Source organism: Nocardia sp. NPDC050793 (assembly GCF_040654065.1).
GTDB lineage: Bacteria > Actinomycetota > Actinomycetes > Mycobacteriales > Mycobacteriaceae > Nocardia.
In genome coordinates, this window is sequence record NZ_JBFAHG010000001.1 from 1,025,802 (window position 1) to 1,237,798 (window position 211,997).

The following is a 211,997-nucleotide window of genomic DNA, read 5'->3' on the forward strand; positions in this document are numbered from 1 at the left end:
CATCGGACGACGCCTGCTCGCCGCCAATCCCGATCTCGCGTTCTTCAACGCGCAGCGCGGCTACGTCCGCGTCGAGCTGGATCACGGCATGTGGCGCAACGACTTCCGCGTGGTGCCCTACATCCGCCGCCAGGGCGCGCCGATCCTCACCCGCGCGAGCTTCGTCGTGCAGGACGGGGTGCCCGGCGTCCAGGAGGCGTGGCGGCCGCAACCTCCGGTCGAGCCCGTGCCGGAATCCGACATCAGCGCGGGACCCACCAGGGGAACCCGCTGAACCTCACCGGTGGGCGGCGTCGTACCAGCGGTGCGGTATCGACCAATCCCAGTGCTGCTCCGGGGTGTCCGCGGCGAGCCATTCGTCGTGACAGCGGGTCGAGCCGCCGACGCTCGCGCCGTACAGCAGCACTCCGCGTACCAGGTGCCGCCACAGGGTGGACATGCGCGCTCGCATCGCTACCTCCTCGGCATGGACCGAATTCGGGCCAGAATACGTGCGCGCAGCGGGCCGCGGAGGCGAATTCGGTGATCGCGCCCGCGCCGCGAATCATCCGAGGGGGAGGGTGGTGATCGGCGTCGACGTCGGCTGCGGCGAGCCGTCGGGCGGTTCGATCGTGATCGCCAGGATGTCCGTCGGCAGGAACCGGGTGACGAACGGCGCGTCCGGCGCGGGCAGTTGCGGCAGCACACCGGCCGAGCGCGGCGCACCGTCCGGCGGCACCAGCCACAGCTGATACGACTGTCCCCGCACCGGCCCCGCGACACCGTCGAAGTTGACCGTCGCCGCGCCGAGCTGCGCGGAGGTGGTCACCAGCAGCGCACCGCCGCCCTCGACCGCCGCCGTGCGCGTCCTGGTGTCGGGCTGTTCCTGCACCAGCTGGGCTGTCATCTCGAGCCCGATCGGTCCGGTGTCGCGGTCGATGAAGAACACGGTTCCGGCTCCCGCACCCAGCGCGACGATGAGCGCGGCGGCGGCCGCGAGCAACCGCCACCCAGGCCTGCGCGACCGCAGATCGGTCGGCCCGTCGATGGCGGACAGGATGGCGGTCTCCAGGCCCGCGGGCGGAGCGACGCTGTCGACCACCGTCATCGCCGCGACGGTCTCGCGGACGCCGCGCACGGTGTTCTCGAACGCGGCAGCGGTGACCGCGTCCGCCGCCCGCACCCGCTGGTCGATGGCCGCGCGCTCCTCGGCGCCGACGGCGTCCATCGCATAGGGGAAGGCCAGATCGAGCAGGTCCGGGTCGGGAGACTCGGCGTCGATCAACCGGATTCACCTCCGCTCAGGCAGGTCGCCAGTCGCCGCAATCCGTCGCGAATGCGGCTCTTGACGGTGGGCAACGGGACATCGAGCTGGTCGGCGACCTCGCGGTAGGTGCGCCCGCTGTAGTAGGCCAGCGCCAATGCCTCCCGCTGGGTGCTGGTCAGTGTGCCGAGGCACTCGAGCACCGATTCCTCGTCCAGGCGCTGGCCGACCTCCTCGGCGACGATGTCGTGGTCGCGCCCGAGGTGGCTGTGGCCGTAGACGATGTCCCGGTCGGCGGTGGACTGTTCGGTGCGGACGCGGTCGACCGCGCGCCGGTGCGTGAGCATCATCAGCCAGCCGATGGGACTGGCCCTGGTGCGGTCGTACCGTTCGGCCGTCGACCACGCCTGGAGGTACACCTCCTGGGTGATCTCCTCGGCCGCGGCCTGGCTGCGCGCGATACGCACCGCGAGGCCGAAGACGCGATGGCTCGTCGCGCGGTAGAACTCGGTGAAGGCGTCCCGGTCGCCGGATCCGACGGCGGCCAGCAGATCCGCGAGCCATCGACTGCGTTCGGCCGCCGCGCCCGCCTCTCGGGTGGAGCATTGCGGGGCGCGCGTCCCGTTTTCCGCCGGGTATCGGCGCAGCCGGATCAGGCCGCGCTTCCCCGCCTCATCGGACATTCTTCACCTTTACCCGCATAAGAGGTGCTTCGCTGCGGGTCGAACTACGGATGGGTGCGAGACGGAAACATTTCGGAGACGACGACTGCCTCCGCCTCCCCCTCGACTCCCGGGCCACCTCGGCGCTGCCGTACCCCAGAATCGGGGGCGACAGCATTCACTGACAGCTCTACTTCGACGCGGTGATCCGCGGGAAGGGGTTGTCCGCTTCGAGCAGATAGCCGATCTCCAGGAGGGTGCGCTCGTCCCCGCATGCGGCACTGCACATCACGCCTACGGGCAGCCCGTTGGCGCCCAGACCCATGGGCACCGAAATGGCGGGCGATCCAGTGACGTTGTTCATCGGCGTGTACCCGACGTAGCGACGCAATCGGTCGATGAGTTCATCGGCGGGCACCGCCGGACTCAGGTAGCCGAGCGGCGGGACGGTGTGGGTGGTCACCGGCGAGAGCACGATGTCGTAGCGGGTGAAGACATCGTCGTAGATCCGCTTCGCCCGGCGCAGCCGGTACAGCGCGGCCGCGCTGCCGACGAAACGTTCGCGGTGGTAGCGCGCCAGTCCCTTGGTCAGATCGTCGAGGGCGGCACGATCGAACGAGCGGCCGTGCGCAAGCTTGCCGGTCAGTGCCGCTATGTGCGCCAGCAGCGCCCAGTACAGCAGGAAATCGTCGGCGTACCGCCTGGCGAACGGCACGCCCATCGCTTCGACACGATGCCCCGCTTTCTCCAGCGACAGCGCCGCCCGCTCGACGGCCATGCGACTCTCGACGTCCGGCTCGTCACCGGTCCCCGACCCGAGCAGCAGGCCGGTGCGCAGTTGCCGGTCGTCCGGCCCCTCGACCAGCCCGACCGGAGCCAGCCGAGGGTTGCGCCAATAGTGTTCGGCCGCAGCCGTATACGCCGCGGTGTCGCGTACCGTCCGGGTGAGCACGCCCTCGGAGACGAGCCTGATCGGAAGCTGACGGGCTTGGGCATTGTCCAGATGCCGGGACCGGCTCGGCTTCAGCGCGACCAGTCCCGCGCACGCGGCGGGAATACGCAATGATCCACCGCCGTCGTTTCCGTGCGCCACCGGCACCACGCCCGCGGCGACCAACGCGGCGGCGCCGCCGGAGGATCCGCCCACCGAGTAGTCCGGATTCCACGGATTGACCGTCGGCTCCGCGGCCTGGAATTCGGTGGTCGGGTTGAGCCCGAACTCCGGCATCCGCGTCTTGCCGATCAGCGTCACCCCGGTACTCAGGAACTGCCGCGTATACGCGTCGTCGCGCGCGGCGATCCGAGGGAGGAACGCGACGCTCCCGTGGCAGGTCGGCATCCCGGCCACATCCGCGTTGTCCTTCATCAGCGTCGGCACCCCGTACCACACGCCCGAACGGTTCCGCGCGTAACGCGGCGGGTCGAAGCATTCGTGCTGGATGGCGTGCAGCGCCGGTTCCACCCGCTCGGCGCGCACGATCGCCGCCCGGGCCAGTTCCTCCGGGCTCACCTCGCCGGACCGAATCGCCGCCGCCAACCCGACGGCATCGTGGTCGGCGAGGGCGTCGTCGGTAAACGCATGCACACGGTCAGCCATAACAGCGCTCACAAAGGTGGTCTGGGTTCACCGGACCTTAGGTAGACGACTGTCCAGTTTTGCGTGATGTTACGCCCACGGCACAGGTCGCGAGGTACTTCTGCGGCATTCTTGACGGTGACCGCGGCGGTGATACCCGGCCGCGGGACGCCCGCCGGCGGCGAGCCACCGTCCGGGCGGAAGTGGATGGACGTCCCCGTCGTGTCGTCCGGACCTACGAAACCGTTCGGCCCGATCAAGATCGGTTCAAGGTCAGATCGAACGCGGTGATGTGGAACCCGGTGTCGGTGACGGCGACAGAGGTATCCGTGTAGCGGTTCCCGCCCAGGATGTTTCGCACGAAGTCGCGCGCGGCGGCGGGCTGCGCGTCCAGGGTCACGAGCAGATCCGGAGACAGTTCGATGGTCCCGTCGAAATGCCTTGGCTGACCGCTGATCCCCGGCCGCTGCGGCGTCTGGCGCAGTCCGTCGACGGTGTGCAGTGTCAGGTCCAGAGCACTGCCGTCGCCGAACTCGATCCGCAGCGGAGTCGGGGTCACCGCCACATCGAAGGCGCGCACCTGCACACTCCACCCGCGCGGCGAGACACCCTTGTAGTCGTAGGGCGACGGGGCCGCCAGCGTGTCCGCCGAACGGTCCGTCGGCGAGTTCGCCAGCGCGGTCCCGACGAGGGGCTGATCGGTGGCAACGAACGTCCACGACTCGTCGGTGAGTCGCTTTGTCCAGAAACCGTTTCGACCACCGTCGCTGCCTTCGACCCGCAGTTCCCGCGCGAACGAGCCGGGACCGGTCTTGTGGACGGAGATGCGGTCGGTGAGCTCACCCGGCACCTTCGGCTGTCGCACCCAGTCCGGCGCGGGCAGCTGGATGGCGGCGTAGCGGCCGTCCACCCGTTCGGCGAGCATGTCGGGAGCCTCTGGCAGTCCGCGCTGATCCTCGTAGGAGTAGCGGAAGAACACCTTGTCGGCGCCCGAGATGTCGAAATCGTAGAGGCGCGTGTAGAAGTCGCCGAAACGGTTGACCACGAGGGAGGTCGACGCGCTCGTCGACAGCGCGACCGCCTGGAACCGGCCGCCGTGCGGGGTGGCCATCTCGTAGCTGTGATCCACCGGCAGCCACGGATCGATGTACTGGATGCGCCGTCCGTTGTGAGTGAGCGCGAACACGTGCGACACCTTCGCCCCGCCGACCGGGTGATCATTGCCCGCCATGTCCCGCCACACGTGGTCCTCGTTGGGCGAGAGCACCGACCAGGTCCAGGCCAGCGTGCCCGGGGGAAGAGTGTTTCCCGGGCCGGTCCACAAGGGGGTTCCGTAGCGGCTGCTCCAGTTCCAGTCCCGGGGCGCGCTGAGCGCGTGGTCCATGGTGAAGAACCGGCCGTCGCGGTCGATCGCCAGCACTTCGTCGTCGTCGGCGGAGACACCGGCGACCCGGCCCGCCAAACAGACCGGAAGTTCGACAGTGCGCCAACCACCCTGGGCGGCAGCCTCTTTCACGTAGAAGTTGCCGTCACGGGTGGCGAATGTCCAACGCCGGTTGAACGACTCCGCGGTGGTGCGGAACCAGACCTGCTCGGGCAGGTCGACGGCGGCCGGGGCCAATGCCTCGAGCCCGGCGTTGGATTCGTCGACCGCCACTTCCGGGGTCCCGACCGTGCCCAGCGGCACGCAACCGGGGTCCGCCACAGTCACGGAATGTGTTGTCATACCGGCGAATACCAACCCCGTCACGGCGATGACGGCGGTGCGCTCGATGGCGCGCCGGGACATCACAGCCACTCCGCAGCGCCGAAAGCGACGAGGGCGATGGCATCGATACCGAAGATCGCGCCGACGACAAGGGCTTTGGACCGCACGGACGGCAGGTCGTGCACGTAGAAGCACGCCGCGAAGAACGGCACGTAGCCGATCAGCCAGATGAGGAACGGGAAACTCGGTTGCCACCAAGACCATTCCCAGGTGAGCACACCGGCCTTGTTGAGAAGCACCTCGATGCCCACCGCCGCCGCCGAGTTGGCCGCGACGAGAACCAGCCGGTTGGGCAAGCCGAAGATCCTGGTTTCCCGGGGCGGAAGCATCTTCGCCGCCGCGATCCCCATGATCGCGAACATGAAGCAGATCTCGATATTGAGACCGATGAGGATCTGATAGGCGGTCGGCCCGGCCGCGCCCCACACGGGTGCCCGGTCGGAGAAATGGAAGACCAGCGCGTTCCAGATCTCGTTGAACCAGTCCATGCCCCACAACGCCAGCCCGGCGAACAGCACATCCCAGTTCCGCCGCTCGACTTCCACGGCATAGACGTAGATGACGAGCAGCAGGAGCGGGATGACATACCACTTGAACTCACTCGCATCACGAAGACTCTCGAGCGCCGCCCGGCTGGTGTCGGTCACCGACACACCTCCCTGCTCACGATCATCGAACCGGGCGAGTATGTTACAAATCAACACTCAACGTCAACATGTAATCGCGGTTGGCGAGACCGAGCGCAACTTGGGGCAGCCGACAATGTGCTGGTCCATACCTCGATCCGTGGACAATTTCGTCGCCGCTTCATGCCCAATCTCCGCTTCCACCAGACTGTTCGGCGGCTGCGACATCGGCCATCCCGACTCCGATCGGGATGGCCGATGGGCCGATAGGCCGCACTCGGTGGAGGTCGCCGCAGGCTACGGTCACTCGCCTTTCGTGCGCGCCAAGGCGGATTCGGAGGATCTGGCGACGTCCATGTCGATCTCCTGGATCTGGATCGTCACGCCGTCCGGATCGACGACCCGGAGGCTGCGGCCGAAGTCCTCGTCGAAGATCTCGTAGTCGTACCCCCGCTCGCGCAACCGGCTCGCGACCACCTCGAGCTTTTCGTCGGTCGCGAACCCCAATTCGACCGAGCCGGCCGGGCGCCCCTTCGACACCGAGAAGTCGTGCAACCCGACCGCCCCGGCGTCGGCCGAAAGCTGCGCCCACACATTGACACTCGCGTCCTCATCGAACTCGAGCCCCAGACCGGCGTAGAACTCGCGGCACGCTTGCACATCCGACACGTACCTGATCGGCAGAACAGTCAGCATCTTTCACTCCTTCTCCGGAACGGACGGACCAACTATGAGGCGGCACCCGCGCGCCACGCCCTCTTCCGCCGGATGAACGCCGGAATCCGACTCCTACACGACCGACGCGCCGGAATCCGACATGCGACAGCCCCATCCGATCCCGGACGGACCCCGGCTCGGTTGCCTGCCGCACGCGCTCGTGCACCTTGCAGGTGTCCGACATTGCCCGCGAATAGACTGTTCAACAACCTGCTCCGCAGGCGATTACGCTCACCACGACATCGGCACAGGTCACGCGATCAACGAGGGAAAAGGTAATGGAGGATCTCACCGCGCGATTCGAGGAGCTGAGTCGCCTGGTACCGATCCCCCACCCATGGGACACAACGGAATACATCGCGCGGGTGGCGGAGTACCGAGGACGGCCGATCACGTTGTGCCCGATCGACGTCGGCGCCCTCTTGGGCAACGGATGCGGCACCGGTAGTGGCCTGTGGATTGCCCGGGAAGCCGACGATGTGATCATGTACGGCGCCGACACCGAATGGCATGCCGATCACATCATCGCCCACGAGATCGGTCACATGCTGCTCGGCCATGGAGTGACTCCGAGCGATCCCGGTGGCGCCGCGGCTGATCTGCCGTTGCGCGAATTGATGCCCTCGCTGTCGCTGGAATCCATCCGCAGCGTACTGCGCCGCCAAGACTACGGCAGTGAGCACGAGCGCGCCGCCGAAACCTTCGCCGACCTGCTGCTGGTCGAAGCGATGCTGCCGAAGCGGCCGGCGAGCCGGTTCCGCTCGACGTTCTTCCGAAGCCGGCATCGATGAGATGACCTCCCCGATACCTGATCTGATCATTTGGCCCGCCCTGACAGGTCTCGCGTTGGTGCTCGCCGGTCGGTGGTGGCTGTTGCGGGACAGCCTCGTCGACAGGCTCATCAACCGCGCGCTCGCCACCGCTCTCGCCGAACACCTGTTGCGGGAGGCATGGTTCCAGCAGTCACTGGCCTGGCTGCTGCCCGGCGACGACAGTGACGTGATGAACATCGCCGGACAGCTCTCGCTGGGAGCAGTCCTGTTGACCATCTCGAATATCTATGGCATCGCCAAGTTGTGGGAAGGCGCCGATCCCGCCCACACCTGGCGCAGGCAGTGGCGCTATAACCTCGTCGCGATCACCGCCACCGCCGTCATCCTGATCGCGGGGACGCCTGCCCGCCGCGCCGACCAGTTGATCAACCAAGCCCTTGGCTGGCCGGCTGTCGTGGTCTGGGTCGCGTTTTCCCTACCGCTCGGCGCTACGGCCCTGCTCGTCGGCCGGGTAAGTGTGCGCGAGATGCGCGCCGCAGGCGACACCACCTGGCAGGAACGTGCACTGTGCACGGTGGTCCTGTGCATCGCGGTGGCCCTCGGGGTCTTTGCGGTCGTAACCCCCATCGAGACCATCAGTAATGTCATGACAGGCCAACCGTCACCCGATCCCGAAATGCACTGGAACATGTGGGCCGGCTTCTTCATCTCGGCCGTCAGCACTCCCAGCACGGTCGCGGTGCCGCTGATCAGCACCCTGCTCACCCACATCGGATCGGACCGCACCGGCCGATACTGCCGCCGCCTGCGGCCGATGTGGGCCGATCTCACGGCAGCCGTGCCCGAAGTCGTCCTGGAGACGCGGCACGACCACAACGGCCGAACAGATCCGGCCATCCGTCTGCACCGCATGACGGTCGAGATCCGTGACTGCCTGCTGCATCTCAAGCGCTACAGCGACAGCCCCGACGATCTGGCCGCCACCGGCGGTGACCCACATATCTATACCCGTCGCATCGCCGAGGCCATTGCCGCCAAAGCTGCCGGGCACCCCCCGAGCACGAGCCGGTTCACGCCAAGGCACCAAGTCCGACCGGGCGCACGGGATCTCACCGCGGAGTTGCGCCAGCTACTCGCACTCGCCAAGGCATGGCCGCACGCCCGTGGCCTGACCACCACCATCGACAATGGTCCCCAGCCGACTCGGCTGCTGGCTGGATGCGCAGATCGAGCGGATCGATCCCCCACTCGCCCGGTCGCCGCACTCCGGCGATTCGGCGGTGCACGAGCGCTGTCGAATCCCAAGGTTCGGCCTGCCAGTTCACTCGATCCGATGGGCTCCCCAGGAATGATCGAGCGCACTGGATCGACTACGTCGGCGTGACAACGGAGCCGGGCATCATGTATGCGGGATGAGCGCCTTCCTGCGCAGCGCAGGAGCCTGACCGCCAGCCTGTCGGCCGTTCGGAACGGGAAACACCTCGGCCTCCCGGTGCGGGACACGGGAGGCCGAGGTGGTGGAGCTGTGTGGTTACAGGTTTCGCTAGAACCTTCCGGTTGGGCGGCCGACCGGGCCGCCGCGGGATGCGCCCCTGCGGACACCGAGGACGATGCCGGCGATGAGCGCGATCACGCCCAGGATCGCCAGGGCGATGGGGAGGGTTCGGCCGAAGAGGGTGAGTCTGTCGAGACTTTCCTGGGTGACGGCCAGCTGGGAGTCGATGGTCTTTTCGTCGAAGACGATGTGGGACTTGAGCGCGGTGACGTCGACCTGGTTCGCGCTGCGACCGTAGAACAGATGAATCTGCTCGCCGCCCTTGAGGACCGCGCCGGTCTTCGGCTCGACCCACACGTCGCGGGTGTTGGTGTAGAAGCGGGTCATCGTGACCGGCTCCTCGCCCTCGAGGCCCCACTTGGCGGCGGGGAGGGTGAGCTTGTTGGTCGGCGCCTGCACGACGTCCCACATGTTCGTGACCGGGATGGTCTGGCGGAAATGATAGACCGGCACGCCGTTGATCTCGGACTCCTCGACGTACTCGATGTCGTAGGTGGCGCGGGCGTTGAGATCGAAGTAGGGGTAGGACTTCTTCTCGGTGCCGATCGGGAAGCGGTACTGCAGACCGGCGCGCTGCGACGGGTCGGCCACCGACGCGCCCGTCCTGTCGACGGAGACGGCGATGGAACCGTTGGGGGACACCGGAATCGGTTCGCCCGTCTTGCGGTCGATGGTGACGCGGTCGATCGAGGCGGTCAGCAGACCGGTGTCGCCCTCGCGGTCGTCACGACGCAGCGTCTGGCCCGCCTGCACCGTCATCTGGTCGGCGTCGGAAGGCTCTTCGACGGTGAGGAAGCGCTGCGAGACGATCGGCACATTGGTGTCGACCTTGGCCGAGCCCTCCGGCGAGGTGAGCGACTTCGAGTCCAGCACAAGGCTTTCCTCGCCGGGGACGCTCTTGGCGACCGTGGTGATCCGCAAGTCGAGCGGCGTCTTGGCCACCTTGCCGACGGTGTAGCTGGGAATCATGACCGCTGCCACGAGCAGCAGCGCGCCGAGGCCGACGAGGAAGCAGGCGATGGTCCTGCGCCCGTTGCTCATCGGCTGCCGTACGGTGTGTTGGCCAGCGACGAACCCGGGTCAGCGGTCGTCTCGGGCGACGGGATCGAATTCTGTTGCGCGCCAATGGTGATGCCTAGCACGGCGATCACCCCTAGGGTCGCGCCGGCCAGCCCGCTGACCAAGCCGGGAGCGGCGAATTTCATAGAACTAACTCCAATGCGTTGCGTCGGCTCAGGCGACGGTGAAGAACCCGAGGGTCGGCGCGAAGGTGCAGGTACGAGCGCCGGAATCGGCGGTCGTCGTGGTGAGCGAGCCGGAGATGACCGCGGCGACGCGCCCCGAGCCGGTGTCGGCCATGGCCGACAGCGTGGCGGGACCGTCGGCGTTGAGCGCCGACTCGTTGGTGAGCGGCTGGACACCCGAACGACGGTTGTCGAGGTTGACCCACTGCACGGTCAGCGGCGGATTTTGCACGGCCGCAGGGGATTTGGTGCCCAGCGCGGTGAAGACGAAGCCGGTCTGGCCCGCCGTGGGTCCCGGCGGCGGCAGTTCGGCCGGGCCGGGGACGGCCAGCGCGGTGCCGACGGAATCGGAGGTCGGGCCGATGCAGCCCTTGCCGATGGTCGGGTAGAGGAACTGGGCGATCCGCGGACCGTCCGACGGCGGGAGCTCGGGGCCACCGCCACCGCTGCCGTCGAGGAACGTGATGACCCGCTCCAGGGTCGACTTGACCTGCGCGGGGATGCCGGGCGTTGCGAGCAGGACCCGTGCCTGGGCAAGGATCGCGGCTTGTCCACCATCGGCGATGGGGCCGGGGGCGGAGATGGCGCCGACGATCGTCGGCGCCAGCGCGGCCAGCGTCTCGGACGGGACGTTCTCCGGGATCGCCGGAACGGCCTGCTGTGCCGGGGCAGGCCGTGGCGCGGCCATGGCCGGCGTCGGCGCGACGAGTGCGGCACTCGCCGCTAATACGAGAGCAGACAGAGCGGTCCGCGATCCTCGGGTGGGCAGCATTGGTCAGCCGTCCTTCTTTCTGTGGGATAGGTGGAGCAACCCAGAAAGGACGCCCTTCCCGCCGCTGCTCGAGCCCCAGCGCATCATGATGAAACAGCATCCGACCCGTCCGGAGCCAGCGATTCGTGCGATCCAGAAAGTTATCGGCAATACTTTGTGAATCGTCACAGTCGCTTCCGATCTACTGACGGGTACGAACGGGCAGTGGTCGCGATCGGCCTCGACAACCCCGAACCCCGCGGAAAACCCCCAGATCAACCGGCATCGCCGACCCCGCCCGATCAAGCCGGAACCACACTGGGAACGTTCACAACGCCACGGTCGGCCGTACCAGCGATTCGATGGGCCGCCGAGACCTCCTCCCATCGCGCCACTCCGCCGAGGCGTTCGGAGTCGTGACCGGAGTCGCACCAGTCCACCCCCTTGGCTCCGGCGGAAGCTGTGCCATGAACTCGGGGCCATAGTCGAATCCGAAACCTTCCGGATTCGTCGGCCCGCGGCGCTTCCGGGAGTTGCGCACCGCTGCCAGTACTTCCGGCAATCCGAGCATTGAGCATCGTTTCGTTCGCTGTGCAAGACTGCACTGGTGGCCGAAACCGCTGAACTAGTTACGAACGTTTCCGACACCGCGCGCTGGGTGGCGGCCTTCCGCGCCGCCGAATCCGCCCGCCCCGATGCCCTTTTCCGCGATCCACTCGCCGCCCGGGTCGCAGGGGAGCGGGGCCGCGCTATTGCAGGCCGCACTCCGCTCTTGATGCACAACGGCTGGAATCTGGTCACCCGCACCAAACTCATCGACGACCTGATCATGAAGACCATCGAGCAGGGCTGCGATCGGGTGCTCAATATGGCCGCGGGTATGGATACCCGCCCCTACCGGCTGGATCTGCCCTCCGAATTCCCTTGGATCGAGGCCGATCTGCCCGTACTGGTCGAGGAGAAGAACGAGTTGCTCGCCGGGGAGTCGCCGCGCTGCGCGCTCACTCGCACGGCGGTGGATCTCGCCGATCCCGCGGCGCGGCAGCAGTTTCTGGACGAGGCCCTCGCGGGTGCGCAGCGGGCGCTGGTGCTCACCGAGGGTCTGATCTACTACCTCGCCGACGACGAGGTCATCGGCTTGGCCGCCGCGCTGGCTCGTCCTGAAATCGCTTGGTGGGCATTGGATGTCAATAACCAGGCGATTTTCAAACGGATGAGCAAAGCCACCACCGAACTGCTGGCCAACGCCCCATGGCAGTTCGGTCCGGTCGATCCGCTGCGCTTTTTCGCGGATCTCGACTGGACCGCCGACGAGGTGGAAGCTCTGACCTCGGCAGCGCACCGTTTCCACCGGCTGCCCTGGTTCATGAAACCGATGACACTCTTCCCGCAGCCGGATCCCCGCAAGCCGATCCAAAAGGCCTGGAAGCCTTGGAGTTCGGTGGTTCGGCTCAGGTACACACCACCGAGCCGTTAGCTCGCGAAACCCAGGTCATCGAGCGCACCACCGCAAGCACCCGGCGGTGGTGCGTATCCGTGCCGTAACGAAAGGCTTACCGCCCTATGGGTAATAGCTGGCTACGTCGCCTGTCCCCCTCCCCCGGGAGCGGATCACACAAATTGTTCTGCTTTCCGCACGCGGGCGGCTCCGCCATATCTTTCGGACCACTGGCCAAGTGCATGGGATCGGAATACGACGTAATCGCCGTCCAATATCCGGGCCGGCAAGACAGACGACACGAACCGCTCGTGGACAGCATCGCGGACCTCGTCGACGGCCTGCTTCCCGAGCTGAGAGAAGCGGTCGAGGATGCCGAGACCTTCTCCATATTCGGCCACAGCATGGGATCTGTCGTAGCCTTCGAGGCATGCAGGCGGCTCGAGCACGAAGTGGGAGCGAGCGCGAGGGTCCTGTTCGCCTCCGGTCGGCGCGCGCCTTCGGCGGCGCCACCCGAACTGCGCATCCATCTGCTGAGCGATCGAGAACTCTGTGAGCACCTACTGCAGTTCGGCGGTACACCGGCGGCGCTGCTCGAGGATCCTGAATTTCGAGAGCTGATCCTGTCTATCGTCAGGAACGACTACCGAGCCATCGAGACGTACGAGTGCGGCACGGACGCGATGGTCAGCAGCCCCATCGTCGCGATGGTCGGTGACCGTGACCCCGATGCCAGTTTCGCGGAAGTCGAGGTATGGGGCTCGCACACCTCTGGAAGCTTCTTCGCGAAATCCTTTCCAGGCGGTCATTTCTTCATCGATTCGAACTGCCGCCCGATTGCACAGCTGATCAGCGATCATTGCGCTCGAGCGCTGTCGAGCTAGCGCGGAACGACCGGGTGGGCAAGTCGCCCACCCGGTCGTTGTTCCTAGCTCTCGAGCCAATCCTCGATCGCTTCGGCGACGTCCGCTGAGCCATCCTCCAGGATCGTGATGTGGTCAGCCTGTACCGAAACAACGGTATGCGCCGAATCCCACGGTTCGGCCTGCCAGTCCATGCGATCCGATGAGCTCCCCAGGAAGTTCTGGGCGCACTGGACGAACAACGTCGGCGTGGCGACGGAGCCGAGCACCATCTCCTTCAGGAGCTGCACATACCGGCCCATGCCGGTCAGCCGGGCCTGGTCGAAGCGACCGGTCGTAGCCTCTACCGACACCATGTGTTCGAACATCGCCCGAAGCAGCCATTCACTACCGTCGTTCACCTTGTAGGTGTCCAACATGACCACCGCGGCGGGCGCTGGGCCACCAGCCGCTTCCAGGTGCTCGGTGGCGAGGTAGGCCAACAGGCCGCCCGAGGAGTATCCGACCAGAACGAACGGATCTCCCTGCGCCGCCTCGAGGACGGAGCGCGCCACTGCTTCCGCAGCCGCCGTCGGCGTCGTCGGCAGTGGCTCTCCCGTCCGGCAACCGATCGGGGCCAGCGCCAAAACATCATGGGCAGTTCGCAAGTGCGATGCGATCCGGGCGTACTGATGTGCGCCGCCGGTGGCCAGAGGCGGAGCGAGGCAAATGATGCGTGGCAGGGTGGAGCCCGCGGCAAGCCGCGTCGGCACCGGCAGTCGGTCCAGTTCGTGGGCCGACGAGAACTGCTCACGCAGCTCCGCCGCCGCCCGCAACAAAGCGAAACCCTTGTCGGCCCGGCCGGACGCTACCGCGCCACGGAACATCCCGTACAACGAGTCGTCCGCACCACCGGGTTCATGGTCGGTTCGTGAGTCTGCGGTGAGCTCCTTCTGCAGGTATCGAGCCAGTGCCGCCGGCGTCTTGTGATCGAAGATCGCGGCGGTCGGCAGCGTCAGGCCGGTGGAGGCGTTGAGGACGGTTCGCAACTCCATGGCAGCCAGTGAGTCGAATCCCGATTCGAGGAAGTCCCGCTCGGGGTCCAGTGCCTCAGCGCTCTCATGTCCCAGCAGCCTCGCCGCGTTCTCGAGGATGTGCGCCCGGAGCCACTGTTCCTGTTCTGGCTCGGACAGTTGTGCCAGTCGTCTGCGGACCGCACCCGCATCCTGTGTTCCGGTGCTCTGCCGCCGCCCTGTCCGCTTGGCCAAGTCGCGCAGCAGCGCGGGCACCGCGTCCCGGGCACGCAGTGCGGCCAGGTCGATCTCGACCGGTACGTGCACCGGGCGGTCCGAAGACAATGCCGCATCGAACAATTCGAGCGCCTTGTCCGCGGCCAGTGGCGGCAGGCCCTGGCGACGCATACGCTGCCGGTCGGCCTGGCTGAGCCACTGAGAGAGTCCGGTTTCGATGTCCCACAGACCATAGGCGAGCGAGGTAGCAGGCAAGCCTTCGGCACGACGGTGGGTCGCGAGCGCGTCGAGGAACAGGTTGGCCGCCGCGTAGCCGCCCTGACCTGCGGGCAGTATCAGGCCTGCCACCGAGGAGATCATCACGAAGGCGGACAGCCCGGCTTCCCGGGTGAGCTCGTGCAAATACCAGGCGGCGTCGGCCTTGGCACCGAGGCAGTAGTCGATCTGCTCCGGCGTCAAGGTATCGACCAGCCCGTTGTAGGCAACGCCCGCCACGTGGACGATCGCGCCGAGCGGATGCTCCGCGGGTATCGAGGCCAGAAGATCTCGCAGCGCATCACGGTCCGTGACATCGCAGGCAGCTACGCGAACCTGGGCGCCGAGAGCATCGAGTTCCTCGATGAGATCCGCGGCGGCGGCTGGTCCACGTCGGCCGGCCAACAGCAGGTGTCGCACACCGTGCTTGCTCACCAGATGCTCGACGAGGTGGCGACCGATCCCGCCGGTACCACCGGTAATCAACACGGTCCGCTCGGAATCCCAGGGTGTCGGCTGCTCCGATTGGGGTGACGCGGCACGAATGAGCCGCGGCACCCGAGTCCCATCGCCATGGACATCCAGTTCCGGCTCGCCCGTCAGCGCTGCTGCGACCAGGTGATCCGCTGTTGTCACCGCGGGGGCCTCGATGAGCACGATCCGACCCGGGTTCTCCGCCTGCGCCGCGCGGACCAGACCCCACACCGCAGCCGCGGCGGGGTCGATCGTGCTGTCGGTAATCACCGCCAAAGTGCTCGCGGCGTAGCGCTCTTCGCTCGAGAACTGCCGGATGACATCGAGCGTGCGATGCAAAGCCGTGCGCAACCGGACCGGCATCTCAGCGCCGTCGACCGGCGGCCGGAAGAGGAATACCGAGGCCGGCTCGGCCGCGCCCCACTCGGCCCAGGAAGCTGCTGCTGCGGATCGCAGCTTCGGACCGGTCCGCCACGTGAGTTCGTAGAGTGCGTCATGCGACCGGGGTGCGGCCGAGAGCAGTTCGCGCGACAACGGGCGCAACGCGAGGGACTGTACGGAAAGCAGTGGCGCGCCACCGGAATCGGCCATTGTCAGGGTGACCGTCCCCTGATTCAGCACGGCCAACCGAACCCGCACCCGCCGGGCGCCGTCGGCGTGTAAACGCACCGAAGACCAAGCAAAGGGGACGAGGGTCGACCGCTCGGCGTGCTCGTTCACGTCCTGCGGAAGGCCGAAGGCCAACGCGTGCATGGTCGAATCGAGCAGCGCCGGATGTACGCCATAGCCTTGCGCGGAGGTCTGCTCGGGTAGCGCGACTTCGGCGAAGAGATCCTCGCCGCGCCGCCACAGGGCTACCAGTCCTTGGAAGGTGGGCCCGTAGTTGTACCCGTTGTCGGCGAGTTTGTCGTAAGCGCCATCCAATATCACCTCCGTAGCACCGGCCGGTGGCCACTGAACGAAGTCGTCCCAGTCTTCCGGTTTGTCGGTCTCCCCGCCCGGACTGACAGCGCCTTCCGCATGGCGGGTCCACGGGACCGACGGATCGTCCTCATCCCTGCGCGAGTAGATGTCGAGCCGTCGGCGACCGGTCTCGTCGCCGTCACCGACGATCACCTGGATTTGCACTCCGCCATGCCCCTGGAACACGAGCGGCGCCAGCAGCGTGAGTTCCTCCAGTTCCGGACAGTCGACCTGGTTTCCGGCGTGCAGGGCCAGTTCGACGAATCCGGTGCCGGGCAGCAGCACGGTCCCGAGCACGTCATGATCGACCAGCCAGGGGTGGGTGGCCGCGGACAGGCGGCCGGTGAATCTGACGCCCCCGCTCTCCGGCTGCGCCACCAATGCGCCCAGCATGGGGTGTTCAGTGGACCGCAGGCCGAGCGCGTGGGCCTCTCCGGTGTGCAGCGGGCCCGTGGTCCAGAAGTGACGGTGCTGGAAGCTGTATGTCGGCAGATCGATCCTCGCGGCTCCAGCGCCACTGTAGTAGCTCGACCAATCCACCGTCGAACCCGTGACGTGCAAACGGGCCAGCCCCGTCAGCAGGGTTGCGGGGTTCGCGTTGTTTTTTCTGGCCAGAGCGATTGTGGTTGCGGTGTCGAGTGTTTGGGCGATCATCGGGGTCAGCACGGCGTCGGGTCCGACCTCGGTGAACCTCGAAACTCCCAGCTCCGCCATCACGGCGACCGCATCGGCGAAGCGCACCGTGTCACGGACCTGCCCCACCCAGTACGACGGATCCGACATCTCGTGCTCGATTCGGGCACCGGTCACCGTCGACACCAACGCAACGTTCGGCCGGGCGAATGCCAAACCATCGATTGCCGTGGCGAATTCGGCCAGCATCGGCTCCATCGACGCCGAATGGAAAGCATGCGAGACCCGCAACCGATGCGTCCGCCATCCACGCTCGACACACGCCTCGACAACAGCGGCGACCGCGTCATCGACACCGGAGAGCACTACCGACGACGGTCCATTGACCGCCGCGATCGACACCCCATCGGACAGCAGCGGCACCACCTCGGCCTCCGGCGCACCGACAGCCACCATCGCCCCACCAGCAGGCAGCGCCTGCATCAACCGACCACGCGCAGCCACCAACACACACGCATCCGCCAGCGACATCACCCCCGCCACATGCGCGGCAGCGACCTCGCCGATCGAATGCCCGGCCACCACATCGGCCCGCACACCCCACGACTCGAGCAGCCGGAACAACGCCACCTCGAACGCGAACAACCCCGCCTGCGCGAACACCGTCTGGTCGACCAGATCCTCGCTCGCCAACGCCTCGCCCAGTGAAACCGTTTGTCCCAAAAGCCGCTCGAGTTCGGCGACCATCACGTCGAAGTGCTCGGCGAACAACGGATACGCATCACGTAGCTCAGTAGCCATACCGGCCCACTGCGCACCCTGACCCGAAAACACCACGGCCGTCGAACCCGGCACTGCGCGACCGGACACTACACCGGGGGCCTGCACTCCCGCGGCCAACGCCCGCACACCAGCGAGTAGACCATCACGATCCTCGGCCACGACTACAGCCCGGTGCTCGAAGACGCTCCGGGTGGATGCCAGCGAGAAGCCGACATCCATCGGATCCTGTTCGCCCACGTGCGATGCCAGACGATCCGCCTGACCGGCAAGAGCCTCGCCACTGCGTGCCGACACCACCCACGGCAACACCCCGCCGGCCGGCGCGGACTCGACCACCGGAGCCGGGACCGCGGCGGGCGCCTGTTCGACGATGAGGTGAGCGTTCGTGCCGCTCAGGCCGAACGAGGAGACACCCGCACGACGCGGCCGATCCACCTCCGGCCACGCCACCGGTTCGGTCAGCAGGCGGATATGGCCCTCGGACCAATCGACTTTCGTGCTCGGCCGATCGACGTGGAGCGTCTTGGGCAGCATGCCGTGCCGCATGGCCATGATCATCTTGATCACACCGCCGACGCCCGCCGCGGCTTGGGCATGTCCGATGTTGGACTTCAACGATCCCAACCACAAAGGACGATCGGCATCCCGATCTTGGCCATAGGTGGCCAACAGTGCCTGGGCTTCGATCGGATCACCCAAAGTCGTACCCGTGCCATGAGCTTCGACCACGTCGACCTCGGTCGGCGACACACCGGCATTGGCCAACGCTTGACGGATCACCCGCCGCTGCGACGGACCGTTCGGCGCGGAGAAACCATTCGACGCACCATCCTGATTCACCGCCGAACCAGTAATCACCGCAAGCACCTGATGACCATTGCGCTGCGCGTCGGACAACCGCTCCAACACCAACATCCCGGCACCCTCGGACCAACCGACACCATCGGCCGCATCCGCGAACGACTTACACCGGCCATCCGGCGACAAGCCCCGCTGCCTGCTGAACTCGACGAGCATCTCCGGGGTGGACATCACCGCCACACCACCGGCCAACGCCAGATCGCACTCCCCCGATCGCAGCGACTGGGCCGCCAGATGCATGGCCACCAGCGACGACGAGCACGCCGTGTCCACGGACACCGCAGGACCTTCCAAGCCCAGCGTGTAGGCGATGCGACCGGAGACCAGACTGCCGGCGACGCTGTTGCCGGTCCCCTGGGCATAGTCGTGGTACATGACGCCGGTGAACACGCCGGTCGAACTGCCGCGCAGCACCGCCGGATCCACACCCGCCCGCTCCAGCGCCTCCCACGAGATCTCCAGCAACGTCCGCTGCTGCGGATCCATTATCGTGGCTTCGTTGGGACTGATCCCGAAGAAATCCGCATCGAAATCAGCCGCGGAGTACAGGAATCCACCCTGACGGGTATAGGTCTTGCCCGCCTTGCCGGGCTCCGGATCGTAGATGCCCTCGAGATCCCAGCCACGATCCGAGGGCAGATCACCCGTGGCGTCCATGCCTTCGGCAACCAGACTCCACAGGTCTTCGGGCGAGGCGACGCCACCGGGGTAGCGGCAGCTCATCGCCACCACCGCGATCGGATCGCCGCCGGCCACCCTGCTGGCAGTGACCGCGACCTCCTGGCTGGTGCCGGAGAGTTGGGAATCGATGAACTCGGCGACAACCTGCGCGTTCGGGTAGTCGAAGACCAGCGTCGCAGGCAGCTGCAAACCCGTCGCAGCATTCAACTTGTTACGGAACTCGACCGCACTCAACGAATCGAAACCGAGCTGCTGGAAAGCCTGCTGCGGCTCAACAGCATCCACCGACACATGCCCGAGAGTGGCAGCGGCCACCGAACGGACCAGGTCGAGCAAAGCGCGCGCACGGTCCGCATCCGACAAACCGGCCAGCTTTCGGGCGAAAGCCTGACCCGCCGCACCTCGGTTGGTGCGGCGGACGGGGGTCGGCACGAGCGCGCGGACGAGGGCCGGGATCAGCTCACCCCGAGTCCGGAGCACCGCGCGATCGACCCGAAGCGCCACCAGCTGGGCCGAATCGGTGGCAATCGCCGCATCGAACAGCGCAAGACCCTCGGCCTCGGAGATCGGCGGGAAGCCCTGTCGGCGCAGCAGATCGAATTCGGCCTCGGACAGCTCGACACCGAGACCGGTCGATCGCGCCCACAACCCGTAGTCGATAGCGGTTGCCGGCAATCCCAGACTATGACGATGCGCGGCAAGGGCATCGAGGAAGACGTTTGCCGCGGCGTAGTTCGCTTGACCCGCCGCCAGCACCAGCCCACCCGCGGATGACAACAGCACGAACAACGACAGCGCGGTATCACGAGTCAGCTCGTGCAGATGCCACGCCGCATCAACTTTGGGCCCGAACACGTAATCGACCCGCTCGGCCGTAATCGATTCGACCAGACCGTTGTCCGCGGTTCCGGCCGCGTGCACTACACCCACCAACGGTTGCTCGACCGAAATGCCGTCCAGCAATTCCGCCAACGCCGACCGATCGGACACATCACACGCGACAATGGACACCTGCGCACCCAGCTCGGACAGCTCCGCATGCAATTCCGCAGCACCCGGGGCGTCCGGGCCACGCCGAGACGTCAAAAGCAGATGGCGCACACCATGTTCGGCGACCAGATGCCGCGCGATCACCGCGCCCAGACCGCCCGTACCACCGGTCACCAGCACGGTACCCGGCTCGGACAATCGAACGGCCGAACCGGTTGCGTGCCGACTCAATCGCGGCACGAGCAGTGTTGCACCGCGCAGCGCAGCCTCGGGTTCCAGCGCGACGGTCGCGGCCGCAGCGGCGATAGCGAGCGCGTCACGATCCTCATCCTGAGCCAGATCGAGCAGCTGGAATCGGCCCGGATGTTCGGCTTGCGCGGCACGCAGCAGACCCCATACCGGCGCCTGGCCCAGATCCACCTGCTCCGCATCGGCAACGGCCACCGCATGTCTGGTCAGCACCACCAGACGTGAACCGGCCAAACGCGGTTCGGCCAGCCAACTTCGCAGTGTGTCGAGCACACCGATCCCGATCCGGCGGGCGGCCTCCGGCGGCGCACCGTCGTGGACGGGGATCTCCCACAACACGATCTCCGGAACATCCGCATCCCGGGCCGCATCCCACTCGGTGATCAGCGCCGCGAGATCGCCATTCAGTACCGCCACCCGGCCCGGCTCGACGGTCGCTTGCGACGGCGCGGCAGCGACCCACTCCACGCCGAAGAGGGCATCATCCACCCGATCCGCCTGCAGGCGATCGGCCGACACCGGCCGAGAAACCAGGGCCCCCACCGACATCACCGGCCCGCCCTGCTCGTCGGCCAGCTGGAGCGCGAACCGGGTGCCCTCGACCACGATGCGAACCCGCACCGCGCTCGCGCCTGCCGCGTGCAGCACCACCCGGTTCCAGGTGAACGGCAGTGCCGGGAAACCCTCGACACCGCCACGCATACCGTGCACGATCCCGGCGTGCAGCGCCGCGTCGAACAGTGCCGGATGGATGCCGAATCCCTTGCCGTCCTGTGGATTCGGCAGCGCGACCTCGGCGAACAACTCGTCACCACGCCGCCACGCCGCCTGCAGCCCCTGGAAGAACGGGCCGTAGCCGTACCCGATATCGAGCAGCTCGTCGTAGACGCCGTCGATATCCAAGGGCTGGGCACCGGCCGGCGGCCACGCGGCGAGATCGAAATCGGCCACCACCTCATCGGGTGCGAGCACACCTTCGGCATGCAGCAACCACGGCCCCTCGGCGGTCTGCCGCGAATGCACACTCACCCGCCTGCGACCGGCCTCGTCTGCCGCTGTCACCACGACCTGTACTGCGACGCTGCCCTCGGCCGGCACGGTCAACGGGGCCTGCAGGACCAGCTCGTCCACCACGGCACAACCGAGCACACCGCCGACGTAGCTCACGAGCTCGACGAAGCCGGTGCCCGGCAGCAACACGGTGCCGAGCACGCTGTGGTCGGTCAGCCACTCGACCGAGTCCACGGTCCACCGGCCGGTGAAACTCACGCCACCCGAATCCGGATGCGGCACCACCGCACCCAGCAGTGGATGCTCCACCACATCCAGCCCGACCGAGCTGACTCCGCTCAGTTCGGCTCCCAGCCACGACATGGCCAGCGCCTCCGTGGGATCCAGCCAGAAACGCTGATGCTGGAAGGCATAGGTGGGCAGGTCGATGCGCTGACCTCCGGCATGGACACCGGCCCAGTTCACCTCGGCGCCGGCCACGAACAACCCGGCTACCCCGGCCAACACCGCGGACGCGTCGGCACGGTCACGACGCGCCAACGCCACCACCGCAGCAGCCTCGTCGTCGAGAGTCTGGGCGACCATCGGGCTCAGGACCGCGTCCGGGCCGATCTCGGCGAACCGGGATACACCCATGTCCGCCATCGTGGCGACGGCGTCGGCGAACCGGACCGTATCCCGGACCTGGCCGACCCAATACGTCGCAACGGTCATCTCATCGGTGACCCGGGCTCCGGTCACCGTCGACACCAGCGGGATCGTGGGCCGTCCGAAGGTCAAACCCTCGATCGCCGAGGCGAACTCGGCAAGCATCGGCTCCATCAACGCCGAATGGAAGGCGTGCGAAACCCGCAATCTATGCGTGCGCCAACCGCGCTCGGTGCACGCCTCGAGGAGAGCGACGACGGCGTCCTCGACACCGGAAAGCACTACTGACGACGGACCGTTCACCGCCGCGATCGAGACCCCATCGGCCAGCATCGGCCGCACGTCGGCCTCGGAAGCACCGACAGCAACCATTGCCCCACCGGAAGGCAACGCCTGCATCAAACGACCACGCGCAGCCACCAACACACACGCATCCGTCAGCGACAACACCCCAGCCACATGCGCGGCAGCCACCTCGCCGATCGAATGACCAGCCACCACATCGGCCCGCACACCCCACGATTCGAGCAGCCGGAACAACGCCACCTCGAACGCGAACAACCCCGCCTGCGCGAACACCGTCCGATCGACCAAGTCACCGTCCGCCAACGCCACACTCAGCGAAACAGACTGCCCCAGCAGCGGATCCAACTCGGCGACGATCCCATCGAAAGCCGCAGCGAACACCGGATACGCCGCACGCAACTCAGCCGCCATACCGGCCCACTGCGCACCCTGACCCGAGAACACCAACCCCGTGGTCCCCGGCACCACCCGGCCGGTCACCACCCCCGAAGCGGTTTCGGCGCGGCCCAACGCCCGCACACCCGCCAGCAACCCCTCACGGCTCTCGGCCAGGACGACCGCACGATGGTCGAACACCGCACGCGTAGACGCCAACGAGAAGCCGACATCCACCGGATCCAAGTCCCGATCGCCGACATGAATCGCCAAGCGGACGGCCTGTGCGGCCAGCGCCTCGCTACCGCGCGCCGAGACCACCCACGGCAGCAACCCACCCGCCGGCACAGTCTCTTGCGTCGGGGCATGTTCCACCGCCGGTTCGGCCACCGGGGCCTGCTCGATGATGACGTGCGCATTCGTACCGCTGATACCGAACGAGGAGACACCCGCACGACGCGGCCGATCCACCTCCGGCCACGCCACCGCCTCGGTCAACAAGCGCACATGACCCTCGGACCAATCCACCTTGGTGCTCGGCCGATCGACGTGCAGCGTCCTCGGCAGCACACCGTGCCGCATCGCCATGACCATCTTGATCACACCACCCACGCCCGCCGCCGCCTGAGCATGACCGATGTTGGACTTCAACGATCCGAGCCACAGCGGACGGTCCGCATCTCGCTCTTGCCCGTAAGTCGCTAGCAGCGCCTGGGCTTCGATCGGATCGCCCAACGTCGTTCCCGTGCCGTGCGCCTCCACTACGTCGACATCGACGGGCGAAACACCGGCATTCGCCAACGCTTGACGAATCACCCGCCGCTGCGACGGACCATTCGGTGCGGTCAAACCATTCGACGCACCATCCTGATTCACCGCCGAACCAGTAATCACCGCAAGCACCCGATGACCATTGCGCTGCGCATCGGACAACCGCTCCAACACCAACATCCCGGCACCCTCGGACCAACCGACACCATCGGCCGCATCCGCGAACGACTTACACCGGCCATCCGGCGACAAGCCCCGCTGCCGACTGAACTCCACCAGCGTCTCCGGAGTCGCCATTACCGCCACGCCACCGGCCAACGCCAGATCACACTCACCCGACCGCAACGCCGCCGCGGCCGAATGCATGGCCACCAGCGACGACGAACACGCCGTATCGACCGTGACCGACGGCCCCTCCAAACCGAACACATACGAAACCCGCCCCGAGGCAATGGATCCCGTATTGGCGTTGGCCGGATAGTCGTGATACATCATGCCGACCCACACACCGGTCCGGCTGCCCTTCAACGAACCCGGATCGACACCGGCCCGCTCGAACGCCTCCCACGAAGTCTCCAACAGCAGAAACTGCTGCGGATCCATCAGCGCCGCCTCATTGGGGCTGATGTTGAAGAACGCCGGATCGAACTCCCCTGCGGCATGCAGAAAACCGCCTTCGCGCGTATATGCGGAGTTCGGCGTCTCACCGGTCGGGTCGTAGAGACGATCGACATCCCAGCCACGATTCGCCGGGAACTCCGACGTCGCGTCGGTCCCCGCGGACACCAGGTTCCACAGCTCCTCCGGCGAGCCCACCCCACCCGGATACCGGCACGCCATACCCACGATCGCAATCGGCTCACGAAGCGACGACTCGAGCTTGCGGTTGCGGGCACGCAACCGCTCGGTCTCCTTGAGCGAGACACGGAGGGCCTGAGCCAGCTTCTGAGTATTGTCATCGGGCTTGGTCATCAATCGGTCCTTCAGTCCTCGGAGGAGTTGTTGTAGGCCAGGTCGATCAAGCCGTCGATATCGAGTTCGTCGATCGACTCGTCCGTGACGATCTGATCGGTGTCGTCCTGGCCGTCCTGCCCGTTCGCGAGCTTCATGAGGGCGTCCAGCAGGCCCGCGTCGCGGAGACGGGCGAGCGGGATCGTCTGGAGGGCGTTGCGAATGCTGTTCTCCGACAGCTCCGTCGCCGGTTCCGAGTCCCGGTGGCCGCCCAACTGGCCGGCCAGGTATTCGGCCAGCGCCTGCGGTGACGGATAGTCGAACACCGCGGTCGCAGGCAACCGCAGACCTGTCGCGGTCGCGAGGGCATTACGGAATTCGACAGCGGAGATCGAATCGAAGCCCAACTCGCTGAAGGGCCGGTCGGGTGCGATCACATTCGCATTCCGATGACCCAGAATCGTCGCGACCTGACCGCGCACGATCTCCACCAGAACGCCGAGGCGTTCACCGTCGGGAGTGCTCGCCAACCGCGCCCGCAGCGCCGCCGACGCACCCGAGGCCGCCTTCCGGCGCTGCGGTACGAGCTCGGAAAACAGCACGGGCACTGTGGATCCCGCGCCACGCATGGCATCGAGATCCAAGCGGGCGAGGACGGGGGCCGCCGTCTCCAGCCCGGTCGCCGCGTCGAACAGCGCCAGACCCTGCTCCTGCGACAGCGGCAGCATGCCCGACCGGGACATCCGGCGCCGCTCGGTGTCACCGAGTTCCGCCGCCATACCGCCGTCCATACTCCACAGACCCCAGGCCAGCGAGGTGCCGGGGAGCCCGGCTGCCCTGCGGTGCGCCGCCAGTGCGTCCAGGCAGGCGTTGGCCGCGGCGTAGTTGCCCTGTCCCGCATTGCCGAATGCACCGGCCGCCGAACTGAATACGACGAACGCTCGCAGCGGCAGCTCGGCGGTCAGCTCGTGCAGGTGCAGGGCCGCATCGACCTTCGGCCCGAACACCGCATCCATGCGGGCCGGAGTCAGCGAAGCGATCGCACCGTCATCGAGCACACCGGCCATGTGGAACACACCGGTCAGCGGGTGGTCGGCAGGGATTTCGGCCAGCACCTGCGCCAGCGCGGCACGATCGGCGACGTCACACGCGACGAACTCGACCTCGGCACCGAGCTGCCGCAGCTGGTCCCGCAGTTCGGTTGCACCTGTGGCGGATTCACCGCGCCGGCTCAGCAACAACAGACGGCGAACACCGTGCTCGGCCACCAGATGCCGGGCGAACAACCCACCGAGGAAGCCGCTGGCACCGGTGATCAGAACCGTGTCGCCCGGATCGAACGAACCGGTCGCCGGCGCGTCGGTGGAGGCCCGACCGAGTCGCGCGACGTGTACCTGCCCATCGCGAATGGCCGCTTGTGGTTCCTCGGCAGCCAGAATCCCGCCCAGCAGACCGGCTATGCCGGAATCGCTGTCGATCAGCACGATCCGGCCGGGATGCTCCGACTGCGCGGCCCGAACCAGGCCGCCGACAGCGGCACCGGCCAAGTTCGAAATGTCCTCTCCGGCCACGGATACCGCGCCACCGGTCCGAACCACCAGCACCGAATCACCGAACCGAGGCTCGGCAATCCAGGACTGCAGTGCCTGCAGCACGCCATGAGTAGCGGCACGAACGGACGCGGGATCATTGCCCGCCGGGCAGTCAAGCACCACCACCTGCGGGACCTGCTCACCCACGGCACCGAGATCCGCCCATGCCACGCAGGCGACCTCGTTCTCGGACACCGTGATCGGTGTCCAGCGGACATCGAAGACGGCAGTGCGAGCAATGGGTGTGCCCACGGTGAGCTGTGCGGGATCGATCGGCCGAGATGCCAAGTGCCGCACCGTCGCCACCGCGGCACCGGTCGAATCCGCCAGATCCAGCGCGACTCCGCGTTCACCGATGCGAGTGAGCCGAACCCGCAACGCATCGGCCCCCGCCGCGTGCACAGTGACGCCGGACCACTCGAACGGCAACGCCAAGCCGGTTTCCTCCGACGCGGTTTCATCGGCAAAACGCAAGGCGTGCAATGCCGCGTCCAGCAGCGCGGGATGCATGCCGAACCGGTCCGCGTCCGCACGCGCCGGCTCGGGCAACTCGACCTCGGCGTAGAGCCCGTCGGCTCCGCGCCAGACCGCTCGCAGCGCCTGGAAGACAGGACCGTAGTGATAGCCCTGCGCGTCGAGGGCGTCATAGACACCGTCGATATCCACCGCGACCGCGTCCGCGGGCGGCCACGACACCAGATCTACTGCGGCACTGTCACCTGCCGGTGCGAGCCCGCCTTCGGCGTTCAACGTCCACGGCGTATCGGCATCGTCGTCGGGCCGCGAGAAGATCCGCACACCGCGACGACCGGCCGCGTCCTCGGCATCGACCACGACCCGCACGGCGACCCCTGCCGAATCCGACAGCACCAGCGGCGCCCGCAGTACCAGCTCCTCCAGCACGGTGTAGCCGAGCTGTTCGCCGGCATGGAGGGCGAGTTCGACCAGACCGGTGCCGGGGACCAACACGGTGTCCATGACCGCGTGGTCGGCCAGCCAGGGCTGCGTCTGCACCGACAATCGTCCGCTGAGCGCGATCGCGTCGGACTCCGGTTGCGACACCACGGCCGAGACCAGAGGGTGCCCCGTGGCCGCGAAACCCATCGACCTTGCGTCACCACCGGCGGCGGACCCGGCGGCCATCCAATAGCGCTGACGCTGGAAGGCGTAGGTGGGCAGGTCGATGCGCCGAGCTCCGGTACCGGCGTACAGGCGGGCCCAATCGACGTGAGCGCCGGTGACGAACAACCCGGCAGTCCCGGCCACCACAGCGGACGCGTCCGCCTGGCCCCGACGCGCCAGCGCCACCACCGTCACAGGCGCGGTCACCGTCCGCTCCTCGACGATCTGGTTGACCATCGGGAAGAGCACGGCGTCCGGTCCGACCTCGGCGAACCGGGACACACCCAGGTCCGCCATCGTGGCGACGGCGTCGGCGAACCGGACGGTGTCCCGGACCTGACCGACCCAATACGCCGGATCGGTCATCTCATCGGTGATCCGGGCACCGGTCACCGTCGACACCAGCGAGATGCCGGGTCGGCCGAAGGTCAAACCCTCTATCGCCGAGGCGAACTCGGTCAGCATCGGCTCCATCAACGCCGAATGGAAAGCATGCGAAACCCGCAAACGGTGTGTCCGCCAACCACGCTCGGTGCACTTCGCGACTACCGCGAGCACATCGTCTTCGACACCGGAGAGCACCACCGATGTCGGGCCGTTGACCGCCGCGATCGAGACCTCGCCGGACAGCAACGCCGTCACGTCGACCTCGGCGGCGCCGACAGCGACCATCGCCCCACCGGAAGGCAACGCCTGCATCAAACGACCACGCGCGGCCACCAACACACACGCATCCTCGAGCGACAACACACCGGCCACATGCGCAGCAGCGATCTCACCGATCGAGTGACCGGTCACCACATCCGTGCGCACGCCCCACGATTCGAGCAATCGGAACAGCGCCACCTCGAACGCGAACAGCCCCGCCTGCGCAAACACGGTCTGATCGACCGAATCCTCGTCCGACAGCGCCACATCCAGCGGAATCGGCTGCCCCAGCAGCGGATCCAGCTGCGCGACAATCGCATCGAAATGCTCGGCGAACACCGGATACGCCGCACACAGCTCGGCCGCCATACCGGCCCACTGCGCACCCTGACCCGAGAACACCACACCCGTCGAACCCGCCACCACCCGGCCGGACACCACACCCGGAAGGTGTTCGGCCCGGCTCAGCGCTTGTGTTCCGGCCCGCAGCGCGTCACGTTCGGTCGCGAACACCACGGCCCGGTGGTCGAACAGCATTCTCGAATCGACAAGTGCGAAGCCGATATCGATCGGGTCGTCCTCGTGGCCGCTCACCTGCGCTGCCAGGCGGGCGGCCTGATCGGCGAGCGCCGCCCCACTGCGGGCGGAGAGCACCCAGGGCAGCACTCCGCCGACCGGAGCGGTCTTGACCTCCGGAGCCGGATCCATTGCGGGCGCCTGTTCGAGGATCAGGTGCGCGTTGGTGCCGCTGAGGCCGAACGAGGACACTGCCGCACGACGCGGCCGATCCACCTGCGGCCACGACACCGGCTCGGTCAGCAGCCGGACCTGCCCCTCGGACCAATCCACCTTCGTAGACGGCTGATCCACGTGCAGGGTCTCCGGCAGCCGCCCGTGCCGCATGGCCATGACCATCTTGATCACGCCGCCCACACCCGCGGCGGCCTGAGCGTGACCGATGTTGGACTTCAACGACCCCAACCACAACGGCCGAGCGACATCCCGATCTCGGCCGTACGTGGCCATCAGCGCCTGCGCCTCGATCGGGTCACCCAGCGTCGTACCGGTGCCGTGCGCCTCCACCGCATCGACGTCGACCGGCGAGAGCCCGGCATTCGCGAGAGCCTGCCGGATCACCCGTCGCTGTGACGGGCCGTTCGGCGCGGCGAAACCGTTCGACGCACCATCCTGATTCACCGCCGAACCCGCGAGCACCGCGAGCACCCGATGACCGTTGCGCCGTGCGTCGGACAACCGCTCGAGCACCAGCACACCCGCGCCCTCGGACCAGCCGACACCGTCGGCCGCGTCTGCGAAGGACTTGCAGCGACCGTCCGGGGACAACCCCCGCTGGCGACTGAACTCGAGGAACATGTCCGGTGCCGACATCACGGCCACACCACCGGCCAATGCCAGATCGCACTCCCCCGATCGCAGCGACTGCGCGGCCAGATGCAGGGCGACCAGCGAGGACGAGCATGCCGTATCCACCGACACCGCAGGACCTTCCAAGCCCAGCGTGTAGGCGATGCGACCGGAGACCAGACTGCCGCCCGCATTGTTACCGGTGCCGGCGCCCTGGGCGTAGTCGTGGTACATCACGCCGGTGAACACGCCGGTCGAGCTGCCACGCAGCACCGCAGGGTCGACACCGGCGCGTTCCAGCGCCTCCCAGGAAACCTCCAGCAGCACCCGCTGCTGCGGATCCATCGCCGTCGCCTCGTTCGGGCTGATCCCGAAGAAGTCCGCGTCGAAATCCGCTGCGGAGTAGAGGAATCCACCATGGCGGGTATAGGTCTTACCCGCCTTGCCCGGCTCAGGATCGTAGATACCGTCGATATCCCAGCCCCGATCGTCCGGCAGCTCTCCGGTGGTCTCCCCACCGGACACGACCAGCTGCCACAGATCCTCCGGCGACGCGATGCCACCCGGGTAGCGGCAGCCCATCGCCACCACGGCGATCCGGTCGTCGCCGACGGCTGTGCCTGTGGTGATTTCGATGTCCTGGCTCGTGCCGGTGAACTGGGAATCGATGAAGTCGGCGACGAGCTGCGGGTTGGGGTAATCGAAGATCAGCGTGGCAGGCAGTTGCAGACCGGTGGCGGTATTGAGCTTGTTGCGGAACTCGATGGCGCTCAACGAGTCGAACCCGAGCTGCTGGAATGCCTGCTGGGGCTCGACGGCAGCGCCGGAGGCGTGCCCGAGAGTGCCTGCGGCAGTGCCTCGGACGAGCTCGAGCAGTGCGGCGGCGCGGTCGATGTCGGAGAGTCCGGCCAGCCGTTGCGCGAACGCCTGTCCAGCCGCGGTCCGAGTCGCCCGGCGCACGGGCGCGGGCGCGATCGCCCGTAGCAAGGCGGGGATCTGCTCGCCCCGGGTGCGCAGCACGGCCGCGTCGACCCGCAGCGCCACCACCTGGGCCGTCTCGGCGGCGATCGCCGCATCGAACGACGCCAGGCCTTCGGCCTCGGTCAACGGCGGGAAACCCAGGCTCCGCATCCGATCGAAGTCGTCCTCGGACAGCTCGGCACCGAGGCCGGTCGACCGCGCCCACAGGCCGTAGTCGATGGCGGTAGACGGCAGTCCGAGGTCGCGGCGATGCGCCGCGAGAGCGTCGAGGAAGACGTTCGCCGCGGCGTAGTTGGCCTGGCCTGCAGCCAGCACCAGCCCACCGGCCGAAGACAGCAGTACGAACAGAGACAGCGCGGTGTCGCGGGTGAGCTCGTGCAGATGCCACGCGGCATCGGCCTTGGGCCCGAAGACATTCCCGAGCCGGTCCGGCGTCATCGACTCGATCACACCGTTGTCCGCGATTCCGGCCGCATGCACGACGCCCACCAGCGGATGCTCGGCCGAGATGCCTTCCAGCAGTGCGGCTATCGCAGCCCGATCCGACACATCGCAGGCGGCGACCGTGACCTGCGCGCCGAGCTCGACGAGCTCATCGCGCAGCTCGGGAGCACCAGGAGCATCCAGGCCACGCCGTGACGTCAGGAGTAGGTGGCGCACACCGTGCTCGGTCACCAGATGCCGGGCGATCACCGCACCCAGACCGCCGGTGCCACCGGTCACCAGCACGGTGCCCGGCTCGAGCGGCCGAGCGACCGCATCGGATGCGTGGCGGGCGAAGCGCGGCACCAGCACCTCTTGCCCACGCAGTGCGGCTTCCGGTTCCGCGGCCATCGCCGCGGTGGCGACGGAGACCGGATCGTGGTCGCCGTCCAGGTCCAGGAGCTGGAATCGACCCGGGTGCTCCGCCTGCGCGGCACGCACCAGCCCCCACACGGGCGCCTGGTCCAGCCGCACCGAATCGGAATCGGCGACGGCCACAGCGTGTCTGGTCGTTACCACCAAACGGGAACCGGCGAAACGGGTTTCGGCCAGCCAACCCTGGACGGTGTCCAGGACCCGTGTCACCACCCGGCGTGCGGCCTGCGGCGCCGCACCGTCCTCGAATGGGCTCTCCAGCAGCACGATCTCGGGAACGACCGCGTCGGGGTTCGCATCCAGATCGGCGATCAGCGCCGCGAGGTCACCGTAGTCCCGCACCGTACCGGAACTTCGGCTCCGGCCGAGCGCAGCCACCCGGCCGGGCTCCGCCGGCGCCGCAGTCGGGGCGACAGTGCTCCATTCCACGCGGAAGAGGGAGTCCTCGGCATGGTCGGCGCCCAGGCGATCGGCCGATACCGGTCGGGACAGCAGCGCACCGACCGACAGCACCGGGTGCCCCTGGTCATCGGCCAGCTGCACGCTGAACCTGTTGCCGTCGACCATGATTCGGACGCGCACCGCGGCGGCGCCTGCGGCGTGCAATACCACGCGGTTCCAGGTGAAGGGCAGGGCCGGGAAATCACCGACGCCATCCCGAAAACCGTGCACGATACCGACATGCAGCGCCGCGTCGAGCAACGCCGGATGAACTCCGAAGCCGTTGCCGTCCTGCGGATCCGGCAGTGTGACCTCGGCGAACAACTCGTCACCGCGGCGCCACGCCGCCTGCAAACCCTGGAAGAACGGGCCGTAGCCGTACCCGAGGTCGAACAACTCGTCGTAGACGCCCGCGAGAGGAGTCGGCTGCGCACCCGCGGGCGGCCACACGGCCAGATCGAAATCGGCCGCCGTCTCGCCCGGGGCGAGCACACCTTCGGCGTGCAGCAACCACGGCCCCTCGGCGGTCTGCCGCGAATGCACAGTCAACCGCCTGCGACCGGTTTCATCGGCGCCGCCCACCACGACCTGTACCGCGACGCTGCCTTCGGCAGGCATCGTCAACGGGGCATGCAGGACGAGCTCGTCGACCACCTCGCAGCCCAGGACGCCGCCGACATAGCTCGCCAGCTCGACGAACCCGGTGCCCGGCAGCAACACCACGCCGAGCACGCTGTGGTCGGCCAGCCACTGCATCGAGTCCACCGACCACCGGCCGGTGAAACTCACCTCACCCGACTCCGGATGCGACACCATCGCAGCGAGCAGCGGATGCTCCACCGTGTCCAGCCCGGCCGAGCCGACTCCGCCCAGTTCGGCTCCCAGCCACGACTTCGCCAGCATCTGCCGGGGATCGAGCCAGAACCGCTCGTGCTGGAAGGCATAGGTGGGCAAATCGATGCGCCGGCCACCAGTATGAAGACCAGACCAGTTCACGTCGGCGCCGGCCACGAACAACCCGGCCACCCCGCCCAACACCGCGGGCGCATCGGCCCGGCCCCGGCGCGCCAAGGGCACGATCGCCGGAGTCGCGGTCAGCTGCCCGGAGTCGGCGATCTGCGCGATCATCGGGGTCAGCACCGCGTCGGGGCCGACCTCGGCGAACCGGGAGACACCCAGATCGACCATCGCGGCGACCGCGTCGGCGAACCGGACCGTGTCACGGACCTGATCCACCCAATACGACGCAACGGTCATCTCATCGGTGATCCGGGCACCGGTCACCGTCGACACCAACGGGAGGCTCGGACGACCGAACACCAAACCCTCGATCGCCGAGGCGAACTCGGCCAGCATCGGCTCCATCAACGCCGAATGGAAGGCGTGCGAAACCCGCAATCTATGCGTGCGCCAGCCACGTTCCACGCAGGTGTCGACAACGGCTTGGACCGCGTTCTCGACGCCGGACAGCACCACCGACGACGGACCATTCACCGCCGCGATCGACACTCCTTCGACCAGCAACGGCCGCACATCACCTTCGGGAGCGCCGACAGCGACCATCGCCCCGCCGGAAGGCAACGCCTGCATCAAGCGACCGCGCGCCGCCACGAGAACACACGCATCCTCGAGCGACATCACTCCGGCCACATGCGCCGCAGCAACTTCACCGATCGAGTGACCAGCAACGACATCCGTGTGCACGCCCCACGATTCGAGCAGCCGGAACAACGCCACCTCGAACGCGAACAGACCCGCCTGCGCGAACACCGTCCTATCGACCGAATCCTCATCCGACAACGCCACATCCAGCGAAATCTGCTGCCCCAACAGCGGATTCAACTGTGCGACGATCGCGTCGAAATGCTCGGCGAACACCGGGTACACAGTCCGCAGCTCGGCGGCCATACCGGCCCACTGCGCACCCTGACCCGAGAACACCAACCCCGTCGACCCCGGCACCACCCGGCCGGTCACCACCCCCGAAGCGGTTTCGGCGCGGCCCAACGCCCGCACACCCGCCAGCAGACCCGCACGATCCTCGGCCAAGACGACCGCACGATGGTCGAACACCGCACGCGTAGACGCCAACGAGAAGCCGACATCCACCGGATCCAGGTCGTAATCAGCGACATAAGCTGCCAGCCGCTCGGCCTGACCAGCAAGAGCCTGCCCGCCGCGCGCCGAGACCGCCCACGGCAGCAATCCGCCGGACGGAGCGGCCGCTACCGGCTCCGGTTGCACAGCCGGGGCCTGTTCGATGATGACGTGCGCGTTCGTACCGCTGATACCGAACGAGGACACACCCGCACGACGCGGCCGATCCACCTCCGGCCACGCCACCGCCTCGGTCAACAAGCGCACATGACCCTCGGACCAATCCACCTTCGAACTCGGCGCATCGACATGCAGCGTCCTCGGCAACACCCCGTGCCGCATCGCCATGACCATCTTGATCACACCACCCACGCCCGCCGCCGCCTGAGCATGACCGATGTTGGACTTCAACGATCCGAGCCACAGCGGACGATTTGCATCACGCTCTTGCCCGTACGTGGCCAAAACGGCTTGGGCCTCGATCGGATCACCCAGCGTGGTACCGGTTCCGTGGGCTTCCACCACATCCACCTCGGTCGGCGCGATCCCGGCATTGGCCAGCGCCTGCCCGATCACCCGCCGCTGCGAGGGACCGTTCGGCGCGGTCAAACCGTTCGACGCACCGTCCTGATTCACCGCCGAACCGGTCATCACCGCGAGCACCCGATGACCGTTGCGCTGCGCGTCGGACAACCGTTCCAGCACCAGAATGCCGACACCTTCAGACCAGCCGACACCATCGGCGGTGTCGGAGAACGACTTACACCGGCCGTCCGCCGACAGCCCGCGCTGCCTGCTGAATTCCACGAATGTCTCCGGGGTGGCCATGACGGTGACACCACCGGCCAACGCCAGATCACACTCGCCCGACCGCAGCGAGGCCGCGGCCGAATGCATGGCCACCAGCGACGACGAACACGCCGTATCGACCGTGACCGACGGCCCCTCCAGCCCGAACACATACGAAACCCGCCCCGAGGCAATGGATCCCGCGTTCGCGTTGGCCGGATAGTCGTGATACATCATGCCGACCCACACACCGGTCCGGCTGCCCCGCAACGCGCCGGGGTCGACACCGGCCCGCTCGAACGCCTCCCATGAGGTCTCCAGCAGCAGGAATTGCTGTGGGTCCATCAGCGCGGCTTCGTTCGGGCTGATGTTGAAGAACGCCGGATCGAATTCCCCTGCGGCATGGAGGAATCCACCCTCACGGGTGTATGTGCTGTTCGGCTTCTCCCCGGTCGGGTCGTAGAGACGATCGACATCCCAGCCACGATTCACGGGGAACTGCGATGCCGCATCCGTCCCCGTCGCAACCAGATTCCACAGCTCCTCAGGAGAACCGACCCCACCCGGATACCGGCACGCCATACCCACGATCGCAATGGGTTCGTCGAGCTGACGATTGCGGGTCTGCAGCGCTGTGCGAACAGCTGGTGCCGCGAGCTGGTGGTCGGCGAACTCACCGGCCAGGTATTCGGCCAGCGCCTGAGGTGACGGATAGTCGAACACCAAACTCGCAGGCAACCGCAGACCCGTCACGGTCGCGAGGGCATTGCGGAACTCGACCGCGGAGATCGAATCGAAGCCCAGATCGCTGAATGCCCTGTCGGGTGCGATCGCATTCGCGTTCCGATGGCCCAGACTCGCCGCGACCTGACCGCGAACGGTTTCGACGAGCACACCCAGGCGCTCGCTGTCGGGAGTGGCGGCCAAACGAGAACGCAGCGCCGTGGCGCCGCCCGAAGCCGTCCGACGGCGCGCAGGAAGCAGGGCGGACAGCAGGGCCGTGGCCGACCCGCTGGTGCGGATGCCGTCCAGATCGAGACGGGCCAGCACGGGAGCGGCCGCGTCGATTCCGGAAGCGGCGTCGAACAGCGCCAGACCCTGTTCTTCCGTCAGCGGCAGCATGCCCGACCGAGACATCCGGCGCCGCTCGCTCTCGCCGAGCTCCGCGCCCATACCCCCGTCCGCGCCCCACAGACCCCACGCGAGCGACTGCCCGTCACGCCCGGATGCCCTGCGGTGCAACGCCACCGCGTCCAAACAGGCGTTGGCCGCGGCATAGTTGCCCTGCCCCGGATTGCCGAAGGTGCCTGCCGCCGAACTGAACAGGACGAACGCCCGCAATGGCAGATCGGCGGTCAATTCGTGCAGATGCAGAGCGGCATCGACCTTCGGCCGCAAGACCGCATCCATCCGCTCCGGGGTGAGCGCGGCGATCGCACCGTCATCGAGCACACCAGCCGTATGGAACACACCGGCGAGCGGACGGTCCGCGGGGATAGCGTTCAGCACCGCGGCCAGCGCGACACGATCGGCGACGTCGCAGGCGGCGAACTCGACCTCGGCACCGAGCTGCCGCAGCTCGTCCCGCAGTTCCCTTACGCCGGGGGCGGATTCACCGCGCCGGCTCAGCAACAACAGACGGCGAACGCCGCGCGCGGCCACCAGATGCCGGGCGAACAACCCACCGAGATAGCCGCTGGCACCGGTGATCAGGACCGTCTCGTCCGGAGCGAAGGACGAGCCGGTGCCCGACGAGGGGTTCGCCCGGACAAGTCGCGCACCGAAGACCTGCCCGCCGCGCACCGCCACCTGCGGTTCCTCGGCAGCCAGAATCCCGCCCAGCAGGCCGTCGATGTCGGAATCGCTGTCCACCAATACGATCCGGCCACGACTCTCCGCCTGGGCCGTACGGACGAGACCAGCAACGGCGGCACCGGCGAGATTCGTAATGTCCTCCCCGGCAACCGATACCGCACCGCTGGTCCGGACCACCAACGCCGACTCGCCGAACCGCTCATCGGCAAGCCACGACTGCAGCACTCGCAGCACACTGTGCGTCGCGGCCCGGACCGTGTCCGGCTCGTTTCCGGCCGGGCAGTCCAGCACCACCGCGGCGGGCACCTCGTCACCCAGATCCGCCCACGACACCACATCGATTTCGGTGCCGGACACCGAGATCGGTGTCCACTCGACCTGGAATACGGCGCTGCGAGCGACGGACGCACCGGCGCTGAGCTGCCCGGGATCGATCGGCCGGGTCGCCAGCTGCCGCACCGTCGCCACCGCGGCACCGGTCGAATCCGCCAGATCCACCGCCACGGCACGCTCACCCACCCGGGTCAACCGCACCCGCAGCGCACCGGCCCCCGCCGCGTGCACCGTGACACCCGACCACTCGAACGGCAACTCCGGGCCTGTGCCCTCGGCGCGCAGCCGGCCGGCCGGCCGCAGCGCATGCAGCGCGGCGTCGAGCAGCGCCGGATGCAGCCCGAAACCCTGGCCGTCCGCTTGGTCCGGGAGGGCGACCTCGGCGAATACCTCCTCGCCGCGCTGCCACACCGCCCGCAGGCCCTGGAAGACGGGGCCGTACCCGTACCCGGCGTCGAGCAACTCGTCGTAGACACCATCGACGTTCACGACCTGTGCGTCGGCCGGAGGCCACGCCGCGAGATCCACGGCCGGCACGGCCGCGCTCGGGGCCAGCGTGCCCTCGGCATTCAGCAGCCACGACGACGCCGCACCGGCGTCCCCGTCCGGGCTGGAGAATATCCGCACCCCGCGCCGACCGGTCTCGTCCGCGGCATCGACCACGATGCGCACCGCGGCCCCATCGGACTCCGACAGCACCAGCGGGGCCCGCAGCACCAGATCATCCAGGGTCGAGCAGCCGACCCGCTCCCCCGCGTACAGGGCCAGCTCGACGAATCCGGTGCCGGGGAACAACACGGTCCCCAGCACCAGGTGATCGGCCAGCCACGGATGCGTCTGTATCGACAGGCGACCGGTCAGGATCATCGCGTCGGAGTCCGGCTGCGATACCACCACCGAAACCAACGGGTGGGCGGTCGCCACCAGACCCATCGCCCGGGCGTCGCCGCCGCTGGCCGAATCCGCGGACACCCAGTACCGCCGACGCTGGAAAGCGTAGGTGGGCAAGTCGATTCGGCGCGCTCCGGTACCGGCGTACAGACCTGCCCAGTCGACGTCGGCGCCCGCGACGAACAACCTGGCGAGGCCGGTCGGCACCGCGGACACATCGGCCTGGTCCCGGCGCGACAGCGCGGCCACGGTTACGGACGCGCCATCCCCGTTATCGAGGGTTTGCGCGATCATCGGGGTCAGCACGGCATCGGGGCCGACCTCGGCGAACCGGGACACACCTATGCCCGCCATCGCCGCAACAGCATCCGCGAACCGGACCGTGTCCCGGACCTGACCGACCCAATACGCCGGATCGGTCATCTCATCGGTGATCCGGGCACCGGTCACCGTCGACACCAACGGGATGCTCGGACGACCGAACATCAAACCCTCGATCGCCGAGGCGAACTCGGCCAGCATCGGCTCCATCAACGCCGAATGGAAGGCGTGCGAAACCCGCAATCTATGGGTGCGCCAACCCTGATCGGCGCATCGTTCTGCGACAGCGAGCACGTCGGCTTCGACACCGGACAGCACCACCGACGACGGACCGTTGACCGCCGCGATCGATACAGCACCGTCCACCAGCAACGGCAGCACATCGAGCTCTGCGGCGCCGACGGCGACCATTGCGCCACCGGAAGGCAATGCCTGCATCAAACGACCACGCGCGGCCACCAGCACGCACGCGTCCTGGAGCGACAACACCCCAGCTACATGCGCAGCGGCGATCTCACCGATCGAATGACCAGCGACCACATCGGCCCGGACTCCCCACGATTCGAGCAGCCGGAACAACGCCACCTCGAACGCGAACAACCCCGCCTGCGCGAACACCGTCCGATCGACCAGCTCACCATCCGCCAACGCCGTGCCCAGCGAAACAGGCTGTTCCAGCAGCGGATCCAACACGGCGACGATCGAATCGAAGTGTTCGGCGAACAGCGGATAGGCGGTCCGCAGTCCGGCGGCCATACCCTCCCACTGCGCACCCTGACCCGAGAAGACGAATCCTGTCGACCCCGCCGCGGCACGACCGATCACCACACCGGGTGCCTGCGTACCGCCGGCCAGTGCCCGCACGCCCGCGAGCAGACCGTCACGGTCATCGGCGACGACAACCGCACGGTGCTCAAACACCGCACGGGTGGACGCCAGGGAGAAACCGACGTCGACCGGATCATGTTCGCCCACACGCGATGCCACGCGGTCGGCCTGAGCGGCGAGAGCCTCGGCGCTACGGGCCGAGATCACCCACGGCCGCGCCGCCGGTACCGAGGCCGGCTCCGGAGCCTGGGCCACCACCGGCGCGGTCACCGGGGCCTGCTCCACGATGAGGTGGGCATTCGTGCCGCTGATGCCGAACGAGGAGACGCCCGCACGACGCGGGCGATCCACCTCCGGCCACGCCACCGCCTCGGTCAACAAGCGCACATGACCCTCGGACCAATCCACCTTGGTGCTCGGCCGATCGACGTGCAGCGTCCTCGGCAGCACACCGTGCCGCATCGCCATGACCATCTTGATCACACCGCCGACACCCGCAGCGGCCTGGGCATGACCGATATTCGACTTCAACGACCCCAACCACAACGGCCGATCCGCAGCACGCTCCTGGCCGTAAGTGGCGAGCAGTGCCTGCGCCTCGATCGGATCACCCAAAGTCGTACCGGTGCCGTGAGCTTCCACCACGTCCACCTCGTCCGGCGACACACCGGCATTGGCCAACGCCTGACGGATCACCCGCCGCTGCGACGGACCATTCGGCGCGGAGAAACCATTCGACGCACCATCCTGATTCACCGCCGAACCAGCGATCACCGCGAGCACGTCATGACCATTGCGACGCGCATCCGACAACCGCTCCAACACCAGCACACCGGCGCCCTCGGACCAACCGACACCATCGGCACTGTCGGAGAACGACTTACACCGGCCATCCGGCGACAAGCCACGCTGCCTGCCGAACTCGAGGAACATGTCCGGGGTACCCATCACCGCCACGCCACCGGCCAGTGCCAGATCGCACTCACCGGATCGCAGCGACTGCGCGGCGAGATGCAGGGCGACCAGCGAGGACGAGCACGCGGTGTCCACGGTGACCGACGGTCCTTCCAGACCGAACACATAGGACACCCGGCCCGAAACCAAGCTGCCCGCGGCGCCGCTGCCGGTACCGGTGCGCTGGGCGTAGTCGTGGTACATCAGGCCGGTGAACACACCGGTCGAACTGCCGCGCAGCACCGCCGGATCGACACCCGCCCGCTCCAGCGCCTCCCACGAGATCTCCAGCAGCAACCGCTGCTGCGGATCCATTATCGTGGCTTCGTTGGGACTGATCCCGAAGAAATCCGCATCGAAATCAGCCGCGGAGTACAGGAATCCACCCTGACGGGTATAGGTCTTGCCCGCCTTGCCGGGCTCCGGATCGTAGATGCCCTCGAGATCCCAGCCACGATCCGACGGCATGTCGCCGGTGGTGTCGGTGCCGGAAGTGACCAGGTCCCACAGGTCTTCGGGCGAGGCGACGCCACCGGGGTAGCGGCAGCTCATCGCCACCACCGCGATCGGGTCGTCGCCGGTGCGAACCCGCCCGATCACGGGCTTCTCGACCGCCACGGTGCCGGTGAGCTGGGAATCGATGAACTCGGCGACAACCTGCGCGTTCGGGTAGTCGAAGACCAGCGTCGCAGGCAGCTGCAAACCCGTCGCAGCATTCAACTTGTTACGGAACTCGACCGCACTCAACGAATCGAAACCGAGCTGCTGGAAAGCCTGCTGCGGCTCAACAGCATCCACCGACACATGCCCGAGAGTGGCAGCGGCCACCGACCGGACCAGGTCGAGCAAAGCGCGCGCACGGTCCGCATCCGACAAACCGGCCAGCTCGAGCGCAAAGGCCTGGCCCGCAGCGGTCCTGGTCTGCCTGCGGACCGGGGCCGGTGCCAACGAGCGGACCAGAGCGGGGATCTGCTCGCCCCGAGTCCGGAGCATCGCCGGATCGACCCGCAGCGCCACCAGCTGCGCGGTGTCGGTCGCGATTGCAGAATCGAACAGCGCAAGACCCTCGGCCTCGGTCAGCGGCGGGAAGCCCTGGCGGCGCATCCGATCGAAGTCATCTTCGGACAGCTCGACACCGAGCCCGGACGATCGCGCCCACAACCCGTAATCCACGGCTGTCGCGGGCAATCCCAGACTCCGACGGTGTGCCGCGAGCGCATCGAGGAAGACATTCGCCGCGGCGTAGTTCGCTTGACCCGCCGCCAGCACCAATCCGCCTGCCGAGGACACCAACACGAACAACGACAGCGAAGCATCGCGAGTCAGCTCGTGCAGATGCCACGCCGCATCGACCTTGGGGCCGAACACATAATCGACCCGCTCCGCCGTAATCGACTCCACCAGACCGTTGTCCGAAGTCCCCGCCGCGTGCACCACGCCTACCAGGGGATGCTCAACAGAGATGCCGTCGAGTAGCGCCGCCAGCGCAGACCGATCCGACACATCACACGCGGCAATGCTCACCTGCGCACCCAGCTCGGTCAGCTCCGCGTGCAGCTCGGCCGCTCCCGGAGCGTCCAGGCCACGCCGAGACGTCAGAAGCAGATGGCGCACACCGTATTCGGTCATCAGGTGCCGGGCGATCACCGCGCCAAGACCACCCGTACCACCGGTCACCAGCACGGTGCCCGGCTCGGACAACCGAACGATCGTGCCGGGCGCGTGCCGGCGCAACCGCGGCACGTACGCGCGCATACCCCGCAGCGCGGCCTCCGGCTCGGTCGGGTCGACGGCCGCCGCGGCGAGCGAATCACCGTCGGCGTCCAGATCGATCAGCTGGAATCGGCCCGGATGTTCCGCTTGCGCGGCACGCAGCAGACCCCACACCGGCGCTTGGCCCAGATCCACCTGCTCCCCGTCGGGGATGGCCACCGCATGCCTGGTCAGCACCACCAAACGCGAACCGGCGAAACGACTGTCGGCCAGCCAACGCTGGACGGTCTCGAGCACGCCCATCGCGACCCGGCGGGCGGCCTCCGGCGGCGCACCCTCGTGGGTGGGGCACTCGAGCAGCACGAGGTCGGGCACGACCGCGTCGGGGTTCGCGTCCAGATCGGCGATCAATGCCGCGAGATCACCGTCGCGCCCGCCCAGTACCGCCACGCGGTCCGGCTCGACGCTCGCCGTGGACGGCGCGGTAGCGACCCACTCGACGCCGAAGAGGGCCTCCGATGCCCCCGCTGCGCTCAGGCGATCGGCCGACACCGGCCGAGAGATCAACGCGCCCACCGACAGTACGGGTTGACCCTGCTCATCGGCCATCTGCACCGAGAACCGGTCGCCCTGCAGCACGATCCGCACCCGCACCGCGGCAGCGCCGGCCGCATGCAGCACCACGCGGTTCCAGCTGAACGGGAGCGCCGGGAAACCCTCGACGCCGCCACGCAGACCATGGACGATCGCGGCGTGCAGCGCCGCGTCGAACAGCGCGGGATGGATACCGAAACCTTCGGCGTCCTTCGGATCCGGTAGCGCGACCTCGGCGAACACCTCGTCACCGCGCTGCCACGCGGCCCGCAGCCCCTGAAAGAAGGGGCCGTAGCCGTATCCGATATCGAGCAACTCGTCGTACGCGCCGTCGACGTCCAGCGGTTGCGCGTCGGCCGGTGGCCACGCGACGAGATCGAAGTCGGCCGTCCCCTCACCGGGAACGAGCACACCTTCGGCATGGAGCATCCACGGACCCGCGGCCGTCTGGCGAGAGTGCACGCTCAGTCGCCGCCGACCGGCCTCGTCCGGGGCGGCCACCACGACCTGTACAGCGACATCGCCCTCGGCCGTCAGGGTCAACGGGGTATGCAGGACGAGCTCGTCGACCACCTCGCAGCCCAGCAGGCCACCGACGTGACCGGCCAGTTCGACGAATCCGGTGCCCGGCAGCAACACGGTGCCTAGCACGCTGTGGTCCGCCAGCCATTCCACCGAATCCAGCGACCACCGGCCGGTGAAGCTCACCGCTCCCGAATCCGCGTGCGGCACAACGGCACCCAGCAGCGGGTGCGCCGCCGCATCCAGGCCGACCGCGGTGACGCCACCGAGTTCGGCACCGAGCCACGACTGGGCCAGCATCTGCTTGGCGTCGAGCCAGAACCGTTCGTGCTGGAAGGCGTAGGTGGGCAGGTCGATTCGCCGCGCTGCCGAACCGGCGTACATGCCCGCCCAGTCCACCTCGGCGCCGACCACGAACAACCCGGCCAGCGCACTGGTCACGGTCATCGCGTCCGCGTGGTCGCGTCTGGCCACCGCAACCGCCGTGGCACCGCTGAGAGTCTGGGCGACCATCGGGGTCAACACCGCGTCCGGCCCGACCTCGGCGAACCTGGAGACACCCGAACCGGCCATCGTGGCAACGGCATCGGCGAACCGGACCGTATCCCGGACCTGACCGACCCAATACGCCGGATCACCCATCTCGTCGACGACCTGGGCGCCGGTCACCGTCGACACCAGCGGGATCGTGGGCCGTCCGAAGGTCAAACCCTCGATCGCCGAGGCGAACTCGGCAAGCATCGGCTCCATCAACGCCGAATGGAAAGCATGCGAAACCCGCAAACGGTGTGTCCGCCAACCGCGCTCGGCGCACACCTCGACAACAGCGACGACCGCATCCTCGACACCAGAAAGCACCACCGACGACGGACCATTCACCGCCGCGATCGACACCCCCTCGACATCAGCCAGCAACGGCAGCACATCGGCCTCGGAAGCACCGACAGCAACCATCGCCCCACCGGAAGGCAACGCCTGCATCAACCGACCACGCGCAGCCACCAACACACACGCATCCGCCAGCGACAACACCCCAGCCACATGCGCGGCAGCCACCTCGCCGATCGAATGACCAGCCACCACATCCGCACGAACACCCCACGATTCGAGCAGCCGGAACAACGCCACCTCGAACGCGAACAACCCCGCCTGCGCGAACACCGTCCGATCGACCAAGTCACCGTCCGCCAACGCCAGACTCAGCGAAACAGACTGCCCCAGCAGCGGATCCAACTCGGCGACGATCCCATCGAAAGCCGCGGCGAACTTCGGGTACGCCGCACGCAACTCAGCCGCCATACCGGCCCACTGCGCACCCTGACCCGAGAACACCACACCCGTCGAACCCGGCACCACCCGGCCGGACACCACACCGGATGCAGGCGCACCAGCGGCCAGCGCCCGCACGCCGGCGAGCAGCCCCGCACGGTCATCGGCCACCACGACCGCCCGATGCTCGAAGACACTGCGCGTCGACGCCAGCGAGAAACCGACATCGATCGGATCATGGTCGACCACATGCGATGCCAGCCGCGCAGCCTGAGCGGCCAGCGCCTCGCCGCTGCGCGCCGACAGCATCCACGGCACCGCCGGGACGATCCGAACCTCCGGGGCCGACTCGACCGCCGATACCGGGGCCTGCTCGAGAATGAGATGTGCGTTGGTGCCGCTGATGCCGAACGAGGAGACACCCGCACGACGCGGCCGATCCGCCTCCGGCCAGGCCATCTGTTCGGTCAGCAGCCGGACATGTCCCTCGGACCAATCGATCTTCGTGGACGGCTGATCCACATGCAGGGTCTGCGGCAACAGACCGTGCCGCATCGCCATGACCATCTTGATCACACCACCCACGCCCGCCGCCGCCTGAGCATGACCGATGTTGGATTTCAACGATCCGAGCCACAGCGGACGGTCCGCATCCCGATCCTGCCCGTAGGTGGCCAGCAGCGCCTGGGCCTCGATCGGATCACCCAGCGTGGTACCGGTGCCGTGAGCTTCCACCACGTCGACATCGACCGGCGACACCCCGGCATTGGCCAACGCCTGACGAATGACTCGCCGCTGCGAGGGACCGTTCGGCGCGGTCAAACCATTGGACGCGCCATCCTGGTTCACCGCTGAACCGGCGATCACCGCGAGCACGTCATGACCATTGCGGCGCGCGTCCGACAACCGCTCCAGCACCAGCACACCGGCGCCCTCGGACCAGGCGACACCATCGGCTGTGTCGGAGAACGACTTACACCGGCCGTCCGGCGACAGTCCCCGCTGCCTGCTGAACTCCACAAACGTCTCCGGAGTCGCCATCACGGTCACACCACCGGCCAAAGCCAGATCGCACTCGCCCGACCGCAGCGACTGTGCCGCCAAATGCATTGTCACCAGCGATGACGAACACGCCGTGTCCACCGTGACCGACGGCCCCTCGAGACCGAACACATACGAGATCCGGCCGGACGCAATGGATCCCGCGTTCGAGTTGGCCGGATAGTCGTGATACATCATGCCGGCGAAGACACCGGTCGCACTGCCGCGCAGCAGCGCGGGGTCGACGCCGGCCCGCTCGAACGCCTCCCATGAGGTCTCCAACAGCAGAAACTGCTGCGGATCCATCATCGCGGCCTCGTTCGGGCTGATGTTGAAGAACGCCGGATCGAACTCGCCTGCGGCATGCAGGAATCCACCCGAACGCGTGTACGTGGTGTGCGGTGTTTCCCCGGTCGGGTCGTACAGCCGCTCGGTATCCCAGCCGCGGTTCACCGGGAAATCCGACGTCGCATCGGTCCCGGTCACGACCAGCTGCCACAGCTCCTCGGGCGATCGGACCCCGCCCGGGTACCGGCACGCCATGCCGACGATCGCGATCGGTTCGCCGTCGAAGACTTTCGCGGCGGTGACCGCCACGTTCTGCCCGGTGCCGGTGAGCTCGTCGGTCAGGTGTGCGGCCAGCGCCTGCGGGGTGGGGTAGTCGAAGACGACCGCGGCCGCCAGCGACAGGCCGGTGGCGGTCTTGAGCCGGTTACGCAGCTCGACCGCACCCAGGGAATCGAAACCCAGGTCCTGGAAGGCGCGATCGGGATCGATCGCGGAGGCACTGTCGTGGCCGAGAACGGCCGCGATGTGGGTGCGGACGGTATCGAGCACCGCCTGCCGCTGCCGACCGGCGTCCAGACCCGAAAGCCGTTGCCGCAGACTCGACCCCACCGTCGAGAGCGCCGCGGACCGCCGCACCGCCGGCGCCAGCGCGCGCAGCAGCGGTGGCAGCAGTCCGGCCTCGGCTTGGGCGCGGATCGTGGCGGTGTCGACCGTGGCGATCACCGCGTGCGCCGTGCCGCGTTCGAGCACCGCATCCCAGCCGGCCAGCGCCGCCTCGTCCAGGATCGCGGTGAATCCGGCCCGGCTCATTCGAGCCAGGTCGACCTCACCCAACTGCCCGGCCATACCGCCCGAGCGCGCCCACGGACCCCACGCCAGCGACTGACCGGCCAGTCCGCGGGCACGCCGGTGGGCAACCAGCCCGTCCAGGAAGGCGTTCGCGGCCGCGTAGTTGCCCTGGCCGGGACCGCCAACGGTGCCCGATATCGACGAAAACACCACGAACGCGGCAAGATCCAGGTCCGCGGTCGCCCGGTGCAGATGCCATGCGGCATCCGCCTTCGGTGCCAGCACCGCATCCACCCGCTGGGCGGTCAAGGAGGCGATCACCCCGTCGTCGAGCACGCCCGCGGCATGGATCACACCGGTCAACGGCCACTGCGCGGGGATGTCGGCCAGCAGCTCGGCCACCGCGTCGGCGTCGGTGACATCACACGCCACCACCCGCACCTGCGCACCCAATTGCTCCAGCTCGGCGCACAACGCCGCGATGCCATCGGCCCGAGGACCACGGCGACTCACCAGCAGCAACGACCGTACGCCGTGCTCGGCCACCACGTGCCGGGCCACCACCGCACCCAAACCACCTGTGCCGCCGGTGATCAGCACCGTTCCCGCACCGAAGGCGTCGGCGGCGGCCGATGCGGACGCGACGGGCGCGGGCCGGGTGAGCCGCGCGGCGTGGGTGATGCCGTCACGCAGGACCACCTGGGGTTCGCTCACGGCCACGACAGTGGCCGCGACGGACTCATCGACACCGGTATCGGTGTCCACCAGGACGATTCGTCCGGGGTCCTCGGTCTGCGCGGACCGCACCAAGCCCCACACCGCGGCACCGGCGAGATCGGTCAGGTCCTCGTCGGCCATTGCGACCGCACCGCGGGTGGCGACCAGCAGTGTGCTCGCGGCGAACCGGTCCTCGGACAGCCACGCCTGTACCACCTCGAGGACGCGTGCGACCTCGGCATGGGTGGCGGTCACCACGTCGGCGCCGGCGACTTCGCTCCAACCGGACCCGGCCTCGACCACCACGACCGGAGGCACCGCCGCATCCGGATCCAGCCGGTCCCACCGGACCGAACCCGAATCCACCGCGGGCGAATCCGATTCGACCGGCGACCACACCACTTCCAGCACCGGATCGGCCGCGCCGCTCGCACCCGTGGCGAGCTGCTCCAGTCGCATGGGCCGTGGCGTCACCGATCCGGACAACACCGGCTGACCCTGCTCGTCCGCCGCCCACAGCGACACCGACGATCCGGTGGTGGTCAACCGAACACGCAGCAACGATGCCTCGGCCGCGTGCAGCGCGACCGACTCCCACGAGAAGGGCAGCACGACTTGCCCGGCAGCCACCGTGAACGGTGAATCCGGCTGCCCCTCAGCATTATCGAGGACACCAGCCAGCAGTCCCGCCTGCAGTGCCCCGTCGAGCAGCGCCGGATGAATCCCGAATCCTTCGGCGCGCGCACCACTATCGGCGTCGATGGCGATCTCGGCGAATACCTCGGCGCCACGTCGCCACAACGCACGCACACTCCGGAAGGCCGGACCGTACTCGTAGCCCCGTTCCGACAGGGCCGTGTACGCGGACGCGACATCGAGATCGGTCGCCGCGGCCGGCGGCCAGGTCTGCGATGCGGGTGCGGCCGTGTCGTCCAGAGTGGTCAGCTGCCCCCGCGCGTTCAGGACCCACTGACCGTCCGGGTCGTGCTCACTGCGCGAGTAGATCGAGATCGGCCGCTGCGCGAACTCCGGTCCTGGCCCACCGACGACAACCTGGATCCGCACACCGCCCGAGGCGGGCAGCAGCAGCGGCGCCTGCAGCGTCAGATCGTCGATCACCGGGTATCCGGCTTCGGCACCGGCGCGCAAGGCCAGCTCGACGAAGCCGGTCCCGGGCAGCAGGATCGACCCGGCGACCGCGTGGTCGGCCAGCCACGGCTGCGTCGCCACCGACAACCGCCCGGTCAGCAACACATCACCGGACTTCGCTTCCGACACGACCGCACCCAGCAGCGGATGCCCCATCGCGCCAAGACCCACCGATTCGACACCGGCGGAACCGAGCGCGGGTTCGAGCCAGAAGCGCCTGCGGTCGAAGGCATAGGTGGGCAGTTCCACCGGTGCCGGGTTCGGGTCCGCCAGCACCGCGTTCCAGCGCACCGGCACCGCCCGGACGAACAACCGCGCGACCGCGGCGAGGATCTCGGCGGGTTCGTCACGCTCGGGGTGCAGCACCGCCACCGCGGTCGCCTCCTCGGGCAGGCACTCGGCTGTCATCGCCGACAGCACCGAGTCGGGACCCACTTCCAGGAAGGTGTCCACACCGTCGGCCCACGCCGCAGCAGCGGCGTCGGCGAACCGCACCGGCCGCCGAACCTGATCGACCCAGTACTGCGGCGAGCACCACAGGCCGGGATCCGCCACCGCCCCGGTAACGGTCGAGATCACCGGAATCCGGGGCGGATCGAAGCGCAGTGTCGCGACCATCTCGGCGAACCGCGCCAGCATCGGTTCCATCAACGAGGAATGGAAGGCATGGCTGACCCGCAACCGTTTGACGCGTCGCCCGCGTTCGCGCAGCTGCTCGGCGAGAACGTCCACGACCTCCGCACGACCGGAGATCACCACTGCCGCAGGGCCATTGACCGCGGCCACGTCCACTCCGTCGACGCCGTCCAGCAGTGCGGTGATCTCCTGCTCACCGGCCTGCACCGCGAGCATCGCTCCGCCGGTGGGCAATTCCTGCATCAACCGGCCCCGCGCCGCGACCAAGGCGCACGCATCGGCCAAGCTCAGCACGCCGGCGACATGCGCGGCGGCGATCTCACCGATCGAATGCCCGAACACCACATCCGCGGTGACACCCCATGATTCGAGCAGGCGATACAGCGCCACCTCGACCGCGAACAGCGCCGGTTGGGTCAACCGGGTCTGCTCCAATTCGGCTCCGGAGCTGATCGCGTCGCGCAAGGAGAGCCCGAGCAGCGGGTCCAGCTGCGCGCAGACCTGGTCGAAGGCCTCGGCGAACACCGGGAACCGGCCATACAGCTGCTGACCCATGCCCGCCCGCTGGGAGCCCTGCCCGGCGAACATCACACCGACCCGCGACGCCGCGCCGGAACCGACGGCGACATCGGGACCCGGTTCGCCGGCCGCCACCGTGGCCAGTCGGCGCAGCAGCTCGTCCCGGTCGTCACCCACGACGACAGCCCGATGCGCGAACAGCGTGCGAGTCGAGAGCAGCGAATGCGCCACATCGGATACCGACACCGCGGGATCGGCGGCGACGAACTCGTGCAACCGCGCAGCCTGCGCCCGCAGCGAGGCCTGCGACTTCGCCGACACCACCCACGGAACCGCACCCGCGACAGCGCTTCCCGAGCTGCCGGGGTTGGTGCCCGGCTCGGACTCGGCCGGTTCGACTGCGGATACGTGTTCGAGGATGACGTGCGCGTTGGTGCCGCTGATGCCGAAGGAGGACACCGCGGCCCGGCGGGGCCGGTCCGCTGCCTCGGGCCAATCCCGCTTTCGGGTCAGCAGTTCGATCGCGCCGGCGGACCAGTCCACACGGGGGGTGGGCTCGTCGACATGCAGGGTCGGCGGCATCACCCCGTGCCGCATCGCCATGATCATCTTGATCATGCCGCCGACGCCCGCCGCGGCCACCGAGTGACCGATATTGGATTTCAGCGACCCGAGCCACAGCGGCCGCTGCGGATCACGGTCCTGTCCGTAGGTGGCGAGCAGGGCGTGTGCTTCGATCGGATCCCCCAGCACCGTGCCGGTGCCGTGCGCCTCCACCACATCCACGTCGTCGGTCGAAAGCCGCCCGTTGGCGAGCGCGGCGCGGATCACCCGCTGCTGCGAGGGACCGTTCGGCACGGTCAAGCCGTTGGACGCGCCGTCCTGATTGATCGCCGTTCCGCGGATCACCGCCCACACTCGATGCCCGTGTCGCTGCGCGTCGGACAGCCGCTCCAGCACCAGCATGCCCGCGCCTTCGGACCAGCCCGTGCCGTCCGCCGACGCCGCGAACGACTTGCACCGGCCATCGGCCGCCAACCCCCGCTGCCGGGAGAACTCCACGAACATCCCCGGCGAGCCCATGACCGTCACGCCGCCGGCCAACGCCATCGCGCACTCCCCCGAGCGCAGCGACTGGGCCGCCAGATGCACCGCCACCAGCGACGACGAGCACGCGGTGTCCACCGACACCGCCGGGCCCTCCAGTCCGAGCGCGTACGCCACCCGGCCCGACACCACGCTGCCGGTCGTACCGGTCAGCAGGTAGCCCCGCAGGTCCACCGGACCCGCGTGCAGCATATCGGCGTACTCCCCGTTCGACGCGCCGGCGAAGACACCGGTATCGGATCCCCGCAACGTCGACGGGTCGATACCGGCTCGTTCCAGGGCTTCCCACGAGGTTTCCAACAGGATCCGCTGCTGCGGGTCCATCGCCAGTGCCTCGCGCGGGCTGATCCCGAAGAACTCCGCGTCGAATTCCGCTGCGTCATAGAGGAACCCGCCAGAGCGGGTGTACGACTTCCCGCGCGCCTGCGGGTCCGGGTCGTAGAGCCCGTCCACATCCCAACCGCGGTCGGTAGGGAACTCACCGATCGCGTCGACGCCCTCCGACACCAGATTCCACAGATCCTCCGGAGAGGCCACCCCACCCGGGTAACGACACGCCACACCCACCACCGCAATGGGCTCGAATTTCTGATCCTCGACTTCCCGCAGCCGCCTGCGGGTTTGACGCAGATCGACCGTCAGGCGCTTCAGGTAGTCAAGGGTCTTGTTGTCGTCGACCATCTAAGTTTCCGCAATCCTTCCGAACTCGAGCCAAGCTCGAGGAATTCAGTGCTCAGGCTTCCAGTTCGCTGTCGAGAATCGCGAAAAGCGCTGCTTCGTCCGCGTTTTCCACATCGTCGTCGCGATGGACACCGGCGGTGTCGATTCGAGCTGCCCAACTGGTCGCAATGGACTGCAACCGAGCCACGACCCGGGCCTTTTCCTGCTCGCCCCAATTTCCGGTCGCGAGGGCGGATTCCAAATCCTCGAATACCGCGTCGATCGAACGAACCGGCTTTTCCCCGGGCCCATCCGAGAGTTGTTCGCGGAGATACTCGGCCAGCGCGATGGGTGTGGGGTAGTCGAAAACCACGGTGGCCGCCAGCGCCAGGCCGGTATCCGCTTTGACCCGGTTGCGCAGCTCGACCGCACCCAAGGAATCGAATCCCAGGTCCTGGAAGGTGCTGCGGTCGGCATCGGGCGCGGACACGGCGTCCCGGCCGAGCACGGCCGTCACGTGCGCGCGGACGGTATCGAGCACGACCTGCCGCTGCCGATCGGCATCCAGGCCGGCGAGCCGTTGCCGCAGACCGGATATCACCTTCGAAGTCGCCCGCGGACGGGTGGCCGCCGCCGGTACCAGTTCCCGCAGCAGGGGTGGCAGCAGTCCGGCATCGGCCTGGGCACGGATCGCGGTGGTGTCCACGCCGGTGATCACCGCGTGGCCCGGACCCGTTTCGAGCACCGAATCCCATGCGGCCAAGGCCTGCTCGTCCGACAACGCGGTGAATCCGGCGCGCGTCGTCCGGGCCGCATCGGCATCGGTCAGGTGTCCGGTCATGCCGCTGGAGCGTGCCCACGGACCCCAGGCCAGTGACCGACCGGCCAGCCCTCGTGCTCGCCGATGGGCCACCAGGCCGTCGACGAAGGTGTTCGCCGCCGCGTAGTTGGCCTGACCGGGTCCGCCGATCGTGCCCGACAACGACGAGAACACCACGAACGCGGCCAGATTCAGATCCGCCGTCGCCTCGTGCAGGTACCAGGCGGCGTCGGCCTTCGGTGCCAGTACCGCGTCCATCCGCTCCGCGGTCAACGATGCGATGACCCCGTCATCGAGCACACCGGCGGCATGGATCACACCCGACAACGGCCACTGCGCAGGCACTTCCGCCAGTAGCCCGGCCACCGCGCCGGCATCGGTGACATCACAGGCCACCACTTTCACCCGCGCACCCAACTGCTCCAACTCGGCACACAACGCCGCCGCGCCATCGGCCTGCGGGCCGCTGCGGCTCACCAGCAGCAACGACCGCACCCCGTGGCTGGCCACCACATGCCGGGCCACCACCGTGCCCAAACCGCCTGTGCCGCCGGTGATCAACACCGTCCCCGCCCCGAAGGCGAAAGCATCATCGCTCGCCACGGAAGACACTCCGGACGCGGCTCGGGTGAGCCGAGCGGTGTGGACGACGCCGTCGCGCACGACCACCTGAGGTTCACCCACGGCCATGACGGTCGCCGCGAGCTGCGCATCGACACCGGTGTCCGCATCGACCAATACGATCCGATCCGGATCCTCCGTCTGCGCCGTACGCACCAAGCCCCACACGGCGGCGCCAGCGAGATCGGTCAGGTCTTCACCGGCCGGCGCGACCGCGCCGCGCGTGGCGATCAGCAGCGTGCTCGAAGCGAACCGATCCTGACCCAGCCACGCCTGCACCACCTCGAGAATCCGGGCAACCTCGGAATGGGTAGTAGCCACGACGCCGTCGATGTGTTCGTTCCCCCCGGACCCGGCCTCGACCACCACCACCGGAGGCACCGGCGACTCCGGATCCAAACGGTCCCACCAACCCACACCCGCATCCATCGCCGCGGACTCGGACGCGGTCGGCGACCACACCACTTCCAGTACCTGATCGGCCCGACCGCCCGCACCCGCGGCGACCGCGGCAAGCTGCTCCAGCGGCGTCGGCCGCATCGTCACCGACCCCGACAACACCGGTTGCCCGTGCTCATCGGCCACCCACACCGACACCGACGATCCGGTCCCGGTCAGCCGCACACGCAACACCGACGCTCCGGTCGCGTACAGCGACACCGACTCCCACGAGAACGGCAACATCACCTGCCCGGCACCGATCTCGAGCACGCCGGCCAGCAGTCCCGTCTGCAAGGTCGCGTCCAGCAATGCCGGGTGGATCCCGAATCCCTCGGCTCGCACCCCGGTCTCCGCATCGACAGCGATCTCGGCGAACACTTCTTCACCGCGTCGCCACAACGCCCGCACACCCTGGAAGGCCGGCCCCAGTTCGTAGCCATGCGTCAGGAACTTCGTGTACGCCACATCGACACCGGTCGCTCCGGCAGGCGGCCAGGTCCCGAGTTCGGGTTCGGCCTTCTCTTCTCGGCTGGTCAACAGGCCGCGCGCGTGCAGTTCCCACTGTCCGTCGTGGTCGTGTTCAGCGCGGGAGTAGATCGATATCGGCCGCTGCGGGGACTCCTCGGCGGGCCCACCGACGACGACCTGGATCTGCCGACCGCCTGCCGCGGGCACCACCAGCGGCGCCTGCAGCGTCAATTCCTCGATCATCGGGCATCCGGCTTCGGCACCGGCACGCAACGCCAGCTCCACGAACCCGGTTCCCGGCAACAACAAGACCCGACCGATGACATGGTCGGCCAACCACGGCTGCGACAGCGGTGACAGACGCCCGGTCAGGACGACACCACCATCTGCCATCGGCAATGTCGCGTCCACCATGGGGTGTTCCACCGCTCGCAAACCCACGGATTCGACACCGGCGGTGCCGAGCGAGGGTTCGAGCCAGTAGCGATGGCGCTGGAAAGCGTAGGTGGGCAACGGCACTCGCGAGACGGGTCGAGCGGCGAAGAACACGCTCCAGTCGACGTCGACACCGACGGTGTGTGCGTGTGCCAGGCAGTTCACGAACTGCTCGACCTCGGCACGCCCTCGACGTGCTCCGGCAATCACCGACGACTGCGATTCGATGTCGTCCGGCAGGCATTGCCGGGTCATCGCCGTCAGCACCGCGTCCGGACCGATTTCCAGGAATCGGCGCACGCCCGAGCCCATCAAAGTGTCAACGCCTCGGGCGAACTGAACGGCCGCCCACACCTGCTGGACCCAGTAAGCGGGTTCCAGCACCTCATCGCCGGCGATCCGGCCGGAGAGATTCGACACCAGCGGAATCTGCGGGCGATGGTAGGTCACATCCCGTGCGACAGCGGCGAACTCGGCCAGCATCGGTTCCATCCGGTGGGAATGGAACGCGTGCGACACCCGCAACCGGGAGGTCTTCCGCCCGCGCTCGGCAAACCACTGCTCGAGTGCCGTAACGGCGTCCTCGTCACCGGAAACTACCACGGCTGCAGGTGAATTCACCGCGGCGATGGACGCTCGGTCGTCATGGCCGACGAGAGCCTCGGATACCTCGTGCTCACTCGCCGCGATGGCCAGCATCGCACCGCCTTCGGGCAGCTGCCCCATGAGGCGGCCACGCGCCGCGACCAGCAGGCACGCGTCCGGCAGCGACCACATGCCGGCGATGTACGCGGCGGCCAGCTCACCGATCGAATGTCCCACCAGGACATCCGGTGTCACACCGAACGAGTTCAGGAGTCGGCTCAGCGCGACTTCGTAGGCGAACAACGCGGGTTGGGTGAACTCGGTCCGATCCAGAACGCCGTCATCGGCGTCGCCGGGGCTTTCATCGGCCAGCTGACCGGTGAACATCAGCTGCTTCAGCGAACCGCCCAGTAGTGGATCGAACTGCTCGCACAGCTCGTCCATTGCGGTAGCGAATACCGGAAACGCCTCGTACAGTTCGCGTCCCATCCCGACCCGCTGCGCACCCTGTCCGGTGCACAGGAAGGCCGCTTTGCGCGTCACCGCCTGCCCTGCCGTCACGCTGCCCGCGGTGCTCGCCGATCCGTGTTCCGCGAGTGCCGCCAGTCCGGCGAGCATCGCTTCGCGGTCGTCGGCGACTACCGTGGCCCGCCAGTCGAGCCGGGCGCGGGTCGTCAGCAGCGAATAGCCGATGTCTTCGACTGTCAGGTCAGGGTTGTCGGTCACCCATCGCCGCAGTTCGGCCGCCTGCGCACGCAGGGCGTCCTCGGTTTTCGCCGACAGCAGCCATGGGGAGACACCGGCGGCCACCGCCTTCGCACCACGGTCGGCGGTGTCGTCCGCCGGTTCGGCGGGAGCCTCCTCCAGGACGGGGGCCTCTTCCAGAATCAGGTGAGCGTTGGTTCCGCTGGCGCCGAACGAGGACACGCCTGCGCGACGCACCCGCTCTCCAGCCGGCCACGGTTCTGCCTCGGTGAGCAGCCGCACCGATCCCGCCGACCAGTCCACATGCGGTGTCGGAGCATCGACATGCAGTGTTGCGGGCAGCATTTCGTGCCGGAAAGCCTGCACCATCTTGATCACGCCGCCGACACCGGCCGCGGCGGAGGTGTGTCCGATGTTCGACTTGAGCGAGCCGATCCGCAGCGGCTCTCCGGCCCGATCGCGTCCGTAGGCGGCGATCAGCGCCTGCGCCTCGATCGGGTCTCCGAGGGTGGTGCCGGTGCCGTGCGCTTCCACCACATCGACGTCGGCGGGCGTCAGACCGGCACTGGCGAGGGCCTGCGCGATCACCTTTTCCTGCGAAGGACCGTTCGGTGCGGTCAGATGGCTGCTGGCGCCGTCCTGGTTGATCGCGCTGCCGCGGATGACCGCGAGAACCTGGTGGCCGTGCCGGCGCGCATCCGACAACCGCTCGACCGCGAGCATGCCGAGGCCCTCGGAGAATCCGGTCCCGTTCGCCGCTGCCGCGAAGGCCTTACACCGCGCATCCGGGGACAGCGCACCCTGCCGGGCGAAGGCGATCAGCAGCGTGGGGTCGGACATCACGGTGACCCCGCCCACCAGGGCGAGCGAGGTCTCGCCCTGACGCAACGCCTGACACGCGAGGTGCAGGGCGACCAGCGACGACGAGCACGCCGTGTCCACCGACAGTGTCGGACCTTTGAACCCGAAAGTGAAGGCGACGCGCCCGGAAAGAACACTGGCCGAAACACCCAGGTAGGCGTGGCCTTCCGACTCGGCGGTCAGTCCCGGCGAACCCACGCGGGGACCGTACTCCTGGTGGATCACACCGGCGAACACTCCGGTGTCGCTGCCGCGCAGCGTCATCGGATCGATACCGGCGTCCTCCAATGCCTCCCATGCCGCTTCCAGGAACAGGCGCTGCTGCGGATCCATTGCCTCGGCCGCGCGCGGGCCGATTCCGAAGAATCCCGCATCGAAATCGCCCGCCGCGTCCAGGAATCCGCCTTCCCGGGTGTAGATGGTCCCCGGCGTATCCGGATCGGTGTCGAACAGGCGCTCGAGGTCCCAGCCCCGGTCGGCCGGGAACGGACCGACGGCGTCGGTGCCGGAAGCGACCAAATCCCACAACTGCGCCGGAGTTTCGACACCGCCTGGATACCGACAGCTCATGCCGATGATCGCGATCGGTTCGCCGGCACGTTCTTCCAGGTGCTGGATGTGCTTCTTGGCGACGCGGAGGTCTCCGGTGAGCTTCCTCAGATACCGGCTGAGCCGTTCCTCGTTGCTGGCGTCAGGGTTGCTCATGCTGGGCCAAACTCCTCGTCGATCAAGTCGAACAGCTCACTGTCGGAACGGAATTCGAGGTCGTCATACGCATCGTCCGACGACTTGCCGGTCAGGAAGGTGCGCAGGCGCTCGTTGACGCCCCGCAATCCGGCGACGGTCTCGTCGTTGTCGCTACCGTCGGCGATGATCCGCTCGAGCAGGGCCTCGAGCCGCGCGATGTCGTCGGGCACCGCCGATGTCGGTTGGGCAGGCGCTGCCACCGCGGTCTCCGCCAGCAGGTAGTCGGCGACATCTCCCGCGGTCGGGTAGTCGAAGACCAAGGTCGAGGGCAGCGCCAGTCCCGTCACCCTGGAGAGCCGGTTGCGGAACTCGACTCCGCCGAGGGAATCGAAGCCGAGTTCGCTGAAGCCGCGATCGGGTCCGATGTCGTCGGCCGACCCGTAACCGAGCACCGCCGCCACGTGTTCCCGCACCAGATCCAGGACAACCCCGCGTCGCTTCGCCTCCGCCACACCGTGCAGGCGCTCCCCGAGCGACAGTTCACCACTCGACGTCGGGGCCGACCGGCCGCGTGCGCGAACGAACCCGCGCAGCACCGCCGGAATCGGACCGGTATGCGCTTCCAGGCGCAGTTTGTCGGTGTCGAGCTGCAACAACGCTGACACCGGTTCGGCCGTGGTCAGCGATTCATCGAACAATCGCAGGCCGTCGGTGCGGTCCAGCGGGGCCAGGCCCAGTCGCTCCAACCGGTTCATGGCCGTGCGGTCCAGCGCGCCGGTCATGCCGATGTCCTGCTGCCACGGCCCCCAGGCGAGTGCGAGTGCCGGTAGTCCCGCGGCGCGGCGTTGCATCGCCAGGGCATCCAGGAAGCTGTTCGCGGCAGCGTAATTCGCTTGCCCGGCCGAACCGATCATTCCGGCGATCGAGGAGAACATCACGAACGCCGACAGATTCAGGTCCCGGGTGAGCTCGTGCAGATGCCACGCCGCGTCGGCCTTGGGAGCGAACACCCGATCGACCTGGTCACCGGTGAGCGTGTGGAACGTGCCGTCGTCGAGCACGCCCGCGGTGTGGACGACACCGGTGAGCGGGTGCTCCGCGGGCAGGCCGGCCAGCAGCTCTCGAAGCGCGTCGCGGTCGGTGACATCGCAGGCGGCGATCCGCACCTCGGCACCGGATCGGGTGAGTTCCGCCGCGAGCTCGGTTGCACCGTCGGCATGCTCGCCGCGGCGCGAGACCAGCAACAGTCGCCGGACACCGTGCGTGGTGACCAGGTGCCGGGCCAGCAGCGCGCCCAATCCCCCGGTCCCGCCGGTGATCAGAACGGTTCCGGACCCGAACGACACCTGCTCTGTGACATCTCCTGACGTCAGTGCCTCCAGTCGCGGTACCAGGACGTGGTCGCCCCGCACTGCCACCTGCGGCTCCCCGGTCTCGAGCACGGCACGGATCGAGTCGGCCGAAATGTGCTGTGCACCCCCGGATTCGTCCGCGTCGAGCAGCACGATCCGCTCCGGATATTCGGTCTGAGCGCTCCGTATCAACCCCCATACCGCGGCCGATGCGGTATCCGGCGTCTCATCGGGCAGGGCTGCCGCGCGGCTGGTCAGCACAACCAGCTGCGACCCTGCGAATCGCTCGTCGGCCAACCAGTCTCGTACGGTGTGCAAGGCGGTATTGACCCGATCGCGCGCGGATCGCTGCGAATCACCGTGCAGCGCCGCCGCCTCGGACCACACCACGACGTCAGGAACGATCGAAGCCGAAGCGAGCGTGGTCAGATCCGGATACCGCTGGTCGATTCCGTCCACGTGCGCGGCTCCGAGCACGGCTGCGCTCCCCGTCGAGGTGAGTCCGTCGGGTATCTCCACCGTCGCCCAGCGCAACCCGTACCGCGCCACGCGTCCGCCCGGCAGCGTGGCGCGGAACTGCTGGACGTCGTAGGAGCGCATGACCGCTTCGTCGATGGTGACCACCGGAGTTCCGTCCTGGTCGACGGCCACGACGCTGATCGCCTCACCACTGCGCTGGATGGCCATCACCCGCAAGGTCCTGACCGTGGACGTGGTGTGGATCTGCGTTGCGCCCCAACGGAACAGAAGTTTGCCCTCGGCGGGATCGCCCTTGTGGTCGGGCCAGATCAAACAGGCGATTCCCGCATGCATCACCATGTCGAACAGCGCCGGATGCAGCTGGAACCGTTCGGCCGGGAATTCCTGGTTCAGGGTGACCTCGGAGAAAACCGTGTCACCGCTGCGCCACGCGGCGTCTACGCCGATGAACGAGGCACCGTATTCCAGTCCGGCGGCACGCGCCACCTGGGCCGGAATCCAGTCGGTATCCACCGGTTCGGCGTCGATCGGCGGCCACGGCGCGTTTCGCAGCATGTCCATCAGTCCGATGTCGATCAGCTGTCGACCGCTCAGCACGCCACTGGCGTTGCGCGTCCACTCGCTGTCGGCCCTGTCGCCGGTGAGGCGGTAGTGGAACGTGAACGATCTACGTCCCGTGGCATCCGGTTCCCGCACCAGTACCTGGAGTTCGACCTCGCCGTCTGCCTGCGGGAGGATCGGCGTCTCGAGGATGAGCTCCTCCACGGCACCGCAGCCGATCCGCGGAGCCGCGACCAGCAGCATCTCCATGAGCGCGGCACTCGGGACGAGCACAACGCCGTAGGTGGTGTGGTCGGCGATCCACGGATGGGTGCGCAGCGAGAGCCGCCCCGTGAACAGCCACTCGTCGCGGTCGGCCACTCGCACCACGTCGGTGAGCAGCGGGTGTTCCGAGGTCGCGTTCCTGGTCTCCCCGAGGCTGGGTTCGAGCCAGTACCGCCGATGTTCGAAAGCGTAGGTGGGCAGCGCGATTCGTGACACCTCGCGGGTGGCGAACAGCGGATTCCAGTCGACGGGCAGCCCGGCGGTGTGCGCGTGGCCGAGCATGGTCAGGAACTGCTCGACCTCGTCGTGATCTCGACGGGCCGCCGCGGCGACCACCGATCGAGCCTCGACCTCCGCGGGCAGTGTGTGCCGCGTCATCGCCGCCAGCACCGCGTCGGGCCCGACTTCGAGGAACCGGCGCACACCCGATGCCACCAGCGACTCGACACCGGGCGCGAAACGCACCGCGGCGCGCACCTGTGACACCCAATACCCCGGATCCAGGATCTCGTCGCCAGCGATTCGGCCGGAGATGTTCGACACCAACGGAATGCGCGGGGCGTTGAAGGTCACCCCCGCCGCGATGGTCTCGAACTCTGCCAGCATCGGCTCCATCCGATGGGAATGGAACGCATGCGACACCCGCAGTCGGCTCGTCTTGCGACCCCGCTCGGTGAACTGCCGATCGATCTCGTCGACGACATCCTCGTCGCCCGAAATCACCACGGCCGCAGGCGCATTCACTGCCGCCATCGACACCCCGTCACCGAATCCGGCGATGGCCGCGCCGATTTCGGTCTCGGACGCGGCGACCGCGAGCATCGCGCCGCCCGACGGCAGCGCATCCATCAGCCGCCCTCGTGCCGCGACCAGCTCGCAGGCGTCTTCCAGTGACCACACACCGGCCACATACGCCGCGGCCAGTTCACCGATCGAGTGCCCGATCACCATGTCCGGGACGAGCCCGAACGACTCCAGCAGCCGATACAGCGCCACTTCGAACGCGAACAGCGCGGGCTGGGTGAGCCGGGTCCGATCCAGAATTCCGGTCTCCGCTGACCCTTTCGAGCGACCTGACAAGCAGTCGCTAGCGGTGACGCCCTGATCGTCGATCAGGTGTCCGGTGAACATCGCTTGCTTCAGGGAACATCCGAGCAGCGGATCGAACCGGGCGCACACCTCGTCCAGCGCTGCGGCGAATACCGGGAAGGCCTCGGACAGACCCGCGCCCATACCGACCCGCTGCGCGCCCTGACCAGTGAACAGGAAGGCGGTCTTCCCCGAGCCCGCGGCGCCGGAAACCACTCCGGCCGAGGCGGATCCGGCGAGCAGCTTCGCCAGCCGCGCGAGCAGTTCGTCGCGATCGGAACCGAGGACCGCCGCTCGCCACTCGTGCCGCGCACGTGTCGTGGCGAGCGAATAGGCCACATCCGCCGGATCGGCGTCGGGGTGATCGATCAGCCACTGCTGCAGTTTCGCCGCCTGTGCCCGCAGGGCGTTCTCACTCTTGGCCGACACCACCCACGGCACCGCCGTATGCGGGTGGTCGGTAGCCGGTGGCGAAACAACAGGCTGCGGGGCGGGCGCTTCCTCGATGATCAGGTGGGCGTTGGTGCCGCTGACTCCGAACGAGGACACGCCTGCCCGGCGAACCGTTCCCCCCGCGTTCCACGGTTCCGGCCGGGTCAGCAGGCGCACCTCGCCCGCGGACCAATCCACGTGCGGGGATGGCGCTTCCGCGTGCAAGGTCGCGGGCAGGGTCTCGTGTCGCAGCGCCTGCACCATCTTGATCACGCCACCGACACCGGCCGCGGCCACGGTGTGACCGATATTCGATTTGATCGATCCGATGCGCAGCGGTTCCCGATCCCCACGCTCCTGCCCGTATGCGGCGATCAACGCGTTGGCTTCGATGGGATCCCCCAGCGGAGTGCCGGTCCCGTGCGCTTCCACCGCATCCACGTCGGCGGGTGTGAGCCCGGCATTCGCGAGGGCCTGCGCGATCACCCGCTCCTGCGACGGACCGTTCGGCGCCGTCAGGCCATTGCTCGCACCGTCCTGATTCACCGCACTGCCCCGGATGACGGCCAGGACATCATGGCCCAGCCGCTGCGCGTCCGACAGCCGCTCCAGGATCAGTACGCCCACGCCCTCGGCGAAGGCCACACCGTCGGCCGCGGCGGAGAACGCCTTGCATCGGCCATCCGGCGACAGGCCGCGCTGCCGCGCGAAATCGACGGAGAGATAAGGGGTTGCGGCCACGGTGACGCCACCGGCCACGGCCAGCGATGTTTCGCCCTGACGCAGGGCCTGACACGCCAGATGCATGGCCACCAATGAGGACGAACATGCGGTATCGATCGTGACCGCCGGTCCCTCGAGGCCGAACACGTAGGCCACACGGCCGGAGACGACGCTGTGGGTGGTGCCGGTCAGCCGGAATCCTTCCAGGTCGCCGGTCACGCGATCGACATACCCCGAGGCGCACGCGCCAGCGAACACACCGGTGTCGCTGCCGCGCAACGTGTTCGGGTCGATTCCGGCCCCCTCCAGCGCCTCCCATGATGCTTCCAGCAGCAACCGCTGCTGCGGATCCATCGCCAGGGCTTCGCGCGGGCTGATTCCGAAGAATCCGGCGTCGAAATCACCCGCGTCGTCCAGGAATCCGCCGCCGCGGCTGTAGACCGTGCCGGGCTTGTCCGGGTCCTGGTCGATCAGCTGCTCGAGATCCCAGCCGCGATCGTTCGGGAATTCGGTGGTGGCATCGGTCCCCGACCGCACCAGATCCCACAGCTGCTCCGGGGTTCGGACGCCGCCGGGGAACCGGCAGCTCATGCCGACGATCGCGATGGGCTCGTCCACGCGGACGCGGCGCGACGCCCGTGCGGTCCTGGGACCGGATTCCGTTCCCTCGATCTTGGCGTGCAAGAGGGCGGCGACCGCCGCGGCGGTGGGGTGGTCGAAGACCAGGGTGGACGGCAGCTGGACACCGGTGGCCTTCGACAGCCGGTTGCGGAATTCCACGCCGCCGAGCGAGTCGAATCCCAGTGCGTCGAATCGCTCGTCGGGGCTGATGTCTTCGGCGGAACCGTGTCCGAGCACGGCTGCCGCGTGCTCCCGCACCAGGTCGAGTACCACCTCGGCGCGTTGGCCCTCCGGTACCCGGCTCAGTCGGGTGCCCAGCGAACTCGACGCGGCCGCTGTCGCAGCTGTGGTGCGACGCAGAAAACCGCGGAGCACCGCAGGCACCGCATCGTTCAGGGCTTCGCGCCGCAGGACCGCCGGGTCGAATCGAATCGCTGCCAAGTGCGCGGCGGCGCGGCCGGTGGCCGCATCGAAGAGCCCGAGACCTTCGTCGTTCTCGAGTGGATGCAGACCGAGCCTTTCCCAGCGGGCGACGGCGCTGCGGTCCAAGCCGCTTGTCATGCCGCCGACGGAGTTCCAGGGCCCCCAGGCCAGCGATATCGCGGGCAGACCGTCGGCTCGGCGGCGCATCGCGAGCGCGTCGAGGAATGCGTTGGCCGCCGCGTAGTTACCCTGGCCCGCCGTTCCGATCGTTGCCGCGACGGACGAGAACAGTACGAAGGCCGACAGGTCACGGTCGCGAGTGAGCTCGTGCAGGTGCCATGCGGCGGTGGCCTTCGAGCTGAACACTCGCCGCAGTTGCTCAGTGGTGAGGCCTGCGAAGGTGCCGTCGTCGAGGACACCCGCCGCATGTACTACGCCGGTCAGCGGATGATCGGCCTCGATCGAATCGAGCACCGAACGGAGGGCATCTCGATCGCCCACATCGCAGGCCGCCACCCTGACAGAAGCGCCGGCCGCTGCCAGCTCGGACATCAATTCCCTTGCGCCGTCGGCGGTTTCGCCACGCCTGGAGACCAGCAGCACACTGCGGACTCCGTGTGCGGTGACCAGATGCCGGGCCACACGTGCGCCGAGGCCACCGGTGCCGCCGGTGATCAGCACGGTACCGGCACCAAATGACGGCGTCGCGTAGCGACTCGATGAGGGGTGGTGGTCGGGCGACGGGTGGGCCGGTGTCGCGTAGCGACTCGATGAGGGGTGGCTCTCCGCTCGCGCCTTCGCCAGTCTGGGCACGAGCAATGCTCCGGCGCGCACCGCGGCCTGTGGTTCGTCTGCCGCGATCACCGCGCCGACCAGCGTCGGGTCATCCATGGGCGCAGCGGCCGACGGGTCGGCGTCAAGGAGAATGAACCGGCCAGGATATTCGGTTTGCGCACTGCGCATCAGGCCCCAGACGGCCGCCGCGGCGAGATCCGGTGCCTCGCCGGTCAGCGCGGCACCGTTCGTGGTCACCACGACCAGCCGAGTGTCGGCCAGACGATCTTCGGCCAGCCAGGCCTGTACCGTCGCCAAGACCGTTTCCAGGTGGCCGCGAACGGCCGCCTGATCGTCAGCCGCCGCGCTGTGCGGCTGCCAGATCACGACATCCGGAATCGTCTGTGCCGCAGCGAGCTCCGATGGGCTCGGAGCGAAGGTGTCGATTCCGGCGACCGGCGCCGAACCGAGTACGGCCATCCGGTCCGCGGACAGACTCGGTGTCGCGGCCTGCGCGGGCGTCCACTGGATCTCGTAGAGGCCGGCGTCATCCCCGGCAAGGGTGCCGCGCATCTGTTTCACGTCATAGGGCCGCATGACGACCGCGTCGACGGAGACCACGGGCCGTCCCGAATCATCGACGGTCGCAACGGAGATCGTCTCCGGGCCGCTCGCGACGGCGATGACCCGCAGCGTCGTCGCCTTGACCAGCGGCTGGTGCAGTCGCGCCCCGCCCCAGCGGAACAGCAACCGGCCGGTGTTCGGATCGCTGTCCTGATCGTGCCAGACGAGCCCGGCCAACCCGGCGTGCATCACCAGATCGAGCAGAGCGGGATGCAGATCGAACCGCTCCGGTTCGGACGCGGCCGCCGTATCCAGGGTGATCTCGGAGAAGACGGTCGCGTCCCGCTCCCATGCGGCGTCGACACCGATGAACGCCGGACCGTATTCGAGTCCGGATCCCTTGGCGATCCGCTCGGGAATCCATGAGGTGTCGAGGATTTCGGCGTCGACCGGCGGCCATGCCTCGTCACGCAGCCGGTCCAGCAGAGCGTCATTGCCGTCCCAGGAGGGCGCCAGTACGCCGCTGGCGTTGCGCACCCATTCACCCGCTCGGCGGCCTGCCTTGCGGAAGTAGAAGTCGAACGGCCGTCGCCCGGTCCCGTCCGGCTCCTGCACCGATACCTGGAGTTCGACCTCGTCGTCCTCCGTCGGAAGTATCGGAGCCTCCAGGGTCAGCTCCTCGACGACGCCGCAATCGATTCTGCTGCCCGCAACGAGCAGGAACTCGACGAGGGTCGCGCTCGGCAGCACCACGGTGCCGTAGGTCATATGGTCGGCGACCCACGGGTCGGTGGACAGCGAGAACCGGCCGGTGAAAACGAACTCGTCCTTACCGGCCACCGGCACCACGCCGGTGAGCAACGGGTGGCCGAGGGCGTCGCCGGTGGCTTCGGGACGCGGCGGCAACCAGAATCGCTGGTGCTGGAAGGCATACGTGGGCAGGGGAACTCGTCGTACCGCCCGGCGGCGGAACAGTGGCGTCCAATCCACGTTCACACCGGACGTGTGAGCGTGCGCCAGCATCGTCAGGAATTGCCGGGGCTCATCGTGATCCCGGCGCGCGGCCGCGGCCACCACCGACTCCACGCCGTCCGGAAGGGTCTGCCGGGTCATCGCCGCCAGTACCGCGTCCGGCCCGACTTCCAGGAATCGGCGCACGCCCGAAGAGATCAATGTCTCGATACCCGGCGCGAAACGCACCGCGGCCCGCACTTGCCGAACCCAGTAGGCGGGTTCCATGACTTCATCCCCAGCCAGCTGACCGGACACGTTCGACACCAACGGGAGGCAGAGGCGGTTGTACACCAATTCCTTTGCGACCAGCTCGAATTCGTCCAGCATCGGCTCCATCCGATGCGAGTGGAAGGCGTGACTGACCCGCAGCCGCGACGTCTTCCTCGCGCGCTCGGCGAATAGGGCCTCGATCTCGGCGACGGCTTCCTCGTCGCCCGAAATCACCAGAGCTTCGGGCGCGTTCACCGCGGCGACCGACACTCGGCCGGGATACCGAGCGACGACATCGTTCACGTCGGTTTCGGACGCTCCGATGGCGAGCATCGCGCCACCCTCGGGCAGCGCACCCATGAGACGGCCGCGTGCTGCCACCAACCGGCAGGCATCCTCGAGTGACCACAGGCCCGCGACGTATGCGGCCGCGACTTCTCCGATCGAATGGCCGATCAACACGTCAGGGGTGACGCCGAAGGATTCCAGCAGGCGATACAGCGCCACCTCGAAGGCGAACAACGCCGGCTGGGTGAACTCCGTCCGATCCAGAACCGTGGCACCGGTACCGCCGGTGGCGCCGCTGAACATGAGTTGCTTCAGCGAGCACTCCAGCAGCGGATCGAACTGGGCGCACACCGAATCCAACGTGTCCGCGAATACCGGGAACGCTTCGTACAGGCCGGCGCCCATGCCGATCCGTTGTGCGCCCTGACCGGTGAACAGGAATGCCGTCGTCCCCGAGCCGATGGCGCCTGCGATGACACCGGTGCCGGTGCCCGAGTCGGCAAGATTTGCCAATCGCTCCAGCAACTCGCCCCGATCGCGGCCGAGGACCACACCGCGCGAATCCAGCTGCGCGCGCGATGTCGCCAGCGAATAGGCCGCATCCACTACGTCGATCTCCGGCCGCTCCGACAACCATGCACGCAGCCGGGCCGCCTGCGCACGCAGACCTGCCTCGCCCTTGCCCGACACCAGCAGTGGGGTGACCGGCACCGTGATCCCGGTGTCTTCCTCGACAGCAGGAACCGGTGCGGCAGGTGCTTCTTCGAGGATCACGTGCGCGTTGGTGCCGCTGATCCCGAACGACGACACACCGGCCCGGCGCACTCGATCACCCGCGGTCCACGGTTCCGCGTCGGTCAGCAGACGCACCGCGCCCGCCGCCCAATCCACGTGCGGCGTCGGCGTTTCGGCGTGCAGCGTCCGCGGCAGCCGCTCGTGCCGCATCGCCTGCACCATCTTGATCACACCGGCCACACCGGCGGCGGCCACGGCATGGCCGATATTCGACTTCAAGGACCCGATCCGCAACGGTTCCCGATCGCCGCGATCCTGTCCGTAGGCGGCGATCAACGCCTGTGCTTCGATCGGATCACCGAGAGTCGTGCCGGTCCCGTGCGCCTCGACGGCGTCCACATCGGCCGCCGAGATCCCCGCATTGGCGAGGGCCTGCACGATTACCCGCTCCTGCGACGGACCATTCGGTGCGGTCAGGCCGTTGCTCGCGCCGTCTTGGTTCACCGCACTACCGCGAACAACGGCCAGGATGTTGTGGCCCAGCCGCTGCGCATCCGAAAGTCGCTCCAGTACAAGAACACCCGAGCCCTCGGACCACGCCACACCGTCAGCGGCAGCCGAGAACGCCTTGCAACGACCATCCGGTGACAGGCCGCGCTGACGGGAGAAGTCCACGTACAGGGTCGGGCTGGCCGCGACGGTCACACCGCCTGCGAGCACCAGCGAGCTGTCGCCCTGGCGCAGCGCCTGGCATGCCAGATGCAACGCCACCAGCGACGACGAGCACGCCGTATCCACCGTCACCGCCGGACCTTCCAGGCCGAACGCGTACGCGACGCGACCCGAGATGACGCTGTGCGACGTGCCGGTCAGCCGGAAACCCTCCAGGTCGCCGGTCACCCGCCGCGAGTAGCCCGACGAGCAGGCGCCAGCGAAGACACCGGTGTCGCTGCCCCGCAACGACATCGGGTCGATACCCGCGTCCTCCAGAGCTTCCCATGCTGTTTCGAGCAGCAGCCGCTGCTGCGGATCCATCGCCGACGCTTCACGGGGGCTGATACCGAAGAAGCCAGGATCGAAATCGCCCGCACCGCTGAGGAATCCGCCGTGACGCGTGTATACCTTTCCCGGTTTGTCGGGGTCCGGGTCGAACAGCTGGTCCAGGTCCCAGCCGCGATCGGCGGGGAATTCGCCGATCGCGTCCCGGCCCGCGGCCACCAGATCCCAGAGGTCCTCGGCGGACCGGACACCGCCCGGGAATCGGGCACTCATGCCGACGATCGCGATCGGTTCGTCCGACATCGAGGATGGTCGGCCGCCGGAGCTTGCGGAGCCGGCGAGGCGGGTGAGCTCAGCGCCCCGCGATACCCGCCGCTGCCCGCGGCCGGTGCCCGTGACCTGCGCCCGTAGCAGAGCCGCGATCGCACCCGCGGTCGGATGGTCGAAGATGAGCGTCTTCGGCAGCGGCACACCGGTGGCCCGTATCAGCCGGTTCTGCAACTCGACCCCACTGACGGAGTCGAAGCCGAACTCGGTGAACGGCAGGTCGGGGTTGATCGACCGGGCCGACTCGTGTCCCAGTACCGCGGCGGCGTGCTCACGAACGATGTCGAGAACTACTGTGTCGCGCTGATATTCGGGTGCCGCCAGCAGCATGCGCGCCAGCGGGCGGTCGTCCCGCGCCTCGCTTTGCGCACCGCCCTCGGAAAGTTGCCCCTCGGAAATGTGCTCCTCAGTTGCCGCATCGACGTCGGTCACACCGGTGAAGGCAGCGGAAGTGACCGGGACACCGGCCAAGAAGCTGCGGCGCTGGAACGCGTACGGCGGCAGGTCGACCCGCGCGCCACCGGAGACCAGTACCCGCGGATCCACCTGCACGCCAGCGCAATAGGCCTGTGCCAGCGACGCCATGAACCGTTCCGAACCGCCCTCGCCGCGCCGCAACGACCCGACGACGCATACGCCATCGGCCGGACCGGCTGCCTCGGCGGTTACGCCGATGCCCATCGTGAGCACCGGATGCGGACTCGCCTCGACGAATGCGTTGATGCCGTCCGTGATCAGCGCCGTCACAGCATCGGCGAATCGAACCGGTTCCCGCAGCGACCGATACCAGTATTCGGCGTCCAGTTCCGCCGTATCCAACCGATCGGCGAATACCGTGGAAAAGAACGGTACCGACCCGGATTGCGGGCGGATCGGCTCCAGTTCCGCGAGCAACCGATCGCGCAGCCGCTCGACCGCCTTCGAATGCGACGCGTAATCCACCGGAATCCGGCGGGCCCACACACCGTCGTCGGCGCAGGCGGCGAGAAACTCCGCCATCGCCGGAACATCACCGGCTATCACGCTTTGCGCCGGCCCGTTCACCGCCGCCAGCGACAGCCGATCCCCGTACGCCGACAAACGTTCCCGGACCGCATCGGCGCCGAGTCCGATCGAGGCCATCCCACCCTGTCCGGCCAGCTCATCGGCGACCGCCCGCGACCGGAGAGCCACCACACGCGCCGCATCGGACAGCGACAGCCCACCGGCAACGTAGGCGGCGGCGATCTCGCCCTGGGAATGGCCGATCACCACGTCCGGCTCCACGCCGGCCGCTCGCCACATCCGGGCCAGCGAGACCATCACCGCGAACAGCACCGGCTGCACCACATCCACGCGATCCAGCGGGGGCGCGTCACCTTCGCGCCGCAGCACCGCCGTCAGCGACCAGCCCACGTACGGCGCGAGCGCCGCTTCACATTCCGCGATCGACTCCGCGAACACCCCACCCGAATCCAACAGCCCCAGCGCCATACCCTCCCACTGGCTGCCCTGTCCCGGGAAGACGAACGCGACCCGCCGCTGCTCGGCCCGCTCGGTTGTCGGCTCGATCGCCACAGCGGGCGCGGTCGGGTCGGCCAGGGCCGCCAGGCCGGCCAGCAGCTCGGCGCGATCCCGCCCGACGACATTGCCGCGCCACTCCATTTGGGCTCGAGTGGCCAGCAGCGAATGCGCCACATCGGCCGCGTCCACTTCCGGGTGGCGCAACAGCCACTCCCGCAGCCGAGCCGCTTGCGCACCAACGCCGCCCTCGCTGCGGGCCGATACCACCCACGGCACCGCACCGACCGGGCTGTCCACCGTTGACGCGGCGGACCCGAAGGCGGGCGCCTCCTCCACGATCACGTGGGCATTCGAGCCACCCATGCCGAACGAGGACACACCTGCCATGCGCACATCGGCCGCAGGCCAGTCCTCGATGTCAGTCACCACTCGTAAGCCCAAGTCCGCGAGCGGAATTCGTGGATTCGGCGTCTCGAAGTTCAGGCTGGCCACCAGTTCTCGGCGGCTCAGACAGAGCACGGTCTTGATGAGGCCCGCGATACCGGAAGCACCTTCCAGATGCCCGATATTCGTCTTGACCGATCCGACGGCCAGCGGCGCATCCTGCCCGCGGTTCACGCCGTAGGTTTCGCCGAGCGCGGCGGCCTCCACCGGATCACCGGCGGGGGTTCCGGTGCCGTGCAATTCGACGTACTGCACCGACGGCGCCTCGACGCCTGCCGCGGTCAGAGCGGAGCGGATCGCCGTCGCCTGCGCATCCCGGCTCGGGGCGCTCAGCACGCGGCGTTCGTTGCCGGTGTTGACCGCACTGCCGCGGATCACGGCATGGATCCGGTCACCGTCGGCGACCGCCTGCGCCAGTGGTTTCAGCACCACCACGCCGCCACCCTCGCCGCGCACGAACCCGTCGGCCCGCGCGTCGAAGGTGTAGCAGGCGCCGAGCGCAGACTGCGCGCCGAACTGCTCGATACGCTCACCGCTCGTCGGCGACAGAATCAGGTTCAGACCGCCGGCCAGGGCCACGTCGCTCTCGCCGCTGCGCAGGCTCTCACAGGCCAGATGCACCGCGACCAGCGAGGATGCCTGAGCGCTGTCGATGACGAGGCTCGGGCCGCTGAAGCCGAAGTAGTTCGAGACGCGGTTGGCGATGATGCCGCGACCGACACCCCACAGCGAGTGGCGGCTGACGCCCGGGCCGCCCTGAGAGGCAACGATTTCGGCGAAATCGCTTCCGGTGCAACCGAGGAACACACCACACCGCCGGGCATCGCGCGCCGTGGCGGCCAAGCCCGCGTCCTCCAGCGCCTCCCAGCTCAACTCCAGCGCCAGCAGCTGCTGCGGATCGACTGCTCGCGCCTCGTTGGGCGAGACCCCGAAGAAGTCCGCGTCGAAGTGACCTGCGGTGTCGACGAATCCCGCCCGCTCGGTGATGCCGCCCCGTCCAGGAGGAGCTGCGCCGATCGCGGCGCGCCCCTCCCTGAGCAGCTGCCAGAAACTCTCGAGATCGGCCGCGCCCGGCATTCTGCAGGACATACCAACGATAGCGACGGCAAAGGCCGATCCGGTCACCTCTGAACATCCTTCCTCAAGGCATGCTGTGACCCCCCGTAAGCATCTGACGTGTGTGTTTGTTGCCGGTCACCGTTTTCGGAGACGTTTGCCGGTCGCCCCGCCGGCAATGCGTTCTCGATTCGGCGTTCCCGCCGCGGCTCCTCAGCGATGGCGGTCGGTGATCGACCGCCGCTCCCGCGACACCATCCGGATCGCGGAGCAGATCAGGTAACCATCAATTAGTAGGTCAAAACTTAGGTTTAAAACAAAGATTCTGTTAAGCTAGGGTCCACTCAGACGATTCCTACTTCGGCATAATGGATGTCGACGTGATCGAGGCTCGATGAATCGCCCCGAGGCATGCGGAACGCCTTCGCAGGCGGCCCGGACTCCGAGGAGATGAACGCAGACTGGACCCAGCTGTGCCATCGGGCTCAGTAGAGCAATCGATCAGCGAGTGACGCTTCAGAAAACTGAAGCGCTACGGGGGCATGCCAGGGGCGCAGCCTTCGCGCCATCGAGGCGCGCGTAAGAGGGTGTAGTGCCCGAACAAGGTGCGTACGTCGCACCTACGCTATGGCGGTGTGGATTGGCACAATGATCCCTCTCGGATTTTCGTACGACAGCACACAATTCATGGTTACTGAACAGTATTTGTACGATCTTGACCTTGTCAACAGTCCGGAAGTATCACGACGGTTACCCTGACTCAGGACCAGCCGCGGGCTCGATCGCGCCGGTGATCACCGGTCGGCTCCGGCGCTCCACCAGTGGAGATCCGATGGATCGTCGGCGTCGTCGCGCGGTCGCCGTGCTCGACATCTCGTTGTTCTCGGTGATCGATCCCGCCGCGAGTCGTTCGGATGATGACGGTTGTGTCCGTTCACCGCGATGAGATCCTTCCGTCGGCCCACCACGAAGAGCTCGCCGCTCGGCTCGACCGGCGACCGCCGGTTGCCGATATCAACGAACTCACCGAGTCGATCAGGCAACTCGCGGACCCGGTGCCGGTTCGGAATCTCTTGCCCCGGAGACTGATTCGAATGTCCGTCTATGATCTTGACGAAGGCGGGGGCAGCGGCCGATCACGCCGGCCGCACCGACCGTATTGCGAGTTGGCTCGCCGTGTTGCATAGTTGACCGATCGGTCGCAATAGCTCTAGTATCTCGAAATATGGTGCGCACCAAGGACTTCGACACATGCTGTCAAGGGCGCGGATCTCCATCGACGAGGGCAGACGGCTGTTCCGGTACGTATCCGCCGCGCCGGAAGCGATCCAACCCGTGTTCGGTCCCGAGTTCTGACCGCAGCCCCGGATTGCGCACGTAGAACACGAACAGGTGGTAGACCCGGGTGGGGTCGGTCTCGAGGTCCTTGTGGCCGATATCGATGGTTCGGTAGCCGGTGTCGGCAGCGCCGGTGACAAGGGTGATCACGTTGGTACCGCTGCCGGCTTTGAACGCTTCTCGGCGGCTGCGGGCGCCGACCGCCGAGACATCCTGCCAGGCAACTGTGGTCGGGCCATTGCCGTAATCGATCGTGATGTCATGTGGCGTGAGCAGGATGCCGACGTTGTCGATGGCCTTGCGAGGTTTGTATGTGCCGAGGCCGAGGAGGATGGCGAACAAAGCGGGGAGGGAAATCAGGAAGAAGAGCGCGGCTCCGCTCGACCAGTCGTCGTCCAACGACGCGATGAGTTGCCACAGCCCGACCCCGAGCAGGACCACTCCGACAGCGATGCTGACCAAACTTCCGGTCGAGGAAGGGCGCGGCACCGGCAGCGCGAGCGCGGGGCCCGCCTTTGTGGCACGAATGTAAGCGGCCACCGGAGCGGTTCGGGGGAGTTCCGACCATGCCCAGCCGGTGAACGCGGCCGCCAAGGGACCTACTAGCACGAGCCCGAGGAGTCCGGCCCCCACCGATTCCTGATCTGTCACAACTGTCCAGGTCATGCCCAGAACGAACGGCCACAAGACCGACGCACACGCGAACGGCAGCACCGTGTAGCGGTACGCGCCGAACGCCTTTCGTTCCCAATCCGCCGGTAGCGGCAAGCCGGACGTACTCCGGTATCTACCCACGACCCCTCCTACTGCGATCTTGCGGGCCTACGCGGTCGCCGATCTGATTTGAGCCTCGGTTGCGCCCTGCACGATTTGAATGAGTTTCGGCACCATTCCGATGATGTTCGATACTTCTTTCACAAGCTCGAGCAGTATTCTCGACAACTTCGTGCCCGCGCCCGCAATGCTCGCGCTGGCGCGGGCGACCGCCGCGAGAGACGCTGTCCCCCCGGTGCAGATGATGATCGCGGCAGCCTCGACCAGTACGCCGGCCAGCCAGTTCAAGAGTTCGGTCACGACGCCGCGAACACCCTCGACCAGGTCACCGAGCGCGGCATTCACTTTGCTCAGCGAGGTGGCGAGCGCGGCCTGAGCTTCGATGTCTGCCATGAACGCGTCGGCCTTGGTTTTGTAGGCCGCGCCGGCGGCGCCAGCCCATTCGCTGACATCCTTGTCGAGTTCGGTGTTCCACGTGGCGGCGGCTTCGGTCAGCACACCGGCGATGTTTTCCCAGGACTTGGAATACGCCTTGACCATGTCCGGGTTGCCGGTGAGCCAGTCGAGCCACTTGCGCAGCGGTTCGACGTTATCCAGCATCCAGCCCATCAGCAGGGCGCCCACGATATTGAAGGGATCGAACTTCGCCAGGGGAACCCCTTTGGCCATGCGGCTCCGGTACTCCAGCACGTCCGCCGCGGCGACGGCTACCGAAGAAGCTTTGAGGGCCGCACCGTACAGGTTCTTGACCGGGTCTTCCCCGTTCAACGCTTCCTTGACGAGCCCACCGGCTTCCCAGGCATCTCCCAGCGGGGTGGCCTTGAGCAGCCCTGCTTCGGCACCGTCACTGTTGATCCTGGGGAGCAGAGCCTTCTGGTCGAAACCATAAGCCTCGTCGTCGTCGACCTTCCCCTCGATCAGTTGATTGCCTTCGGGCGGCGCGGCGTCGTTGAACGGCATGGGTTCCCTCCCCTACTTGATCTGGTCTTGTTGACGCTCGATCTCGGCTTTACGACCGGCATCGAGGTTTTCGAAGGTGTCCGCGCAGTACCGCAGCGTCTTCGGCAGCGTCTCGGTCGTTTCGGCGATCTTCTGCAAGCTGTCGGTGATCCGATCGTGCAGCGAGCCCACCATCAGATCCGCATACCACCCGACGAAACCCCATAGCCGTCATCCAACTTGGCCAGATAGTCGGCAGCCTGCTTGGCTTTGCTGACATCCCCGAGCGTCGATTCGACCGCACTGGCGTGCGCGCGTACCTTCTCCGGATCGACGACGACGTCGTCACTGTTCCACATCTATGCCCTCATTCCCCGCCATGACGCGGACGCCGACGCCGTCGCGATCCGCCCCCGCAACTCGTCGAACCGCCGAGCCTTCCGCGCCAAATCCGCCGCGAACTGCATCGATCCCTCTGCGGCACGGCTCGGATCGAAGCCGACCATCGGCACCTCCCACACCCCGGCAACTGTCCGATCGAACTCTGTCAACGAAACACTCACCACGCAAATCACAAGGCGATCTTTCGGTTTCGTTCTCTGGATTAGACGCGCCGTCGGCCCGTTCGGTTCCATCGAATGTCAGCCAACGTCGAGCTGCGCAAGCGATCGGAGAGGTGAGCGCGCGGTCAGTGACCGTTCAGTTCGCGATGCCAGAGCAGGTCGCTGATGCGCTGAACGGCGGTGGCCAGGTGGCGGCGGTAGGTGCTGAAGGGCAGACCGTGGAGTTCCGCGGCAACCTCTTGTGCGGGAGCGCCTTTGAAGCTTGCGTATGGGGTCGTTGGGGCTCCGCCCTCACGAAACACGCGGAAACCGCAAAGGCGGGTGCTCTTCACGAGCACCCGCCTTTAAGGCTCAGCTGGTTCGCGGGTGAGGTCGCAGTCGTAGGCCCGCGGGTTTGAGGGTGAGGGTTTCGCGGACGTCGAGTCGGTAGTCCGGGTCGGGTTCCAGGTCGAACTGGTGCAGGATCGCGGCCAACGCGACAGTGATCTCGTGCTGGGCGAACTGCCGGCCGATGCAGGCGCGTGGACCCGTGCCGAAGGGTTTGTAGATGCGCGGTGACAGCTTCCGGATGTTGTCGGGAAGGAAGCGGTCAGGGTTGAACTCGTCGGCGTCGGGACCCCAAGCCGGGTCGCGGTGCGCGGCGAGGAGCAGGACCAGCACCCAATCCTTCTGCCGAAAACGGTATCTGCCGTCGCAGAGCGTCGTGTCCTGACGTGCACGCCGAAAGTAGCCAGGTCCGGTCGGCCACAGTCGCAACGTCTCATCGACAACCCGTCGTAGGCTCCGCAGTTTGGCCACATCCTCGAAGCGGATATCGGGGAAATCTCTTGTCGGCCAGCGCTCGTCGAGTTCAGCCCGTACACCGTCGGCGATCTCGGGGTGAATGGACAGATAGTGCAGTGCGAAGGCGATGGTGTTCGCCGATGTCTCGCTGCCCGCGACAAGGAAGGTCAGGATCTGATTGCGAATGTTGGTGGGGTCCAGCGATTCTCCGGATGCGGGATCGGCGCTGCCGAGCATGAGGTCGAGTATGTCGTGGTGTTTTGTGCCGGACTGGGTTCGGCGAGCGGCGATGATGCTGTCGACGACGCTGTGGGCATGGACCAGGTCCTGCTGGTGCTGACGAGCCCTGCCACGGCGGAAGATCCGCTCGAACACGGGCAGGACGTCGGTGCGCCGGTTTGCGTAGGTGAGTTCACGAACCATCGCCTCGACGAACGGATCCGAGCGCTGGTCGGCCATCGAACGGAACGAATGCGAGAACCCGGCCCGCGCGATGATCTCGAAGGTCAGCGCGTTCGAGTGTTCGGGAACATCTATCCACGCACTCGCGGCCTCCGCCGCCCAGGCATCGGTCAACTCGCGCACCGTGGCGGTGATCGCGGCGTGATAGTTGGCCATTGCCGACTTGGTGAAGGCAGGCATCAGGATGTTGTGCGCCTTCTCCCAGTTCGGTTCCCGGCTGAAGGCGGTGAACAACCCGTCGCCTGCGAGCGGCCGAAGCTTCATCAGCGCGTGCCCGACGTGTTTTTCCCACATCGACTCGTCGTTGACCTCCTCGACCGCCCCGGTGCCGGTCACGATGACTGCCGGATAGCCGAAGAGCTTCTGTTCGAACACCGGCCCGAGTTCGCGCGCCTGCTCAGCCAACCGCTGGCAAGGTTTCGCGAAATCGGTAGTCAGCACATCACCGAGCAGCGGCAGCCGAAAAGGTGGATGCGGAAGCGTGCGGGTGCTGGCCCCACCCTCGATCGTCGACGCCTCGGTCATGCGGTCTCCCTGCTCATCGTGCTGATTCGGAACTGGATTCGATGTCTGACGTGTGCCGGGTAGCGACGAACCGACGGGCCGCCACCCACCACTTGGCAAGCGGTAAAAGTTCGGCGACCTCGTCGTCCAGACTGGCAGATGGCGACGGGGCCGTCATGCCGGCAGCATCACCGGGCCGGTCCGCCATATCCGACCTGTCTTGCGCCGCAGCCGCGAGCTGCAGAGCCAGCCTGGCCGATTCCCGCTCGCGAACTGGCACATGCTCGTTGCCTACGAAGCTCGCGAACGAGTTCCGGCATCACCCTCACTGTCGCCGGACGCTGTCATGACTGGGCGTGGATGCGAAACCTCGTGGGGCACCGGCCGTTACCGCTCCGCAGCCGAACCGCGGAGCGCGTCGGTAGCTGCCGCGACGGAGTCGTTGAGCGCGGCGACGAAACGCTGCAGTACCGCTAGTTCGCTGTCGTCGCACTCGGCCAGATACGCGCCGACGGACGCGCCGAGCCCTGTGAACAGCGGAGCAACCGCGTCCCGCGCCTGCGCGCCGACCAGGGCGACAAGGACGCGGCGCCGATCCTGCGGATCTCGATCGCGGCGCACGAAACCCGCCCGCTCGAGCCGGTCGATCATCGCGGTCACCGCACCGCCCCGAGTGATGCCGATACGGTCGGCCAACTGCCCCGGCGTCTGCGGTCCGTCCATGCTCAGCACATTGAGGCAGCTCAGGTCGGTGACGGTAATCCCGAGCCGTGCGGCGACGGCCGAATGAAAGATGACGGTGCGGGTTGCCTGTATCCGCAGCTCCGTCTGCAGCGAACTCAGGGCCTCTTTCCGGGTTTTCCCTGATCCCATTTCACATCACTTCCTTCTAATCTCTCTACATCAGAGAGGCTCTCAAATAGAGAATACTCGATGGCACGAAGGAGATGCGGACATGACGACGAAGCGGGCGATACCCCTCTGGCTGCTGGTCATCTTTGTGGGAATCCAGTTCGGGGCCGGATGGTACGAGAAACTCGCCGTCATTCCGATGTGGGCGGACACACCCCCTGACGAGCTGTTCCCGGCGATGGAGGCGTCCGGCTTCAAGAAGGCAGGCCGCGCGTTCTGGCCGTTCGTTTCCCCGGTGGTGTCGGCTCTTTCGCTGATCAACCTGTACCTCGCGTGGCGCACACCGGTCGCCTTCCGGCGCTGGTGGATCGCGGGGGCCGCCGTCATGCTCGGCTACTCGGTGTCGACCTACGCCTACTTCGCGACCCAGATGCTGATCTTCCAATCCAACGGCGCGGACTGGACTCCCGAGCGCGTGGAGTCCTTCGTCGACACATGGACCACACTGAACTACCCCAGGATGGCCATCGGCGCCATCGGCTGGCTGTGTGCGCTGCGCGCGCTGTCACTGTCGGGTGCTACAACTCGGGAGCACGCGCCCGCCGTGCCGACCGGCAACGCGGTCGGGTAGTCCGGGCGGAAGTCGCGCCCGCCCGATCGGGCGGGCAAACCGTCCGGCTACACCTCGCATGCCGGACAGTTACTTCCTATCCAGATTGTTCGATCGGTCCGGTTCAGCGCGCGTGCGGCGTATCCGGCAGCTTTACCACGGCGGTGCCCGCCTGAGATTCGCCATACTCCCAGCCCGCGACCAGTCGAGCGCCGAGGCTGTCCAGGATGCCGGTAGTGAAGGGCCACCGGTCGGCGTTGCAGTAGTGCGCGCCGGCCGCACGCGCGTCTTCCTCGTCGAGGCAGAGCATGCGCAGGTGGTCGCGGAGCTCGGGGTGGGTGATCGCTGCCAGTGCCGCCTCCCATCGGGGTTCGGCTGTATCGAGGTAGTCCTCGTCGTCGAATGGCACCAGATGTTCGGGGCCGCGCTCGGTGAAGGTCGCCGCGCGCATCGCGTCGGCCAGGGTGCCATCGGTGGCGACCCGAAACAGTACGGTCAGCCAGTTGTTGAGCTTCCTGGAGCTCTCGTGGGTCAAATCCATGCCGTGCCGGGAGAGCAACGGGCCGAGTTCCGCGCCACGCACCAGTACCTCATCGGCGCCAGCGATCGCGGCGGCGCGTATGTCGGCGACGAAGTCGTCACCGAAGGGTCGGGGGCCCTTGGGCCCGGCCGCGTCCCACGGTCCCGTCCCGTCCAGCAAGTGGTCGTCGAAGCGGAACAGCGACCGGCTCAGGTCGAACCGCCACACCCCCGGGGACAAGGGGTACTCGTCGGCACCAGGAAACGGCAGCCGCCTGGGCTCCGGCTCGGCGAGCGCTGCTGGGGTGGCCCAGGCGCTCGGGTACAAGAACTCGTCCAGCGAGTCATCGGCGTAGTACACGCCGTACTCCGCCGTGGGGTCCTCGGCTGGCTTCCCGTCTAGCAGGATGTCGAAGGCGGCGGTCAGTTCGGCATCCCAGGCATGGATGCCTGCCGCTGGGCTTTCACTGGACGTCATGAGAACTCCTGTGTATCAAGTGGTTCGGCCTCGCCGACACGTTAAGGGCTGACACTGACATCGATGTCGGTAAGCCCGTTCCGGTGGCCGTCGCGCCGCCGTTGCGGGCCACGCCTGGATAGACCAGAACGGTTCATTGGCGATGTCGGCGGCGAATAGAACTCGCAGACCCACAGCGACCAGTTTCTGGATCTGCTTGCACCAGAAGCAGATTCGGTGATCGCAACGCCGCCACTACGGCTCGTTCCTGATTGCGGCCGGGGTATTTTCGGGTTGGTGCCGTTCACTTTCGCCCATCCCGCGGCGGTTCTGCCGTTGCGCCGATACCTGCATCTTCCGGCCATGGTGGCCGGTACGGTCGCGCCCGATGCGCTGTACTACGTGCCGGTTTCCCTTCACGTGGACACACATTCGATCAATGGCTTGCTGGTGTGGGACGTGCTGTTGGGGTTGGTGCTGCTGCAGATCTTTCGGATGACGGCTGATCCACTGCTGGCCTTGGCGCCAACAGGATTACGGCGGCGAGTCCCGCCGCCGCCTAGGGGCTTCCGATCGTTGGCCGGACAGTTGACAACGGCTACGTCGGTGCTCGTCGGCGCCACCACGCACCTGGTGTGGGACGCCTTCACCCAAACCGATGGAGCGGCGGTGCGGCGCTGGGCCTGGTTGCAAACTGCCGTATCGGAACCGCACAAGCTGTACAACGTGATCGGCTACGCGTCCTCGATCGGGGGAATGATCGTCTTGGGTTCCGCTGTCGTCGGCTGGTACGGCCGCACCCGCGCGAGCATTGATCGGCCGGGACTGCGCCCGCGGATTCGATGGGCGGTACTGGCCGGAATCGCGGCGCTCGCGGCGCTCGGTGCCGTAACCGCGCTTGCCGGGCCCGCGAGTCGGACCAGCGGCTACGACGTCGTCCGATCGGCGCTGATCGGTGGAGTCCAGGCTGGCGTGGGGGTGGCTTTGATCTACGCTGTCGCCTGGAATATCTTGGCGTGCAAATCATCACGGCGAGGGTTGGGTAACGAGCGCTCCGGTGAGGCCCCCGACGGTTAGTCCGCCGCGCCCGCCATGAGTAGCTGGTGTAGCGCGCCGTCCACTTCCTCCCGCTCGCCGAAGAGCCGCACCAACAGTGCGCGCTCGGCCGCGCCGTGCTCCGCGGCCAGCACCAGTTCCAGTGCCGCGTCCCGCGCTTCGACGCCCGATTCCTCGGCGAGCGACGCCACGATGTCGGCCGTGCTCTCCCTGGTCCATACCCCGGGAATCGCGGCCGCGACCTCGCTCGCGGGCGGGGCGGCGCCGCGATACCAGTGGGCGCCCTCCCACCAGTAACAGAAGGAGAGCAACCCAGACCCGGCCCGCGGGTTGAGCAGCGGGTTCGCCACCCACCCCGGCGCGCCCGCGTAGAGATCCGGCATGGGAGCACCGGCGTTGTAGACCGCGTCCAGCACCGGGTCGTTCCATACTCCGCCGGAGAGCACCGCACGGTCGCCAGGGACCAGCCATAGCGTGGAACCGCTGCGCTCGGCGCCCTCGAACAGGCCAAGCGCGGGCAGCACCCGCGGCCCCCAAGGAGATCCGGCTGCCACGAACGACGCGGCGATCGCCGCCCAGCGCATCGCCAGCAACGGCAGCGCGGGCAATGTCGTCTCGATTTCCGGGGTGAGCGTGGCGGCCCGAGCAAGTGCCCCCGCCTGCTCGGTGGGCCGGGACTGCCGGTCCTCGTGCCCGATATGGGCTGCCAGCCAGACCGGGAGCCGCGCCCGCGGAAACGCCTCCAGGTCAGCCCGATACACCTCCGGCGGGAAGAGGTGGTCGTCCGGGAAGGGCTCGGCGCCGAAGTCGTGCTCGGCACCGATCTCGCCGGACGCCGACGCCGTCACCAGGTAACGCCACCACGGGCCACCGGGCAGGGCGGCCGATGCCGTACGGTGCCGCCGGACCAGTGCCAGCACCTCCTCGGACGGCAACACCTGGGCCGGATGGCCCCCCTCGTCGGTGAAGAAGACCGACGCCAGCTCCGATACGGCGGTCAGCGCGAACACCGCCTGCATCTCGTGCCAGCCCGGCGGGGCGAGCGCGATCAATTCCTCGGCGATCCGGCGGCTCGCCGCGTCGGCGAGCGGTGACTCGGAATCGGCGGGGAGCGAATCCTCTGCTGCGGTCATGAAAGCGACACCTCCTCGATCGGGCCCGCACGCTACCACTCGGGAACGAACGGCGCCGGTGCGGCGAATTCGTTTGCCCGTCATTGCGAATTCAATTGCCTGCGTTGTAATCCCACGACATCGAACGCCGAGAGGAGAGCTGCGGTGAGCAATCCGACGGGGCGGTACGGAGCCGCCGCGGTGCAGCGATGACCATTCACATGCCCGAGGGGTTGCAGTGGCTGGCCTGGGTGGCCGGAACCACCTGGCCACAGGGCGACGAGGACGTCGCATGGGCGGTATCGGAGGCATGGAAGACGGCGAGCACGGAGCTGACGGCCCTGCTCGCCGATATCGCTGCGGCCAAACAGGCCACCATCGACGCCTACCCGCAGGGCGAGGGCGGTACCGCGATGGGCGCCCGCTACGACGCGCTGCGCACCGGTGACCACTCCGTCGAGGAGCTGGCGAAGTTCATGAGCACCGTCGGCGACAGCACCTTCGACATGGGCACCGAGATCCAGGCCACCAAGATCACCGTTATCGTGACGCTGGCCTGGCTGGCGCTGGAGATCCTGTGGGCCTGGCTCTTTCCGCCCACCGCGCCCGCGGTGGAGGCGGCCGCGATCACCACCACGCGCTCCTTCCTCAAGGTGTTCGAGGACTTCGTGCAGAAGGCGATCACCAATCTCGCTGCACGCCTGGGTGCTTCGACCGCCAAGCGCCACTTCTGGACCCAGGCCGCGCGGCTGCGGCCGGTCTTTCCCACCGCGAAGGGCTGGGGCGTCTACGGTGCGCGGGCCATCGAGGCGACCGCCATCACCGGGACCATCAACGGCTCGGTGCAGGTCGGCCAGCTCGCGGCGGGCAAACGACGGCACTTCAACGGCACGGAATTCGGGCTATCCATCCTCGCCGGTGTCGCGGGCATGGTGCCAGGGCGCGAATTCGGGCGCTACCTCGGGCACGGTATCGACAAGGTTGCGGGCAAGCAGTTGAACAACATCGCGGGCCGGGTCGGTCGTGGTGCGGTGATCGGTGGCGCCTCCGGTGCGGTCGGCACCACTTTCGGCAACCTGGCCGTGGGCGCGGTGACCGGAGACTTCTCGTCGTTCGCCTCCGGGCCGGGCTGGGTCGGCGGTGTCACGCGGGGTGCTGCGGTGGGCGGTGCGCGCGGCGGTTTCGCCCTCGGCAAGCCGATTCCACCGGGGCACGGCGACATTCGCTCCTATGTCTGGATGCCGAAACCGAATTCCGGCAATGCGGCGCCTCGGCCACCGGTGAGCGACGGTTCGTCCAGCGGGTCGAGCTCCCGGCCGTCCGGCCAGTCGGCCAGCGGTTCCAATGCGAGCGTGTCGTCCTCGGTTCAGCCGGTGCACTCCACCGTCGCGGGCTCGTCGAGCCGGCCGCCGTCCTCGCACAGCAGCGCCTCGGGCAACAGCGTCTATCACGACGCCGCGAGCTCGTTCCAGAGCGGCGGGAGCAGTTCGAGCGGCGGGAGCCGTTCGAGCAGTAGCTCGGGCAGCACGGTGTACCACGACGCCCGCACCAATCAACCCCCGACCTCGTGGTCGTCCTCGGTCGACGGCGGCTGGACCCCACCGCCTCCGTCCGGCTCGGGATCGTCGCACGCCGCTCCCCCGGCGCCGATAGGGTCGTCCTCCTCGTCGAGCAGCGGGCATTCCGGCGGTGCGCAGCCACGCCCGCTCCCGCCGTCCGGTGCTCAGGTGACCGGCGCGAATGGCGGGAGCAGCAACGGAAACCCGATCGCCACCCACCACAGCGAACCGTTCCTGGGCGAGGGCAAGGACGTGCGCGGCAAGCCGCGGCCGAAGCAGTGGCCGTGGGTGGAACCGCTGCCCGGGCCGTATTCACCGCCATCGTCGAGTGGCTCCTCCGGGCAGCAGTGGTTGCCGGCCCCGGGCGCCGCGCCTGCGGCGGATGCGCCACTCGCGAACCCCGGCGAGCAGGTCGACGTCCCGTTCACCCCGTAATCCGACGACACAGAAGGGAGTGCCATGGCCGCGGACCGGTTGGAGGTCGATCCCCAGAAGCTGCGCCACGCCTCGGATCTGACCCGGGAGCTGTCGAACGACGTCAAGGGGGTCGCCGAGAAGCTGCGCAACACCCTCAGCGGTGTCGAGTCCGACGGCACCGTCATGCCGTGGGGTGATGACAAGCGCGGCCACAAGTTCTTGGACGGCGACAAGGGCTACAAGGCGGCGCGGGACAACCTGATCGAGGGCGCCATCGGCGCCGCGACCACGTTGGGCGACATGGCGACCGGTCAGCGTGATGCCGCGGATGTCCTGGCCGCTACCGACTCCGGCAACGCCGGCCAGTTCAGGAAGCCGACGACGTGACCGGGCAGCCCACCGTCAACGAACGCCTGCGCGCCGACATGGCGACGCTGGTGGAGGGTCTCGGCGAGCAGTTCCGCGGCATCGCCGAACTGCAGCAGCGGCGTTCGCGGCTCACCGAGACGGTGAGCGTGTGCGATCAGCGCATCGAGGTCACGGTGAACGCCGACGGCATCCTGATCGACACCAAGTTCGCCGACGACGTCCTGGATCTGACCCTCGAAGAGATCGCGGAGAACGTCACCGCGGCGGTGCAGGCCGCCGCGGCGAAGGTGACCGAGCGCAGCCGGGAGCTCATGCGCCCGCTGCTGGAACGCAAGAACGCCCTGCCGAAACTCTCCGAGATCATCGAGGGCGCACCGGATCTGGGCTCGCTCATGCCGACGGCGCCGCCACCGCCGCTGACTTCGCCGGACCCGAGCCGCTGGCCCGACGACGATTCCGGCGCACGCGCGCCCCGGTCCATGGTGGCCGACAACGACGACTGACGCGGCGCGCGCGGTGCGCCCATGCGACAAGAAGGGTGAAAGGGATGGCTCTCGAACCGGGCACGTGGTCGGGCTTGAAGAACCAGGCGCAGGCCGGGTATCTGAAGTTCGACACGGCCGACGCACTGGCCGCCGCTCGCGCCTGCGCCGATCTGGTCGACGACCTGCTCGGTATGGCCGCGGCCGTGACGAACCTGCGCCTCGACAATTTCGTGCCGATCGGCACCCTCACCTCCGGCACCCAGCTGGCGATGGCGTTCACCACCAAGGGAAACCGGCTGCGAACCATCCTCAAAGATCACGCCGACATCGTCACGGACATGGGCGAGACCTACATCGCGGCGGGCAAGGCGTACGCGAACGCCGAGGGTGAGTCCGAGAGCGACTTCAAGGCGCTCACCGACCTGAAGATGCCGACCGTGGCCGGACCCTACACCCCCGGCGCACGCAAGCCGGGCGGGCCGGACGCCGAATTCGACAAGCCGAACGGCGGATTCGCGTGGAAGGGCAAGGACGGCAAGCCGCACCTCCAGCACGCGAACGCAGAGAGCTTCCCCGCCTCGCTGAAGGACTACCAGGGCGAGAAGGATCCGGGCGTCACCGCCAGCATCGAGAACAAGGACAGCCTCGCCTTCAGTGAACTATACGAGCTGGGACGCGATCTCGACCCGGCTCCGGTGCTGGCCGCCGCGGGCACCTGGCACAGCATTGCCAACGACCTGCTCGGCAAGCTCAACACCCTCGTGAACGCCATCAACGCCGGTACCGAGGCATGGGAGGGGCAGGGCGCGGCCGCGGCGGCCACGGCGATCAAAAACTACTCCGACGGCGTGCAACCACTGGCCACCTCGATGATCGCGATGAGCCAGAACCTGGACTACAGCGCGCAGTGGCTGCACCTGACCAAGCTCAGCATGCCTTCCAGCCCCGATCCCGGTGACTGCTGCCCGGGCCGGGTGACCCGCCGGTACCGCGACGAGTGGCAGAAGCACTACGGCGAGGGCATGAAGAACACCGTCTCGGCGATGCCCGTGGTGAACGGTCCGATTGCCCAACCGGCGCCGCAGGGTGGTCAGGGCCAGAACCAGCCCGGGAACAACCAGCAGGGCAACGGCCAGCACGGCAACGGCAACGGCCAGCACGGGAACAACCAGGACGGCTCCGGGAACCAGCAGCCGGATCCGAGGTACCAGCCGGGCTACGGGCAGGTCGACCCGGCGAGCCAGTCCGGTTACGACACAGCGGGTTCCGGCACAAGCCCGCGCCCTGACAGCGCCGGATCGCACGGCGCCGAATCGGGCGGCACCGGATCGGGCGGCACCGGATCGGGCGGCACCGGATCGGGCGGCACCGGATCGGGCAGGGGTGCCCCGCTGCCCAACAGCGCCAAGGGCGGTGGCGGCAGCGGCAAGGGTTCCGGGTCGCAGGGGCAGCTCCCGCCTGGCTACGAAGCCGCGCGCAGGGAGACGGAGTCCGCCGCGGCCGGCGCCCGTGGTGCGGCGACCCCGGTCGGCTCGTCCGGCGGTGGTTCGCCGGACGGCGGCGGGACGCAGTCGCGCCCGTCGGGTTCGGGGAATCCGTTCCCGCGCAGCAGCTTTCCCGGCGAGTCGTCCGACTCGCCCTCCGGAGGCAGCGGCACCAGCATGCCCAGCGTCCCGTCGCTCGGGTCCGCTCCGCTGCCCAACGGCGCGAAGGGCAGATCGTCCGGCAGCGGCGGAACGGGCAGTGGGTCATCGGGGGCGGGTGCGGGTAGATCCGGCGCGAGCGGGCTGGAGGACGCGCTCGCCAAGGCCACCGGCGCCGATCCGGCCCAGGTGCGGTCGATGCTCGGCGATCTGCCGAAGCTGCTGAACGAGAACACCCTGTCCAAGAAGAGCGGCCTCTCCCCGGAACAGGTGCGGTCGGTGCTGAAGAACATCCCGGAGGTGGCCGACGTCGGCGAGCTGGCGAAGCTCACCGGTCTCGACCCGGCACAGGTCCGGTCGGTACTGGACAACCTGCCGAACGCGCTGGATGAGAAGGCGCTGGCGGCCGCGACCGGCACGAGTGACCACTCGCCCTCGCGTGCCGGCTTGCCGGGCCAGTCGTCCTCCGGGGCCGGGCTCCCCGGTCAGACGACGGGCGCCGGCGGCCCGGCGTCGTTCGCCCAGGCGGGCAGAGACTTCCTCGGCCAGATCGGTACGGCGCTCACCCAGGGACTGGAGTCGCTCGGTCAGCTCGGTGCCACCCTGCCCGGCGCGGACCAGTTGCACGAGATGCTGCGCCGGTTCGACCCGGCCGCTCTCACCGCCGCCGTGGGCGATCTGCCGGTCGATCCGGCGTCCGGCGCGGGCGGCGGTGGCGCCGGTTCCGGTGGCGTGGGCAGCCCAGGTGGTCTGTCCGAGCATCCTTACCAACCGGCCCGTGCCGGGCAAGCGTTTCCGCGCGCGTCGCTGCCCGGCGCCGAACACCCGCTGTACCCGGCCGCAGCGGCGGCGGGCCAGGGCGCGCACGGGATGGGCGGTCCCCCGATGATGGGTCCGGCCGGTGCCGGCGCGGGCGGCGGCGCGCAGGGCAATACCGCGCAGAAGCCGGCCAAGTATCTGAAGTCCAAAGCGCACCTGGACGACGCCATCGGCGCCGTGCCGGACCGGGTGAAGCCGGTGATCGACTCGTGAGCCGAACCTGGAAGTTCACCGACCTGGAGTTCAACCTGCTGTGCGAGGAGGTGCGGCAGGGCGAACTGCCCGCCCCGTTCGTCTTCACCAGCCGCACCCGGCTGGCGGACGACTACGAGCGGGAGAAGTTCGAGGTCCAGCAGCAGCTGCGGGCACGGTTCGACTACGAACTGGACGCCATGGCGAGCGCCATCGCCCGACCTGACATCTTCATCGTGGCGCACGCCTGGGACGACCAGGATTTCGACAACCCGGAAGCGCGCACCCGGGTACATGCCGTCCGGCAACGCGCCCGCGGGTACATCATCACCCAGCGACCCGGCGAAACCCTCATGCACGCAGGTGGTTTCGACGCTGTCGAATGCGACCCGCACGCCCTGGCCGATACCGTGCTCGGGCTGCTGCCCCCATGCAATGCAGGCAGTCTGGACGACATCCAGCTCGCCCTGCCGACCTCGGAACCCACGATCGTCCACCAAGGCCCGTCGTCCGGCGTCTCGGACAACGACGACACAGACGACGACACGATCCGCAGCGAGGCCTTCTTCGCGACCCCCGCGGTGAGCACCGGCATCGTCAAGGTCCTGCAGGGCCGTTCCAAGTACGGCCCGCGCGGCTTGGTCGAAGCCGGCATGCTCTGGCGCGACCTCCCCGACGACGGCCGCTACGTCATGCCGCTGGACCACCCGGCCCCTGTCGCCACCGCGATGAGCAGTGACCGCCTCACCGAGTGGGTGCGCGAACAGATCGACCACATTCTGGCGCGCATGGAATCGCATATGGAGACAGAGGACTGACGCCGCTTGATCGTGCCCCGCGCCGGGGCTGTAGAGGATCTCATGGGGCCTCCAGGGAATTACTCGAGGTAGGCGTCGTGGATGTAGCGGATGGCGGTGATGACTCCGATGCCGAACACGGTGATGAGGGCGACAGGGGTTCTCGCAGAGTTCCATCTGGCCATCGCCTCTGTTCCTGGGCTCCGGCAGTCGTACGTATTGGCCGAAGCCCAAGGCGCCGAGGGCGTCTCGGCGTCTCCGAACGCACCGTAGCCCGAGGTGTTGCTGGCGGCACGAGAACGTCGTGTTACGAATATGGATGCGCGGCCACGTGTTTCGATGTCGGTACGAGCGATAGCTTGGGTTGTGCTTACGGTGCGGATGAACGACCGGGCGGCGAGACTGCTCGGTGTGCGGGACGGCTTCGGTGGTCTGGATCCAGAGGAGGGTTTGGCCCCCGGTTTGCGTACCTGGGTGGACGGCGGGATCGAAAGTCGCGGCGAGGTGGTGTCCTGGGCCCCGATTCCCGCGAACGCTGACGACGCACCGGGGCGTTTGTTCGACCTCTACGATTGGGAGCACTGGCACAACGACTTCCACCTGGAAGATTTCGTGTCCGTTGACTCCACGTATGCCGACGGGCCGATCGTCGGCGTCGACGCGCAGCGGACCCTGCTCAGGCAAGGGATCGCGCTGGCTCGGGAGGTCGGGCGGCTGGCCGGTGAGCTGAGCACGCCGATTCCGCTGCGGTGCATCATTGCGGCCAACGAAACCAACGGCAAGTTCGCGTTCTATCGGATTCGGCCCGAGGACAGTTGGGTGCTCGATGACCTCGACAGGGACGACCGTGGCTATGTAGTGATCATCGACTTTGTTCCTCGGCCTCGCGACAGGTTCCGAAGCGCGCGCATCGCTGCGCCGCAACGGGCGGCGCTCATCGACCTCGTCGAGTTGCTCGCACCCGATGTCGAGAAGGCTCGTGGCAGATTGGCGTACGTCCTCGAGAATGCGTTGTGGTCAGCGTTCGATCCCGAAGACGCGCTGATAGAGGCATTGTTCGACGGCACCGACAGCGCCTTGGCCTACTTCCATCGTGTTATCGCCGATCCCGACACGATTCGCTGCCGCCTGGAGCTGATGCCCGCCTGTCCGGTAGGACTGACCTGGGACTGGGACCGGTACGACGGCGATATCGGTTCCTGGAACAGCGAGACCGATCTTCAGCCCTACTTGCGGTTGTTGGCCGATCGTTGTTGTGCGGTCGATACCGCGTTGATCGGCATCTTCGCTGGCGCGGATGGACTGGTGCTTGGTTTCCTGCCTTCGGACAAGCTCGAGCGATTCATCGTTCTCGCCGCGACGGCCAAGGCGGAGATCGTCGTCTACGGCTCGGTCGAGCATGGCGAGCACTGAACCGGTTTCATCGATGACGCCCTTTCACCCCTGCTACAACACCTATCGCGTGTTTCCCAACGGCCACGCGGCCGCACCCTAGGTTCGACGGTCGGTGGCCGTGTCGCGGGGTCCTGGAGAGGACCCCGCGACCAGCTATCAGCTACGCTGCGCCGGCCCAGCACGCGTCAGGCGGCGTCGAGGGCCGCGGTGATCTTGCGGGCCATCGCAGCCACGGCGGGGCTGGGCTCGCCGCTGCGGGCCGCGATGGCGACCAGGACGGTGTCGCGGAAGTTGTCGGCCTCACCCGGATATTGCTTGCCGAGCAGGCTCATGGCTGCGGTCAGGGCGGGCAGTACCTGGTCGGCGAGTTCGGCGACGGACTTACCTTGCAGATGGATGTCTTTGGACTTGGCGGCGAGCACGTGCCCAACCAGCCCGGTCGCCGAGGTCAGGGCGATGGAGCCGTGCGTGATGGCCTTGTGCGGCGCACCGGAGGCGGCCATCAGCGACACGGCGCCGTAGGCGGCGGTGCGCAGGGTGCTCTTGTCCTGGTCGGTCATGGTGATGGTGATGGACATGTCGTGTACTCCTCGAAATCGGTTGTGGCGCCCACTGGAACACTGTCGGTGCCGGTCGTTTTGTTCGATGTACACACTGTCGCCGGGGTGACTGACAGCGACCTGACACACGCCTGACACCGACACTGACACCGCGATCGGTCATCAATACGTCGGCTCAGCCGCTGACGATCACACGGCCCGAGACCGCTCTGGCTCAGAACGTCCTATGCCGCGACCTACGCGTTCCCACCACGCATTCATGGCATGACGGGAGTCCCCGTCAAGCCGGTCGCGATCTGCTGAGCGTGTCACCGGGGTTCACCCGCACCTGGCCCGGCCAGTTATGGCCCTGGGCAGGTGCACCTCGCCCATTTCAAGCGATCTGCGCATCAGTCATACTGTTGACAGTCATTGTCTCCCAGCATATTTGACAAATGCCGAGGCGGGATCGACCAGTGTTGTCGGCGGGGCGGCCCGCCGAGAGAGGGAAATCATGGGATTGCCAAGTGAATTCGGCATGGCCACCGGTGCGGGCATCGCGGCGCTCGTCCTGCTCGCGCTGCTGCCCGCTACCGCACAGGCGGCCATTGGCCGGGCCTCCTACGTCACCGTGGCGGGAGAGATCTTGTCGATCGAAGGGCCGGACAGCGGCTCCTGCATCCAATTGAAAGATGCCACAGTGCGTTTCGAGAACGGCACCAGCGACCGGGCCTACCTGTTCGGCGATTCCGCGTGCGGTGCGGGATCCGAGATCGAGGGTGTCGATCTCATCTGGAAGGCTCCGGCCGGGACGCAGGCCCTCTCCGTGCGCTTCGAGCCAGCCGGGTAGCCCGCGACATCGACGCCAGAAAGACCCGAAAGCCGCCCTCCCGCAAATGAGTAGTGCGGCGACGGCGCCGTCTTCGCTAGGCGACGGTAAGCACGATCTTGCCTTGGATATGCCCTCGTGAGGCGCGTTCGGCCTCATCCTGGCCTTCCTCGGCGTCGGGCTGACCGACTGCACCGGCAACCCGCTCTGGGACGGCATCGGCACTCTCGCCATCGGCCTCCGCCTCGGCGTCATAGCCATCGTCCTCATCGTCGAAACGAAGAGCCTTCTCATCGGTGAGGGCGCAACCCCCGACGAGGACCGCCGGGTCCGCGAGGACCTGGTCGACGGCACCCGCGTCACCCCGGGTCCTCAATATCAAGACCCAGTACCTCGCCCCCGACGCGCTTCTCGTCGCCACCAAAATCGGCATTACCCCCGGCCTCGATATCGAGGCCAGGGCACCCCATCGACGACGCGGAAGCCCGTGTCCGCGCGGCGGTTCCGGCTGTCCCCGACATGTACATCGAACCGGACCTCTACCGCACGGACTACTGACCGGCGGCGCGCTCAGCGACCCTGGCAGGTGAATCCGACACCCACTCCCCCGCGCCCGGTGCTGTTCGGGGCAATGACCCACACCCAGAACTGCTTCGCTGGTTTCGCCACCGACCCCGAGACCTTCACCACCGTGCTCTCGCCCGGTCCCAGCAATCCGGACGACGGCGTGATCACCACATCGGGCAGCACGGCACGCCTGAGATCCTGTGCCGCGAAACTGATATCGATATCGTGCGCCGTCGCATCCCACTCGATCGTTCCGGAACTCGGCGACACCTTGAACTCGGTGACGATATTGTTGCAGGACAACCGATCTCGGCCGCTCGTCCCGCGGAAGCTCACCGAGACAATCCCTTCCGGCGACTCGGCCCAAGCGACCGGCACGCTGGCCCCGCTCGCGAGTAAGCCGACGGCGGCCGTCGCCACGAGAAAACGTCGCATCATCTCTACTCCCGGCGCGATCAGAGGAGAGTGCAGAGAATCAGGATGACGACAACCGCGACGACCACGGCGGCGATCATCGCCTCGTCATCGGAGTCGTCGCCCCGTCCCGGCGAGTAGTAGGCCCGGGGTGGCGGCGCATTGTTCGCCCGGCGCAGCGCGTCCGTCGCCTGCTGGGACGCGTGCCGTGCCACCTCTCCCGGATCGGGGTAGCTCATGAGTATCTCCGTTTCAGTGGAATCCATCACCCGTCGAATGGGGCGCACTTCCGACGCTACGGAGACCGGCCGGAGCCCGGAATCGACCGAACTACTCATCCCTTGCTCATTCGCTACTCACCGGCGGTGACACCTGGGCGTCGAACTCGACCATGGTGACGTCCGGATCCGGTATGACTCCCGCGCGTTCGAACGCCGGGTAGAGCCGCTCGGTCAGGAACCGATCGGCGGCCTCGTGGCTGTCCCACAGATCGATGACGTACAGCGCGCCCGCCGAGACACCGGCGAGGTGCACGAACTGGCCGGTGACCGGAGCGGCGCCGACCACACTGTCGACCCTGTCGTACTCGGCGACGGTGATTCCGGGAATCTTCGTAATGTGGATGTGCGCCCGGTGGGGTGGTGCGGCCGACACCGTCATGCGGCCGTCGAACTCGACAGCGGCACTGTCGGGTTCGGGGATCACCCCCGTATGTTCGAATGCCGGGATGAGGCGGTCGGCGACGAAACGGTCGGCGGCGGCGCGGCTGTCCCACACGTCGAGGGTGACCAGGTTGCCGGCGACGAATCCAGCTGCGCTCAGCAGAATGCCGCGGATGGGCTCGCTGCCCATACCGGCGTTCACGGTCTCGAATTGGGCGGATGTGACGGCCGGGGTGGTGATGATTTGGACGAAGGCCGAGACGGCCGCCGCGGTGCTCATTCGTGGCTCACCTCGCGGGCTGCCCAGACGGCGATCTGGCTGCGCGTCGTGTAGCCGAGTTTTCCCAGGATGTGCTGGACGTGGTTTTGGGCGGTGCGTTCGGAGATCACCAGGGTTCTGGCGATTTCGCGGTTGGTGCGGCCGGCTGCGATGAGGGCGGCGACCTCTTGTTCGCGGGGAGAAAGATGTTGTGCGCCTGCACTCTTCAGGAGGGATTCGAGGCGGGTGACCCAGGGCGGCATATCCAGGGCGCGTGCCGTGGGGAGAATGCGCTCGCCGAGGGTGCGGGCGGTTGCGGTATCGCCTCGGCGCGCGGCGAGCAGGGCGCGTTCGGCCTCCGCCTCGACGGCGAACCCGGGAGCGCCTATGTCGGTGCAGATTCGGGCGGCTGCGGTGAGGTCGGCATCGGCGGCATCCCAATCCGAGAGGGCGGCAGCGCATTTGCCGAGCAGGAGTTCGATGGGGCCGAAGTAGTTCGAGGCTCCCGCGCTGCTGGTGACGTGATGCCCGCGCCACGGCGCGAGCCGCTCGCGGAAGTGCTCGATATCGTCGACCGCGTGCAGCGCGACCGCTATATGGGTGCCGACGGCGAGCGCGTCGAGGGTGAAATATGGTGGCACGGTCCAGTTCCGAGGTGTGCCAGCACGACGGTACAGCTGCTCCGCCTCCGCGGTGCGGCCGAGTTCGAGCAGCATGAGGGCGGGTCCGATGAGGCCGAGCAGTTCATTGCGGATATCCGCCCGGCGGGCGGGCGGCAACGAGGCCAGGGTCGGCTCGGGGTAGCCATGATGGTGGCCGATCGCCCCGATCAGCGAGGCGTAGGTGCCGAAGGCGGCGGGATGGTCCAGGGCCGACAGCAGCGCGAAGGCGGCGCCGCTCAGGCGCAGCGCGGTGGCGAAGTCGGCGCGCGCCTGGGCGCAGGCGGCCTGTGCGACGAGCAGATGCCAGCGCGCCATCGGGCCACCGACCCGGTCAACGCACCACGCCAGCGCAGCGACGGCTCGTTCGGCCTCGTCGAGTTTGCCGCGCTGCCAATGTGTATCGGCCGCCCACAGCCAGCCGAGCATCTCCACCGCCGGTCGCCGCGCCCCGCTGCCCACTTCGATCATGCGGGCGGCGAGCGATTCCCGTTCCGTGACGTATTCCGGTCCGCTGCAGGCTAGTTGGCGTGCGGCGAGCGCGGCGGCGAAGGCATCCCGGTCGCCCGAGAAGAAGGCATGGCGCAGGGCGGTGGCCGAGATTCTCCGGATCTCATGGTATTCGCCCAGATAGAGCAAGCTTTCGGCCTTCCGGGCCAATACCCTTGCGCACAAAGCAGATTGCTCGTCGGTGAGGCGGTCCAGCGCATCATCGCAGCGGTCGCGCACATCACGATCCCAGCCGCGTTCGCCGATCGGTTCGAGCACGAGCGCGGCTTCGGCCAGCAGTTCCGGATCGTCGAGGCGTCGCGCGACTACGAAGGCCTCCGCGCACACCGGACCCGCCGATTCCAGCCGGCCGCAACGCACGGCGGCCGCGGCCTTCGCGAGCAGCAACCGCACACGATCCACGGAATCGGCCGCGGGTGTGTGACCGAGCGCCTGCCCGTAGAGACGATCGGCTTCCTCATAGGCGAGGCTCGCCGCGGCGTGATCAGCGGCCCGCCGCGCCCAGTGCGCCGCTGTATCCCGGCCATCGGCAATGGCGGCTTCGCCCGCATGCCTTGCCAATTCGGCCAGATGCTCGTCGAGATCGTCGGCATACAGGTCCTCGATCGCCTGGACGGCGCGGCCGTGCAACAGCGCTCGTTGATGCAGCGGCAGGACGGACGCGAGCGCCGCGCGCACGATGCCGTGGCTGAAGGTGACCCGGCCTGCCGCGGTGCCCGGCGTCAGCAGGCCCGCGCGAATACCCTCGTCGGCCATGGGCAGACACTCCATCATCGGGCGTTCGACCAGCCGGGCGGCAATGGCGAGCGGGAACTCCTCACCGAGCAAAGAGGCCGCCGACAGCAAATGCTGCGTGGCGGCCGACAGCACCGCGACCCGCGTGCGCACCACATCGACCAGCCGGGGCGGCAGCGCGGAAATCCCCGCATCGGGAGTGGACTGCACCATCCGGCCGAGCTCGCGGATGAAGAAGGGATTGCCGCCTGTCAGCGCACGCACCGTTCGCGCGAGCGGCTCATCGATCTCGCGATCCGCGAGAACCGCGAGATAGCGACCCGTCTCCTCGATCGAAAAGCCGGGCACCACAATGCTTTCGACCGCCGCTTCGGACATCAGTCGTGGTTTCACCGAACACCATCCGGGCGATTCCCGGTGCTGCCGCTCTGCCGCGCACAGCAGTAATCGCCTGCCACGCAACGACCGCACGACATGCAGCAGCGCGACCAGTGACGGCTCATCGGCCCACTGGATATCGTCCACCACCAGCAGTCCGCCGGTGGCATCGGTGATGTCGGCCAGCCTGTCGACGATTCGCTCGAACAGCGTGGCACGGTCGGCGGACCCGTCGCCCTCGATTGCGCCGAGCACCTGGTGCCACAGCCAATAGGGCGGCGCGTCCGGCAATTCCAGCGACCGCGCCCAGAACACCGCCACACCCCGCCGCTCCGCATCTCGCGCCAGTTCTGTCAACAGCCGGGTCTTACCGATACCCGCCTCACCGGAGCAGACCACCATGTGCGGCCGTCCACCGACTGCCTCGGTCAGTGCCTTCCGGAGCAGAACGAGTTCGGCGGCACGGCCGATCAGTGCAGACCCGCCCACGTGCATAGCAGCAGCGTAAGCACTACGGGTCGCGACCGCTGTTCATTCGAGCCCACCGCGAACCGTCGGTAGATGGCCCGCAGCAGGTCGCGCGGGTTTGTGCGGTTGTCGAATTCGTCGCGGGCGGCGTAGTAGCCGTGCACGCCGGGGCCGGGTGGGGTAGCGGAGGAGCAGAGGTAGACGCCGGATAGTGGGGTGCGGTAAGGGCGCCAGCGGGGGACGGGGCGGAAGATCGTCTGACGGAGGGGTCATTGCGCCGGCGGAGATATCGCCGCCGATGTAGTTGGGGTTGTCGGCGGACATGGTGGCGGCGGTGCGGACGCGGGTAGCGAGGATGAGGTCGCGGAAACCGGGGGCGAAGCGTTCGACCTGGGCGGTGATGGCTGCGGTCATGTCCCGGGTAGAGGCACCTCATCCACGTGACACAGGACCGCCCCTGGGTGCTCCGTCCCAGTTCGCCGCAATTTCGAAGCGGAATTGTGGGGCAAACGTGGGGTTGGTGCAAGACAAAACAAATCAGACCCGGCGCGATGCCGGGTCTGACCTGTGTAAATGGGTGGAGCTAAGGGGACTCGAACCCCTGACCCCCACACTGCCAGTGTGGTGCGCTACCAGCTGCGCCATAGCCCCTTGGTGGGTCGCGCTCGGTTTCCCTCGCGCCTGATGAAAGTTACACCACCGGCGTGTCAGCAAACAAATCGCCTGGACAAAAGGGTGGCGGGTGGGCGAACTCAACCGTAGAATCGAACACATGTTCGAACACAATCAGCTCTCTGCGATGGACTTCGGGGCCATGAGTGACGAAGGGTTGATCGACGCGCTCAGGGCGGCGCACGGGGCGGCGGCCGCGGCGCAGGCGGCGGAGGTGTTCGCGGTGCGCGAGCTGTATCGGAGACACCGGGCCGCGAGCGCCGAGCCTGGGCCGGGCGGGGTGCGGGCCGGGGAATTCGCGGCGGCGGAGGCGGCGGTGGCGTTGTATGTGGACGAGGGAACGGCGGGGGCGCTGATCGATATCGGGCTGGTTCTCGAGGAGGCGCTGCCGCGGACCAGGGCGGCGTTCGCGGCGGGGCGGATCGACCTTGCCAAGGTGCGGGTGATCGTGGACAGCACGCGGGCGCTGACGAAAGAGGTCGTCGACGTGCTGGAACCGCGGCTGCTGGAGGCGGCGGCGCGGACCAATCCCGCGCGTTTGCGGCAGGCGGCGCGGCGGTGGGCGCACCGGCTGGATCCCGCCGGTGCGCAGCGGCGGCGGGAGCGGCGACAGGACGACCGTGACGTGCGGATTCGCGCCGTGCAGGACAGCATGGCGGTGTTCGACGGGCTACTACCCGCACCAGGAGCGCAGACGGTAGCGATGCGGTTGCGGGAGATGAGTTTGCAGGTCTGCGCCGCGGACCCGAGAACGATGCCGCAGCGGCGGGCCGACGCACTGGTGGCGCTCGCGGACGGGTCGGGGCGGCTGCGCTGCCAGTGCGGCCGTGGCGAACGGTGCCCGAAGGCCGGTGCGCCCGCGCAGCCGCCGCGAGGGCCGTTGATCCAGATCGGGATCGCCGCGGAGGCGCTACTCGACATGCGGGAGTCGCCCGCGTTCCTGGCCGGCTACGGGCCGATCGACGCGGCGCTGGCCCGGTTGCTCGCCGAGCACGCGCAATTCCAGGTGGTTCCCGAGCATTCGAACACCGACGCGGGTGTGACGGAAGAGGCGGCGCGACGACGCGTGGGGCGCGAGATACGGGCGGTGGACGGGATGTGCCGGTTTCCCGGGTGCACGATCCCGGCCGCGGAAGCCGAACTGGAGCGCACCGGCAGCGGGCTCGCCGTGCTCTGTTCGCGGCATCGCCGACTGAAGTCTTTGGCGGACAAGAGGAAACAGCGATGGCGCGTGTGGCGTGCGGATCGCGATCGGATGCAATGGACCGCACCGAACGGTGACGTGCACACCACGGGACGGGAAGGTGCGCGATACCTGTTCCCGCACACCGATATCGCGCTACCCATAGCAGGAAACGTTGGCGTCCAGGCTTTTTCGCGCGTTTCGAGACCGGCGCAGGTAGCCGGCCGCGCGGGAAGCGCCGAGCCGAGCCCGTTCACCGCCGACCGCCCGACCTGCGAGGACCTGCTCTACCCGCTCGACGGGCACATACCACTCCACCGGCAACTCAGCCGCATCGCACCGGAGGACGACATCCCAGACGACGTCACGGGCTGAGCCGGGCGCGCTGAACGCCCGGCCCGCAGGGGGAGCCGGATGTTCAGCGAGTCAGCTCGACAACCCACTCCTCGTTGTTCACGTCGATCTTGTTCTGTCCGTCGAACACCGACGGCGTCGCGGCGCGGCCGTCCAATCGCGCGTTCAGGTCGTCCATGGCCGCCTGCGCGTGCGCCTTGGCGTCCGCCGCCTTCGCCCCGCTCGCCACGCACTGCACGACCGATTCGGGCGCTCCCGCGTCTCGTGCCAGGCCGGACAGCTGCTCGTTGCCGAGGTCGTCGCCGCCTTCCTTCGGCTGCTTCGACACGAACAGCAGCTCGTGGAACTTCGAGTACACCGGGCCGATGCCCGCCTCGGCGACGCATTCGGTGGCGGCGACCGCGCGCGTCGAGTAGTCCTTGCTGCTCGACTTCGGGTCGAGGAAGTTCACGTAGTGGTACCGCACCGCGAGCTTGCCCTCGTCCAGTTGCTGGGCCAGTTCCTGGCCGTAGACCCGCTCCAGCGCGCCGCAGGCGGGGCACAGCGGGTCTTCGTAGACGTCGATCGTCGTGGCCGCGTCCTGCTTGCCGAGGACGACGACACCGTCGGGTTGCAGCACCGCGTGCACGCCGGGGTCGCGCACAGGGCCGTAGCCGTCGTTGCGCACGTCCGGTTCGTCCCGGCCCCAGCGGAACGCCAGGAACACGATCAACACGATCAGCGCGAGCGCGACGCCGCCGAGCGCGAAGCTGGTCGCGCTGGACATCGGGCGCGGGGTGTAGTTCGAACGCGATTGACTCACGTCAACACTCTGCCGCAATCCCCGATGCCGGTGTGCGCCGGGCGGTGCGAGTCGCCTACACCGGCGTCGACTCTGCGCAGCTCGCCGTCACAGATCGTGTGGACGCTTCACATAGGCACCGCCTGTGTGAAGCGTCAGCAAGCTGTGTGGGACCACGCGGAGCCGCCCGAGCGGAGTGCTGGACTTCGCGGAGCCCCGCAGACTTCGCAGGCTCTGTCGACACCTCGCAGCGGGTGCAACCTCTGCGAGGTGTGCACACGGCCTGCGAGGTGCTCGGGCAGTTGGGTGCCATCGGCAACGGTTCGGCCTGCGGGCGCACTGCCCGCCGACGGACCGAATTCCGTTGCCCGCAGATCGATTCCTGCCTGACTAGAGACGTGACCCGGTGTGCGAAGCGGGTTGCTCGTCGCGGATCTGGTCGCGCGCTTCCTCGCACTCGTCGGCGGCACGGTGCGCGAGCTGATACTCCGCGTCGTCGCACGGCACCGCCGCGACGTGATCGGTCTCGACCTCGGCGGTGTGCCGTTGCAGCGGTTCGGGGACGACCGTCCACGCCGCGGCCGCGACGGCCAGCAGCGCACCGGTCACAGCGAGGGCAGGCCCGTAGGAGGTGTGCTGGGCCAGCGCGCCGACAGCGACCGGACCGACCACGGCGCCGAAGTCGGCCGCCATCTGGAAGCCCGCGAGTACCGGCCCGCCGCGCGCCTTGGGTCCTAGGATGTCGGCTAGCGCGGCCTGCTGGGTCGGCGTCAGCATGCCCGAGCCGAGCCCGGCGACAACGGAGGTCACCAGCAGCCAGCCGAAATCCGGGGCGTAGCCGAGTCCGGCGGTGCCGAGCGCGCACACCAGCGAGCCGACGACGAGGAACGGCTTGCGTCCCCACCGATCCGACAGCCTGCCGGACAGGAACAGCACCGCGACGTTGCCCGCGGCGAAAGCCGTCAGCGCGACGCCCGCCATACCCGCGGGCTGCTTCAGCACCTCCACCACGAGCAGCGGCACCAGCGCCATCCGGACGCCGAAAATGGCCGCGCCGTTGGCGAAGTTCGACCACAGCACGGCACGGTAGGCCGGGCGAGCCAGCGCCTGACGGAAGGTCATGACGCGTAGTTCGCCGCTGACCTCGGGTGCGGCCAGATGCGAATGGCGCAGGCTCAGGTAGACCGCGGCGCTCACCGCGAGCAGCGCCACGGCGTAGATGAGGAACGGCGCGCGCAGCCCGAGCCCGGCCAGGGCACCGCCGACCAGCGGACCGCTCACCGATCCGATCAGGAAGCTCGTCGACCACAGGCCCGACACCCGCCCGCGCTGCTCCGGCGGCGACAGGCGGATCACCAGCGCCAGCGACGACACGGTGAACATGGTCGAGCCGATGCCGCCGACCGAGCGCAAAGCCAGCAGCTGCCAATAACTCTGGGCCAGCGCGCTCGCTCCGGTGGACACCGCGACGATCACCAAGCCGGACAGGTATACCCAGCGCTCCCCCAGCCGCTGCACCAGCCGACCGCTGACCGGCGCGAACAGCAGCCGCATCAACGCGAACGCGCTGACGATCGCGGACGCGGCCGCCACCCCGACGCCGAAGCTGCGCGCGAACTGCGGCAGCACCGGCGCCACGAGTCCGAATCCGATGGCGATGACGAACGCGGCTCCGATCATCACCCAGATCTCGCTGGGCAGCCCTCCGGCCCTCGTGCTCGCCAGCGCCCTGGCTCTACAGCTCACCCGTCAGCGCCTTGCCCACCATCTCCTCCGCGGCCGCCTGCACCTGGGCCAGGTGCTCGCTGCCGTGGAACGACTCCGCGTAGATCTTGTACTTGTCCTCGGTGCCGGACGGACGCGCGGCGAACCAGGCGTTCTCCGTGGTGACTTTCAGTCCGCCCAACGGCGCGCCGTTGCCTCGTGCGCGGGTGAGCACGGCGGTGATCGGCTCGCCCGCGATCTCTTTGGTGGTGATCACATCGGGAGTCAACCTCGCCAACCGCGCTTTCTGTTCCGCGGTGGCCGGGGCGTCGATGCGGGCGTAGGCGGGACTGCCGTAGCGGCGCTCGAGCTCGACGTAGCGCGCGGACGGCGTCTGGCCGGTGCACGCGGCGATCTCGGCGGCGAGCAACGCGAGCAGGATGCCGTCCTTGTCGGTGGTCCACACCGTGCCGTCCATCCGCAGGAACGAGGCGCCCGCGCTCTCCTCCCCGCCGAAAGCGAGGCTGCCGCTGAACAATCCGGGGACGAACCACTTGAACCCGACCGGCACCTCGTGCACGTCGCGGCCGAGTACGCCGACCACCCGGTCGATCATGGACGAGGTGACCACGGTCTTGCCGATCTTGGTCAGCGCGTCCCAGCCGATGCGGTTCGCCACCAGATATTCGATGGCCACCGCGAGGAAGTGGTTGGGGTTCATCAGCCCGCCATCGGGGGTCACGATGCCGTGCCGGTCGGCGTCGGCGTCGTTGCCGGTGGAGATGTCGTAGTCGTCCTTGATCGCCACCAGCCCCGCCATGGCGTAGCGCGAGGACGGGTCCATCCGGATCTTGCCGTCGCTGTCCAGCGTCATGAAGCGCCAGGTCGGGTCGACGAACGGGTTGACGACCTCGAGTTCGAGGTCGTAGCGCTGGCCGATCTCCTCCCAGTAGTCGACGCTGGCGCCGCCCATCGGGTCGGCGCCAAGGCGGATGCCCGCGCCGCGAATCGCGTCCAGATTCAACACGTTCGGCAGGTCGGCGATGTAGTTGTCGAGGTAGTCGTAGCGCCGGACGCTGGTGGCCAGCGCGTGCTGCAACGTGGTGCGCTTCACCTCGGACAGCCCGGTGCGCAGCAGCTCGTTCGCCCGCGCGGCGATAACGTCGGTGGCGACGGTGTCGGCCGGACCGCCGTGCGGCGGGTTGTATTTGAAGCCGCCGTCGCGTGGCGGATTGTGCGAGGGTGTGACCACGATGCCGTCGGCCTGGTGCTTGGTGCCGTTGGTGTTGTGCCGCAACACCGCGTGGCTCAGCGCCGGAGTCGGCGTGTAGCGGTCGCGGGCGTCGATCACCGCGGTGACGTCGTTGGCCGCGAGCACCTCGAGCGCGGTGGTCCACGCGGGCTCGGACAGCGCGTGGGTGTCCCTGGCCAGATATACCGGACCGGTGATGCCCCTGGTAGCGCGGTATTCGACGATCGCCTGGGTGATCGCGAGGATGTGCGCCTCGTTGAACGCGCAGTCCAGGCTGGACCCGCGATGTCCCGAGGTGCCGAACTCCACCTGCTGGGCCGGATTCGCCGGGTCGGGGATGTGGCTGTAGTAGGCGGTCACCAGGTGGGCGATGTCCTCCAGGTCGGTCGCCCGCGCGGGTCGCCCGGCTCGATCATGGGCCATGCTCGGGTCTCCCTTCCAGGTCGGCTGCGCCCGGCTCGTCATCAAGATCATGCCCACAACCACTGGGTCGCGGACGCGGCGGCGTACACCGCGGCCAAGCAGGCCGCCACGCTGATCACGACATTGCCCACCGCGTAGGTGTAGGCGCCGTCCGCGACCAGCCGGATGGTCTCGTAACCGAATGTGCTGAACGTCGTCAACGCGCCGCAGAAGCCGGTTCCCGCCAACGAGAGGAGCCAGCTGTCCGCGGTCGCGCCGTACAAACCGCCCAGCGCCGCCGAACCGACAATATTAACGGTCAAAGTTCCCAAAGGCAGCAGGGATTCGAAACGGGCGGCCATGGCCCGGTCGATCAGATAGCGCAGCGGCGCGCCGACCATGCCTCCGAGCACGACGAGCACCGCGGTCATCGAGCCTCCTGCCAGGTCTCCACCGGCGACAGCGTGACGGTCACGCCGCCGAGCACCTCGGCGTTCTGCTCGACGAACGACCGCAAGCGCTGCGGCTCGTCGACGATCATCACCTGCACGGGAAGGTGTTCGGCCAAGTCGAGGACGCGACTGGTGTGGATGCGCGAGGACGCGCCGTAGCCCTCCACGCCGCGCCACACGCTCGCGCCTGCCAGGTTCGCGTCGCGCGCGCGGCGCACGATCTCGTGGAACAGGGGGCCGTGCCGCCACTTGTCGTCCTCGTCGAGCAGCACCGTCAACCGCGCGGCCTGCCGCCACTGCCCCGCGTCCGCAGGTGAACCACTCATCGCATGACCCCCTTTCGTAGTACGTGCCCAGTCGTCCACCGCGTCGCCGTCGGGCGATGCGCCGTTCACCGTCGTCCACCGCGCCGTCGCGGTCCTGCCGTCCCTGCCGCGAGCCGCGCCACCCCCATGCCGAGCCAAACCGCGGCGAGCGTCGCCGCCACCGTCCCCCCGAGATACCCGAGTGCCTCGGTCGTGTCGCCCGATTCGAGCAGTCTACGAATCTCGAGGCTATAGGTCGAAAACGTCGTGAAACCGCCCAGCAACCCGACACCGAGGAAGGGGCGCAGCAGTCTGTGGGCTACCCAGACCTCGGTGATCAGAATCATCAGAATTCCGATCGCGAAGCAACCGACGACATTCACGGTGAAGGTAGCCCACGGCACTTGGCCCGGCTGCGGCGGCCACCGGAGTCCGACCGCGTAACGCATTACGGCGCCGAGCCCGCCACCCAACGAGATCACCAGAAGCACCGCGGGCTCGACGGACGGAACGCGGGCTTGCGAGCCCATCTGCTGACCTCCTGCCGCGCCGAACGTCACCGGCGTCATGCTATCGGTAGGACCACACGGTCGGTTCGCCCAGGGGACACGGATGACGAACAGCCGCGTTCGTCGGCACGGGTCAGGCCGCCGACTCCGAATGCCGCGAAGGTTTCGCCGGTTCGGCCCTCCCCTATCCCTTCGGCACTGGAGCGACCATGGCGGCACGACAGGCACTACCCGACGCGCGTCCGACGGCGGCGGCAAGGCTCCGAACCGGGCGTCAGCAAACTTCGAGCAGAGGTCGATCCCTGCTTGGTCCGCGGTGACCGAGCGCCACTGGCGGGCAGGCACGCCGGTGCGGCTCGACCTCATTCCCGGCGCCGATCACAACGCGGCGAGCACCCATGCCGCGCCGCGGGCGTTCGGTTGATTCGCGGGCGTCCAGGCTCCGAGCAACTACTGACGGTCGCCGCACAGCACAGCGCCCGCGTCCGGTCGAAACCGGCGCGGGCGCTGTGCTTTTCGAGCTACCTCGGGACTTTTCGGGTTGCCTTCGTGGCCTTTCGGGTTGTATCCGGCTCAGTGCGCGAGTACCGGCTCACCCTCCGCGGGCTCGGGCTGAGTGTTCGGCATCAGTACCGCCGAGAGCACGGCGCCGAGTACGAAGATCGCGGTGGCCCACCAGAAGCTGGTGGTGTAGCTCTCGATCTGAGCCTGCGCGACGGCCAGCGGGCCGGGCTGCGCGGTGGACAGGTAGTCCGTGGCGGCCGAGGCGGCGATGGTGCTCAGCAGCGCGGTGCCGATCGAGCCGCCGACCTGCTGACTGGTGTTGATCATGGCCGAGGCCACGCCCGCGTCCTCGTGCTCCACGCCCGAGGTCGCGCCCTGGAAGGCGGTCGCCATGGCGCCACCGAGGCCGAGACCCATCAGGATCAGGGCGGGCAGGATGTGCGTGCCGTAGCCGGTGTCCAGGCCGATCCTGGTCAGCCAGGCCATGCCCGCGGCCGCGATCAGGAATCCGGCGGTCACGACGATCTTCGGACCGAACTTCGGCAGCAGCAGAGAGGGCGTCGTGGTCGAGGAGACGATCATGGCCGCCACCATCGGCAGGAACGCCACGCCGGTCTTGATCGGCGAGTAGCCCAGGCTCAGCTGCATGTAGTAGGTCAGGAACAGGAAGATCGCGAACATGCCGATGCCCATCACGAACACGGTCATGTAGGAGCCCCCGCGGGTGCGGTCCAGCAGGATCCGCAGCGGCAGCAGCGGGTGCGCGACCCGGGACTCCAGCCAGACGAACACCGCGAGCAGCGCCGCGCCGCCGATGAGGAAGGCCAGGGTGGCGCCGTTGGTCCAGCCGTCGGTCTCCGCGTGCGAGAAGCCGTAGACGATGCCGAACAGCGCCGCGGTCACCACGACGGTGCCGGGGATGTCGAGCTTGGGCCGCTCGGCGCTGACATGCTTGGCGAGCAGCAGCACCGCACCGACCAGCGCGACCGCCGCGAAGGCCAGGTTGACGAACATGACCCAGCGCCAGTTGGCCCACTCGGTGAGCGCGCCGCCGAGCAGCAGGCCGATCGCGCCGCCGGTACCGGCGACCGCGCCGAAGATGCCGAAAGCCTTGGCCCGCTCGGACGGTTCGGTGAAGGTGACGGTCAACAGCGACAGCGCGGCGGGTGCGAGCAGCGCGCCGAACACGCCCTGGCCGACGCGAGCCGCGACCAGCACCTCGAAGTTGGGCGCGGCGCCGCCGATGGCCGAGGCGGCGGCGAAGCCGACCAGCCCGACGATGAAGGTGTTGCGGCGGCCGAACAGGTCGCTCAGGCGTCCGCCGAGCAACAGCAGGCTGCCGAAGGCCAGCGCGTAGCCGGTGATCACCCACTGGCGGTCGGCGTCGCTGAAGCCGAGGTCCTGCTGGGCGGCGGGAAGTGCGATGTTCACCACGGTGGCGTCGAGCACCACCATCAGCTGTGCCACGCCGAGCACGGCGAGCACCCACCAGCGCAGCGCGTGTGAGCCGCGGCGCTCGGCTTTCTCGGGGGCTGGCGCCCCACGATCGATCGCGGTAGTCATAGGTCCCCTCGAAGTCCGAAGTATCGATGCGGAGATGCCATCTCCACTTACCGGTAGAAGCTACCACGTTAACGGAGGGAACGCCTCCGCTTAATCCCGATTCTTGCTAGCATGGGGATGTGAATCACGCCACGGCCCCCGCTCCACCTCGGCGCCTGCGTGCCGACGCCGCGCGCAATCAGCAGCGCATCGTCGCCGCGGCGCGCGAGTTGTTCGCCGAGCACGGACTCGAGATCACCCTCGACGACGTCGCGGAGAAAGCGGGCGTCGGCGTGGGGACCGTGTACCGACGATTCGCCAACAAGAAGGAGCTGATCGCCGAGGTCTTCGAGCAGCATATCGGCGAGTTCGCCGTGGCGGCCGAGGAGGCGGCCCAGCACCCCGATCCATGGCTCGGGCTCGTCCAGTTCTTCGAGTACGCCTGCAGGCATCTGGCGAACAATCGCGGCTTCAGTGAGGTCATGCTCGAGCTCGAGGAGGATCCGGGGCGGTTCGCCGCGCTGCGCGATCGCATCAAGCCGACCGTCGCGGCCGTCATCGACCGCGCCCGCGACGCGGGAACCTTGCAGCCCGAGATCGAGCCGAGCGATTTCTTCGCACTGATCCACATGGTCGACGCGCTGGCCGAGTTCGCCAAGCCCGTCAATCCCGATGTCTGGCAACGTTATGCGGCCATCATGCTGAACGGGGTGCGCTCCGACTCCGTCCCGCGCATGCCGCTGCTGGTCGCGCCGCTGAACGACGAAGAAGTCGAAACGGCCAAGGCGCACACCTGCCTTGGCCGCCGCCGGTAATCGAAAAGTCGAGCGCGGGTAGCGCGCGTCACATCACATGGCTTAAAGTTGGACACATGACCAACTCGTGGGTGAACTGGGCCGGGGATCAACACTGCACACCGGCGACCATCGCGTCCCCGCGCAACCACGAGGAACTCGCCGAACTGCTCGCCAGCGCGGCGGACCGCGGGCAGAGCGTCCGGGTCGCGGGCGCCGGGCACTCCTTCACCGACACCGTTCTCACCGACGGCACGCTGCTGAACCTCTCGCGGATGAACCGCGTCCTCGAGCTCGACGCCGCGACCGGCCGGGCGCGAGTCGAGGCGGGCATCACCCTCAACGCGGCAAGCGCGGCCCTGCACGCCGCCGGGCTGGCCTTCCCCAACCTCGGCGACATCGATGTGCAGACCGTCGCAGGCGCGACCGCGACCGGCACGCACGGCACGGGCGCGACCCTGCAGAACATCTCCGCCGCACTGCATTCGGTCGAGCTGATGCTCGCCGACGGCAGCCGGGTCGAACTCGACGCCGAGAACGACCCCGAGGGCTGGCGGGCGGCGCGGGTCAGCGTGGGCGCGCTCGGCGTGGTCACGGCGGTCACCCTGCAACTGGTGCCCTCGTTCGTACTCGAAGGCGTCGAACGGCCGGTGCCGGTGGAGGAGGTGCTCGCCGACCTGGATTCCTACGTCGACGGCAACGAGCACTTCGAGTTCTACATGTTCGCGCACAGCCCGCTGGCGATGACCAAGCGCAACAACCGCGTCGATCTGCCGGAACAGCCGCGCGGCAAGATGTTGGACTGGTTCACCGACATCCTGATGTCCAACTACACCTTCGACGCGCTGTGCCGCCTCGCCAAGCGGCAGCCCGCGGTCATCCCGTGGATCCATCGCGGCGCCGCCTACGCGGGCAGCTACCGCCGCCAGGTCGACCGGTCCTACCGGGTGTTCTCCTCCCCCAGGCTGTTTCGCTTCAACGAGATGGAATACGCCATCCCGCGCGAACATTCGGCCGCGGCCATCAGGGAGATCAAAGAGGTGTCGGCGCGCTTCCGGACGCCCATGCCGATCGAGGTGCGCTGGGTCGCGCCCGACGACGCCTTCCTCTCCCCCGCGGGCGGCCGCGACACCTGCTACATCGCCGTGCACCAGTACCGCGGCATGGAGTGGGAGCCGTACTTCCGCGCCTGCGAAGAGATCTTCGACCGCTACCAGGGCCGCCCGCACTGGGGCAAGCGCCACTTCCAGAACGCCGACACCCTGCGCGAGCGCTACCCGGACTGGGACCGCTTCACCGAGGTCCGCCGCCGCTTCGACCCCAAGGGCCGCTTCGCCAACCCCTACCTGGACCGCGTCCTCGGCACAATCGGCTGAGCAGGTCGCGGGCAACGGCGCCGATGGTGGTCAGGCGCTGAGGATTTCGGCGACGAGGCGGGGGACGGCGGTGGCGATGGGTTCGCGGATCACTTCGGTGGCGATGTCGTCGTAGGGGGTCGGTTCGGCGTTGACGATGATCAGGTCGGCGCCAGCGCGGACGGCGACGGCGCACATCGATGCGGCCGGTTCGACCTGCAGCGAGGTGCCGATGGCCAGGAAGATGTCGCTGGCCTCGGCGGTGATCGCGGCCTTGGCGAGGGTGCGCTGATCCATCAGCTGGCCGAACATGATCGTCGCGGCCTTGAGGATGCCGCCACATTCGGGGCAGGGCGGATCGGGCTCGCCCGCGGCGACCCGCTCCAGGGTGGCGGCCACGCTGGTCTCGAAAGCGCATTCCACGCAGACGACCTCGAACATGTTGCCGTGAATCTCGATGACCCGCTCCGGCGGCGAGCCCGCGCGCTGGTGCAGCCGGTCGATGTTCTGGGTGATGATCGTGACCGCACGACCCGCGCGCGCGAGCTCGACGAGCGCCTTGTGCGCGGCGTTCGGCGTCGCCTGCCAGGCCGGGTTGTCGCGTCGGGCCAGCCACGCGCGTTCCCGCAGGTCCGGGTCGGCCAGGTAGTTGTCGTAGGTCGAGAGCAGTTCGGCGATGGGGTCTTTCGTCCACACCCCGCGCGGCCCGCGGAAGTCGGGGATGCCCGAGTCGGTGGAGATGCCCGCGCCGGTGAGCACGCCGATCCGGCCTGCGCGCTCGCGCCACTGCCCCGTCATACCCGCCCCGTCCGCTCCGTCGCCATGGCAGCCAGCGTAGGTCGCGCGGCGCGGGACGGGCCACCACAGACCATCCCCACGACAAGAGAATGAGAGATTGGTATGCTAATCATCTCATCGTTCTGAATTGGGTCGATCAAAGGAGATCGCACAATGACCGCGTCCGCCGCACTCGAGACCACCGCGCGGGAACTGCCTCCGCGCCGCCCCTTCGCGCCGGGCACCCGGATGTGGGACGAGACCGGCCTCGTCACGTTCTCGCTGACGGCGGGTTCCGCCTTCCTCCTGCAAACCATGGAGCCGACCATCTCCGCCGTCGTCGACGAGCACTCCAGCTTCCGCACCGACCCCATGGGCCGCGCGGTGCGCAGCCTCTCCTCGGTGATGATGTGGGTCTACGGCGGCGAGGAGGCGCTCGCCGAGGCCGACCGGCTTCGCTCGATGCACGCCTCGCTGAACACCACCGACGCCGCGGGCGTGCGGCACAAGGCGCTCGCGTCAGGGCCGTGGGCCTGGGTGCTGCACACCGGAACCTTCGCCTTCACCGAGAGCGCCGAGTATTTTGCCCGCCGCCCGCTCACCTACGCCGAGAAGGAGGCGTACTACCTGGAGACGTTGCAGCTGATGCGCAACTTCTCGGTGGCGCCCAAGGAGATTCCGGAGAACTACGCCGCCTTCGAGAAGTTCTTCGCCGACATGGTCGAGAACCATCTGCACGAGACCAGCACCGCGCACGACTACCTGCGGGTGATCCGCTCGGTCGCGCCGCCGAAGCAGCTGCCGCGGGTCCTCACGCCGCTGTGGCGCGCCGCGGTCGCGCCGATCGGACGGATGCAGTACTTCGTCACCGTCGGCACCACGCCGGAGGCCGCACGGCGCAAGCTCGGCCTCACCTGGACCGCCGCCGACGAGCGCAAGCTGCGGGCGCTGGGCTGGTTGATCGCGCGGACCGTTCCCCTCCTTCCCGAACGGGTGCGCTACTTCCCCATCGCCTACGAGGCGCGGCGGCTCGAACGCGACCGGGCGCGGCTGCGCAAGGTGATCGACCTGCGCCCGATCTGACCCCGCACCACGACCCGCCGCCGCGACATCCTCGGGTGTCGCGGCGGTTTCGCGTTCCTGCGCCGCAACCCAGTCATCAAGCACGGCAAGCGTTCTCGTCGTGCGTTCGGCGCCGCACACGACTTTCGCGACCAACCGGTCCGTTCTGTCCGGATATAGACCTTCGGCACAACAACGACTTTCGCGTCCCGACGCCTCTAGCAGCGCAAACACCGCGGCGCCGTGCGAAGATCGGTCGGGTACGACCGCGAGAGGTCCCCCATCCTCGGCGACCGATCGCCCGTATCCCTTACGCTACGACAGCGTTTCGGCCCAACCCTTCCGGACGGCACGCACCGGGACCGCACCGCACCGTCGGACCGGTCCGGCCACCACCCAGCATCGCACCACCCGAAAGGCGGCCCGATGGCCCACAAGCCCAGTGTGCTGTTCGTCTGCGTGCACAACGCAGGCAGATCCCCGATGGCCGCCGGGTTTCTCACCGCCCTCGCCGGTGACCGCATCGAGGCACGGTCCGCGGGCAGCGTCCCCGCGGCGACCCTGAATCCGGTCGCGGTCGCGGCCATGGCGGAGGTCGGCATCGATATCTCCGACAAGACGCCGCGCAAGCTGACCGACGAGGCCGTCGGCGTCTCCGACGTGGTGATCACCATGGGCTGCGGCGACGCCTGCCCGTTCTTCCCCGGCATCAGCTACCGCGACTGGGTGCTGCCCGACCCGACCGACCAGACGATCGAGGTGGTCCGCACCATCCGCGACCGGATCCGCATCCTGGTCGAGAACCTCATCGCCGAACTGGTGCCCGCGCGGACCCACTGACGTCCGATTCGTTCAAGACCGGACCGCCGCACGCCCTTACGCTGCCGATATGACTCCGCAACTCGACTTCATCGGCATCGTCACCTCGAACATGGCCGCCTCGCTGGACTTCTATCGCCGCCTCGGCCTGGAGTTCCCGGCCGGCGCGGAAACCCAGCCGCACGTGGAAGCCCAGCTCGCGGGCGGGATGCGGCTCGCACTCGACACCGAGGACGTCGTGCGCTCCTTCCACGCCGAATGGGAGCCGCCGAGCAGCGCGGGCCGCATCGGCCTCGCCTTCCGCTGCGCCGACGGCGCCGAGGTCGATTCGGTCTACGCCGATCTCACCTCGGCCGGCTACCGGGGCGAGCTGAAGCCGTGGGACGCGCCGTGGGGTCAGCGCTACGCCGTGATCAACGATCCCGACGGCAACGGCATCGACCTGTACGCGCCGCTGAGCTGAGATCCCGTCCGGGTGTGGCCCGCTTACGCGCCGCTCGGCCGGTCTCGTCCGCGGCGGGCCAGCCATTCGCCGAGCGGCATTCCGGCCAGCTTTCGCATATCGCGCGCGAAGTGGGCCTGATCCGCGTAACCAGCGGCGATCGCGGTGTCGGCGGGCGGCGTGCCCGTGCGTGCCACGGCCAAGGCTCGCTGTAGACGCAGGAGGCGGGCCAGCATCTTGGGTCCGTAACCGAAGGCGGCCAGCGATCGGCGGTGCAGCAGCCTGGCGCCGAGTCCGGCGGCGTCGGCCGTCGCGGCCACCGACCGGCCCGCGTGCAGCGCCGCGACGATCCGGTGCAGCACAGGGTCGGGCGGTCCGGTCTCGGCGGCCCTGCGCAGCGCGATCGCCTCCAGCGCGGCGGCCGGGTCGGGCGCGTTCTCGACTCGGCCCGCCAGCTCGCGCACGGTCGCCGCGGGCCATAGGTCCGCCAATTCGACTCGCCGGTCCCGCAATTCGTGTGCCGGCACGCCGAGCAGCGCGGGGGCCGTTCCGGGAAAGAACCGCACGCCCGTGTACCGCGTCGCCGTCGGAGCGCCCGCGGGATGCGCGGTGGTATCCGGGCCCGCGACGAGCAGCGTGCCGTCCCGCCACAGCAGGTCCATGCAGCCGTCCGGCAGGACCGGCAGCGGTTCCTCGATACGCGTCACGGTCCGCGTCCACACCACGGCGCCGCGCAATCGTGAGGGCCGCTCGCGGTAGCCGATCAGGTCGTCACCCACGGTTGGGAGGCTACCCAGGCGCACCGACAGCGATCGCCGCCGAAACTCACCGTCGACCTCACCGCCGCCTACCAGCAGCGCCGCGAGCTCACCGCCGTCGACCGGCAGCGCCGCGACCTCACCGCCGCCGATTGCGCAGCGCAGCTCCCGTTTCCTAATCTGAGGGCGCCCGCCCTCGTCGAGGACGGGACCGGTGAATCAAGGACGACGAGGTCCGCGGGCAGGGAGCGCGGATCCCGCGCGGACGATGGCGCGCCGGACCGCACGCGCGAAAGGACTCGGTCCCCATGGCCGACAACAGCTCCGACGATGCCCCTCCGTTCGTCGACATCATCAACGGCGCCCTGGAGTTCACCATCCCCGCGGCCGCCAAGATGGGCGTCCAGGCGGTCGAGGTGCGCCGCGGATTCGCCGCGACCACGGTGCCGCTGGAGGGCAACGGCAATCACTTCGGGGTGATCTACGCCGGCGTGCAGTTCACCGTCGCCGAGGTGCTCGGCGGCGCCATCGCCGTGGCGACCTTCGACAATTCCGCCTACTACCCGCTGGTGAAGGGTTTCGAGATCAAGTTCGTCGGCATGGCGAAATCGCAGCTGCGGGCCGAGGCCACGCTGCCGGAGGAGGAGATCGCGCGGATCGAGGCCGAGGCGGCCGAACGCGGCAAGTCGGACTTCACCCTGGAGGCCGTCGTCACCGATGCCGACGGCAACACCGTCGCGGTGACCAAGGGTCTCTATCAGCTGCGCGCCCACGGCAAGTAGCGCGAGCGCCACCGTCGCGTCCCGCGCCGCGACGGTGACTCAGCTCGGCTTCAGACCGCGCGGGACGACGCGGATGTAGCGCAGCTGCGCGTCGGTGACCACATTGCCCGCATCCTGGCAGCCGACGGTGACCTCGGTGGCGGGCGGCGAGGAGAAGGCCCACAGCGTGATCCACTTCTTGCCCGCGATGTGCTCCTGTTTCTTCGGCTCCGAGGAACGCAGATCCTCGTTCCTGCCATTGCTGTCGGTTACCGTGCAGCGCACCGTGTTTACGGCGGCGCCCCATTCGGCGAGAACCGTGATTTCCATGATCGCGTCCGCGGGAATCGGAACTTTTCTCGTCTCGCCGAGCGGGATGCGGATGCCGCCTGCGGGATCGGTGTCCTTCGACGCGGTCGTTGTCGCACCGGCCGTATGCGCGGGAGGGGCGGACGAGGTAGCGGCGGTATCGACCGATTCTTCAGCGGAACAGCCCGGCACCGCGACAGCCACCAGCGCGAGCGCCGCTATCCAACTCGATTTCACAGATCGACCTCTCTTCATCCCGTGCGCGAGGCAGCGGGCCGGATCAGCGAACGAACAGAGCATGACAGCTTCTCCCACGCCTACCCGGTAATCCGCGCCGCATTTGCGCAATCGATTGGCAAATCGAATGTGGTGCGGCCGGAATTCGAGCCGGGCGCCGCCGCGAGCGGGACTGGCTATGATCGCGTTCGGACGGTGAGCGCACTAGAAGGGCGTTCGATGGACCCGAGCGGAGCCCGATGGAACTGAGTTACGCGGACATCAAGGCCGCCGCCGAGCGCATCGCGGGCCGCGTGCGACCTGTCACGATCGCCCCTGCCGACCAGTCGGACGACGGATCGCCACAGCTCTGGTTGGCCCTGGAATTCCTCCAGCACACCGGGTCGTTCAAGGCGCGTGGCGCGCAGAATTTCCTCCAGGCGCACCGCGAGGCGGGCAGCCTGCCCGAGCGCGGCGTCACCATCGCCTCCGGGGGCAACGCGGGCATGGCCTGCGCCTGGGCGGCGCGCAGTCAGCACGTGCCTGCCACGGTGTTCCTGCCCGCCACCGCACCGCCGGTGAAGATCGACAAGCTGCACGGCTACGGCGCCGACGTCCGGCTGGTCGGCGAGCAGTACGCCGACGCGCTCGCGGCCTGCCACACCTTCGCCGAGTCCAGCGGCGCGCTGCTCTCGCACGCCTACGACAACCCGCTGATCGCCGCGGGCGCTGGCACCCTGCTGACCGAGATCCGTCGGCAGCTGCCCCGCCTCGACACCGTCGTCGTCGCGGTGGGCGGCGGCGGCCTGTTCGCCGGAATCGCGACCGCCGCGGCTCACTACGGCGTCCGAGTGGTGGCCGCGGAACCACGCAATTGCCGGGCACTGCACGCCGCGCTCGCGGCGGGCGCACCCGTAGACGTGGCGGTCGACTCGGTGGCCGCCGACGCTCTCGGCGCGCGTCGCGTCACCGAGCTGGCCCTCGGCGCGGCGCGCGCGTCGGACTCGGTGTCGGTGCTCGTCTCGGACGAGGAGATCGTCGCGACCCGCCGCGCCCTGTGGGCGGAGCACCGGTTGGCGGTCGAACACGCCGCCGCGACCGCGATGGCCGCGCTGACCGGCGGCGGCTACCGTCCCGCGCCCGGAGAGCGGGTGTGCGTCGTGCTGTGCGGCGCGAACACCGATCCGGGCGATCTCACGAGCTAGGCGGATCTCCGCCCTCCGGCGGGGAGGGACCTGTCCACGAACTCCATCCGGCAGCGGGGACCCACGTCGCCCGTTACCCTCGAAGAGAACCGGACGGAGGCAGATATGGCTCTCGAATCCCTGATGGTCCCGCTTGGCACACCCGCACCGGAGTTCGCCCTGCCCGATCTGGACGGCCGGATCCACCGTCTGTCCGATTACGCGAACGGTCCGGGACTGCTGGTCGTCTTCGCCTGCAATCACTGCCCGTATGTGCGCCACATCGAGAACGAGCTCGGCGCGGTGATCGCCGCTTCGAACGTGCCCGCGCTGGCGATCTGCACCAACGACGCGGACGCCTACCCCGACGACAAGCCGGAAGGGCTTCGGGCACAAGCGAAACGGGCGCGCTGGTCGTTCCCGTACCTCATCGACGAGACGCAGTCGGTGGGGCGCGTGTTCGGCGCGGCCTGCACCCCGGACTTCTTCCTCTACGACGCCCGTCTCGCCTTGGCGTACCGCGGCGCGTTCGACGAATCCACCCCGGGCAATAACAAACCCGTCACCGGCGGCGAACTGCGCGCCGCGCTCGCGGCGGTGCTAGCGGGCGAAACGGTACCGGAACCGCAGCGGCCGAGCATGGGCTGCTCGATCAAGTGGCGCGCCGTCTGAGGCGCGCCGGACCCGAACTCAGCCGACGACCGCGTTCATGATGGTGCCCGCGCTGGTGGCGACGGCGCCGCCGAGCATGGCTCCGGCGACCATCTTCGGCGACTGGAGGCCGCCGCCGGTCCACTTCTCCCAGGCGAACCGGCCGCCCGCGTAGGTGATGGCGGCGATGCCGGAGAGCAGCACGAACCAGGTGAGGTAGCGGACCATTTGGAGGATCTTGTCCGAGATGGGCGGGGCCTCCGGGGTCGGATTGCCGACCTGGGCCACAACTGTGCCGTACATGTCATGTGCCGCAGCGAGAATCATGCTCACAGCCGTACCCCTCTTCGAATGTCAGCGACGGTTCGAGAACGCCGTCCAGATCGTACCGCGTTCCAACCGGAAACATTGCGGGGCAGCATATTTCATCGCCGTATTTCAGCGATCGCAGCCGGTCGCCTCGAACTCCGTGGTCACCATGAGGTCGGTACGCGGGAGTAGGGTCCCATGCCCGCGGCCGGGTCGCCTTCGGGCGCGCGCTGAACGGAGTGCGCGAACTCCTTGTCGGGCAGCATGTTCCGCATCGGCACCGTGGTATCGAGTCCGGCGGTCGGCAGACATGCGACGCCGCAGTCGCGGGTGGAGTCAGCGGGCCTGTCAGCCGGGTCGGAGACCACGACGGTGACCAGTCCCGCTCGTCCGGGCGTCTCGTCGTCGATGACCCAGGCCGAAACACGGGTGCTGACAAGCTCGTTCGCGCACATCGACCAGTACGGCAGCTGCGCAGGAGCCATCGTCGCCTGGCCGCCGGAGGTCGCGGGGATGGTCGGCAGCTGCGCGCGGACGACCGCGACCTGTCCGGCTCGCGGCGCGCGAGGCCAAATAGTTGTTGTCCGGATTCGCGAACACGCCGCCGCCGCTGGTCTTGGACCAGGCGCGGGGATCGGGGGCCCGGCACGCTAGCGGGCAGCCGCAACCCGCCGGACAGGTGCGCGGCGGACGGATCCCGCGCACCCTGATCCGCAGCACAGACGTGCAGCGTGCCCGGCCCGTCGGCTCGGTGCACGGTGATCTCCGGCAGCGGTTCGCCGCCGAGCCGATCGCGGCCCTCGCCGGTGCGGTACACGCGGTAGTGATCGGCGCCAGACCGAAGCGTCGTCCGTTGCCGCCCTTGACACGTCCCACCGTGCGGCATGTAATTCGGACAACTGAACGCGCGTCCACCTGGCCGCGCCTACGAGAGGGAGTCGGTGAGCGAATCATGAGCGAGCAGCCCGGCGACCGACCGCGGTACACCGGCGTGCTCGGTCAGGCCGAAGCCGTCCGTACCGGCCTGATCTCGGCGGTCGAACTCACCGAGCAGACCCTCGCGCGCATCGATCGCCTGCAACCACGACTCAACGCATTCACGACGGTGCTCGCCGACAAGGCGCTGGAGCAGGCCCGCGCCCACGACGAAGCGCGAGCGGCAGGGCGCCCGCTCGGCCCGCTGCACGGCGTGCCGATCGCCATCAAGGACGAGGTCGACGTCGCTGGCGTCCGCACCACCTACGGCGGCGCGGCGGTGACAACACCGGCCGCGACCGACTCGGAGATCGTGCGCCGGCTGCGCGCGGCGGGCGCGATCATCGTCGGCAAGACGGCGATGCCGGAATTCGGCACCTGGCCGTTCACCGAGTCGGCGGCGCACGGCTACACGCGCAACCCCTGGGACGTCACGCGCAGCACGGGCGGTTCCAGCGGCGGATCGGCGGCGGCGGTCGCGGCGGGCGTCGTCGCGGCGGCCACCGGCGGCGACGGCGGCGGTTCGATCCGGATCCCGGCCGCATGCTGCGGATTGTTCGGCCTGAAGCCGCGGCGGGGCCGGGTGAGCACCGTGCCCAACGGCGATCTGTGGCGGGCGCTTGGCACGCTCGGCGTGCTCACCCGTTCGGTCGCCGACAGCGCGCTGCTCTACGACGTCATCAGCGGCAGCCGCGCCGGGGACCGCTGGCACGCGCCGGCGCCGACGACCCCGTTCACGGCGCTCGAGCCGGTGCGTCCGCTGCGGATCGCGGTGTCGTCGCGCCCCGCCGTGCCGCTGACCCGGCTGACGCCCGAGTGCGCCGCCGCGCTGCGCTCGATGGCCGACACGCTTACCGAACTCGGCCACGAGGTCGAAGAATTCGAGCCCGACCACCCCGAGGCCACCCCGGCGTTCTTCCCGCAGTTTCTCGGCGGCATCAGAGCGGAGGCCGAGCGGGTCGACCGCCCCGACCTGCTCGAGCAGCGCACCAAGACGCTCTCGGCCGCCGCGCGCCTGCTCGCGCCGGAAGCGGTCCAGCGTTGGGCCGAACGCCACGGCGAACGGATCGCCGCGCGGGTCAACCGCGTCTTCGAACGTTACGATCTAGTGCTCACCCCGACCCTCCCGCACCTGCCGCCGCCGGTCGGCAGGCTCGACGGCACGGGCGCGGTGCACGCGATACTGCGCAGCATGCCGATGACCGCCTACACCGCGCTGTGGAACGTGTGCGGCAATCCGGCCGCCGCGATCCCCGCGGGCTGGTCGGACTCCGGACTGCCGCTCAGCGTCCAGTTGATCGGACGACCCGACGACGAACTCGGTATCCTGCGCGTCGCGGCCCAACTCGAGAAGGCGAGGCCGTGGGCGCAGCACTGGCCGGACGAGATCGACGCCGTGGCGGGAACCCGCTGATCGCGGCGATGGCTGGCCGCACTTGCCTGAGCGGCCGATTCTCAGTGGAATCACAGAGAACCGGGTGCTCTCGGCTCAGGAACGCACCGTTGAATCAATCGCGGCTGCCCCGCCCGGCTCCTCTACACCGGGCGGTAGGCAGCGCCAAATTTCGTTCGCCCCACCACCGCATCGGTGACCGGCATCCGCGAGCAGCGGGAGATCGGGTGATCGTTCACGAAACCGGCTGCGGCGCTTGCGCAGGGACGGGCTCCGGCTCGGCGGCGGGCGAAGTGCGCCGAGACGTCGCCAGGAACAACACCACCAGCAGCACGCTGAGCCACACGTAGGTATTGCCGATCACGTGCTGCCACGGCGTCCACAGCGACTCGCGCTGTTCGCCGTTGGGTAGCCAGTTCTGCGGCCCGTAGACGAACACCGCGCCGGTCGCGGCGAGCACCGCGTACCAGCCGAGCGCCCGCCGCAGCGGCAGCCGAATGGCGTAGCCGAACATGGCGAACAGCGCGGGCGCGATCCAGATCCAGTGGTGCGACCACGAAATCGGCGAGACGAGCAGGGTGAAGACCGCGTTGACGGCCAGCGCGAGCGCGGGCGCGTCGGCCGCCCGCCGCATCGCGAGCACGACCAGCGCGAGCAACGCCGCGCCCGCAAGCAGCCAGACGATCGTGAACGCGGGTTCGGGCACGCGCAGCCGGGCGAGCACCGCCTGAATCGACTGGTTGGTGTGGAAGGCCGAACCGCTCAGGCCGTCCACATTGCCGAGCCCGCCGAACCAGTACTTCACCGAGGTGCTCGGCAGCGCGACGAAGCTGATCGCGGTCGCGGCGGCGCCGGTGGCCGCGGCGGTGATCGCCGACTTGTAATCCCGGCGAACCAGGAAGAACAGGACGAACGCGGCGGGCGTGAGCTTGATCGCCGCGGCGATGCCGATCAGCATGCCGCGCCGCCACTTCGGCTTCTCTGTCAAGCAGTCGGCCGCGACCAGGGCCATCAGCAGCAGGTTGACCTGCCCGAAATCCAAGGTCGCCTGGGTCGGTTCCAGCAGCATGGCGAGCGGCGCCGCGCACGCGGTGGCGAACAGCGCGACCCGGCGGGCGTTCTCGCCCGGCCAGATTCGCCGCGCGACCAGGTAGAGCGTCAAGGTCAGCGCCGCCACCGAGGTGACGAAGAAGGAGAACGCCGCGATGTCCCATGGCAGCAGCGCGAACGGCGCGAGCACCAGGGCGGCGAACGGCGGATAGATGAAGGGCAGTCCGATGCCGATGGTTGTCTGCGGCAGTTGCCCGTACATGTCGCCGCCGTGGCGCAGCGTCTCGACACCGAGGCGATAGACCTGAAGGTCGATGAATCCGCCGGTGATCTCCTTGAACGGCCAGAGCGGCTGCATCAGACACAGTGTCGTGAACGCGACGAGTAGCGCAGGCACAAGCCAGACCACACGCCCGAACCGGCGGGTCGACGACATCGGCACATCACAGGCGGCGGAACTACTCATCCGCGGCGACTATACCGACCTGCGCGCCGGTGTTCGACGGGTGGCGTGTGATCGGCATCGCCCGATGGATTGCCAGGCAGTAATTACTGCCCGTGCCGCAGCACGGTCCCGCCTAACGTGATACCCGCCCAGTCCGGCAGTTCTTCGCACCGCCGCAGCCATTCGTCCGGGATCGCGGCGTCGCGCGCGCCGAGAATGCCGCCGACGATGGCGCACGTCGTGTCCACGTCACCGCCGACACTCGCGGTCGCCCAGCACGCCTCGGCGAAGTCGTCGAACCGTGCGGCGATCCACAGGCAGAACGGGACGGTGTCGGGCGCCGAGACCTCGCGTCCGTTGCCGAGCGCAATGGCCGCGGCGTCGGGATCGGCGTCGAGCAGGCCACGCGCCGCGGTGATTCCGTCGCGCACCGCGCCCGCCGGGGTGCGCGAGGCGATCGCGTCGAGCAGATCGGCACCGCGCAGTGACGTGAGCGCCGCACCGAGCGCCACCGCGATCGCGCCCGCGACACCCTCGGGATGGGCATGGGTGATCTCGGCCGACGCGGCGGACTCGGCGATCACCCGGTCCAGATCCTCCGCGAAGTACGCGCCCAGCGGGGCAACGCGCATGGCCGCGCCATTGCCCCAGGAACCCTTGCCGCCGAACGCCTCCGTCGCCAGCTCGCGCCAGTCCCCGCCCTCCTGCCGGATGAGCCGGAGCATCCGATTGGCGCTCGGGCCGTAGCCGCGGTCGAAGTCGTGATGCTCCGCGAAGGACGCGGCGAGCACGTCTTGGTCGACGCGTCCGTCGCGGTGCAGAACAGCGACGACCGAACAGGCCATCTCGGTGTCGTCGGTCCACCACCACGGGTCGGGCGGCAGTACACGCGCCCGCAGCGCGGGCAGGTTGCCGGGGACGAAGAAGCAGCCGCCGAACGCGTCGCCGACGGTGAGTCCCCGCAGCGACGCGACGGCGCGGGAACGGCGGTCGGCGATCACCCGCGCGATTCTGCCCAGTCACAGTGATATTCGCCAGGTATCGAGGTCGCGGCGACCGGCACCGGTTATCTTCGCTCGGGGTAGTCGGGCTCGCAGCCGCCGCAGGCCGCTGCTTCCTTATCCGACCCGACCGCGCCGACAGTGAGAGCCCACCATGCCGCAGTACCGGAATCGCTGACATGTGCGCACCCCGAATCGTCCGGCTCGCCCACGAGAACGCCGCCCGCCCCAGCCGCCGCGCGCTCTTCGCCGCCGCGAGCCTCACCGCTCTCGCCGCGGCCGCGCCGTCCGCGCGCGCCGTCCCGGCGGCACGCGGCGTTCTCGACCTGACCCACACCCTCAGCCCTGGCCTGCCGACTTGGCCGGGCACCCCGCCGTTCACGACGGTCCCGGTCGCCTGGCACGCCATCGGCGGCTTCGGCCAGAACGCGCTCGCCTACTGGGAACACTCGGGCACCCACCTCGACGCGCCCGCGCATCGCCTGCCCGGCGGCGCCACCACCGACGCGCTCGCGGTCGCGGATCTCGTTGCGCCACTGGTGGTCATCGACATCAGCGCGCGGGCCGAAAGCGACCCCGACGCGGCGCTCACCCTCGACGACATCGAGAACTGGCAGACCGAACACGGCCGCATCCCCGAGCGCGCCTTCGTCGCCGTGCATTCCGGATGGGAGCGCCACATCGCTGACGCCGCGGCCTTCCTCAATCTCGACGCCGAGGGCTTGCCACACGCCCCGGGCGTCTCCCCCGACGCCGCCGGGTACCTGGTGCATCGGTGCGGGGTCGTCGGCGTCGGGGTGGACACGCTGAGCCTGGACCACGCGCTCAGCCGCGATCAGGGCGCGCACACGGCGATCCTGGGTGCCGGCCGCTACGGGGTGGAGATGCTCGCGAATCTCGGTGCGGCGCCCGCGTCGGGGGCGACCGTGGTGATCGGTGCGCCCAAGCATCTCGGCGGGACCGGCGGGCCGTGCCGGGTGGTCGCGCTCACCTGAACGCCTGCCGGGTTGGCTACCAGTCCGGCCGACCGATCGACAAAGCGTGCTGGAAGACGTTGCGCGGATCCCACTGCTGCTTGACGCGCAGCAGTTTCGGGTAGTTGTCGCCGTAGTAGAAGCGGTGCCACGGCAGGCCGGAGGTGTTCCAGTGCGGGTCGGCCAGATCCGGATCGGGGTAGTTGATGTAGCTACCGCCGTTGTCCGCGTTGGGAACCGGCACTCCGCCGCTCGCCGCGTACACATCGCGGAACAGCTCGCGCGCCCACCGCAGGTGTTGCTCGTCGCCTTCGGGTAGTCGCCACGCCGCGTGAATGAGCATCTGCGCGAAGGAATTCCGCGCCGGGATGGCCGTGGCGTCCGGCGCGACGGCATTGATGGCACCGCCGAAGGGCAGGAACTCGACCTCCGTCTCGCCGAGCACCGCGAGATCGGTCAGGTATCGATAGCAGACCCGCAGCTGATCCTCGGAGTACACGCGCCGCAGATAACCGGCCTTCACCTTGACCCGAGGCGGCAGCGGGCCCTTCGGGTAATACACCTGCGCCACCGTATCCGCGTAGGACAGCTGCGTAACCGGCTGCACCACCGGAACGGCGTCGACACCGTCCAGTACCGCGCCGAGGAACTCGTCGAATTGCGCTCGTGCGTCGGGGGAATCGGCATCGAGCAGGACGAGCAACTGCGCGAACGCGGTACCGACCGTCCGAAAGCTCAACGGTGCGTATAGTCCCGCGAACCGGTTGTCCGGCGCGCTGTGCCGCTCGAAGAACGCCAGATAATTACCCAGCAACCGCACGAACGACGCTTCGCTCATCATCGGCAGGATCACCCGCGAATTCAGCATCGCGCCAGGCGGTTTCGGCAGCGCGGTCGCCGGGTCAGCGCCGTCCGACTGCGGCGCCCGCAGCAGAAACCGCGTCACCACACCGAAATTGCCTCCGCCGCCGCCGGTGTGCGCCCACCACAGATCCACGTCCGGCCCGTCCTTGGTCGCCACCACGACCTCGGCCGCACCTTCGGCGTCGACCGTGACGACCTCGACCCCGTACAGATAGTCGGCGACCAACCCGAGCCGCCGCGATAGCGGTCCGTATCCGCCGCCGCTGACATGTCCGCCCATACCGACGCCGAGGCAGATCCCCGCCGGAACTGTTACGCCCCAACGACGCAGCGCGTCGTACACCGCGCCCAGTTCCGCACCGGCGTCCACCGAGAACGCCCGGTGCTCCTCGTCCCAGCGCACCTGGTTCATCCGGCCCAGATCGACGATCGACCGCGTCTGCGCCGAGTCCACGAAGTTGTCGAAACAGTGCCCACCCGATCGCACCGCGAGCCGCGACCCGGCCGCCACCGCCCGCGCCACCGCGACCCGCACCTCCTCGGCCGACGTCGGCACATAGATCTGCTCCGGCTGCGCCATGAACCGCCGGTTGTATCCGCGCGAGACCAACGACAGATACTCCGGATCCCCCACCCCCACCACCCGCACGTCCGCCGCCCCCGCCTCCGGCGCCCCCACCACAGCCGCGGCCCCGCCGACCGCCGACGCCGCCAAGAACCGCCGCCGCGACAGTGCCATCAAAACTCCCCCTACCGTGAACTTCGAAACACGATCGATCTTGCACCGGCTTTATTTCAGATCCCGCTAACCGGATTCGAACACCCGGTTCGACGGCGAATCCGCCTGCCGTGAAGTATCATTCATCGTCGCTTGTGCCGCACGAGTGGGAGGGGAACAGTTTTGTCGCGCCTTCTTGCGCCGCCTCCGTTGGTCGACCGCGTCGATGAACTCGCGCAGCTGCTAGGACGCGTCGACCACTCCGTCCGGACCGGCGACAGCACCGTGCTGGTACTGCGGGGTGAGGCAGGCGTCGGCAAGACGAGCCTGTTGACCACTCTCGCCCATCGAGCGATGACCGAGCACGCCGAAGCGGAGTTGCTGGCCGGATACGGGCAGGCGATGTTGAACTCCCTGGCTTCGGATTCTTTCCAAGCCATCCGCGAATGCCTCCGCTCGTTGACATCGTCCGCGGAGCGGTCGAGCGCGCGAGGCAGGCTCGAACGCATGGTGTCGTCGTTCCGCGAGCACGCGCCGGACTGGATCGAGTCGGTTCCGGTGGTAGGCCAACTGCTGGCGGCGGGTGTGCGCACCGGGCAGACGTATGCCGAGTCGGGTCGCGACGAAACCGAGATCGACAGCAGGCTCGACCAATTGCTGCGGTTGATCGAGGATCTGCTGACCGACAGCCCGGTGCTCATGGTCTTGGACGACCTGCATTGGGCCGACACCGCCACCGTCGATCTGTTGACGACGATCGCGCTACGGGTAAAAGGCCCGTTGATCCTCGTTCTCGCCTATCGTCCCGATCAGCTGCGCTCACCGGATCAGACGCATCCGTTGCAGCGCGCGGTCTTCCGGCTGTGCCGGTACCTGCCGGAGACGGTCGTCATGGATCTCCCTCGGCTGTCCAGCGCAGACACCGAGTTGTTGATACGCCAGGCGGCAGGCAGCCATTCCGTTGCACCGCACGTCGTTTCGAAGATAGTTCGATTGAGCGCGGGCAATCCACTGTTCGCCGAGTCGATGGTCAGGCTGGGAGACCATGCGGGTGATTCCGCGCCGCGGCAGATCACCGCGGTGTTGGAAGAGCGGCTGTCGTATCTCGTCGACGAGGATCAGCGATTGCTCGAGGTCGCGGCGCTGATCGGTTACAGCTTCGAGGTCGACTATCTCGCGCGGCTGGCACGCATGGACATCGACGACGTGTACGAGCGACTGCACGTCCTGTTCTCCGAGCACGGTGTGGTGCGTCCGGCCGAGCCGCGCGGCGACTACGACCGGTACGTGATTCACCATCCGCTGTTCGCACAGATCCTGCGGGATCGCGGCGTCGCCAACGCGCCACGCTGGCGACGCCAGCACACCCGGCTGCTGGAGATCTTGGAAGGCGAAGACGAGTGGGACGACGAACTGCAGGTTCGTGCCGCCGCCGTCGCCGCGGCCGCGCGTAATCGCACCAAAGCCGGGACGCTCGCCTTGGCGGCGGCTCGCAGGCAGTTCGCCTTGGGCGCCGTCTCCAAAGCCCGTGACCTCGCGAGAATCGCGGTGGAACAGCTGCCATCGTTCGACGCGTCGGCGCTGCTCGCGGAGTGTCTGTCCGCAGAGGGAGACCATGTCGCAGGCACCGAAGCTTGTGCGGACGCGCTCGCTCGTGCCGGCGCCGAAACGGTCGCACCGGCGCTGGAGGCGCAGGTGCGACTGCTCTGGGCGCGCAATCTGCGCATGACGTGCCACTGGGAGCAAACCAGCCGGGTCCTCGACGAATTGATCGCCGACTATCCGGAGCCGGGCCCGATTCTGTCCGAAGCGCTGATGCTGCAAGCCGAGGTCGCATTGTGCGGACCTGTGCAGAACGCGCCGCTCTGCATCGAACTCTGCGACCGGGTCGCGGCGATGAGCACCGAACCCGAGGTCCGGTCCCGCGCATTCGGACACCGGGGTCTGGCACATCTGGCCGCGTACGACCCGGCAAGTGCCGATCTTTGGCTGGCCGAGGCCATCGACGCGGCTCGCGAAACAGGTCATCCCTACGCGGAATACGAGGCGCTGCACTGGCTGAGCAAGAAGACCATGGCGTGCCTGGAACTCGACCGTTCCTGGCAATTGCTGGAGGAATTGGCCGCGATGTCACGAACGTCCGGCGTCGCCAGCGAAAATCCGCCACATCTGCGGGATTCGAGCCGGGTCCTCGGGCTCCAGCACCGGTACACCGACGCCGCGGAAGCTTTCGCCCGCTATCTCGACGTCAGCTTGGCGCCATCGCTTGGGCGAGTGGCGACGATGCTCGCTTGGCAGATCCACGAGCTCGCGCAAGTCAACGGTTCGATCGCCCCCGAGACGTTTCTCGGACGACTCAGGGACGCCTGTCACGAAGACCTCCTCGCCCCCGACCGCTGTGCTCGGCTCGGTGAACACCTGGATGCGCTGGAGCGTCGCCCTAGGACCTGGAACCCCACCGAGTTCGCCATCGCCGAACTCGGTGCGACACCCGATGATGCCCACGCGGCCGAAGCGATCTTCCGATTCGACGTGCTGAGCTTGCCGCAGCTTCGCGCCGCGTTGCCCGAGGCCGGGGCGGCCTCGTGAAACCGGCCGCGTCCGAGGAATTCACCCTCGCGCCCGGCCTGATCCAACTGAACCACGCCTCGTACGGACTGGCTTCCCGCACGGTGGCCGACGCGGCCATGAAGCACCGCCGCCGGATCGAATCAGATCCGACGCGGCACCTCGGAGCCGAACTACTCGAGGACCTGCGCGCTCGAACCGCGCTCGTGTGCACGGCTTTCGGGTTGACGCCCGAGCACACGACGCTGTGCTCGAACGCGACATCCGGTGCCGCGGCGATCATCGCGTCCGTCCCGCTGACCCCGGCCGACACCGTGGTGGTGCTCGACACCGAGTACTCGTCCATCAACCGCGCATGGCAAGTGGCATCCGGCAGAGCTGGTGCGCGGTACATCGAAATCGCCGTCCCACTACCTTTTCAGGGCACCGCTTCCCTACTGAGCCGCCTGGAGAACGAAGTTCCCGGGCCTGTTTCCTACCTGCAGACGAGCTTGATCTCGTCGTCCGCAGCCTTGCGGCTTCCCGTCGCCGAGATCGCCGAGTGGACCCGCGGGCGCGGTGGTCATCTCATCCTCGACGCGGCGCACGGACCGGGTCATGTCCGCATCGCACCCGACACGTGGGGTGTCGCTGCCGTGTTCGGCACCCTGCACAAGTGGTTGCCCGCCGAGCGGACCGTCGGATTCCTCTGGCTGACAGAGCAACTCGTCGACCGGATACGGCCCGCCGAGGTCTCGCTGACCTGGGACTCGGCGGATCTCGTCGAGCGATTCTCCTGGCCGGGCACTTTCGACCCGGTCCCCCGGCTGTGCGTCGGCGCCGCTGTCGCGCAGTGGGTGGGCTGGGAGCACAAGGGACTCCTCACCGAGTGCGAAAAACTCGCCGACCACGCGACGTCCACACTCGAGGCACTCGCCGCACGACCGACCGCAGGCCGCGAATACCTTCCGCCCCGGCTGCGATCGTTCATCCTTGACGGTGTGACGGTGGCCGAAGTCAAGTCAGCACTCAGCAAGGCCGACATCAGAGCTTGGGTCGGTCCGGGGCCGAGCGGAGAGTGCCTGCTCCGCATAGCAACCCACATCTACAACGATCGCGGCGACGTCGCCGCCCTCGCCGCACTACTCGAGGAGGTACTTCACCCATGATCGTGCCTCCCATACCCGAACGCCTCGAGAAGGCGATTCTCTTCCTGCGCGGCGAAGAGGACGGCCGTGCCTGGCTCGACGCGCTGCCCGCGCGAATCGCCACCTACGTAAGACGGTGGCGATTGGTCGCGGAAAGCATCGCGGACAACGGTGCCATGTCCTGCTGCGTCTACTGCACAACGCCCGGTGGGATCCCCGCCGTACTGAAAATCCCGGTCGACCAGGAATCCGGTTACACCGAAGCTCAGCTGCTCCAACGGTGGGCTCCGGCCGATGCGGCGCCGACAATTCTCGACCACGACGACGAATCCGGCGTCTTCCTCATGACCCGCATCCTGCCCGGTTCCATCGCCTGGCCCGAGAACGACGCCGGTGACGCCGCCCACTACGGCGAACTACTCACCCGCCTGAACCAAGCCGACTTACCTGGCCCGCCGACCCTCAAGGATCTGGCGAACGTCGCCCACATGCGAATGGATTGGGCCCGTGAACGATTCGCCGACCCGAGCTACGCCCCGGCGATGAAGGCCTTCGGCGCGACCGCCCGTCTCGCCGAAGCCGAAACCATTCTCGGCATGCTGTTGGAAACCACCACCGACCGTCATGTCCTGCACGCCGACCTGCAAGCCAAGAACATCCTCGAAGGCCCCGACCACTGGTACACGATCGACCCTCTCGGCGCGATCGGAGACATCAACGCCGAGGCGGCCCTCTGGATCGCCATCCAAACCGGCACCACCTCGATCCAACAACGCCTCGACCAGTTCGCCGACCATCCCCTGCTTCACCCGACCCGCCTGCACGCCTGGACTTACGTCCTCACGGTCGCCGAATACCGTCCGTACATCCCGGCGTCGGCAGGCCGCATGGCCCGCTTCGTGGACGCCACGGAGGCCGCACAGATCATCACGGGCCTGTCCCTGCCAGGGACCTGAAAGTCATCGGCTGCCGTAGACACGTATTTTGTTCCCCCGCAAATACACCTGTGTGCCGGTCCTCCGAAAGCGAGGACCGACACACAGCATTGGAAAACGGATGTCCTAAACGACGCCAACCGTCGATCGGGCAGCACGATAGGTGTCCAACAGCTCAGCCGCTCGGGCGCGGTAGCGAACGATATTCGCCTGTTTGATGGATTCGTATCCGCGAACCATGTCCGGCAGATCGGCGATTTCGACAGCGAGAGCGTGGTTTTCGGGCCGCAGTTCCGCCAGCAATTCTTCGACGAGCGCACGGTACTCGGCGATCAACGCGCGTTCCTGCCTGCGCACTTCGGCCATGCCGAACGGATCGAACCTGGTGCCCCGTACCCGGCGCATGGCCGTCAGCAGCCGGTACACGGGCCGGAACCAGGGGCCGAGTTCGATCTTGTTCCGCATCCCCATCGCCCGGAGGATCGGCGGGTGCAGGCGGTGCGACATGCGGGCGCCGGGACCGAACTCCGCTTCGATCGCGGCCCGCACGGCGGGGTCGACCGACAGCCGGGCGACCTCGTACTCGTCCTTGTAGGCCATGAGCTTGTAGAGGTACCGCGCTACCGACTCGGTGAGTGCGGTCGAACCGGGAATCCGCTCCTCTTCGCGCTGCCGCACGTGCTCGATGAATCGGCCGTATTCCCTTGCGTACGAGAGACTCTGGTAATCGACGAGATCTGGGATGCGGACGGTGACCAACCGCGTCAACTCGGTCCGATCGGATGCCACCTCGGCGATCAATCGCCGAACATCTTGCGGCATTTCCCGGTTCGTGCTCTCGACCGGCGACTTCCCCTCGATCGCAGCCTCGAACACCGCGGCGTCCGCGACGGCCAGGCGGCCGTAACGGAACGCCTGCACGTTGGCCGCGACCTGCACGCCGTTGAGCGTGATGGCCTGCTCGACCTCCGAGGGCAACAGCGGCAACGAACCGGATTGCACCGCCGCACCGACGAGCAGGAAGTTGGCGTACTGGTCCTCGCCGAGCAGGACAGCTGCCGCGCGCCGGGCATCGAGGAAGATCGCCTCGCGAGTCGTCGAACGCAGGGCGTCCCGGATGGGCGCGACGTCAGGGAAACCCACGGTGGTGTCGATGACCATCTGCCCCGTCGGGACCTCACTGGTGGAGATCACCGCCGTGGTCCGTTCGGCGCTCGCCGCCGCCAGATACCGTTCCTCGGCGGCGACCAGGATGTCGCATCCGAGATACAGATCGCACTCCTCGGCCGCCGCCTTCCCGGCCTGGTCGGTCGGTTCGGCGGAGATCTTGAGGTCCGAGACGACCGCTCCCCCCTTCTGCGCGAGACCGGTCTGGTCCAAGGTGCGGACATGGCGACCGGCCAGCGCCGCGGCGGTGCTGAGCACCTGCGCCAGTGTGACCACACCGGTCCCGCCCACTCCGGTGATGCGCGTGGTGTGGGTTCCGTCGAGCGCACACACCGGCTCCGGTAGGGCGTCGGCGTCGAGCAGTGTCGCCCGGGTTCGGTCGGCGCGCTTTCCCGCGGGCGCCACGGTGATGAACGACGGGCAATCGCCCGACAGGCAGGAGAGATCTTTGTTGCACGAGGACTGGTCGATGCGCGTCTTGCGCCCGAACTCGGTGGCGATCGGCTGGACCGACAGGCAGTTCGACTTCTCGCCGCAGTCCCCGCAGCCCTCACAGACCCGTTCGTTGATCACCACTCGCTGCGCGGGCTCCGGCGCGAGCCCGCGCTTGCGTTTGCGCCGCAGTTCGGTCGCGCATTCCTGGTCGTGAACGAGCAGGGTGACACCGCGCGTGCGCGCGAGGACGTCTTGGGCTTCGATCAGCCGGTCACGATGCCAGACTTCCACTCCGCGAGGAAGTTTCGTCTTGCGATAGCTCCTGACATCGTCGGTGGTGACGATGATGCGTGCGACCCCTTCGGCGACCATGGCCTCGCAGATGGCAGGCACCGTCATCAGCCCGACGGCCTGCTGCCCGCCGGTCATGGCCACGGCCGAGTTGTAGAGCAGTTTGTAGGTGATGTCGACCCCGGCCGCGATCGCGGCACGGATCGCGAGGCTGCCGGAGTGATGGAAGGTACCGTCGCCGAGGTTCTGGATGAGGTGATCGCGCTCCAGAAACGGCGCCATACCGATCCATTGGGCGCCTTCGCCGCCCATCTGGGTCATGCCCGCCACCTCGCCCACCTGTTTGGCGTCCATCAGCGTCACCATGCCGTGGCAGCCGATCCCCGCGCCGACGGTGGCGCCCGCGGGGACCTTCGTCGAGACATTGTGCGGACAACCCGAGCAGAAATACGGCGTCCGGGTGACGAGGGGCAGCGCAATCGGACCACGTCGGCGGCGCGACTTCCCCGACCACTCGTCGACCGAGGGGAAGCCACCGATCTCGGACAGCCGCGTGGCCAGATGGGTCGCGACGATATCGGGGTCGAATTCGCCGTCGGCCGGGAACAGGGCTGCGCCGCTCGGCATCTGCTTGCCCGAGACCGCGGGCGCGCCGGGCCTGCCGTAGAGCAGACCCTTGACCGCCGACTCGATGAGTGCGCGCTTCTCCTCGACGACGATGATCTCGGGCAATCCGTCGGCGAACTCGTCGACGACGCCCGGCTCGAGCGGGTGGATCATGCCGAGCTGGAGCAATCGCACGCCTCGCCGCGCCAGCTCGTCGTCATCGAATCCCAAGGCGCGCAGGGCTTGCCGGACATCGAGGAATGTCTTTCCCGCGGCGATGATGCCGACCCGGTCCGACGAACCGGAATGCGTGATGCGATTCAGCCCGTTCGCCGCGGCGTATCGGCGGGCGATCTCCAGGCGCGCGCCGTCCCGGCTCCGTTCCAGCACACCCAGCACCGGTTGCAGGACCCGGCCGGTCACCTCGTGCCGGTACTCGGAGCCGTCCACGGTCAGGTCGGGAACGACCGGACGGACCCGGTCCGGGTCCACATCCACCGTTCCCGACCCGTCCGCGACGTTGGTCACCACCTTCATGGCCACCCACAACCCGCAGGCGCGCGACATGGCGATCCCGTGCAGGCCGAAGTCGAGCGCCTCCTGCGGATCGGCCGGATAGAGGATCGGCAGTCCCAGATCGGCCAGGAGCAGTTCGGAGGCTCCCGGCACGGACGACGACTTCGCCGCCGGATCGTCGCCGACCAGCGCGAGCACCCCGCCCTCGGGATGGGTGCCCATGAGATTGCCGTGCCGAACCGCGTCGGCCGCGCGGTCCAGCCCGGGGGACTTCCCGTACCAGATCGCGCTGACGCCGTCGACGAGCTTGTCGGATTGCATTGCGGCGAGCTGAGTTCCCTGCACGGCGGTCGCCGCGAGTTCCTCGTTCACGCCCGGTCGGAACACGATGTCGTGCCGGTCGAGCAACGCGGCATTGCGTTCGAGTTCGGTGTCGTAACCGGCGAGCGGCGAGCCCTCGTAGCCGGAGATGAAACAGGCGGTGCGGCGCCCCGCTCGTTCGTCCGCCCGACGCAGATCCACGGGAATCCTTGCCAGCGCTTGGATTCCGGTGAGATGAACTCGCCCGCGTTGCACGGTATATCGGTCACGCGGTGACGCCACCGGCGCTGATTGATTCGTCACGACAGAGGAATTCCTAACGAAGAGACGGTCAGAAGACGGAGTGGGTCGCCGCGCACGCGGCGTCGAGCGCGACCACCAGGTCCCGAACGGGCGTGGCGGACAAGCGATCCGCCCGCCAGGCGATGTGCCCGTCGGGGCGAACCAGGATCGCGCCGTCGTCGGGGATCCCGCACAGGCCGGGTCCGGCGATCTCGAAGTCACGTCGCGGAACGCATGCCTGGACAGGGACGTTCGTGTCGACTTCGCGCAGAGCGCCGCCCCACGCAGCGCCGTCACGCCCGGTGATGAGCGTGAACCCTGGAATCAGCAGATCGTGCGTCGAGATCGTGACCCCGTCCTTGTTGATCCACGCGTGCGGGAGCCTGCCGCCGGGGACCGCCACGGTGAGCGGGTCCGCCTGCGCCTCCGAAGGGCAGCCGACGCCGTACACGTAGCCGATCTCGAGCTCGAGATAGTCGAAGTGGGGGCGCTGCGCAGGGATCGACTCGGCCAATCGCTTTCGCTCGGCCGCGGCCACCGCCGGATCCGAGCTTTCGAGCCGGGCGGCGACCTCGAGGGTGTTGGGCCCGATCCCGGCATCGGCCATCTTCACCGCGTTGGTGACGCTGTTTTCGGCATTGGCTACGGCGATGGGCCTCCGCTCGGATTCATAAGTGTCGAGCAAGGTTTCGGACGCCCAGCCGTTGAGCACCGCGGCCAGCTTCCACCCGAGGTTGTCCGCGTCGACCAGTCCCGTGTTCATGCCGAGACCGCCGGTCGGCGGAAATCGGTGCGCCGCATCGCCCGCGAGGAAGACTCTCCCCTTGCGATACTGCCGCGCGGTGCTCGCCGCGAGCATCCAGGTACCGACGGAGCGGACCTCGACGTCGAGGTCGGGCGCCCCCATGCCGTCCCGGATCAGGTCGGCGCAGCGCTCGGGGGTGTAGTCGGCCACCGACTCCCGGGCCGGGTCGAATCCGAAGTTGAATGTCCAGCGGTCGCCGCCCATGCGGATGAACACGCCGGGGCAGGCGGTGTTCAGCACCCAGAACAGCAGGGCGGGATCCTTGTCCGTCCAGCGCGACAGATCGGCGTGGAAGTACACGTTGATCTGATGCCCGAACTCCGGAATGCCCTCGATCTCGATGCCGAGGCCGTGCCGGATCTTTCCGGACGCTCCTTCCGCGGCCACGACGTAGTCGGCGCCGAATCGCTCCTTCCCCTCGCGTGTTTCGATGCGCACGTCGACCGAATCGCCGAGATCGTGCACAGCGGCAACGCGCGCGCCGTAGCGGACCTCGGCCATGCCCTGCCGGCGCACCGCTTCGAGCAGCCGCCGCTGCACCCGATCCTGTGCGCACGAGCCGACGGCCACCGGTGACGATCCCAGCCGTCTGGCCAGCTGCTCCGCGGGCGCCTCCGCGAGCTCGAGCCGACCGAACTCCTCGCCGGCGACGGTGTGCTTCCAGACGAAGCTGAGCCCGCAGTTCAGATCGACCGCGTCCTCGATGATCTCGTCGTGGATGCCCCAAAGGCGCAACAGTTCCATCGATCTCGTGTTCACCACGTGCGCGCGCGGGTGCGGATTGATGTCGTCGAACTGGTCGCAGACGATACTGCGCACGCCGTGCCGACCGAGCACGTACGCGGTCGCGAGCCCCACCGGGCCGGCGCCGACGATCAGGACCGGAATGCGTTCGTCGCTCACGGCCGCTTCACCAGCTCCGCCAGCGGTTCGCCCGCCTCGAATCGGGCGATCAGCTCTTCCGGAACGAAGTCGACGCCGATCGGATTGGTGGCGAAGTCGTCGGACTCGAAGAACGCCTGCGCCTCCTCCTCGGTGGCGAAACTATCGATCTGCAACTCGATCTGGTTGCCGTCAGGATCCCGGTAGTACATCGACACCGTCGGACCGTGGTTGATCGTCCAGAACGGCTGCACGCCATCGGCTTTCAGCCGCGTGTAGTTGCCGAGCAGATCCCCGAGGGAAGCGTAGGTGAAGGCCATGTGGTGCATGCCGGTGTGCGCGTCGGTGGGCTGCTCCGTCGCGCCGGTCGCGATGAACGCGACCCGATGGTGTTCGTCGTCGTAGGTCATGAACGCCAACATGTCGTTGGCGAAGGACACGTGACCTTCGAGGACGTGCAGATACCAGTCGGTCATCTCCTGGAGCCGATTGGTTCGTAACACGATGTGGGCGAGTTTGACGGGTGACGCCATCGTTGGCACCTCCGAACGGTGTGGCGAGAAGAGCTTCTCTTGAATGTGGTCCAAGACACGCTAGCGGTCTCATGAATGACAGTCAAGAGATGGCCCAGTGCAGGGCAGACGCGCCGCAGCGCACAGCCCAACGAAGGGGAGCAGTCGACAAGATCAACACCCCAGACCAGGGCGTCACAAACGCCCGGAACGCCTCGCGCCCGGGTGAATCACCGAACTATTTGGCCGCGACCAGCGGCAATACCGTCAGCGAGCGGCTTTGGCGGTCGCGGAAGCGACCAGCGCGTCGGTCACCAGATCGATCAAATCGCCGACCGGGCGATCCAGGCGACGCGTGCTGACCAGGACCCCCTCGAACAACACATGCCCCGCATCGGCGATCAGCCCCACGTCGGCGCCCTTCGGCAGGCGGTTCGAGATGGCGGCGAACAGACGCTCCTCGAGCCATCGCTGAATCTGCTCGTAAGCAACCCGAACCGACTCCGAGTCCGCCATCCGCTCGTACGCCTCGCGATGCAGCGCCCGGTACGGCTGCACCGCGGCCAGCAGCCCGACGAGCTCGTTGCGCGGATCACCGCCGAGCTCCGGATCGGCCTCCACACTCTCCCGCGCGGTGCCGAAGATCGAGGTCAGCGCCGCGGCGAACAGGTCGTCCTTGGTCGGGAAGTACCAGTGCACCGCCGCGGGCGCGATACCGGCGGCGCGGCCGACCGCGGCCACGCTCGTCCCGCGGTATCCGTTGGCGGCGAACAGCTCTACAGCGCGTTCGACGACCGCCGCTTCACGCTCGGCCTTCGGGATCTGCTGTCGATTCCTGGGCATGACGTGAGCTTACTGTCCCGGACGACCTCTTGACTGCGCGTCATGACTACTCTTAACTGTCAGACAAGAGCGGCGAAGGTGCCGCCATCGATCGCGGAGGTACCGAGATGCGCCTGTACACAACCAACGATGGAATCGCACGCGAGGACCGGGCAGGCGTGCTCTCCGTGCTGGACCTGCCGCAGTGGGATCTCGGCGAGTTGCTCGACGGCCCCGGCCTGGACGCCGCGCGGGCGGCCGGAACGCTCCGCGACATCCCCCTGGACGCGGCGACGCTGCATGCGCCGGTGCGCAGACCGGGCAAGGTCGTCATCATCGGACTCAACTACCCCAGCCACGCAGAAGAGGCCTTGGCGGCGTTCGCCGCCATCGGCCGCACCGACATCGAGATGCCCACCGAGCCCAACCTTCAGATCACCGCGGGATCGGCCGTGACCGGACCGATGAACCCCATCGTCCTGCCCGGCGTCGCCGCCGCGGAAGTCGACTACGAGGGCGAACTCGCGGTCGTCATCGGACGCGCTGCCACCACTGTGCCGGTCGAGGCCGCCTGGGATCACGTGGCGGGACTGACCGTCGCGAACGACGTCTCGGCGCGCGACATCCAGCGCCGCGCGATGACCGGTGACGCGGGCGCATCGATCGGCGTGGCCAAGAGCTTCGACACCTTCACACCGCTCGGCCCGTGCCTGGTCACCGCGGACGAGTTCACCGACGGGATCGACCTGCGTATCCAGACCCGAGTGAACGGCGAACTGCGCCAAGACGATCGAACGAGCAGCTTCATCCACTCGATTCCCGAGATCGTTTCGTACCTGTCGAAGTACCAGACGCTGCTGCCCGGCGACGTGATCTGCACCGGGACCCCGCGCGGCGCCGGACTGTTCTCCGGCAGCTTCCTGCGACACGGAGACATCGTCGAGGTCGAGGTCGAGCGGATCGGCATCCTGAGCAATCCGGTGGTCTCCGCATGAACGCCGAAACGAACGTGCACACCGTCCGCCACGACACCGATCGGCTCACCGATGTGCCGCTGTCCGATCGCGATCTGCCCGCCACCACCTACGACCTGCTGGAACGATCCGCGCGACAGCACGGCGACAAGCCTGCCCTCCGTCTGCTCCCCGGCGGGAACCGCTGGGACGAACCGGAGACCTGGAGCTACGCCGAACTGCTTCGACGGACGACGCAGGCCGCGAATCTCTATGCCGCACTGGGACTCGAGCCCGGCGGTGTGGTCGGCCTCATGCTCCCGAACACCGGAACGACCTACGCGGCGCTACTCGGGGCGCAGGCCATCGGCATCGCCAACCCGGTGAATCCGATGCTCGCCACCGAACACCTCGTCGAGATCCTCCGTCTAACCGAGGCACGGATACTCGTCGCACCCGCGCCCGCACTCGATCCCGTGAGCTGGGACAAGGCGTGCGCGGTGGCGGAGGCGCTGCCCTCGCTGCGAGCGTTGATCTCCGTCGGTGGGCCGGTGCGCACCGCACCGGGTATCTGGGTCGGCGATTTCGACCAGCTGGCCGCCTCCCGGCCCTCGGACGAGCTCACCTTCGAGAACCGGCCGGACGCATCCGACATCGCCGCCTATTTCCACACCGGCGGCACGACCGGAGTGCCGAAGGTGGCCCCGCACACGCACGCGAGCGAGGTCTACATCGCCTGGGCGCTCGGGCAGCACGGCGCGTTCGGCGGCGACACCGTGGTTCTGACGGGGCTGCCGCTGTTCCACGTCAACGCCATCCTCGTCTCCACCCTCGCGCCCTTCCTGAAGGGTGGAACGGTGGTATCGCTGGGCAGCCTCGGGTTCCGGGATCGCGAGGCTGTGGCCGACTTCTGGCGAATCGTGGAACGCTATCGAGTCACGACCTTCTCGGCGGTTCCGACGGTGTACGCCTCCCTGCCACCGGTGCCCGAGGGTGTCGACATCTCCAGCTTGCGCGCCGGCATCGTCGGCGCGGCCCCACTGCCGGGCCTGGTACGAGCCGAATTCGAGTCCGCCACCGGTGTTTCGATGATCGAGGGATACGGGCTCACCGAGGCGACCTGCGTCAACACCATCGGACCTATGGTCGGCGGCAAGCCGGGGTCCATCGGGCTTCCTCTGCCCTATCAGCAGATCAAGGCCGTCCGAATCGGCGCGGACGGACTTCCGTCCGGCGACTGCGGGCCCGGTGAGGTCGGCGTATTGGCGATCAAGGGCCCCAGCGTCTTTCCCGGATATCTCCGGCCGGGGCCGGACGGTCCCGCCCCTGATCCCACGGGTGTGATCGTCGACGGCTGGTTGATCACCGGCGATCTCGGCAGGGTCGACCCGGACGGCTTCGTCTATCTCACGGGGCGCGCCAAGGACATCATCATCCGCGGCGGCCACAACGTCGACCCGCGCCTGGTCGAGGACGCGATGCTGGCGCATCCCGATGTCGTTGCGGCCGCGGTGGTTCCGCGCCCCGACGCGTATTCGGGCGAAGTTCCCGCCGCCTATCTCGTGCTGCGACCGGGCGCCGATCCGGATCCCCGCGAGCTCAGCGCATGGGCGGCGCAGCACGCGCCCGAACCGGCCGCCGTACCGAAGTTCATCCACACCATCTCGGCCATACCGGCAACCGCGGTCGGCAAGGTGAACAAGGTCGCCCTGGCGCACGACTCGGTGAATCGCGTTGTGCTGCACGAGCTCCGGGATGCGAGCCTGTCCGGCGAGGTGACGGTGACCGATCGCGGCGGCCGCACACACGCGCTGATCGACCTGGTGAACGATGCCCCCCTGGCCCGCCTCGGCGAGTTCCGCGAACGTTTGAACGCCTACTCGTTCGCGCACGATATCCGGATTCACAAGGGTTTTCAGCATACGACCGGGAGCGCGCCGACCGGGAAGGCCGTCGTTCATCCGGACCGTGAAGGAGCGGGTTCATAACCGCCTCCTGAGGAGGGGCGGCGGCTCCGCGCACGAGGTGCGCACATGGATCGCGGCATACGCCGCATTTGCCGCTCCCCACGAAGTCCATCACCACCCGCCTTCGAAGAAGGCCAGGAGCGCCGGTCCCGGGTCTGCCGCGGTGGTCGTATTCGCCACGACGACAACGATTACGGCCAGCAACAACACCACCGAGAGCACACCGAACGACCCCAACAGACGCCTAGTTCGCCCAGACCCCGTACCCGCAAACCTCTTCCACATCACCACACTCACACCGATGAAGACGGCCGCGACGGTCCCGGCGATCACGGCCATCGCCACGTGATACCGAGCGAAGTCGCCGATCATCACCTCGAGCGGAGGCGGGGTTTGCCCACCCGCACTCAGCGATTCGGCCAACCGCTGCCTGATCTGATCGAGCGTATCGGCGAGCTCTCCCTCCGCCCCACCGCCCGTCAGCAACGGCAACAGCGAGGAGAAGGGCGCTGCCGCACCCTGAAAGTTGGCCATCACCAATACCAACGAAAACAGCGCGCACATCGTGACGAGAACGCCCGCCGTCGCGAGGACAGCCCTCTTCCCCACCTCGGGACCACCGGCCCTCAGGAATGCCTTCCAAAGCAGAACGCCGAGCGCAACGAGCACCACCAACAAGATCGCCGCAATCACAGCCTTCGCCACGTGGTAGCGGAACCAGTAATCGACAACGCTCTCCAAGCCCGGAGAGAAATCCCGTGCGCCGGAAGCCCAATACTCGACGAACGCCTCGCCCAGGGCCTCGCGAAGCTCGCGCTCATCGGCGAAACCACCACCGGACCCGCTCGCCGCCAGCGTGCGCGGGGCTACGACGAAGGCAGCGCCGAGGGCCACAGCCAAGGCGACGAGCACAGCGACTGCGCGACCGGAGATACCTGCGGATCGCGACATACCTGCGGGACTGGACAAGGAGATTCCTCCGACTCGATTCAGGCGGCGCACCGACGTTAGTGGCCACCATGATCTCTCGCGGCTGGGTCACTCGCAGTTCGGCGGTGATCGCTTCCACGGCGGCAAGGCGCTGATCACCGTCCTGTGTATCGGAGCACAGCGAGAGCCGCCCGGACATGCGGCTAGCAGCTCCTCGATGCGCGACCACGGGATGGCACGGAACGCGCCACACCCTGGGCCGCCGTACTCGGCCAGCCAACCAGCCAGGTGGTCTCGTTGGCTGTTCCATTTGGTGTGTGGGATGCGATCCCGCTCGAATGCGTCGGTGATCGGCTGGCGCGCAGGTAGGTCGATGACGACTGCGCGCAAGAGTTTCGCCTTCACAGCTGTTGTCCTCGCTCGGGGGCCGCGGCGAGAGGTGGGGCGCCGAATGCTTCGAGGGCAGCCGTCAGCGCACCGAGGTGCACCGGGTCGGAGACCAGTTCAGGTGGCGCCGCGTACCCGTCTGCTGCCCAGGTGATCCGACGAAGAGTTCGTAGCGCATCTCGCAGTACCGGTAGCAGCGCGAAACCGCTTCCCGTACACGGTAATCCAGTTCACTCGTAGATTCGTCCTTGCGAAGCGGCCGAAGCATGGTCGAGAGAGTGCTACGAAGCCACTGCTCCAACGGTGTGGACAACGGTGAGCTCCAGACCTCTTCCGCGCAGGTCGCGGCGAATTCCAGCGCATTGCTCAGGCCACGGAGGCGCGTATCCGCTTCCGGCTCCCAATCCGAAGCGGGGCGCGCAGGCAACGGCAGGCCCACAGCGCTCCGCTGCGCGAGGTACACCACGACGGCGCGTAGCGGTCGGCGGGCAACGAGATCGACGCCCTGCTTGTTGTCACACCAACCCCAGTCGACACTGCTGAGGACCGAGTCCAGGGGCTCCCGCAACAAACTGTGACCATGGATGTCGTGTGCGGGCACGGCTACCGAATCCGCGAGTTCGACCGCGAACAATAACGCCGGAATGTACTCGGCCTCGGCCGAAGAGAACCTCATCTCACCCTCCCAGCGCCAACACCAGCCGACCCCGGTGGCGCATTCCATCCTCGAATCAGTCAGTGCCGCAACGAAAGAACACCGGCGGCCTGGCGAGTCGTCCGAGCACATCATCGATGTCGATGCCGGCGGCGAACCCGTACGTGCCGCCACCGATCGGCGACCACTCCATCGACCCAGGTCCGCCCCGGTGTGACACACGAAATGACCGCTACGGCGCCGAGGGGGCTTCGCCCCCACAGAACACGCGGAACCCGCAAAAAAAGGCGAGTGCTCTTCGCGAGCACTCGCCTTCTCGGGTGGACATGGCGGGAACTTACTCGAACCGGACCGGCTTACTGGAAGACTTCGCTGAACTCTGGCAACGAATCAGCACAAGCTGAACCACGCAGGCCACAGTCATGACGTTCAAGATCATCCGGCGGACCCAAGAAGCGGTTGACGACGGAGGAAGTCGCAACCATCATCGCCAAGTACGAAGGCGGCAAATCGATGACTCAGCTCAAAGCCAAGCATGAGATGGCCAAGCGGACAGTCGCGACGGTGTGGCATGCCGCCAAATCGATCAATTAGCCCAACTAAGGGGTCGGGTGGACGGTGCGGGAAGATGCCGAACAGACGCGATCTTCTCCAAGACTTCTCCGAGCTGTGGGAAGGAAGGTCCGTGCCAACACGTCTAGCCCCGCGTTCGTCTCAGCAGGATCTCCAGAACCCGGCGGGCGTCGGCTCGGCGTCGGTGATCGCTCGAAAGAGCCGCAATGAAGGAAACAACGGCAACCGTCACGATGTACAGCGCTCCAGCACAGGAACTCGCCAGGGCGGCGTGGAAGACGAATCCATTCAGCTGGATCATAGGTGGCCTCTCGTGTCTCGAGCCCGGTCGCATGCTCGCGACCAGTACGTCACCAATTAGTGGGGCAGAAGGCCATGTGACACAACGGAAGTCGGATCCGGCCTGCGGCGCCACGGCTATCCTGCTGGTCATAGACATATCCAAAGTAGTCCGGCTCGGATCCGGTAGAACAGCTGGAGGGCAGCGTATGGGACGGCCGTTCCGACCAACACATGGACCACACATCAACTCGATGGTCCTAGCCGAACTCGCACGGCTGTGGGAGCAGGCTGGGGCCCACTCAGCACACGAGGACGCACTGGGCAAAGCCATCTCCCAGAAGCGGCTCGCAGATCAATCCGGAGTACCGACCCAGACCATCAGCTCGTGGTCCACAGGGGCGTCTCTGCCCCGAGACCTGGATCGCTTGTCAGCTATCGGGAGCGTATTGGCCCAATGGGCAGGGGCACCAGCTCCATCGGTTCGCGATTGGGAGCGCCGGATGGAGGACGATCGACGTGCACAAGAGACGACTGCCACCGGACCAATCCAGTCTGCCGATGATGGGACCATCATCACGAATGAGATCTCCGGATCGGTGACGGGAAGCGTCGTTCAGACTGGCCAAATCTACGGCGACATCAACTTCCATTAGCCGACGGGGTCCACAGCCGCGTAGGATCGCAAGGTTCGGGCGCGTCGAACCCACCACATGGCCGATGCGACGCGGCCGTGCTCGAACTGAAGGCGGGCAAGCGAAACCACTGCGTCGATATCTCCGTTCTCGGCCGCCTGCCGGAACCAACGTTGAGCTTGTTCAGCATCACCGCGATTGGCATACAAGACCGCGAGGTTGAAGATAGCGTCACGAGTGCCTCTCTCAGCTGCCATCGTCAGGGGTTGTATCGCGTCATCGAGCCTGTCCAACTCGATGTACATCTCACCCAGCGTCGTCGCTGCATCGCAATCACCAAGTGCGGCAGCCTGTTCCAGCCAGTCGATAGCGTCCGGCACCCGCCCGGATTGATAAGCCGACCGACTCAGGATGCGCATGGAGATGAAGTGGCCACCCTCTGCTGACCTTCGATACCACTCTTCAGCGTCTCTATCCCGCCCCAGGCCGCCGAACAGGTTCCCTAGGTTGAACGCGGCTCCCGCCAATCCCCGGTCTGCTGCCAGCCTGTACCACTTCTCAGCCTCGACCAGGTCACCGGCCATATTCCTCATTACGCCGAGGTTCAGCGCAGCTTCAGCTGAACCTTGTTCAGAGGCGCGTGTGTACCACTGGGCGGCGAGGTCCAGCCGTCCCGAGTCATGGCGGAAGAGACCGATATTGAAGGTTGCATAAGAATCACCGAGTTCATTCGCTCGCGAATACCAGGTTTGCGCCTCGTCACGACGACCACTGGCGCTCATGATATTTCCGAGGTTGGTTGCGCATCTGTACTCCCCCAGCTCGGCACCTCGCCGATACCAGACCTCTGCCTCTTCGATTTCGCCCTGGTTCTCCAGTTCGAAACCAAGCCTGAAACAAGCCTGTGTATACCCTGCCTCCGCAGCCGTCCGGCACCATTCCAGCGCCTCAACCTTTTCACCCGCTTCATCGAGCAGAATGCTGAGATTGAAGGCAGCCCTGGGCTCTCCACCCTCAGCGGACTGCAGAAACATTGCACGAGCTTCGGTCGGTCGATCGGTCTCCAGCAAGAGAACACCGAGATTGTATGCAGCGATTGTGGCTATCTCGGCAGTAGGATGCCTGGTCTTGGAATGCCAAATCTGCTCGGCCACTCGAAGAGACACAACCGTGGCAGCTGTCGCTGCGCGCACTGCCACAGCCATCACATCGTGATCGTTCGCTGCGTGCTCTACGGCCCGCTGCCAAACCAGATCCTTGACAGGAGACCGTATGGACGATTGTTCCGTGCGGTCCACCAGATACTGGAACACGAGCCACCGGCCATCTTCGATGGGAAGTAGTGGACTTGTGATACCAAATCTCTCCTCGGCCGCCCACATGAAGGCATCCGGCAGTGACTCGGCACGGAGCAGTGAACCACCCTGCTCTTCTAGGTAGACTTCATGCAGGTCGACGAGCAACGATTGAGAATATGGCCCAGGCAACCCGGCACGTTGCAGGTCGACAGCCGCAGACACTAGGGCCGCACCTCTCGGATGCCCACCGATATCAAATGCTCGCCGCCATTCGGACCAAATCGAAGGGCCGGCCACAAGGTACTCGGGTATGCCGTACGACCGGTGATGCTCGACTGCTTCGGCAATGCGTTCGTCGGCCTCACCGACAGCACCGCCGACCTCGTTCTGGGTCCAGAGTCTCGGCAGCGGAATCGGCTCGACCATTGCGAGCACTCGCGCCCCAATGCCCGCTCGCGGTCCAAGCGACGAATCTACAGCTGTATCAAGGGAGCTGCGCGAGCCGGGGTTGAGGAGGTCGTATTGGGGTGTACGTATCGTCCCAACAATCGGCACCCGGAGCCGGACAAATGCGGCCAGCATCGTAGGGTCCAACTCTCCTGGACCAAAGAACCTTTCGAGATCATCCAGCCACAGCACGCAGCGAGTCTGCCTCTGCAAGATCGTTTCGAGAACCGCCGGAAGATCGGCTCCGGTGACCGGGGCAGCAACCCGGTAGTCCGGCATGGTTGCAAGCATCGCTTCGAAGGCAGTCCGAGTTTTCCCTGACGCCGAACCACCTACTAGATAGACCAAGCCCCCATGATCGCAAGCGGCCATCATTCTTGAACGCAGCTGCTCATCGACATCCCGGCGGACGTAGGGCGGGATACCTCGGTCGTCAGCGCCAGGACGTGATCGCAGCACACCAGCCTGGATAGGGTCCCAATCCGCCGTCAGCGGCCAATTGTCCGGATCTCCCAAGTAGGCAGCAGATCTCGACTCATGATTGCAAACATAGATCGAACCTGCAACGTGGTTGGCCTGCACCACTGACCCTTGAACGAGCCCACCGACGGTGTTGCGGACATCATCGCGCTCAACGCGATCATCCGAGTTCGGCAGTTCCAACCCCTCAGCTCCTTTTTCTGAAGCTCCGACTTACCCAGTCCCCGTATGGAATACGATAGCTGTCGTCTACGCCACAGTTCAGCAGGTTCGATACAAGGGGTCTCGCCGGTGGGTAAGTCACGCCATGGACGCAGCAAGCGCGCGAAGGCACACACACCCAAGTACCACGTTACGTTCAACGAGCCAGGCGGACTGGACCTGGACGCGGCGGCGAGAGATCTGACACAGCTGATTTCGGATCCGTCAGCTCGGACGAACTTCGCGGGCGCTTACGCTACTGGATACGCAGCGATCGGACTGGCCCAGGTCAACGATGATGGACCCGAGTGGTTCCACGAGACAGACCCGCTCGATTTGGTTGTCCTGGGGTGTTCATATCCGAAAGAGTTCAGAGACGCCGGCGAGTTTGGCAATGCCCGAACGGCCTGGTTACGCCACGTCCGTGACACACCGCTCTGGGCTGGGATCCGCGAACTGGTGGGCGCGGCGGTGAATCTCAGCAATCACCATGGGATGCCGATAGACGACGGCTCGATTCTCCTGGCGCTGTGTTCCACACTGAAGGACGCACACCTCGACGACCTACAAATCCCTGTCGAGCTTCGGCCAGAGAACGCGCTCGCCGAAGCTCGTTTCGTCCGTGGCGGCCCTCCGGCGAGCTACTCGCTGCCGGAGGTTTCAGAGCGCTCCCAGAACCTGGCAATCGAGTTCATGAACACGCTCGATGCCACGACTGTGAGCGACGGCACCTGCGCCGAACAGCTGCGCGACGGCCTGTACCTTCTCGACCTGATTGGATTGCCGGTTCGAACAGATAGCTGGACGTTTCTCCTAGCGCTGTTCGTATCCCTTTGCGCCTCGGATGAGGAGCCCGTCGATGACCTGGGCGGCCGCGCCCACGCGTGGGCGCTCGGGCTCGAACAGGAGTCTCCATTTGCCGCCATTGTAGATACAATTCTGCTGGCTTCAGAGCACGATCTCGAACCTGCGACGACATTGAGTCACCTATTTACACTCCCTCAATTCATGACTGGCGTCGATAACGAATCAAAACGCTGGCACAGCGAGCCTGGTACCGACCTGGTACCCCTTTCTTTCGAGTTCGGCCACAAGCAAGTGAGAACCAGGTCCGGGCGCATGGTCCAAATGAATTCGGAAACCAGAGAGGCCCTTCAAGAACTTAGGAGACTCTTCCGAGAAAAATTCGGAAGGGATCCGAATCCAGATGATCCAATACTGTTTGACCCAAACAAAGAGATCCCAACCCCCATGGCGGAAACCGATTGGTCAGAAATGTGGCAATCGATCGCAGAGAATGCGTCCGACCTGCGGATATCATCTTTCGCCTTCGCGGCCAGCGAGGTTGGGTACCTTGTCACGGAGGATAATCAAGAACTATTCAGCCAAAGCGAGAAGGATGCATTCTACGCTTCCGTCGAGCACCACCGAGCGCTGCGAGACATGAACCCGCTCGAACTTGCCTCATTTACCTGGCGTCACATCATCAAGGAACTACTCGACGGATCGGCGGACCCGGAAGCGCCGCGCAAGATCATTGAGAATCTGGTCAACATCGACGAAGCCGACCTAGAGACTACATCCATTCTACTGCAAACATTGGTTGCAAAGCCTCTGATTTGGCTAAATTCAATGCAACGAAGGGGAATCTCTGAAGCCGAACTAACTCAGGCCATTCATTGGTTACACGTAGAATACGGCGAGGACGACTACCGCGGCGTTGCAGCCGCAGTAGCAGTGGCCATCTGGGGCCTGCCCGGGATCTCCACACTCGAGGAGAAAATTGGAAAGCCCTGGAAGAAATTCACCCTTAACGACTTGCACGAACTCTTCGACATTGATCTGGCTCCGGCAATGATATGGCTATGCACCGGCCTGACAGCAACCATCGGAGAGGGGAAGATAGAATGGATAGAGCAAGCCACTCCTACTCGCAGGTCCAAAAAGAGCGGCAAGTCGAAATCGAAATCGCGAAAAAAGAAGAAAAGATAAATCCCCGCGCGGGCTAATCGACGTCGCATTGGTGTTCACGGCCTTGCACTAGGACTCACTCTCTGCTCACACGTTTGAGGGACCCAAACGCAGCACCTGAACCAATCGCACCCACTGCGGCAGCCCCGACCAACGGACCCGCTACGACGATCAGCCCGAGCACGAGTACGCCCACGAGCACGATCAATAGCGCAGCCCTGCGAAACCTGTAAGGGTCGGCCAATACCTTGTCGAGTAGCCCAAGCCAAGAGTTCGGCGCGCGATCGTCGTAGCGGGTCTCAGCTGACGCCGCTTCCGGTTTCACCTTATTTGGCATGGTACTAGGGCGTAAGCGGTTGGCTGGCAAGTTCTTTGGGCGCCTCATCGCAGACCGCCGGATGGTACGAAGCGACTGGCCTTCACCGCCAGCCGAAGGTTTGCCTGCATGGATCTATAGTCAGGGCTGGCGCCTCGAGGAAGACGATTGATGACGAGCTGCCCGTTGGGCCAGGTGAAAATCCCTGGTTGGAGCGCGCCAGTTGACGTTAGTTGACTTCGAAAGGTGATCGGAATGGCGCCGATACCGCTTCCCGGGAAGGCTTCGGTCCCTCCTGGGCCGCACAGGGATCTACTGGTCGCCCTCCATGAGCTCTATGGCCGAGCCGGCTCACCATCACTGCGAGGATTGAGCAGTCTCGACGTGGATGGCCCAGGGACCCTCAGCCACGAACAGGTCCGAAAGATCCTTCATGGCAAGGCCATTCCCCGATGGCAGATTCTCGAGACACTGGTGCGCGCACTCGTATCCGTCTGCGGCGTTTACCCGAGGCATCCAGAGATCGAGGTCGATCGGTTTCGAGCGTTATGGCGAGCAGCCAACACCGGCACCTATGGCCTGTCTGAACTGATCCTCCACCCAGGCGCTCCCGAATGCACCCGCGGCGATGGTGCCCAGTGGGTTCCGGACGACATCACGCGGCTGATGATCAATCCAATCTATGCCATTGAAATCGATCCGTCCCTCGCGCTTCCGCACGAACCTCTCATTTCGGATGAGGAGTGGATCGCGGTCAATCTACGGATCCTCGCCGAGATTGGCCCTGAAACCTTCTTGCGAACGTTGTTGGATACATTGCGCGGCAACTACATTGCAGGGTCGGACGACGCGGACGACGAGGAAACCCACTGTGGCATCGACGCTGACCTCGCCGACGAGTTTGTGGCCCAGCAGGTCCTGCAACGCCTGAGGTCGGAGCCAGCGATCCTTGCACGGTCGATCAACGCGCTCCGAGGCGCTCCGGAAACAGCAGTAGATCCTTCGCTGCGGGACGAGATCGACTTCCTGGAGCAGCAGCAGAATGTCGTACAACAGGTTCTGGGCGTATCCGACCAAACTTGGCGGAATATCTCCGACCACGCGCAGAAGCTTGTGCTGCTCTACCTTGTGGATCACATTGTTGTGGGCGCTCCAGGCCAGCCGATCGATTCACTGCTGACGATCGTTTGGCGGGTTCCGAAACCAGGAGATACCGCAGAATGAGTAGAGGCCCACACCAGGGATGGTGTGGGCCTCTACTCAGTGGAGCTGCCGGGAATCGAACCCGGGTCCTCCGCCGTGTCTTCAGGACTTCTCCGTGTGCAGTTCGCTGTGTCTCTGCTTGGATCTCTCGGTCACGCGAACAAGCCGAGATGACGATCCCAGTCGCTGTTCGATGTCCCGTCCGGCTCCGCGACCGAGTCGGACGGTTAGCCCTCTAGCTGATGCCGGCACCGGGACCGAGGGCATATCCCGGGCCGACAGAGACGCTTCGCTTAGGCAGCGAGAGCGTACTCGCGCTGATGAGAATCGGCGCTTAATTGGTTGCAACGACGCTTACGGTGGTCTCTTGCCTGCACCGACACGCTTCCCCTGAATCAACGTACGCAGTCGAAACCGTTCAGCCCCGTACGCGCCCGCACCTTGCGGGCTAGTAATGCTAACACTCGCCACACGTCGGATCATCCCGATTATTTGTGCGCGTTCGCGTACATATCGATCAGGTTCGATCACGCGCGCAGGTTGCCTCACGCACGCGAAGCACTCCGTAGGGCGAGCGTCAATGGGGTAAACGCCCGGGCGGCCCGAACGGTTCCACGGGCGAGTCGATCCGGATCAGATGCCAGTGGAACAGAGGTCGCGGACCGACAGTGGCGACGAAGCCGCCCAGATCGAGCTCGCGGCCGCGTCGACCGCCGAGCCTCGCCGTACGCCATGGCCATCCGCATGCCGACTCCGGCCCGATTCGACACCGGCTGCGATCGCACACCAGGGGTGCGCAACCCCCGGGAGAGACCACCTCCCACCAGCGCACATTTGCCCACGGATTGCGGATCCTCGCATTCAACCCGTGCCGGTCAGTCGTCCGACTTGTTCACCCCGCGCCGGGCGACGCCACGGCAACCGCGAAACCGCCTTCTCGCCGTCCCACTGACCGGTACTGTTCCTGTTCGGCCGTACCGGATTCGGAGCGTCCGGCGGCAGGGACAGGGAGCAATAATGGGCAACACCAGCAGGCGGCGTCGCCGCCTGTTCCACGCCGCGGCGGTTCCGATCATCGTCGGGCTCGTCTTGGCCGCGGCGTGTTCCACGCCGAGCGAAACCACCGGACCCGGCGTCACCAGCGCGCCGTGCCCGAACGCGATCGACAGGGAGAAGGGCTGCATCTACCTCGGCGTGCTGTCCGATCTCGGCGGCGGGCCGTTCGCCATGCTCGGCCGAGCGATGCAGGACGGGCAGACGGCGTTCTGGACCGAGGTCAACAAGGCGGGCGGCATCGGCGGCTACGAGGTCGACATCTCGACCTACGCCAGGGACACCGCCTACGATCCGCACCGGCATCTCGAGCGGTTCCGCGAGATCCGGCCTAACGTGCTGGCGCTGGCGATGAGCCTCGGCACCGCGCAGACCCTCGCCGTGCTGCAGGAGATGGACGCGGCCGACATCGTGACCTCGGCGGGCACCCTGTGGTCGGGCTGGGAGTACGCCGACACCGACCTGAATCTGGTGCTGGACAGCGGGTATTCGTACTGCACCGAGGCGATCATGGGTCTGGACTGGTTCGCCGAGCACCAGTACCGGCCGCACAACCTGGCCGTCGTCGGGTTCCGGGGCAACTACGGCGGCGACTACTCGAACGGCGCGCTGCGCTGGGCGGCGCACAACAACGTGCCGGTCACATCGCGGATCGACACCGGCCCGAATGCCGAGGTCGGCAACCAGGACCGCCCGGTCGCCGAAATCCTGGCCAACCCACCGGATCTCGTGCTGCTTGCCACCGGGCCCGCCGAAGCCGCGGAGATCGTAGGCAAACTCGTCGCGGCGGGTTACCAGGGACGCTTCCTCGGCTCGGCGCCCACCTGGAACGGCGCGCTGCTGAAAACGCCCGCCGGACCTGCGCTTTCGGCGCTCTACAACTACACTTCGCCGGTCGACGGCTGGGACGGCGCCAGCGCGGGAGCGCGCAGGGCCCGCGCCGCCGCGCCGCAGGAGCCCGCGAACTGGGGCTACAGCCTCGGGTGGGCGGTCTCGTACACGATGCGTGCGCTGCTCACGAAGGCGGCGGCGCACGGCCCGCTGAACCGGGTCGGCGTGCGCGCCGCGCAGGACGCGCTGGCGGTCGATTTCGAGGGAATGGCGGCGCCGCACACCTACCACGCGGGCGAACCGGATTACGCCGCCCAGCGTGCCGCGATCGGCGCCCCCGATCCGTCCGCACCGCTAGGCTCGCGCACGGTGGCCACCGACTACCGCGGACCGACCCTGCCGCAACTGCCGATGCACGGGCCGTGCGTCCGGCTGTGAACCGGCCGGCCACCGGGCAACACATTTCCGCCTCCATCGAAGGAAGAGAACTTTGGGACCAACCCGCCGTCGCCGCAGGCTGTTCCGCGCCGCTGCGGCCGCGATCGCCTTCGGCTTCGTACTGGCGGCCTGTTCGACGGCGTCGACCGAAACGGGGCAAGGTGTCACCAGCGCGCCCTGCCCGCAGGCGGTCGACAAAAGCAAGGGCTGCATCTATCTCGGCGTGCTGTCCGATCTGGAGGGCGGTCCGTTCGCCGCGCTCGGCAGGGCGCTCAACGACGGTCAGCTGGCCTTCTGGCGTGAGGTCAACAAGGCGGGCGGCATCGGCAACTACGAGGTCGACATCACGACCTACGCCAGGGACACCGCCTACGATCCGCACCGGCACCGCGAGCAGTTCCGTCAGATCGAACCGCACGTTCTGGCATTGGCGATGAGTTTCGGTACGGCGCAGACGCTTTCGGTGCTGCCGGAGATGGACGCGGTGGATCTGCTGACCGGCGCGGGCACCCTCTGGTCGGGCTGGCAGTATCGCGACACCGACCGGAATCTGGTGCTGGACACCGGGTATTCGTACTGCACAGAGGCGATCATGGGCCTGGACTGGTTCGCCCAGTTCCAGTCCAGGCCGCGCACGCTCGCCGTCGTCGCCTTCCGCGGCAACTACGGCGGCGATTACGCCAGCGGCGCACTGCGGTGGGCCTCGGAGAACAACGCGATCGTCACCGCGCGCGTCGACACGGGCCCGAATGCCGAGGTGGGCAACCAGGACGGACCGGTCGCCGAGATCCTGGCCAACCCGCCGGACGTGGTGCTGCTGGCCACCGGTCCCGGCGAAACCGCCGAGATCATCGGCAAACTCGTCGCGGGCGGCTACGACGGCCGATTCCTCGGTTCCACCCCCACCTGGAACGGCGCCTTGCTGAAGACGCCCGCCGCGGCGGCGATCACCTCGCTGTACAACTACACCTCCCCCTACGACGGCTGGGACGGACGCAGCGTGGGCGCCCAGCACGCCCGCGCGGCGGCGCTGCAGCCGCCGACCAACTGGGGTTACAACCTCGGCTGGGCGATCTCCTACCCGATGAAGGCGGTGCTGACCCGCGCCGAGGCGGAGGGCCATCTCACCCGCGCCGGTGTGCGCGGCGCGCTGAACGGGCTCTCGGTGGATTCGGAGGGCATGGCGGCCGTGCACAACTATGGCGCGGGCGAACCGGACCTCACCACCCAGCGGGCGGTCATCGGCGTGCCCGACGCGAACGCCCCGATGGGGTCGCGCACCCTCCTGCCCGACTTCCGCGGGCCGACGCTGCAACGCGTGACGCTGCACGGACCGTGCGCGCGTTTGTGAGGAGAAACTGACGGAACCCCCGGTGCGATCCACTCGATCGCACCGGGGGTTCCCATGTTCTCGGCCTACGGCCTCAGCTCATTCCCTTCACGCGGCGGCCCAGCTCGCGAGTCACTTCGCGTTCGGCGGTCCGCCGAGCCAGATCCTGGCGCTTGTCGTAGTCCTGCTTACCCTTGGCCAGCGCGAGCTCGACTTTGACCTTGCCGTCGGAGAAGTACATCGACAGCGGCACCAGCGTCTGATTGCCCTCGCGCGACTTACCCACCAAGCGCTCGATCTCTCGCTTGTGCAGCAGCAACTTGCGCACCCGGCGCGGCGCGTGGTTGGTCCAGGTGCCGTGGCTGAACTCCGGAATGTGCAGCCCACGCAGCCACACCTCGCCGTTGTCGACCGTGGCGAAGGCGTCCACCAGCGAGGCCTTGCCCTCGCGCAGGCTCTTGACCTCGGTACCGACCAGCGCGATCCCGGCCTCGTAGGTGTCCAGGATCGTGTAGTTGTGCCGCGCCCGGCGGTTGGTCGCGATGACCTTGCGCCCCTTTTCCTTCATAACGGTCAACTGTAAGTGACGCGGCAATCGTTTTATTCCGGCGCTGCGGCCGATGCGGCGTCGCGCGCTCAGCCGCCGGGCCGCAGCGCGAGGTAGATCACGAGGACCGCGACGAAGGCGGCGAGCATGAGCAGGGTGGACACACGCGGACGGCCGAGGTGCGCTGGAGTGCGCCGACGACCCAGCCACACCGATTCCACCGCGGAATCCATCGGGCCGTGCGGCGCGAGAGGGGGAGTGTCGGGTGGTGGCGATCCACCGGACGTGTCGGAGCCGCCCTCGGGCGGGTCATCACCGGGTGCCATGCCTGCACGGTAACCGCAGGGGCGGAAATTTACCGACGCAGCCCTCGGGGTGTTGTGATTCGGTGATGTGGGCTGGGTTGCCTCGGGCTGCGTGCTTGCGCCCACGCTCCGACGTGCTGATCACGCCGAGGCGACGCTGACGCCAGGCGGGGGCCTACGCCAGGCGGCGACCGAAGACCTCGGTGCCCCCGCCCGTCGCCGGGTCCACGGTGACGACCCGCAGATCGACCGCGCTCGGGGTGAGGTCCATGACCATGAAGCCCAGCTGGTGGTAGTTCTCGTAGAGCGCGGGCGTTCCGGCGCCGCCCGGCGTCAGGCGCGGTTCGGCGCCAACGGTTTTCGCGGCCGCACCGGACACCAGCTGGCGGGTGCCCTTGGCCGCCGCGGTGGGCTCGAGCACCTGGAGCGAGTGGTCGTGGCCGGAGAGGATGAAGTGGCACTTGCCCACGACGTGGTCCTCGAAGAACCGCTTCACGTGCACGCCGTTGAGGGGTTCGATGGACAGGCCTTCGTATTTGCCCGCGTCGCCGTGCGGGCCGTTGTTCAGGTACGGGTGGTGCGTGCAGGCGATCTTCCATGGCGCGGGCGATTCGGCGATGGCCCGGTCCAGCCAGGCGCGCTGCGCGTTCATGAATTCGCCGTCGACCGCCCAGTACGGCGCGAACAGCGGCGGCAGGTACGCGGCCAGCGGGTTGAGGTCGAGCACGAAGAACTCGACCACCGGCCGTTCCTCGGGGACCCGGACGGAGTAGTAGCGGCTCGGCATCCACCAGCGCGGCGAGTTCGCGTGGTATTCGACCTCGTGGTTGCCGCGTAGCAGCCAGCCGCCGTCGCCGCCGATGACCGAGCTGTTGTCGTGATTGCCGAGCACCATCGCCCACGGGAAGTCCAGCCCGCTGTTCGGGTTCTCGAATTTCGTCGCGAACTGGGCATCGTCGCCGCTCTTCGGGCCGCTCTCGTAGATGTTGTCGCCGAGGCCGAGCGCCAGCGAGAACGGTTCGCGAGCGTGGAACGCGCGGGCCGCGTCCGCGACCGCCCACTGTGCGCGCGTGCCGGTGCCCGCGTCGCCGGTAACGAGCACGCGCACCGCCCGATCGGCCGGAAGACCGAACTTGGTGACTCCGGCGGCGACCGGAACCGCCTGGGCGGGCGTGAGGCCGACCAGTGTCGCACCCGCCGCGATCCCCGCAGCCCCCACCAATAGTTCCCGACGACCGATCGCCTGCGCACCACTCATACTGACCTCCGCAACTCCGATATCCCGGACCATCCTGGCCCACGGCGGCGAGCGCGTCGATCTGAGGGGTCAACATTTCACAGTCCGTGCACCGGGATGTGGAATCCGGTCACTCGGCGGCGAGCACCTCGAGCACCTGTTCGCCGTATTTGGCGAGCTTGTTCTCACCGATGCCGCCGATCGCACCCAGCTGCGCCAGGCTCGCCGGCTTGCGGGTGGCGATCTCGCGCAGCGTCGCGTCGTGGAACACGACGTAGGCGGGTACACCCTGCTCCTTGGCCGTGGCGCCGCGCCACTCGCGCAGCTTCTCGAACAACGGCACGTCGGTGGCGGCGAGGTCGGCCGCCGCGGCCGCCTTGCCCGCCTTGGCGGACCTCGCCGGTTTGGTGACCCGCTCCGGCTCGCGGCGCAACCGCACCTGACGACCGTCGAACAGCACCTCCTGGCTGGCCTCGGTCAGGGTCAGCACGCCGTAGTCGCCGTGCACCGCGAGCAGCCCCTGCGCAAGCAGCTGCCGGACGACGCCGCGCCACTCGGTGTCGCGCAGATCGGTGCCGATGCCGAAGACCTTCAGCTCGTGATGGTCGTACTGAACGACCTTGGGATTCTGCTTGCCGAGCAGGATGTCCACGACGTGGCCCGCGCCGAACCTCTGACCGCGCTCGCGCTCGAGGCGCAAGACAGCGGACAGCAACTTCTGGGCGGCGACGGTGCCGTCCCAGGATTCGGGCGGGGTGAGGCAGGTATCGCAGTTGCCACACGGCAGACCCGGCTGCCCGAAGTAGGCGAGCAGCTGGGTGCGGCGGCAGGCGACGGTCTCACACAGGGCCAGCATGGCGTCGAGGTGCAGTTGCAGCTGCCTGCGATGTGCGGCGTCGCCCTCGGACGAGTCGATCAGTCTGCGCTGCTGGACGACGTCGTTGAGCCCATAAACCATCCACGCGGTGGACGGCTGACCGTCGCGTCCCGCGCGACCGGTCTCCTGGTAGTAGCCCTCGACGGACTTCGGCAGATCCAGGTGGGCGACGAAGCGCACGTCCGGCTTGTCGATGCCCATGCCGAAGGCGATGGTGGCGACCACGACCAGCCCGTCCTCACGCAGGAAGCGGGCCTGGTTCGCGGCGCGGGTGCGGTGGTCGAGACCGGCGTGGTACGGCACCGCGCCGACGCCGTTCTCGTTGAGGAAGGCCGCCGTCTTCTCCACCGAATTGCGCGACAGGCAGTAGACGATGCCTGCGTCACCGGCGTGCTCGGCGCGGATGAACTCCAGCAGCTGCCGGTCCGGGCGGTTCTTCGGTTCGATCCGGTATTGGATGTTGGGCCGGTCGAAGCTGGCCACGAACCGGCGCGCCCCGCCCAGGTCGAGGCGCGCGATGATCTCGTCGCGGGTCTTCTCGGTGGCGGTCGCGGTCAACGCGATGCGCGGCACGTCGGGCCAGCGCTCGTGCAGCATCGACAGGCCCAGGTAGTCGGGCCGGAAGTCGTGGCCCCACTGCGACACGCAGTGCGCCTCGTCGATGGCGAACAGCGCGACCTTGCCGCGATCGAGCAACTCGGCGGTCGACTCCAGCCGCAGCCGCTCCGGCGCCAGATACAGCAGGTCGAGCTCGCCCGCGAGGAATTGCGCCTCCACCGTGCGCCGCTCGTCCGGGAACTGCGTCGAGTTGAGGAAGCCCGCGCGAACGCCGAGCGCGCTGAGCGCGTCCACCTGGTCCTGCATCAACGCGATCAGCGGGGAGACCACCACGGCGACGCCGGGCCGCACCAGGGCGGGCACCTGATAGCACAGCGACTTGCCGCCGCCGGTCGGCATCAGCACCAGCGCGTCCCCGCCGGAGATCACGTGTTCGACGATCGCGGCCTGGTCGCCGCGGAAACTGTCGTACCCGAAGACCCTGCGTAGAACCTCTTGCGCCGCAGCGCTTTCGGCGCGCGCGGAGGCGCCGGAACCGGTCACGTCGGCAGGGAGGGTTTCGGGGGGATTCACGGGGCCCATCCTACGAGCGACCCCCGACCATCGCGCCGCTACATCGCGGTGGATCGGGCCGTATCGGCCGAGTTCTCCCCATGGGGATGAACGACTTTTCGCCTCACTCGCGAACGTAGTACCGGAGGGTGCCGTAGGCCGCGACGGCCGCCACCAGGATGCCGACCGGCGCGATGGTCAACGCGACCGTGGCGATGTCGTCACCGGTGATCCGCGGGAACACATTGCTGTCGAACAGCGGCCCGAGCGCCCGGTCGATGACCAGCGGCCGGGCGATGAGCAGCCCGAGGATCGCCAGCACCGAGCCCGCCACGGCCGCGACCACGGCCTCGAGCAGGAACGGCAGCTGGGTGTACCAGCGCGTCGCGCCGACCAAACGCATGATGCCCACCTCGGTGCGCCTGGTGAACGCCGCGATCTGCATCATGTTGGCGATCAGCAGCAGCGCCGCCAGCGCCATCACGACGGCCAAGCCGAACGCCGCGTTGCGCAGGCCGTCGAAAAGCCGAAGCAGCCGGTCGACGAACTCGCGGTCGTTGGCGACGGTGCGCACACCGTCTCGGGCGTGGTAGGTGTCGTAGATGCGCTCGTACTGGTCGCCGTCGGTCATCTTGACCCGCATCGAGGCGGGCAGCGGCGTCTCCGAGATGTACTGCACCATCTCCGGCTGATCGGCGAAGAGCTTCTTCGCCTCCTCCAGCGCGGCGGCGCGATTGAGGAACTGGACGCTGACCACGCCCGAGGTGTTCTTCATGTCGGCCAGCAGCGAACGGCACGGATCGGTGGCACAGTCCGGGTCGTTGGCGGAGATGTTCTCGTCGAGGTAGAAGCGCACCTCGAGACGGCCGGTGAAGTACTGCTCGGTCTTGTCGGCCATCCGCACCGAGAGCAGGCCGCCGCCGAGCATGGCCAGCGACACCGCGGTGGTCAGGATCATGGCGACCGTCATCGTCACATTGCGGCGCAGACCGGTGCCGACCTCGCTGAAAAGGAAACTCGCGCGCATTACCGATCTACTCCGTACACGCCGATCGCGTCGTCGCGCACCAGGCGGCCGCGGTCGAGCTCGACCACCCGCCTGCGCATCGAGTCGACGATGTGGTTGTCGTGGGTGGCCATCACCACCGTGGTTCCGGTGCGGTTGATGCGCTCGAGCAGCATCATGATGTCGCCGCTGGTGTCGGGATCCAGGTTGCCGGTCGGCTCGTCGGCCAGCAGCACCAGCGGCCGGTTCACGAACGCGCGGGCGATGGCCACCCGCTGCTGCTCGCCGCCGGACAACTCACTGGGCAGCCGGTCGGCCTTGCCACCGAGACCGACCATGTCCAGCACCTCGGGCACCGTGCGGTCGATGACCTGGCGCCGCTTGCCGATCACCTCGAGTGCGAACGCGACGTTCTCGTGGACGGTCTTCTGCTGCAACAGCCGGAAGTCCTGGAACACGCACCCGATGCGCTGGCGCAGCTTCGGCACCTTGCGCCCGGGGAGCCGATCGACGCGGAAGTCCGCGACGCGGATCTCCCCGGCGGTCGGCGCCTCCTCCTTGAGGAGCAGACGCATGAAGGTCGACTTGCCTGAACCGGACGGTCCGATGATGAAGACGAACTCGCCCTTGCCCACATCGACCGTGATGTTGTCCAGCGCGGGTCGCGTCGACGTCTTGTACGACTTGGTGACGTTCCGCATGGTGATCACGGGGGGCCAGTGTAAGCGGCTGCCTTCGCCTGCGCTCGGCCCGGCTCGTGTTTCCTGACGGACTTCGTCCGGCTCCAGCCATCCGGCAGCTATACCCGCGCATCCACCCCGGAGTTGCAGCTACTGCCCGGCCTGCTCCGTATTCACCAGCGCCGGTACGGTGTTCACGACCTGGGTGATTCCGGTCGTAGCCGGTTGATCGGGCTTGACGAACAGGTACAACACGAATGTCGCGACCCAGGTGGCCCCGAGGATCGCGGTCGACTTACGTGGTTTCACTGATACCTTCCCGGCGCAAGGCCGCGGCCACTCGGACCCGCAGCTCGCGTCCGACCTCGAACTGCTTACCTGGCAATGTCCGGGCAACCATTCGGATGTTCATCTGGTCCATCGTGAGGTCGTCCACGCCCATCACGGTGGGTTCGTCGAGCAACAGCGGCTCGAGCCTGCGGTCGCGGAACGCTTCGGCTCCTACCTTGTGCAATATCTCGTTCACCCGGGTGATGTCGGCGCTGGCCGCCACCGGAACGTCGATCGCGGCACGAGCCCAATCCTTCGACAGATTGGTCACTTTCACGATCTGCCCGTTCGGCACGGTGATCACCTCACCGTCGGCGTTGCGCAGCGTGGTGATCCGCAGCGTGACGTCCTCGACCGTACCCTCGGCCATCTCCGCGGATCCAGTCACGGCGATGCGAACTACGTCACCGAATCCGTACTGCCGCTCGGTGATCAGGAAGAACCCGGCCAGAATGTCCTGCACGATGCGCTGCGCGCCGAAACCGAGCGCGGCGCCGAGCACCGCGGCGGGCGCCACGAGTCCGGTCACGGCGAAGCCGAGGCGCTGCAACACCTCCATGCCGACCAGCACATAGACGATGGTCAGCACGACCCAGGTGAGCACCTGTGCGAGTGCGTGCCGGTGTTTGGCCGCCTCGGTCCTTACCAGCGCGTCGCTGCTGCGGAAGCCCGCGTCGATCTTGCTGGTGACCCGGTCGCGCACGAAGGTGGCGAACCGGCTGAACAGCATCGCACCCAGGATCAGCAGCACGATCTCCAGGCCGCTGGATCGCAGCCACGCCGTGGAATCGGCGGCGGACGCCGCGGCGATCACCTCGCCCATCCCGGTTGCCGTTTCACACCATCCGCAACACGCACGCCAGACAGGCTACAACGGAGTAACGATCCGGGCCGCGCGTCGCATCGGAATGCCGCGCACCGCAATTTAATTGGCCTGCTCCCGCATGCGCCACCGGATACCGGACTCGATGAAGCCGTCGATGTCGCCGTCCAGTACCGCGGTCGGGTTGTTCACCTCGTGACTGGTCCGCAGGTCCTTGACCATCTGGTACGGGTGCAGCACGTAGGAGCGCATCTGGTTGCCCCAGGACGCGCCCTCGTTGGTCTTCAGCGCGTCCATTTCGGCGCGCTCCTCCTGCCGCTTGCGCTCCAGCAGCTTGGCCTGCAGCACGCGCATGGCCGAGATCTTGTTCTGCAGCTGGGATTTCTCGTTCTGGCAGGTCACGACGATGCCGGTCGGGATGTGTGTGATGCGCACCGCGGAGTCGGTGGTGTTGACGCTCTGGCCACCCGGACCCGAGGAGCGGTACACGTCGACGCGGATCTCGGTCTCGGGCACCTCGATGTGGTCGGTGGTCTCGACCACCGGAAGCACCTCGACCTCGGCGAACGAGGTCTGGCGGCGGCCCTGGTTGTCGAACGGGCTGATCCGCACCAGGCGGTGCGTGCCCATCTCGACCGACAGGGTGCCGTAGGCGTAGGGCGTCTTCACGGCGAAGGTGGCGCTCTTGATGCCCTGGCCTTCGGCGTAGGACGTGTCGTACACCTCGACGGGGTACTTGTGCCGGTCCGCCCAGCGGATGTACATACGCATCAGCATCTCGGCCCAGTCGGCGGCGTCGTCGCCACCGGCGCCGGAGCGGATGTTGACCAGCGCCTCGCGCTTGTCGTACTCGCCGGACAGCAGGGTGCGGACCTCCATCGCCTCCACGTCGGCGTGCAGCGCGGCGCGTTCGCCATCGGCCTCGGTGAGCGCCTGGGTGCGGGCCTCGCCCTCCTCGCCATCGGCGAGTTCGTAGAGCACCGGCAGATCCTCGAGCCGCTGGCGCAGCTCCTCGACCCGGCGCAGCTCGCCTTGCGCGTAGGACAGCTGGCTGGTCACCTGCTGGGCGTGGTCCTGGTCGTTCCACAGGTCGGGATCGGCCGCCTGGTGCTCGAGCTCATCGATGCGGCGGCGAAGTTCCTCGATGTCGAGGACCGACTCGACCGTCTTCAGCGTGGCGTCGAGTTCGGCGAGATCAGCGGAAACGTCAGGATGCACGATGTATTAGACTACCGGCCCCGCCGAGGCGGGAAAAAGCGCGCCCACCGATTGCGGGGGACTCCTCAGCCGGAGACCGCCCGCAGCTGCCCGGGGCGGCGGCCAGCCAGCTCGTCCAGCGCCGCGGCCGTCGCGTCGTCGGCGGGCAGGTGGACGATGAGCTGCTGGTCGTCGTCGGCGAACAGGTCGAGGGTTTCGTAGGCCAAGCGCAGCGGGCCCGCCGCAGGATGGGCGAGCCGGGCGATGCCGGTGGCGGCGGGCAGGCTGGGCACGCTCTCCACGCGCCGGGTGAACTCGTCGCCCGCGATCACGGTGAGTTCGTCGGCGAGCGCGGCGGTGGCCGGGTCGGCGCGGAACGGGCCCTGCTTGAGGGCCGCGACCCGCTGGTCGGCAACGTCGTCCCAGTCGGGATAGACGAGACGGGCGCGGGGATCCGCGAAGACGAAGCGCGCGAGATTGGCCATGGGATCGTCGTCGAGCAGGCCGGTCGGGCCCATCACCCTGCGGTAGCCCTCGGTGCAGGCGAGCACGTCGCCGAGCCGGTTGACCACGACCGCGGCCGCCGGATCCAGATGATCGAGAACGGCACGCACGGTCGGGCGCACCTGACGCGTCGGCGACGCGCCGCCCATGCAGCTGAACCCGGGGTCGGCGGACTTGGTCAGGCGATGCAGATGGATGCGTTCGCTCGGTGTGAGCTGGAGTGCGTCGGCCAGTGCGGAGAGCACCGGCGGTGAGGGATGACGGTCGCGTCCCTGCTCCAGCCGGGTGATGTATTCGACGCTCACCCCAGCCACGGTGGCCAGTTCGGCGCGGCGCAGGCCAGGGGTGCGCCTGCGCGGGCCCGCGGGCAGGCCGACCCGCGCCGGACCGACCGCCTCACGCCTGCTCCGCAGAAACAGTCCAAGCTCGTTGTCGCTCACCCTTCGAACGGTACAAGGGCGACCCCGTCGCCAGGGTGGCCCTGCCACTACCACTCTCCGCGCGGTCTACCAGCCCCACGCGGTCGCGCAGCAGATTGAGACGCGGCGGTCGCACCGGCCGCACTCGATCGAAGGAGAACGACATGTCGTCATTGAAGCTCGCGGTGATCATCGGCAGCGTCCGCGAAGGACGGTTCGGTTCGACTGTCGCCGCCTGGTTCGCCGAACAAGCCGCCAGGCACGGCGGCTTCGAGGTCGACGTGATCGACCTCGCCGACGCGGACCTGCCGCTCGCACTGCCCGCGGTCCCGCCCGCCATGGAACCGAACCCGCCGCGCCCCGAGGGCATGGTCGATCTCAGCGCGCGACTGGCCGCCGCCGACGCGTTCGTCATCGTCACCCCCGACTACAACCGCAGCTACCCGGCCGCGCTGAAAGCCGCCATCGACTGGCACTTCACCCAGTGGGACGCCAAGACGATCGGCTTCGTCGGATACAGCGGAGCCAGCGGCGGCCTGCTCGCGATCGAGCACCTGCGGCAGGTCTTCAACGAACTGAACGCTCACACGGTCCGCGAGTACGTCTCGTTCCCGCGCTACTACCTGCTCTTCGACGAGGAGGGCAGGCTGCGCGAACCGGACGAGCCCGCCGCCGCGGCGCAGACGATGCTCGACCGGTTGCACTGGTGGGCATCCGCGCTGGCCGCCGCCCGGACGGCGTCGGTCGCCGCCTGAGGCGCTCATCTTCTAGTTCCAGAAAGGAAGTCTCCATGGATCTCGAATTGACCGGCAAGACCGCCGTCGTCACCGGAGCGAGCCGCGGCATCGGCCTGGCCGTCGCCGAGACCTTGTCCGCCGCGGGCGCACGCGTGGTCGGCGCCGCCCGCACCATCACACCCGAACTCGAAAAGGCCACCGTGGCCACTGTTTCGGCTGACCTGAGCTCGCAAACCGGCGCCACTGCGCTCGTGGATACCGCGCTGGAGGAGCTCGGCGGCATCGACATCCTGATCAACAACGTTGGTGGCGGCGATCCCGATCAACTGACGCTTGGCGGGTTCCTGGACAGTACCGACGATCAGTGGCGACACTTCCTGGATGTCAACCTGTTCAGCGCCGTCTGGGCGACCCGCGCCGCCCTGCCCAGCCTGCTCGACCGCCGCGGCGCGATCGTGAACGTCTCCTCGATCAACGCGCACCTCCCGTCTGCCGGGCCGGTCGGCTACAGCGAGGCCAAGGCTGCGCTCACCGCCTTCGGCAAGCGCCTGAGCGAGGAGTTCGGTCCGCAGGGCGTCCGCGTCAACACGGTCTCACCGGGCGTGGTCGGCACCCGGATCTGGCGCGGTTCCGAATGGGTGGGCGCGAAGCTCGCCGCCGCACAGGGCGTCTCGCACGAACAGTTGCTGGCGGCGCTGCCGGATCAGTTCGGCATCGCCTCGCGCCGAATCTCCGAGCCGGAGGAGGTCGCAGCCCTCGTGACGTTCCTGGTCTCGGGCAAGGCTGCCAACATCGTCGGAGCCGACCTCGTCATCGACGGCGGGACCATCAAGACGAGCTGATCTGACACCCTGCATCAGGACATCGCCCCGGCCTGCGCGTTGACCACGGCCGTTCGCCGGTCAGGCTGCGGTGGCGTGGGTCGGGGCCGCCCCCAGCGCTGCCGGCGTTCGCTGCGTATGCGGGGACGTTCTAGGCGTTGGGCGGCCTGTACGTCGGGTGTGCCGCCACCTTGGTCCGGCCGTACGCGGGCTGTCGACGGCCCGCGTCGGGCTGCGTCCATTAGGGTTTGCTGACGTGGCTGCTCACTCCTCTGACCTCGAACTCGCGTTGCGGCTGGCCGACGCGGCCGACACGATCACCAAGGCGCGGTTCGGCGCGCTGGATCTGAAGGTGGACGCGAAGCCGGACCTGACGCCGGTCTCGGACGCCGACCTCGCGGTGGAGCGGGCGATCCGCCAGATGCTGGCGCACGAGCGGCCGCAGGACTCGGTGCTCGGCGAGGAGTTCGGCGGCGACGCGGAATTCCGCGGGCGGCAGTGGGTGGTCGACCCGATCGACGGCACGAAGAACTTCGTGCGCGGCGTGCCGATCTGGGCCAGCCTGATCGCGCTGCTGGAGGACGGCGTGCCGGTGGTGGGCGTGGTGAGCGCGCCGGCGCTGGCGCGGCGCTGGTGGGCGGCGGCGGGTTCGGGTGCATGGACGACCTTCCATCCCGGTGCGCCCCACCCGATTTCGGTGTCCGCCGTCGCCGAGCTCGACTCGGCGAGTCTCGCCTTCTCCAGCCTGTCCGGCTGGCGCGAGCGCGGGATGCGCGAGGACTTCCTCGCGCTCACCGACGACGTGTGGCGGGTGCGCGGGTACGGCGACTTCTTCAGCTACTGCCTGCTCGCCGAAGGCGCGGTCGACATCGCGACCGAACCCGAAGTGTCGCTGTGGGATCTGGCCGCCCTCGACATCCTGGTCCGCGAAGCGGGCGGCGTGTTCACGTCGCTGTCCGGCACGCCGGGCCCGCACGGCGGCGACGCCGTCGCCAGCAACGGTCTGCTGCACGAGGCGGTGCTTTCCCGCTTCGCGCGCTAGCTCAGCAGCTTCTCCATCAACACGACGCGGTCGGTGCCGTGGAACTGCGGCGGCAGCGTCGTCTCCCGCAGCTCGGTGAAACCCTGTGCGGCGTAATACTTCCTGAGCGGCCCGTTATCCGCGGCGGCATCCAGGCGCTGCCGGTCGAGGCCACGAGCGAGGGTGCGTTCGGCGCAGAACGCGAGCACCCGCGCGCCCATGCCGTGACCGCGGTGGCCGGGCGCGACCATGAGTCCGTGCACGTACCCGGCCTCGATCTCGCCCTCGCCCCAGAAGTCGGGGTCGTGCCAGACCATCCGCACGGCCGCCACCACCTCCCCGGTCGGCTCGCGGCGCACGTACCACTCGCCGCGGGTCGCCTCCCGCGCGAGAACCGCGACGGGATACTCACCGGGTAGCCACTGTCTGATGCCGTTGGCCACCATCCAGCGCGCCAGACTGTCGCGCAGGGCGATGAGAGGGGCGGCGTCGGCCGTGGTCGCCGGAACCATGTCGAGGGGTTCGCGCGTGTGGGAATCCACCATGCCAGCCAACCTACTTGCCGCGCGGGCGCATGTTCCGGCTATCGCCGCCGTTCGTCGGCGGGAGTGAGATCGAGCCCGGCCGGCGGACGCAATCGGCGCAGGGTGCCGTCCATGCTCGTCACGTACAGCGCCCAGCCGTCGCCCTCGCGCACGATGCGCACCGATGTCGCACCGTCCGGCGGGTTGCGCAACGGGCTCGGCTTGATCAGTCCGGTGATGATGGCGCAGGCCGCGCCGGTCGCGGTGTCGACTCGGTAGACGGCGCCAAGCGTGTGGTCGGCGACGAACAGCTGGCCGTCGCGGGTGGCCTCCATGTCGTCGGGAAGCGCGAGCAGCTGCGGAATGCCCGAGACGACGGTCCAGGTGCCAGGGGCGTCCAGCGGGATGCGGAAGATCTTCAGCTCCATGCTGTCGGTGAACACGGACCGGCCGTCCGGCGCGAGGGCGAGTCCGTTGGTCAGCGGCAGCGGCGACCAGGTTTTGGTGTACTCGCGGGTGGACGGGCGGTAGCGCGAGATGCCGGTCGGCGCGGACTTGATGCCGATGGTGGTGAACAGCAAGTCCCCGTCGGGAAGCACCAGCAGGCCGTTCGGTCCGTTGAGGTCGGTCAGCAGGACTTCGACCGCGCCGGTGTCGAGGTCGTAGCGCTGCAACGTACCCGGTGCGGCGTCCAGGCCGTCGCCGGTCAGGAAGTACACGGAGCGGCCGACCACACGCACGCCCGCGGGGTGATCGAGCCCGGTGAGCAGCGGTTCGAAGCGGCCGGAGGCGTCGACGTGGGCGAGGAATCCGTCGAGGATGCCGGTGACGTAGAACCCGCCTGCGCCGTCGCTGTCGAGATTCTCCAGATTGCCCACGCCCTCGACCACGGTCTCGGCGACCCATCCCTGAGCGCACGAGGCGGGCACGAAATCCGCCCGCGCCGTGGGTGATCCGATCATCAGTCCAGTAGCGATCGTCAAGACCGCGGAGCCGAAACGCTTACTCCCCATCCCTGATGGCATGCGGCATACGCTAACACCGCCGCGCAGTGGATGACCTGGCCGAAGATTCGTGCGCTCGAATCAGTCTCGGTCGAGCCAGTCCCGGATCGCGTCGCGCTGCACCGCGAGCAGGGCGCGCCGCCTGCCGAGTTCGGCGATCTTGCTGCCGAGCTCGGCATAGCGCTGGGGGCAAGCGGCTCGATCGCGAGCAATTTCGGCGGCATCGTTCCGGCGCTGGCCGCGTCGCACACCGTGGTGGCCTCCGATTACCCGGGCGACGACACCCGGCTCGACCTCGACGCGCTGGCCGATGCCCTGGTCGCGGCCGCGGTGGACGCGCACGTCGAGGCCTTCACCGTCATCGGGTTCTCGCTCGGCACCGCCGTGGCGGTGCGTGCGGCGGTGCGGCATCCCGGCCGGGTCCGCGGGCTACTGCTGGCCGCGGGCTTCGCGAAGCCGGACAACCGCGCCAGGATCATAGGTTCAGCCGAGATGCTTTGTGCGCGGCCAGAGTTCGTGCCAGGGCGCGCGCGGCTCCCGGCAGACGAACAGCGGCTCGCCCTGTTCGTCGTTGTCGATGCCGAAGCCGTTGTCGATGCGGCCCGCCGGTTCGACGGTGGCGCACATTTCGACAAGGTGCTCGCGCTCGATGCCGACGGTGAGCACCTCGGCGGCGGTGTCGGGCGGTGGCCCCCACCACCAGTAGGCGTTGTGACCGGAGTGCGGTGTCCGCAGGTCATAGGGCGCGCCGAAGCGTTCGATTGCGCCCGCCTCGCCGTAGTTGGCGGTGAGCACGGCGACGTCGCGACCCAAACCCGCACGGACAGCGCCTATTCGGCGGACGAATTCCGGCCATCCGATGGTCTCCCCCGCGTCGTAGTTCACCGCGAGCACCGGCGACCCCGGCAGCGCCGAGACCGGGAGAACCGGAAGGAACAACACGGCCGAGCCGATCGCGTTCACCGTCACGACCGCACAGGCCCCGGCCCAGCGCCCACGCCGCTGACCGAGCAGGGCGGCCAGCGGCACCGCGCCCGCGGCGAGCAGGATCGGATACATCCCGCCCAGGTAATAGGCCTTCCCGCCGGTCAGCAGAAAGACGACGAACAGCAGACCGTAGGCGACGGGAAAGGCGCGATAGCGCGGTTCCCGCCAGAGCCACAACAGCCCGTAGATCCACAGCGGCGTCAGCAGCGGACCCATCAGCCCCAATTGCAACAGCACGAACGTGATCGGTGAATCGGACGTGCCGGACGAGCCGCCCGCGATCGCCCGCCCGACGTCCCACTGCGGCCATCCGTTGCCCGCCTGCCACCACAGATACGGCAGCCAGAACAGGGCGGTCACCCCGACCGCCACCGGAAAGTATCTGGTCGCCAAGACCTTTCGCGGACCGACCACGAGCAGCGCGACCATCAGCGCCGCGGCGGGAAAGATCAGCAGCGACTTGTTCAGCAGGCCGAGCCCGGCAACCAGCCCGATCGCAAGCCACCAGCGGGGGTCGGCGCGGTCACCGTCGATGGCCGATTCCGCGGTCACGACCGGATCGACGAACTCCACGACGGCAGCGCCCGCGGCAGCAGCTGGATCCACTGACCTCGCGCCCGCCACCCCATCAGCGGCCTCTACTACTGCATGGTTCCCAGCAGCGGCCGGATCCACAGAACTCGCAGCACCATCGGCGGACTCCACGACGGCAGGGTCCGCCGCAGCGGCAGGGCCCGAAGACCGCGCGACCGCCACCCCGCCCCCGGATTCCGCGCCAGGCCCCGGCCCAGCGGGGTCGCGCAGCAACCGCAACACCAACAACCCCAGCACCGACCACGCCGCCAGATCGAACACCGCTGTGCTCAGCAGGTGCCCCGCACCCTGGACCAGCGCGGCGCTCGCGACCGCCGCCGCGGCCAGGGCCCGCGCCGCGCGGCCTCCGCCGAATTCCCGGGCCATCAGCCCGGCGCACACAACTACAACGGTCGCCGCGAGAACGGCGGGAGCCCGCAGCAGCGGCAACGATTCGGGATCGATCGCCGCCATCGCCCTGGCCACCAGCGGCGTCAGAGGCGGCTGATCCGCATAGCCCCACGCGGGGTGCCTGCCCGCGGCGAGAAAGTACAGCTCATCGCGGTGGTAGCCGTACCGATTCGAGAACGCGACCAGCACGGCGGCGAAAATCCCCGCCACCCAGTACATCCGGCCACGATGACACACCCCCGCGCATCCGGCTACACCTCACACGAAGCACCGGCCACCGAGCACCCGCGCCCCCATCCGGCGGCACGGCTCGGCCTCCCACGCCGCGCGCCCGGCCAGGGCGCAACGGTGCCGCTCACCAGTTCCTTCCGCACCCGACCAGCGGCGGCCCAGATGCACAGCGCCCCAAGCGTCCAGCCCCGCGAGACGACCGCATCGTCCGATCCGACCGCCTCGCGGGGCCGTCGACGTCAGCCCGCGCTACCGGGCCGCGCGGATCCGGTGCCCGACCCCGACGCGGATCCGGACCCGCCGGAGCCGGAGCCCGCCGACCCGGACGGGAAGCCGACCTCGCCGGAGCCGAGGTCGATGCCCGTCCCCGCCTCACCGGAGCCGAAGTCCAGTACCGGTGCGCCGGAACCGAAATCGACCCGCGGGGGCCCGCCCGGATCCACATCGATGGGCACCAACGGCAATCCGGGCGCGGCGACCGCCGCCGGTGCGCCCAACCCCACCGTCACCGCGAACCCGGCCAATACCACAAGCCGCTTCATGAACAAGACCTCCATCTCGGGGGCAGACCAAACGTGCCGACACCGTAGCCGAATCGCGCGCATTGTGAAGTAGATTCGTTTCACTACTTGGCAATCGTGAGACTTCACCGAAAATCGACCGCACACCTGGGACGGAGACGCGAATCGCGCACCGGATCGTCGGCCACCGCCAACCTCCGGCAGCATCGAGGGAATGGCCACTCGACGGTCTTCTTACTCTGGAGTAAGGTAGCCTTACTCAGGAGTAAGATAGCTGGGGTAAGACCTCACCCACCCACCCGAGAAGACATGGTGATGATGAGCACTCGAGACAGCGCAACGACGCGACGTCAAGACACGTCCGCCGTCGGCCTCAACCAGCCCAAGCGGGACTGGATGGGCGCCGCGATGCGGGTCATGACAACCCTCACCGGGTCGGAGCTCGCCGAGAAGTACAACCTGCGCAAGCCGATCGAGCGAGTCACCTACGAAGGCACCAAGACCGGCTTCCGCACCCTCGGTGCGGCCACCCGCGCGTTCAACAAGGTCGCCGGCGGCGGCGCGCCGAAGCGGCTCGCGGACAACGAGTCGAAAAAGAAGGGCCTCTTCGACATCACCCCGTCCGACGAGCAGCAGATGATCGTCGAGACCGTGCGCGAATTCGCCGCCGAGATCCTGCGTCCCGCGGCTTACGAGGCCGACAACTCTGCCAAGGCGCCGCGCGACCTGCTCGAGCGCGCTGCCGAACTCGGCATCACCCTGATCAACGTGCCCGAGGAGCTCGAGGGTGCGGCCTCCGAACGCGGCGCGGTCACCAACTCGATGGTCGCCGAGGCGCTCGCCCACGGCGACATGGGTCTGGCGCTGCCGATCCTGGCGCCGAGTGGCGTCGCGGTCGCGCTCTCCCAGTGGGGCACCGACTCGCAGCAGAAGACCTACCTGCCCGCCTTCACCGGCGAGAACGTGCCGCAGGCCTCGGTCGTGATCAACGAGCCGCGCGCGCTGTTCGACCCGTTCACCTTGCAGACCAAGGCCACCCGCTCGCCGAGCGGCTACCGCCTCAACGGCGTCAAGAGCCTGGTGCCCGCCGCAGCGGACGCCGAGCTGTTCCTGATCGCCGCCGAGCTCGACGGCCGTCCCGCCCTGTTCATCGTCGAGTCCAACTCGCCGGGCCTGGTCGTGGAGGCCGATCCGAGCATGGGTCTGCGCGCCGCTGGCATCGGCCGTCTGCTTCTCAACGACGTGGCGGTGGCCGCCGACGCCGTGCTCGGCGACGGCGACGCCAAGACCCGCGCAGAGGAATACGCCGACGCGGTACGCCTGGCGCGCCTGGGCTGGGCTTCGCTCGCCGCCGGCACCGGCCAGGCCGTGCTGGACTACGTGATTCCCTACGTCAACGAGCGCGAGGCGTTCGGCGAGCCGATCTCGCACCGCCAGGCGGTCGCGTTCATGGTCGCCAACATCGCGATCGAACTCGACGGTCTGCGGCTCGTGACCCTGCGGGGTGCGTCACGCGCCGAGCAGGGCCTTTCCTTCGGCCGCGAAGCGGCGCTGGCCCGCAAGCTCGCCACCGACAAAGGCATGCAGATCGGTCTGGACGGCGTGCAGCTGCTCGGCGGCCATGGCTTCACCAAGGAACACCCGGTCGAGCGCTGGTACCGCGATCTGCGGGCCATCGGCGTCGCCGAGGGTGTCGTGCTCATCTGATCGGCCCGTTCCTTCCTTCAGGAGACCTTCCACAATGATCAATCTCGAACTCCCCAAGAAGCTGCGGGCCAGCGCCAACCAGGCCCACCAGGTCGCCTCGGAGATCTTCCGGCCGATCTCGCGCAAGTACGACCTCGGCGAGCACGAATACCCGGTCGAGCTGGACACCATGGCCGCCATGGTCGAGGGCCTCGCCGACTCCGGCACCCAGAAGATCGGCGGCGCCGCGGGCGGCCGCTCGAGCGAGTCCGACCCGCACGCCACCGAGTTGCTCGGAAACACCAACGGCGGCAACATGTCCGCGCTGCTGAACGCGCTGGAGACCTCGTGGGGCGACGTCGGCCTGATGCTGTCCATCCCCTACCAGGGCCTGGGCAACGCGGCCATCGCGGCCGTCGCCACCGATGAGCAGCTGAAGCGGTTCGGCAAGGTGTGGGCCGCGATGGCGATCACCGAGCCGTCCTTCGGTTCCGACTCCGCCGCCGTCACCACCACCGCCGTGCGCGACGGTGACGAGTGGGTGCTCAACGGCGAGAAGATCTTCGTCACCGCGGGCCAGCGCGCCACCCACATCGTGGTGTGGGCGAGCGTCGACAAGAGCCTCGGCCGCGCGGCGATCAAGTCGTTCGTCGTGCCGCGGGACGCTCCCGGTCTCTCGGTGGCGCGGCTGGAGCACAAGCTCGGCATCAAGGCCTCCGACACCGCCGTGCTCCTGTTGCAGGACTGCCGGATTCCCGCCGACAACATCCTCGGCAGCCCGGAAGTCAACGTGGAGAAGGGTTTCGCGGGGGTCATGCAGACCTTCGACAACACCCGTCCGCTGGTTGCCGCCATGGCGGTCGGCGTGGCGCGCGCCGCGCTCGAGGAACTGCGCGCCATCCTGACCGGCGCGGGTATCGAGATCTCCTACGACACCCCGGCGATCAACCAGCACGCCGCGGCGGCCGAATTCCTGCGCATGGAAGCCGACTACGAGTCCGCCTACCTGCTCGCGCTCCGCGCGGCGTGGATGGCCGACAACAAGAAGCCCAACTCGCTGGAAGCCTCCATGTCGAAGGCGAAGGCGGGCCGCACCGGCACCGACGTCACCCTCAAGGCCGTCGAACTGGCAGGCACCATCGGCTACTCCCAGCGCACCCTGCTGGAGAAGTGGGGCCGCGACTCGAAGATCCTCGACATCTTCGAAGGAACACAGCAGATCCAGCAACTCATCGTCGCGCGCCGGGTGCTCGGCAAGACCAGCGCCGAGCTCAAGTGACGCGCTAGCGACGAACACGCCGAAACCGGTGCGGGGTTGGGTGACCCCGCACCGGTTTCCGGTTTCGGGGTTGGGGTGTGGTTCGGGATCGGCTATGGTCTCGAAGGGTTACCGTTATCTGCGGGCGAATTTCAGTAAGGGCTGTACCAAGGACTCTGGCAAGGAGATTGGTTATGCGTCGACTGAGTTTCAAGCGTCATCTCACCGCGGCGGCGGCCGTTTCGGCTGTTCTCGCGACGGTGTTCAGCGGAAGTGCAGCGGCGGAGCCCGAGCTTCCGACCGTGGATTGGGGCATCGCGATGCAGAAGCTGCGCGAGGCCGCGGAGGGCAACCCGATGGCGGAGGAAGCCATCGATCGCCTGCTCGCCATGCCGGGCAGGATGCCCGCGCCAAGCCGGATCGCGCTGCCCGCCCAGCCGTTCCAGATTCCGGCCCAGTCCGACATCGGGCGCGGCGAAGGGCCCGGCGTGTACGGGTCGGGCATCGCGCTCGGCGTCGACGGCTTCCGCCTCGGCTTCTTCGGCGGCCCCGGCACCATTGCGCCGAACCAGGGCGGCGCCAAGCTGGAAGCGCTGTGGGTCAACCTGTCCAGCGGCCGCAGCGGCACCGAGGTGCTCTACGAGCACAACGATGTCCCGGTGGATACCACCATCCGCTCCCGCACGCTCAACCTCGGCCCCGGCATGATCGTCTCGGCCGTGTACGGAACACTGTGGCACCGCTGGTCGGTCCCTGTCAGCGACGCCAACCCGGACGGCTTCCAATACCAGCGCGGCACCATCTCCATACCCTCGATGGGCGCCGTCTACAACTGATCCCGTCGTGTGTCGCGGCGGCAGGCACGAGGCCGCCGCGACGCACGAGAATCCGCCGACGCCAAGCCTTCTCAGACCCGTCCGGAATCATCCGCGTCGGTCGACAATCGACGGGCCGCCTCCGCCATCAGAATGCGATCGCGCCGCTCCTCGAACCGCGCCGCGTCACGCTCCAGCTTCTCCAGAAACGCGTTCAACTCCTCCCGGCACCGTTCACCGCTAGCACTGAAATCATTGCGGCCGAACACATTCCACTGACGCAACACCGGCAATAGCACGTCCTCCCTATGCTGGGGCGGATCGTAGATGCCGTGTTTCGCGATGAGCGCGGCCTTGCGCCGGAAGTCGGGCATGCCGACGCCGGGCATCTGGAACTTCCGCACGATCATCGCGATCGCCTCCAACGTCTGGTCCGGCGCGAGATCCAATGCGGCACCGCACATATTGCGATAGAAGACCATGTGCAGGTTCTCGTCGGCGGCGATGCGTTGCAGCATCTTGTCCGCGATCGGGTCGTTGCACACCTTGCCGGTGTTGCGATGGCTGACCCGGGTGGCCAGCTCCTGGAACGTCACGTACGCCAGGCCGTAGAGCACGTTCGTGTCGTCCCAGGCGGCGGGGGTATCGGCGCCTTTGGTCATGTGCACCATGCGCGCGTGTTCCAGCGCGACCGGATCGACACCCCTGGTGACCACCAGGTAGTCGCGCATCGTGATGCCGTGCCGGTTCTCCTCGGCGGTCCACCGGCCGACCCAGCTGCCCCACGCACCGTCCGTGGAGAAGTTCTCGGCGATCTCGCGGTGGTAGGAGGGCAGGTTGTCCTCGGTGAGCAGGTTGACCACCATGGCTGCCTTGGCCACCTCGGAAAGCCGCGACTGGCTCGGTTCCCAGTCGGCCCCGCCCATCGCCGCGAAGTTGCGACCCTCGCTCCACGGCACGTACTCATGCGGTTGCCAGTTCTTGGCCGTCGCCAGGTGCCGGTTCAGCTCGCGCTCGGCGACCGGCTCCAGCTCGATCAGCAGTTCCAATTGGGACAGATTTCTCGGCATTCTCGTTCTCCCCTCCGGACGGCAGGCGTCGTACGGCGGCTCGGGCGGGTGGCGAGGTCGCCGGTGCAGGACACGGCGCCGTCCGGAGAGATCCGCGCCGGCTGAGCCCGTCACCTAGCCACCATTGTCCGCTTTGTCGTCTTTATTTGTGACCCAGGCCACGTTCGCTGCTACGGTAGGCATCCACATAGCCGAGTTCGCGTGGGCGAGTGCCGACGCGAAGGTCAGTGGAGGTGTTCGTAGTGAGCGTGGCGCGTGCGCTGGAAACCGTGAAAGCTTTGGGGGTGCTGCGGTCTCGCGGAGTCAGTGATCCCAAGGCGCCGCTGGAAACCCTGCGCACTATGCGCGAGACCAAGGTCTACGGCCCGCAGGCGGCTCTGGTCCGGCATTCCGCCCGCATCGCGCCCGACCGGGTCGCCCTCGCGGACGAACGCGGCGAGCTGACCTATCGCCAGCTGGACGAGCAGTCCACCGCCGTCGCTCGCGGTCTGCACGACGCCGGGATCACCCAGGGCACCGTGATCGGCGTGCTGGCGCGCGACCACCGCGGCCTGATCATGTCGATGATCGCCGCGGGCAAGCTAGGCGCCCGGATCGCGCTGATGAACACCGGCTTCGCCAAGCCGCAGTTCGCCGAGGTGTGCGTCCGCGAGAAGGTCAAGGCGGTGCTGCACGACAGCGAGTTCCTCGGCCTGCTCGACGCGCTACCCGCGGACCTGCCGCGCTACCTGACCTGGGTGGACGAGGGCGCCCAACTGCCGGAGGGCGCGCAGACCTTCGACGACCTGATCGCGATGAACTCCGGCGAGCCGCTGCCCGCGCCGACCAAGCCCGGCGGCTTCATCATCCTGACCAGCGGCACCACCGGCCTGCCCAAGGGCGCGCCGCGCACCAAGGTGACGCCGATGGCCACCGCGCAGTTCGTCGACCGCATCCCGTTCCAGAAGTTCGGCACGATGGTGATCGTCTCGCCGATCTTCCACAGCACCGGTCTCGGCACCTGGCTGGTCGGCACGGTGCTGTCCAACAAGATCGTGATGCGCCGCCGCTTCGACGCCGAGGCGACGCTGAAGATGGTGTCCGATCACAAAGCCGACATGTTGGTCGCGGTCCCGACCATGCTGCACCGCATGGTCGAGCTGCCCGAGGAGGTGCGCGCCAAGTACGACACCTCCTCGCTGAAGGCCATCGTGCTGGCCGGTTCCGCGCTCTCGCCCGAGCTGTGCGTCCGCGCCGCCGAGGTGTTCGGCCCGGTGCTGCACAACCTGTACGGCTCGACCGAGGTCGCGATCGCCACCATCGCCAAGCCGGAAGAACTGGCGCAGGCGCCGGGCACGGTCGGCCGCCCGCCGATCACCTGCGACGTGCGGCTCTACGACGACAACGACCAGCCGGTCGCCGACCGCAACGTCACCGCGCGCATCTTCGTCCGCAGCGGCGCGCCGTTCGAGGGCTACACCGACGGCAGGAACAAGCAGATCATCGACGGCTACATGTCCAGCGGCGACGTGGGCCACTTCGACGACAACGGCCTGCTGATGGTGGACGGCCGCGACGACGACATGATCGTTTCGGGCGGCGAGAACGTCTTCCCGCAGGAGGTGGAGAACCTGCTGCTGGAGCGGCCCGACGTGTTCGACGCGGCGGTGATCGGCGTGGACGACGTGGAGTTCGGCAAGCGGCTGCGCGCCTTCATCGTTCCCGAGCCCGGCCACACGCCCGACGGCGAGGAGCTCAAGGCCTACGTCAAGGACAACCTGGCCAGGTACAAGGTGCCGCGCGAGGTGGTCTTCCTCGACGACCTGCCGCGCAACCCCACCGGGAAGCTGCTGCGCAGGGTGCTCGTGGAGTACCAGGTCTAGGCGTGACCGATCCGGGTCGCGAATCGGAGCCGTTGCGGCGCAATCCGATTCGCGACCCGAGAGGTACCCGAAAGACGAGACCTCCGCGCGGTGAGATGGATGACACACTCGGAAACAGTTGCTTGCTATTGTTAGCGCCAGCACTGGATCTCGATGTTGCGGTCCACACCACCCCGAGTCCCGGTGGATGGACCGCGAAAGGTTGTCCTCTATGTCTTTGTCCTTTCCCGCGCTCGGCGGTTCCGTACGCAAGGCCGGTGACCTCGCGCTCGGCGTGAACGTCATGGTCAAGCGGGGCCTGTTCAACCCGCTGCGCCCGGACCACGCCGCACGCTCGGCGTTCAACGTGCTGAAGTTCGGTCCGTTCGCCGGCGTGGTCATGCACGCCGCACAGACCAGGCCGCAGGCGGCCGCCATCGTGGACGAGCGCGGCGAGCTGACCTTCGGCCTGCTGAACGAGCAGTCCAATGCCTTCGCGCGCGGGCTCGAAGCGCAGGGCATCCGGGCAGGCGACGTGGTCGCGGTGCTGGCGCGCGATCACCGCGGCATGGTGCTGAGCCTGCTGGCCGCGGGCAAGCTCGGCGTGCGCGCGGTGCTGATGAACACCGGCTTCGCCAAGCCGCAGTTCGCCGACGTCGCCGCCCGCGAGAAGGTCAAGGCCGTGCTGCACGACAGCGAGTTCCTCGACCTGATGAGCGCCATCCCCGCCGAGATCCCGCGCATCCTCACCTGGGTGGACGAAAAGGACGGTGCCGACCCGTCGATTCCGACCGTCGAATCGCTGTCCGCGGGCCGCTCCACCGCGCCGCTGCCCGCACCGGCCAAGCCCGGCGGCATGGTCATCCTGACCAGCGGCACCACCGGCACCCCGAAGGGCGCGCCGCGCGACCGGGTCAGCCCGTTCGCCTCGGCACAGTTCGTCGACCGGGTGCCGCTGCCCGCCAACGGCACGATGATCATGGCCGCGCCGATCTTCCACGGCACCGGCCTCTCCCAGTTCACCCTGGGTCTGGCGCTGGGCAATCGGGTCATCTTCCAGCAGCGCCGCTTCGACCCCGAGCAGACGCTGGCCAATATCGAGAAGTACCGGGCCGATTCGCTGGTGGTCGTGCCCACGATGCTGCAGCGCATCCTCGACCTGGGCGACGACGTGCTCGCCAAGTACGACGTACGCAGCATCAAGGTGATCTTCGCGGCGGGCTCGGCCATCGCGCCCGACGTGGTCACCCGCACCCTCGACCACTTCAACGACAGCCTTTACAACCTGTACGGCTCCACCGAGTGCGCGGTGATGACCGTGGCCACCCCTGCGGATATGCGTAAGTCGCCGACCACCGCGGGCCGCGCGCCCGTCGGCATCCGCATCGTGCTGCTCGACGAGAAGCGCAAGCCGATCACCGAGCCGAACGTCACCGGAACCATCTTCGTGGACAACGGTTTCGCGTTCACCGGCTACACCGATGGACGCACCAAGGAGATCGTCGACGGCATGATGTCCAGCGGCGACGTCGGGCACTTCGACGCCGATGGCCTGCTCTACATCGACGGCCGCGACGACGACATGATCGTCTCCGGTGGCGAGAACGTCTTCCCGCTCGAGGTGGAGAATCTGATCGCCGGGCGCGAGGACGTCTTCGAGGCCGCGGTGGTCGGCGTCGACGACCGCGACTACGGAAAGCGGCTGCGCGCGTTCGTCGTTCCCGGCCCGGACTCCCAGCGCGATCCGCAGGAGATCAAGGACTTCGTCAAGGCGAACCTGGCCCGCTACAAGGTGCCGCGCGAGGTGATCTTCCTCGACGAACTGCCGCGCAACGCCACCGGCAAGCTGCTGCGCAAGCCGTTGATCGAGATGGAGATCGACGGCTGAGCTGCGCGCATTCGCGCTGATTTCTCGCGCGGCGCCCGTGTTCGCCGAGCACGGGCGCCGCGCGAGCCGTCGACCCCCACGGTTCGCTCGTATTAGGCTTGCGCGGGAGGGCAATTCGAGGACAGGGGCGCGCGATGTCCAGCGTGATCAGCAAGGGTGGGAACGTCGCGCTGGGTGGAGGGCGATTGCACGTCACCGTGGCGCCCGCTGGCATCGATCTCTGGGTGTTGTGTGTGCGCGACCATGGCAAGGTCGGCGACGACAGCGAATTCGTCTTCTACAACCAGCCCGTCTCGCCGGACGGTGCGGTGCGCCTGACCGACGGCGCGATCTGCATCGACCTGCCGAGCGTCGGCGCGGTGACCGACCGGCTGGTGGTCGCGGCGTCGGTGGACAACGGCGTGTTCGGCGGCATCCCGCTCGCGGTCCGCATCACCGAGGACGGCGGGCTCGCCCACGATCTGCCCATCACCGGCCTGAGCTCGGAGACGACGGTCATCCTCGGCGAGGTGTATCGCCGCGCGAGCGGCTGGAAGCTGCGTAACGTTGCGCAGGGCTATGCCAGCGGATTGGCCGGGCTGGCAACCGATTTCGGCATTGCCGTCGACGGCGAGCCCGCAGCGCAGGCAGCTCCTCCTGCCGCGCAGGCGTTTTCGTCACCTTCTGCGCAGGGCTTCTCGCCGCCCGCAGCGCAGGGCTTCTCCCCGCCTTCGGCGCAGGCGTTTTCGCCGCCTGCAGCGCAGGGCTTTTCGACGCCTTCGGCGCCGCCCGCCGGACCGTCGACCGGTGCGATGTTCCCGCCGCCCGGCCCTCCGGCAGTCGCGCCTCCCGGTCCGGCGTTCGGCCCTTATCCGCCTGCCGCGCAATCATTTCCACCACGGCCCGCGCAGGTGCCACCCGCTCCCCCACGGGGGACGATGCCGCCGCCTCAACCGGTGATGCCGCCTCAGCCGATCGCGCCGCCCCAGCCAACAGCTCCGCCCCCGCAGACAGCGCCGCCCCCGCAGACAGCGCCGCCCCAGCCGATCGCGGCGCTTCAGCCGACAGCTCCGCCCCAACAAATGGTGCCCTCACCCGGCGTGAATTTCACCAAGGGCGCGGTCACGCTGACGAAGAACGCCCCGCCGGTCCTGCTGGAGAAGGCTCCCGTGATCCGACTACGGGTGGCCTGGGCCAGCGGCTCCGACTACGAGGCCTACGCGCTGGTCGTACTCAAAACCGGCGAGGTGGTGCACGTGGCCACCTTCGACGCCAAAGACACCCCGGCCAACCCGCAATACCGCGATCTGGTCCGTCATCTGGGCGACCGCGGCCGTGGGCATGTCCGGCGCGGCGGCGGGCAGGCCGAGGAGATCATCGAGGTCCGCTTCGCGCCCGAGATCGTCGCGATCGTGCCGGTGGCGTACTCGGCGATCAACAACGGCACCGGATCGTTCTTCAAATACCGGGTCTCGCTCGCCATCGAGAACGGCGCCGACCATGTGGTGATCCCGGCCGATCAGGCCAAGAAGTCCAGCTGGATCTTCACCTGCGTGCCCGGCGTCGTCTACAACCGCCCCGAGGGCGTGCTCGTCGAACGGCTGGAGCTCTACAGCAAGCGGTTCTCCGAATTCCGGCCCGCGGTGTACCTGCAACCCGACGGCCGCGTCGAGGTGCGGATGGACAAGGGTCCCATCAATCAGTACAAGGCCGACCGGACCTGAGCCTCCCTAGAGTTTCCGGACGGAAACTCCTGGTCGAGGCCGATTTCCAGGATCACGCCGACCTGGTCGGAGACCAGTAACAGGTCCGTTATCATCAGCGGGTGAGAATCGAGTTCGGTCGGTCGGCTGCGGGACGTCGCAGCGCCGTCGCGCGGCTGCGCGGCGGGTCGGCCGGGGCGATCTCGGGAACCGTCTCCATCGCGGCCCACGGCTGGGCGTCGGGCGGCATGGCCCCCGATAGCACCACCCTCGCGCTGCTCGCCGCCGCCTCCGCGGTCGTCGGCGCGCTCGTCGCCGGGCTCGCGCCGTTGCGCGACACCGCGGCGGGTCTGATCACGGCGCTGGTCGGCGGTCAGCTGCTCGGCCACGTCGCCATGGGCTTCAGCTCCGGGCATCTGCATCACGGCGACACCCAGCTGACCCCGCAGATGCTCGCCGCGCACATTGTCGCCGCCTGTGTGGCCGCGGTCGTCATCCGCGGCGCCGAGGCGGCCTATCGGATCGGCACCGCCGTCCTGGCCCGGGTGTTCCCGGTCCACCACCGGGTACCTGTCATCCCGGACGCGGCTCCGCTGCGCACCACCCACCGCGACCGCGTCATCCTGCGGATACTCGCCGCCGAGACGCTGCGCACCCGCGGCCCGCCGCTGCTCGTTCACGTCTGATTTCACCCTCACCCGGTGCACGAACGCGCTGTTCGTGTGCTGCCGTCGTCCCGCGTTCCACTGCGGGGCGGCCACGCGGGTCCGGGCTTTCACCCGGGCGATGTCACACATTGCGCACGCCGAGCACTCCTCGGTGCTGTCGGCATGCGTCGCGCCGCTGTCTGGCGCACGCACCGGGTTCCAGAAACCTCAGAAACGAAACGACCGTGAGCACAACAGAAACCATCACCCCCGACGCCGAATCCTCGGCGCCGCCACCCGAATCCGCCGAGCGGCGCAAACCCTCGGCCCGCAACGGCCTGCAGACGCTGGCCATGCGGCTGCACTTCTACGCGGGCGTCTTCGTGGCGCCTTTCATCCTGATCGCGGCCGTCACCGGCGCGCTCTACGCCATCTCCCCGACCCTGGAGGCGTTCGTCTCCCGCGACCTGCTGACGGTCGAACCGGGCGAAACGGCAAAGCCTCTCTCGGAGCAGGTCACCGCCGCGGTGGCGACCCGGCCGGACCTGGCGCTCGCCGCGGTCTCGCCCGCTCCGGGACCGGAGGACACCACGCGGGTCATCTTCACCGACCCTTCGCTGGGCGAATCCGAGCGCCGCGCGGTGTTCGTCAACCCCTACACCGCCCAGCCGGTCGGCGAATCCGTCGTCTACGGCAGCTCGGGAGCGCTGCCCCTGCGCACCTGGATCGACAAGCTGCACCGCGATCTGCACCTCGGCGAGCCGGGCCGGATCTACAGCGAGCTCGCCGCCTCGTGGCTCTGGGTCATCGCGCTGGCCGGTCTGGTGCTGTGGTTCCGCCGCGTCCGCGCGCGCAGGCAGCGCAACTCGGCCGCCTGGCTGTTCGCCCCCGACCGCTCCAAGGGCGGCCGCGGCCGGACGATGAACTGGCACGGGGCCATCGGCGTCTGGATCCTGCCGCTGATCCTGCTGCTCTCGGCCACCGGCATGACCTGGTCCACCTACGCGGGCGACAACATCACCGAGCTGCGCAAGCACCTCAGCTGGACGACGCCCGCCGTGAGCACTGCCATGCCCGGCGCGTCCGCGCCCGATCACTCCGCGGGCGGCGACCACCACGGCGGCGGGCATGCTCCGGCGCCACAGCCTGCCGACCCGCAAACCCGCATCGCGCAGGTGGATCGGGTGTACGAGGCTGCCAGGGCCGCTGGCGTGACCCAGGCGGTGGAGATCGCGATTCCGCCGAAGCCGGACAAGGCGTTCGCCGTGAAGGAACGGCGCATGCCGGGCATCTACACCGTCGACGCGGTCGCGGTGGACGGCGCCACCGGCAGCATCACCGACCGGCTCGCCTTCGCCGACTGGCCGCTGATGGCCAAGCTCACCAACTGGGGCATCGCCTTCCACATGGGCGTGCTGTTCGGTCTGCCGAACCAGCTACTGCTGCTCGCCGCCATGATCGGCCTGATCGTGGTGATCGTGTTCGGCTACCTGATGTGGTGGCGCCGTCGTCCGACCCGCGGTGCGCGTTTCGCACTCGGCCGGGCTCCGCGCCGCGGCGCGTTGCGCGCCACCTCGCCGTGGCTCGCGCTGCCCGTGCTGGCGGCCGCGGTGGTCGTCGGCTGGTTCGTGCCGCTGGTCGGTCTGAGCCTGCTCGCGTTCCTGGCCGTGGACGTCACGGTCGGGCTCGTCGGACGGCTGCGCACCGCCGCGTCCTGATCCCGCACTGAAACCTCGCGCCGGGCGGACCATCCCGGCGAGTCACATCACGGCCTGCCGGTTCGTCGTAGGTATGGCCGTCGTCCTGTCGCGCGCCCCGCGACACCCCAGACAACACAAGGAATTCACAGCACCATGAAGATCACCAAGTTCGCCATCGCCGCCGCCTTCCTGACCAGCGCGGTCGGCATCGCCGCGGGCACGAGCTCGGCGGCCCCGGTCGCCGACGCCGCTCCCGCCGCGATCAACTACACGGCGAACGCCACAGAGACTTCCTCGATCGTCTCCATCGACGCGGGCTCGCTCGTCGTCGAGGACGACGCCTTGAAGATCAAGGCCGCCGACGGCACCGTCGTCGCAGGAACACCGCTGAAGTTCCGTATCGACGAATTCGAGTTCCCCATCGCCGCCGACATCGCCGACCGCACCGCCACCCTCACTCCGCAGCTCTCCATGGACAAGGCCGTCTACAAGCCGGTCGCGCTGCCCTTCGAGGACAAGGCTCCCTGGAAGAACGAATACGACAGGGAAAAGGACGCCTGGTCCCGCATGACCAGCACCATCGGCATGGGCGCGAGCATCGGCACCCTGGTCGGCGGCCTCGGTGGCGGGGCCGTCGGCTGCGTGCTCGGCGGCATCGTCGGCGCCACCGTCGCCTCGGCCACCATCATCGGCCTTTTCGGCCCCTTCATCCCCGCCGCCGCTGTCGGCTGCATCGGCGGCATCCTCGCCGTCGGCGCCCTCGGCACCCTCGCCGGGCAGATCTTCGTGACCGCACCGGTCGCCGTCGGCGCGGCCATCCAGTACTTCACCACCATCAACTCGCCCTTCGACCAGGGTAAGTGAGCCGCCGAGAGAAACCCCGCTTCACCTGCGCGAACCCCGTTCGGCCTTCGGCCGGGCGGGGTTCGCCGCGTCCCTGGCCGCCCGTTTGCCCGCGCACGGCCCAGGTATGCGGCCGGTGTACCAGTTGCCTGCACACAGAAAGGCGTCTGCCATGGCAACATTCGACGCCACCACGCGGACCAACCAATGGTCCCCCGTGCGAATCGCCGCTTTCGCGGTCGGCGCGGTCTTCCTGCTGGTCGGCGTTCTCGGTTTCATCCCGGGCATCACGACCGACTACGACACCCTCGACTGGGCCGGACACCATTCCGAAGCAAAGCTTCTCGGGATCTTCCAGGTGTCCGTCCTGCACAACATCGTCCACCTCGCCTTCGGCGTCGCGGGTCTGCTCGCGTCCCGAGCGGCGAACGCCGCCGCGGGCTTCCTGATCGGCGGCGGGGCGATCTATCTGGTTCTGTGGCTGTACGGGTTGGTCATAGATCAGGCCAGCAGCGCGAACTTCGTTCCGGTCAACACCGCCGACAACTGGCTGCACTTCGGGCTCGGAGCCGGCATGGTCGTCCTCGGCCTCGCATTGCCCCGCCTGACCGTCGGCCGCAGACACACCGGCTTGCTGGACTGACCACAGAAAGAAAACTCATGAGCACCTTGGCCGCCACCGTGGACGTCGACGTACCGGTCCACACCGCCTACAGGGCCACGAAACAGGCGCTTGGCGCGGCGACATCCCCCGCCCCGGTTCCTGATCCGCCCCGCTCGTTCCGGCGTGCTCGGTGATCGTCGACGCAGGGGGCGGCCGCCGATGCGGTTCCGCCGGTTTCGGTCTGCGGGCTCGGACGCGATCACTCACTCCGGCGGGGCCGGCTGGTCTTCGGTGCGGAGCGGTTCCGTGGGCTTGACCGGACGCAGCAGGACCCAGGTGAGGAAGGCCAGGGCGACGGCGATCATGCCTGCGCCTGCCCAGACGTTGACGTTGATGCCGCCCGTCTTGGCCTCCTCCGCTGGGGTGTAGTGGGCCAAGCCGGTGATCACCAGAATCACGCCGTAGCAGCCGAGCAGGGCCCCGACGATGGTGCGGATATCGAACAGCATGAGCGTTCTTCCTTATCCGACGAAGATGTTCAGGGCGATGACGAGCACCAGCGCGATCCCCGCGAGCAGGACCGGACGCTGGTACCAGGGCAGCCTGCCGGCCTCCGGGTCGGTGCGCATCGATGCGGGGGTCTCCGAGTAGACCAGGCCGATGAGGTCGGCCGCGGGTTTCGGCCGGGTCACCCGGGTGACCGCGACGCTGACCAGGATGTCGACCACGAACGCCGCGCCCGCGGCCACGAAACTCGCTCCCTGACCGGACAATTCGAAGACTCCGGCCTCGTGCATGAGGAAAACGACGATGGCCGAACCGGTTCCGGCGACCAGTCCCATCCAGCCCGCTGTGGGCGTCATCCGCTTCCAGAACATGCCGAGGATGAACGTGGCGAACAACGGCGCGTTGAAGAAGCTGAACAGCGTCTGCAAGTAGTCCATCATGTTGCTGAAACTGCTCGCGATGAACGCCGTGAAGATGGCCGCGACCGTGGCGCCGACGGTGGCGACGCGGCCGACGGTGAGGTAGTACCCGTCCGAGCGGTCCCTGATCACGTACTGCTGCCACAGGTCGAAGCTGAAGACCGTGTTGAACGCCGAGACGTTGGCGGCCATGCCCGCCATGAACGCCGCGAGCAGACCCGCGAGCCCGACGCCCAACAGGCCATTGGGCAGCACGTCTTTCATCAGATAGAGCAGCGCTTGGTTGTAGGTGACGTCGTCGGTGTAGTCCGGATCGGCCGTCACCGCCTGCTTGTACTCGGCCATCTGCGGCACCAGCACCGCGCTGATCATGCCGGGAATGACGACGATCAGCGGAATGAACATCTTCGGGTAGGCGCCGATGATCGGCGTGCGCCGGGCCGCGGAGATGGAGTGCGTCGCCATGGCTCGCTGCACCTCCACGAAATTAGTGGTCCAGTAGCCGAAGGAGAGCACGAAGCCCAGGCCGAACACGATGCCGAGCACCGAGAGGAAGTCGTTGCTGAATCCGCTCAGCGCGTTGCCCGGCCACGACTCCAGTTGTTCCGCGCCGCCGGGCGACGCGGACACCTTGTCCCGCAACCCATCCCAGCCGCCCACCTTGTTCAGCCCGACCAGGGTGAGCGGCAGCAGCGCGGCCACGATGACGAAGAACTGCAGCACCTCGTTGTAGATGGCGGCCGAGAGCCCGCCGAGGGTGATGTAGGACAGCACGATCACCGCCGCCACGACCACCGACACCCACAGCGGCCAGCCGAGCAGCACGTTGACGATGGAGCCGAGCAGATAGAGGTTCACCCCGGCGATGAGGATCTGGGCCGTCGCGAAGCTCAGCGCGTTCACCAGGTGCGCGCCGGTGCCGAAGCGCCTGCGCATGAACTCCGGCACGCTGCGCACCTTGGAGCCGTAGTAGAACGGCATCATCACCACGCCGAGGAAGAGCATGGCGGGCACCGCGCCGATCCAGAAGTAGTGGAAAGTCGGGAAGCCATACTCGGCGCCGTTGGCCGACATGCCCATGATCTCGACCGCGCCGAGGTTGGCCGAGATGAACGCAAGACCGGTGACCCACGCGGGCAGCGAACGGCCGGACAGGAAGAAGTCGATGCTGGACGACACCCGCTGCCTGGCCAGCAGACCGATGCCGAGCACGAACACGAAATACAGTGCTACCAGGGCATAGTCGACGGGCGCCGCGTCCAGCCGCAGGGTCGTTGCCGCCTCGAAACGCGGCGGCGCCGCGCCGGAAGGGTCACCCGCACGCGGCCACACGGAGCTGAGGAAAGATGAATCGGCAAGCGACACAGCGTCGTCCCTCCTGGTGTGAAACCGGGCGTCGAGCTAGGTCCTGCTTTCGTGCGGTGTCCGTGACATCCACTGTGCGTGATTGTGCCGCACCGGTGGGGCACAATCACGAACAAATCCTGGACGGTTGCTCAGCGAGTCCATCGGTCCGAGGATTCGCCCGAGGCCGAACCGTACTCAGGATTCCCGGCGCGCCCCGTCGGCCGGAACCACGACGAACGTGCGCGGCTCGGCGAAACCCGAACGGGCGAACCGTTCGACGATCGCGGCGGCCACCGTCTCGGTCCGATCGCGGTCGACGAGCGCGATGGCGCTGCCGCCGAAGCCGCCGCCGACCATCCGCGCGCCGTGCGCGCCCGCGTCGACAGCCGCCGCCACCGCCGTGTCCAGCGCGGCCGTCGAGACCTCGAAATCGTCGCGCAGCGAGACGTGTCCGGCGACCAGCATCGGCCCGATCTCGCGCGGGTCCGCACCGCATCGCAATTTCTCGGCAACCGCGACGACGCGGGCGTTCTCGGTGACCACGTGCCGCGCCCGGCGCCGGGCGACCGCGTCCGCGATCCGCACCAGGTCCGCCTCCGCGGCGACGTCGCGCAGCGCGGGCACACCGAGTTCGGCCGCCGCCGCTTCGCACTGCGCGCGCCGCCGCGCGTAGCCGCCGTCCACCAGTTCGTGCGGCTGCTCGGTATCGATGACCAGAAGCTCGAGACCGAATGCGGCCAGGTCGAACGGGATCTGCTCGTAGCCTGCGGCGCCCGCGGTGAAGCGGCGCACGTCGAGGAACAGCGCGTGCCCCGCGGTGCACAGCACGGCGGCCGACTGGTCGAGCACACCCGTCGGGGCGCCCGCGTAGTCGTTCTCGGCCGTGCGCGCGATGTCGATCAGTTCGCGATCGGCGACGCCGGGCGCGCACAGATCTCGCAGCGCGATCGCCACCGAGCACGACAGCGCCGCCGAACTCGACAGGCCCGCTCCGATCGGCACCGCGCCGTCGAGTTCGAGCACCAGGCCCGAAACGGAGTGCTTACGTCGCACAAACTCGGCGACCACGCCCAGCGGATACCGCGCCCAGCCCGGCAGCCGATCACGCGCCGCGGCGAGCTCGTCGATCCCGGCCCGCACCGCCTCCCCCGGCCGCTGCCGTGACTCGACGCGGACCAGTCCGTCCGCGGTCGCCTCGGCCGCGCAGCGCGTCACCAGGGGCAGCGCGATGGGCAGCACGAAACCGTCGTTGTAATCGGTGTGCTCGCCGATGATGTTCACCCGGCCCGGTGCCACCCATGTCCGCACTGCTGCCTCGCTCTGTCGACTCGGAGCTCGCCCGTCGTGCCACACGTTACGAGACACACCGCCCCAGCATCGCTTTCGCCCGGTGCGCGTGCGCGATTCGCGGTCGCGCCACACAGTCGAATTCGAAGCACTATCGGCCTGCAATTCAGGCCGAGAGTTTTGGGAGGGCACTATGATTCACACCACCCCACGCTGCGGTCTGCTCGGGCTGCAGTGGGTCGATCGACTACTCCCGGCCCCTGGGCAGGCCGGAGCGTGACGACCGGCAGACCCCCGGGGCGCCACTGACGATCGGGATCGGCGCGGCGACACGGGTGGGCCCGACGGCGATGTCGGCCTTCGACGCGGCCCTGCGCGAGTTGGGAGTGGGTGATGCGAACTTTGATCCGCCTGTCGTCGGTGATCCCGCCGCGCGCCATGCTCGAGCGCACCGGCCACTTCGCCGCGCGCTACCCCGAGCACGCCGCGCGCGACGCGATCTACTACGCGGGATTCACCCTCGTTGCGCCAAGTGCACAACGAGGGGGCGCCTTCCATGCCATGATCAAATCAGTTGTCCAGATTTTGGTGGCCGAGCGCGCCGCGGTCGGCTGGGACATCTGCTCGTACAACAACACTGAGCTCTCGTTCGCCGACCGGATCCGCGCGGCGCTCGATGAGCAGACGAACGTCGAAGTCGCGGTGGAGGATTCACAGACGTACTACGCCGCACAGTTCACCGGGGCCGGAGCGACCAAGGGGGGCTGATGACATCCAGCGAAGAGCGGGCGGGCGACCGCGGCTGTTGTACCGGGAACATCTGGTGCGTTGCGCTGCTCGGGGGTTGGACTGCGCTGATCTCGGTGCCGCTGGTGTTCGAGTCACGGGCGCTCACCCTGATGACGATGCTGGCGGTGGTCGCGGGGGCGCTCACCATGATCGGCAGCGGGCTGCTGCGCCATCGCCCGGCCCAGCCGCTGCCCTGGTACCTGCTGTCGCTGTCGGCGGTGCTCTTCGCGCTCGGCACCACGCTGCGCGATTTCACCGATGGCGCGATCAGCCCGCTCGACGACATCTGCATGCTGGCCGGATATCTGGGCATCGGGGTGGCCGCAACGCTGTGGCTGCGGCCCCGGCAAGTGCGCGGCAACTACGACCTGCTGCTGGATTCGGCGCTGATCGGTCTCGGCGCGCTGCTGGCCTCGTGGACCTTTCTCATCTCGCCGATCCTGCAATCGCGTGCGACCACCCTGACCACGGTGGTCGCCGCCGCGTACCCGATCCTCGACGCCCTGCTGCTGACCGTGGTCGCCCATTCGGTCGCGACGGCCACTCGCTCGGAGACGTCGCTGCGGCTGCTGCACCTGGCCATGGTCGCCGTGCTGGTCGGCGATCTCGGCAACAGCCTGGAGACCGCAGGCACCGCGACGATCGGGCGCGAGGTGCTGCTGACGCCGCTGCTGATCGCCTACGCCACTGTCGGTATCGCCGCGCTGCACCCGACCATGGCGAGTTTGGGCGCACCGCGCCAGATCCACCCGCACCATTCCCGGCAGCGGGCCAGCTCTATCGCGGTGGCGCTGATCGTGGCCTCGCTGGTGCCGGTGGTCGGTTCCGGTCTCGGCACGGTGGATCGGGTGATGGTGTCCTCGCTGTTCGCGCTGCTGCTCATCGGCGTGCTGGTGCGCAGCGAACGGGCCATCCAGCGCAGCGCACGCAGCGAGCGGTGGGCGCAGTACCAGGCCGACCACGACATGCTCACCGGCCTGCTCAACCGATCGGCCCTGCTCCGCGTGATCGACCGCACCAGCGCGCACTGGCGCGATCAGCCGCTGTGCCTGCTGTTCATCGACCTGGACGGCTTCAAGATGGTCAACGACAGCTACGGTCACGCCGTCGGCGACGAGCTGATCGCCAACGCCGCCTCCCGAATCCGGCGGGTGGTGCGCCGCGACGACGCGGTCGCCCGATACGGCGGCGACGAGTTCGTGGTGCTGGCTCCGCTGAACAAGCAAGACGCGGCCGTGCTCGCCGAGCGACTGCTCGGGGCCTTCGTCCGCCCCTTCGAACTGAGTGCGGGCGAAGTGCCGATCACCGCGAGTGTCGGCATCGCGTGCGACAGTCGGCGCGACTCCGAGGCCACCGTCTACGACCTGATCCGGGACGCGGATTCGGCGATGTACCACGCCAAGGAGTACTCGCTCGGCTACGCCTTCCACGACGATCTGCGGCACCCGCAGCTGCCCGCGAGCCGCCCCGTCGCCGCATCCGAGCCTCGATCACGGAAGTGGCGCTCCAACGCGGAGAGCACCGCGGTCTAGATACCGCGACCGCCGGGCAATCGCGCACCGCAGTGCGATCCACGCCGCCGAGCGTCCGGGCTCAGCTCAGTCGGCCAGTTCCTCCAGCAGTCGCCTGGCCTCCTCGAGCTCGGCCTGCAACTGCTCGACCTTCGCCCGTTGCGCGCCGCGCGCCGCCTCCAGCACTCCGGAGACCACTTCGGCCACCTCGGGGTGCAGGATCTTCGCCGCCTGCGCGACCGCCGAACTGTTCACCGGGAGCCCGCGCACCGAGCGCTTCTTGCCGTTGACCACCTCGACCGTCCACTCGCCGTCGGCCGTTCCGGACAGCGTCACGGTGACCTCCGCCGACTTCGGCTTGCGTGCGGCCGCCTTCGCGGGCTTGGGCGCGACCGCCGGCTTGGGCGTCGCGGCAGGGCCGCTCGATTCCGCCGTCGGCGCAACGGGTTTCGGTGCGGGCGGAGCAGGCGCGGGGCTGACGGTCGGTGCCGGTGCGCTCGTCGTGGTCGACGGCTGGGTCACAGTGGAGTCCTTCCTGGTTGTCGACTTCGGCTGGCTGGCTGGTGCGGTCGCCGCCTTGTCCCGCGACGGCTTGGTCAACGTCACTTCGGTCGGAGAAAAGGACAGTACATCCTTCGAACCGGTCGGCCGCACTTGCAGGAAGTCGCCGTCGGATGGGTCACCGAGCGCGACCACCTTGCCCGAACGCCCTTCGGGCACACCGACGGCTGCGGCGGTGAACCAGACCATGGGCGGGCGACCACCCGCGATCTCCGCGGCGATCTGCTCGATCTCGATGTCGGACAACGGCTTGGGCTTGGTACTTGGCGACGGCATGGGGGCACTCCGAGCGGTCTTCGTTGATGTCTGCGTGCACAGATGATGCCGCACGCCACCGACAGATTCGCACGGCGTCGCGAATTCGTACCGCCGCGACCCGGCCCGCGCCTCGCAGCTAACACAGGGCTACGGACGATGCGTTGTGCCGCGCGGCGCGACGATCATGGCGCTTGGAGCGCGGGGAACCAGATGTCGGCGAGCACCTCGGCCGCCTGGTCGGCGTCGACATCGATGGTCCCCTGCATCGCCCACCGGGTGAAGAACCGTTCCAGTTGCGCGACAAGCAGTTCCACGCGCAGCCGGGCCTCGTCCCTGCGCTCGGCGGGCCAGCGGGCCAGGTAGGAGGTCATCGCGTTGGGCAGTGCCGCGATGCCCTGCCTGGCGATCTCGCGGAACTCCGGTTCCAGCGTGGTCGCCTCGTCCCAGGCGGGCAGCAGGTCCTTGTACTCGTGGAACCAGGCGATGGCCCGGTTCATCCAGCCGACGAAGGCCTCACGCGTGCCGACGTCGAGCACCCGGTCCAGATCCTCGTAGAAGTGCAGCGCGGTGGGCGCGGTGGATTGCGCGGCGACCGCGCGCAGGATGTCCAGCTTGCCGGTGAAGTGCAGGTAGAAGGTGGCGCGGCTGCACCCGACGGCGGCGGCGATCTCCTCGACCCGCACGGCGGCGTACCCGTTGGCGCCGAACAAAGCCTTGGCGGCCTCCAGCAGTTTGGCCCTGGTCTGCAGCTTCTGTTCGTCGCGCAGGCTCAGCCCGGCCGGTTTCGATTTGGTCGGCATGGTGAACGGTAACTCCGTCTCGTCGGCACTTCCAGTAGACATCTTGTCACTCACTAGACAGGTAGTCTAGCGAGTGTTAATTTGTTGCCTACGTCACTTCGGTGGCGAATGGCTCCCGCGGTGTTCGCGGCCACCTCCCCGCGCCCACCGACGCCGGCAGCTCGAGACGAGGACATCGACTTTGACTCCACAACAACTCCCCCGGGTATGTGTCATCGGCGCAGGACCGTCGGGGATCACCGCCGCCAAACGCCTGCAAGACCACGGCATTCCGTTCGACTGTTTCGAGGCGAGCGACGAGGTCGGCGGCAACTGGTACTTCAAGAACCCGAACGGCATGTCGGCCTGCTACCAGAGCCTGCACATCGATACGTCCAAGTGGCGCTTGGCTTTCGAGGACTATCCGGTGCCCGGCGAGTGGCCCGATTTCCCGCACCACTCGCAGCTGTTCGAGTACTTCAAGAACTACGTCGACCACTTCGGCCTGCGCGACAAGATCCTGTTCGACACCGAAGTCACCGCGGCCGAACGACAGCCCGACGGGCGCTGGCTGGTGACCGCCTCCGACGGCCGCACCCGCGCCTACGACGCGCTGGTGGTGTGCAACGGGCACCACTGGGATCCCAGAATGCCGGACTACCCGGGCGAATTCGACGGTGTGCTCATGCACAGCCACGCCTACAACGACCCGTTCGACCCGGTCGACATGCGCGGCAAACGCGTGATCGTGGTCGGGATGGGCAATTCGGGGCTGGACATCGCCTCCGAGCTGTCCCAGCGCTTCCTCGCCGCGCGGCTGACCGTCTCGGCCCGGCGCGGCGTGTGGGTGCTGCCGAAATACGTGCACGGCAAGGTGGGCGACAAACGGAGCATGCCGCCGTGGATTCCGCGCAAGCTCGGGCTGAAGATGAAGCAGCGCTTCGTCCGCAAGTTCCGCGGCGACATGGAGTTCTACGGTCTGCCCGCACCCGATCACAAGCCCTTCGAGGCGCACCCATCGGCCAGCGAGGAATTCCTGCACCGCGCGGGCTGCGGCGACATCACGTTCAAGCCCGCCATCACCGCGCTGGAGGGTCCGCGGGTGCGCTTCGCCGACGGCAGCGTGGAGGAAGCCGACGTGATCGTCTGCGCCACCGGCTATCACATCAGCTTCCCGTTCTTCACCGACCCGGAACTGCTGCCGGACAACCGGAACCGGCTGCCGCTGTTCAAGCAGATGATGAAACCCGGCATCGACAATCTCTTCTACCTCGGCCTCGCCCAGCCGCTCCCCACGCTGGTCAACTTCGCAGAACAGCAGAGCAAGCTGGTCGCGGCGTACCTGACCGGTCAATATCTGCCGCCGGACCCGGACGGGATGCGCGAAGACATCCGCACCGCGGAGGCCGCGCGCACGGGGCGCTACTACGACTCGCCGCGCCACACGATCCAGGTCGAATTCGAGGCGTACGTGCGCGATATGAAGCGGGAGATGGCCAGGGGCGCCAAGCGCGCGGCCGCGGCCGGTCACGCGCTGCCGGTGCCCGCCCGAGCGCTGGAACGGGTGTGAGGCCATGACGAGCACCTCGGGTTACTGCGCCGAACCCTTCGACGGCGTCCGGCAGGAGCTGGAAAGCCAGCTGGCCTCCGGCGCCGAGCTCGGCGCGTCCGTCTGCGTGACCGTCGACGGCGAGCCGGTGGTCGACCTCTGGGGCGGGCACCTGAACGAGGACCGCACCGTGCCGTGGCAGCGCGACACTCTCGTGAACGTCTTCTCCATCAGCAAGACCATGACCGCGCTGTGCGCGCTGCTACTGGTCGATCGCGGCGAGCTGGACGTGTACGAGAAGGTCGCGCACTACTGGCCGGAGTTCGGCGCGAACGGCAAGGGCGACATCGAGATTCGGCACATCCTCGGGCACACCTCCGGCGTCTCCGGGTGGCAGCCGCCGATCGACCTGCCCGACATCTTCGACGCGCGCGCGGCGGCAGCGCGCCTGGCCGCCCAGCCGCCGTGGTGGGAGCCCGGCACCGCCTCGGGCTATCACGCACTCAACTACGGCCACCTGGTCGGCGAAGTGGTCCATCGCGTCACCGGGCGCAGCCTCGGCCGCTTCTTCGCCGAGGAACTCGCCGGGCCGCTCGACGCCGACTTCCATATCGGCACCGGCCTCGAGCACCACCCGCGCATCGCGCCGCTGATTCCGCCGCCCGCCTTGCAGTTCGACATGTCGGCGCTCGACCAGGACAGCATCCTGGTCAAGACCCTCACGAGTCCGCTGCTCGACGTCGCCGAGACCGCCACCGCCGGATGGCAGGAGGCCGAGATCGGCGCGGTGAACGGCCATGGCAACGCGCGTTCGGTGGCGCGGGTGCAGTCCCTGGTGTCCTGCGGGGGCACACTGGACGGACGGAAACTGTTGTCGGACAAGACCATCGACCTGATCTTCGAGCAGCAGTCCGACGGCGTCGACCAAGCGCTGCTCGTGCCGCTGCGCTTCGGCATCGGCTACGGGCTGCCGCATCCGCAGACCGCGCCCGCGGTGCCCGAGGGCCGGGTCTGCTGGTGGGCCGGATACGGCGGGGCGATCGTCGTGAACGACCTGGATCACCGTCTCACGTTCGCCTACACCATGAACAAGATGGAGCCGGGCATCATGGGCTCGGCCCGCGCCGACGCTTATCTGCGCGCGACCTACGCGGCCGTTCGGGAGGTGGCGGCATGACCCGGCGCGACACGATGCGGGCGCTCCAGCTGACCGGGCCCGGCACGCTGGAGTTGCGGGAGGTGCCGGTGCCGTCGATCGGGCCCGACGATCTGCTGCTGCGAGTCGGCGCGGCGGGCATCTGCCATTCGGACCTGCACGTGCTGGAGATTCCGTTCCGGCTGCGCGACGATCCGCTGACGCTCGGTCACGAGGTGGCGGGCACGGTCGTCGAGATCGGCGATCGGGTGACGGCCAGGAAGGTCGGCGACCGCGGTGTCGTCTACCTGTGCTGGTCGTGCGGCGTCTGCCGGGAATGCGTGCGCGGCAACGAGAACGTATGCCTGGCCGCGGGGCGCACGGCGATGCCGCCGTGCCCCGGGCTCGGTCCCGACGGCGGCATGGCGGAGTACATCCGCATCCCCGCGACGGCTTTCGTGCCGATCGGCGAGCTGGACTTCGCCCAGGCCGCGCCGCTCGCCGACGCCGCGCTGACGAGCTATCACGCGATCGACGGCGCGCGCGACCAGCTGCGGCCGGGCGCGACGGCCGTCGTCATCGGGGTCGGCGGGCTCGGTCACGTCGCCGTGCAGATCCTCGCCGCCACCACCGCGGCCAGGGTGATCGCGGTGGACGTCGGCGCGGAGAAGCTGGCGGTGGCGGACGCGTGCGGCGCCCACGAAGGACTGCTCGCCGACGCAGGGACCGCCGCGGCCATCCTGGAACGGACCGGCGGACGCGGCGCGGACGCGGTGTTCGACTTCGTCGGCGTCGACCAGACCGCGCGCCTCGCGGTCGAGTGCGTGGCGCCGAACGGCGCGTACCGGATGGTCGGGCTCGGCGGCGGCGCGCCGGAACTCACCGCGGCCCCCGCGGGCGGATCCGGCTGGCCGTGGGGAGCCACGGTGCGAAAGTCATACGGCGGCACCAAATCCGATCTGATCGAGTCCGTGGCGCTGGCTCGATCGGGCAGACTCCGGGTCGAGGTCGAGATCTTCGCGCTCGACGACGGCCGCGAAGCGCTCGATCGCCTGGCGGACGGGCGGATCCGCGGGCGAGCGGTCCTGATCCCGTGAACCCGGACCGCGCACGAACGACGAGGAACATCGAATGACGAAATCCATGGATCCACAGGCGCTGGCGGCGACCGTCATCGGGCGGCTCACCGGACCCGGCGGTGCCTTCGAGATGACGGTCGAGGACGTGCTCGGCGCGCCGCTGCCGGTTATGAAGCACCGGGGCCGCGCGCTGCGCGAGGTGCTCGCCGCGTCGGCCGCCCTCGGCGACCGCGAGTACCTGGTGACCGAGGATCGGCGCCTGTCCTACGCCGAGCACGCGGCCGAGGTGGGCGCGCTGGCCAGGGCGCTGCGCGACCGTTACGGCGTCGGCAAGGGCGACCGCGTGGGCATCCTCGCGGCGAATACGCCCGAATGGGTGGTGGCGTTCTGGGCCGCGCAGTGCCTCGGCGCGATCGCGGTCGGTTACAACGCATGGTGGGCGCCGCGCGAGATCGCCTACGGACTCGGGCACACCACGCCCTCGGTGCTGATCGTGGACGCCAAGCGGGCCGCGCAGGTCGCCGACCTCGGCGTCGATGTCCCGGTGCTGACCATGGAGCGCGACATCCCGGACCTGGTGGCCGAGTTCGCCGCGGGCGAGCTGCCCGACGCCGCCGTCGCCGAGGACGATCCGGCCGTCGTCCTGTACACCAGCGGCACCAGCGGGCGACCCAAGGGCGCGGTGCACACGCACCGGAACCTGCTGGCGGTCATCGACTATCACCGCTTCAATGACGCGCTGGCCGCGGCCTTCACGGGTGGCGTCGACGACGGCGGCCCCAAAGGCCGACGTTTCCTGCTCACCTCGCCGCTGTTCCACATCGCCAGCCTGCACAACTTGGTGCTGCCGCGAATGGCCACCGGCGACACGGCCGTCATCTACCAGGGCGGGTTCGACGCCGATCGGGTGCTCCGGCTGATCGAACGCGAACGCGTCAGCAACTGGGGCGCGATGCCGACCATGGCCACCCGGCTGCTGGAGGTGGACCTCGCCGCCTACGACGTCTCCTCGCTGTCCGCCTTCTCGCTCAACTCCGCGCCCTCCTCGGCCGCGCTGCAACAGCGATTGCGTGAACAGCTGCCGGTCGCGCGGACCGCGCTGGTGACCAGTTACGGCATGACCGAGTGCTCGACCGCCGCCACCATCGCCGCGCCCGCCGAGCTCGCCGCGTTCCCGGACACGGTGGGGCGGCCGGTGATCGGGGTGAGCCTGGAGATTCGCGACCCGCTCGGCGAGCCCCTCGGCGAGGGTGCCGAGGGCGAGATCTGGGTCCGCAGCCCGTACGTGATGCTCGGCTACTGGAACGATCCCGAGGCCACCGCGGCGGCCATCACCCCGGATCGCTGGCTGCGCACCGGCGACATCGGCATCGTGGAGGAGGGCAGGCTGCGGCTGTCCGGCAGGCGATCGGATCTCATCCTGCGCGGCGGGGAGAACGTCTACCCGACCGAGGTCGAGCAGTGCCTCGACGAACATCCGGAGGTGAAGGAGAGCGCCGTCGTCGGCGTGCCGGACGCCGATCTCGGTCAGCAGGTCGCCGCGCTCGTGGTGGTCGACGAGGGCGCGTCGGTCACCGAGGCGGACCTGCGCGCGTTTGCCGGAGAGCGGCTGGCCTACTACAAGGTGCCCGCGCTCTGGCGTCTCACCACCACACCGCTCGCTCGCAACGCGACCGGAAAGGTCGTTCGCGCAGGCATTGCCGAAGCGCTGTCCGACGCGGCGGGGTGACGTTGTCCGGTTTGCTCGGAGAACCGAGCAAACCGACCGGTCCGCTGGTCCTGGATTCGGGGTCTCGACCCGCCACCATATAGAGGTCTACCTTGTGAATCAGGCGTGCACGTCGCACGCCGCACCACTCGCAAGGAGGCGACGTGGCGACTTTCGCGCACCAGGGCCGGACCGTAGTCTTCGATCGTATCGGCAGCGGACCTCCGATCGTGCTGCTGCACAACGCGGGAACGCAGCGACATATCTGGGACGACCAGGTGGCGGTGCTGCGGCGCGATCACGAAGTCTTCGCACTCGACCTGCCCGGCTACGGCGAATCCGACCAACCGGCCACGGGCTATCGGCTCGAAGACTACGTGCGCATGCTCGGCGCCTTCCTCGACGCGCACGACCTGTCCGACGTGATCCTGATCGGCAACTGCCTCGGCAGCGCCACCTCGCTCGGCTACGCCATGGCGCACCCGTCGAACGTGCGCGCACTGGTGCTGGTCAGCCCGCTCACCCGCAACACCGTGCGCAAGGGCGAGCAGGCCGGCCTGGCCTGGGTGGACGCCAAGCTGCCGCTTGCGCCACTGGCCAAGCGGCTCGCCCTGCCCGATCCGGTGGTCTCGCTGATCATCGCCAACCAGCTCGGCGCGCGCGGCAAGCGCCTCGGCCTGCAGCATTCGCGACGGCTGAAGGCGCACTGGGGCGATCGCGGCCGGTTGCAGGCGCTGGACGGTCTCGTACAGGACTTCCCGTCGTTCCGCGTCCTCGACGAGTTCACCCCCGGAGCCGCCTTCCCGCCGATCTGCACGATCTGGGGCAAGCAGAACCACATCCTCTCGGCCTCGGCGGGCGCCGTGCTCGACCGGACGCTGCATCCGCACACCAGCGTGGTGCTGCCCGACTGCGGCCATCTCCCGATGGTGGAAGACCCGACCGCGGTGACAACCGTGATCACGGACTTCCTCGCCGCCCCTGAGATCCGTCCGCACGGCGCCCGCCGTCCGCACACGGACGCCTCGTTGCCGCGCAGTTCCTGATCGGCCCGCCCGGACGCGCTCCGATCCAGGAAAACTGCCGGAGCGGGCACGGTCGACCCGATGACGTGCGGTTTTCCCCCGGGCACGACCATGCCCGGGGGTATGCTGATCTTGGTGTTTGGCCTTCTATGCCACGGGAACCCGGTCGATAAGCCATCGAGGAAAGGGTTGACGTTCATGTTGCTGCGCCGACTTGCCCGACCGCTGCTGGCGACCGCTTTCGTCGCCGACGGGGTCGACACCCTGATTCATCCCGAACCGCGCGCGAAGTCCGCCGCGACACTGGTCGAGCGCGGTGAGCGTTCGCTGCCGGACAACATCGCCGCGAAGCTGCCCGCCGACCCGGCGACCGTGGTGCGGATCAACGCCATCGCGCAGGTCTCGGGCGGGGTGCTGCTCGCGCTCGGCAAGGCGCCACGCCTCGCCTCGCTCGTGCTCGCGGCCACGGTCGTGCCCGCCACCGTCACCGAGCAGGACTTCTGGGCCGAACAGGACCCGGACCGGAGGGCCGCCAAGCGCACGGCTTTCCTCAAGGACATGAGCCTGCTCGGCGGGCTGCTGATCGCCGCCGCCGACACCGAGGGCAAGCCGTCGCTCGGCTGGCGCGGCAAGCGCGCGGCCCGCAACGCCGCGGCCACTGTCTCGGCAGCACTGCCCTTCGGCGCCGCCGACAGCTCGACCGGCGAGTCGCTGCGCCAGCACGCGCATGACGTCGCGGTGCGCGCCAGATCGCTCGGCGACACCGCCGCGACGAAGGGCTCCGAATTCGCCGAGACCGTGCAGACCCACGGACCCGAATGGGCCGCCGCCGCACGGCAGCGCGGCGCGGCGATCGCCGCCGTGGCCAGGGAGCGCGGCGCGGAGCTGGCCGCCGCGGCCCGCGAGCACAGCGCCGAATTCGCCGACGCCGCACGCGGCCACGGCGCGGAGTGGGCCGAGATCGCGAAGGAACGCGGCGACGAATTCGGCGCGAAGGCACGAGGCAGCGGGTGGGCCGATTACGCCAAGGTGCGCGGGTCTGAGCTCGGCGAGCTCGCCCGGCTACGCGGACACGACCTGGGCGAGGTCGCCCGGCTACGCGGACACGAACTCGGCGAGGCCGCCAAACTGCGCGGCGCGGAGCTGGGCGATGTCGCGCGGCACCGCGGGGCCGAACTGGGTGAGACCGCCAAGCAGCGCCGCGCCGAACTGCGGAAAGCCACCAAGAAGCGCCGGTTCTTGTTCGGCGAATCCGCCAAGCACCGGCGCGCCGAGCTGGGCGAATCCGCCAAGCACCGGCGCGCGGAACTGGGCGAGATCGCCAAGCACCAGCGCGCCGAGCTGAAAGAGGCCGCGCGGCATCGGGGTGCGGAGCTGGGTGAGACCGTCAGGCACCGAAGCGCCGAGTTCACCGAGGCGGCACGGCATCAGGGCGCCGACTGGGCGGACATGGCGCGCAAGCGGTTGTGACGCTAGGCCTGTCTCACAGCGGCCGGATGCGTCCGTGGCTCAGAGCGTCGCCTGGCAAGGCGGAGGAGGAGCCGATACCGGGGTTGTATCGGTGACGACGACAACGCGGCCAAGCGGCGATCTGAGCCGGACGGGACTTCGAGACAGGGCCTAGCCGAGCGCGGCGTGTCTTGCCGCTCCGGTGGCGACCGGGATGTGCCGGTAACCACGCAGATTCACCAGTCCGCGCCGGGTCGCCGGTCCGGTGTGCCGCAGATCGGGATAGCGGTCGTAGAGGGCTTGCAACGCGATCGCCCCTTCGATCCTGGCCAGGCTCGCGCCGAGGCAGGAGTGCACGCCGCTGCCGAAGGCCAGGTGATCCCTGGCGTTGGACCGGGTGATGTCGAAGGTGTCCGGGTCGAGGAAGGCGGCGGGATCGCGGTTCGCCGAGCCGAGCAGCAGGGCGACGGTCTCGCCAGCCCGGATGCGTTCGCCCGCGATCTCGCTGTCGCACAACGCAGTTCGCGTCGTCATCTGCACGGGACTGTCGTAGCGCAGCATCTCCTCGATCGCGCCGGGCCAGCGAGCCGGTTCGGCGCGCAGCGCGGCCAGCTGGTCGGGATGGTCGCGCAGCAGCACGATGCCGTTGCCGAGCAGGTTGACGGTGGTCTCGAAGCCCGCGCCCGCGATCAGGGTCGCGGTGGCGAGCAGTTCGCGGTCGGTGAGTTCGCCGCCGGTGGCGAGGTCGCTGAGGATATCGTCGCCCGGCGTGCGGCGAATACGTTCGATGTGCCCGGCGAGGAAGTCCTGGCTGTCGCGCAGCGCGGCGACCGCCGACCGGAACTGCGCCCAGGAGATGGTGATGTCCAGCAGCGGCGAGCCCGCGTTGCCGTATTCGAGCATGTCGTCGCGTTTGGCCGCGGGGATGCCGAGTATCTCGCTGATGACGGCGATCGGCAGCAGCAGCGCGAAATCACCGATCAGATCCGCGTTCTCGCGTCCGGCCAACCCGTCGAGCAGTTCCTCGGTCACCTCGCGCACCCGGTCGCGCAGCCTGCCGACCGCGCGCGGGGTGAACGCGCCCGCGACCAGCTTGCGGTAGCGCGTGTGCTCGGGCGGGTCGACCATCAGCATGGACGGCGGCTCGACCGGGCTGGCCAGCCGCAGATCCGTGGCGCGTATCAGCCGTTTCAACGGCGCGGGCAGGTCGATCGCCTCCGGCGGCGTGGCACCGAAGTTCTTGTCGCGCAGAATGTTCCGACACACTTCGTGATCGGCGGAAGCCAGGATGTACGGCGTGCGGACAATCCTGCCTTCCGCGCGGATGCGCGCGCCGAACGGATAGGGGTTCTCCCGCGCGTACGGATCGATCAGCAGTTGCGCCAACGGTTCGCCGCGTCGCGCCAGCAGGCGCAGCGACATCGTGGGCACTCCGCTCAACGCCGCCCATCGAATCCAGGTCTTCATGTCGGCTCTCCGTCTCGATTGGAGTGCTTCCACGTTACGACCGCGACGCACCGCGCACATCCCACCGCGGTCGCAAAAGCGGCTCCTACCCCGGTATCGACGGCGCATAGTCCAAGCCACAAGCCATCCCGCGTTCCCGAAGGTGGCGAGGATCGTGCGCGCGACGCAACTCCAAGCCGTTCGCCCGTATCCGCGCCCGTTGGGCCCCAAGGGTTCTCAGCTAGGGAAGATGATCACCACCACCGATCCGAAGGTGCTGGGGGTCGCGTACCTGACCACCGCATCCGTTCCGGGCGTCCGGCCTTCGAACCGCACTATCCGCACATGGTCGCGCCGAAGCACGCCGAAGCGTGCCAACACTGACGGCCGAACACCACGCTACTGGCGCCGTACGGAAATCTATGCAACCGTATCGCCAACCCCAGTCGTCAGATTGTGAGCGCCCCTGTGGACGTCGACCGTCTCGACCAGTACCCAGCCGACCCCGACCTCCCCCTGATCGGCCAGCTCAGCAACCCACGACTCAGCCGACTCGTCCGCATCAGCGCCGACCTGTCACCCGAATCGATCGACCTGCTGACAAACCTCGCCGAACGCCTACGCGCAGCCGAGCGGGCCCTCCCCGACCCTGCATTCCTCTGAGGACGAGCCCACCCCCTCTCCACGGTCCCTCCCACATACCTCGTGTACGCCTCACAAAGCCACCGCCTGTGTGAGGCGTATGCAGGGGGTGTGGGAACGAGGCCGACCCTCACGCTGGACTCGACGACAACCTATGGCGCGCTGTCGATTTCATCCGCACTTCGAACGCGGGCCGCATGCCGGAGGGTTTGGCCCCCACAACCGCTTACGCTCACAGCGCCCATGTGGCACGTGTGGGGGACGAGGCCGGCGGGTCATGTGCGGTGGGTGACGATGCGTGCCAAGTCGTTCAGGCGGTGGGCGCGGGCGATTTCGGCCGGGGTGAACGGCTCGTCGGCGCGGAGGAAGGTCAGGGGTCGGTCCGGCTGGTTCGGTAGTTCGAGCATCGTGCCGTCGACGGGATCGTTCTCGGCCGGTCCCGACGACAGGTATTTGGCTCCGAGCAATTCGGCTATGGCCAGCGGTAGTTCGTCAGGGTCGGCGACGACGCGGGCGGCGGATGCCAGCGCCTTGGTCTGTCCGTCGATGAGTGTCAGCGCGGACGCGGGCCACACGCGAACCTTCGCGCCTCCCGCCTTGGTCACCGCAGAGGTGAGCGCTTGCGGGGTGACATCGACCGGTGTGGCGACCACGAGTTCGTCCAGCACACCGGATTCCAGGTGGTGCACGTGCACGGTGAGAATGTTCGCCTCACGGTCGGCGAGGTGCGCGGCGAGCGACTCGAGCTGGCCGGGCCGGTCGTCGACGTGCACCCGGATCCGCCACAGCGCGGGCGCCTGATCGGCACGATCGCGGTCGCGCAATTCCGGACCGTGCAGCCACGAGCCGAGAAACCGCATGGCCGAAGGCTCGACCACCCAGATCACCAGGATCGTGGTGGTGATCGTCAAGAGCAGCACCGCCACCAGATACGGCGGATGCAGGCGGATCACCAGCGCGTGCAGCGCCAGTTCCACCGGAAAGACGGCGGCCAGCTTGGCCAGCGCCAAACGGGTCCGTGGCGGATGCGGCAACCGGCCGCACACATCGCACGCCAAAGCGTGCACCGGGGGTCGAGCTGCGGTCGGCCTCATGCCCCGACGATCTTGGTGAAAGATTTCCTTTCCCGTGCGAGTCTGTAACGCAGACGTGAAACCTCACCGCAAACACCCTGAGCTGCAAGAACACTCGCGGTGATACCGCACACACCATTCCGCGAACGGTGGGCAATCGCACAACGACAGGAACCTTTCCGAGCGCAGCCGGCAAGTGCTCACACCTTCTCGGTGGGTCCCTCTATCTCGGCGTTCGGCGCGCACCCAGGGCGTTCACCTACCTCGTGGGCGGCGTGAACGGCTGGGTGATCGTGGTGAAGTACTGGATGGCCGCGCCCACCGCGACCGGGGCCGCCACGAAGATCTGGCCCGCGAGGGTGCCGAGTGCGCCGACGGCGATGATGCCGCCCGCGCAGCCGACGGCGGCGGGCCTTGTCCTCGAAAGGCAGGGCGACGGGTTGGTAGACGGCCCTGTCCATGGACAGCAGCCCACGTCTGTAGAACTCAAATCACAAAGGGAATCAACGCTTTTCGCTCAGTCGGGTAGTCGGCGAACTTCTCCCGATACCACCGATGCGTCGCGAAGGCGCGCGGCACCAGGTTCCCCGCGGTGATCAGGAAGATCACCACACCGGCCAGCGACCAGGTCAGCAGCGCGAACCCGGCCCACGCGATCAGCTCCCCGAGATAGGCAGGACTGCTCACGAAACGGAACCCGCCACCGTTGGGAATCCGGTACTCGGTCGAGCCGGGATCGTTCTTGTCGCGCAGGTTGCGTACGATCGCCTCGGATCGCACCAGCAGCCCGAATCCGCACAGGTAGACGACCAAGCCGATCAGGAAACGCGGGTCGGTCAGCCAGTCGACGCCGTACTGATTCTTGTAGTCGTGACTGAAGAACGCGCCGTTCAGGTATCCGTGCAGCGAGGTCACGAAGACGCCAGCGGCCAGTACCGAGACATTGAAGCTGCTGCGCTTGCCAGGCACCTGCCGAATGGAGAGCGGGAAGAACCAGCCGCGATTGCCGTAGTGCAGCAGCCAAATGCAGGCCAGCACAAGCGGAGTCGGCTCGAACCGGTCCGGACCGCTCAGATAGAACACCGCGAACACCACGGTGGCGGGCAACTCCATGAGCCACCAGCCCAGCTTGGGATCGAGATTCAAGCCGACCTTCGTGGAGGCGAACCGGCCATACGGACTCTGCGCGAACAGACCGCCGACCAGCACGAAAGCGGCGAACGCGAAGGCGATCGTGAGCACGGTGTCGTAGGTGGCGTTCCCGGTGTACCAGTCCATCGAGATCCTTCGTCGAACGGGGCGCCGCGCGCGTCGAACGGTTCGGCGGCGCCGAAATTAGAACATGTTCTACCATGGATCCGAGCCGTGGCCACGACTATGGAGGACCCTCATGCCGCTGGACCCGACCGCCGAACACCTGCTGGCGGCCGTTCAGGCATCCCCGCGCGCCGTCGCGGCGCACGACAAATCCGCCTGGGTGGGCCTGTTCGCCGACGACGCCGCGGTGCACGACCCGGTCGGTTCGCGCGCGCACGTCGGCCGCGACGCGATCGCGCGGTTCTACGACACCTTCATCGCGCCGAACTCGATCGCGTTCCGCGTCGACCGCGACTTGGTCGCCGGGCAGACGGTGGTCAGGGATCTGCACATCGAGACGACCATGTCGACCGGCGCGACCGTCACCGTGCCGATGCACCTGCGCTACGACCTGGTCGACACCGGTTCGGGCTGGCGGATCGCCCGCCTGGCCGCGCACTGGGAATTGGCGGTGATGATCGCCCGCCTGCTGCGCACGGGCGTGCCCGGTCTCCTCGCGGGAGCGAAGCTCGGTCCACAACTGGTCGCGAATCTCGGGGTGAGCGGCGCGATGGGCATGATGCGGGCGCTGCGGAGCGTGGGTGGTTCGGGTAAACGCGCAACGCGCCAACTGTTCGACGCCGCGGCGGGCACCGACATCGGCCGCGTCCGGGCGCTGCTCGGCGAGCACGCGGTGGTGGAACTGCCCGCGGGGAATCCGATCTCGTTGGAGGAGTTCACCAATCGCGCGCGCACCATGCGGTGGGACAAGATGATCGCCGCGGGCCGCACCGTCAGCGCGAGCGTGCGGCTCGGTGAATCGCACGGCGTGGCCTTCGTGGAATTCGCGGCGAGCGGTCCGAGGATCGTCGGCGTGACGGTCTTCCTCGACGCGAATCTATAGGCTGCTCGCGGCCTCGACTCCCCAGACGGCCCGCGCACCCGAATCGCCGACCCGGTAGCACTGCACTCCCGCGGCGATGCCCGCGACGAGCGCCAGGATCGCCAGCAGCGCGGCCGGTGCGCGACCGATCGATCCGCCGCGCAGCTCGACCAGGTGCGCCGCGACCAGCAGCAGCGCGACAACCAGCAACGCCACCGCGAAGTAGACCGTGGTGCGCCCGAGGTCGATATGGGTTCGCAGCGCCTCGCCCGGCGCGGGGAACCGCTCGGCCAGCGTCTCCCCCGCGTCCGCGGTGATGGGAGTGAGCACCACGCCGACGACGGCGAGGGCCGCGACGAGCCAGACCAACCGCCGCCGCACCGCGGGCGCCAAGGCGGACAGCACGAGCAGCAGGGCGGTGAGCGGCACGAGCACGACCACACCGTGCACGAGCAACACGTGCGCGGGCAATCCGTTGACAGTCGACATGGGATGCCCTCCTGGGTGTTTGCGGCGACCCCCGATCCCGTTCCCACGAATCGCCCGGCCCGATGGTTCACCACCGCCGGAAAAGAATCGCTCGCACAGGTTGTCTTCCGCGCCAATTAACCTGCCGAGCTCCGCCGGTTACGTTGAGTGGGACCGCCGCGCCGGAATTCCCGGGTCGAGTCCGCCGCACCGCGGCGCCCGAACCGTGCGCCGCGCCGCGTGAAAGGACCAACACCGATGAGCGTGGGCACCACCTCGGATCCCGCCCGACCGGCCACCGCGTCATCTGCGCAGTCACCGTGGCCGCTGATCCCCGAACAGGATCCGTTCTACGCGGCACCGCCGGACCTCGGCCGTCACGCCCCCGGCGCCGTGCTGCGCACCCGACGGGTCGAACTCGCGCTGTTCGGCATTGTCCCGCAGCGCATTTCGGCATGGCAACTGCTCTACCGGACGTGCGATCTGAACGGCGTGCCCGAGGTGGCGGTGACCACCGTGCTACTGCCCTGGGGCGCCGATCCCACTGTGCCGCGCCCGCTGGTGTCGTTCCAATGCGCGATCGACGGCGTCTCCCCCCGCTGCTTCCCGTCCTACGCCCTGCGGCGCGGGGCGCGGGCGCTCGGCGCCATTCCGCAGCTCGAGCTGCCCGTCATCGGGGCCGCACTGGCGCGTGGCTGGGCGGTGTCGGTACCCGACCACGGGGGCATGTCGGGGCATTTCGGCGTGGCGCGCGAGCCGGGATACCGGTCTCTCGACGGCATCAGGGCAGCGTTGAATTTCACCCCGCTCGGCCTCGGCCCGACCACGCCGGTGGGCCTGTGGGGCTATTCGGGCGGTGGACTGGCCACCGCATGGGCCGCGGAGCTGGCCGCCGAGTACGCGCCGGAGCTGACGATCGTCGGCGCCGTGGCAGGCTCCCCGGTCGGCGACCCCGCGTCGGCGTTCGTCCGGCTCAACGGCACCTTCCTGTCCGGTTTCGCGACCGTCTGCGTCGCGGCGCTGCGGCGGGCCTACCCGGCGCTGGACCGGGTCCTGCTCGACGAGGTGCACCCCGAGTTCCTCGGCCTGCTCGGCCAGGCCGAATCGCGCACCACTTTCGAGCTGATCCCGCGGTTCGCGGGCAAGAACATCGACAACTACAGCCGCACCACCTTCGCCGAGCTGCTCGCCCGCCCCGAGATGCGCTACGTCCTCGATGACATCCGCCCCGGCGTGCAGGCGCCGACGATGCCGATACTGGTGATCCAGGGCGTCAACGACGAACTCATCGCCGTCGCGGACGTCGACGCGCACGTCGAGCGCTACGTCGCGGCCGGGGCCGCCATCCGCTACGTGCGCGACCGGCTCAGCCTGCACCTGCCCCTGCTCTATATCGGCACCCCCTTCACCATGAACTGGCTGGCCGACCGCTTGGAACAGCGCGACACCGGCCCGACCGGCACCGACACGGTGTGGTCGCTCGCCTTCGGCAAGCGAGAAGCCTTGGGGCACTTGCGTTTCGCTCGCCTGTTCGGCCGGATGCTCGCGGCAAGGCCCATTACTGCGACGGTGCGGCCGACCGCTTCCGCGACGCCCCGCCGAAGCGTGGCCTGACGGGATACCGCCACGCTGAGCGCGAGACGAGTTGTCGCGCTGAGTGATTCGCGCTCACGCGCGATGGCTCACCGTGTAGCGGCGCCGCAGCGGTCGCAGGTGATCCAGGAGTTCGCGCGGACTCCACGGACCGTTCGACGTAGCTGGTCACCGGTTCACCTTCAGGAGCGCGAGCTCCTCGGCGAGAACCTTCACCGTGGAGCGGATCTGCTCCTCGGTGTGGCAGGTGGTGATGAAGAAACGCAACCGGGCCGCGTCCTCCGGTACGGCGGGATGCAGGATCGGGTTGACGTTGATTCCCCGCCGCAGCAGGGCATTCGACAGAGCCAGCGTCGTCATCGAGTTGCCGACGATGCACGGAACGACCGGGGTGTCGTGGCTGTCGCCGGTGTCGATGCCCGCCTCCTTCGCGAGCTCGAGGAACAACCGGGACAACCCGCGCAGTCGCTCGAAAACCTCTGGCTCGGACCGCATCCGGCGCAGCACGGCCAACGATGCCGCGGCGTTGGCCGGGGTGATGCCGACGCTGTAGACGAAGCCGGGGGTGGTGTATTTCAGGAACCGGATCAGGTCCCGGCTGCCCGCGACGTACCCGCCGCAGCCCGCGAGCGCCTTCGACATCGTTCCCGACCACAGCTCCACGTCGGCCCGGTCGACGCCGAAGTATTCGCCGATGCCGCCGCCGGTCGCGCCGAGCACGCCGATACTGTGCGCCTCGTCGATCATCAGCAGCGCCTTGTGCTTCTTCTTCACCTCGATCATCGCGGGCAGGTCGGGAATGTCGCCGTCCTGGCTGTACACGCCCTCGATAACGACGAGCACCCGCCGGTACTGGTGCCGGATGTCGGTGAGCATGCGGTCCAGCGCGGCGTGGTCGTTGTGCGGGAACGGGCGCCGGGTGGCGCCGGAGAGCTTGCAGCCCTGCAGGATGCTGTCGTGGGCCAGGCTGTCGTGGACGATCAGGTCGCCGGGGCCGACGATGTGCCCGATCACCGTGACGTTGGTGGCGTGGCCACTGGTCAAGGTGATCGCATCCTCGGTGCCGAGCAGGGCGGCGAGCTCACGCTCCAGTTCGGCGTGAATCGTCTTCTCACCGGAGAGCAGGCGGCTGGCCGAGACGGAACTGCCGTACCGCGCCACCGCACCCTGCACCGCGGCGGTCACGGCCGGATGCCCTGACATACCGAGGTAGTTGTAGCTGGAGAAGTTCAGCACCTCGTGGCCCTGGATCACCGAGGTATCCCGGGTGACGCCGTCGTTGACGAGAAAGTACGGGTTGGTCACGCCGCTCTGTTCGGCCATGTCGATCCGTGCGGAGATCGCCTGCACCTCGGGGAAATCCGCGATGCGGTACTGCGGTTCCACGGTCGGCGCTTGCTCTGACAGCTCCGTCGCCGCCGGAAGCTCCACCGCCGGCGGAACTTCGGAACGCGGAGCGACGAGCGCGATCACATCGCCGAGCGTCGTCGCCGAGGTGAACCACTTCGGCTCGATGACGAGTCCCGGAATCTTGCGGGACAGACCGCCGAATAGATCGGCGATCATGATCGAGTCGAATCCCAAGTCCCCGCTGATGGTTTGGGCATCCTTCAGCTTGTCAGCCGGAAAACCACTGACCCGCGCCGTCTCCGCGCGAACCACCGCCGCGACATCGGGGGTCGCGCTGACCCGCTGCGGCTCGGCGATGGGCCGGGGCTGGATCGGCTGCGCTCCCGCATCGGGGGCGGCCTTGGCGGCGGCCGCCAGCACGGCGGCCTGCTCCCGGAACAGCGCGATCAGTTGGTCCATGGTGGTTTCCTCGGTGTGTTGGCTTGGGGCTGTGGGCGTTTCGGGCACGGGTGCGTCGATCCAGAAGCGGTGACTCGTGTCGAACTCGTATCCGCCGACGCGCCGGCGGATACGGTCGCCCGGCTCGTACAGCGCATCCCAGTTCGGATCGAGGCCCTCGCGGTACAGCGCCGCGACGGTATCCGCCAGTTCGTCGCCCGTGGCGTGCGGTCCGGGGCAGGGTGCGAGCACCGGAATGTCCAGGTCCGGATTGGCCCTGCCGAGCATGAGCGCGAGCGTGCGCTTGGGGCCGATCTCGATCAGCTGCGTCGGCTCGGTGGTCAGCGCCTCGGTCGCGGCGTCGGCGAATCGCACGGTGGCCTCGATGTGTTCGATCCAGTAGCCGGCGTCCATCGGCTCGCCGGTCTCGAGCAGGCGGCCGCGCAGCGTCGAGTAGACCGGGATGCTCGGCGGGTGGTACACGCACTCCCGCGCTACCTGCGCGAACTCCTCGCGCATGGGCGTCATCAGCGGCGAGTGGAAGGCATGCGAGACGGTCAGCGGCCGGACGGTGACGCCGCGGTCGATGAGCAGCGCGCCGAGGCGGGCGATCGCGTCCCCTGCGCCGGAGAGCACCACCTCTCGCGGGCCGTTGATCGCCGCGAGCGCGACCTCTGGCTCGTTCGCGATCAGCTCGGCCACCGCCTCGGGTGTCTCGCGAACCGCGAGCATCGCACCGCCGTCGGGCAGCCGCTGCATGAGCCGCCCGCGGGCGGTGACGAGTCGGCACGCGTCGTCGAGGGAGAACACCCCGGCGACGGCGGCCGCGGCGAACTCGCCGACGCTGTGACCGAGCAGCCAGGCGGGCTCGACGCCGAGCTCGAGGAGCGTCTTGGCCAGCGCGTACTCGACCGCGAAGATCGCGGGCTGCGCGAACTCGGTGCGGTGCACGAGTTCGCCTTCGCCGAGCAGCAATTCGGCCACCGAGCGTTGCAGGTGCGCCGCCATGCGCTCGTCCACGTCGGCGAGCGCCCGGCGGTAGACCGCGGACGCGTCGTACAATGCGCGTGACATTCCCGGATACTGGGCACCCTGCCCCGTGAACAACCAACCGATCGACGGACGCTGCGCGACACCAGAATTGGCGTCCAGCAACGCATCCTCCTCCGCGGAGTCGCGTAGTGCGGCGACCGCGTCGTCACGGTCCCGCACCACCAGCGAAAGACGGTAGCGGCCCGATGACTTCACCCGATTGGTCGACCAGCACAGCCTGCTCAGCTCGTCGGTGCCATGGGCGAGACGTTCCGCGAAGCGAGCGGCGTTGCGCCGCAAGCCCTCCCGGTCATTGGACGACAGGGTGAGCACGCCGCCGCCCGCTGCCTTGGGCGTCTGCGCCGCTGCCGGAGCGCTCGCCAGCAGCATGTGCGCATTGGTGCCGCCCATGCCGAAGCTGGAGACCGCACCGTGAATCCGGCCGTGCGGCAGCGTCATCGGCTCGGCGAGCAGCCGCAGCCCGTGCTCCGCCATGCGCAGCCGCGCGTTCTCGTCCGCCGCGTACCTGGTGGGCGGCACGGCGCGATGGTGCAGGCTCAATGCCACTTTGATCAGGCCTGCGATACCGGCGGCGCCCTCGGTGTGGCCGAGATTGCCCTTGATCGAACCGATCGCGCAGGGCAGCGCGCGCCGCGCCGCGTGCACCGCGCCGAGCGCCTTGACCTCGATCATGTCGCCGAGCACCGTCCCGGTGCCGTGCGCCTCGAGGAACGCGACCTGATCCGCGGTCACTCCCGCGCGCCGATAGGCCTCGCTGACCACCTGCTGCTGAGCCCACCGGTTCGGCGCGGTGATCCCATTGCTGCGGCCGTCGTTGTTCACCGCGCTGCCCGTGATCAGCGCGTAGATCGGCAGCCCCTCGGCCTGCGCGTCCGCGAGCCTGCGCAGCACCAGCACCGCGACGCCCTCACCGCGACCGATGCCGTCGGCCTTGCCGCTGAACGGCTTGCAGCGCCCGTCCGGCGCGGACAGACCCGCCTGCGTGTAGAAGACGTTGAGCGCGGGGGTCACCGCGATGTTGACGCCCGCGGCGAGCGCCTGATCGCACTCTCCGGCGCGTAGCGCGACGCAGGCCTGGTGCACGGCGACCAGCGACGACGAGCAGGCGGTGTCGATCGCCATGCTCGGACCCTTCAGGTCGAGCTGGTAGGAGAGCCGGTTCGCGGTCATGAAATAGCCGTTGCCCGAACCGATTTGCGGGGTGATGCGGGCGTAGTCGCGCATCTGCACGGTGGCCCATTCGTTGGCCATGACGCCGACGAAGACGCCGGTGTTCGAGCCCGCCTGTCCCCGCGGGTCCAGTGTGGCGTCCTCGAACGCCCGCCACGCGGATTGCAGCAGCAGCCGCTGCTGCGGGTCCATCGCCTCTGCCTCCCGCGGCGCGATGCCGAAGAACTCGTTGTCGAACGCCTCGGCGTCGGCCAGGAATCCGCCGGTGCGGTTGTTGACCTTGCCCGGCGCACCGGCGGAATCATGGAAATCGTCCGCGCGCCAACGCTGCCCGGGGACCTCGGCGATGGCGTCCGCGCCCGCCATCAGCAGCGCCCACAGCGCCTCCGCGTCCGGCGCCTGCGGGAACCGGCAGTCGATACCGACGATCGCGATCGCGTCGCTCGGGTTCGGCGTGCGCGCGGCCCGCCTGCACGTGATCCGCTCGGTGCGTTGACTCATGCGGCCAGCTCGGGCCGGTCGGCGATCTCGTCGGTGATGAAGACGGCCAGGTCGAGGATTGTCGGGTAGTCGAACACGATCGTCGGATCCAGGTCGAGATCCCACTCGAACTCGATATCGCCGTGGATGCTCACGGCGGCCACCGAGTCGATGCCCAGTTCGGCGAGCGGGCGGGTGGGGTCGATGTCGCGCGGGGAGCGGCCGAGGTGATCGGCGACTCGAGCGGTGATCCAGTCGACGACGACGGCGCCCTGCTGGGCCAGCACAAGTGTTCTCATCTGCGTGATCTCCTGAGTCCTTCGGGTTGCTGCTTCGGTCAGACGGTGGCGAGCGCGCCTGCGCGCAGGCGCTGGACGGATGGTTCGATCTCCTCGTGCAGCACGCCGTCGACCGTGCGGTCCAGGAACGCGGACCGCATCGAGCTGCGCTGTACCTTGCCGCTGGTGGTGCGGTGCACCGAGCGGTGCTCGACGAGCAACACGCTCGGGGCGGGGAGATCGAAGCCGCGCGACACCGCCGCCTTGATCCGGGCGGCCAGTTCGGTCGACGGCAACTCGCCCAGCGCGGCGGTGCGGACACCCTGGACCACGAGTAGTCGCTCCTGGTGCTCGGTGTCGATCGACAGCACGACCCCTGGTGCGTCGGACACGGCCGGATGGGCGTCGCGCACGGCCTCCTCGATGTCGTGCGGATACAGATTGCGGCCGTTCATGATGATCAGGTCCTTGAGCCGCCCGGTAATGAAGAGTTCGCCGTCGTGGCGGGCGCCGAGATCACCGGTCCGCAGGTACGGCCCCACGCCCTCGGTGCGGGCGGCGAACTTCTCCGTGGTTTCCGCGGGCCGATGCCAATACCCCTGCGCCACACTGGGTCCGCCGAGCCAGATCTCGCCGACGTGCCCCTCCGGCAGCGTCCGCAGGGTGAGGGGGTCGACAATCCTGATGTCCAGACCGGGCGCCGCCGCGCCACAGCTCACCAATCGAGTCCCGTTCTCGGCGGGGACGATTCGGTCGCGCTCGAGAGCCGCGGAATCCACGTCGAGATACACCGGCGGTCGGCCGACGCGTGCCGCGCTGGCCAGCAGCGTGACCTCCGCCATCCCGTACACGGGCAGGAACGCGTCGGGGGCGAACCCGGCGGGACCGAGCCGTTCGATCACCGCGTCGAGCGTGCGGGAGCGGACCGGTTCGGCGCCGTTCAGCACCGCCCGCAGCGAGGACAGGTCGAGTCCCGCGAGCTGCGCGTCGGTCACCCGGCGGGCGAGCAGCTCGTAGGCGAAGTTCGGCGCCACCGTAACCTGTGCGCGATAGCGGTCGATCGCCTCGAGCAGCCGGACGGGACGCTTGAGGAACGTGATCGGCGACATGTAGACGAGGTCGGCGCCCGCGTACAGCGGCTGCAGCAGCATCCCGATCAGTCCCATGTCGTGGAAGTGCGGCAGCCAGCTCGCGATGGTGCTGGTGTCATCGATCTCGGCCGCATCGCGGATGGCCGCTTCGTTGTGCATGAGATTGCCGTGCGAGACCACGACGCCCTTGGGCTCGCTGGTGGAACCCGAGGTGTACTGGAGGAAGGCGACGGTGTCGCCGGTGATGCCGGGCATGACCCAGGCGTCCGGATCGCCGAGCGGTTCGGCGTCGGTCGTCGCGACAGTGACGGGTGCGCCGTCGCGGTCGAGCAGCCACGCGGCCAGGGGTTCACGCAGTTCGGTGCTGGTGAGGACCAGCCGAGCGCCCGCGTCGTCGAGCATTCCCGCGACGCGGCGCATGCTGCGCGCGTCGTGCGGCACGGGCGCGGGTACCGCGATCACCCCGGCGTACAGGCAGCCGAGGAAGGCGCGGAGGAACCCGGGTCCGGGCGGGTAGAGCAGCAACACCGGACGGTCGGCGTCGTCGCGCCGGGAGAGCCAGTCGGCCAGCGCCCTGGCGTCCCTGTCCAGCTCGCGGTAGGTGGCGACGTCCTCGACCAGCTCGCGGCCCGCCTCGCGCAGGTAGGTGTACTTCCTTGTGTCGCCGTAGGCGCTGACCTGACCGCGCAGGTGTGCGACGAAGTTGGCATGCATCCGGTGAGCTCCTGGCGGGCGCGATTCGTGTACCGAGGGTGGAGGGCGAGGTCCAGCGTGTCCGTGTAGCGGCCTCGGTATCTATGGTCGGCCCGCAACCTTCTCGCAAATAGGCACCAAAGGTGTGGAGCGAGCTCACCCCTGGAATTCGCGCCGGGTCCGAGGGCGCGTGTCGCTGGGCTTTGTCGGCGGGAAACTCGGCGGGATGGCACGGGGTTGCTCGATGAACTGTCAGTTGGAGGCTGGAATCGGGACGGCCGAATATTGCGTCAACAGCGAAAACACCTGCGCCTACCGCGGATTCGAGCGGTAGGCGCAGGTGATGTGACGCGAGCTGGATTCTCGGCGATGGCGGAACGAATCAGTGCGCTGAAAGTAAAACGCCAGTAGTCCAGAATTCGAGGCACGCCACGGACGCGATCAGCGGTCGAATCCACGCCGCCGGTTTCAGGACGACGCTCGACCGAGCGGTGCGCCCGTTACTCGTTCTCGGCGACGAAGAAATTCGCGGCGATGGGCTCGAGCGCGAGCAAATGCGCGAATCGGAGCGGATCGAACCGCGGACGGTCGAGCTGCGGCAGGTTCGATTCACGCGACTGCCGATATACCGCGAGCACGTACCGGTGCGGTCCCGAGCCCTTCGGCGGGGTCGGACCGGCGTAAGAGACGATTTCGGCGCCGCGAGCGATGTCGAGTCCCGGAATATTTCCGACCGCCCAATGCAGCCAGCACAGTCCGTGCGACGTCGCCCTCGATGGCGCGTCCACGTCGAACATCAGGACCGTATGCGTACCGTTTTCCCGCAGCGGCCATTCCAGTTCGGGGGCACTCGCCGTCTGCTCGACCGACAGTTTTACTCCCGGCGACACCCGCACATCGCCATACTTCACCATCGCTTCGGCGCCCGCGAAGGCGTCGATTCGGTCGGGAACGAATCGCTCGCGCTGCAACACGGTGAGGAGAGCGTCATTGGCATTCACGTCGTGGATTATGACGCCGTCGCGCCGCTCGGCCCGGCAGGACGCGCCGCCCGTCACCCGCTGGACCTGCACAGATGGCGCGCGGGACCGACCGCTGTGCGCCGCCGAGCCGCAAAGCGAACGACGGCCCCCGAATTCAGAGCTCGGCGACGCAGACAACGAAGCGGCGCTGATTGTAAACGAATCCGTAATTCCCCGAAGCACATTGATTGACATCGGTAATGCCCTGTTTGACCTCGAGCACGCGCACGCCCTTCGCCACGCCACCCGCGGCGCAATCGATGTGTTTCGGATTGCCGTTGCCGAGTTCCATGCAACCACCGACCACCCAGTCGATATCCATGCACAACGAACCCTGCTGAACTCCGCGTACGCTTACGCCGTAGGCCTGGTCGGCGTCGCCCGCGCATTGGCCGTCGGCGGGCACCTTGTCGAATACCTTGTAGCTGGAACCGCCACCGCCACAGGCGGTTTTCTCGATCGCGTTCGCGCCGCCGTCGCCGAGCAGCACGCAGTCACCGACGTTCATCTGAATCGCGGTCGGCGCCTTGCTCGCCTGGCTGAGCACGCCCTCGACGATGGGCTCCGAGGCGGTCGGATCGGGCTCGACCGAGGTCGTCGGCGGCGCCGATGTGGTTGTCGCACTTCTGGTCTCGACTACAGCGGGGCTCGCACTACCCGCGGGCTCCGGGCCATCCATGGAAAACGCGACCATGATCGTCAGGCCCGTGCACAGCGCGAACACCAGCATGAATGCGGCCAGGGCGAAACCGGCACGGATACGTTGGCGCGACATATCTCGCCCTCCACAGCTGTCACGCTTCGACCTCGCCCTGACGAGATCTGAAGTCTGAAACTTTCACTCTGAAAACTCACGGAATGCTTACACACCATGACTGCCGTGTCGAATCGACGCCCTCCGAGGCGCTTTCGGTCGCTCGACTAGGTCACGAACAGGCAACGATGCGCGGATTTCCGGTCCGATTATGTTTATGAGCAAACATTTTCGGGCACAGCGCCGCCCGTGCGCTATTACAGTCGCGCGCCATCCGGCCACCGGAGCCGGAGACCTCGTCAGAAGGAAATTCAGCATGAAGTTCGGCACGCTTGCCACGACGACCCTCATGGTCGCCGCCGCGGTGGGAATCGCAACGAGTACCGTGAATGCCAATCCGCCTGAGAAGCAGGAGATTTCGGCGTCCGGCGTCGATCAGGGAGTCGGCTACCGCGCGGTCCTGTCCGATTCGTCCCGCGTCGTCACGACCACCGTCGAGGGCGGCCGGTTCGAGCTCGCCGACAATGGCGCCAAAGTGTTGCTGAAGTCCGATCGCGGCGCGGTCGTCACCGACGTGCCGCTGACATACGAGCTCTCCGGGCAGCGCCTGTCGGTGGCCAACGAGATCAGCGCCGACGGCCGAAAGCTCACGCTCACGCCGACGGCGGACGCGAAAGCCATCGGCGAACTGCAGCAGGTCGACTCCATGGCGCGCCTCACCTCAGAGCTCAACAAGAACGTGGTCGGCGTGGTTGCCGGAGGGTTGTTGGGCGGCCTGATCGGAGCCGTGCTCGGCCTCGGCTTCTTCAGCATCATCACCGGACCGATCGGCGCGGCCGTCGGCGCGATCGCGGGAGGGGCCATCATGGGCGGCCAACCGTTCATGGACGCGATGAACGCGGCCATCAGCGGCCAGCCCTGACCTCCTACCGGAGATCGTCGGCGGTCGGCCGTATCGCGCGCACCCGACCGCCGACCACATCCACATCGGCCATCGCCCTTCGGCCTCGCCACCGATCGATGGCAACCGCTCCCGGCGAAGTGTGACGCGGTGATTCGGCCGAACGTCACACCAGGTCCGTGCAGCCGAAAAGACTCGAGGCCGGAGAGATTGGGACATCCCTCCGGCCTCGAGCCGTTAGTGGCGCCGGTACGGGCGCTGCAGCCAGGTCAGCAATGCGTCGGTGACCTCGGCGGGTCGCTCTTCCATGACGTAGTGGTCCGCCCCATGAATGCGGGTGAGGGTCGCGTCCGGCAGCCGCCGCGCCAGATCCTGCGCGATGGTGAAGGGGCAGGCGGTATCGCGGTCGCCCCAGATGATCGCGGCCGGGCAGTCGATCACGGACAGGTCGGCGAGCTGTGGTTGCGGCCGCACGCTGTAACCGGCGAAATAGTCGGCGTACCGTTCGCGGCCCGAACGGGTGTCCATCCATCCGACGTAGTCATCGAGCATGGCGGTGTCGAATGCGTCCCGGCGCACATAACGTTGCATGGCACGGCGGTGGAGCTTGCCGAGCGGCGCCGACATCAGCAAACGGCGCAGGGCCGGCTGCCGTGCCTGCGCGCCCAATGCCGCGAACAACAGGTAGTACGGCGCGGGAAAGGTGCGATGCGCTCGCGAGTTCAGGATTGCCAGGCGCCGCAAGCGATCCGGGTGGGCAACCGCGAATCCCACAGCGAGGTAACCGCCGTAGTCGTGCCCGGCGACGTCCACCCGATCGAGTTCGAGGGCGTCCAAGAGCGCGGGAATCAACGCCACCTCGGAGTTGTACTCGCAATCCGCGCCGGGCGGACGGTCCGAAGCGCCCCAGCCGAACCAGTCCGGCGCGATCACCCGGCGGGTCGCTGCGAGCGCGCTGATCTGGGCGCGCCAGCAAGAGTGGTTCTGGGGGTAGCCGTGCAGAAGCAGGAGTGTTTCGCCTTCGCCCTGCGCCAGGTAGCGCAGCCGAGCACCCGCCACCATCGTGGTGTGGAGCCTCCCACCCGACATCTCGGTCATGGCATCACGGTAAGCCGATCCCGGCCGCGAGGACATCGTCGCGCGGATGGAGGCCGCTCTCCACCTCGAGACGGATGATCCGTGTGAACGCTTCACCTGAAAGCGAGACTCGGTCGGACTGACCAAGCTTGCGATGCCGCGCATGGCCGCCGCTGAGAGGTTGTAGTAGCGGTGGGGTCTCGATACGGCGCAACCCGGCGGTCGTGATATCCGGCGACCCCGGACGCCGGGTTCCAAATCAAAGGTCGAGCAACCAAAAAATGGCTGAGGCCAGAGAGATCGAAATCTCTCTGGCCTCAGCCGTTTGTAGCGGGGACAGGATTTGAACCTGCGACCTCTGGGTTATGAGCCCAGCGAGCTACCGAGCTGCTCCACCCCGCGTCGGTGAATACCAGATTACACACGTCTACGCAGAGAAGGCAAATCACTTACCCGGAGGACCATCCGGCCAGGTCAACGGCCCGCGCGCGTCCGAAGCGAGCGATGTGGGCGGGTCATCTCCACGCCATAGACGTTGTCGCCACTGGTTGCGAGCGCGAAACACGGACGTCGAGGACAAACCAGCGGTGCCGGACCGAGGCGGAGACGCGCGTGCTTCGACCGGAAACACGGACCCCTTTGCGCCGACCAACCGTCCAGTTCTGCGTTCAAACGTGACGGGGGTCACTATTTCAGAGTGATCTCGACCACATAACGGTGCTATAACGGACCGCCCGTTCCATGCTCGAGGCATTGCCGACCAGTGCAAATGCCGATTTCCGCGTTATTCGTTTCATGCAAATGCGGGAGTTATCAAGATGTGATCTGCCGAGATTTCTTCGTTACCGTCGGTCCACGGCCCGGATCACCCGTGATGGGCACGAACTCGAACCGCCGAACACCGGCGACCCTGTCCCGCGGTTCGAGGACCCCGACCTCCTGGGGACAGGGACGCGATACTTCGTCGAGCCGGTGGGCGCAGGGAGGGAAACCACCATGTCTGAGAACCGGAAGTTCAGCACCCGCGCCCTCGGCCTCGCCGCCGTCACCGGCGCCCTTGTTGCCGTCCCGTTCGCACTCTCCACCGCCACCGCCGAGGCCGCGCCGACGCACAACTGGGACGGAGTCGCCCAGTGCGAGAGCGGTGGCAACTGGGGGATCAACACCGGTAACGGCTACTACGGCGGTCTGCAGTTCTCGCAGAGCACCTGGGCCGCCAACGGTGGTACCGGCTACGCCCACAACGCCAGCAAGGACGAGCAGATCCGGGTCGCCGAGAACGTGCTCGCCACCCAGGGCGTCGGCGCCTGGCCGACCTGCGGTAAGTACCTGCAGGCAGGCCAGTCGGCTCCGGAGCCGCAGCCCGAGCCCGTCGCCCCCGCGCTTCCCGTCCCCGCGCCCGAGCTTCCCTCCCCCGCGCCCGAGCAGAGCCAGGACATCGTCGAACAGGTCGAGAGCTCCGGCGCCGAGCTGGCCAAGCAGTACGGCCTGGAGGGCCAGTACCAGCAGCTGCTGCAGCAGCTAGGGCGCTAATCGACTCGCTGGGCAACTGACGCCGAAACCCCCGTCAACCGCCCAGCACACAGAAGCGGGGGGGGCGGGACCGGGGGGGGCGGCGCCCCCGCGCCGGGGGTGGAGGTGACGCGCGGCGGCCCGGCGGAGCGGGCCCCCC

Annotated in this window: 144 protein-coding genes, 2 tRNA genes, 1 other RNA gene and 3 pseudogenes (1 of these 150 only partly in view); 63 read left to right on the forward strand and 87 right to left on the reverse strand. The window is 67.9% G+C overall.

Annotated features, from left to right (window positions below):
- On the forward strand, window positions 1-274 hold the 3' end of the coding sequence (locus tag AB0H50_RS04740) for an alkaline phosphatase D family protein (protein ID WP_357446703.1). It extends 1,376 nt beyond the left edge of the window; the window shows 274 of its 1,650 coding nt (coding positions 1,377-1,650); its start codon lies beyond the left edge, outside the window; it ends in the stop codon at window positions 272-274.
- Window positions 275-277: 3 nt separating this feature from the next.
- Here the strand turns inward: AB0H50_RS04740 and AB0H50_RS04745 are convergent, their stop codons facing one another.
- The 7 genes from AB0H50_RS04745 to AB0H50_RS04775 form a co-directional block, all read right to left on the reverse strand.
- On the reverse strand, window positions 278-451 hold the full coding sequence (locus tag AB0H50_RS04745) for a hypothetical protein (protein WP_357446706.1): 174 nt from the start codon (window positions 449-451) through the stop codon (window positions 278-280).
- Between the two features lie 93 nt (window positions 452-544).
- Window positions 545-1,264, reverse strand: coding sequence for an anti-sigma factor (locus AB0H50_RS04750; RefSeq protein ID WP_357446710.1), 720 nt, complete (start codon window positions 1,262-1,264; stop codon window positions 545-547).
- Window positions 1,261-1,926, reverse strand: a complete 666-nt coding sequence (gene sigK / locus AB0H50_RS04755) for an ECF RNA polymerase sigma factor SigK (RefSeq protein ID WP_357446713.1) — start codon at window positions 1,924-1,926, stop codon at window positions 1,261-1,263. Before sigK ends, AB0H50_RS04750 begins: the two co-directional genes overlap by 4 nt.
- Window positions 1,927-2,095: 169 nt before the next feature.
- On the reverse strand, window positions 2,096-3,502 hold the full coding sequence (locus tag AB0H50_RS04760) for an amidase (protein WP_357446716.1): 1,407 nt from the start codon (window positions 3,500-3,502) through the stop codon (window positions 2,096-2,098).
- Between the two features lie 235 nt (window positions 3,503-3,737).
- The gene (locus AB0H50_RS04765) at window positions 3,738-5,192 is read right to left on the reverse strand and encodes a hypothetical protein (protein WP_357446719.1); all 1,455 of its coding nucleotides are present in this window, start codon (window positions 5,190-5,192) and stop codon (window positions 3,738-3,740) included.
- 77 nt (window positions 5,193-5,269) lie between these two features.
- On the reverse strand, window positions 5,270-5,896 hold the full coding sequence (locus AB0H50_RS04770; RefSeq protein ID WP_357446722.1) for a hypothetical protein: 627 nt from the start codon (window positions 5,894-5,896) through the stop codon (window positions 5,270-5,272).
- A gap of 282 nt (window positions 5,897-6,178) precedes the next feature.
- Window positions 6,179-6,571, reverse strand: a complete 393-nt coding sequence (locus AB0H50_RS04775) for a VOC family protein (RefSeq protein WP_357446725.1) — start codon at window positions 6,569-6,571, stop codon at window positions 6,179-6,181.
- Window positions 6,572-6,870: 299 nt separating this feature from the next.
- On the opposite strand from AB0H50_RS04775, the gene AB0H50_RS04780 reads away from it, so the two are divergent.
- Window positions 6,871-7,383, forward strand: coding sequence for a hypothetical protein (locus AB0H50_RS04780; protein ID WP_357446728.1), 513 nt, complete (start codon window positions 6,871-6,873; stop codon window positions 7,381-7,383).
- A gap of 1 nt (window position 7,384) precedes the next feature.
- The gene (locus AB0H50_RS04785; RefSeq protein ID WP_357446731.1) at window positions 7,385-8,749 is read left to right on the forward strand and encodes an MAB_1171c family putative transporter; all 1,365 of its coding nucleotides are present in this window, start codon (window positions 7,385-7,387) and stop codon (window positions 8,747-8,749) included.
- Window positions 8,750-8,908: 159 nt separating this feature from the next.
- Here the strand turns inward: AB0H50_RS04785 and AB0H50_RS04790 are convergent, their stop codons facing one another.
- From AB0H50_RS04790 to AB0H50_RS04800, 3 genes are read right to left on the reverse strand one after another with little or no spacing between them, the layout of a single operon-like run.
- Window positions 8,909-9,961: a DUF3068 domain-containing protein gene (locus AB0H50_RS04790; RefSeq protein WP_357446734.1), complete on the reverse strand. Its 1,053-nt coding sequence runs from the start codon at window positions 9,959-9,961 to the stop codon at window positions 8,909-8,911.
- Window positions 9,958-10,125, reverse strand: coding sequence for a DUF2613 family protein (locus AB0H50_RS04795; protein WP_357446737.1), 168 nt, complete (start codon window positions 10,123-10,125; stop codon window positions 9,958-9,960). Before AB0H50_RS04795 ends, AB0H50_RS04790 begins: the two co-directional genes overlap by 4 nt.
- Window positions 10,126-10,153: 28 nt before the next feature.
- Window positions 10,154-10,936, reverse strand: a complete 783-nt coding sequence (locus AB0H50_RS04800; protein WP_357446739.1) for a hypothetical protein — start codon at window positions 10,934-10,936, stop codon at window positions 10,154-10,156.
- Window positions 10,937-11,522: 586 nt separating this feature from the next.
- On the opposite strand from AB0H50_RS04800, the gene AB0H50_RS04805 reads away from it, so the two are divergent.
- Together AB0H50_RS04805 and AB0H50_RS04810 are read left to right on the forward strand one after the other, a co-directional pair.
- Complete coding sequence (locus AB0H50_RS04805) at window positions 11,523-12,392, forward strand: SAM-dependent methyltransferase (RefSeq protein ID WP_357446742.1); 870 nt, start codon at window positions 11,523-11,525, stop codon at window positions 12,390-12,392.
- Window positions 12,393-12,478: 86 nt separating this feature from the next.
- Window positions 12,479-13,237: an alpha/beta fold hydrolase gene (locus AB0H50_RS04810; protein WP_357446745.1), complete on the forward strand. Its 759-nt coding sequence runs from the start codon at window positions 12,479-12,481 to the stop codon at window positions 13,235-13,237.
- Between the two features lie 44 nt (window positions 13,238-13,281).
- On the opposite strand, the gene AB0H50_RS04815 is transcribed toward AB0H50_RS04810, so the two are convergent.
- The 11 genes from AB0H50_RS04815 to AB0H50_RS04865 all read right to left on the reverse strand — a co-directional run bounded on the left by AB0H50_RS04815 (window position 13,282) and on the right by AB0H50_RS04865 (window position 76,153).
- Entirely contained in the window at window positions 13,282-24,417 is an 11,136-nt protein-coding gene (locus AB0H50_RS04815) for a type I polyketide synthase (protein ID WP_357446748.1), read from the reverse strand.
- Window positions 24,418-24,428: 11 nt separating this feature from the next.
- Complete coding sequence (locus AB0H50_RS04820) at window positions 24,429-50,456, reverse strand: SDR family NAD(P)-dependent oxidoreductase (RefSeq protein WP_357446751.1); 26,028 nt, start codon at window positions 50,454-50,456, stop codon at window positions 24,429-24,431.
- Window positions 50,457-50,508: 52 nt separating this feature from the next.
- Window positions 50,509-56,076, reverse strand: coding sequence for an SDR family NAD(P)-dependent oxidoreductase (locus tag AB0H50_RS04825; protein WP_357446754.1), 5,568 nt, complete (start codon window positions 56,074-56,076; stop codon window positions 50,509-50,511).
- Entirely contained in the window at window positions 56,073-69,986 is a 13,914-nt protein-coding gene (locus tag AB0H50_RS04830) for a type I polyketide synthase (RefSeq protein ID WP_357446757.1), read from the reverse strand. Before AB0H50_RS04830 ends, AB0H50_RS04825 begins: the two co-directional genes overlap by 4 nt.
- A gap of 1,188 nt (window positions 69,987-71,174) precedes the next feature.
- Entirely contained in the window at window positions 71,175-71,969 is a 795-nt protein-coding gene (locus AB0H50_RS04835; RefSeq protein WP_357446760.1) for a hypothetical protein, read from the reverse strand.
- 108 nt (window positions 71,970-72,077) lie between these two features.
- A complete protein-coding gene (locus AB0H50_RS04840) occupies window positions 72,078-72,989 on the reverse strand; it encodes a hypothetical protein (protein WP_357446762.1) in 912 nt (303 codons plus the stop codon).
- Window positions 72,990-73,001: 12 nt separating this feature from the next.
- Window positions 73,002-73,163, reverse strand: a complete 162-nt coding sequence (locus tag AB0H50_RS04845) for a hypothetical protein (RefSeq protein ID WP_357446766.1) — start codon at window positions 73,161-73,163, stop codon at window positions 73,002-73,004.
- Window positions 73,163-73,327, reverse strand: coding sequence for a hypothetical protein (locus AB0H50_RS04850; RefSeq protein WP_357446769.1), 165 nt, complete (start codon window positions 73,325-73,327; stop codon window positions 73,163-73,165). The genes AB0H50_RS04845 and AB0H50_RS04850 overlap by 1 nt, the downstream gene beginning before the upstream one ends.
- A gap of 329 nt (window positions 73,328-73,656) precedes the next feature.
- Window positions 73,657-73,863 carry a hypothetical protein gene (locus AB0H50_RS04855; protein WP_357446772.1) on the reverse strand — a complete coding sequence of 69 codons (207 nt, stop codon included), beginning with the start codon at window positions 73,861-73,863 and terminating at the stop codon, window positions 73,657-73,659.
- 19 nt (window positions 73,864-73,882) lie between these two features.
- Window positions 73,883-75,301, reverse strand: coding sequence for a cytochrome P450 (locus AB0H50_RS04860; protein WP_357446775.1), 1,419 nt, complete (start codon window positions 75,299-75,301; stop codon window positions 73,883-73,885).
- 366 nt (window positions 75,302-75,667) lie between these two features.
- Complete coding sequence (locus tag AB0H50_RS04865; RefSeq protein ID WP_357446778.1) at window positions 75,668-76,153, reverse strand: MarR family transcriptional regulator; 486 nt, start codon at window positions 76,151-76,153, stop codon at window positions 75,668-75,670.
- An 82-nt stretch (window positions 76,154-76,235) separates the two neighbouring features.
- Between AB0H50_RS04865 and AB0H50_RS04870 the strand changes: the two genes are divergently transcribed.
- Window positions 76,236-76,763, forward strand: a complete 528-nt coding sequence (locus AB0H50_RS04870; RefSeq protein ID WP_357446781.1) for a DUF1772 domain-containing protein — start codon at window positions 76,236-76,238, stop codon at window positions 76,761-76,763.
- Between the two features lie 103 nt (window positions 76,764-76,866).
- Here AB0H50_RS04870 and AB0H50_RS04875 read toward each other — a convergent pair whose 3' ends face one another.
- Entirely contained in the window at window positions 76,867-77,739 is an 873-nt protein-coding gene (locus tag AB0H50_RS04875; protein WP_357446784.1) for a hypothetical protein, read from the reverse strand.
- 216 nt (window positions 77,740-77,955) lie between these two features.
- On the opposite strand from AB0H50_RS04875, the gene AB0H50_RS04880 reads away from it, so the two are divergent.
- Entirely contained in the window at window positions 77,956-78,795 is an 840-nt protein-coding gene (locus tag AB0H50_RS04880) for a DUF4184 family protein (RefSeq protein ID WP_357446786.1), read from the forward strand.
- Here AB0H50_RS04880 and AB0H50_RS04885 read toward each other — a convergent pair.
- Complete coding sequence (locus tag AB0H50_RS04885; RefSeq protein WP_357446789.1) at window positions 78,792-79,907, reverse strand: hypothetical protein; 1,116 nt, start codon at window positions 79,905-79,907, stop codon at window positions 78,792-78,794. The genes AB0H50_RS04880 and AB0H50_RS04885 overlap by 4 nt on opposite strands.
- Window positions 79,908-80,095: 188 nt before the next feature.
- Between AB0H50_RS04885 and AB0H50_RS04890 the strand changes: the two genes are divergently transcribed.
- The 6 genes from AB0H50_RS04890 (at window position 80,096) to AB0H50_RS04915 (ending at window position 87,580) form a co-directional block, all read left to right on the forward strand.
- Window positions 80,096-81,880 carry a hypothetical protein gene (locus AB0H50_RS04890; RefSeq protein WP_357446792.1) on the forward strand — a complete coding sequence of 595 codons (1,785 nt, stop codon included), beginning with the start codon at window positions 80,096-80,098 and terminating at the stop codon, window positions 81,878-81,880.
- Between the two features lie 24 nt (window positions 81,881-81,904).
- Window positions 81,905-82,249, forward strand: a complete 345-nt coding sequence (locus AB0H50_RS04895; RefSeq protein ID WP_357446795.1) for a hypothetical protein — start codon at window positions 81,905-81,907, stop codon at window positions 82,247-82,249.
- Window positions 82,246-82,734 carry a YbaB/EbfC family nucleoid-associated protein gene (locus tag AB0H50_RS04900; RefSeq protein WP_357446798.1) on the forward strand — a complete coding sequence of 163 codons (489 nt, stop codon included), beginning with the start codon at window positions 82,246-82,248 and terminating at the stop codon, window positions 82,732-82,734. Before AB0H50_RS04895 ends, AB0H50_RS04900 begins: the two co-directional genes overlap by 4 nt.
- A 44-nt stretch (window positions 82,735-82,778) precedes the next feature.
- Window positions 82,779-85,391 (forward strand): hypothetical protein, encoded by a 2,613-nt coding sequence (locus tag AB0H50_RS04905; protein ID WP_357446801.1) that lies wholly within the window; start codon window positions 82,779-82,781, stop codon window positions 85,389-85,391.
- Window positions 85,388-86,188 (forward strand): ESX secretion-associated protein EspG, encoded by an 801-nt coding sequence (locus tag AB0H50_RS04910; RefSeq protein WP_357446804.1) that lies wholly within the window; start codon window positions 85,388-85,390, stop codon window positions 86,186-86,188. Before AB0H50_RS04905 ends, AB0H50_RS04910 begins: the two co-directional genes overlap by 4 nt.
- A gap of 258 nt (window positions 86,189-86,446) precedes the next feature.
- A complete protein-coding gene (locus AB0H50_RS04915; RefSeq protein ID WP_357446807.1) occupies window positions 86,447-87,580 on the forward strand; it encodes a hypothetical protein in 1,134 nt (377 codons plus the stop codon).
- Window positions 87,581-87,747: 167 nt separating this feature from the next.
- Here AB0H50_RS04915 and AB0H50_RS04920 read toward each other — a convergent pair whose 3' ends face one another.
- A complete protein-coding gene (locus AB0H50_RS04920) occupies window positions 87,748-88,140 on the reverse strand; it encodes a hypothetical protein (protein ID WP_357446810.1) in 393 nt (130 codons plus the stop codon).
- 475 nt (window positions 88,141-88,615) lie between these two features.
- On the opposite strand from AB0H50_RS04920, the gene AB0H50_RS04925 reads away from it, so the two are divergent.
- Together AB0H50_RS04925 and AB0H50_RS04930 are read left to right on the forward strand one after the other, a co-directional pair.
- On the forward strand, window positions 88,616-88,951 hold the full coding sequence (locus tag AB0H50_RS04925) for a hypothetical protein (protein ID WP_357446813.1): 336 nt from the start codon (window positions 88,616-88,618) through the stop codon (window positions 88,949-88,951).
- A 130-nt stretch (window positions 88,952-89,081) separates the two neighbouring features.
- Window positions 89,082-89,488 (forward strand): annotated as a pseudogene (locus AB0H50_RS04930) (cation transporter); the annotation flags it as partial.
- A gap of 12 nt (window positions 89,489-89,500) precedes the next feature.
- On the opposite strand, the gene AB0H50_RS04935 reads toward AB0H50_RS04930, so the two are convergent.
- The 6 genes and pseudogenes from AB0H50_RS04935 to AB0H50_RS04960 form a co-directional block, all read right to left on the reverse strand.
- Window positions 89,501-89,935, reverse strand: a complete 435-nt coding sequence (locus AB0H50_RS04935; protein ID WP_357446816.1) for a hypothetical protein — start codon at window positions 89,933-89,935, stop codon at window positions 89,501-89,503.
- Window positions 89,936-89,952: 17 nt separating this feature from the next.
- Complete coding sequence (locus AB0H50_RS04940) at window positions 89,953-90,150, reverse strand: hypothetical protein (RefSeq protein ID WP_357446819.1); 198 nt, start codon at window positions 90,148-90,150, stop codon at window positions 89,953-89,955.
- A 106-nt stretch (window positions 90,151-90,256) separates the two neighbouring features.
- A complete protein-coding gene (locus tag AB0H50_RS04945; protein ID WP_357446822.1) occupies window positions 90,257-90,853 on the reverse strand; it encodes a hypothetical protein in 597 nt (198 codons plus the stop codon).
- Window positions 90,850-93,609 carry an AAA family ATPase gene (locus tag AB0H50_RS04950; protein WP_357446825.1) on the reverse strand — a complete coding sequence of 920 codons (2,760 nt, stop codon included), beginning with the start codon at window positions 93,607-93,609 and terminating at the stop codon, window positions 90,850-90,852. Before AB0H50_RS04950 ends, AB0H50_RS04945 begins: the two co-directional genes overlap by 4 nt.
- Window positions 93,585-93,999, reverse strand: a pseudogene (locus tag AB0H50_RS04955) (hypothetical protein); the annotation flags it as partial. The gene AB0H50_RS04950 and the pseudogene AB0H50_RS04955, both read right to left, overlap by 25 nt.
- A 161-nt stretch (window positions 94,000-94,160) precedes the next feature.
- A tRNA-Ala gene (locus AB0H50_RS04960) sits at window positions 94,161-94,233 on the reverse strand.
- Between the two features lie 121 nt (window positions 94,234-94,354).
- Here AB0H50_RS04960 and AB0H50_RS04965 point away from each other — a divergent pair.
- Window positions 94,355-95,812 (forward strand): DUF222 domain-containing protein, encoded by a 1,458-nt coding sequence (locus AB0H50_RS04965; RefSeq protein ID WP_357446828.1) that lies wholly within the window; start codon window positions 94,355-94,357, stop codon window positions 95,810-95,812.
- Window positions 95,813-95,855: 43 nt separating this feature from the next.
- Here AB0H50_RS04965 and AB0H50_RS04970 read toward each other — a convergent pair whose 3' ends face one another.
- The 7 genes from AB0H50_RS04970 to AB0H50_RS05000 form a co-directional block, all read right to left on the reverse strand.
- The gene (locus tag AB0H50_RS04970; protein WP_357446831.1) at window positions 95,856-96,593 is read right to left on the reverse strand and encodes a thioredoxin domain-containing protein; all 738 of its coding nucleotides are present in this window, start codon (window positions 96,591-96,593) and stop codon (window positions 95,856-95,858) included.
- A gap of 369 nt (window positions 96,594-96,962) precedes the next feature.
- Window positions 96,963-98,252, reverse strand: a complete 1,290-nt coding sequence (locus tag AB0H50_RS04975) for an MFS transporter (RefSeq protein WP_357447295.1) — start codon at window positions 98,250-98,252, stop codon at window positions 96,963-96,965.
- A 55-nt stretch (window positions 98,253-98,307) separates the two neighbouring features.
- Complete coding sequence (gene pgm / locus AB0H50_RS04980; RefSeq protein ID WP_357447298.1) at window positions 98,308-99,951, reverse strand: phosphoglucomutase (alpha-D-glucose-1,6-bisphosphate-dependent); 1,644 nt, start codon at window positions 99,949-99,951, stop codon at window positions 98,308-98,310.
- Window positions 99,952-99,998: 47 nt separating this feature from the next.
- A complete protein-coding gene (gene crcB / locus AB0H50_RS04985) occupies window positions 99,999-100,361 on the reverse strand; it encodes a fluoride efflux transporter CrcB (protein ID WP_357446834.1) in 363 nt (120 codons plus the stop codon).
- On the reverse strand, window positions 100,358-100,708 hold the full coding sequence (locus tag AB0H50_RS04990) for a DUF190 domain-containing protein (protein WP_357446837.1): 351 nt from the start codon (window positions 100,706-100,708) through the stop codon (window positions 100,358-100,360). The genes crcB (AB0H50_RS04985) and AB0H50_RS04990 overlap by 4 nt, the downstream gene beginning before the upstream one ends.
- A gap of 65 nt (window positions 100,709-100,773) precedes the next feature.
- Window positions 100,774-101,247: a fluoride efflux transporter CrcB gene (gene crcB / locus AB0H50_RS04995; RefSeq protein ID WP_357446840.1), complete on the reverse strand. Its 474-nt coding sequence runs from the start codon at window positions 101,245-101,247 to the stop codon at window positions 100,774-100,776.
- 522 nt (window positions 101,248-101,769) lie between these two features.
- Window positions 101,770-103,263 carry an MFS transporter gene (locus AB0H50_RS05000; protein ID WP_357446843.1) on the reverse strand — a complete coding sequence of 498 codons (1,494 nt, stop codon included), beginning with the start codon at window positions 103,261-103,263 and terminating at the stop codon, window positions 101,770-101,772.
- Window positions 103,264-103,382: 119 nt separating this feature from the next.
- On the opposite strand from AB0H50_RS05000, the gene AB0H50_RS05005 reads away from it, so the two are divergent.
- Both AB0H50_RS05005 and AB0H50_RS05010 read left to right on the forward strand, forming a co-directional pair.
- Complete coding sequence (locus AB0H50_RS05005) at window positions 103,383-104,057, forward strand: TetR/AcrR family transcriptional regulator (protein ID WP_357446846.1); 675 nt, start codon at window positions 103,383-103,385, stop codon at window positions 104,055-104,057.
- Window positions 104,058-104,113: 56 nt separating this feature from the next.
- The gene (locus AB0H50_RS05010) at window positions 104,114-105,412 is read left to right on the forward strand and encodes a D-arabinono-1,4-lactone oxidase (RefSeq protein WP_357446849.1); all 1,299 of its coding nucleotides are present in this window, start codon (window positions 104,114-104,116) and stop codon (window positions 105,410-105,412) included.
- Between the two features lie 30 nt (window positions 105,413-105,442).
- Here the strand turns inward: AB0H50_RS05010 and AB0H50_RS05015 are convergent, their stop codons facing one another.
- Window positions 105,443-106,189: a Sir2 family NAD-dependent protein deacetylase gene (locus AB0H50_RS05015; RefSeq protein ID WP_357446852.1), complete on the reverse strand. Its 747-nt coding sequence runs from the start codon at window positions 106,187-106,189 to the stop codon at window positions 105,443-105,445.
- Between the two features lie 153 nt (window positions 106,190-106,342).
- Here AB0H50_RS05015 and AB0H50_RS05020 point away from each other — a divergent pair, with 153 nt between their 5' ends.
- From AB0H50_RS05020 to AB0H50_RS05030, 3 genes are all read left to right on the forward strand, one after another.
- Window positions 106,343-107,251 carry an oxygenase MpaB family protein gene (locus tag AB0H50_RS05020; RefSeq protein WP_357446855.1) on the forward strand — a complete coding sequence of 303 codons (909 nt, stop codon included), beginning with the start codon at window positions 106,343-106,345 and terminating at the stop codon, window positions 107,249-107,251.
- Window positions 107,252-107,656: 405 nt separating this feature from the next.
- Complete coding sequence (locus AB0H50_RS05025) at window positions 107,657-108,070, forward strand: arsenate reductase ArsC (protein ID WP_357446857.1); 414 nt, start codon at window positions 107,657-107,659, stop codon at window positions 108,068-108,070.
- Window positions 108,071-108,119: 49 nt separating this feature from the next.
- Window positions 108,120-108,512: a VOC family protein gene (locus tag AB0H50_RS05030; protein ID WP_357446860.1), complete on the forward strand. Its 393-nt coding sequence runs from the start codon at window positions 108,120-108,122 to the stop codon at window positions 108,510-108,512.
- Between the two features lie 23 nt (window positions 108,513-108,535).
- On the opposite strand, the gene AB0H50_RS05035 is transcribed toward AB0H50_RS05030, so the two are convergent.
- Window positions 108,536-109,270, reverse strand: coding sequence for a helix-turn-helix domain-containing protein (locus tag AB0H50_RS05035; RefSeq protein WP_357446863.1), 735 nt, complete (start codon window positions 109,268-109,270; stop codon window positions 108,536-108,538).
- A gap of 287 nt (window positions 109,271-109,557) precedes the next feature.
- Between AB0H50_RS05035 and AB0H50_RS05040 the strand changes: the two genes are divergently transcribed.
- A complete protein-coding gene (locus tag AB0H50_RS05040; RefSeq protein ID WP_357446866.1) occupies window positions 109,558-110,031 on the forward strand; it encodes a YiiD C-terminal domain-containing protein in 474 nt (157 codons plus the stop codon).
- A gap of 39 nt (window positions 110,032-110,070) precedes the next feature.
- On the opposite strand, the gene AB0H50_RS05045 is transcribed toward AB0H50_RS05040, so the two are convergent.
- Window positions 110,071-110,556 carry a hypothetical protein gene (locus AB0H50_RS05045; protein ID WP_357446869.1) on the reverse strand — a complete coding sequence of 162 codons (486 nt, stop codon included), beginning with the start codon at window positions 110,554-110,556 and terminating at the stop codon, window positions 110,071-110,073.
- A 239-nt stretch (window positions 110,557-110,795) separates the two neighbouring features.
- On the opposite strand from AB0H50_RS05045, the gene AB0H50_RS05050 reads away from it, so the two are divergent.
- Together AB0H50_RS05050 and AB0H50_RS05055 are read left to right on the forward strand one after the other, a co-directional pair.
- Window positions 110,796-111,740, forward strand: a complete 945-nt coding sequence (locus AB0H50_RS05050; RefSeq protein WP_357446872.1) for a threonine/serine dehydratase — start codon at window positions 110,796-110,798, stop codon at window positions 111,738-111,740.
- 105 nt (window positions 111,741-111,845) lie between these two features.
- Window positions 111,846-112,391: a thioredoxin family protein gene (locus tag AB0H50_RS05055; protein ID WP_357446876.1), complete on the forward strand. Its 546-nt coding sequence runs from the start codon at window positions 111,846-111,848 to the stop codon at window positions 112,389-112,391.
- 18 nt (window positions 112,392-112,409) lie between these two features.
- Here the strand turns inward: AB0H50_RS05055 and AB0H50_RS05060 are convergent, their stop codons facing one another.
- Together AB0H50_RS05060 and AB0H50_RS05065 are read right to left on the reverse strand one after the other, a co-directional pair.
- On the reverse strand, window positions 112,410-112,697 hold the full coding sequence (locus AB0H50_RS05060; protein WP_357447301.1) for a hypothetical protein: 288 nt from the start codon (window positions 112,695-112,697) through the stop codon (window positions 112,410-112,412).
- Between the two features lie 146 nt (window positions 112,698-112,843).
- Complete coding sequence (locus AB0H50_RS05065; RefSeq protein ID WP_357446879.1) at window positions 112,844-113,164, reverse strand: hypothetical protein; 321 nt, start codon at window positions 113,162-113,164, stop codon at window positions 112,844-112,846.
- A gap of 467 nt (window positions 113,165-113,631) precedes the next feature.
- Here AB0H50_RS05065 and AB0H50_RS05070 point away from each other — a divergent pair, with 467 nt between their 5' ends.
- A complete protein-coding gene (locus tag AB0H50_RS05070) occupies window positions 113,632-115,068 on the forward strand; it encodes an amidase (protein WP_357446882.1) in 1,437 nt (478 codons plus the stop codon).
- A 214-nt stretch (window positions 115,069-115,282) separates the two neighbouring features.
- Here the strand turns inward: AB0H50_RS05070 and AB0H50_RS05075 are convergent, their stop codons facing one another.
- Window positions 115,283-116,563 carry a glycosyltransferase 87 family protein gene (locus AB0H50_RS05075; RefSeq protein WP_357446885.1) on the reverse strand — a complete coding sequence of 427 codons (1,281 nt, stop codon included), beginning with the start codon at window positions 116,561-116,563 and terminating at the stop codon, window positions 115,283-115,285.
- A gap of 83 nt (window positions 116,564-116,646) precedes the next feature.
- On the reverse strand, window positions 116,647-117,543 hold the full coding sequence (locus AB0H50_RS05080) for an ADP-ribosylglycohydrolase family protein (RefSeq protein ID WP_357446888.1): 897 nt from the start codon (window positions 117,541-117,543) through the stop codon (window positions 116,647-116,649).
- A gap of 179 nt (window positions 117,544-117,722) precedes the next feature.
- Here AB0H50_RS05080 and AB0H50_RS05085 point away from each other — a divergent pair, with 179 nt between their 5' ends.
- Entirely contained in the window at window positions 117,723-118,538 is an 816-nt protein-coding gene (locus tag AB0H50_RS05085) for a cyclase family protein (RefSeq protein WP_357446891.1), read from the forward strand.
- Window positions 118,539-118,554: 16 nt separating this feature from the next.
- Here AB0H50_RS05085 and AB0H50_RS05090 read toward each other — a convergent pair whose 3' ends face one another.
- Window positions 118,555-120,120, reverse strand: a complete 1,566-nt coding sequence (locus AB0H50_RS05090; RefSeq protein ID WP_357446894.1) for an FAD-binding protein — start codon at window positions 120,118-120,120, stop codon at window positions 118,555-118,557.
- Between the two features lie 162 nt (window positions 120,121-120,282).
- Here AB0H50_RS05090 and AB0H50_RS05095 point away from each other — a divergent pair, with 162 nt between their 5' ends.
- The 3 genes from AB0H50_RS05095 to AB0H50_RS05105 are packed head-to-tail and all read left to right on the forward strand — an operon-like array spanning window position 120,283 to window position 124,750.
- On the forward strand, window positions 120,283-122,688 hold the full coding sequence (locus AB0H50_RS05095) for an AAA family ATPase (RefSeq protein WP_357446897.1): 2,406 nt from the start codon (window positions 120,283-120,285) through the stop codon (window positions 122,686-122,688).
- A complete protein-coding gene (locus tag AB0H50_RS05100; RefSeq protein WP_357446900.1) occupies window positions 122,685-123,815 on the forward strand; it encodes an aminotransferase class V-fold PLP-dependent enzyme in 1,131 nt (376 codons plus the stop codon). The genes AB0H50_RS05095 and AB0H50_RS05100 overlap by 4 nt, the downstream gene beginning before the upstream one ends.
- Window positions 123,812-124,750 (forward strand): aminoglycoside phosphotransferase family protein, encoded by a 939-nt coding sequence (locus AB0H50_RS05105; protein ID WP_357446903.1) that lies wholly within the window; start codon window positions 123,812-123,814, stop codon window positions 124,748-124,750. The genes AB0H50_RS05100 and AB0H50_RS05105 overlap by 4 nt, the downstream gene beginning before the upstream one ends.
- A gap of 105 nt (window positions 124,751-124,855) precedes the next feature.
- On the opposite strand, the gene AB0H50_RS05110 is transcribed toward AB0H50_RS05105, so the two are convergent.
- From AB0H50_RS05110 to AB0H50_RS05125, 4 genes are all read right to left on the reverse strand, one after another.
- Window positions 124,856-128,368 carry an indolepyruvate ferredoxin oxidoreductase family protein gene (locus tag AB0H50_RS05110; RefSeq protein WP_357446906.1) on the reverse strand — a complete coding sequence of 1,171 codons (3,513 nt, stop codon included), beginning with the start codon at window positions 128,366-128,368 and terminating at the stop codon, window positions 124,856-124,858.
- A 28-nt stretch (window positions 128,369-128,396) separates the two neighbouring features.
- Window positions 128,397-130,055 (reverse strand): FAD-dependent monooxygenase, encoded by a 1,659-nt coding sequence (locus AB0H50_RS05115; protein ID WP_357446909.1) that lies wholly within the window; start codon window positions 130,053-130,055, stop codon window positions 128,397-128,399.
- Window positions 130,052-130,567, reverse strand: a complete 516-nt coding sequence (locus AB0H50_RS05120) for a VOC family protein (RefSeq protein WP_357446912.1) — start codon at window positions 130,565-130,567, stop codon at window positions 130,052-130,054. Before AB0H50_RS05120 ends, AB0H50_RS05115 begins: the two co-directional genes overlap by 4 nt.
- A 246-nt stretch (window positions 130,568-130,813) precedes the next feature.
- Window positions 130,814-131,389 (reverse strand): TetR/AcrR family transcriptional regulator, encoded by a 576-nt coding sequence (locus AB0H50_RS05125; RefSeq protein ID WP_357446915.1) that lies wholly within the window; start codon window positions 131,387-131,389, stop codon window positions 130,814-130,816.
- Window positions 131,390-131,496: 107 nt separating this feature from the next.
- Here AB0H50_RS05125 and AB0H50_RS05130 point away from each other — a divergent pair, with 107 nt between their 5' ends.
- The gene (locus tag AB0H50_RS05130) at window positions 131,497-132,363 is read left to right on the forward strand and encodes a fumarylacetoacetate hydrolase family protein (protein ID WP_357446918.1); all 867 of its coding nucleotides are present in this window, start codon (window positions 131,497-131,499) and stop codon (window positions 132,361-132,363) included.
- Window positions 132,360-134,309, forward strand: coding sequence for an acyl-CoA synthetase (locus tag AB0H50_RS05135; protein ID WP_357446921.1), 1,950 nt, complete (start codon window positions 132,360-132,362; stop codon window positions 134,307-134,309). Before AB0H50_RS05130 ends, AB0H50_RS05135 begins: the two co-directional genes overlap by 4 nt.
- A 90-nt stretch (window positions 134,310-134,399) precedes the next feature.
- Here AB0H50_RS05135 and AB0H50_RS05140 read toward each other — a convergent pair whose 3' ends face one another.
- Window positions 134,400-135,200, reverse strand: coding sequence for a hypothetical protein (locus AB0H50_RS05140; RefSeq protein WP_357446924.1), 801 nt, complete (start codon window positions 135,198-135,200; stop codon window positions 134,400-134,402).
- Between the two features lie 487 nt (window positions 135,201-135,687).
- Window positions 135,688-136,281: a hypothetical protein gene (locus AB0H50_RS05145; RefSeq protein ID WP_357446927.1), complete on the reverse strand. Its 594-nt coding sequence runs from the start codon at window positions 136,279-136,281 to the stop codon at window positions 135,688-135,690.
- 438 nt (window positions 136,282-136,719) lie between these two features.
- On the opposite strand from AB0H50_RS05145, the gene AB0H50_RS05150 reads away from it, so the two are divergent.
- A complete protein-coding gene (locus tag AB0H50_RS05150) occupies window positions 136,720-136,854 on the forward strand; it encodes a hypothetical protein (RefSeq protein ID WP_357446931.1) in 135 nt (44 codons plus the stop codon).
- Window positions 136,855-137,764: 910 nt separating this feature from the next.
- Here AB0H50_RS05150 and AB0H50_RS05155 read toward each other — a convergent pair.
- A complete protein-coding gene (locus AB0H50_RS05155; RefSeq protein ID WP_357446934.1) occupies window positions 137,765-140,155 on the reverse strand; it encodes a tetratricopeptide repeat protein in 2,391 nt (796 codons plus the stop codon).
- Window positions 140,156-140,263: 108 nt separating this feature from the next.
- Between AB0H50_RS05155 and AB0H50_RS05160 the strand changes: the two genes are divergently transcribed.
- Entirely contained in the window at window positions 140,264-142,165 is a 1,902-nt protein-coding gene (locus AB0H50_RS05160) for a hypothetical protein (RefSeq protein WP_357446936.1), read from the forward strand.
- 664 nt (window positions 142,166-142,829) lie between these two features.
- Window positions 142,830-143,684, forward strand: coding sequence for a hypothetical protein (locus AB0H50_RS05165; protein ID WP_357446939.1), 855 nt, complete (start codon window positions 142,830-142,832; stop codon window positions 143,682-143,684).
- Window positions 143,685-143,721: 37 nt separating this feature from the next.
- On the opposite strand, the gene ssrA is transcribed toward AB0H50_RS05165, so the two are convergent.
- Window positions 143,722-144,089: a transfer-messenger RNA gene (ssrA, locus tag AB0H50_RS05170) on the reverse strand.
- 591 nt (window positions 144,090-144,680) lie between these two features.
- Between ssrA and AB0H50_RS05175 the strand changes: the two genes are divergently transcribed.
- Together AB0H50_RS05175 and AB0H50_RS05180 are read left to right on the forward strand one after the other, a co-directional pair.
- Entirely contained in the window at window positions 144,681-145,985 is a 1,305-nt protein-coding gene (locus AB0H50_RS05175; protein WP_357446941.1) for an ABC transporter substrate-binding protein, read from the forward strand.
- Window positions 145,986-146,037: 52 nt separating this feature from the next.
- On the forward strand, window positions 146,038-147,336 hold the full coding sequence (locus AB0H50_RS05180) for an ABC transporter substrate-binding protein (protein ID WP_357446944.1): 1,299 nt from the start codon (window positions 146,038-146,040) through the stop codon (window positions 147,334-147,336).
- A gap of 73 nt (window positions 147,337-147,409) precedes the next feature.
- Here AB0H50_RS05180 and smpB read toward each other — a convergent pair whose 3' ends face one another.
- From smpB to AB0H50_RS05230, 10 genes are all read right to left on the reverse strand, one after another.
- A complete protein-coding gene (gene smpB / locus AB0H50_RS05185; protein ID WP_068066678.1) occupies window positions 147,410-147,883 on the reverse strand; it encodes an SsrA-binding protein SmpB in 474 nt (157 codons plus the stop codon).
- 68 nt (window positions 147,884-147,951) lie between these two features.
- Entirely contained in the window at window positions 147,952-148,188 is a 237-nt protein-coding gene (locus AB0H50_RS05190; protein ID WP_357446947.1) for a hypothetical protein, read from the reverse strand.
- Between the two features lie 154 nt (window positions 148,189-148,342).
- On the reverse strand, window positions 148,343-149,425 hold the full coding sequence (locus tag AB0H50_RS05195; protein ID WP_357446950.1) for a metallophosphoesterase: 1,083 nt from the start codon (window positions 149,423-149,425) through the stop codon (window positions 148,343-148,345).
- Window positions 149,426-149,534: 109 nt separating this feature from the next.
- Window positions 149,535-151,421 (reverse strand): DNA helicase RecQ, encoded by a 1,887-nt coding sequence (gene recQ, locus AB0H50_RS05200; RefSeq protein WP_357446952.1) that lies wholly within the window; start codon window positions 151,419-151,421, stop codon window positions 149,535-149,537.
- 94 nt (window positions 151,422-151,515) lie between these two features.
- Window positions 151,516-152,418: a permease-like cell division protein FtsX gene (gene ftsX, locus AB0H50_RS05205; protein WP_357446955.1), complete on the reverse strand. Its 903-nt coding sequence runs from the start codon at window positions 152,416-152,418 to the stop codon at window positions 151,516-151,518.
- Entirely contained in the window at window positions 152,418-153,107 is a 690-nt protein-coding gene (ftsE, locus tag AB0H50_RS05210) for a cell division ATP-binding protein FtsE (protein WP_357446958.1), read from the reverse strand. Before ftsE ends, ftsX begins: the two co-directional genes overlap by 1 nt.
- A 120-nt stretch (window positions 153,108-153,227) precedes the next feature.
- Window positions 153,228-153,386 (reverse strand): hypothetical protein, encoded by a 159-nt coding sequence (locus tag AB0H50_RS05215; protein WP_357446961.1) that lies wholly within the window; start codon window positions 153,384-153,386, stop codon window positions 153,228-153,230.
- Complete coding sequence (locus AB0H50_RS05220; protein WP_357446964.1) at window positions 153,373-154,230, reverse strand: mechanosensitive ion channel family protein; 858 nt, start codon at window positions 154,228-154,230, stop codon at window positions 153,373-153,375. The genes AB0H50_RS05215 and AB0H50_RS05220 overlap by 14 nt, the downstream gene beginning before the upstream one ends.
- A 102-nt stretch (window positions 154,231-154,332) precedes the next feature.
- Window positions 154,333-155,448, reverse strand: a complete 1,116-nt coding sequence (prfB, locus tag AB0H50_RS05225; RefSeq protein WP_357446967.1) for a peptide chain release factor 2 — start codon at window positions 155,446-155,448, stop codon at window positions 154,333-154,335.
- Window positions 155,449-155,513: 65 nt separating this feature from the next.
- A complete protein-coding gene (locus AB0H50_RS05230) occupies window positions 155,514-156,371 on the reverse strand; it encodes a helix-turn-helix transcriptional regulator (RefSeq protein WP_357446971.1) in 858 nt (285 codons plus the stop codon).
- Window positions 156,372-156,514: 143 nt separating this feature from the next.
- Between AB0H50_RS05230 and AB0H50_RS05235 the strand changes: the two genes are divergently transcribed.
- The 3 genes from AB0H50_RS05235 to hisN all read left to right on the forward strand — a co-directional run bounded on the left by AB0H50_RS05235 (window position 156,515) and on the right by hisN (window position 158,950).
- Complete coding sequence (locus tag AB0H50_RS05235) at window positions 156,515-157,105, forward strand: NAD(P)H-dependent oxidoreductase (protein ID WP_357446974.1); 591 nt, start codon at window positions 156,515-156,517, stop codon at window positions 157,103-157,105.
- Window positions 157,057-157,929, forward strand: a complete 873-nt coding sequence (locus AB0H50_RS05240; RefSeq protein WP_357446977.1) for an oxidoreductase — start codon at window positions 157,057-157,059, stop codon at window positions 157,927-157,929. The genes AB0H50_RS05235 and AB0H50_RS05240 overlap by 49 nt, the downstream gene beginning before the upstream one ends.
- 235 nt (window positions 157,930-158,164) lie before the next feature.
- Window positions 158,165-158,950: a histidinol-phosphatase gene (gene hisN / locus AB0H50_RS05245; RefSeq protein WP_357446979.1), complete on the forward strand. Its 786-nt coding sequence runs from the start codon at window positions 158,165-158,167 to the stop codon at window positions 158,948-158,950.
- Here the strand turns inward: hisN and AB0H50_RS05250 are convergent.
- The 3 genes from AB0H50_RS05250 to AB0H50_RS05260 all read right to left on the reverse strand — a co-directional run bounded on the left by AB0H50_RS05250 (window position 158,947) and on the right by AB0H50_RS05260 (window position 160,799).
- The gene (locus AB0H50_RS05250) at window positions 158,947-159,474 is read right to left on the reverse strand and encodes a GNAT family N-acetyltransferase (protein ID WP_357446982.1); all 528 of its coding nucleotides are present in this window, start codon (window positions 159,472-159,474) and stop codon (window positions 158,947-158,949) included. The genes hisN and AB0H50_RS05250 overlap by 4 nt on opposite strands.
- 38 nt (window positions 159,475-159,512) lie before the next feature.
- Window positions 159,513-160,415, reverse strand: coding sequence for an SMP-30/gluconolactonase/LRE family protein (locus AB0H50_RS05255; RefSeq protein ID WP_357446985.1), 903 nt, complete (start codon window positions 160,413-160,415; stop codon window positions 159,513-159,515).
- Window positions 160,416-160,538: 123 nt separating this feature from the next.
- Window positions 160,539-160,799: a hypothetical protein gene (locus AB0H50_RS05260; protein ID WP_357446989.1), complete on the reverse strand. Its 261-nt coding sequence runs from the start codon at window positions 160,797-160,799 to the stop codon at window positions 160,539-160,541.
- Between AB0H50_RS05260 and AB0H50_RS05265 the strand changes: the two genes are divergently transcribed.
- Entirely contained in the window at window positions 160,713-161,696 is a 984-nt protein-coding gene (locus AB0H50_RS05265; RefSeq protein WP_357447304.1) for an alpha/beta hydrolase, read from the forward strand. The two genes, AB0H50_RS05260 and AB0H50_RS05265, sit on opposite strands and share 87 nt — an antisense overlap.
- Window positions 161,697-161,780: 84 nt before the next feature.
- On the opposite strand, the pseudogene AB0H50_RS05270 reads toward AB0H50_RS05265, so the two are convergent.
- A pseudogene (locus AB0H50_RS05270) lies at window positions 161,781-162,647 on the reverse strand (glycosyltransferase family 39 protein); the annotation flags it as partial.
- A gap of 251 nt (window positions 162,648-162,898) precedes the next feature.
- Entirely contained in the window at window positions 162,899-163,201 is a 303-nt protein-coding gene (locus AB0H50_RS05275) for a hypothetical protein (RefSeq protein ID WP_357446991.1), read from the reverse strand.
- A gap of 288 nt (window positions 163,202-163,489) precedes the next feature.
- On the opposite strand from AB0H50_RS05275, the gene AB0H50_RS05280 reads away from it, so the two are divergent.
- From AB0H50_RS05280 to AB0H50_RS05290, 3 genes are all read left to right on the forward strand, one after another.
- Window positions 163,490-164,887 (forward strand): acyl-CoA dehydrogenase family protein, encoded by a 1,398-nt coding sequence (locus AB0H50_RS05280; RefSeq protein WP_357446994.1) that lies wholly within the window; start codon window positions 163,490-163,492, stop codon window positions 164,885-164,887.
- Between the two features lie 34 nt (window positions 164,888-164,921).
- Window positions 164,922-166,145, forward strand: a complete 1,224-nt coding sequence (locus AB0H50_RS05285) for an acyl-CoA dehydrogenase family protein (protein ID WP_357446997.1) — start codon at window positions 164,922-164,924, stop codon at window positions 166,143-166,145.
- A gap of 173 nt (window positions 166,146-166,318) precedes the next feature.
- A complete protein-coding gene (locus AB0H50_RS05290) occupies window positions 166,319-166,960 on the forward strand; it encodes a hypothetical protein (protein WP_357447000.1) in 642 nt (213 codons plus the stop codon).
- 71 nt (window positions 166,961-167,031) lie between these two features.
- On the opposite strand, the gene AB0H50_RS05295 is transcribed toward AB0H50_RS05290, so the two are convergent.
- Window positions 167,032-168,009 carry an acyl-ACP desaturase gene (locus tag AB0H50_RS05295; protein ID WP_357447003.1) on the reverse strand — a complete coding sequence of 326 codons (978 nt, stop codon included), beginning with the start codon at window positions 168,007-168,009 and terminating at the stop codon, window positions 167,032-167,034.
- Between the two features lie 242 nt (window positions 168,010-168,251).
- On the opposite strand from AB0H50_RS05295, the gene AB0H50_RS05300 reads away from it, so the two are divergent.
- From AB0H50_RS05300 to AB0H50_RS05325, 6 genes are all read left to right on the forward strand, one after another.
- A complete protein-coding gene (locus tag AB0H50_RS05300) occupies window positions 168,252-169,871 on the forward strand; it encodes an acyl-CoA synthetase (protein WP_357447006.1) in 1,620 nt (539 codons plus the stop codon).
- A gap of 211 nt (window positions 169,872-170,082) precedes the next feature.
- Entirely contained in the window at window positions 170,083-171,738 is a 1,656-nt protein-coding gene (locus AB0H50_RS05305) for an acyl-CoA synthetase (protein ID WP_357447009.1), read from the forward strand.
- A 134-nt stretch (window positions 171,739-171,872) separates the two neighbouring features.
- A complete protein-coding gene (locus AB0H50_RS05310; protein ID WP_357447012.1) occupies window positions 171,873-173,441 on the forward strand; it encodes a TerD family protein in 1,569 nt (522 codons plus the stop codon).
- A 101-nt stretch (window positions 173,442-173,542) separates the two neighbouring features.
- The gene (locus AB0H50_RS05315) at window positions 173,543-174,106 is read left to right on the forward strand and encodes a hypothetical protein (protein WP_357447015.1); all 564 of its coding nucleotides are present in this window, start codon (window positions 173,543-173,545) and stop codon (window positions 174,104-174,106) included.
- A 206-nt stretch (window positions 174,107-174,312) separates the two neighbouring features.
- Entirely contained in the window at window positions 174,313-175,785 is a 1,473-nt protein-coding gene (locus AB0H50_RS05320) for a PepSY-associated TM helix domain-containing protein (RefSeq protein WP_357447018.1), read from the forward strand.
- Between the two features lie 135 nt (window positions 175,786-175,920).
- Entirely contained in the window at window positions 175,921-176,631 is a 711-nt protein-coding gene (locus AB0H50_RS05325; RefSeq protein WP_357447021.1) for a hypothetical protein, read from the forward strand.
- A gap of 21 nt (window positions 176,632-176,652) precedes the next feature.
- On the opposite strand, the gene AB0H50_RS05330 is transcribed toward AB0H50_RS05325, so the two are convergent.
- Window positions 176,653-176,784, reverse strand: a complete 132-nt coding sequence (locus AB0H50_RS05330) for a hypothetical protein (protein ID WP_357447023.1) — start codon at window positions 176,782-176,784, stop codon at window positions 176,653-176,655.
- On the opposite strand from AB0H50_RS05330, the gene AB0H50_RS05335 reads away from it, so the two are divergent.
- Window positions 176,783-177,253 carry a DUF4383 domain-containing protein gene (locus AB0H50_RS05335; protein ID WP_357447026.1) on the forward strand — a complete coding sequence of 157 codons (471 nt, stop codon included), beginning with the start codon at window positions 176,783-176,785 and terminating at the stop codon, window positions 177,251-177,253. The two genes, AB0H50_RS05330 and AB0H50_RS05335, sit on opposite strands and share 2 nt — an antisense overlap.
- A gap of 224 nt (window positions 177,254-177,477) precedes the next feature.
- On the opposite strand, the gene AB0H50_RS05340 is transcribed toward AB0H50_RS05335, so the two are convergent.
- From AB0H50_RS05340 to galK, 3 genes are all read right to left on the reverse strand, one after another.
- The gene (locus AB0H50_RS05340) at window positions 177,478-177,723 is read right to left on the reverse strand and encodes a hypothetical protein (protein ID WP_357447029.1); all 246 of its coding nucleotides are present in this window, start codon (window positions 177,721-177,723) and stop codon (window positions 177,478-177,480) included.
- Between the two features lie 12 nt (window positions 177,724-177,735).
- Window positions 177,736-179,472: a sodium:solute symporter family protein gene (locus AB0H50_RS05345; RefSeq protein ID WP_357447307.1), complete on the reverse strand. Its 1,737-nt coding sequence runs from the start codon at window positions 179,470-179,472 to the stop codon at window positions 177,736-177,738.
- 210 nt (window positions 179,473-179,682) lie between these two features.
- Complete coding sequence (gene galK, locus AB0H50_RS05350) at window positions 179,683-180,795, reverse strand: galactokinase (protein ID WP_357447032.1); 1,113 nt, start codon at window positions 180,793-180,795, stop codon at window positions 179,683-179,685.
- A 381-nt stretch (window positions 180,796-181,176) separates the two neighbouring features.
- Between galK and AB0H50_RS05355 the strand changes: the two genes are divergently transcribed.
- Together AB0H50_RS05355 and AB0H50_RS05360 are read left to right on the forward strand one after the other, a co-directional pair.
- Window positions 181,177-181,542, forward strand: a complete 366-nt coding sequence (locus tag AB0H50_RS05355; protein WP_357447035.1) for a hypothetical protein — start codon at window positions 181,177-181,179, stop codon at window positions 181,540-181,542.
- On the forward strand, window positions 181,542-183,095 hold the full coding sequence (locus AB0H50_RS05360) for a GGDEF domain-containing protein (protein WP_357447038.1): 1,554 nt from the start codon (window positions 181,542-181,544) through the stop codon (window positions 183,093-183,095). The genes AB0H50_RS05355 and AB0H50_RS05360 overlap by 1 nt, the downstream gene beginning before the upstream one ends.
- Before the next feature lie 66 nt (window positions 183,096-183,161).
- On the opposite strand, the gene AB0H50_RS05365 is transcribed toward AB0H50_RS05360, so the two are convergent.
- Both AB0H50_RS05365 and AB0H50_RS05370 read right to left on the reverse strand, forming a co-directional pair.
- A complete protein-coding gene (locus AB0H50_RS05365) occupies window positions 183,162-183,911 on the reverse strand; it encodes a DUF6319 family protein (protein WP_357447041.1) in 750 nt (249 codons plus the stop codon).
- A 164-nt stretch (window positions 183,912-184,075) separates the two neighbouring features.
- Entirely contained in the window at window positions 184,076-184,693 is a 618-nt protein-coding gene (locus tag AB0H50_RS05370) for a TetR/AcrR family transcriptional regulator (RefSeq protein WP_357447310.1), read from the reverse strand.
- Between the two features lie 181 nt (window positions 184,694-184,874).
- On the opposite strand from AB0H50_RS05370, the gene AB0H50_RS05375 reads away from it, so the two are divergent.
- From AB0H50_RS05375 to AB0H50_RS05400, 6 genes are all read left to right on the forward strand, one after another.
- Window positions 184,875-186,242 (forward strand): NAD(P)-binding domain-containing protein, encoded by a 1,368-nt coding sequence (locus AB0H50_RS05375; RefSeq protein ID WP_357447044.1) that lies wholly within the window; start codon window positions 184,875-184,877, stop codon window positions 186,240-186,242.
- Window positions 186,243-186,246: 4 nt separating this feature from the next.
- Window positions 186,247-187,398 carry a serine hydrolase domain-containing protein gene (locus AB0H50_RS05380; protein ID WP_357447046.1) on the forward strand — a complete coding sequence of 384 codons (1,152 nt, stop codon included), beginning with the start codon at window positions 186,247-186,249 and terminating at the stop codon, window positions 187,396-187,398.
- 14 nt (window positions 187,399-187,412) lie between these two features.
- The gene (locus AB0H50_RS05385) at window positions 187,413-188,453 is read left to right on the forward strand and encodes an NAD(P)-dependent alcohol dehydrogenase (protein ID WP_357447313.1); all 1,041 of its coding nucleotides are present in this window, start codon (window positions 187,413-187,415) and stop codon (window positions 188,451-188,453) included.
- A gap of 34 nt (window positions 188,454-188,487) precedes the next feature.
- Window positions 188,488-190,164 carry a class I adenylate-forming enzyme family protein gene (locus AB0H50_RS05390; protein WP_357447049.1) on the forward strand — a complete coding sequence of 559 codons (1,677 nt, stop codon included), beginning with the start codon at window positions 188,488-188,490 and terminating at the stop codon, window positions 190,162-190,164.
- A gap of 143 nt (window positions 190,165-190,307) precedes the next feature.
- Window positions 190,308-191,189 carry an alpha/beta hydrolase gene (locus AB0H50_RS05395; RefSeq protein WP_357447052.1) on the forward strand — a complete coding sequence of 294 codons (882 nt, stop codon included), beginning with the start codon at window positions 190,308-190,310 and terminating at the stop codon, window positions 191,187-191,189.
- A 177-nt stretch (window positions 191,190-191,366) separates the two neighbouring features.
- Window positions 191,367-192,638, forward strand: a complete 1,272-nt coding sequence (locus tag AB0H50_RS05400) for a DoxX family protein (protein ID WP_357447316.1) — start codon at window positions 191,367-191,369, stop codon at window positions 192,636-192,638.
- Between the two features lie 150 nt (window positions 192,639-192,788).
- On the opposite strand, the gene AB0H50_RS05405 is transcribed toward AB0H50_RS05400, so the two are convergent.
- Complete coding sequence (locus AB0H50_RS05405; protein WP_357447054.1) at window positions 192,789-194,084, reverse strand: cytochrome P450; 1,296 nt, start codon at window positions 194,082-194,084, stop codon at window positions 192,789-192,791.
- Window positions 194,085-194,519: 435 nt separating this feature from the next.
- Between AB0H50_RS05405 and AB0H50_RS05410 the strand changes: the two genes are divergently transcribed.
- Window positions 194,520-194,726: a hypothetical protein gene (locus AB0H50_RS05410; protein ID WP_357447057.1), complete on the forward strand. Its 207-nt coding sequence runs from the start codon at window positions 194,520-194,522 to the stop codon at window positions 194,724-194,726.
- Window positions 194,727-194,980: 254 nt separating this feature from the next.
- Here the strand turns inward: AB0H50_RS05410 and AB0H50_RS05415 are convergent, their stop codons facing one another.
- From AB0H50_RS05415 to AB0H50_RS05425, 3 genes are all read right to left on the reverse strand, one after another.
- Window positions 194,981-195,799 (reverse strand): amino acid-binding protein, encoded by an 819-nt coding sequence (locus tag AB0H50_RS05415; RefSeq protein ID WP_357447060.1) that lies wholly within the window; start codon window positions 195,797-195,799, stop codon window positions 194,981-194,983.
- A gap of 238 nt (window positions 195,800-196,037) precedes the next feature.
- Window positions 196,038-196,268 (reverse strand): hypothetical protein, encoded by a 231-nt coding sequence (locus AB0H50_RS05420; protein ID WP_357447325.1) that lies wholly within the window; start codon window positions 196,266-196,268, stop codon window positions 196,038-196,040.
- The gene (locus AB0H50_RS05425) at window positions 196,265-197,056 is read right to left on the reverse strand and encodes a methyltransferase (protein WP_357447062.1); all 792 of its coding nucleotides are present in this window, start codon (window positions 197,054-197,056) and stop codon (window positions 196,265-196,267) included. Before AB0H50_RS05425 ends, AB0H50_RS05420 begins: the two co-directional genes overlap by 4 nt.
- A 112-nt stretch (window positions 197,057-197,168) precedes the next feature.
- On the opposite strand from AB0H50_RS05425, the gene AB0H50_RS05430 reads away from it, so the two are divergent.
- Entirely contained in the window at window positions 197,169-197,978 is an 810-nt protein-coding gene (locus tag AB0H50_RS05430) for a nuclear transport factor 2 family protein (RefSeq protein WP_357447065.1), read from the forward strand.
- Here the strand turns inward: AB0H50_RS05430 and AB0H50_RS05435 are convergent.
- Window positions 197,973-198,446, reverse strand: coding sequence for a DUF2231 domain-containing protein (locus tag AB0H50_RS05435; protein ID WP_357447068.1), 474 nt, complete (start codon window positions 198,444-198,446; stop codon window positions 197,973-197,975). The two genes, AB0H50_RS05430 and AB0H50_RS05435, sit on opposite strands and share 6 nt — an antisense overlap.
- A 237-nt stretch (window positions 198,447-198,683) precedes the next feature.
- Here AB0H50_RS05435 and AB0H50_RS05440 point away from each other — a divergent pair, with 237 nt between their 5' ends.
- Window positions 198,684-200,039 carry a lipase family protein gene (locus tag AB0H50_RS05440; protein WP_357447071.1) on the forward strand — a complete coding sequence of 452 codons (1,356 nt, stop codon included), beginning with the start codon at window positions 198,684-198,686 and terminating at the stop codon, window positions 200,037-200,039.
- 147 nt (window positions 200,040-200,186) lie between these two features.
- Here AB0H50_RS05440 and AB0H50_RS05445 read toward each other — a convergent pair whose 3' ends face one another.
- The 5 genes from AB0H50_RS05445 to AB0H50_RS05465 form a co-directional block, all read right to left on the reverse strand.
- The gene (locus AB0H50_RS05445; protein ID WP_357447074.1) at window positions 200,187-204,530 is read right to left on the reverse strand and encodes an aminotransferase class I/II-fold pyridoxal phosphate-dependent enzyme; all 4,344 of its coding nucleotides are present in this window, start codon (window positions 204,528-204,530) and stop codon (window positions 200,187-200,189) included.
- A complete protein-coding gene (locus AB0H50_RS05450) occupies window positions 204,527-204,808 on the reverse strand; it encodes an acyl carrier protein (RefSeq protein WP_357447077.1) in 282 nt (93 codons plus the stop codon). Before AB0H50_RS05450 ends, AB0H50_RS05445 begins: the two co-directional genes overlap by 4 nt.
- Window positions 204,809-204,846: 38 nt before the next feature.
- Window positions 204,847-206,592, reverse strand: a complete 1,746-nt coding sequence (locus AB0H50_RS05455; protein ID WP_357447080.1) for a fatty acyl-AMP ligase — start codon at window positions 206,590-206,592, stop codon at window positions 204,847-204,849.
- A 479-nt stretch (window positions 206,593-207,071) separates the two neighbouring features.
- A complete protein-coding gene (locus AB0H50_RS05460; RefSeq protein ID WP_357447083.1) occupies window positions 207,072-207,629 on the reverse strand; it encodes a YbhB/YbcL family Raf kinase inhibitor-like protein in 558 nt (185 codons plus the stop codon).
- A 79-nt stretch (window positions 207,630-207,708) separates the two neighbouring features.
- A complete protein-coding gene (locus AB0H50_RS05465; RefSeq protein ID WP_357447086.1) occupies window positions 207,709-208,368 on the reverse strand; it encodes a hypothetical protein in 660 nt (219 codons plus the stop codon).
- Between the two features lie 328 nt (window positions 208,369-208,696).
- Here AB0H50_RS05465 and AB0H50_RS05470 point away from each other — a divergent pair, with 328 nt between their 5' ends.
- Complete coding sequence (locus tag AB0H50_RS05470; protein WP_357447089.1) at window positions 208,697-209,269, forward strand: hypothetical protein; 573 nt, start codon at window positions 208,697-208,699, stop codon at window positions 209,267-209,269.
- Window positions 209,270-209,485: 216 nt separating this feature from the next.
- Here the strand turns inward: AB0H50_RS05470 and AB0H50_RS05475 are convergent, their stop codons facing one another.
- Window positions 209,486-210,346, reverse strand: a complete 861-nt coding sequence (locus AB0H50_RS05475) for an alpha/beta hydrolase (protein WP_357447092.1) — start codon at window positions 210,344-210,346, stop codon at window positions 209,486-209,488.
- A 307-nt stretch (window positions 210,347-210,653) separates the two neighbouring features.
- Window positions 210,654-210,727: transfer RNA gene (locus tag AB0H50_RS05480), tRNA-Met, on the reverse strand.
- Window positions 210,728-211,321: 594 nt separating this feature from the next.
- Here AB0H50_RS05480 and AB0H50_RS05485 point away from each other — a divergent pair.
- Window positions 211,322-211,858, forward strand: coding sequence for a transglycosylase family protein (locus AB0H50_RS05485; RefSeq protein ID WP_357447095.1), 537 nt, complete (start codon window positions 211,322-211,324; stop codon window positions 211,856-211,858).
- Window positions 211,859-211,997 lie beyond the last annotated feature (139 nt).

Excerpts from the sequence above, each read along its gene's own strand:
- AB0H50_RS04745 (WP_357446706.1), bottom strand. The coding sequence starts at position 451 with ATGCGAGCGCGCATGTCCACCCTGTGGCGGCACCTGGTACGCGGAGTG.
- sigK (WP_357446713.1), bottom strand. The coding sequence starts at position 1,926 with ATGTCCGATGAGGCGGGGAAGCGCGGCCTGATCCGGCTGCGCCGATAC.
- AB0H50_RS04760 (WP_357446716.1), bottom strand. The coding sequence starts at position 3,502 with ATGGCTGACCGTGTGCATGCGTTTACCGACGACGCCCTCGCCGACCAC.
- AB0H50_RS04775 (WP_357446725.1), bottom strand. The coding sequence starts at position 6,571 with ATGCTGACTGTTCTGCCGATCAGGTACGTGTCGGATGTGCAAGCGTGC.
- AB0H50_RS04780 (WP_357446728.1), top strand. The coding sequence starts at position 6,871 with ATGGAGGATCTCACCGCGCGATTCGAGGAGCTGAGTCGCCTGGTACCG.
- AB0H50_RS04785 (WP_357446731.1), top strand. The coding sequence starts at position 7,385 with ATGACCTCCCCGATACCTGATCTGATCATTTGGCCCGCCCTGACAGGT.
- AB0H50_RS04790 (WP_357446734.1), bottom strand. The coding sequence starts at position 9,961 with ATGAGCAACGGGCGCAGGACCATCGCCTGCTTCCTCGTCGGCCTCGGC.
- AB0H50_RS04795 (WP_357446737.1), bottom strand. The coding sequence starts at position 10,125 with ATGAAATTCGCCGCTCCCGGCTTGGTCAGCGGGCTGGCCGGCGCGACC.
- AB0H50_RS04800 (WP_357446739.1), bottom strand. The coding sequence starts at position 10,936 with ATGCTGCCCACCCGAGGATCGCGGACCGCTCTGTCTGCTCTCGTATTA.
- AB0H50_RS04810 (WP_357446745.1), top strand. The coding sequence starts at position 12,479 with ATGGGTAATAGCTGGCTACGTCGCCTGTCCCCCTCCCCCGGGAGCGGA.
- AB0H50_RS04815 (WP_357446748.1), bottom strand. The coding sequence starts at position 24,417 with ATGACCAAGCCCGATGACAATACTCAGAAGCTGGCTCAGGCCCTCCGT.
- AB0H50_RS04820 (WP_357446751.1), bottom strand. The coding sequence starts at position 50,456 with ATGGTCGACGACAACAAGACCCTTGACTACCTGAAGCGCCTGACGGTC.
- AB0H50_RS04825 (WP_357446754.1), bottom strand. The coding sequence starts at position 56,076 with ATGAGCAACCCTGACGCCAGCAACGAGGAACGGCTCAGCCGGTATCTG.
- AB0H50_RS04840 (WP_357446762.1), bottom strand. The coding sequence starts at position 72,989 with ATGCCGTTCAACGACGCCGCGCCGCCCGAAGGCAATCAACTGATCGAG.
- AB0H50_RS04845 (WP_357446766.1), bottom strand. The coding sequence starts at position 73,163 with ATGGTGGGCTCGCTGCACGATCGGATCACCGACAGCTTGCAGAAGATC.
- AB0H50_RS04850 (WP_357446769.1), bottom strand. The coding sequence starts at position 73,327 with ATGTGGAACAGTGACGACGTCGTCGTCGATCCGGAGAAGGTACGCGCG.
- AB0H50_RS04860 (WP_357446775.1), bottom strand. The coding sequence starts at position 75,301 with ATGACCGAGGCGTCGACGATCGAGGGTGGGGCCAGCACCCGCACGCTT.
- AB0H50_RS04865 (WP_357446778.1), bottom strand. The coding sequence starts at position 76,153 with ATGGGATCAGGGAAAACCCGGAAAGAGGCCCTGAGTTCGCTGCAGACG.
- AB0H50_RS04870 (WP_357446781.1), top strand. The coding sequence starts at position 76,236 with ATGACGACGAAGCGGGCGATACCCCTCTGGCTGCTGGTCATCTTTGTG.
- AB0H50_RS04875 (WP_357446784.1), bottom strand. The coding sequence starts at position 77,739 with ATGACGTCCAGTGAAAGCCCAGCGGCAGGCATCCATGCCTGGGATGCC.
- AB0H50_RS04885 (WP_357446789.1), bottom strand. The coding sequence starts at position 79,907 with ATGACCGCAGCAGAGGATTCGCTCCCCGCCGATTCCGAGTCACCGCTC.
- AB0H50_RS04890 (WP_357446792.1), top strand. The coding sequence starts at position 80,096 with ATGACCATTCACATGCCCGAGGGGTTGCAGTGGCTGGCCTGGGTGGCC.
- AB0H50_RS04895 (WP_357446795.1), top strand. The coding sequence starts at position 81,905 with ATGGCCGCGGACCGGTTGGAGGTCGATCCCCAGAAGCTGCGCCACGCC.
- AB0H50_RS04905 (WP_357446801.1), top strand. The coding sequence starts at position 82,779 with ATGGCTCTCGAACCGGGCACGTGGTCGGGCTTGAAGAACCAGGCGCAG.
- AB0H50_RS04920 (WP_357446810.1), bottom strand. The coding sequence starts at position 88,140 with ATGTCCATCACCATCACCATGACCGACCAGGACAAGAGCACCCTGCGC.
- AB0H50_RS04925 (WP_357446813.1), top strand. The coding sequence starts at position 88,616 with ATGGGATTGCCAAGTGAATTCGGCATGGCCACCGGTGCGGGCATCGCG.
- AB0H50_RS04935 (WP_357446816.1), bottom strand. The coding sequence starts at position 89,935 with ATGATGCGACGTTTTCTCGTGGCGACGGCCGCCGTCGGCTTACTCGCG.
- AB0H50_RS04940 (WP_357446819.1), bottom strand. The coding sequence starts at position 90,150 with ATGAGCTACCCCGATCCGGGAGAGGTGGCACGGCACGCGTCCCAGCAG.
- AB0H50_RS04945 (WP_357446822.1), bottom strand. The coding sequence starts at position 90,853 with ATGAGCACCGCGGCGGCCGTCTCGGCCTTCGTCCAAATCATCACCACC.
- AB0H50_RS04950 (WP_357446825.1), bottom strand. The coding sequence starts at position 93,609 with ATGCACGTGGGCGGGTCTGCACTGATCGGCCGTGCCGCCGAACTCGTT.
- AB0H50_RS04965 (WP_357446828.1), top strand. The coding sequence starts at position 94,355 with ATGTTCGAACACAATCAGCTCTCTGCGATGGACTTCGGGGCCATGAGT.
- AB0H50_RS04975 (WP_357447295.1), bottom strand. The coding sequence starts at position 98,252 with ATGATCGGAGCCGCGTTCGTCATCGCCATCGGATTCGGACTCGTGGCG.
- pgm (WP_357447298.1), bottom strand. The coding sequence starts at position 99,951 with ATGGCCCATGATCGAGCCGGGCGACCCGCGCGGGCGACCGACCTGGAG.
- crcB (WP_357446834.1), bottom strand. The coding sequence starts at position 100,361 with ATGACCGCGGTGCTCGTCGTGCTCGGAGGCATGGTCGGCGCGCCGCTG.
- AB0H50_RS04990 (WP_357446837.1), bottom strand. The coding sequence starts at position 100,708 with ATGAGTGGTTCACCTGCGGACGCGGGGCAGTGGCGGCAGGCCGCGCGG.
- AB0H50_RS05000 (WP_357446843.1), bottom strand. The coding sequence starts at position 103,263 with ATGACTACCGCGATCGATCGTGGGGCGCCAGCCCCCGAGAAAGCCGAG.
- AB0H50_RS05010 (WP_357446849.1), top strand. The coding sequence starts at position 104,114 with ATGACCAACTCGTGGGTGAACTGGGCCGGGGATCAACACTGCACACCG.
- AB0H50_RS05015 (WP_357446852.1), bottom strand. The coding sequence starts at position 106,189 with ATGACGGGGCAGTGGCGCGAGCGCGCAGGCCGGATCGGCGTGCTCACC.
- AB0H50_RS05020 (WP_357446855.1), top strand. The coding sequence starts at position 106,343 with ATGACCGCGTCCGCCGCACTCGAGACCACCGCGCGGGAACTGCCTCCG.
- AB0H50_RS05025 (WP_357446857.1), top strand. The coding sequence starts at position 107,657 with ATGGCCCACAAGCCCAGTGTGCTGTTCGTCTGCGTGCACAACGCAGGC.
- AB0H50_RS05030 (WP_357446860.1), top strand. The coding sequence starts at position 108,120 with ATGACTCCGCAACTCGACTTCATCGGCATCGTCACCTCGAACATGGCC.
- AB0H50_RS05040 (WP_357446866.1), top strand. The coding sequence starts at position 109,558 with ATGGCCGACAACAGCTCCGACGATGCCCCTCCGTTCGTCGACATCATC.
- AB0H50_RS05050 (WP_357446872.1), top strand. The coding sequence starts at position 110,796 with ATGGAACTGAGTTACGCGGACATCAAGGCCGCCGCCGAGCGCATCGCG.
- AB0H50_RS05055 (WP_357446876.1), top strand. The coding sequence starts at position 111,846 with ATGGCTCTCGAATCCCTGATGGTCCCGCTTGGCACACCCGCACCGGAG.
- AB0H50_RS05060 (WP_357447301.1), bottom strand. The coding sequence starts at position 112,697 with ATGATTCTCGCTGCGGCACATGACATGTACGGCACAGTTGTGGCCCAG.
- AB0H50_RS05065 (WP_357446879.1), bottom strand. The coding sequence starts at position 113,164 with ATGGCTCCTGCGCAGCTGCCGTACTGGTCGATGTGCGCGAACGAGCTT.
- AB0H50_RS05070 (WP_357446882.1), top strand. The coding sequence starts at position 113,632 with ATGAGCGAGCAGCCCGGCGACCGACCGCGGTACACCGGCGTGCTCGGT.
- AB0H50_RS05075 (WP_357446885.1), bottom strand. The coding sequence starts at position 116,563 with ATGAGTAGTTCCGCCGCCTGTGATGTGCCGATGTCGTCGACCCGCCGG.
- AB0H50_RS05085 (WP_357446891.1), top strand. The coding sequence starts at position 117,723 with ATGTGCGCACCCCGAATCGTCCGGCTCGCCCACGAGAACGCCGCCCGC.
- AB0H50_RS05090 (WP_357446894.1), bottom strand. The coding sequence starts at position 120,120 with ATGGCACTGTCGCGGCGGCGGTTCTTGGCGGCGTCGGCGGTCGGCGGG.
- AB0H50_RS05105 (WP_357446903.1), top strand. The coding sequence starts at position 123,812 with ATGATCGTGCCTCCCATACCCGAACGCCTCGAGAAGGCGATTCTCTTC.
- AB0H50_RS05120 (WP_357446912.1), bottom strand. The coding sequence starts at position 130,567 with ATGGCGTCACCCGTCAAACTCGCCCACATCGTGTTACGAACCAATCGG.
- AB0H50_RS05125 (WP_357446915.1), bottom strand. The coding sequence starts at position 131,389 with ATGCCCAGGAATCGACAGCAGATCCCGAAGGCCGAGCGTGAAGCGGCG.
- AB0H50_RS05130 (WP_357446918.1), top strand. The coding sequence starts at position 131,497 with ATGCGCCTGTACACAACCAACGATGGAATCGCACGCGAGGACCGGGCA.
- AB0H50_RS05135 (WP_357446921.1), top strand. The coding sequence starts at position 132,360 with ATGAACGCCGAAACGAACGTGCACACCGTCCGCCACGACACCGATCGG.
- AB0H50_RS05145 (WP_357446927.1), bottom strand. The coding sequence starts at position 136,281 with ATGAGGTTCTCTTCGGCCGAGGCCGAGTACATTCCGGCGTTATTGTTC.
- AB0H50_RS05175 (WP_357446941.1), top strand. The coding sequence starts at position 144,681 with ATGGGCAACACCAGCAGGCGGCGTCGCCGCCTGTTCCACGCCGCGGCG.
- smpB (WP_068066678.1), bottom strand. The coding sequence starts at position 147,883 with ATGAAGGAAAAGGGGCGCAAGGTCATCGCGACCAACCGCCGGGCGCGG.
- AB0H50_RS05190 (WP_357446947.1), bottom strand. The coding sequence starts at position 148,188 with ATGGCACCCGGTGATGACCCGCCCGAGGGCGGCTCCGACACGTCCGGT.
- AB0H50_RS05195 (WP_357446950.1), bottom strand. The coding sequence starts at position 149,425 with ATGAGTGGTGCGCAGGCGATCGGTCGTCGGGAACTATTGGTGGGGGCT.
- recQ (WP_357446952.1), bottom strand. The coding sequence starts at position 151,421 with ATGGGCCCCGTGAATCCCCCCGAAACCCTCCCTGCCGACGTGACCGGT.
- ftsX (WP_357446955.1), bottom strand. The coding sequence starts at position 152,418 with ATGCGCGCGAGTTTCCTTTTCAGCGAGGTCGGCACCGGTCTGCGCCGC.
- AB0H50_RS05220 (WP_357446964.1), bottom strand. The coding sequence starts at position 154,230 with ATGGGCGAGGTGATCGCCGCGGCGTCCGCCGCCGATTCCACGGCGTGG.
- AB0H50_RS05235 (WP_357446974.1), top strand. The coding sequence starts at position 156,515 with ATGTCGTCATTGAAGCTCGCGGTGATCATCGGCAGCGTCCGCGAAGGA.
- AB0H50_RS05250 (WP_357446982.1), bottom strand. The coding sequence starts at position 159,474 with ATGGTGGATTCCCACACGCGCGAACCCCTCGACATGGTTCCGGCGACC.
- AB0H50_RS05255 (WP_357446985.1), bottom strand. The coding sequence starts at position 160,415 with ATGATCGGATCACCCACGGCGCGGGCGGATTTCGTGCCCGCCTCGTGC.
- AB0H50_RS05275 (WP_357446991.1), bottom strand. The coding sequence starts at position 163,201 with ATGAAGCGGCTTGTGGTATTGGCCGGGTTCGCGGTGACGGTGGGGTTG.
- AB0H50_RS05280 (WP_357446994.1), top strand. The coding sequence starts at position 163,490 with ATGGTGATGATGAGCACTCGAGACAGCGCAACGACGCGACGTCAAGAC.
- AB0H50_RS05285 (WP_357446997.1), top strand. The coding sequence starts at position 164,922 with ATGATCAATCTCGAACTCCCCAAGAAGCTGCGGGCCAGCGCCAACCAG.
- AB0H50_RS05290 (WP_357447000.1), top strand. The coding sequence starts at position 166,319 with ATGCGTCGACTGAGTTTCAAGCGTCATCTCACCGCGGCGGCGGCCGTT.
- AB0H50_RS05295 (WP_357447003.1), bottom strand. The coding sequence starts at position 168,009 with ATGCCGAGAAATCTGTCCCAATTGGAACTGCTGATCGAGCTGGAGCCG.
- AB0H50_RS05305 (WP_357447009.1), top strand. The coding sequence starts at position 170,083 with ATGTCTTTGTCCTTTCCCGCGCTCGGCGGTTCCGTACGCAAGGCCGGT.
- AB0H50_RS05310 (WP_357447012.1), top strand. The coding sequence starts at position 171,873 with ATGTCCAGCGTGATCAGCAAGGGTGGGAACGTCGCGCTGGGTGGAGGG.
- AB0H50_RS05325 (WP_357447021.1), top strand. The coding sequence starts at position 175,921 with ATGAAGATCACCAAGTTCGCCATCGCCGCCGCCTTCCTGACCAGCGCG.
- AB0H50_RS05335 (WP_357447026.1), top strand. The coding sequence starts at position 176,783 with ATGGCAACATTCGACGCCACCACGCGGACCAACCAATGGTCCCCCGTG.
- AB0H50_RS05330 (WP_357447023.1), bottom strand. The coding sequence starts at position 176,784 with ATGGCAGACGCCTTTCTGTGTGCAGGCAACTGGTACACCGGCCGCATA.
- AB0H50_RS05340 (WP_357447029.1), bottom strand. The coding sequence starts at position 177,723 with ATGCTGTTCGATATCCGCACCATCGTCGGGGCCCTGCTCGGCTGCTAC.
- AB0H50_RS05360 (WP_357447038.1), top strand. The coding sequence starts at position 181,542 with ATGACATCCAGCGAAGAGCGGGCGGGCGACCGCGGCTGTTGTACCGGG.
- AB0H50_RS05365 (WP_357447041.1), bottom strand. The coding sequence starts at position 183,911 with ATGCCGTCGCCAAGTACCAAGCCCAAGCCGTTGTCCGACATCGAGATC.
- AB0H50_RS05370 (WP_357447310.1), bottom strand. The coding sequence starts at position 184,693 with ATGCCGACCAAATCGAAACCGGCCGGGCTGAGCCTGCGCGACGAACAG.
- AB0H50_RS05380 (WP_357447046.1), top strand. The coding sequence starts at position 186,247 with ATGACGAGCACCTCGGGTTACTGCGCCGAACCCTTCGACGGCGTCCGG.
- AB0H50_RS05385 (WP_357447313.1), top strand. The coding sequence starts at position 187,413 with ATGCGGGCGCTCCAGCTGACCGGGCCCGGCACGCTGGAGTTGCGGGAG.
- AB0H50_RS05390 (WP_357447049.1), top strand. The coding sequence starts at position 188,488 with ATGACGAAATCCATGGATCCACAGGCGCTGGCGGCGACCGTCATCGGG.
- AB0H50_RS05400 (WP_357447316.1), top strand. The coding sequence starts at position 191,367 with ATGTTGCTGCGCCGACTTGCCCGACCGCTGCTGGCGACCGCTTTCGTC.
- AB0H50_RS05405 (WP_357447054.1), bottom strand. The coding sequence starts at position 194,084 with ATGAAGACCTGGATTCGATGGGCGGCGTTGAGCGGAGTGCCCACGATG.
- AB0H50_RS05415 (WP_357447060.1), bottom strand. The coding sequence starts at position 195,799 with ATGAGGCCGACCGCAGCTCGACCCCCGGTGCACGCTTTGGCGTGCGAT.
- AB0H50_RS05425 (WP_357447062.1), bottom strand. The coding sequence starts at position 197,056 with ATGGACTGGTACACCGGGAACGCCACCTACGACACCGTGCTCACGATC.
- AB0H50_RS05430 (WP_357447065.1), top strand. The coding sequence starts at position 197,169 with ATGCCGCTGGACCCGACCGCCGAACACCTGCTGGCGGCCGTTCAGGCA.
- AB0H50_RS05435 (WP_357447068.1), bottom strand. The coding sequence starts at position 198,446 with ATGTCGACTGTCAACGGATTGCCCGCGCACGTGTTGCTCGTGCACGGT.
- AB0H50_RS05440 (WP_357447071.1), top strand. The coding sequence starts at position 198,684 with ATGAGCGTGGGCACCACCTCGGATCCCGCCCGACCGGCCACCGCGTCA.
- AB0H50_RS05445 (WP_357447074.1), bottom strand. The coding sequence starts at position 204,530 with ATGAGTCAACGCACCGAGCGGATCACGTGCAGGCGGGCCGCGCGCACG.
- AB0H50_RS05450 (WP_357447077.1), bottom strand. The coding sequence starts at position 204,808 with ATGAGAACACTTGTGCTGGCCCAGCAGGGCGCCGTCGTCGTCGACTGG.
- AB0H50_RS05455 (WP_357447080.1), bottom strand. The coding sequence starts at position 206,592 with ATGCATGCCAACTTCGTCGCACACCTGCGCGGTCAGGTCAGCGCCTAC.
- AB0H50_RS05465 (WP_357447086.1), bottom strand. The coding sequence starts at position 208,368 with ATGTCGCGCCAACGTATCCGTGCCGGTTTCGCCCTGGCCGCATTCATG.
- AB0H50_RS05470 (WP_357447089.1), top strand. The coding sequence starts at position 208,697 with ATGGTCGCCGCCGCGGTGGGAATCGCAACGAGTACCGTGAATGCCAAT.
- AB0H50_RS05475 (WP_357447092.1), bottom strand. The coding sequence starts at position 210,346 with ATGACCGAGATGTCGGGTGGGAGGCTCCACACCACGATGGTGGCGGGT.
- AB0H50_RS05485 (WP_357447095.1), top strand. The coding sequence starts at position 211,322 with ATGTCTGAGAACCGGAAGTTCAGCACCCGCGCCCTCGGCCTCGCCGCC.